The organism is Hydrogenophaga sp. R2, assembly GCF_049843595.1.
Lineage (GTDB): Bacteria > Pseudomonadota > Gammaproteobacteria > Burkholderiales > Burkholderiaceae_C > Hydrogenophaga.
Genome location: NZ_JBBHZN010000004.1, coordinates 1 through 226449, shown reverse-complemented (window position 1 = coordinate 226449; position 226449 = coordinate 1). Strand labels below are relative to the sequence as shown.

Below are 226449 nucleotides of genomic sequence, written 5' to 3'. Positions count from 1 at the left end.
GGTGACGGTGCCGGTGTTGCGCGGCAGGCCATAGAAGGCCGGGCCGTTGAAGCTGGCGAAGGCTTCCAGCCGGTGCAGCGCGCCCACGCTGTCGAAGGCCTCGGCATACAGCTCCAGCGCGGCGTGGGCGGTGTAGCAGCCGGCACAACCGGTGGCGTGTTCCTTGAGGTGGGCCGGGTGCGGGGCGCTGTCGGTGCCCAGGAAGAAGCGGTCGCTGCCCCCGGTGGCCGCCGCCAGCAGCGCCTGGCGGTGCACCTCGCGCTTGAGCACCGGCAGGCAGTAGTAGTGCGGGCGGATGCCGCCGCTGAAGATGGCGTTGCGGTTGTAGAGCAGGTGGTGGGCGGTGATGGTGGCCGCGGTGAACGGCCCGGCCTCGGCCACGTACTGCGCGGCCTCGCGGGTGGTGATGTGCTCGAACACCACCTTGAGCTCGGGGAAATCGCGGCGCAGCGGGATCATCTGCTGGTCGATGAACACCGCCTCGCGGTCGAAGAGGTCGATGTCGCTGGAGGTGACCTCGCCATGCACCAGCAGCAGCATGCCGGCCTTCTGCATGGCTTCGAGGGTGCGGTAGGTCTTGCGGATGTCGGTCACGCCGGCATCGCTGTTGGTGGTGGCCCCGGCCGGGTAGAGCTTGGCGGCCACCACGCCGGCGTCCCGGGCGCGGGCGATCTCGTCGGGCGGCAGGTTGTCGGTGAGGTAGAGCGTCATGAGCGGCTCGAACGACACGCCCTCGGGCACGGCGGCCCGGATGCGGTCGCGGTAGGCCACCGCCTGCGCCGCGGTGGTCACCGGCGGCTTGAGGTTGGGCATGACGATGGCCCGGCCGAACTGGGCCGCCGTGTGCGGCACCACGGTGCGCAGGGCATCGCCGTCGCGCAGGTGGACGTGCCAGTCGTCCGGGCGGGTGAGGGTCAGGGTGTCGGGGGCGGAAGGCAGAGCGGCGTTCATCCGCCGATTGTCGCAGCCCCGGCCGCGCCGGTCAGAAGGTGACGCGGTCGCTGGGGAACTTCCAGACCTCCTGCAGCATGTAGCTGGGCGCGAGGTTGAGCACCGCGCCCCGGGGCGGGATGGGCTGACGGAACCAGCGGTCGTAGAGGGCGCGCATGTCCTGCGCGTGGATCAGGCGGCGCATCTCGTCGTCGACCAGTTTCTTGAACTCCGGATCGCCCCGGGGCAGCATCACCGCCAGCGGCTCCATGGTCATGAAGCGGCCCACCACCTTGAGCGCCGCCGGGTTGGGGCGGTTGGCCTTGAGGCCGTAGAGCAGGGCGTCGTCCATGGCGAAGGCGTCGGCCTCGCCCTTCTCCACCATGGCCACGGCCTGATCGTGGTCGGTCACCTCGATGAACACGGTCGACAGGCCGCGGTCGGTGGCCATGCGATGGGCGGCCTCCAGCGGCGTGGTCTGCGCGGTCGACACCAGCCGCCGCAGCTGCGGGTGGTCGATGCCGTCGATGGGGCTGTCGGCCCGCACCAGCAGCCGGGCGCCGGTGATGAAGTGCGGAATGGTGAAGTCCACCCGTTCGCGGCGCACGGCGTTGTTGGTGGTGGAGCCGCACTCCAGCTGGGCGCGGCCGCGTTCGATGGCCTCCATGCGGCTGGCGCTGTTGACCGGCAGGTACTCCACGGTGAGCGGACTGCGGCGGATGCGCGCCTCGATGGCAGCAACCAGCCGGAGGCAGATGTCGATCGCAAAGCCGACCGGCCGGTCGCTGCCGGCGAGGTAGGAGAACGGCACCGAGGCATCGCGGTAGGCCAGCACGATGCGGCCGTCCCGCTGGATGCGGTCGAGCGTCGGGCTGGGGCGGGCGGGTTGCGGTGTCTGGGCCTCTGCCAGCGGGACGGGCAGCCCCGCAGACAGGCCCAGGGCCACGAGCGTCAGTACAGCAAGGCGGCGCAGGTACAGCATGGCGGCAACTCCGTGTCGGTGGGGTATCGGACACACGCGGGTGCATGTGATCGCAACTCCTCCGGACTGACAAGAGTCATCACCAAACCATCAGATTACCGGCCCACCAGATCACTCAGACGGTCCCAGAAGGTCTGAACGGCGCGCTTGGCCCGGGTGCTGTCGGCCGGGCGCGCGCGGTAGAGGCGGATGTCCAGCGCGGCCTGCAGGCCCTCGCCCGCCGGCACCAGGCGGCCGGCTGCCACCTCCAAACGGACGGCGCTGGTGGGCAGGAAGGCGATGCCATGGCCCTCCAGCGCCATGGCCTTGAGGCCCTCGGCCATGTCGGTCTCGTAGCTGCGCTCCAGATGGATGGGCCGGTCGGCGCGCTTGGTCAGGCTGTCCACCACCCGGCCCAGGTAGGCACCGGGCGCGTAGGCCAGGTAGGGCGCCGGCGCGCCGGCCTGCCCCGGCAGGGTGTAGAGCGGCCGGCCCTGGGCATCGGGCTTGACGAAGGGGGCCAGCACGTCGCTGCCCAGCGGCAGCATTTCGTACCGGGCCGCATCGAGCTGGATGGGCTGGTCCACATGGTGGTAGGCGATCAGCAGGTCGCAGCTGCCTTCCACCAGGCGCAGCACGGCGTCGTGCACATTGAGCGCGATCAGCCGGCTCTTGATGGGGCCGCAGCTCTCTCGCAGGCCGGACAGCCAGGCCGGGAAGAAGGTGAAGGCCAGGGTGTGCGGCACCGCGAACTCGATGACGTCCTGCGCCGCCGCCGTGTGGGCCCGCAGCGTGGCCCGGGTGGTGTTGAGCGTCTGCAGCATGTCCAGCGCCTGCTCGTACAGCGTCTGGCCAGCGGGTGTGAGCCGGGTGGGGTACGAGGAGCGGTCGACCAGATCGGTGCCGGCCCAGGCTTCGAGCGACTGGATGCGGCGCGAGAACGCGGGCTGCGTCACATGCCGCAGCTGGGCCGAACGGCTGAAGCTGCGGGTCTCGGCCAGGCTGACGAAGTCTTCAAGCCACTTGGTTTCCATCGGCGGGATTATCCGACTGCTGCAGGCTCCACATCTGCGCGTAAACACCGCCCTTGGCGACCAGCTCGGCATGGGTGCCGCGCTCCACGATGTGGCCATGCTCCAGCACGATGATCTGGTGCGCGTCCACCACGGTGGAGAGGCGGTGGGCAATGACCAGCGTGGTCTTGTTGCGGGCGGCGCTGCGGATCTCACCCTGGATGGCGCGCTCGTTGGCCGAATCGAGCGCCGACGTGGCCTCGTCGAAGATGAGGATGGGCGGGTTCTTCAGCAGGGTGCGGGCAATGGCCACGCGCTGCTTCTCGCCGCCCGAGAGCTTGAGGCCGCGTTCGCCCACCACGGTGCGCCAGCCCTGGGGCAGGCGCTCGATGAAGTCGCGGATGTGCGCCGCCTGGGCCGCTGCCACCGCCGCCTCGTGCCCGGCGTCGGGCCGGCCGTAGAGGATGTTGTATTCGATGCTGTCGTTGAACAGCACCGTGTCCTGCGGCACGATGCCGATGGCCTGGCGCACGCTGCCCTGGGTGACCTGGCGGATGTCCTGGCCGTCGATGGTGATGCGGCCTTCCTGCGTGTCGTAGAAGCGGTAGAGCAGCCGGGCCAGCGTGCTCTTGCCCGAGCCCGAGGGGCCGACCACCGCCACCGTCTGCCCGGCCGGAATCTCGAAGCTGATGCCGTGCAGGATGGGGCGGGCCGGCTCGTAGGCAAAGCGCACGTCCTCGAAGCGCACGGCCGGCGGGCCCTGCAGCTGCAGGGCGGGCGCACCGGGGGCATCGGCCACCTCCCGCTCCTTCTCCAGCAGCACGAACATCTTGTCCAGGTCGGTCAGGCTCTGCTTGATCTCGCGGTAGAGCACGCCCAGAAAGCCCAGCGGGATGTAGAGCTGGATCATGAAGGCGTTGATCATGACCAGATCGCCCAGCGTGAGCGTGCCGTCGGCCACCCCCTGGGTGGCCCGCCACAGCATGAGGACGAGGGCCACCGCAATCACCAGCTGCTGCCCGGTGTTGAGCAGCGAGAGCGTGCTCTGGCTCTTGAGCCGGGCGCGGCGCAAGCGCTCCAGCGCCTCGTCGTAACGGCGGGCCTCGAAGGCCTCGTTGTTGAAGTACTTGACGGTCTCGTAGTTGAGCAGCGAGTCGATGGCGCGGGTCTGGCTGCTGGATTCCAGCTCGTTCATCTCGCGGCGGAACTGGGTCCGCCACTCGGTCACCACCACGGTGAAGGCCACGTACACCACCAGCGCCACCAGCGTGATGAGCACATAGCCCATGTCGAACTTCGTGCCCAGCAGGGCCAGCACCATGGCCACCTCGATCAGCGTGGGCACGATGCTGTAGAGCGAGTACGAGATGAGCGACTGCACGCCGCGCGTGCCGCGCTCGATGTCGCGCGTCATGCCCCCGGTCTGGCGTTCCAGATGGAAGCGCAGCGACAGCGCATGCAGGTGGCCGAACACCTCCAGCGCGATGCTGCGGGTGGCGCCTTCGGTGGCCTTGGCGAACACCAGTTCGCGCAGCTCGGTGAACAGGCTGGTGGACAGGCGCAGCGCGCCGTAGGCCAGCAGCAGGGCCACCGGCACCACCAGCAAGGCCTGGGTGCTGCCGGGGGGAAGGGTCATGTCGTCCACCAGTTCCTTGAGCAGCAGGGGCACGCCCACGTTGGCCATCTTGGCCGCCACCATGAAGGTCAGGGCGAAGATCACGCGCCACTTGTAGCGCCACAGGTAGGGCAGCAGGCGCTGCAGGGTGGCCCAGTCGGAGCGGCGGGCAGGCTCGCTGCCGGGCATGCCGGGCGTGGGCGGCAAGGCCACACGGCCTTGGGTCGGGTTGTCGGGTCGCATGCGGGAGAATCTCGGGGTATTCACGGAGATTGTGCCCATGTCCACCGAAGCCGGCCCCCAGGCCACCCACTTGCCCACCGACCGCGAGCTGGTGCTCAAGGTCATTCCCATGCCGGCCGACTGCAATGCCAACGGCGACATCTTCGGCGGCTGGGTCATGGCGCAGGTCGACCTGGCCGGTGCGGTGCTGCCTGCGCGCTATGTGCGCGGCCGCATGGCCACGGTGGCGGTGAACCAGTTCATCTTCAAGCAGCCGGTAAGGGTGGGCGACATCCTGAGCTTCTATTCGCACCTCACCCGGGTGGGCCGCACCTCGATCACGGTGCAGGTGGAGGTGTTTGCCGAACGCTTCTCGGCCCAGGGCCAGTACGTGAAGGTGACCGAGGCCAGCCTGACCTATGTGGCCATCGACATGGAAGGCCGGCCGCGGCCCATTCCGCGCGACGGGCTGCCCGCCGGCCTCTGATCAGGCGGTCTTCCAGCGGCGGCGCCAGGCCGCGTAGATGACATCGGCCAGCGCCTGGCTGCCGCTCTGGTGCTGCGCGGTCGACGCCCGCATGACCCCGGGTGCCTGCACCGTGGGCAGCCCCTGCGCCACGGCCTGCGGGTACACCGTGCCGGGGTTCTTCAGCCAGGCATCGATCTTGGCCGGCGTGATCTCGATGTGGAACTGCATGCCCAGGTGCGGCCCGATGGCAAACGCCTGGTGGGCGCAGGCCGGCGACGAGGCCAGCAGGCGCGCCCCCGGCGGCAGCTGGACGAAGCTGTCGTAGTGCCACTGGTAGACCGTGGCCTGCCCGTCCGGGCCGAGGCCACCCAGCCAGTCCTGCAGCAGCGCACGGCCGGGTTCAGCGTCGGCCCCTGGCGCGGCCTGGATCGGCAGCCAGCCCACCTCGGGAAGGGGCAGGCGCTCCACCCGGCCGCCGAAGGCCCGCGCCATCAGCTGCCCGCCCAGGCAGTGGCCGATGACCGGGATGCCGCGCGCATCGGCCTGGCGGATGAGGGCCTCGGCCTGGCGCAGGCTGGGGCGGTCGTCGTTGGCACCCCATTCGCCGCCCAGCACCGCGAGTGCCCGATAACCGTCCATGGACTCGGGGCAGGCCTGACCGGCCTCGGTGCAGCGCACCTGCCAGGTGTGGCCGTGCGCATCCAGCCATTCGCCCAGGTAACCCGGGCCATCTTCCAGGGTGTGCTGCAGCACCAGCACGTCGGCATGTTCAAACATGGCGGCGATGCTAGGCAGCGCCGCCCCTCACGCTGGAGCCATTCCCCCTGGGCGGTTCAGGGCCACCAGGCCACGGTGGGGCCTTGCAGGACCTCGTCCAGCTCGGCCTGTGTGGCCGTGATCTCCATGCGCAGCAGCGCGCCGGCCATGGCCTTGCCCAGGTTGTCGTGCCGCAGGTTGCGGGCACCACCACCCTGCAGCGCGTCCTTCAGCACCAGCTTGAGGGCCAGCAGCGTCGGCAGCGGCCAGCGCTGCACCTCGCCGGGCAGCCAGGGCGCAAAGTGCGCCTGCACCCGCTCGGCCGTGACCTCGCGCTCGATCAGCTTCCAGCCGGCGGCGTTGCGGGCGAACAGGCCGAAGTCCACCCAGTCGGCCTTGTCGCCGCTGCGGGCATGCGCGATGCGGGCCAGCGGAACACGCAGCAGGTCGTTCGACGGGTTCATGCGCCAGCCTCCAGCCATTCGATGGTGACGCCCGCCTCCACCGACGCCCGGTCCACCAGGGTCGGCCAGATGCCCAGCAGTTCGCTGGCGCCATGCAGGCCGCTGAAGCCACTGGTGTACGCCGGGCCGCTGAGGGCCAGCCAGGGGAACAGCCGGCCGAAGCCCTCGGCCGCGTTGCGGTCGGGCGTGCGCAGCACGAAGCGGGTCCAGATCTCGTTCATGTCGTTCAAGGCCTGCGCATCGGGCAGCGGCGCCAGCGGGCCGTGGGCCGCGTTCAGGCCCGGGTGCTCCACGAACAGCTCGTCGTGCGGCACGCGTCGCCGGGCGAGTTCGGCGCGGATCATGGCCTGTGCGGCCTGCGCCTTGTCCCACGCATCGGGCCAGGAGAAGCCCCAGCTCACCTCGGCCTTGTAGCCGTCGCGGTAGCCGGCCACCACCTTGAGCCGGTCGGAGGGCGGCAGGCCCCGCGCGCCGCTCAGGTGCACCCGGTGATGTCCCTCGTCGCGCAGCTCGATGCCGCCCATGTCCAGCACCACGTCGGGCGAGTGGTAGGCGTGCGGGTCGTGCACCTCGTAGAGCAGCTGCTGGCGCACCGTGTCGAAATTGACCAGGCCGCCGGTGTCGGGCGCCTTGGTGATGAGGGCGCTGCCGTCTTCCCACACGTGTGCGATGGGGTAGCCGATGCGGGCCAGGTCGGGAATGCGCTGCCACCAGCCCTGGCTGCCGAAGTTGCCGCCACTGCCCTGCCCCGAACATTCCAGCAGGTGGCCCACGGTCAGCCCCTGGGCCAGGCGGTCCCAGTCGGCCGGGGTGGATGCGTCCGCCAGCTTCCAGCCCAGGGCGTGCACCAGCGGCCCCAGGAAGAGCGCGGCATCGGCCACGCGGCCGGTGATGACGATGTCGGCCCCGCCCTGCAGCGCCTGCACGATGGGGGCGGCCCCCAGGTAGGCATTGGCAAACACCAGCCGCTCGCGCACGCTGGCCATGTCGCCGCCATGAAACAGATGGGGAAAGCCCTGATGCGGGTCCAGCAGGCGGGGCAGCACGTCGTCCCCGGCCACCACCGCGATGCGGGCCTTCATGCCTTTGGCCTGCAGAGCGGCCTGGACCGCCTGCCCCGCACCCAGGGGGTTGAGGCCACCGGCGTTGCAGACAAAGCGCACACCGCGCGCCTGCATGAGCGGCCACAGGCGCAGCAGCAGCGGCACCACGTCGCGTGCGTAGCCCAGCGCGGGGTCGCGCTGCCGGTCTTTCTGCAGGATGGCCAGGGTGAGTTCGGCCAGGTGGTCGCTGGCCACGAACTGCACGTCGCCGCGCTCGATGCCGGCCGCCACCGGCTCCCAGTGATCGCCATAAAAACCGAGGCCGGCAGCGATGCGCACAGATGTCATGGGGTCATCTTGCTGGCACCTGCGCGACCCCCGCGTCGGGACAACCCCTAGCGTCAGTCCCGTGCAAGACAGCTATAAATCGCAGCACTTCTGCTGCCCCGCCTGCACCCAATACCGCAGCAGACGCGTCCTTCGGGTCGCGGAACACAACAACAACGGAGACACGTTCGTGCAACTGCTGCAACTGCTCATCAGCGGTGTGGCCCAGGGGTGCATCTATGGCCTCATTGCCCTGGGCTTCGTGCTGATCTACAAGGCCACGGAGACCGTGAGCTTTGCCCAGGGCGACCTGATGATGGTCGGCGCCTTCGGCGGCCTGGCCGCCATGACCCTGCTGGGTTTCCCTTTCTGGCTCTCGGTGCCGGCCGCCATCATCGGCATGGCGCTGTTCGGCGTGCTGCTGGAGCGCATCGTCATCCGCCCCATCCTGGGCCAGCCGGCGTTCTCCATCGTCATGCTCACCATCGGCGTGGGTTATGTGCTGCGGGGCGTGATCACCATGATCCCCAACATCGGCACCGACACCCACACGCTGCCGGTGCCGTATGCCGGTCAGGTGATCAAGATGGGCGCGCTGGTGATCTCGGCCGAGCAGGTGGTGGTGATCGGCGTGACCGCGCTGCTGTGCGGCGGCCTGTTCGCCATGTTCCGCTACAGCAAGCTGGGCATCGCCATGCAGGCCTCGTCGCAGAACCAGCTGGCGGCCTACTACATGGGCATTCCGGTCAAGCGCCTCAACGGCCTGGTGTGGGGCCTGGCGGCCGGCGTGGCGGCCATTGCCGGCCTGCTGCTGGCGCCCATCACCTTCGTGCACGCCAACATGGGCTTCATCGGCCTGAAGGCCTTTCCGGCGGCGGTGGTGGGCGGCTTCACCAGCCTGCCCGGCGCCATCGTGGGCGGCCTGATCATCGGCGTGGTGGAAGCGCTCTCGGGCTTCTACCTGCCGGAGGGCTTCAAGGACATCGCGCCCTACATCGTGGTCCTGATCATGCTGGTGCTCAAGCCCAACGGCCTGTTCGGCGAAAAACTCCGCAAGAAAGTCTGAGGCCGGTCCATGCGTTTCCTGTTCAAGACCGATTACGACCAGGACATCCGGCTGGCCAAGCACGGCGGCCATGTGTTCTGGTACAGCCTGCTGGGCCTGTTCCTGGTGTCTGCCCCGTTCACGGTGGAGGAGTACTGGCTCTCGCAGATGACCTTCGTGCTCATCTACGCCATCGTGGGCCTGGGTCTGATGCTGCTGGCCGGCTTCACCGGGCTGTTCTCGCTGGGGCATGCGGCCTTCCTGGGCGTGGGCGCCTACACCCAGGCCATCATGGTGAACGCCGGCCTGCCCTTCCCGCTGGCCCTGGCCTGCGCCGGCCTGCTGTCGGCCGCCGTGGGCATGGTGGTGGGCCTGCCGGCCCTGCGCGTGAAGGGCATCTACCTGGGCATGGCCACGCTGGCGTTTGGCTTCATCGTGGAAGAAGGCATCGCCCGCTGGGAGCACATGACCGGGGGCAACGCCGGCCTGATGGTGCAGTACCCCAAGCTCTTCGGCATGGAACTCGACACCACCGGGGAGTTCTACGCGCTGTGCCTGGTCATCTGCGTGGCCGCCACGCTGGGCATCGTCAACCTCATGCGATCGAGCACCGGCCGCGCCTTCGTGGCCATCCGCGATTCCGAGATCTCGGCCCAGAGCATGGGCATCCACCTGGCCCGCTACAAGACGCTGAGCTTCGCGCTCTCGGCCTTCCTGGCCGGCATCGGCGGTGCGCTGTACGCCCACAAGATCCAGTTCCTCTCGCCCGACCAGTTCGGCATCATCCAGTCGATCGACCTGCTGCTGATGGTGGTGATCGGCGGCCTGGGCTCCATCCACGGCGCCTTCCTGGGGGCGATCTTCCTCATCGTCATGCCGCAGCTCATTGCCATGGGCAAGGACTTCCTGCCCGCTGCCATCGGCCAGGCCGCCGGCCTGCAGGGCACGGTGTACGGCCTGGTGCTGATCGCCTTCGTGCTGTTCGAGCCCATGGGCCTGTACGGCCGCTGGCTCAAGGTGCGCACCTGGTTCCAGCTGTTCCCGTTCTACCGCAAGGGCATGTTCAAGCGGCAGAAATCGTTCCAGAAATCGGACCGCCTGAAATGAGCGACATCCTCCTCTCGGCGAAAAACCTGAGCGTGCGCTTCGGCGGCGTGCTGGCCGTCAACGACGTCAGCTTCGACGTCAAGCGTGGCGAGGTGTTCACCCTGATCGGCCCCAACGGCGCCGGCAAGACCACGGTGTTCAACCTCATCAGCCGCATCTACACGCCCACCACCGGCACCATCGACTACGCAGGCCCGCAGGGCATGCTGCGCCTGACCGAGCAGCCGCCGCACCGCATTGCCTCGCTGGGCATTGCGCGCACCTTCCAGAACATCGAGCTGTTCGAGCACGCCACCGTGCTGCAGAACCTGCTGATCGGCCGCCACACGCACCGCCGCACCGGGCTGCTGTCGGAACTGTTCTTCACCGGCAAGACCCGCGCCGCCGAGATCGAGGCGCGCGAGAAGGTGGAACAGGTGATCGACCTGCTGGACCTGCAGCACCACCGCGAGAGCATGGTGGCGGGCCTGCCCTACGGCGTGCGCAAGGTGGTGGAGCTGGCGCGTGCGCTGTGCACCGAGCCGCAGCTGCTGCTGCTGGACGAGCCGTCGTCGGGCCTGAACGTGGAAGAGACCGACGACATGGCCTTCTGGATCACCGACATCAAGAACGAACTCGGCATCACGGTGCTGATGGTCGAACACGACATGGGCCTGGTGTCCAAGGTGTCCGACCGGGTGCTGGCCATGTCGCAGGGCCAGCAGCTGGCCATGGGCACGCCGGCCCATGTGCAGGCCGACCCGGGCGTGATCGAGGCCTACCTCGGCACGGTGGACGATGTGTCCAGCCTGCGCCGCGAAAACCACAAGGTGACCTCATGAGCGTGCCGACGAGTGACGCACCGGTGCTCAAGCTGTCCAACGTCGAGAGCGCCTACGGCCCCATCAAGGCCATCCGCGGCGTGAGCCTGCAGGTGCGCCGGGGCGAGATCGCCACCGTGCTGGGCAGCAACGGCGCCGGCAAGACCACCATCCTCAAGACCATCAGCGGCATCATTGACCCGCGCAAGGGCTCGGTGGAGTTCAAGGGCGAGAACATCACCGCGCAGGACCCGTCGCTGATCGTGCAGATGGGCCTGTCGCACGTGCCCGAGGGGCGCGAGGTGTTCCCGCTGCTCTCCGTGCGCGACAACCTGCTCATGGGCGCCTACACCCGCAAGGACCGCGACGGCGTGGCCCGCGACATGGAGATGGTGTTCGGCTACTTCCCCATCCTGCGGGAGCGTGCCGCGCAGGACGCCGGCCTGCTCTCGGGCGGCCAGCAGCAGATGCTGGCCATCAGCCGCGCCCTCATGGCCAACCCCGACCTGATCCTGCTGGACGAACCCAGCCTGGGCCTGAGTCCGAAGCTCACCAAGGAGATCTTCGAGATCGTGGTGCGCATCAACCGCGAGCGCGGCACCACCATCCTGCTGGTGGAGCAGAACGCCAACATGGCGCTCAACGCCGCCGACTACGGCTATGTGCTGGAGAACGGCCGCATCGTGATGGAAGACACCTGCGCCCACCTGCGCGAGAAGGACGACATCAAGGAGTTCTACCTCGGCATGAAGGAAGCCGGCGTGCGCGCCGACCGGCGCTGGAAAAAGAAAAAGACCTGGAGATGACGAGATGACCTACCTCTGGGACACCTCCCACATCCAGCCGCGTGCCGACGTGGTCATGCCCGGCGAGACCATGCCCGCCGTGTTCTGGAACGCGGTGAAGGCCCGTGGCCCGAACGTGTGGATGCGCCAGAAAGACCTGGGCATCTGGCGCAGCTGGACCTGGCAGCAGACCGGTGATGCGGTGCGCGAGATCAGCCATGGCCTCATGGCCCTGGGCTTCGAGGCGCACGAGACCGCCTCCATCCTGTCCAACACCACCATCGAATGGGTGCTGTGCGACCTGGGCGTGCTGAGCGCCGGCGGCGTGTCCAACGGCATCTACCCCACCGACGCCGCCGAGCAGGTGCAGTACCTGTGCGAGGACTCGCGCACCACCGTGCTCTTTGTGGAGAACGACGAGCAGCTCGACAAGGCGCTGGAGGTGCGCGCGCAGCTGCCGCGGCTGAAGAAGATCGTGGTGGTCGACATGGACGGCCTGCGCGACCTGGACGACCCCGGCGTCATCAGCCTGGACGCCCTGCGCCAGCTCGGCCGTGAACACCACAAGGCCCACCCCGGCGCCATGGAGGCCCGGGTGAACGCGCTCAAGCCCGCCGACCTGGCCATCCTGGTCTACACCTCGGGCACCACCGGCAAGCCCAAGGGCGCCATGCATTCGCACGCCGGCCTGGTCTACACCGTGCGCGGCTACAACACGCTGATCGCCCGCACCGAAGACGACGAGTGCATGTGCTTCCTGCCGCTGTGCCACATTGCCGAGCGCATGGGCGGCGAGTACTTCTCGCTCTACACCGGGGCCAAGCTCAACTTCGTGGAGAACCCCGAGACTGTGCCCGAGAACGTGCGCGAGATCGCGCCCACCGTGTTCACCGCCGTGCCCCGCGTGTGGGAGAAGTTCTACTCCGGCGTGATGATCACGCTCAAGGAGGCCAGCGGCCTTCAGCAGGCGGCCTATGCCTGGGCCATCGGCGTGGGGCAGAAGGTGGCCGACCGGGTGATGGCGAAACAGCCGGTGCCGGGCAGCCTCAAGCTGCAGTTCAAGCTGGCACGCGCCCTGGTGCTCAACAACGTGCGCAAGCTCATCGGCATCCACCGGGCGCGTTTCCTGGTGACCGGTGCAGCTCCCATCTCGCCCGACCTGGTGCGCTGGTACCTGGCGCTGGGCGTGCCCATGCTGGAGGTGTGGGGCATGACCGAGACCTGCGGCGCCTCCACCGGCATTCCGGCCGAACGCATCAAGCCTGGCAGCATCGGCCCGGCCGCCACCTTCAACGAGGTGCGCATTGCGCCGGACACCGGCGAGATCCTGGTGCGCGGGCCCAACGTGTTCATGGGCTACCTGAACCTGCCCGAGAAGACCGCCGAGACCATCGACGCCGATGGCTGGCTGCACACCGGCGACGTGGGCGTGATGGACGAGGAAGGGTTTTTCCGCATCACCGACCGCATGAAGGACATCATCATCACCGCCGGGGGCAAGAACATCACGCCCAGCGAGCTGGAGAACGAACTGAAGTTCTCGCCCTACGTGACCGATGCTGTGGTGATCGGCGACCAGCGACCCTATCTGACCGTGATCATCATGATCGACCAGGAGAACGTGGAGAAGTACGCGCAGGACCACGACGTGCCGTTCTCCAACTACGCCAGCCTCACCCGCGCGCCCGAGGTGCAGGCCCTGATCCAGACCGAGATCGACCGCGTGAACAAGAAGTTTGCGCGGGTCGAGCAGATCAAGAAGTTCTTCCTGCTCGACACCCAGCTCAGCGCGGAAGACGAAGAACTCACCCCCACCATGAAGCTCAAGCGCAAGCTGGTGCAGACCAAGTACGCCGAGCAGATCGACGCCATGTACCGCTGAGCCCCGCACCGATCACCGACCCGCCACCCCGAAGGAGACGACACCATGACATTCAAACCCACCCTGATCGCTGCCGCCCTGGCACTGGTCGCCGGCTCTGCGCTGGCGCAGTCGCAGGGCGTGACCAAGGACACGCTGACCATCGGCTCCATCCAGGACCTTTCGGGCCCGCTGGCCGGCTTCGGCAAGCAGGTGCGCCTGGGCATGATGCTGCGCGTGGACGAGGCCAACGAGCAGGGCGGCATCAACGGCCGCAAGATCGAGCTCAAGGTCGAAGACTCGGGCTACGACCCCAAGAAGGCCGTGCTGGCCGCGCAGAAGCTCGTCAACCAGGACAAGATCTTTGCCATGGTGGGCCACATCGGCACGGCACAGAACATTGCCGCCATGCAGGTGCAGTTCCCCAAGAACGTCATCAACTTCTTCCCGGTGACCGCCGCGCGCGAGATGTACGAGCCCTTCCACAAGCTCAAGTACAGCTTTGCCGCCACCTACTACGACCAGATGCGCCTGGCCGTGCCCAAGCTGGTGAAGGAGAAAGGTGCCAAGAAGGTCTGCACCATGTACCAGGACGACGAGTTCGGCCTGGAGGTCAAGCGCGGTGCCGAAGACGGCCTCAAGACCATGGGCATGACCCTGGCCGAAGAGACCACCTACAAGCGCGGCGCCACCGACTTCGCCTCGCAGATGCAGAAGCTCTCGGCCGCGCAGTGCGACATGGTGGTGCTGGGCACCATCATCCGCGAGACGATTGGCGGCATCGCCACCGCGCGCCGTCTGGGCTTCAACCCCATCTTCGTGGGATCGAGCGCCTCCTACACCGACCTGATCCACAAGCTGGGCGGCGCCCCCATGAACGGCCTGTACGCCGCCATGACGGTGCAGCACCCCTACCTGGACGAGTCCAGCCAGCCCATCCGCTTCTGGGCCAACAAGTACAAGACCAAGTTCAACGAAGACCCGACCGTGTTCTCGGTGTACGGCTACAGCGCGGTGGACGCCTTCCTGCGCGCCGCCAGCAAGGCCGGCAACAACCTGACCACCGACAGCTTCATCAAGGCCATGGACACCATGACCATCCCGCCGGACATCTTCGGCGCCTCGGAAATGACCTTCGGCCCGCAAAAGCGCCTGGGCAGCAACGCCACCCGCCTCTCGCAGCTGCAGGACGGCCGCTGGAAAGTGGTGTCGGAGTACATGAACATCAACAAGTGACCTGAACCGTCACCCCCGAGAAGCCCGCCGCGTGCGGGCTTTTTTCATGCCGGACGTCTGGAGGCGAATGCATCATAAATCGATCATTAAACGCCGAGTGTATGATTTAACGATCATGAAAGTGACCCAAGCCGCTGTACTCCCTGCCCCCCTGGAAGGCGAATGCGCCCGTCTGGGCGAACGGCTCGCCCGGCTGAGGGCCGCCCGAAGGGTACGGCAGGCCGATGCGGCGCTGCGTGCCGGCCTGTCGCGCAACACGGCGTACCGCATCGAGAAAGGCGACCCCGGTGTGGCCCTGGGGCAGGTGCTGCGCTACCTCGACGCCATTGCGCCCGGCAGCACGCTGATCGACCTGCTAACCGACCAGGACCCTGCCCTGCGCCAGCTCGCCGAGCGCGAGAGAACCCGGCGTGTGCGGGGCCTGAGCAGCGCCGAGCTGCGCGAACTCGACTTCTGATCCATCGGCATGGCGGCACGCGACACCCGGCTCATGGTCTTCGCCCACCTGCCCGGTGGGTGGGCGCCCTGCGGCCAGCTGCAGCTCATGGAAGAAGGCCCGGTGGTGCTGGCCTCATCCTTCGCCTACGGCCTGAACTACGGCAGAAGGCCCGATGCGCTGGAGGTCGACCCGGTGGGCCTGGGCCTGCAGCACCGCGAGCAGGTGCTGGGCCAGCGCCTGCTGCCGCCCGCCGGCCTCACCCTGTTCGGCGGCATCCGCGATGCAGCCCCCGACGCCTGGGGCCGGCGGGTGATCGAGGCCAAGCTCAAGGTGCCGGCCAACAGCCTGCCGGAATCGCAATACCTGCTGCACGCCGGCCGCGAGCGGGTGGGCGCACTGGACGTACGTGCCGACATCCACACCCCGCCCACCCCGGGTGCGGCTGCCTGGCACCACCTGGAACACCTGATGGAGGCCGCCGGCCGCATCGAGGAAGACCTGCCGGTGCCGGCGCACCCGGACGCCATCTTTCAGTACGGCACCGCCCTGGGGGGCGCCCGCCCCAAGGCATCGGTGCGGGACGAGGACGGCGTGTTGTGGCTGGCCAAGTTCGCCAGCCGCAGCGACCGGTTCGACGTGCCCGGCGTGGAGGCCGCCTGCCTGCAACTGGCGGGGTTGGCCGGCATGCGGGTGCCCCGCGTTCACACACGCCAGATCGGCCAGCGCCGCGTCATGCTGGTGCAGCGATTCGACCGCTACCGCACCGACCCGGGCGGCCCCGAGCAGCGCATGGGCTTCGTCAGCGGCCTCACCCTGCTGGCCTGCGACGAGACCGACTCGCGCACCCGCAGCTACACCGATCTGGCCCATGCCATCCGGCGCCACGGCCACCCACCCGCCATCCGCCAGGACAACGCCGAGCTGTTCCGGCGCATGGTGTTCAACATCTTCGTGAGCAACGACGACGACCACCTGCGCAACCACGCCTTCGTGCGCGACCCCCGTGTTGGCGGCTGGTGCCTGAGCCCGCTGTACGACGTGCTGCCCCGCCCCAGCCTGGCCACCGAGCGTTACCTGCGCCTGGGCGTGGGCCCGCAGGGCCGCCTGGCCACGCTGGATAACGCCCTGGCCGCCCACGAAGCGTTCACCCTGTCGCGCGCCGCCGCACTGGCCGCGATGGCCGAGGTATGGGCCGTGGTGCGCGCGTGGCGCAGCCGCTTTGAAGAATGGGGCGTGGCCCCGGCCGACGCGGACGCCGTGGCACCGGCCTTCCGGCATGTGGACCACATCGCCAGCGCGGGGCTGCGCAAGGCGCTGCCCTGACCGGATGGACAGCCGGGCTTGCGGGCAGCAGTCAGATCATCATAATAGCCCTTATGGAATCTATTAAGTATCCAAAGAATCGTTCAGAGAGCCATTTGAGCAACGCCCATCCGATGCCGGCGCCAGTGGCCAGAGCCTTGCTCAAACTCGGGCAGGACCTGTCGCTGGCCCGGCGGCGGCGGCACATCTCGCAGGCCTCCATGGCCGAGCGCATCGGCGCGTCGCTCAACACCGTCAAGCGCATGGAGAAAGGTGATCACCGGGTGCAGCTGCACTTTGTGGCCCGCGCGCTCCATGTGTTCGGCGAAATCCACAAGCTGGCCGACCTGCTCGACACGCGCGAGGACCCCATAGGTCTGGTGCTGATGGACGAACGCGTGCCGCTGCGCATACGCCCCCGCAAGAACACCGGAGGCGCGCTGTGAAAGCAGCCAGGCCGCAGCGGGTGGACATCTGCGTGGGCAGGGCGGGCACCCCGGTGGGCCAGCTGGCCCACGCCCGGCAAGGCCAGCGCGAGTTCTCGACCTTCGCTTATGACCCGCAATGGCTGGCCAGCCCGGACCGCTTCGAGGTGTCGCCCGACCTGCCGCTGGTGGCTGGCTTTCAGGCGCGGCGCACCACCGCCAAGGCAGACCCGGTGTTCCATCTGGCCCTGGCCGACACCGCCCCGGACGCATGGGGACGCCGGGTGATAGCCCGTGCCCATGCCAAGGAGCGACAGCACAACCCGCAGCTGCCGGCCCTGACCGAACTGGACTACCTGGCAGCCGTGGACGATTTCAGCCGCGTGGGCGCACTGCGCCTGCGGGACGCCCATGGTCACTTCATGCGCAGCGTGGACGAAGGCAGGCGGACCACACCACCACTGTTGGAACTGGAGCGCATCTACAGCGCCAGCCGCGCGGTGGAGCTCAGCCAGGAAACCGCCGAGGATCTGAAATACCTGCGAGGCAAGGGCACCTCGCTGGGCGGCATGCGGCCCAAATGCACCGTGCTGGATGAACAGGGACGCCTGGCCATCGGCAAGTTTCCCAGCCAGGGCGACGAGCGCAGCATCACCCGGGGCGAGGTGCTGGCGCTGCGGCTGGCCGCACGGGCGGGCATCGACGCCTGCGGTGCACGCATCATCAACCTGGATGGCACCGCCATTGCCCTCATCGAGCGCTTTGACCGCACACCGGACTTTGCCCGGATCCCCTACCTGTCGGCCGCCTCCATGCTGCAGGCCTCGCGCGATGAAGACCGCGCCTACACCGAGATCGCCGACGCCATCCGGTCGCGCTGCGTGGCTCCCATGGCCGACCTGCGGCAGCTCTGGCGGCGCATGGTCTTCAACCTGCTCATCACCAATGTGGACGACCACCTGCAGAACCACGGCTTCCTGTATGCAGGGCGGGGACAGTGGCGACTGGCACCGGCGTTCGACCTCAACCCCTTCCCGGACAAGGACCGCGAGTCCAAGACCTGGTTGTCCATGGAGACCGGTCCCATCGACTCGGTGGCCATGCTGCTGGCCCATGCCGGCCACTTCGGGCTGGGCGACCCGGCCACCGCTCGGGCCGTGCTGGCCGACGTGGTGGGCGCTGTGAGCCAGTGGCGCACACTGGCCATGTCGGCCGATGTGGGGCTGACCCGACCCGAACTGGACGACTTCGCCCCCGCCTTCGAGCACACTGCCCTGGACGAAGCCCGCGCCGCCCTGACCTGAAGCCCCGCACCAATAACCCCGCACCCGAGCAGGGCGCAGGGTCTATCCGCAACAGGCACCATGCCCCGCCCTGCAGACACATGCACACGCACGCAGGTGACCCCATCACACCAACCACCGGGAGACCTTCCTTGATCCGCCTGCTGAACTTCCTGCGCGACCACGACCACCTCTGGGAAATGTTCCTGGAGAACCGCGACCCCTACGCCGCGCAGCCCCTGCCCCAGAGCGTGGTGGACGCCGTGCGCCCCCACCTGGGCCGGCAGGACCGCATCCTGGCCGTGGCCAGCGGCCGCATCGTTGGTGCCAACCGGGGCGTGTGGGTGGTGACCCAGCGCGAACTGCTCGTGGTGGAAACCGGCTTCAAGCCACTGGTGCGCCGCCTGCCGCTCAACAGCGTCGAGCTGTGCAGCAACCTCAAAGGCAAATACGGACAGACCCTGCGCGTGGAAGGCCTGGGCCAGCGCCACAGCCTGATCGGCGCCGCGCCGGCCACCGCCGCCGTGGTGCAGGAAGCCATCGCCCACGGCCGCCCCATGGAGGTGGTGCGCCCCGCCAACGCCCCCAGCGACGCCGAACTGCAGGACGCCCGCTACCTGGTGGCCGACCTGTCCGCCCGGGCCCAGCCGGCGGTGCACCTGCCGACCGAGGCAGTGCCGGCCTGAGAAAACGGCTGCCTTACCCAGAAACGCCAGCAGCGGCAAGGCTGCGGGCGCTCATCACCGCCCAAGGGTGCTCTCTGGGCAGCACCAGCACCGCCAGACCCAGGCCATCCAGAACGGTCAGCGCTTTGTCCAGTCTGACCGAGCCCTGACCGTTTTCGAGACGGGACAAGAGATCGGCGGATACGCCCATCAAGGCCGATGCGTCGTCAATACGCAGTGCCTGTGATTTCCGGCGCTGACGAACCACCGGCCCCAGCGAGCTGAAAGATGTCAGAAGCACGGCACCGGCCGCTGGGTCGGAATGAGCAGTCATGTCTGGGCTCTTGAAGTTTCGGAGTTTCAGAAATCCGGGTCGAACCGGGCTGCAAAAAGGGGAAGTTTCGGAAACTCCGAAACTGCCTGAGACTAGGAGCAGTCTGTCCCGACCCCAGCGGAGATACCCACAGTGCTCTCCCCCACCACCGCCGCCCACCTGGCCGACGCCATCCTCCTGCTCCATGTGGGCGTGGTGGTGTTCGTGGTGGGCCTGCTGCCCCTGGTGCTGGTGGGCGGCTGGCGGGGGTGGCGCTGGGTGCGCCTGCGGTGGCTGCGCGCCACCCACCTGGGCCTCATGGCCCTGATTGCGGTGCAGGCCTGGCTGGGCCAGCTCTGCCCCCTGACGATCTGGGAACAAGCCCTGCGCCGCCACGCTGGCCAGGGCAGCTACAGCGATAGCTTCATCACCCACTGGATCGGCCAACTGCTGTACGTGGACGCACCGCTGTGGCTGCTGGCCTGGGTCTACAGCGGGTTCGCGTTGCTGGTGGCGGGGGCTTGGTGGTGGGTGACGCCGGTGAAGTCGTCGGCCCGCGCCACATCGGGCAACACCCACTGAGCGGCTGAGGCCGCTACCGACGCTGCATCCGGCCATTGCGCCGCATCGGTCAAACAACCCGCCGAGCCTGCCAAGCGCTGCGTGGCACGGGCCAGAGCAATGCGGTCATCGGTGCTGAGATCGGCTTGCTGGGCCACCAAGGCCAGGCGTTGGACCGCTTGAAGATCGAGCGACAGCTCGGCCAGCAGGTGCGCGTTCATGGGGGCGTTCTCCATCCAAGGACACGAACCACCCGACTGATAAAAAGTCGGGTGGACGGGATGTTCAAACACGCATACAGACGTGCGGGCGCCCTTACGGGTAGCCCCATCCCGTCCAAACCGTGTCCAGCGACCGGGCGCTGGCTTTGAATTGGGACGCGATCGACCCACAGCTGTGTGGGTCGCAACTCTGTAATGCGGTGTTTGAAGCACCGACCCTTTCGGGTGGGCGGCATTATGCAGAGACGGGGCCACAAGCGGCAGTACAGTACCCCATAGGGTACATAACGACTGCCACACATGACGCCGCCAGAGCTGAAAGACGAAGTCCGCAAAGCTTGGACCGACGAGGAGCTGCGCGCCTCCGTCGTGGCCTATCGGGACATGCAGCGGCGGCTCGACGCGGGCGAGCGCCGTTTTATGAAGAGCGTGTACCTGGACCTGAGTCGCCGGTTCGAACGCACGCCCAGTTCGTTCGAGCTGCGCATGCAGAACATCTCGGCGGTCCTGGCCGCCATGGGCCGGCGGTGGATCGAAGGTCTCAAGCCTGCCAAGCACGTGGGTGCGGGTGTTGCCTTGCGCCTTGAAGCGCTCATCAATGAACTGGACGGCAACCCGGCACCGCCCACCGCGTCAGAGCGCCTTGAGGTGCTCGAACTGGCCGCCAAACCCGTCAAGGCCCGCAAAGAAACCCCGCCGCCCGAGGGCGCGGCGCAGCCCACCCGCAGCACCACCACCAGCCTGAGCTTTGCCCGCAGCAAAGATGTGAAGGTGTGGGTGCTTAGACGTGCTGCAGGCCGGTGTGAATGCTGTGCTGAGCCAGCCCCGTTTCAAACGGTGCAGGGCCTGCCGTTCTTGGAGGTTCACCACCTCCGAACCTTGGCCGATGGCGGATCAGACCGCGTATCCAACGCCGTCGCACTCTGCCCCAACTGCCATCGCCGCCTGCACTTTGGGCAGGACGCTGAGGCGTGCAAGGCGCAGATGTATGCGTCGATCCCGGGCTTGATTCGAGAGTGACGCGCCGGCGGGTGCGTTAACTCTTCAAGTCCCAACGTTCTGGTCAGGGGTATCGGATGCCGCTTTGATTCCTACTGCTCCCCTTCGCGGCGATCCGATGCCGCTGTCCGTGGAGAGCACCGGTGTCCATCGCATACGACAAGCCCAGGAAGGACTGCACAGCGCAGCTGGATTGGTTGATCTCTCACCCGTTCGGCACGGCAGAGACGGGCGCCGCGGTTGGCGCTTCGCACCGGACTGGTCGCGCGCTTATACTCACCGGCAACAAAACCCGCCAAGGCTATGCGCGCATGCGTATCCTCAAACCGGCGGGTTACTTTTTTGTGGGCCGGGTTTTCGCGGCGCAGGGACTGCCCGGGAGCTTTTCGTGGCAACGATGAAGCGCCCCTTCGGCAAGCCAGCCACCACCCATGCCCAGCAGGTAGCGCTGCTCCAGCAGCGTGGCATGGTGGTCGATGATCCGGCAGCGGCCGAGTTCCATCTGCAACACCTCAACTACTACCGGCTTGGTGCCTACTGGCTGCCGTTCGAGGCCGACCACGCCACCCACAGCTTCCGCCCGGGCACCCGCTTTGCGGATGTGTTGAACCTCTATGTGTTCGACCGCGAACTGCGCCTGCTGGTACTGGATGCCATCGAGCGCGTGGAAGTCTCGGTGCGCAGCCAATGGGCCTGCCAGATGGCGCACAGGCACGGACCACATGCCCATCTGGATGCGGCGTTGGCCTTCAACAGCCACCACTGGCAAACCAACCTCAACAAGCTGACCGACGAAGTCGATCGGTCCGACGAGGTTTTCATCAAGCACCTCAAGGCCACCTACAGCGAGGCACTGCCGCCTGTCTGGGCCGTGTGTGAGGTGATGTCGCTGGGCCTGCTTTCGCGCTGGTACAGCAACCTCAGGCCCATGCACACCCGCAGCGCCATCGCCGCAGCCTACGGGGTGGACCAGAAGGTTCTCGAATCCTGGCTTCATCACCTCTCACTGGTGCGCAACACCTGCGCTCACCACAGCCGGCTGTGGAACCGAGACTTCACCGTCACCCCGAAGCTGCCACACAGCAAGCCGGCCGGCCTGGCGGCGCAATGCCAGGCCGGTTCGCGCAAGCTCTACAACGCGCTGGTCATCCTGTTGCATTGCATGGACGTGATCGCGCCGCAGAACCACTGGCGTGCTCGCCTGAAAGACCTGATCGCCCGGCATGCGGTTCCAGTGGCGCCGATGGATTTCCCGGCCGGCTGGAAGCAGCTGGCGATCTGGCAGGAGAAGACGCCATGAATTCAGCCCAGCGGCTCACCTGCAGCTGCAGGCTCACCCCACCACCACCTCACTGATCTGGATCACCGGCGCCAGGTCGGTGTAGTTGGGGATGTCGCCCATGATCTCTTTGCCGTGCGCGGCCATGCCGGCCTGGAAGCCTTCCAGCGTGGGGCAGAACAGGTGGCACATGGCCACGTAGGTGGCGGGCTGGCCGGGGCCGCCGCCGGCCAGGCCCTTGTCCACGGTGTACGACTCGCAGGCTGCGCCCAGGCGGGCTTTCACTAGGGGCATGTGCTTGTCGCGGTAGTAGGCGTGGTCGAACCGGGCGCCGGGGGTGTTGGGGTACATCACGCTGATCTTGAACATGGTGGTCTCCTTCTGTTGTGGTTGGCGAAAAGCGGCTTCAACTGACGATGTAGGCACCGGCGCCGGTGGACAGCAGCTTGCCGTCGGCACCCCTGAATTCCATGCGGGTGCTGGCCACGCGGGAGCCCAGACGGAGCACTTCGGCGCGCAGTTCAAAGTGGTCGCCGATGCCGGGGCGCAGGTAGTCGATGCGCAGGTCGATGGTGCCCAGCTTGGCAAAGCGGTGCAAGCGCTGCTCGGGCGGCTCGTCCATGTGGCGGGCGCCGATGGCGGCCATGACGGCCAGGCCGCCCATGGCGTCCAGACCGGCGCTGATGACGCCACCGTGCACGCGGTTGTAGCTGAAGTGCCCCACCAGTTCGCGGCGCATGTCGATGCGGGCCGTCACGTGATCGGGGTGCAGGCCGGTGACCTTGAGGCCCAGCACCTGGTTGAAGACGATCTTTTCTTCAAAGATGGTCTTGAGGCCCTGGATGAAGGCGGGCTCGAACTCGGCGGGCGGCGGGGAAGGTGGGGTGGGTTTGGTCATGGGTGGGTTCAGGTTGACGCAGCCAGGTTCAGCAGGCGCTGGCCGGGCGCCACCTGCTGGCCGATGGCGACCGTGATGGTGTCGACCACACCATCGCGCGGGGCGCTGATGCGGTGTTCGATCTTCATGCTCTCGATGGCCAGCAGGGCGTCGCCCCGGGCCACGCGCTGGCCGGGCTGCACTGCCAGCGCGACCACGCGGCCGTTGAAGGGGGCACGCACCTCGCCGCTGGCGGCGGCGTCGCCGGTGCGTTGCTGCGGCTGGTGGCTGAGGTCTTGCAGGGCCAGCGTGTGGCTGCCGCCGGGGGAGGTGATCTGCACCTGCCAGGCGGGCATGCCGTTCTGCGCGGGCAGCGCGGCCACCGTGGTGGTGTGGCGGGTGCCGTCGATGTGCACGGCGCCGGCCTCGATGCGGGCCTGGTGGGTGGCATCGCCCACGGTGATGGTGACTGCGCCATGGCCGTGCTCCTGCAGGCGCAGGCCCAGCACTTCAGCACCGCAGCGCCAGCGCAGCGGGCGGGCAAATGGGCATGGCAGGCGCTCGGCCGGGGTATGGCTGTGTGCCCAGGCGGCCAGCACGGCCGCCAGTTGCGTGGTGGGGCCGGGTTGCAGGGGCTGGCGCAGCGCGTCGCCCTGCTCGTCCAGAAACGGGATGAGCGCATCGCCGGCTGCAAACACAGGGTGGCGCAGCACGGCGGCTAGCAGGGTGCGGTTGGTGGGCAGGCCCAGCAGCACGGTGGCGTCCAGCGCGTGGGCCAGTTGCTGCAGGGCAGCCTGCCGCGTGGGGCCGTGGGCAATGAGCTTGCCCAGCATGGAGTCGAAATGCGGGCTGACCTGCAGCCGGGTTTCGATGGCATGGTCAAAGCGCAGGCCAAGGGCGGCCGGCGGTTCGGCAAAGGCGGCCACGGTGCCGGTGTGGGGGATGAAGTGTTCGTCCTCGCTGCACAGGCGCACCTCGATGGCATGGCCGTGCCAGCGCACGTCGGCCTGCTGCAGCGGCAGCGGCTCGCCCCGGGCGATGCGCAGCTGCCACTCGACCAGATCCTGGCCGGTCAACATCTCGGTGACCGGGTGCTCCACCTGCAGCCGCGTGTTCATCTCCATCAGGTGGAAGTGACCGCCCTCCAGCAGAAACTCCACCGTGCCCGCGCCCACATAACCGGCGGCCCGGGCCAGGGCCACGGCGGCTTCGCCCAGGCGCTGGCGCAGGGCAGCGTCCACGGCGGGGCTGGGGGCTTCTTCCACGATCTTCTGGTGGCGGCGCTGCACCGAGCAGTCGCGCTCGCCCAGGTGGATGCAGTGGCCGTGTGCGTCGGCCAGCACCTGCACCTCCACATGGCGGGGGCGCAGCAGGGCGCGTTCGATCAGCAGGTCGGCGTTGCCGAAACCGGCCAGGGCCTCGGTGCGGGCGCTGGCCAGGGCGGCGGGCAGGTCGGCCGCGTGGTGCACCAGGCGCATGCCGCGCCCGCCGCCACCGGCCACGGCCTTCACCATGAGCGGGTAGCCCACGCTTTCGGCTTCGGCCACGAAGGTGGCGTCGCTCTGGTCGGTGCCGGCATAGCCCGGCAGCACCGGCACGCCGTGCTGCTGCGCCAGTGCCTTGGCGGCGGCCTTGCTGCCCAGGGCGCGGATGGCCGCTGGCGGCGGGCCCACCCAGGTGAGCCCGGCGTCGATGACGGCCTGGGCAAAGTCGGCGTTCTCGCTCAGGAAGCCGTAGCCGGGGTGCACCGCATCGGCCCCACTGACCCGGGCGGCCTCCAGCAGGCGATCGATGCGCAGATAACTCTCGGCGGCGGTGTGGCCGCCCAGGGCGAAGGCGGTGCTGGCCTCGCGCACGTGCAGGGCCTGCGCGTCGGTGTGGCTGTACACCGCCACGGTGGCCACACCCATGCGGTGCGCGGTGCGCATGATGCGCCGCGCGATCTCGCCGCGGTTGGCAATGAGCAGGCGTTGCACGGAGGGCTGTGCCATGGTCAGCGCGGCTTCTTGGCCATGCCCATGGTCTTGGCCAGGATGCCCAGCATCACCTCGTCGGCCCCGCCGCCGATGGAGGCCAGGCGCCCGTCGCGGTACATGCGCGAGACCTTGTTCTCCAGCGTGAAACCCATGCCGCCCCAGAACTGCAGGCAGGTGTCGGGCACCAGGCGGTTCAGGCGCCCGGCCTTGAGCTTGGCCATGGTGGCCCATTCGGTCACGTCCTCGCCGGCCACATAACGTTCACACGCCAGGTAGGTGAGCGCGCGCAGCGCCTCCACCTCGGTGCGCAGCTCGGCCAGCTTGAACTGCACCCACTGCTGGTCGATGAGGTGGGCGCCGAACAGCTGGCGTTCGCGCGCCCATTCAATCGTCCATTCGATGCAGTTGTTCAGCGCCTCCAGCGCACTGGCCGCGCACCACAGCCGCTCTTCCTGGAACTGCTGCATCTGGTAGACAAAGCCCGCGCCCTCGGCGCCGATGCGGTAACGCTGCGGTACACGCACCTCGTCAAAGTGCAGCAGGCCGGTGTCGCTGCTGTGCATGCCGATCTTGCGGATCTTCTTGCCGACCTCGAAGCCCTTGACCGGCTTGCCGCCTTCGCGCAGCGGCACCATGACCAGGCTCTTGTTCTTGTGGGCCGGGCCGTCGCTGGTGTTGACCAGCAGGCAGATCCAGTCGGCCTGCAGGCTGTTGGTGATCCACATCTTCTGGCCGGAGATGACGTAGTCGTCGCCGTCCTTGCGGGCATGGGTGCGGATGGCCGACACGTCGCTGCCGGCGCCGGGTTCGCTCACGCCAATGCAGGCCACCGCCTCGCCGGCAATGGCCGGGGCCAGGAACTGCGCCTTGAGTTCGTCGCTGCCGAAGCGGGCCAGTGCGGGCGTGGCCATGTCGGTCTGCACGCCAATCGCCATGGGCACGCCGCCGCAGTGGATGTGGCCCAGCGTCTCGGCCATGGCCACGCTGTAGCTGTAGTCCAGCCCGGCGCCGCCATAGGCCTCGGGCTTGGTCAGGCCCAGCAGCCCCAGCCGGCCGAGTTCGCGGAACACCTCGTGGGCGGGGAACATCTCGGCGGCTTCCCAGGCGTCCACCTGCGGGTTGATGTGGTCGTCGATGAAGCGCTTGAGCGTCTTCTGCATCTCGCGGTGTTCGTGGGTGAACTGCATGGGGTGTCTCCTGATGCGGTGTCGGGTTTACATGCGCGCCACGCCAAACTGCATGGGGTTCGGCTGGCGCTGCGCGGCTTCGGTCACGGTGTCGAGGCAGAAGGCCAGCACGGCGCGGGTGTCGCGCGGGTCGATGACGCCGTCGTCCAGCACCAGGCCGCTGGTGAAGAAGGCGTCGGCCTGGCGGTCGAAGCGCTGCACGATGGCGTCCGACTGCGCCTGCAGCTGGGCCTGCACCTCGGGCGCGTCCAGCGCCACGCCTTTGCGGGCCAGGCCGGCCTCGGCCACGATCTGCATGGTGCGCGCCGCCTGCTCGCCACCCATGACCGCCGTGCGCGCGCCGGGCCAGCTGAACAGGAAGCGCGGCGCATAGGCCCGGCCGCACATGCCGTAGTTGCCGGCACCGAAGCTGGCGCCGCACTGCACGGTGATCTGCGGCACGGTGGCATTGGCCACGGCCTGGATCATCTTGCTGCCGTGCTTGATCATGCCGGCCTGCTCGCTCTCGCGGCCCACCATGTAGCCGGTGGTGTTCTGCAGGTAGATGATGGGGTGGCCGAGCTGGCACATCCACTGGATGAAGTGGGTGGCCTTGTTGGCGCCGGCCACGTCAATGGGGCCGTTGTTGGCGATCAGCCCCACCGCATGGCCACCGATCCGGGCCTGCACGCACACGGTGGCCGCGCCATACAGCGGCTTGAATTCCAGCAGCTCCGATCCGTCGACCACGCGCAGCATCACTTCGCGCAGATCGACCGGTTCGCGGTGGTGGGCCGGCATGATGGCCAGCAGGTCTTCGGCGTCGAACAGCGGTGGCGGCGCCACTGGCCGGGTGGGCGTCTGCCAGCCGGTGCGGGCCACCACGGCGCGGGCCAGGCCCAGGGCTTCGCGGTCGTCTTCGGCCAGGTGTTCGCCCAGGCCGGAGACGGTGGCGTGCATCTCGGCGCCGCCCAGTTCTTCCTCGGTGGCCACTTCGCCGGTGGCGGCCTTGAGCAGCGGCGGGCCGGCCAGAAAGGCCCGCGAGCGGCCGCGCACCAGGATCACCACGTCCGACAGGCCGGGCATGTAGGCGCCGCCCGCGGTGCCGGAGCCGTGCTGCACCGTGATCACCGGCAGGCCGGCGGCCGAATGGCGGGCCAGGTTGCGGAACAGGCCGCCGCCCAGCACAAAGCCTTCCACCTCGTAGCGCATGAGGTTGGCGCCGGCGCTCTCCACCAGGTGGATGAAGGGCAGGCGGTTCTCCAGCGCGATGGCCTGCACCCGCAGGATCTTCTCCAGCCCACGCGGCTGTATGGCACCGGCCTCGATGCCCGAATCGCTGGCCACCACCATGCAGCGCACGCCGGCCACGAAGCCGATGCCGGCCACCATGCCGCCGCCGGGCACCGAGCGTTCGGGGTCGGGCGTGTCCTGCAGGTAGCCGGCCAGCGAACACAGCGGCAACCACGGGGCGCCGGGGTCGAGCAGCAGGGCGATGCGTTCACGCGGCAGCAACTGGCCACGCCGCTCGAAGGTGGGCTGGCTGCGGGCCGATGCGGCAGCAGCGCGGTCTTCCAGCGCACGCCACTGCGCGATGCGCGCGAGCATGGCGTCGCGCCGCTGCAGGGCCTGCGGGTCGTCGGGGCGGAAGGTGGATTCAAACGGCATGGGCTGGCTCCGCCGGGTCAGGACTGGAACACGCGCGGCACGCTGGCGCGGTGAAAACCGTCAAAGGGCCGCACCGCATCGCGCTGCTGCACGGCGGCCGGGGCACTGATGTCGCCCCAGCCCACGCGCACCTGCGGCCGGGCACCGTCCACCCGCAGCACGGTGCCGCTGATGAAGCTGGCCGCCGGCGAGAGCAGGAAGACGATGGCGGCACTGGTCTCGGCCTCGGTGCCGAAGCGGCCCAGCGGCACGGTCTGGCGCATCTGGCGCAGCATGTCGCCGGCCTCGGGCGGGTAGTGGTCCATGCCGCTGGAGGCGATGTAGCCCGGCGCCACCGCGTTCACCCGCACGCCGGCCTGTGCCCATTCCAGCGCGGCGGTCTCGGTGAAGCTGACCATGCCGGCGCGCGCCGCGCCGCTGTGGCCCATGCCGGGCATGCTGCCCCACATGTCGGCCACGATGTTGACGATGGCCCCGCCCTGCGCTTGCAGGCACTGGGTGAAGCATTCGCGCGCCACCAGAAACCCGCCGGTGAGGTTGGTGTCGATCACGGCCTGCCAGCCGCGGGCGCTGATGCGCGCCAGCGGCGAGATGAACTGCCCGCCCGCGTTGTTCACCAGCCCGTGCACCCGGCCGCAGCGGGCCAGCACCTCGGCCACCATGGCACGCACCGCGTCTTCCTGGCGGATGTCGCAGACCTGGGTGCTGGCGCTACCACCGTCGGCCGCGATCTCGGCCGCCGTGGCCTGCAGCTTGTCGGGGTTGCGACCCACCAGCACCACGTGAGCGCCCAGATGGGCCAGTTCGTGCGCGGTGCAGCGGCCGATGCCCGAGCCGCCACCCGTGACGATGAGGGTCTGGCCGGCCAGCAGGCCCGGCGCAAAGATGGAGCGGTAGCCGGCAGCGGGTAAGTTCATGCGGGCTCCTTGAGGAAGAGCTGCAGCGCGGCGTGGGTCAGGTCGTCCAGCGTGGCGCGGCGGGTCGGGTCGTACCACTGCACCGCCCAGTTGAGGGCGCCGAAGATCATCAGCCGCGCCAGCGACGGATCGCCCTGCAGCGCGCCCTGGGCATGCAGGGCCTGCAGCACCGGCACCCAGGCCGCCTCGTAGCCGCTGCGCAGCCGGTTGACGGCCTCGCGCTGCGGCGCGCTGATGGAGCGCCATTCGTACAGCATGACCGGGATGAAGTCGCTCTCGGGGCCGAGCAGGACGTCGAAATGGCTGCGCACCAGCACCTGCAGGCAGTCGCGGGCGCCGAGCACGCGGCCGGCCTGCAGCGCGGCATCCGCCGCCGCCTGCATGGCCGCCGCCTGGTGGCGGGTGGCGCGCTCCATGCCCTCGGTCATGACGGCCGCCAGCAGGGCTTCCTTGTTCTCGAAGTGGTAGAAGGGCGAGCCCGGCTGCATGCCGGCGGCCGCCGCGATGTCGCGCGTGCTGGTGCCGGCAAAGCCCTGCTGGCGGAACAGCCCGGCGGCCGCGCGCAGCAGCAGCTGGCGGCGGTTGCCGTCGTCGCGCTCGTCGGCGGTCTTGCGGGGGCGGCCACGCGAGCGGCGCTGGGCGGGCGGCAGGGACACGGATGCGGACATGCGCCGACCTTAGCAGCGGGGCGGATTTTCAGCAAGCGTCTGCTCGGCAAAAATCGAAGCCAGCGGTCATGACGGCATGGACAATACCGGCATGGATGTTTCGTTCTGGATTCTGGTGGGCGCCGTGGGCGCCTTTTTCTACAACCGTTACGACCAGGCCCGCCGGGTCCTGCTGCTGCGGGCCCAGTTGCAGCCCTATCAGCTGGAACAGCTGATGCAGACCCTGCTGGAAGGCTATCTGCGCGCCCAGGGCGAAGCCGACGAGGAGCGGCGCCGCAGCATCTGGCAGGTGATGGAGGGGCACGAGGCGCTGCTGGTGTCGCAGCTGCAGCGCCTGGCGTCCGACACTGCCTCGCTCACCGGGCCCATGGCCCGGGTGTCGCGCCTGCCGCTGCTGCTGCCGGGGGTGACGGCGTGGTGGCCCAAGGCCTGTTTCGAGCTGGGGCAGGCGTTCCGCATCCACGCCGAAGGCGTGACCCGCGTGGCCCACAACCCGGACGGCCTGAGCCCGCGCGACAAGGCCTTCTGCATGACGGCCGAGCTGCTGCTGTTCCAGCACACCTGCCACTGGTACTGCCGCTCCCGCACCACGGCATCGACCCGCCTGGTGGCCCGGCACCAGACCAGCCATGCCCAGGCCCTGGCGGCGGCATCGGCCGCCACCCGCGAGGGACTGATGGCCATCGGCGCCGTCTGATCCGGCGGCGCACGGGCCCACGTGCCGGCCCGAAGCGTGACGCAATGCCTCAAGACGGTGCATGCACGGTCGATGTACCGGGTGACGCCGCCCCTCGGTGGCCCACACGGAGTCTGCATCGGCATGACCGACATCGAGACGCAGTTGCACGCCATCGTGGCGCAGGCCCTGGAGCAGACCGTCAACGGCCTGGTCATCACCGACATGCAGGCCGATGGGCAGCCCATCGTGCATGTGAATGCCGGCTTCGAGCGCATCACCGGCTACCCGGCGCACGAGGTGATCGGGCGCAACTGCCGCTTCCTGCAGGGCTTCGACAACGAGCAGCCCGGCGTGGCCCGCATGCGCGAGGCGGTCCAGCGCGGCGAGGCCTGCACCGCCGTGGTCCGCAACTACCGCAAGGACGGCAGCCTGTTCTGGAACCGGGTGGAGATCGGTCCGGTGCGCGATGCGGTCAGCGGTGAACTCACCCACTACTTTGCGCTGCAGACCGATGTGACGGCAGAGCAGGAAGCGCTGGCCCTGCGCGAGCATTTCCTGAGCAACGCCGCGCACGAACTGCGTTCGCCGCTGGGCACCATCCGGGGCTATGTGGAACTGCTGCAGATGCGCAGCACGCCGACCGATCCCAACCAGGACCTGCTGACCACCGTGCGCCGCCATGCCGACCGGCTGGTCGCCCTGGTGGACGACATGCTGGAGCTGGCCGAGCTGGAAACCACCACCGACACCCGCTTCGGCGTGCAGCCCGTGCAGCTGAACACCCTGCTGGAACGCCTGCACGACCTGCTGCCGCCGGAAGACGGCCTGCACCGCATCGTCATCGAGTCGGCCGACCCCGCCCTGTGGGTGCAGGCCCATGCGCAGCGGCTGGAGCAGGTGCTGATCAACCTCTTGTCCAACGCGCTGAAGTACTCGCCCCAGGGTGGCGAGATCCGCTGGAGCGTGCGCCCGGGCCGCGAGCGCGGCTGGGTGCGCCTGTCGGTCAGCGACCCGGGCATCGGCATGACGGCCGACGAGCAGACCCGCCTGTTCACCCGCTTCTTCCGGGCACGCACCGACATTCCCGGCACCGGCCTGGGCCTGGTGATCGTGCGCGAGCTGGTCGAACGCATGGGCGGCCACATCACGGTGCGCAGCCAGCCCGGCGCGGGCACCACCTTCACCTTGCACCTGCGGACGGTATCGCCATGAACGCCCCGACCCCACACCACCCCCTCACCCTGCCCGGCTTCACCGATGCCGACCTGCTGGACCGCCTGCTCGCCCTGCCGCCCGAGGCGCGCGACGGACTGGACTTCGGCGTCATCGGCTTCGACCGTTCCACGCAGGTGGTGCAGTACAACGCCTACGAGTCGCGGGCAGCCCGGCTGGAGCCGGCGCGGGTGCTGGGCAAGCACCTGTTCATCGAGGTGGCGCCCTGCATGAACAACTACCTGGTGGCGCAGCGCTTCGAGGCCGCCGGCCTGGAAGGCCGCGCCCTGGACGAGACCGTGCCCTACGTGCTGACCTTCCGCATGCGGCCCACCCCGGTGCAGCTGCGCCTGCTGGCACGGCCTGGCGAGGCGGTGAGCTATGTGCTGGTGCAGCGCCCGCAGGACGCACCGTGAACCCCCAGCACGACAGCGGGAACGACGACCCCGGTCTGGCCCGCGAGCTGGACCTGATGATGCAGTTCCTGCACCTGGCGCCGGTGGGCCTGCTGCGGGTGGACCGCAGCGGCACCATCATCCTCATGAACCCGACCGGTGCCCAGCTGCTGGCCCTGCTGGGTCTGGGCCGCGAGGCACCGGGACAGCTGCCCAACCTGTTCGACCTGACCGACCGGGTGGCCCCCGATGTGCGCACCCTGGTCTCGCTGTTCAGCGACGACAGCGGCGTGGTGCTCGACAAGTACCGGGTGCTGCTGGACAAGGCCGACCCGGGCGGGCTGCCACCGGGTGCCCCCATCGCGCTGGGCATCACCGCGCTCAAGCTGCCGGCCGACCCGGACAGCCTGATGGTGGTGGTGAGCGACGAGTCCAGCACCGTGCGGCTGCAGCGCCTGCAGTCGCAGTGGCTTCGCTAGCCGGGCTGGCGCAGAATGCGCCGATGGACATGACCTTCGACACCTTCCGCGCCCAGGCCCTGGCCCGGGGATTCGACGAAGTGCTGGAGCGGCAATGGGCGCCGCACACGGTGCTGGACGAACACACCCACCCCTTTGCGGCGGACGCGGTGGTGGCCGCCGGCGAGATGTGGCTCACGGTGGACGGCCAGACCCGGCACCTGCGGCCCGGCGACACCTTTGCGCTGGAGCGCGACATGCCGCACAGCGAGCGCTACGGCGCCCAGGGTGCCACCTACTGGGTGGCCCGGCGCAACGGCTGAGCCGCCAGCAGCACATACCAGCCCATCACCGGGCGGCCCTGGTCGTGCCGGATGGGGGCCTCCCACAGGGCCTGCACGGCCAGCCCGTGATCGCGGGCCAGGGCCACCAGGCTCTCGCGCCCGTGGGCATAACGCAGGCTCGGGCGCAGCTGCAGGTCCCGGCCCGGATCGGCCTGCTCCACCGAGAATGCCAGCACGCCACCGGGCACCAGCCGCGCACGGGCGGCGCGGAACACCGGTGCCAGCGGCCCGGTGTAGATGAAGACATCGGCCGCCACGACGAGATCGGCCGGTCCGTCGTCGGCTTCCAGCCAGGGCAGCAGGTGCGCCTGATCGACCCGACGGTACACGCCGGTGGCCCTGGCCTGTTCGACCATGGCAGGCGCAATGTCGACGCCGTCCACCGCGTCGGCCAGCGGCGCCAGCAGCCGGCCGCACAGGCCGGTGCCGCAACCCAGATCGAGCACCCGGGCAAAGCGCCGTTCGCCCGAGAGCAGCGGGCGCAGCAGGGTTTCGTGGGCGGTGTAGCGCAGGGCACCCAGCAGGTGGTCCTGGAAGTCGTCGGCGTAGTCGTCGAACAGGGCCTGGGCATAGACCTCGGGGGGCGGCGGCGGATCGGCCAGGTCCTGCACCGCCGCCAGGTAGTAGTGGTGCAGCGCCTCGTGGGCGCCGCAGGCCAGGGCCTGGCGGTAGCAACGGGCGGCCTCCTCCAGATGTCCGGTCTCGCGCAGCAGGTGCCCCCGCTGTGACCAGGCTTCGGCCAGGGAGTCGTCGAGCGCCAGCGCATGGTCCAGCGCTTCCATGGCCTGGGGCAGGCGGTTCAGGCGCAGCAGGCCCAGGGCCCGGACGAGCGCCATGCCGGGGTCCTGGGCGGCGGCCTCGGCCAGCAGATCGACCGCCTCGGCCCAGCGCCGCTGGTGGAACCGCATCAGCCCCAGGTTGCCCCTGACCGAAGGGCGCCCCGGCACCAGGGCCAGCGCGGCTTCGTAGTCGGCCGCTGCATCGTCCACCCGGCCCGCCTCGGCATGGGCATTGCCGGACGCGAACAGGGCTCGGGCCTGCTCGGTGCGCGGGTCGGTGGCCATGCGGGGGGTGACGTCAGACCTTGGAGAAATCGGGCTTGCGGCGTTCCATGAAGGCGCCGAAGGCCTCGCGGGCGGCCGGCTCGCGCAGCATGCGCCCGAAGCTGGCGCCCTCTTCGGCCATGACGGCCTGCACCTGGGCGGCCTGGCCCTTCTTCATGAGGCGCTTGGTCTCGATCAGGCTGCTCAGGGGCTTGGCGGCCAGCTTGGCGGCCACGGTGTGGGCATAACTGCGGGCCTCGGTGGGCGGCAGCACCTTGTTGACCAGCCCCACCTCGAGTGCGGCCTCGGCCATGAAGGGCTCGCCCAGCAGCAGGGCTTCGGCGGCGCGGTGGTAACCCATCATCTGCGGCACCAGCAGGCTGCTGGCGGCCTCGGGGCACAGGCCCAGGTTGACGAAGGGCATGGAGAAGGCGGCGTTGTCGCCGGCATAGACCAGATCGCAGTGGAACAGCAGCGTGGTGCCGATGCCCACCGCCGGGCCGCACACCGCCGCCAGCACCGGCTTGGGGAAGGCCGCGAGGCCGCGCAGGAAGCGGAACACCGGCGCGCCCTCGCCGGCCGGCGGCTGGTTCAGGAAATCGGCGATGTCGTTGCCGGCCGAGAAGATGGTCTCGTGGCCCTGGAACACCACCACGCGCACCGACCCATCGTCCTGCGCGGCCTGCAGGGCATCGGCCATGGCGCCGTACATGGCGGCGGTGATGGAGTTCTTCTTGTCGAGGCGGTTGAAGGTGATGCTGCAGACGCCGGCTTCGGTGTGGACGAGGATGTCGCTCATGGGGGGTTGTCTCGATGGGTGATGTGGGCGGTCCGGCGGACCCGGACACGGGCGCACAAATTAACACGAAAGCCCGGTGCGGATTGGAGCGGACAGCCCAGGCCGCCCTCCTAAACTCGGGCCCATGCGAACACTCCTGACCCTGTTGCTGGCACTGCCCCTGTGCTGGCTGCCCGCCCATGCCCAGACCCCGCAGGCCGCCGCTGCGGCCGAGGGCGCCGGCACGGCCCGCCCCAAGGTGGCCCTGGTGCTCTCGGGCGGCGGCGCACGCGGCTTTGCCCATGTGGGCGTGCTCAAGGCGCTGGAAGCCGCGCGGGTGCCGGTGGACATGATCGTGGGCACCTCCATGGGGGCCATCGTGGGTGGCCTGTACGCCAGCGGCATGACGGCCGACGAGCTGGAGCGCGAGATCCTGGCGGTGCAGTGGGGCGACCTGTTCAACAGCCGCGAGCCGCGCCAGGAGCTGTCGCAACGCCGCAAGGAAGAGGACTTCGAGCTCTCGCCGGTGCTGGCGCTGGGCTTCCGGGATGGCGAGTTCCGCCTGCCCACCGGCGCCGTGTCGAGCCGTTCGCTGGAGATGCTGCTGCGCCGCTACACCCTGCCCACACGGCACCTGGAGAGCTTCGACCAGCTGCCCACGCCGTTCCGCGCCGTGGCCACCGACATGGAGACCGGCCAGCCGGTGGTGATGGACAGCGGCGATCTGGCCACCGCGCTGCGGGCCAGCATGTCGGTGCCGGGCGTGTTCTCGCCGGTGATCGTGGGCGAGCGCATCCTGGGCGATGGCGGCCTGGTGGACAACCTGCCGGTGGGCGTGGCCCGCCGCATGGGGGCCGACGTGATCATCGCGGTCAACATCGGCACGCCGCTGGCCGGGCGGGACACGCTGGGCACGGTGCTGGGCATCACGGCGCAGATGGTCAACATCCTGACCGAGCAGAACGTGCAGGCCAGCATCGCCACGCTCACACCGTCCGACCTGCTGCTCACGCCGCCCCTGGGCAAGCTCACCTCGGCCGACTTCGAGCGGGCGCCCGAGCTGGTGCGCATCGGCCGCGAATACGCCGACACCGTGACCGCGGCGCTGCAGCGCTTCTCGGCCCCGCCCGACCGCTACGCCCGCTGGGTGAGTGCCCGCGTGGAGCAGGCGGTGGGCAACACCGAGCGCGTGGGCCGCATTGCCAGCATCCGCTTCGAGGGTGTCAACGAACGCCGGGCCGAGCGCCTGGAGGCCGGGCTGGACACCGCCGTGGGCCAGCGGGTGGATGTGGACCGCATCGAGGACGACCTGCAGAAGCTGGCCGCCGCCGGCGACTACGAGCGCATCGACTACAGCCTGGTGCGCCGCCCCGGCACCGACCAGGAAGACCTGTCCATCCTGCTGCGCGAGAACAACTGGGGACCGAACTACCTGCGCCTGGGCATCGACCTGCGCACCGACTTCCAGGGCCAGGGCGCGTTCAACCTGCGCATCAGCCACAACCGGCACTGGCTCAACGACAGCGGGGCCGAATGGCGCAACCGGGTGCAGCTGGGCGAGACCCTGGGCGTGTTCTCCGAGATCTACCAGCCGCTGGGCTCGGCCAGCGAACGTTTCGTGGCAGCCTACATCGACGGCCGGGTGCGCAAGGTGGAACTGTTCGCACCCTCGGGCGAGGCCTTGGCCCTGGTGCAGCGGCAGGGGGTGCAGGTGGGCGCCGACATCGGCTGGCCGATCGGCCTGCGCGGCACCATCGGCGAGATGCGGCTGGGCGTGATCGGCGCGCAGCGCAGCACCACGCCCGAACTGGTGTCCAGCGCCATCCCGGCCAGCGTGGCCCAGACCCAGCGCTGGCGCGAGGCCGGCCTGCGCGCCGCCGTCATTGCCGACCAGCTGGACTTTGCCAACTTCCCCTCGCGCGGCTACCGCGCCGTGGGCGAGGCGGTGCTGGGCCGGCGCAGCTACGACAACCTGCCCTCGGGCCGCTTCGACCGCATCGAGGGTTCGCTCACGGCGGTCAAGAGCTGGGGGCCGAACACCATCAACGTGGGTGCCCGCTTCGCCCGGGCCAGCGATGTGCCGCTGGGCGCGGTGGACGAGTATTCGCTCGGTGGTTTCCAGCAGCTCTCGGGCTACCGGGTGGGCCAGGTGGCCGGCAACTACCTGGCCTTCGGGCGGCTCACCTACTACCGGCGTCTGCCGGGCGATGCCGGGCCGGCGCGGGCGCTGTTCGTGGGCGGCTCGCTGGAGGCCGGCAATGCCTGGATCAACCGGCGCGATGTGTCGCTGCGCGACCTGCGGGGCGCCGGCAGCCTGTTCATCGGGGCGGACACCGGCATCGGCCCGCTCTACCTGAGCCTGGTGAGCGCGCCCAAGGGCTTCACCGGCCTGTACCTGTTCCTGGGCCGGCCCTGACCGGGGCCGCCCAGGGGCGGGTCATTCCTTGTAGTAGACGACCTGGTGGGTCGTCACCAGCAGCCGGCCCTCGGCATCCCACAGGTGGGCATGCTGGTCGGAGAAGCCGTTGCGGAAGGCGCTGGCACCGCATTCGGCCAGCACCCAGCCGTCACCCACCGCCGACAGATCGGCCGAGCCGGCGTGGAAGTAGACCGTCATGGACACGGTGCCGGCCGGCACGCGGGTGGCGCGGCGCAGCCAGACGCGGGGAAAGAACACGTCGGACAGCGCGGTGAGGCTGGCAAAGTCCAGCGGGCGTGGCGGCTCGTCGCGCACCCACAGCGTGGTGCCGGCCGGGCTTTCGGCACCGTCCCAGTGGCGCGGCAGCGGGCCCTTGGCAAAGCGGATGTCGTAGCGCCCGATCCAGGGCACCGGTGCCTCGGGCCGGCGCGGCAGGGCGGCGGCCGAGAGCACCTGGGGCAGCGGCGCATCGTCCACGCTCCAGGTGGTGCGGCGCGCGGCCGTGATGGCGGTGGCCGTGACCACCACCTCGTCCTGCTGCATGAGGCTCACCGACCAGTGCTGGGTGGAACGGTTGGTGCGCACCGGGTGGGCATGCACCTCGAAGGGGCCGTCGGCCACGGCCGCCGCGAAATTGACGGTGAGTGACAGCGGCTCGCCCAGCCGCTCGGGGTGCTGCAGGATGGCCTGCACCAGGGTGGCGGCGGTGATGCCGCCATAGGGCCCGACCATGTTGGCATAGGCCGGGGAAGTGGCGCCCCGCCAGGCGCCGTTGCCGATGGCCTCCAGGGCCACGGCAGCGTCAAAGGGATGGTTCATGTCGGCGGTTATACCCGCTCGAAGATCCCGGCTGCCCCCTGCCCCATGCCCACGCACATGGTGACCATGCCGTACTTCTTCTGGTGGCGCTTGAGGGCGTGCACCACGGTGGCCGAGCGGATGGCCCCGGTGGCGCCCAGCGGGTGGCCCAGCGCAATGGCGCCGCCCATGGGGTTGACCTTGGCCGGGTCCAGGCCCAGGGTGCCCATCACCGCCAGCGACTGCGCGGCAAAGGCCTCGTTCAGCTCGAACCAGTCGATGTCGTCCTGCTTCAGGCCGGCGTTCTTCAGTGCGGCGGGAATCGCCTCCACCGGGCCGATGCCCATGATGTGCGGCGGCACACCCCGGCTGGCATAGCTGACGAAGCGGGCCAGCGGCGTGAGGTTGTAGCGCTTGAGCGCGGCCTCGCTCACCAGGATGAGGGCGCCGGCACCGTCGCTGGTCTGCGAGCTGTTGCCTGCCGTCACCGAGCCGCGGGCCGCAAACACGGTGCGCAGCTTGGCCAGGCCTTCGAGCGTGGTGTCGGGGCGGGCGCCTTCGTCCAGGCTGACGGTGCGGGTGCGGGTGGACACCTCGGCGGTGTCCAGGTTCACGCTGCGCTCGGTCACTTCCACCGGGGTGATCTCGTCGCCGAACTCGCCGTTCTTCATGGCGATCACGGCGCGCTGGTGGGACTGCAGGGCAAAGGCGTCCTGTGCGTCGCGGCTCACCTTCCACTGCTGCGCCACCTTCTCGGCGGTCAGGCCCATGCCGTAGGCGATGCCGTAGCTCTCGATGTCGTCGGTGCTGCGGAAGATGGTGGGCGACAGGCTGGGGCTGTTGCCCATCATGGGCACCATGCTCATGCTCTCGGTGCCGGCCGCGATCATCACGTCGGCCTCGCCCACGCGGATGCGGTCGGCCGCCATGGCCACGGCCGACAGGCCGGAGGCGCAGAAGCGGTTGACGGTGATGCCGCCCACGCTGTGGGGCAGGCCCGCCAGCACGGCACCCACGCGGGCCACGTTCAGGCCCTGCTGGCCTTCGGGAATGGCGCAGCCGCAGATGATGTCCTCCACCGCCTTGGGGTCGAGGCCGGGCACCTGGGCCATGGCCGAGCGCAGCGCATGGGCCAGCAGCTCGTCGGGGCGCAGGTGGCGGAACGAGCCCTTGTGCGAGCGGCCGATGGGCGTGCGGGTGGCGGCGACGATGTAGGCGTCTTGGATCTGTTTGCTCATGTCGCTTCCTCAGTTGCGGACGGGCTTGCCGGTGTTGAGCATGCCCAGAATGCGCTCTTGCGTTTTCGGGTGGACGATCAGCGCGCAGAAGGCCTGGCGCTCCAGCGTCATCAGGTATTCCTCGCTGACCAGGGTGCCGGGCTCGACGTCACCACCGGTGACCACCCGGGCGATCAGGCTGGCGATGTGGAAGTCGTGCTGGCTGATGAAGCCGCCGTCGCGCATGTTGACCAGCTGGCCCATGATGGTGGCGCGGCCGTCGCGGCCGGCCACCGGGAACAGCCGCTTGTGCGGGGCACGCCAGCCGCTGGCGAACAGGGCGCGGGCTTCGTTGATGGCCACGAACAGCAGTTCGTCCTTGTGCGGCACCACCACGTCGGAGGGCAGCAGGTAGCCCAGCTGGCGCGACTCCAGGGCACTGGTGCCCACCTTGGCCATGGCGGCGGCGGTGAAGCCTTCGGTCAGGAAAGGCAGCAGGTCCTTGCCCGTGGAGGCCTCGGCGTTCTCGGCAGCGCGGCGTGCGATGTAGGTCAGGCCGCCGGCGCCCGGCACCAGACCCACGCCCACTTCGACCAGACCGATGTAGCTCTCCATGTGGGCCACGCGGCGGGCGCTGTGCACCGCCAGCTCGCAGCCGCCCCCCAGGGCCAGACCCCGGATGGCCGAGACCACCGGCACGTTGGCGTAGCGCAGGCGCAGCATCATCTGCTGCATGAAGCCTTCGGCCTCTTCGATGGCGGACACGCCCACGGCCATGAAGGCCGGCAGCATGGCCTGCAGGTCGGCACCGGCGCTGAAGGGCTCGTCGCCCGACCAGATCACCAGGCCCTGGTAACGCTGCTCGGCCAGGTCCACCGCGGCCATCAGGCCCTCGCACACCTCGGGGCTGATGGCGTGCATCTTGGTCTTGATGCTGGCGATCAGCACCTCGTTGTCCAGTGTCCAGACGCGCAGGCTGTCGTTCTCCTCCAGCGTGGTGCCGGCGGTGCGGTAGTCCAGCCCGCCCTCGCCCAGCAGGCGCTCGGGGAAGTGCTGGCGGGCATGCACCGGCAGCACGCGGCGCGGCTCGAACACGCCCTTGGCCGGGTTCCACGAGCCCTGCGGCGTGTGCACGCCACCGGCCTCGGCCACGGGTCCCTTGAACACCCACTCGGGCAGCGGTGCCCGGCACAGCGCACGGCCGGCGTCGATGTCCTCCTGGATCATCTTCGCCACCTCCAGCCAGCCGGCTTCCTGCCACAGCTCGAAGGGGCCCTGCTTCATGCCGAAGCCCCAGCGCATGGCCTGGTCCACGTCGCGCGCCGTCTCGGCAATGGTGGCCAGGTGCACGGCGGCGTAGTGGAAGCTGTTGCGCAGGATGGCCCACAGGAACTTGCCTTGTGCGCCTTCGGCGTTGCGCAGCAGGCGCAGGCGCTCGGCGGCCGGCTTCTTGAGCATGCGGCCGTACACCTCGTCGGCCTTCTGGCCGGCGGGCACGTATTCGCCGCTGTCCAGCTCGAAGCGCATCACGTCGCGGCCGACCTTCTTGTAGAAGCCGGCCTTGGTCTTCTGACCCAGGTTCCCGGCGTCCAGCAGGGCCTTGAGCACCGGCGGGGTGCCGAAGCTGCCGTAGAACGGATCGGTGGCCTCGCTCAGGTTGTCCTGCAGCGTCTTGATGACGTGGGCCATGGTGTCCAGGCCCACCACGTCGGCGGTGCGGAAGGTGCCCGAGCTCGCACGGCCCAGGCGCTTGCCGGTGAGGTCGTCCACCACATCGAAGCTCAGGCCGAAGTTCTCGACCTCCTTCATGGTGGAGAGCATGCCGGCAATGCCGATGCGGTTGGCCACGAAGTTGGGCGTGTCCTTGGCCCGCACCACGCCCTTGCCCAGGCCGGTGGTGACGAAGGTCTCCAGGTCGTCCAGGATCTGCGGCTGCGTGGTGGGCGTGGCGATCAGCTCCACCAGCGTCATGTAGCGCGGCGGGTTGAAGAAGTGGATGCCGCAGAAGCGCGGTTTGATCGACTCCGGCAGCGCCTCGGAGAGTTTCGTGATCGACAGGCCCGAGGTGTTGGACGCCACGATGGCGTGCTCGGCCACGAAGGGCGCGATCTTCTTGTAGAGGTCGAGCTTCCAGTCCATGCGCTCGGCGATGGCCTCGATGATCAGGTCGCAGTCGCGCAGCTGATCCATGTGCTCTTCGTAGTTGGCCTGGCCGATCAGGTCGGCATCGCGGGCCACGCCCAGCGGCGAGGGCTTGAGCTTCTTCAGGCCTTCCACCGCGCGGGTGACGATGCCGTTCTTGGGGCCTTCCTTGGCCGGCAGGTCGAACAGCACCACCGGGACCTTGACGTTGACCAGGTGCGCAGCGATCTGCGCGCCCATCACGCCGGCGCCGAGCACGGCGACTTTCCTGACATTGAATCGGTTCATGGGTTTTCCAGAAGGGAATGGGGGGCGGTCACTGGACGCGCTGCCAGGTCTGCGTGCGGTAGAAGGGGCCGAGGTAGCCGCGCATCTCCAGCTGCTGACCGCCGTTCACCGGCTTGAGCCGGTTGCGGTAGACCTTGCCGTTGTTGGGATCGACGATGGTGCCGCCCTCGTAAATGGACGGATCGCTGCTGCTCTGGCGCACGCCGCGCAGGATGTTCATGCCCAGCACCGGCTGGTCCTTGCGGTCGTCGGTGCACTTGTCGCACACCGCCTTGGGGTCGGTGGCGGGATCGAGCAGGCGCTCGATGTGGCCCACGAAGACACCGTCCTTTTCGGTGATGCGCACCAGCGATTTCTCCTTGCCGGAGTCGTCGTCGATGGTCTTCCAGAGCCCGACCGGGGTCATCTGCGCGGACGCAGACACACCGGCCAGGGTCAGCAGCGCAGCCAGGGCAGCAGAGGCGACCGTCTTCATGGCGATCAGGCCAGGGCCTCGTCGGTGTTCATGAGCACGGCAGCGCCGGCGCGGGCGGTGCGCATGAGCGTGGCGGTCTCGGGGAACAGCTTGGCGAAGTAGAAGCGCGCGGTCTGCAGCTTGGCGGTGTAGAACGGGTCGGTGCTGCCGGCCGCGATCTTCTGCAGGGCCTCGCGGGCCATCAGCGCCCAGAAGTAGCCGAACACCAGGTGGCCGGCCACCCGCAGGTAGGGTACGGCGGCGGCGCCGGCCTCGTCGGGGTTCTGCAGCGCCTTGAAGCCGATCTCGGTGGTGAACTTGGTCATCTGTTCACCCAGGTAGGCCACCGGGTTGATGAACTCGGCCATCTTCTCGTTGACGCCCTCTTCCTCCACCAGACGGCCCACCAGCTTGCCGAACTTGCGCAGGGTGGCGCCGTTGTTGCCCAGCACCTTGCGGCCCAGCAGGTCCAGCGACTGGATGGTGTTGGTGCCCTCGTAGATCATGTTGATGCGGGCATCGCGCACGAACTGCTCCATGCCCCATTCCTTGATGTAGCCGTGACCGCCGAACACCTGCTGGCATTCGGTGGCGGCCAGGTAGCCGTTGTCGGTGAGGAAGGCCTTGGAGATGGGGGTCAGCAGCGACAGCATCTCGTCGCTGTCCTTGCGCACCTTCTCGTCCGGGTGGCCGTGCACCTTCTCCAGCAGCACCGAGCAGAACAGCGCCAGGGCGCGGCCGCCTTCGGCATAGGCCTTGGCGGTCAGCAGCATGCGGCGCACGTCGGGGTGCACGATGATCGGATCGGCCGGCTTGTCCTTGGCCTTGGGGCCGGAGAGGCTGCGCATCTGGATGCGGTCCTTGGCATAGGCCAGGGCGTTCTGGTAGGCCACCTCGGTCAGGCCCAGCGACTGGTTGCCCACGCCCAGGCGGGCCGCGTTCATCATCACGAACATGCCCTGCATGCCCTTGTTGGGCTGGCCGACCATGGTGCCCACAGCGCCATCGAGCACCATCTGGCAGGTGGCGTTGCCGTGGATGCCCATCTTGTGCTCCAGGCCGCCGCAGTAGATGCCGTTGCGCGCGCCCAGGCTGCCGTCCTGGTTGACCAGGAACTTGGGCACCACGAACAGGCTGATGCCCTTGATGCCGGGAGGCGCGTCGGGCAGGCGGGCCAGCACCAGGTGGACGATGTTCTCGGCCATGTCGTGTTCACCGGCGCTGATGAAGATCTTGTTGCCGGTGAGCTTGTACGTGCCGTCGGGTTGCGGCTCGGCCTTGGTGCGCATCAGGCCCAGGTCGGTGCCGCAGTGGGGTTCGGTCAGGCACATGGTGCCGGTCCATTCGCCGCTGACCATCTTGGCCAGGTACGTGGCCTTCTGCTCGTCGGTGCCGTGGGTGTGCAGCGAGGCATAGGCGCCGTGGGTCAGGCCGGGGTACATGGTCCAGGCCTGGTTGGCCGAGTTCATCATCTCGTACAGGCACTGGTTGACCGCCAGCGGCAGGCCCTGGCCGCCGTACTCGGGGTCGGAGCTGAGTGCAGCCCAGCCGCCCTCGACGTACTGCTTGTACGCCTCCTTGAAGCCCTTGGGGGTGGTGACCTCGTGGGTCTTGGGATCGAGCTTGCAGCCTTCGGTGTCGCCGCTGATGTTGAGCGGGAAGATGACCTGGCTGGCGAACTTGCCGGCCTCTTCGAGCACGGCGTTGATGGTGTCCACGTCGATCTCGGCATGGGCCGGCATCTCGCGGAAGGTGTCGGTGACCTTGAGCACTTCGTGCATCACAAACTGCATGTCGCGCAGAGGCGGGTTGTAGACGGGCATGGGGGACTCCTTGCTGGGGTTTGTGAAACGGAAAAGGGATCAGCGCGGGCGGGCGGGGGCCACGGCAGGCGCTGCGGACTGGTTGCGGGCCAGGATGCTCTCGAAGGCGGTGACCGCGCGGGTGAGGGACTCCGGGCTGTGCAGGAAACGGGCTTCGTAGTGCAGGGCCAGGATCAGCGCATGCACCTCGAACGCCACCTGCCCGGCGTCGGTGCCCGGGGCCAGATGGCCTTCGGCCACGGCGATGTCGATGGCGCGCCGCATGGCGGCCAGCCAGGTGTTGACCGAGCCGGCCAGGGCATCGCGCACCGGGCCGGTCCGGTCGTGGAACTCGACCGCGCCGCTGATGTAGATGCAGCCCGAGTCGATCTCGACCGAGGTGCGCTTCATCCAGTTGGCGAACAGGGCGCGCAGGCGCGGCAGGCCGCGCGGCTGCGCCATGGCGGGGTAGAACACCTCGTCTTCAAAGCGGGTGTGGTACTCGCGGATCACAGAGATCTGCAGCTCCTCGCGCGAGCCGAAGTGGGCGAACACGCCCGACTTGCTCATCTGCATCACCTCGGCCAGGGCGCCGATGGACAGGCCTTCCAGGCCGATCTGCGTGGCCAGGCCGAGCGCCGCATCGACGATGGCGGCCTTGGTCTGCAGGCCTTTCTGCAGCGGACGCGACCCTTCCACGGCGGCATCGCGCGGACGGCGGGTGCGGGACGAAGGGGTGGTGGACATGGTGCGGCGTAGAAATCGAACGGTCGTTCTATTTTTACCGCAATTCGGTGACGGTGCACCGACACCCGGGCCATTTGCCCGGGATTGTTTAGGCGGGCGGCTCTAAACCGAGGGTTAACCCGAACGCTCTTCGGCCAGGGCTGGCACCTCACGCACCGCCTCGCCAGCGATGGCCCAGATGCGGTCGCCCGCCCGGGCATCGATGGGGTGCATGCCGGTGAAGTCGCCGAAGGCCGGCAGCACACCGACCGGGCGGGATGCCGCATCGCCCAACCAGAAACACGGCAGCCGCAACCGCTGCCGGGCCGGCCCGCGCAGCACGGTGCAGGGATGCCAGTGACCGGCCAGGGTGTAGGCGCCAGGCACCGGCTGCGGCTCGTGGCACAGGGCCCAGGGGCCGACCCGCCAGGGCTCGTCGTGCAGCACCACGCCCCAGTGGGCCGGCGGATCGCCGGCGGCGGCATCGTGGTTGCCCCGCACCAGGTGGACGCTCAGGCCCGGCACGGCGGCATGCGAGCGCATGGCCTGCAGCGCAGCCTGCACCGCATCGAGCATGACCGGGCTGCGCCCGCGCGCGGCGTGCAGCAGGTCGCCCAGCACCACCAGGCGGACCGGGCCGGGGACCTGCAGACCAGATGGCAGACGGACCACGTCGGCCAGCAGATCGTCCAGTTGTTTCAGCGTGGCGCCGGTGGTCGCTTCGGGCACCGGTACACCGAGCCGGCGAAAACTGGCCGCCTTGCCGAAGTGCAGGTCGGCCACCAGCAGGGCTGCCTCGTCGGGCAGCCAGGCCGCACCCGAGGGATGCAGCGCCAGCCGCAACCCCGGGGCCAGCGTGACCGGCCGCCAGGGCATGGTGGCCGTCAGGACCGTGGGCCCGGCAGCAGCAGGGCCAGGGCGTGGTCCAGACCTTCGCCCGGGCTGCGGCGGAAACCGCTGCGGGCAAAGCGCTGCAGGCGCCCCACACAGAAGGCGGTGATGACCGAGGCATCGCCCTGGGCGTCCGCCGTGGGCGACACCGCGCCGCTGGCGGCCGCGGCCTCGCGCAGGTCCTGCTTGAGAGCGGATTCGATCTTGTCGAAGAACAGGTTCATGCGCTGCTGCAGACGTTCGTTCTCGAACACCAGGGCGTCGCCCACCATGACGCGGGTCATGCCCGGGTTCTTCTCGCCGAACTGCAGCAGCAGGGCCACCAGCTTGCGGCAGCGGGTGCGGGGGTCGGATTCGCGCTCGGCCAGCTGGCCGATGAGGCCGAAGACCGACTGCTCGATGAATTCGATCAGGCCCTCGAACATCTGGGCCTTGCTGGCGAAGTGGCGGTAGAGCGCGGCCTCGCTCACGTCCAGGCGGGCCGCCAGCGCGGCGGTGGTGACCCGTTCGGCACCCGGCTGTTCGAGCATGGTGGCCAGGGCCTGCAGGATCTGCACCCGGCGCTCACCGGGGCGGGGCCGCTTGCGGCCGGCCGGCGGGGCATCGGCCTCGGCATCGACGGGAGCTGGAGACTCGGACGGCAGGGATGTCATGGCAGGAGATCCGTGGAGGCCTGGGCCGGTGCGCGGATTCTCGCACAGCCCGATACATCCGCTTACCCCCGGACACCAGCGTGGCTGCGGCGCCCGGGGCTAGTGGGTGGCCGCATTCAGCAGGATGCGGATGCGCAGTCCGCGCCCCTGGGCACCGGTGCCGAACTCCAGCCGGGTCTGGTGCACGCGGGCAATGCTGTCGGCAATGGCCAGGCCCAGGCCGTTGCCCTCGCCCACCGTGCCCGGCACCCGGTAGAAGCGCTGCAGCACCCGCTCGTGCTCCTGGGGCGGAATGCCCGGGCCGTCGTCCTCCACCTCGACCCAGGTGAAGGCCGGCGGACCCGCGTCGTGGCCGCAGCGCAGGGTGACGCGACCGCCCGAAGGCGTGTACTTGACCGCGTTGTCCACCAGGTTCATGAGCAGTTCGCGCAGCAGCCAGGCATGTCCCAGGGTGCGGGCGGGCTGCACCTCCAGGCCCAGGTCGAGGCCGCGTTCGGTGGCGGCGTCCAGGTGCACGTCCAGCGCGGTCTCGCACAGCTCGACCAGATCGACCTGCTGCCGGGCATGGCTCTCGCCGGCCAGGGTGTCGGCGCGCGACAGGGCCAGCAACTGGTTGGCCAGCTGCGAGGTGCGCCGGGTGGCCGCGCGCAGCCGCAGCACCTGCTCGGCCCGCAGGGTGAGCAGATCGCCGTTGCCCAGGCTGCGGGCGCCCTGGGCCCAGGCCTCCACCTGGGCCTGCAGGCCGGCCAGCGGCGTGCGCAACTGGTGGGCGGCATCGGCGACGAAGCGCCGCTGGGCATCGGTCTGTGCATCCACCAGCGCCAGCAGGCGGTTGAGCGAATCCACCAGCGGGCGGACTTCGGCCGGCGAGGCACCGGCGTCGAAAGGCCGAAGATCACCGGGGGAACGGCTCTCCACCTCGCGTTTGAGATCGATCAGGGGCTGCAGCGCCCGGGCCACCCCCCAGACGACGGCCGCCGCCGCCACCAGGAACAGCAGCAGGTTGGGCAGCAGCACGCGGGTGAGCACGTCGCGCAGCCAGTGCTGGCGCGGGTCGGTGCCGTCGGCCAGCATGACCACCAGTTCCCCGGCATCGGTCTGCACCCGCTGGGCCACCAGGCGGTAGGTGACGCCGCCCTCGACCACGCTGAGGAATTCGGCGTTGTCGGTGGTGGGCAGCACGGTGGGGAGCCAGCGTTCGCCCAGCAGCAAGGCCCCCTGCGCATCCAGCACGCCCAGCGTGGCGGCACCCTGGCTGTCCTGCAGGAACTCCAGCAGCGACGGCGCCAGCAGCAGCGACAGACCCGGCTGCTGGATCAGGTCATCGGCATCGGGCACCACCAGGGGCGCGGCGGCTGCCCGGGGGCCGACGATCTGTGCCTTGACCACCGAATCGGCCAGCAGCGGCACCAGGCGCTGCAGGCGCAGGTCCTGCTGCAGGGCCGCGGTGCCGGCGGCCTGGTAGTTGATGGCCACGCTGATGCCCGCGATCAGCGCGATGGTGGCCAGCAGCAGCACCAGCAGACGGCGCTGCAGGCCGCCGATCACGCCGCTGGAGAAGACCGACTCAAGCAGCCGGGGCACTTTCAGCGCCATCGCCGGCGGCCTTGATTTCAAGCCGGTAGCCGAAGCCCCGGATGGCCCGCAGCGCAATGCCGGCCGGCTCCAGCTTGGCGCGCAGCCGGGACACATACACCTCGATGGCGTTGGGGGTGATCTCCTTGTCCCAGCCGGTGAGCGCCAGCAGCAGCTTGTCCTTGGCGGCAGGCTTGGGCGCCTGCAGCAGCAGGTACTCCAGCACCGACCACTCGCGCGGGCCGACGTCGAGCGTCTGGCCGGCCAGCAGCAGGCGCCGGTGTGCGGTGTCCATCTCCAGCGGGCCGAAGCTCAGCACCGCCGAGGTGGCGGCCTGGGAGCGCCGCAGCAAGGCCCGCAGGCGGGCCAGCAGTTCGGGCAGCTCGAAGGGCTTGACCATGTAGTCGTCGGCCCCGATGTCCAGGCCCTGCACCCGGTCGTGCAGCGCGTCGCGGGCCGTGAGGATGAGCACCGGCATGGCCTGGCCCTGGCTGCGGATGCGGCGGGTGAGCTCCAGCCCGTCCATGCCGGGCAGGCCGATGTCGACGATGGCGGCATCGAAACTCTCCGATTCCAGGGCCTGCTCGGCGCGTTCGGCACTGCCCACCCAGTCCACCGAATAGCCGGCGTCGCACAGCCCCAGCTTCATGCCGCTGGCGACCATCACATCGTCTTCGACCAGCAGCAGTCTCATCGCTTGATCATGGTGCCGAAGGGCTCGTTGCCCAGCACTTCCAGCAGGAGCGCGTGGGGCACACGGCCGTCGATGATGTGCACCGCATTCACGCCGCTCTTGGCGGCATCCAGCGCGCCGGCGATCTTGGGGATCATGCCGCCGGAGATGGTGCCGTCGTCCACCAGCTCGTCGATGCGGCGCGGGGTGAGTTCGGACAGCAGCTGGCCGTCCTTGTCGAGCACGCCGCGGATGTTGGTGAGCATGAGCAGCTTTTCGGCCTGCAGCACGGTGGCCAGCTTGGCCGCCACCACGTCGGCGTTGATGTTGTAGCTCTCGTTCTGGTCGCCGAAGCCGATGGGGCTGACCACCGGGATGAACTGGTCGTCCTGCAGCGCCTTCACCACCGCCGGGTCGATGCCGACGATGTCGCCCACCTGGCCCACGTCGTGTTCGCGCGAGGGGTCCCTGGTGTCGGTCAGGCGCAGCTTGCGGGCATGGATCATGGCGCCATCCCTGCCGGTCAGGCCGACCGCCTTGCCGCCGGCCTGGTTGATCAGGCCCACGATGTCCTGCTGCACTTCGCCGGCCAGCACCCACTCGACCACTTCCATGGTCTCGGGGTCGGTCACGCGCATGCCCTGGATGAACTCGCCCTTCTTGCCCAGGCGCTGCAGCAGGGTCTCGATCTGCGGACCGCCGCCGTGCACCACCACCGGGTTGATGCCCACCAGCTTGAGCAGCACCACGTCTTCGGCGAACGCGGCCTGCAGGGCCGGATCGGTCATGGCATTGCCGCCGTACTTGATGACCATGGTGCGGCCGTGGTACTTGCGGATGTACGGCAGGGCCTGGGCGAGCACGCCCGCACGGTCGAGCGGGGACAGGGGTTGGGCGGTGGTGTCGGACATGGGCGGGCGGGGGGGATGGGTTGAAGCAGCCCCCGATTTTAGGGACGCCTCCCCACCCTGCCCCGCCGCAGGTCCGGCGCGGGGCTCAGAAATGGATGCCGCGCATCATCTGCTGCATGGCAATCGCCTCGGGCGAGAGCTGGGGCTTGGCGCCCTTGTCGCCCTTGGCGGCCGACGAGTCCGGGAACATGCGGAAGCTGGTGTTCATGACGATCTGCGCCACACGCGGCACCAGCGCATGCATGACCTGCCCGGTGATGCCCAGGCGGGTGGCGATGCGCACCGGCCGGAAGATGCAGGCCTGGGCGATCATGTCGGCCGCTTCTTCCGGGGCCAGCGTGGGCACGTTCTTGTAGATCTGGGTCGGCGCGATCATGGGCGTGCGCACCAGCGGCATGTTGATGGTGGTGAAGGTCACGCCCTGGTCGGCGAACTCGCTGGAGGCGCAGCGGGTCCAGGCGTCGAGTGCGGCCTTGCTGGCCACATAGGCCGAGAAGCGCGGGGCATTGGTCAGCACGCCGATGGAGCTGATGTTGACGATGTGGCCGCGCTTCTTGGCCACCATGCCCGGGAGCAGGCCCATGGTCACCCGCAGGCAGCCGAAGTAGTTGAGCTGCATGGTGCGCTCGAAGTCGTGAAAGCGGTCGTAGCTGCTTTCGATGGCGCGGCGGATGGAGCGGCCAGCGTTGTTGATCAGGTAGTCCACGCCGCCGTGGTTCTGGATCAGCAGCTGCACGAAGCGGTCGCAGTCGGCCATGTCGGCGATGTCGGCCGGGTAGGCCACGAAGGCGTAGCCCTTGGCCTTGGCCTCGGCACAGGCTTCATCGAGCTTGTCCTGGTCGCGGCCGCAGATGATGGTGGTGGCGCCGGCCTCGGCAAACTTGTGCGCCGCCGCCAGGCCGATGCCCGAGCTGCCACCGGTCACCAGCACCACCTTGCCGGCCACCGTGCCGCGCAGGCTGCGGTCGATGTGCAGGTCGGGGTCGAGGTGGCGTTCCCAGTAGTCCCACAGGCGCCAGGCGTAGTCGCGCAGGTTGGGGCATTCGATGCCGCTGCCCTTGAGCGCGGCCAGCGTCTGGCGGCAGTCGAAGCGGGTCGGGTAGTTCACGAAGGTCATCATGTCCTCGGGCAGCCCGAGGTCCTGCATGACGGCGCGGTAGACCCGGCGCACCGGGGCCAGGGCCATCAGGCCCTTCTTCACGCTCTTGGGGATGAAGCCCAGCAGCGCCGCATTGACGAACAGGTTCATCTTGGGCGCGTGCGCGGCCCGGCTCAGGATGTCCAGCACGTCGCCCACGCGGTAACCCACCGGGTCGACCAGGTGGAAACATTCGCCACCGGCGCGCTGGCCGTGGCTGATGTGGTCGAGCGCGGCCACCACGAAGTCCACCGGCACGATGTTGATGCGCCCGCCCTCCAGGCCCACGCTGGGCATCCACGGCGGCAGGATCTGGCGGATGCGCTGGATCAGCTTGAAGAAGTAGTAGGGCCCGTCGATCTTGTCCATCTCGCCGGTGCGGCTGTCGCCCACCACGGCGGCGGGGCGGTACACCGTCCAGGGCTGTTTGCACTCCTTGCGCACGATCTTCTCGCTCTCGTGCTTGGTCATGAAGTACGGGTGGTCGATGTTCTCGGCCTCCTCGAACATGTCCTCGCGGAACACGCCCTCGTACAGGCCGGCCGCCGCGATCGACGACACGTGGTGCACATACCCGGCCGTGATGGCGCGGGCGAACTCCACCATGTTTCGGGTGCCGTCGATGTTGACCTTGACCTGGCTCTCTTCATCGGCCTCCAGGTCGTACACCGCGGCCAGGTGGTAGAGGTGGTCGATCTGGCCCTTGAGCGCGCGGATGTCGTCCGCCGACACGCCCAGCTTCTTCTCGGTCAGGTCGCCGAACACCGGCACCGCGCGGCTGGGCCCCACGCCCCAGAACTCGCGCAGCTGGGCCACCTTGCCCTCGCTCTCGCGCCGGATCAGGAAATGCACCACCGCGCCCTTGCGCTGCAACAACCGGGCAACCAGCCGTTTGCCGATGAAGCCGGTGGCACCGGTGACGAAGTAATGCATGGGGAATCTCCTGTGTCGGGTTTCGTGTGGCGGGAACGCCGCCGATTCTGTCGTGCGGGCATCGGCTTGCGATTCCGAACAAACCCGTGGCAGGGCGCCACAGCGGCGGTTTTAGTCAGCCTTCCCTACACAGCCCCCGCCGTGCCGGCCACCATGCGGCTTTCCGCCGTGGCCCGGCCACGCCCCCACCCTCGACTCAGGAGAGCACCATGGTCAAGAAGGTCAGCAAGAGCAGCAACGCATCGTCCACCGCCGCCAAGGCATCGAGCCAGTCGGCCCTGTCCGGCGCCATCAAGGACTCGGCCCAGCAGATCTGGCTGGCTGGTCTGGGCGCCTTCTCCAAGGCCCAGGCCGAAGGCGGCAAGGCCTTCGAGGTGCTGGTCAAGGAAGGCCTGTCGATCCAGCGCAAGACCCAGGCCGTGGCCGAGGAGCGCATCTCGGAAGCCACCAGCCGCGTCAGCAGCATGGCCAACGACATCTCGTCCAAGGCCGCCGGCAAGTGGGACAAGCTGGAGTCGCTGTTCGAAGAGCGCGTGGCCAAGGCCCTGGGCACCCTGGGTGTGCCGACCGCCCGCGACATCGAGGCCCTGATGGCCCGCATCGACGAGCTCAATGCCCACGTGGCCCAGCTCACCGGCACCAGCCCGGCCCGCAAGCGCGCTCCGGCCAAGGCAGCCCCGAAAGCCGCTGCCAAGCCTGCTGCCAAAGCCGCTGCGAAGCCCGCTGCGAAGGCCCCGGCCCGCAAACGCGCTGCGGCCAAGTCCGCCGCCAAGGCCACCCCGGCGGCCTGAGCGGCCCGGCGGCGGGGCTGACCCCCGGATGCTGCTGCAGCGCAGCACGCCACCGCCGCCCGCCGGCCTACACTCGGCCGCATGAATACCCCCCGACGCAGTACTGCCCGCCCGGTCCCGCCCCGTCTGGCCCTGGCGCTGGCGGGCGGCGGACCGCTCGGGGCCATCTACGAGATCGGCGCGCTGTGCGCCCTCGATGCCTGCCTCGATGGCCTGGACTTCAACCGCTTCGACCACTACATCGGTGTGTCCGCCGGCGGCTTCATCGCGGCCGGTCTGGCCAACGGCCTGACCCCGCGCGAGCTGTGCGATGCCTTCATCGACGACCGGCCCGGACCCGACAGTTTCGACCCCTCGTGGCTGCTGAAGCCGGCCTGGGGCGAGCTGGCCGGCCGCGCCGCCCGGGTGCCCGGGCTCACCGCCAGCGCCCTGCAGGCCTGGCTGCTGCAGGGCAAGTCGTTCACCAGCGCGTTCGAGCGCCTGGGCGCGGCCCTGCCCACCGGGGTGCTCGACAACGAGGCCATCCACCGCCAGATCGAACGCCTGTTCAACCAGCCCGGCCGCACCAACGACTTCCGGCAACTCGCCACCCGGCTCACGCTGGTGGCCACCCAGCTCGACAGCGGCGAGGCAGCGCCCTTCGGCCGCCCCGGCTGGGACCATGTGCCGATCTCGCGGGCCATCCAGGCCAGCGCGGCCCTGCCCGGCCTGTTCCCGCCGGTGTGCATCGACGGCCAGCACTATGTGGACGGCGCGCTGAAGAAGACGGTGCACGCCTCGGTGGCGCTGGAAGAAGGCATCGACCTGCTGATCTGCCTGAACCCGCTGGTGCCGTTCCGCGCCGCGCCCGACGCACCGCGCCAGCGCGGCATTCCGGCGCTGGTCGAGGGCGGCCTGCCGGCGGTGATGAGCCAGACCTTCCGCTCCATGATCCATTCGCGGCTGGCGCTGGGCTTCAAGCAGTACGAGCGGGCCTGGCCGGACACCGACATCGTGCTGATCGAACCCGACCAGCGCGACGCCGAGCTGTTCTTCGCCAACACCTTCAGCTACAGCCAGCGCCGCGAGATGGCCGAGCATGCCTTCCAGCAGACCCGCCAGTGGCTGCGCCAGCACGCGGCCACCCTGGCGCCCCGGCTGGCACGGCATGGCGTCGGCCTGAACCGCGACGCCATGACCGACCCCGACCTGCGCCTGCTGCCGCCCCTGGCCCCGCGCAGACCTGTGGCCCCCGATCCCGTGACCCGCCTGCACCTGGTGCTCGACCGACTGCAGGCCGCCTTGCCGGCCGCACCGGCCCACCCGGCGCCATGACCGAACGCAAGCCCCGGCGCCGCACCGCCGAGCGCATCCTGGAAACCACGCTGGCGCTGTTCAACCGCTTCGGCGAGCCCAACGTCTCCACCACGCTGATCTCGGCCGAACTGGGCATCAGCCCGGGCAACCTGTACTACCACTACCCGGCCAAGGACGAGCTGATCAACTCGCTGTGCGAACGCCACGAGCGTGCGCTGGCCGAACTGCTGGGCGCGGCGGACGGCGTGCGCCACGTGGAGGACGCCTGGTTCTTCCTGCACTCGCTGTTCGAGATCATCTGGCAGTACCGCTTCCTGTACCGCGACCTCAACGACCTGCTGTCCAAGAACCGGGTGCTGGAAACCCGCTTCCAGAGCGTGCTGCAGGACAAGACCCGTGCGGTGCGCCAGATGCTCGCCAGCCTGAGCCGGCACGGGGCGGTGCAGATCGACACCCGGGAGGTCGAACCCACGGCCACCAGCATGGTGGTGGTGCTGACCTACTGGCTGAGCTTTGAATATGTGCGCGACCCGCGCCACGCGCTGGAGCCGGACCATGCCCAGCAGTCGCTGCTGCGCGGTGCCGGGCATGTGCTGCACCTGCTGGCCCCGTACCTGGAGCCGGAGCAGCGCCGGCACCTGATCACGCTGATGGAGGCGTACCAGCGTTGAGCCAGCGCTCGACCAGCCGCGCCCACAAGGTGGCACCCAGCGGGATCAGGTCGTCGTTGAAATCGTAGCTCGGGTTGTGCAGGGTGCAGGGGCCGCCGCCGTGGCCCATCTCGCGGTGCAGGCCGTCGCCGTTGCCGATGAACACATAGGCCCCCGGCGTGTGCTGCAGCATGTAGGCGAAATCTTCGGCGCCCATGGTGGGCTCCTGGTCGAGCACGCCGGCCTCGCCCACGATGTCGGTCATGACCTCGCGGATGAAGGCGGTCTCGGCCTTGTGGTTGATGGTGGGCGGGTAGTTGCGGCGGAACTGGAATTCCACCGTGGCACCGAAGGCCGATGCCGTGTGCTCGGCGATCAGCTTCATGCGCGCCTCGATCATGTCCAGCACCTCGAAGGTGAAGGTGCGCACGGTGCCCTGGATGACGCAGCTGTCGGGCACCACGTTGGTGGCCTCGCCGGTGTGGATCATGGTGACCGAGATGACGCCCGCGTCCACCGGCTTCTTGTTGCGCGTGATGATGGTCTGGAAGGCCTGCACCATCTGGCAGGCCACCGGCACCGGGTCGATGCCGTTGTGGGGCAGCGCCGCGTGCGAGCCCTTGCCGCGGATGGTGATGTGGAACTCGTTGCTCGACGCCATGACCGGGCCCGGGCTGGCCGCAAAGCTGCCGGCCGGCATGCCCGGCCAGTTGTGCATGCCGAACACCGCCTGCATGGGGAAGCGCTCGAACAGGCCGTCCTTGATCATTTCGCGGGCGCCGCCGCCGCCCTCTTCAGCCGGCTGGAAGATGAGGTAGACGGTGCCGTCGAAGTCGCGGTGGCGCGCCAGGTGCTGGGCCGTGGCCAGCAGCATGGCGGTGTGGCCATCGTGCCCGCAGGCGTGCATGCGGCCGGGATGGCGGCTGGCGTGGGCAAAGGTGTTGTGCTCCTGCATGGGCAGGGCGTCCATGTCGGCGCGCAGGCCGATGGCCCGGCCGCAGGCGCCCCCGTCACGGCCGTGCACGATGCCCACCACGCCGGTGGTGCCCATGCCCCGGTGGATCTCGATGCCCCAGTCGGTCAGGCAGCGGGCCACCACGTCGGCGGTGCGCACTTCCTGGAAACACAGCTCGGGGTGGGCATGCAGGTCGCGGCGAACGGCCGCGATGGACGCGGCCTGCGTGACGATGGAGTCGATCAGTTTCATGGCGCAGCGGTCATTCCTTGCGGCGGATCACGGTGGCGCGGGACGCGTCTTCCTTGTAGGCATAAGTGCGCTCACCGCCCTTCCAGGTTCCCAGCCACAGCATGTTGGCCGAAATGGCGTCGTGGTCGGCGTTGCTGAAAGGCTTGTCGTAGGTGGTGACCACGCCCCGGTAGGGCTCGCGCAGGTTCTCCAGCCCGTTCTTCAGGCCCTTGCCGCTGAAGTCGCCACGGGCCACGAACATGGCGCGCAGCAGCAGCTGCACCGAATCGTAGGTCTGGGCGGCCGACATCATGGAGCCGATGGGCCGCTCCTTGGACAGGCGGGCATAGCCGCGCAGGAAGGCGCTGTTGCGCTCCATGAAGGGGTTGGGCAGCACCGTCTGCACCATCAGCGCCCCCTCGACCGCGCCCTTGGAGCCTTCGAAGGCCGAGGCATGCGACAGGCCCCAGGGGCCGTACTGCGGCACGTTCCAGCCCGCAGCGGCGCGGGCGGCAGCAATCACACCCTGCTCGGGCCCCACGGTCCAGCCGATCAGGGCGTCGGCACCCGAGTCCTTGAGCTGCTTCATCTCCTCGGTCAGCGACTTCACGCCCACCTTGAATCGCACCACGATGTGCGGCGTCAGGCCCTCGGCCTTGAGGGCCGCTTCCAGGTCGCGCAGGCCGCCGTCGCCGTAGCCGGTGGAGTCCACCAGCAGGGCCACCTTCTTGAGGCCGCGCTTGACGATGTCGGCCACCAGGAACTGCGACTGCAGCTGGTCGCGCGCCGAGGTGCGGAAGATGAAGCTCTCGGCCGCCGGGTACTTGGCGGTGATGGCGGTGCCGGTGGCACACGGCACGATGAGCAGGTGCTGGTTGTTCTGGAACACGTCCAGCGCCTTCATGGCCACGCCGGTGTTGCAGAAGCCGATGGTGGCCGTGACCTTTTCCTTGAGCACCAGCTCCTCGGCGTGGGCCAGGCCCTGGTCGTTGTTGGCCTGGTCGTCGCGGATCACCAGCTCCAGCTTGCGGCCCAGGTAGCCACCCACGGCATTGATCTCGTCCACCGCCACCTGGGCACCCACACGGGCGCTGTTGCCCATGTCGGACGAGCCACCGGTCAGCGGCAGGATCAGCCCGAGCCGGATGGGCTGCGCCGCCGGTGCAGCAGGCGCCTGCGCCATGGCCGACGGTGCCGCGACCGACAGCGCAGTCGCCAGGGCCAGTACAAGGGAGGGAAGCGACGGCAAATGCATGTAGGGTCTCCATGAAAGGCTGCCGGGCCTCAAGACATGAGGCCCCTTCAGCCGGTGTGCCTGCTGCGGGGGTTCACGTGACCGGATCTGCGCCCGGTGACACGAATGTACAGGCTCAACGTGATACCCCACCCGGTTTGTCCTGATATCCTGACCCGGACCGCAGCAGACCTGCCACAGTGCCCTCTTTTCCATGACCGCCGAAACCCTCACCGTGCGTGGCGCCTGCCCGCACGACTGCCCCGACACCTGTGCCCTGATCACCACCGTGGACAACGGCGTGGCCATCAAGGTGCACGGCAATCCCGAGCACCGCCACACCGACGGCGTGCTGTGCACCAAGGTCTCGCGCTACGCCGAGCGCACCCACCACGCCGAGCGGCTGCTCACGCCCATGCGCCGCACCGGCCCCAAGGGCAGCGGGCGGTTTGAACCCATTTCGTGGGACGAAGCGCTGGACACCATTGCCACGCGGCTGGGCGGGATCGCATCGCGCGACCCCCAGGCCGTCCTGCCCTACAGCTACGCCGGCACCATGGGCCTGGTGCAGGGGGAGTCGATGGCGGCGCGCTTCTTCCACCGCCTGGGTGCCTCGCTGCTGGACCGCACCATCTGCGCCGCTGCCGGGGGCGAGGGCCTGGTGCAGACCCTGGGCGCCAAGGTGGGCATGAAGGTGGAGCACTTCGCCCGGGCGAAGCTGATCGTCATCTGGGGCAGCAACTCCATCGGCAGCAACCTGCACTTCTGGAAGCTGGCCCAGCAGGCCAAGCGCGACGGCGCCCGGCTGGTGTGCATCGACCCACGCCGCACCGAGACCGCCGAGAAGTGCCACGAGCACATCGCCCTGCGCCCCGGCACCGACGCCGCGCTGGCCCTGGCGCTCATGCACCAGCTCATCACGAACGGCTGGCTGGACCACGACTACATCCGCGACCACACCCTGGGCTTCGAGGCGCTGCGCGAACGCGCCCTGCAGTGGCCGCCCGAGCGCGCCGCCGCCGTGTGCGACGTGCCGGTGCAGCAGATCATCGACCTGGCCCGTGCCTATGGCACCACCAAGCCCGCCGCCATCCGCCTGAACTACGGCATGCAGCGGGTGCGCGGCGGCGGCAATGCGGTGCGGGCCGTGGCCTGCCTGCCGGCCCTGGTGGGGGCCTGGCGCCATGCGGCCGGCGGCGTGCTGCTGTCCAGCTCGGGGCAGTTCCCGGTGGAGCGTGCGGCGCTGCAACGGCCCGACCTGCTGGCCGGCCGGCAGCCCCGCACCATCAACATGAGCACCATCGGCGACGACCTGCTGCGCGAGGCCTCACCCGCCTTCGGCCCCAAGATCGAGGCGGTGGTGGTCTACAACAGCAACCCGGTGGCGGTGGCCCCGGAATCCGGCAAGGTGGTGCGCGGCTTTGCGCGCGACGACCTGTTCACCGTGGTGCTGGAGCATTTCCGCACCGACACCGCCGACCATGCCGACATCCTGCTGCCGGCCACCACCCAGCTCGAGCACTGGGACATCCACACCAGCTACGGCCACACCGATGTGCTGCTCAACCGCCCGGCCATTGCGCCGGTGGGCCAGTCCCGCACCAACACCGACGTGTTCCGGGCGCTGGCGCGGCGCATGGGCTTCACCGAGCCCTGCTTCGACGACGACGACGAAACCCTGTGCCGCCAGGCCTTCCGGCCTGATGTGATCGACTTCCAGCAGCTGCTCGACCAGGGCTTCGCCACGCTGAAGATGCCGGACGCACCTTATGCGAACGGCGGCTTCCCCACACCCTCGGGCCGCTGCGAATTCTTCAGCGCCCGGCTGCAGGCCCAGGGCCTGGACGGCCTGCCCGACCACCTGCCCAACCACGAGCCAGCCGGCTCGTCGGCGGCCTACCCGCTGGCCATGATCTCGCCACCGGCGCGCAACTTCCTGAACTCCAGCTTCGTGAACGTGCAGAGCCTGCGCGACATCGAGGGCGAGCCGGTGCTGGAGATGCACCCGGCCGATGCCAGCTCGCGCGGCATCGGCGATGGCGACATGGTCCGCGTGTTCAACGACCGGGGCGAATACCGCTGCCGCGTCAAGGTGGGCGCGCGGGCGCGCCGTGGCGTGGTCAACGGCCTGGGCATCTGGTGGCGCAAGCTGGGGCCGGACGGCACCAACGTGAACGAGGTCACCAGCCAGCGCCTGACCGACCTGGGCCGTGGCCCCACCTTCTACGACTGCCTGGTCGAGGTGGCCCGCGCCGGCGAGGCGGCCTGATGCGGGGCCGGCAGGCTGCCGTGGGCGCGGCCCTGCTGGCGGCCCTCCTGGCGGGTGGTTGCGCCAGCCACACGCCAGGGCCGGGCTATTACTGGCAATCGGTCACCGGCCACCTGCGGCTCATGGCGGCGGCCCGCCCCATCGACGACTGGCTGGCCGACCCGGCCACACCCGCCGCGCTGCGGCCCAAGCTGGAGCGCGTGCGCGAGATGCGCGCCTTTGCGGTCGCCGAACTGGGCCTGCCCGACAACGCCAGCTACCACCGCTATGCCGATCTGGGCCGGCGTGCCGCCGTGTTCAATGTGGTGGCGGCACCGCGTTTTTCGCTCACGCCGCAGCAGTGGTGCTTTCCGGTGGCCGGCTGCGTGACCTACCGGGGCTACTTCGACGAGGCCGCGGCCCGGGCCTTTGCGGCCAGCCTGCCGGCCGATCTGGAGGTGCAGGTGCAGCCGGTGCCGGCCTATTCCACCCTGGGCTGGACCAACTGGATCGGCGGCGATCCGGTGCTCAACACCTTCATCCACTACCCCGAAGGCGAGGTCGCCCGGCTGCTGTTCCACGAGCTGGCCCACCAGGTGGTGTACGCGGCCGACGACACGCCCTTCAACGAGTCGTTCGCCACCGCGGTCGAACGGCTGGGCGGCGAGCGCTGGATGGCGCAACGGGCCAGCCCGGCCGTGCGCGCCGAATACGCCGCCTTCGACGCACGGCGGCGCGAATTCCGGGCGCTCACCCGCGACATCCGCCGGCAGCTGCAGCAGGTCTATGCCGACGCAGCGCTGGACGATGGGCAGCGCCAGGTCCGCAAGACCGAGGTCATGAACCAGCTGCGCGAACGCTACGCATCGCTGCGGGCACGGTGGGGTGGCTGGGCCGGGTACGACGCCTGGGTCGCCCAGGCCAACAACGCCAGCCTGGCCAGCCAGGGCGCCTACGACGAATGGGTGCCGGCCTTTCTGGCGCTGCACCAGCGCCATGGCGGCGACTGGGGCCGGTTTTATGATGCGGTTCGCCAGCTGGCCCGCCAGCCCAAGGCCGACCGCCACGCCGCCCTGCGCGGCCTGACCCCGCCAACCACTGAACGCTAGACCATGGCCGACATCCGCATCGAACGAGACCACCAGCTGGGCCTGAGCGCCGCACGCAAGCTGGCCTGGAAATGGGCCGAACAGGCCGAAGCCGAGTTCGACATGAGCTGCACCTACGAAGAGGGTGACGATGCGGACGAGGTGCAGTTCACCCGCTCCGGGGTGAGCGGCTGCCTGAAGGTGACCGGCAACCGCTTCGAGCTGGACGCCAAGCTGGGCTTCCTGCTGGGGGCCTTCAAGGACCGGATCGAGAGCGAGATCGTCAAGAACCTGGACGAACTGCTGGCCGCCGGCAGCAAGCCGGCTGGCCGCAAGAAGAAGGGCTGAAGCCCGGCCGGTCGATCAGCTCAGGCTCTCGATCAGGTCGATGTACTGCTGCATGGCGTCATCGGCTGAGGTGCCCTTCAGGCCGTTCCAGGCGTCCCACTTGGCGCGGCCCACCATGTCGCCGAAACCGGGCTTCTTCTCGGCGTTGTCGCCGGCCGTGGCCTGCTTGTAGAGCGCGTAGATCTTGAGCAGCGTGGCGTTGTCGGGGCGCTCGCTCAGGTTCTTGGAATTCGCCACGGCGGCGTTGAAGCGGGCGGTCAGATCGGACATGGGGTCTCCTGCGGGTAAGGGTGTGTCCCGCTATCTTACGGTCCCGCCCGCTTGCACAATCGGCGCCAACCTAGAGAACCCCATCCAGATCCGGGAGCCCCCATGGAGCAACGCGTGGCCGCCGTCCGACAGGCCCTGACCAGCACGCTCGGCCTGAGCGGAGAACGCATGAGCAAGGTCGACACGGCCTGGCTGCGCATGGATTCGCCGTCCAACCTGATGATGATCGTCGGCGTGTGGATGCTGCGCCCCGCCATCGACCGCGAAGCCCTGCTGCAGCGTGTGCGCGAGCGGCTGCTGCCCTACCGGCGCTTCGTGCAGGTGGCCCGCGAGGATGCCGCCGGCGCCCACTGGAGCGACGACCCCGACTTCCGGCTGGAGCGGCATCTGCAGAGCCGCCCGCTGCGCCGCCGCAAGGGCCAGACCGCGCAGCAGGCGCTGCAGGAGCGCGTGGCCACGCTGGCCATGCAGCCGCTGGACCCGGACCATCCGCTGTGGCACTTCGAGCTCATCGAGCAGCACGACGGCGGCTCGGCGCTGATCGCCCGCATCCACCACTGCATTGCCGACGGCATTGCCCTCATCAGCGTGATGATGAGCCTGGTGGACGGCGGCGCCCTGCCCCCGCAACGCGACAAGCCCGCCAGGGGCCGCAAGAAAGCGCTGCGCGAAGGCGCCGAGGACTGGGTGGCCGATTCGTTGATCCGGCCGCTGGGCGACATCACGGCGCGTGCGCTGGAAGCCGCCGGCGGCGGCGCCGCGAAATCCATGGCCCTGCTGGCCGAGCCGCAGAAAGGCATCGGCCACACGGTGGACCAGGCCATGGAAATGGCCCGCCTGGGCGGACAGCTGGCCAGCGATCTGGCGGCCCTGGCCCTGATGCCCGACGACTCGCCCACCCGCCTCAAGGGCCAGCCCGGCCACACCAAGCGCGTGGCCTGGTGCGAGCCGGTGCCGCTGGACCAGGTCAAGGCCATCGGCCGGGCCTTCGGCTGTTCGGTGAACGATGTGCTGCTGGCCTGCGTGGCCGGCGCCATCGGCAACTACCTGCGCGACCTGGGCGACGACCCGGCCGGCCAGGAAATCCGCGCCATGGTGCCGGTGAACCTGCGCCCCATGGAAGACGCCTGGAAGCTGGGCAACCGCTTCGGCCTGGTGCCGCTGCTGCTGCCCATCGGCACCGAGCATCCGCTGGAGCGGCTGTTCGCGGTGAAGCGGCGCATGGCCGACCTCAAGGGCAGCCTGCAGCCGCTGCTGACCTTCGGCCTGCTGTCGGTGGCCGGGCTGCTGGTCAAGCCGGCGCAGGAAGCCATGCTCAGCCTGTTCGGCCGCAAGACCACGGCGGTGATGACCAATGTGCCCGGGCCGGCGCACAAGCTCAAGGTGTGCGGCAGCACGCTGGAGCAGACCATGTTCTGGGTGCCGCAGACCGGCACCGTGGGCCTGGGCGTGTCCATCCTGAGCTACGGCGGCGGGGTGCAGTTCGGCTGCATCGCCGACAGCGGCCTGTGCCCCGACCCTCAGCAGGTGGTGGACCGCTTCACGCCGGAGTTCGAGCGCCTGCTCACGCTCACGCTGATGCTGCCCTGGGGCGAGACGGGCTGATCAGGCCGCCACCAGCCGCCGGCTGGCGATCTCCAGCAGCCCGTCGAAGATGAGGCTCTCCACCAGCTCGACCTCGGTCGACATGCTGGGGGCCACCTTCCAGCCCGCCCCCCCGGTCATGTAGCAGACCGGGTCCTCGCCGCAATGGCGGCGCAGGTTCTCCACCATGCGCTGCACCGCGCCGGCAATGGCGAAGTTGCCGCCACTGGTGAGGGCATCGCTGGTGTTGGTGGGGAAATCGCGCACCTCGCCGGTGGGCACGTGCAGGCCGGCGGTGCCGGATTCGAGGGCCCGCAGCATGATGCCGTGGCCCGGCAGGATGATGCCGCCCAGGAAGCGCCCCTCGGTGTCGATGCACTCCACCGTGACCGCCGTGCCCACCATCACCACCACGCAAGGGCGGGCGCGGCCCTGCGACAGCAGGCGGTGGCGGGCACCGATCATGGCCACCCAGCGGTCCGACCCCAGACGGGCCGGATGGTCGTAACCGTTGACCAGCCCCGCCTCGGCCGTGGAGGACACCACCCAGCGCGGGGTCACGTCCCACATCTCCAGCTGCTCTTCCACCCGGCGCTTGACCGCATCGCCGGCCACCACGCAACCCAGCACCCAGCTCGGGCAGGTCAGGCGGCTCCAGTCGCCCTCTTCCAGGGATTCGATGTTTTCCAGGAACTGCGCACCATGGGCCAGCAACCGGGCACCGGGGCGGGGGGCGTCGTACACGGCCCATTTCAGGCGGGTGTTGCCGACATCAAGGGCCAGAAAACTCATGGGCGGATTATCACCAAGCGCCGCGCCCTGCCGTGCTGCCCTGCAGCAAGCCGTCAGATCAGGCCGATCCAGCAGGCCCGCTGCACCGCCGCCAGCTTGTTGTCGGTCTGCAGCTTGGCCATGGCATTGGCCAGGTGGTAGTTCACCGTGCGCTCGGTGCAGTCCATGCGGACCGCGGTCTCGCGGGCGGTGAGTCCCTGGAAGGCCAGGTTGAGGCTCTCCAGTTCACGCGGGGTGAGCGAGACGCGCTGCTCGGCGATCATGCGGCGCAGCATCGGCCACACATTGAAGGCCGACCACGCGAGGTTGGCCGCATCGCTGCGATGGTTGAAGGTGCGCGGGCTGAACATGAAGCATTCGAAGGCGCGTCCCGCCGGCAGCGGAAACGACACCCACACCAGGGACTGCTGACCATGGGCCAGCCACAGCCGCCGCCAGCGGCTGGTCTGTTCGCCTGCCGCCTTGGAGATGTCCTGCCAGGCCACCAGGGGGGCATCGCTTTCCCGCCAGCCGGCACCGAAATCGCCGCTCTCGGCCAGCGACAGCGCCGCTCCCACGAAACGGGGCGGATGGATCGCCAGCACCTCGCGGTCGTTGGGGGTGCCCGTGGGTGCCGGCCCCAGCACCATCAGCGCCTCGACGCCGTGCTCGGACAGAGCGGTCAGCCAGTCGTTCAGGATGGCATCGACCCCCATGTTGTCAAAGTTGACAGGTAGGGTCATGGGTGTCCGCGTTGGGCCAAGCCGACAATGCCCGACCGTCCCGGGCGGGGGGTGCATCCGATGAAGTCAATTTCACAGGAGATCATGTTGGCAATCGACCGTTTGTGGTGGCACAACGCCAGGGCGAGGATGCGGCGCTGGTGGCGCGATGACGTGCTGAATGCACCTCTCGAGCCTATTTTGCACCCATCCCGGTTGCGTCTGATGGGCATTGGTCTGTTCACCTGCGTGGGGCACCTGGCGTTCTATTGCATATGGACCTTCTGGCTCCCCCAGCCGTATGAAAGCGCATGGGCTCGGGCGCTGATGGTGATGTCGTCCGCGGTGTACTTCTCCATCGGCTGGCGGCGTGACTTTGCCAGCTATTTCAGCGGCCGCTGGTTCAGCTTCGCCACGTGGCTCCAGCTGCCATGGTTCTTCAGCTGGATGTACATGATGAACGACGGCAGCAGCATCTGGCTGGCCAGCCTGGCCGCCATGATCCTGATCTACTTTCACTTCACCGACTGGCGTCTGGCGGTCGTGGGCCTCATCACGGGCAGCCTGGTCGGCATTTCCACCGCATGGGTGGTCAACACACACTCACTTCAGGCACCGATGCCTGAACATCTGCTCATCATCGTGTTCGCTGCCGCAGTAGGCCTGCTGCTGGGCATGTCCAGCGCCAACCTGCGGCGGGTGCGGCTGGTCAACACCCTGAGCACCATGGGCGTGATGGCCCACGAACTGCGAACGCCCCTGGCCACGGTCCACCTCATGGGCGACGTGCTGCGCAACATGGCCCAGCTCGACCAGGCCGAAGCCCGCCGGCGCAAGCTGGACGATCTGGGCCACCGGCTGCAGAACCTGGTGCGCGGCATGCACAGGCACATCGACATGCAGATCGCCAATGCGCAGCTCATGCGGCTGCCCCGACAGCACACCAGCATCCGGGCGGGCGACCTGGTGACCACTGTGGTCAACAACTACCCCTACCGCACCTCGCGCGAACGCCACTGCGTGATCGTGCAGGTGGAACACGATTTCCGCTTTCTGGGTGCCTATCCCCTGTTCGCCCAGGTGCTGGCCAACCTCATCAAGAACGCCTTGCATGCCCTGGTGTCGGCCAGCACGGCCCTGTGTCCGGGCGATCTGCGCCTGACCGTGAGCGTTCGCCACCGCCGCGGGCGCATCGTGGTGGCCGACGGTGGCGTGGGTATCCCCAACGAGCTGCAATCGCGTATCTTCGAACCTTTCTATTCAACGCAGGCCGGTGCCGGCAACGGGCTGGGCCTGAGTTTCTGCAAGAACGTGGTGGAAGACGCACACGGCAAGCTCACAGTCCATTCACAATCGGGAAAGGGTGCGGTGTTCACCATCGAACTGCCCCTGGACCGTTCCGAGACCCCGTTCCGTCCGTCTGCACCGCTCTCGCCCGATCCATGCCACTGACCCTTCCGCTCATCCACCGCCCTGGCAGCATCCTCTTCCTGGACGACGACGTCGACTACCTGGAGATGCTCGGCATGGTGATACCGGGCCACATCCAGATCGAGCTGTTCTCGCGGCCGGCCGGTTTCGGGCGGCGCATGGAGGCCGAAACGGCCCGCTGGGAAGCCGATGCCACGCTGCAGCTGCAGATCATCGACCGCTGGCGCAACGGTGTGCCCCTGCTGCCGCAGATCCTGCGGTACTGGTCCACCCAGCCGGAACGGTACCGGCTGGTGCAGAGCTGCGTGGTCGACTACGCCATGCCCGGCACCGATGGCCTGTCCGTGCTCAACACCCTGCTCGACTGGCCTGGCTCGCGGGTGCTGCTGACCGGCCAGGCCGACGAGCAGATCGCGGTCAAGGCCTTCAACAGCGGCCTGATCGACCAGTTCGTGCCCAAACAGACGCAAGACATCACACGGCATCTGCTGGGCGTGCTGCGCAAGCTGGCCAATACGCCGCATGTGCGGCTCAACACCTTGTGGCGCAGCGTGCTCACGGCCGAGCAGCAGTCGCTGCTGCAGATTCCGGCGGTGGTCGAGGCACTTCAGCAGCTCAGCCATGGCCGCTGGGTCGAGCACGTGGTGCTGGGAGCACCCTTCGGCATGCTGGGGGTCACCATCGATGGTGGCTGCGAGTGGCTGCAGCTCGAACCCGTGTCCGGCTTGCCGGGCCTGGCCGAGCTGGCCGGCTCGGCCGGCATGGACTTCGAGACGGTGCGGGCTGTCCGGGCCGGCGAACAGCTGGCGGCGGTGGAGCTGCACCAGCAGCTGGGCCTGCGGGGCCCCATCCGGGTTGCTCCCGCAAGGCCCCTGGACGAAGACGGTCTGCTGACCAGCGCCCTGTTCGCGCTGCAGGCCGGGGAGCATCCGCCCCTGCCGACCTACCGGGCGGTGCTGCGGGCCGCAGAGCACCGCTCGGTGGACGACACCTGAGCCGGTCCGGTCAGCCGGCGCGCACCTTGCGCAGCCGGCGCGCCACGGCCCAGGTGTCGGGCCGGAACTGCGGCACCAGCTCGGCCATGACGCGCTCCAGGAGAGTCAGTTCACACTCGGCCAGTCCAGCGTTGAGGGTAAGCCGCACCATGGCGCGATTGCGGCTGGTGGCAGGCGCAAAGAAGATGGATCCCAATACACCCCGGACGCACATGGCGTCACGCAGGTCGCGTGCAGCGGCCTCGCTGCCGATCTCCAGCGAGATGATCTGTTCGCTGCCGGGCAGCACATAACCGAGCGCGGTCAGGTGGGTCCTGATCCTGTGTGTCACCCGACGCAGCCGGTGGCGGGCCTCGTCTGCGCCCTTCAGGTGCTCCACTGTCGCCATCAAGCCCGCCACCTCGTGGCTCAGCAGGCAAGAGCTGAAGATGGTGGGAAAGCTGGTGGTGATCACGTACTCCCGGAGATGGGCCGGGAAGGTGAAGAAGCCTGCCCTGCCGGCCACCGCCTTGGCCAGACTCGCCGAAATGAAATGCACCCGGTGGGTCAGGCCGAGCGCCACGCACAGGCCGGCTCCAGCAGGCCCATGGGTACCCAGCGAGTGGGATTCATCCACCAGCAGCATGCTGCCATGGCGTTCCACGACCTCCACCACGGCCTGCAGGGGGCACACGGTGCCGCTGGTGCTGTAGACCGAGTCCACCACCACCAGGCCAGGACCATGCTGTCCCATCAACCGGTCCAGATGCTCCGGATCGTTGTGGCGGAACGGATGGGCCAGGGCACGGGCGGCCCGGATGCCCTCCCACAGGGACGGGTGTGCCATGCCGTCGATGTAGACCGGGGTGTCGGCCCCGGCAAAGCACTGCAGGGCTGCGAGATTGGCAGCGTAGCCGGACTGGCACAGGAGCGCGTCCTCATGACCGGTCCAGCGAGCCAGCTCGCGCTCCAGCGCGCGGGCCGGCTGGTCCTCGCGCTGGAACACTCCCGACTGCACCACCGACTGGTTGTCGTGGAGCAGCGATGCCACCTGCGCCTTGACGATGTCCGGGTGCCCGGTGACCGCCAGATAGTCGTTGCCGTCCAGCCGGACCGCATCAGCCCGCGGCGGCTGCACCGCCAGCATCGATCGCCCGCCCCAGTCCCGCGCCCAGCGGGGCTGGAAGTCGCGCTCGATGCGCTGTCGCAGGCCGGCGGACAGCGCGGGGCGTTGCTGGAACAGGGGGTTGGTGCACAGACCGGTTTCCATGGGGTACTCCAATGAATGAAAAGGTACCCATTGGAAAAAACGGCAGGCTTCTCGCCGATGCCATCCTGTCAGATCTGACAGCCCCGGACACAAATTCCGTCAGTTCTGGCGCCAGGGCAGGCCGACAAAGCGCCAGCCGCCCCGCTGGCCCCGGTGGGCCTGCCCGTCGGGATCGCCTTCAAAGCCGTCCAGGATGTTGTAGGCCTCGATGCCCAGCTGCGTGGCACGCCGGGCGGCCGCCACCGAGCGGACGCCGCTGCGGCACAGCAGCACCACCTTGCGGCCCTGGGCGGCGGCGCGGATCTGCTCGTCGAAGCCGGGATTGAGCGCCATGCCGGGCCATTGTTTCCAGGCCACCGCCACCGCGCCGGGGACAAAGCCGACCCATTCCCGCTCGGCATCGGTGCGCACATCGACCAGCACCGCCTCGCCCGCCTGCACCCAGGCCCAGGCGAGCTGGGGCGACACGTCGCCGGCGTAGCTGGCATCGGCCACCTCGCGCGGCTGCATGAGGGCGGCGCCATCCACGTCGTGCCGCAGACCGGACGTGAGGTTGGCCGGCACGGCCTCGTCGATGCGACGGGGCCGGGGCAGCTGCAGGCTGTTCATGAGGTCGACGAATTCGGTTTCGCTGCGACCGGCGATGCGGGCGTTGTGCCGCTTTTCGTGGCCGATGGTGGAGTGGGTGCGGCCCTGGTAGTCGTGTCCGGGCCAGACGGTGGTGTCGTCCGGCAGCTTGAACAGCACCTCGGTGATGCTGCGGTAGAGGTCGGTGGCGCTGCCGGACTGGAAGTCGGTGCGGCCGCACCCGCCAATCAGCAGGGTGTCGCCGGTGAAGACATGGTCGCGCCAGACGAAGCTCATGCTGCCGGCGGTGTGCCCCGGGGTGCGCAGGGAGCGCAGCGACTCCTGGCCGAACGCGAGGGTGTCGCCCTGCTGCAGCTGGGTGGCGGCGGTGCCGATGCCGCAACCGGCCGGTGCGGCCAGCCGGGCGCCAGCGAGTTCGGCCAGCCGGCCGGCGCTGGTGATGTGGTCGGCGTGGGCATGGGTCTCCACCGCCCAGACCAGGCGCAGCCCGTGGTCGCGCAGCACCGCCAGATCGCGGTCGAGCTGCTCGTCCACCGGATCGATGATGAGCGCCTCACGCGTGGCCGGGTCGAACAGGATGTAGGTGTAGGTGCTGGAAGCGGGGTCGAACAGCTGCAGGGGCTTCATGGGTCGGACGCGATGGATCGGGGGCTTCATTCTGGTGCAGCGGGCCTGTCGACAAAATTAATTCAACAGCCTCAGCAAGATTTTTCAAGATGGCTTCAAATGCTGACAGTTTTCTGGCAACGGGGGTCCGGATGGCGACATCTTGGCCCCCTGTGTGCGTAGAAACCCTGCCGTCGGCAGTCCGGGATGGAGCCATCATTCGACGCCCGTTCCATTTTGTTCACCCCTTTGGAGACATACATGACAGAGAAGAAGACCGTCACGTCCCGCCGTGGCATGCTCAAGGGCGCCGCCGTTGCAGCCGGCGCCATGTCGGTGCCCATGGTGGCCAGCGCACAGACCACCACCCTGCGCTTCCAGTCCACCTGGCCGGCCAAGGACATCTTCCACGAGTACGCCAACGACTTCGCCAAGAAGGTGAACGACATGGCCGGTGGCCGTCTGAAGATCGAAGTGCTGCCTTCCGGTTCCGTGGTGCCGGCCTTCCAGCTGCTGGAAGCCGTGTCCAAGGGCACCCTGGACGGTGGTCACGGCGTGATCGCCTACCACTACGGCAAGAACTCCGCCCTGGCCCTGTGGGGCTCCGGCCCGGCCTTCGGCATGGACCCCAACATGGTCCTGGCCTGGCACAACTACGGTGGCGGCAAGGAACTCGTGGCCGAGATCTACAAGGCCCTGAACATGGACGTGGTGTCCTTCCTGTACGGCCCCATGCCCACCCAGCCGCTGGGCTGGTTCAAGAAGCCGGTGGCCAAGGTCGAGGACATGAAGGGCCTGAAGTTCCGCACCGTGGGTCTGGCCGTTGACGTGTTCACCGAAATGGGCACCGCCGTGAACCCGCTGCCCGGTGGCGAGATCGTTCCCGCCCTGGACCGTGGCCTGATCGACGCCGCCGAGTTCAACAACGCTTCGTCCGACCGCCTGCTGGGCTTCCCCGACGTGGTGAAGAACTGCATGCTGCAGAGCTTCCACCAGTCCGGCGAGCAGTTCGAGATCCTGTTCAACGGTCCGAAGTACAACGCCCTGAACCCCGAGCTCAAGGCCATCATCGACTACGCCGTGCAGGCCGCCAGCGCCGACATGTCGTGGAAGGCCATCCAGCGCAACTCGCAGGACTACATCGAGCTGAAGAAGCAGGGCGTGAAGTTCTACAAGACCCCGGACGCCATCCTGCGCGCCCAGCTGGCTGCCTGGGACAAGACCATCGCGAAGAAGGCCGGCGAGAACCCGCTGTTCAAGAAGGTGCTGGACTCCCAGCGCGCCTTCGCCCAGCGCGCTGGCCAGTGGCAGAACGACTACACCGTCGACTTCAAGATGGCCTACAACCACTACTTCGGCCGCAACGCCAAGAAGAGCTGATAGGTCGTTGATCACGAAGGGCGCCTGCGGGCGCCCTTTTCTGTTTCGGAAGTTCCCATGCAAAAACTCTTACTGACTGTAGATCGGCTGTCCACCTGGTTCGGCAAGATCTGCGCGTGGACCGTCGTTGGTCTGACCCTGCTGATTTCCTGGGAAGTCTTTTCCCGCTACGTGCTGAACAAGCCGCACGCCTGGGTGCTGGACGCCCAGATCATGCTGTACGGCGTGCTGTTCATGACGGCGGGCGCCTACACCCTGGCCAAGAGCGGCCACGTGCGCGGCGACGTGCTGTATGGTTTCTTCCAGCCGCGCACCCAGGCCTGGATCGATCTGATCCTGTACATCCTCTTTTTCCTGCCCGGCATCATCGCCCTGACCTACGCTGGCTGGTTCTTCTTCCAGGACTCCCTGGCCATCAAGGAACAGACCTTCAACGCCGACCCGCTGCCGGTCTACCCCTTCAAGTTCGTGGTGCCCATCGCAGGGGCTTTCCTGCTGCTGCAGGGCATCGTGGAAATCATCCGTTGCGTCATCTGCATCAAGACCGGCGAGTGGCCCTCGCGCGAGGAGGATGTGGAAGAGGTCGACGTGGACAAACTCAAACAGATGGTGAACGTGAAAGACGCCGACATTGAAGCGCTGGACCAGCTGGCTCCCGCCCAGAAAGGTGGCCAGTGATGAAGATCCGCAAGGAACTCTGGTTCGGCTTCTCGCTGATGGGGCTGATCATTGCAGCCGCCCTGACCATGGTCTTCAGCGTGGAGACCATGACCAACGGCCACTACGGCCTGCTGATGCTCTCGCTGGTGGTCGTGGCCATCATGCTGGGCTTCCCCACTGCCTTCACCCTCATGGGCATGGGCATGATGTTCGCGTTCTTCGCCTACCACTCGGGTGACCAGACCGCGGCCGGCGCCATGCAGCAGACGCTGGACCTGATGGTGCAGCGCGCCTTCTCGGTGATGGGCAACGACGTGCTCATCTCGATCCCGCTGTTCGTGTTCATGGGTTATCTGGTCGAACGCGCCAACCTGATCGAGAAGCTGTTCCACAGCCTGCACCTGTCGCTGGCCCGCCTGCCGGGTTCGCTGGGTGTGGCCACCCTGGTGACCTGCGCGGTGTTCGCCACCGCCACCGGCATCGTGGGCGCCGTGGTGACGCTGATGGGTCTGCTGGCCTTCCCGCAGATGCTCAAGAACGGCTACGACGTGCGCCTGTCGGCCGGTGCCATCACCGCCGGCGGCTGTCTGGGCATCCTGATCCCGCCCTCGGTGCTGCTGATCGTGTACGGTGCCACCGCCGGCGTGTCGGTGGTGCAGCTGTACGCGGGTGCCTTCTTCCCGGGTCTGATGCTGGCGGGTCTGTACATCTCCTACTTCATCATCATGGCCAAGATCAAGCCGGCCTGGGCGCCGGCGCTGACCGCCGAGCAGCGCATGGTGCCGCTGCCGCCGCAGCTCAAGGCCATTGGCGCCACCAGCGACGGCTGGGCGCTGGGCAGCCTGATCAAGGCGCTGAAAGGCCGCAACAACCAGGGCGTGTCGACCAAGTACCTGCTGGGCCAGCTGGCCATCGTGCTGGCTCCGGCCGTGCTGTTCGCTGCCGTGTCCTACGCCAGCTACCTGAACGCCACCACCGTGGTGGTCGAAGAGACCTACACCGAACTGCAGGCCATGGGTTCGGGCTCGAACGCCGACGCTGGCAGCGAGGACGAAGGCGGCCTGGCCGAGCCTGAAGGCGTGTCCGAACCGGAAGGTGCCGATGAGGGCGTGGCCCTGCCCCCGGGCGCGGAAACCGACAAGGCCGAGGAAGTCGCTGCACCGGCCGCAGCCGATGCGGTCGCCCTGCCCCCGGGTGCGGGCGGCGCTCCGGCTGAAGGTGCCACCCCCGGCGCGACCACCAAGCCCGCATCCACCGGTTTCTGGATCGGCTTCGGCGTGGGCGCCCTGGCACTGGCTGTGTTCTACGGCATCCTGAGCTACGCGCGCCTGGAAGTCTTCAAGATGCTGCTGTCCAGCTTCTTCCCGCTGCTGGTGCTCATCCTGGCCGTGCTCGGCTCGATCGTGTTCGGTCTGGCCACGCCCACCGAGGCAGCCGCCGTGGGAGCCTTCGGCGGCTTCATCCTGGCAGCGGCCTACCGCCAGCTGACCTTCAACGTGGTCAAGGAAAGCGTGTTCCTGACCGCCAAGACCAGCGCCATGGTGTGCTGGCTGTTCGTCGGCTCGGCCATCTTCTCGGCAGCGTTCGCGCTGCTGGGCGGCCAGGAGCTGGTGGAGCGGTGGGTGCTGTCGATGAACCTGTCGAAGACCGAGTTCCTGATCATGTCGCAGGTGCTCATCTTCATCCTGGGTTGGCCGCTGGAGTGGACCGAGATCATCGTGATCTTCATGCCCATCTTCATCCCGCTGCTGGACAACTTCGGGGTCGACCCGCTGTTCTTCGGCCTGCTGGTGGCCCTGAACCTGCAGACCGCCTTCCTGAGCCCGCCGGTGGCCATGAGCGCGTTCTACCTGAAGGGCGTGGCACCGAAGCACGTGACGCTGAACCAGATCTTCGCCGGCATGCTGCCGTTCATGGGGATCCAGATCGTGGCCATCGTGCTGCTCTACATGTTCCCCGGCATCGGCCTGTGGCTGCCCGAGGTGCTGTACAAGTAAGCGGACACCTTCCGCACTACCCGAGGGGCGCGCAGGCGCCCCTTTTTCATGGTCGGTCCGGATGGTCGGATCGGACGAATGGGGTTACCATTGACGTTTACGTTAACGTCAATCAACCTGCCAACGTCCATGCCCAGCGCCACCGATGTCCGTCTGCCCTTCCCGCCGGCCGCCATCGCAGCGGCCAAGGGCAGCGCATGGGCCGCATGGCAGATCGACACCGGCCTGCGCAAGCCGGTCGACCTGACCACCCTGGATCCGTCGGCCAAGCCGTTTTCCAGCGGCGACAAGGCCGCCGACAAGACCGCGGTGGAGGAGCTGGCCAGCCAGATCGACGCGCTGCAGAACCTGTTCCACGCCGACCGCCGCCACCGCCTGCTGGTGGTGCTGCAGGGCACCGACACCTCGGGCAAGGACGGCACGGTGCGCAGCGTGTTCGCCCGCACCAGCCCGCTGGGCGTGCACACCGTGGGCTGGCAGGCCCCCACCGAGGTCGAGCGGGCCCACGACTACCTCTGGCGCATCCACCAGCGCATGCCCGGCAACGGCGAGATCATGGTGTTCAACCGCAGCCACTACGAGGACGTGCTGGTGCCGGTGGTGGAAGGCTGGATCGACGCCGACATGCAGCGCCGTCGCCTGCAGCACATCAACGATTTCGAACGCCTGCTGGCCGAGACCGGCACCGTCATCCTGAAGTTCATGCTGCACATCGACCGCGACGAGCAGCGCCAGCGCCTGCAGGACCGCATCGACGACCCGCAGAAACACTGGAAGTTCAGCCGTGGCGACCTGGACGCCCGCCTCAAGTGGGACCGGTACCAGAAGGCCTATGGCGAACTGCTGGCCGCCACCAGCACCCCCTGGGCACCCTGGACCGTGGTGCCCGCCAACTCCAAGACCCACCGCAACCTGATGATCGCCACCCTGGTGCGCGACTGCCTGCGCGCGCTGGACTTGCGCTTTCCGCCCGAAGACCCCACGCTGCAGGGCCTGCGCGTGACCTGAACACCGACCCGCCCGATCCGTTCCCCGAGAAGAGAGAGACACCATGACCCAGCTTTCCGCCGACTACCAGGCCCTGGCCAACTACCGCCCCAACCACAAGGTGCGTTTCGTCACCGCCGCCAGCCTGTTCGACGGGCACGACGCGGCCATCAACATCATGCGGCGGATCCTGCAGGGCATGGGCGCCGAGGTGATCCACCTGGGCCACAACCGCAGCGTGGACGAGGTGGTGACCGCCGCCCTGCAGGAAGACGTGCAGGGCATCGCCATCAGCTCCTACCAGGGCGGCCATGTGGAGTACTTCAAGTACATGGTCGACCTGCTGCGCCAGCGCGGCGGATCACACATCCAGGTGTTCGGCGGCGGCGGCGGCGTGATCGTGCCGGCCGAGATCAAGGAGCTGCAGGACTACGGCGTGGCCCGCATCTACAGCCCCGAAGACGGCCAGCGCATGGGCCTGGCCGGCATGATCGGCGAGATGGTCATGCGCTGCGACCAGGACCTCACGCCGCACGCCCCCAAGGACCTCAGCGCCATCACCGGCCACGGCGAGATGAACTGGCGCGCCCTGGCGCAGCTCATCACCGCGCTGGAGAACGGCAGCGCCGACAGCGCCCTGGTGGCCTCGGTGCGCCAGGCCGCTGCGGCCCGCCAGGTGCCGGTGCTGGGCATCACCGGTACCGGGGGCGCCGGCAAGTCCAGCCTGACCGACGAGCTCATCCGCCGCCTGCGCCTGGACCAGAACGACGCCCTGCGCGTGGCCGTGATCAGCATCGACCCCTCGCGCCGCAAGAGCGGCGGCGCCCTGCTGGGCGACCGCATCCGCATGAACGCCATCAACCCGTGGCAGCAGGGCCCACGCGTGTTCATGCGCAGCCTGGCCACGCGCGACTTCGGCAGCGAGATCAGCGCCGCCCTGCCCGACGTGGTGGCCGCCTGCAAGGCCGCCGGCTTCGATCTTGTGATCGTCGAGACCTCGGGCATCGGCCAGGGCGACGCCGCCATCGTGCCGCACGTGGACGTGCCCATGTACGTCATGACGCCCGAGTTCGGCGCGGCCAGCCAGCTGGAGAAGATCGACATGCTCGACTTCGCCCAGTTCGTGGCCATCAACAAGTTCGACCGCAAGGGCGCGGCCGATGCGCTGCGCGACGTGGCCAAGCAGGTGCAGCGCAACCGCGAGGCCTGGACCACCCCGACCGAGCAGATGCCGGTGTTCGGCACCATGGCCGCCCGCTTCAACGACGACGGCGTGACCGCCCTCTACCAGGCCCTGCGCGGCCGCCTGGCCGAGCTCGGCCTGCCGCTGACCGAAGGCCGGCTGCGCCCGGTGGGCGTGCGCCACAGCACCAACCAGACCCCCATCGTGCCCGGTGCCCGCACCCGATACCTGGCCGAAATTGCCGACACGGTGCGCGGCTACAAGCAGCGCGCCCGCCAGCAGGCCAAGCTGGCCCGCGAGATCCAGCAACTGCGCGCCGCCGCCGAGATGCTGCGGGTGGAAAAGCCCGAGCGTTCGCGCGCGGCCGAAGCCACCATCGACCTGGCCCAGGTGCGCGAACTCGACCAGGACCCGGCCGCCCGCAAGCTGCTGCAGCAGTGGCCCGACATGCAGAAGGCCTATGCCGGCGACGAGTACGTGGTGAAGATCCGCGACAAGGAAATCCGCACCGCGCTCACCACCAAGTCGCTCTCGGGCACCACCATCCGCAAGGTGGCCCTGCCGACCTATGAAGACCATGGCGAGCTGCTCAAGTGGCTGATGCTGGAGAACGTGCCCGGCAGCTTCCCCTACACCGCCGGCACCTTCGCCTTCAAGCGCGAAGGCGAGGACCCGACCCGCATGTTCGCGGGCGAGGGCGACCCCTTCCGCACCAACCGCCGCTTCAAGCTGCTGTCCGAAGGCATGCCGGCCAAGCGCCTGTCCACCGCCTTCGACTCGGTCACGCTCTACGGCAACGACCCCGACCTGCGTCCGGACATCTACGGCAAGATCGGCAACTCCGGCGTGAGCATCGCCACGCTGGACGACATGAAGGTGCTCTACGGCGGCTTCGACCTGTGCCACCCGGCCACCTCGGTGTCCATGACCATCAACGGCCCGGCGCCCAGCATCCTGGCGATGTTCATGAACACCGCCATCGACCAGAACCTGGAGAAGTTCAAGGCCGAGAACGGCCGTGAACCCACCGACACCGAGGCCGCCAAGATCCGCGAATGGGTGCTGGCCAACGTGCGCGGCACGGTGCAGGCCGACATCCTCAAGGAAGACCAGGGTCAGAACACCTGCATCTTCAGCACCGAGTTCAGCCTGAAGGTGATGGGCGACATCGCCGAGTACTTCGTGCACCACGACGTGCGCAACTTCTACTCGGTCTCCATCAGCGGCTACCACATCGCCGAGGCCGGCGCCAACCCGATCAGCCAGCTGGCCTTCACGCTGTCCAACGGCTTCACCTTCGTGGAGGCGTACCTGGCGCGCGGCATGCACATCGACGACTTCGCGCCCAACCTGAGCTTCTTCTTCAGCAACGGCATGGACCCGGAGTACACCGTGATGGGCCGCGTGGCGCGCCGCATCTGGGCCGTGGCCATGCGCGAGAAGTACGGCGCCAACGAGCGCAGCCAGAAGCTGAAATACCACATCCAGACCAGCGGCCGCAGCCTGCACGCGCAGGAGATCCAGTTCAACGACATCCGCACCACGCTGCAGGCGCTGATCGCCATCTACGACAACTGCAACAGCCTGCACACCAACGCGTTCGACGAGGCCATCACCACCCCGACCGAAGACTCGGTGCGCCGCGCCATGGCCATCCAGCTCATCATCAACCGCGAGTGGGGCCTGGCCAAGAACGAGAACCCGAACCAGGGCGCCTTCATCATCGACGAGCTGACCGAACTGGTGGAAGAAGCCGTGCTGGCCGAGTTCGAGAAGATCGCCGAACGCGGCGGCGTGCTGGGCGCCATGGAGACCGGCTACCAGCGCGGCCGCATCCAGGACGAGTCGATGCACTACGAGATGCTCAAGCACACCGGCGAGCTGCCCATCATCGGCGTCAACACCTTCCGCAACCCGCACGGCGACGCCATTCCCGAGAAGCTGGAGCTCGCCCGCTCCACCGAGGAAGAAAAGCAGAGCCAGCTGCAGCGCCTGGCCGACTTCCATGCCCGCCACGCCGCCGAGGCGCCGGCCATGCTGCAGCGCCTGAAGCAGGCCGTGATCGACAACACCAACGTGTTCGAGGTGCTGATGGACGCGGTGCGCGTGTGCTCGCTCGGCCAGATCACCAGCGCCCTGTTCGAGGTGGGCGGCCAGTACCGCCGCAACATGTGAAGCCGGCCGGCCCGCCGCCCTGTGTGCTGCTCAACCCGCACGCCCAGGGTGGGCGGGTGGCGCGCCTGTGGCCGGTGCTGCAGCGGGTGCTGCCGGCCCTGGACCCGCAGGCCAGCCTGCGCTCGCTGGACACACCGGCCGAAGCGGCCCGTGTGATCGGCGCCCTGCCCCCCGGCACCCGGGTGGTGGCGGTGGGCGGCGACGGCACCCTGCACCGCTGGCTGCCGGCGCTGCTGGCGGCACAGGCCGAGCTGGCCGTGGTGCCCATGGGCAACGGCAACGATGTGGGTCGTGCCCTGGGCCTGGTGCCGCTGCGCACGCAGGAGTGGGTCAGCGGCTCCACCGACACACTGGTGCGGCGCCTGGCCCATGCCCTGCGGGCGCCGGCCCGCTCCATCGACCTGGGCCGGGTGGAATGGACCGACGCCGACGGGCAGACGCAGACGCGGCCCTTCATTTCCAGCCTGACGGTGGGCTTCGATTCGGCGGTGGTGCGCCGCACGCTGGATGTGCCCTCCAGCCTGCGCGGCCTGCCCCGCTACCTGTGGGCCACCCTGGGTGAGCTGGTGCACCTGAGCAACTGGCCGCTGACGGTGGTGGCCGACGGTGCCACGGTCCACCAGGGCGCGGCGCTCATGGCGTCCAGCCTGAACACCCCGACCTTCGGCGCCGGCATGCCGGCCGCGCCCGAGGCGCGCATCGACGACGGCCAGCTCGACCTGCTGCTGGCCGGCCGCTTCGGACGGCTGGGCGCCCTGGTCATGCTGCCAAGGCTGCTGACCGGCACCCACCGGGGCCACGCCCGGGTGCGGCTGCTGGCCTACCGCGAGCTGTCCATCACCTGCCCCACCCCGGTGCCGGTGGCAGCCGATGGCGAGTGGCTGGGCGTCACCCGCGCGTTGCAGGTGGCGGTGCAGCCCGCCGCCCTGCGGGCCGTGCACCACGGCTGAATCAGGCCGGCACCAGGCGGTCCGGGTCGATCGGCAGGTTCAGCAGCAGGTTCTGCGGCTTGAGCTTGAGCAGGCCGTCCGCGTTCATCGCCAGACCCAGGTAGATGGGTCGGCCCCGCAGGCCTTCGGCCAGGTCGTCGCGCAGCGGGGCATCGGCACCCAGCTGCAGACGGAACAGGCTGATGAGCCGCTGCTGGCGGGCTTCCTCCACCACACGGCCTTCGTACAGGTCGTTGAGCAGCGCGGTGGATTCGGCGTCCAGCCCCAGGTGCCAGCGCCAGGCCGGGTCGTCCACCCGGGCTTCGGGCACCACGGTGGCCTGCAGCCCGTGCACATGGGCCAGCCAGCGTTCCAGCACCCGGGCCAGGGCCTTCAGGCCGGACTGGCTGCGCGTCATGGTGAGCGTGAGCCCATGCGGGAGGTGCTGCTGCACCTCGTGGGTGGCGTCGAGCACGAAGGGGTGGTGGTCGCTGACGGCGCGGCTGGCCAGGTAGGCCGCGGCGTTGCTGTCGTCCAGCACCCGCACCTGGGCCTGCGGCACGCTGGCGCCGGCCTGCCGCAGCAGGCTGCCGATGCTGCCCAGGCCGCCGGTCTCGTTCAGCCGGTCCAGCGTGTCGGCGTCGCCCAGCAGCACGCGGCCGTCCTGCACCCGCACGCGCTGGCGGCGGAACAGCAACTCGGCCGCACGCCACGGCCAGGCGTCGTCGGTGGCTTCCAGCGCACGGCCGGCAATGGCCTGCACCAGCAGGTCCAGGAACAGCGGCGGCAGCTGGATGGCTCCGCTGCGGAAGAAGCCGCACCAGGCGGCTTCCAGCGTGCCGGCGCGCTGCACCGCGTCGCGCAGGGCCAGAAAGAGCCGGTAGTTGTCGCGCACGTCGGGGTCGCGCATGGCCTCGATCTGGCCCGGCAGCACGCTGCGCAGCGGGTCCAGCAGCAAGGCCTCGTGCAGGCCCTGCTCGGCCACACACGACTCTTCCACCAGCGCCAGCTCGGGGCGCTGCAACCAGACCCGCCAGTAGTCGGGCGTGGGCACGCAGCGGTTCTTCGCATCGCGGCCCAGGGTGGACAGGCCGCAGCCGGGCCAGACGACAGAGGGTGAAGGATCGGGGGAGGTGGTCACAGGCGCACGGGGATGGGGGGGCGGGCGGCCGCAGCCGCGTGGAACCCCGGGATTGTGCGGCAGTGGCCTTGTCCCCACGCGGTCGCTGGCGACAATACCGGCCATGAACACCTCCGTGAGCCTGATTGGCGTTCCCACCGACATCGGCGCCGGCGCGCGCGGCGCCTCCATGGGGCCGGAAGCCCTGCGCGTGGCCAACCTGGCCGGCGTGCTGGCCAGCCATGGCCTGGACGTGCTGGACCGGGGCAACCTGAGCGGCCCGCCCAACCCCTGGCAGCCGCCGGTGGAGGGCTACCGCCACATCGACGAGGTGGTGGCCTGGAACCGCACCCTGCACGACGCGGTGCATGCCGAGCTGAACGGCGGGCGCATGCCCATCGTGCTGGGCGGTGACCATTGCCTGGGGCTGGGATCGATCAGCGCCGTGGCCCGCCACTGCCGCGAGACCGGCAAGAGGTTGCGGGTGCTCTGGCTGGACGCGCATGCCGACTTCAACACCGCCGAGCTCACCCCCAGCGGCAACCTGCACGGCATGCCGGTGGCGCTGCTGTGCGGCATGGGGCCGGCGGCACTCACCGGCATCGGCGGCACCACGCCGGCCATTCACCCGTCGGTGGTGCGGCAGATCGGCATCCGCAGCGTGGACGCGGGCGAGAAGCGGCTGGTGCACGAACACGGGCTGGAGGTGTTCGACATGCGCTACATCGACGAGATGGGCATGCGCCACACCATGGAGCAGGCGCTGATGGGCCTGGACGACGACACCCACCTGCATGTGAGCTTCGATGTGGACTTCCTCGACCCCGCCATCGCCCCCGGCGTGGGCACCACCGTGCCCGGCGGCCCCACCTACCGCGAGGCCCAGCTCTGCATGGAAATGATTGCCGACACCGGGCGCCTGGCCTCGCTGGACGTGATGGAGCTCAACCCGGCGCTCGACGAGCGCAACCGCACGGCCCTGGTCGCGGTCGACCTGATCGAGAGCCTGTTCGGCAAGTCCACCCTCATGCGGCAGCGCGCGCCGCGCGCATGAGGTCCACGGCCTTCTCGGCCATCATGATCACCGGGGCATTGGTGTTGCCCCCCACCACCTCGGGCATGACCGAGGCATCGACCACCCGCAGGCCGTCCATGCCGTGCACGCGCAGCTGCGCGTCCACCACCGCACCGGTTGCCGCGTCGGGCCCCATGCGGCAGGTGCCCACCGGGTGGTAGATGGTGTCGGCGTGGCGCCGCACGAACTGCTCGATCTGGGCATCGGTCTGCGCATCGGCACTGGCGGCCGATTCACGCCCGCCATGCCGCGCCAGCGCCGGCTGGCCCAGGATGCGCCGCACCTCGCGAAAACCCCGCACCAGGCGCGACACATCGTCCGGATCCTGCAGGAAGGCCGGGTCGATCAGGGGTGCGACCTGCGGGTCGGCGCTGGCCAGCTTGAGGCTGCCCCGGCTCCTGGGCCGCAGCAGACACACGTGGCAGGAGTAGCCGTGTCCCAGCACCGTCTTGCGGCCATGGTCCACCAGCTTGCCGATGACGAAGTGCAGCTGCAGGTCGGGGATGGCCTCCGAGGGCTGGCTGCGGATGAAGCCGCCGGCCTCGGCGAAGTTGGTGGTGAGCATGCCCCGGCGATGACGGCGCCACTCGACGATGCCGCGCAAGGCCGCCCAGATGCCGCGCGGCGAGATGCCCAGCAGGTCCTTCACCCCCGGCGCGTTCATCACCAGCACCACGTCCACATGGTCGTGCAGGTTGGCGCCCACGCCCGACAGCGGGTGCAGCGGCTCGACGCCCACCTCGCGCAGGTGATCGGCCGGTCCGATGCCCGAGAGCATGAGCAGCTGCGGTGAACCGAAGGCACCGGCGCTCAACACCACCTCGCCACCGGGCTTGCAGCTCAGCTGCTGCAGCGGGCCGCGCCCACCGTCGCTGCGGTATTCGATGCCGGTGGCCCGCAGACGGCCGCCCTGACCGGGCGTGGTCAGCACGCGGCACACCAGGGCTGCGGTGATCACCGTCAGGTTGGGCCGGCCCAGGTGCGGCGTGAGGTAGGCCTTGGCGGCGCTGAAGCGTTCGCCGTTCTTGTGCGTGACCTGGTAGACGCCCACGCCTTCCTGCTCGGGACCGTTGAAGTCGGGGTTGACCGGGTGGCCGGCCTGCTGCCCCGCCTCCACGAACGAGGGCAGGAAGCTGTTCGGGCTGCGCAGGTCCATCACGTTGAGCGGACCGCCCTGGCCATGCAGGGCATCGGCGCCACGCTCGTTGTGTTCGGCCCGCTTGAAGTACGGCAGCACCTCGTCGAACGACCAGCCGGGGTTGCCCTGGGCGGCCCAGGCGTCGTAGTCCTGCCGGTGGCCGCGGGCGTAGATCATGGCGTTGATGGAGCTGGAGCCCCCCAGCACCTTGCCGCGCGGCTGGTAGCCCCGGCGGCCGTTCAGGCCGGGCTGGGGCACGGTGTCGAAGCACCAGTTGGCCTGGCCGTTGCGGGCCATCAGGGCCAGCCCGGCCGGGCAGTGGATGAGCACGCTGGTGTCGGGCGGGCCGGCCTCGACCAGGGCCACCCGCACCGCAGGATCCTCGCTGAGCCGGCCGGCCAGCACACAGCCGGCCGATCCACCGCCCACGATGATGTAGTCGTACATGCCTGTCTCCATGGTGAGCCGCACACCCAGGGTGGTGCGCGACAATCGCCGGGCAAGTTAGCACAGGGCCTGCGCGCCCTTTAGGCAGCACCGCCTAGGAATGACGCCCCTGCGACCGCCGTGGTGCAGAACGCCGGGTTTCCCCCAACACAGACACGAGGTTTATTCAATGAGCAGCATCCAGACCGTGGGCATCATCGGCTCGGGCACCATGGGCAACGGCATCGCGCAGGCCTGCGCCACCAGCGGCATCCGCGTGGTCATGGTCGACATCGCCCAGGCAGCGGTGGACAAGGGCCTGGCCACCATCGCCGGCAGCCTGGACCGCCTGATCAAGAAGGAAAAGCTGACCGCCGAAGGCAAGGCCCAGGCGCTCTCGCTCATCAAGGGCTCGACCAGTTACGACGACCTCAAGGGCACCGACCTGGTCATCGAGGCCGCCACCGAGAACGAGGCGCTCAAGGTCAAGATCCTGCAACAGCTCGACGGCCTGCTGGCCCCCGAGGTGATCGTGGCCACCAACACCAGCTCCATCAGCATCACCAAGCTGGCCGCGGCCACGCAGCGCGCCGACCGCTTCATCGGCATGCACTTCTTCAACCCGGTGCCGCTGATGGCGCTGGTGGAGATCATCCGCGGCCTGCAGACCAGCGACGCCACGCACGACGCGGTCAAGGCGCTGGCCGAGCGCCTGGGCAAGAGCCCCATCACCGTGAAGAACGCGCCCGGCTTCGTCGTCAACCGCATCCTGGTGCCCATGATCAACGAGGCCTTCTTCGTGCTGGCCGAAGGCCTGGCCACGCCGGAAGACATCGACGCCGGCATGAAGCTCGGCACCAACCAGCCCATCGGCCCGCTGGCCCTGGCCGACATGATCGGCCTCGATGTGTGCCTGGCGGTCATGAACGTCTACATGGCCGAGTTCAACGACAGCAAGTACCGCCCGGCCCCGCTGCTCAAGGAAATGGTGGCCGCCGGCTGGCTGGGCCGCAAGACCGGGCGCGGCGTGTACACGTATTGATTCCCCCTGCGTCGGATCCACCGCACCCTGGACGGGGATCTGACCATCGGTCATCCTGGGGTTCGATCAGACCTGTACAATTTTCTGTACTTTTTGTCCGGACCCCACCATGAACGCCATCAGCTACACCACTGCCCGGGCCAACCTGGCCCACACCATGGACCGGGTGTGCGAAGACCATGAGCCGCTCATCATCACGCGCAACGGGCAACCGTCGGTGGTGATGTTGTCGATGGAAGACTTCCAGTCGCTGGAGGAAACGGCCTACCTGCTGCGCAACCCCGAGAACGCCCGGCGACTGCTGTCGGCGGTCGAAGCCCTGGGTGCCGGCAAGGGCAAGACCCGGCAGCTGGTCAAGTGAAGCTGGTCTTTGCGGACGAAGCCTGGGAGGACTACCTCTACTGGCAGCAGCAGGACAAGCGCATGGTCAAGCGCATCCACGAACTGATTGCCGCCACGCGGCGCGACCCGTTTGCCGGCATCGGAAAACCCGAACCACTGCGCCATGCGCTGGCCGGCTTCTGGTCACGCCGAATCACCGACGAGCATCGCATGGTGTACCGCGTGGAGACCGATGCGCTGCTGCTGGCACAGCTTCGTTACCACTACTGAAACGCTGCCCTCCGGATCACCAGGGCACTACCGTTCCGTGGTGGTCGAAGAACCCGCCATTGCTGCCCTCCGGCAGGCTGTCCATCACCTGCAGCAGTTCCTGTGCGGCCACCGCAGGCGGGCGCACCTCCAGCCCGGTCTTGGCGAAGGGCTGTGACAGGGCGGTGTCCACCGTGCCGGGGTGCAGGGCCACGCACAGGGCCTGCGGAGAGCGGCGGGCGAGTTCGATGGCGGCCGTGTGCACCAGCTGGTTGAGCGCGGCCTTGGAGGCGCGGTAGCCGTACCAGCCGCCCAGACGGTTGTCGCCGATGCTGCCGACCCGCGCCGAGATGAACGCCGCCACGCTGCGGCCTTTGCGCGGCAGCAGCGGCAGCAGGTGGCGCATGACCAGCGCCGGCCCGATGGTGTTGACGAGGAACAGCCGCTGCAGCGCTGCCGCATCCAGATGGGTCCAGCTGCGTTCGGGCTGCACCGCGCCTTCGTGCAGGATGCCGGTGGCCACCACCAGGCGGCGCAGCGGCAGGCCGGTGCGCTCCAGTTCGGCGCCGATGTGCTGCGCCACGCGGGCCACGCTGGCCTCGTCGGCGTAGTCCATGGCAGGGGTGGTGCGGCGGCCGATGGCCAGCACGGTGTGCCCTTGCTGGCGCAGGCCTTCGGCGAGCGCGGTGCCGATGCCGCCGGTGCCGCCGAGCACCACGGCAAGACCTGGGGATTCGTCGGTGGGATTCATGGCGGTCGATGATAGGAACGGCGCGGGCCCGGCGCCGGCATCGGCTCTGAAGGCCGCAGCCCACCCGGGGCCTTGGCCGCCGCCGACCCCGCCGGACCCGACCCCGGCGCTACCATCCCGGCCATGCAACAACATGACTTCGACCTCTTCGTGATCGGTGGTGGCAGCGGTGGCGTGCGCGCCGCCCGCATGGCCGCGCAACGCGGCGCCCGCGTGGCCCTGGCCGAGGTGCTGGGCACCGACGGCCTGGGCGGCACCTGCGTGAACGTGGGCTGCATTCCGAAAAAGCTCTACAGCTACGCCGCCCACTACGCCGAGGCCTTTGCCGAGTCGGCCGGCTTCGGCTGGGACACCGCCGGCGGTACGCTCGACTGGGCGCGCCTGAAACAGCGCCGCGCGGCTGAAATCACCCGCCTCAACGGCATCTACGGCAACCTGCTGTCGGGTTCGGGGGTGACGCGCATCGACGGTTTTGCGCGACTGACCGGCGCCCATTCGGTCAGCGTGGCCACGCTGCAGGCCGACGGCTCGGCCACGCACCGCGAGTTCACGGCGGCGCACATCCTGATCGCCACCGGCGGCACGCCCTTCGTGCCGCACTTCCAGGGGCGCGAACACGTCATCACCTCGAACGAGATCTTCGACATCGACCCCTTCCCGCAGCGGCTGGTGGTGGTGGGCGGCGGCTACATCGCCTGCGAGTTCGCCTCCATCTTCAATGACCTGGGCGCCCAGGTGACCCAGCTCTACCGGGGCGAGCAGGTGCTGCGCGGGTTCGACGACGAGATCCGGCACTTCGTGGCCGGCGAGATGGTCAAGCACGGTGTCGACCTGCGCCTGGGCGCCGGCGTGGTGGCCATCCGCAAGCAAGCCGACGGCCTGCACGTGGCGCTGGAAGACGGCCAGACCCTGGTGGCCGATGCCGTGCTGTACGCCACCGGCCGCGTGCCGCTGGTGAAGGACCTCGGGCTGGATGCCGTGGGCGTGGCCCAGGGCGCGCAGGGCGAGGTGCTGGTCAACGAGCAGTACCGCACCAGCGTGCCGCACATCTTTGCCGTGGGCGACGTGACCAACCGGGTGCAGCTCACGCCGGTGGCGCTGGGCGAGGCCATGGTGGTGGTGGACCAGATCCTGGGCGCCGCGCCGGGCAAGGCACCGCGCAGCATGAGCTACGAGTACATCCCCACCGCTGTGTTCACCCACCCCTCCATCGGCACCGTGGGCCTGAGCGAGCAGGCCGCCCGCGAACGGTATGGCGACGTCACCATCTTCCGCAGCGAATTCAAGGCACTGCGCCACACGCTCTCGGGCAGCACCGAGCGCACGCTCATGAAGCTGGTGGTCGACACCGCCACCGACCGCGTGGTGGGCCTGCACATGGTGGGCGCCGAGGCCGGCGAGATCGTGCAGGGCTTTGCGGTGGCCATGAAGGCCGGGGCCACCAAGACGGTGTTCGACAGCACCATCGGCATCCACCCCACGGCGGCCGAAGAGTTCGTGACCATGCGCGAACCGGTGCGGCGCTGAAGGACCGCGCGGACCGGCTTCAGACCAGCAGCACGGCCACGCCCACCAGGGTGTGCAGCCACAGCCCGGGGGCCAGCCAGCGCGCGTAGGCCCAGCCGCCCGAGACCAGGGCCGTGACCGTCTTGCTGCCGGCGTGCACCAGCAGGGCCAGCACCACGGCGCGCTCGGCCACCGGCGCCGGCGGCCCGCCGCTGAACACCGCCGCCAGTGCGGCGTGCAGGTCGGCCAGCGAACCCAGCACCACGCCGGCCAGCAGCCCGGCATCGCCCAGCCAGCGCTGCAGCAGGTGCACCACCAGCTGCACGCCGGCCAGCAAGGCGGCCACCGCCAGCGCACCGCGCAGGCTGAACATGCGGTCGGAGGCCGATGCCGCCAGGCCTTCGATGCGTGGTGTGGCCAGCGGCCCCTCGGCCGGACCCGGCTCGGCCGCACCATGCACCAGCCACAGCCCCGCGGCCAGCGCCAGCCCGGCCGCCACCACGGCCGACAGTCCCACATACGGCAGCCAGGCCGGCATGACCGCTGCCGCCACCATGACCATCTGCGCCTGCGTGGCCACGCAGCTCAGCAGCCCCCCGCCGGCCAGCACCCGCGGCACGGCACCGGGCTCGCGCGCCGACAGGCCCAGCGTGGCGATGGTGGCGGTGCTCGACGCCAGACCCGAGGCCAGCGACGACAGCACCACCGCGTGCCGCGCCTGCAGCAGCCGGCGCGCCAGGTGCGCGCCCGACTGCACCAGCAGCAGCAGCGAGAGCAACTGCCCCAGGCGCTGCGGGTTCAGCGCCCCGTCCAGCAGGGGCTGGTCGGGCAGCAGGGGCAGCACCACCAGCAGCAGCGCCGCCAGCAGGATGCCGTCTCGCACCTCGGCCGGGCGCAGCCAGTGCAGCGCAAAGCCATGCAGGCGCTCGCGGGCGGCCAGCAGGGCCGTGAGGCCCACGGCCAGCGCAGCGGCCGGCAGCAGCCGCCAGGTGCACAGCACACCGATCAGGTAGGTCAGCAGCAGGGCCACCTCGGTGGTCACGCCAGGGTCGTCGGACCGGTCGCGGGCATAGGCCACCACGCCCAGCGCCGCCACGAAGGCCGCACCCACCACCACCAGCCCGGTCATGCCGCTGAGCGCGGCCGCTGCGCCCATGACGCAGGTCAGCGTGAAGGTGCGCAGCCCGGCCAGCGCACGGGTCGGGCCATGGCCCTTGCGGCGCTCGCGTTCGATGCCCACCAGCAGCCCGCAGCCCAGGGCGGCGCTCAGCACGGTGGCGGCACGCAGCAGGTCGGGATCGAGGGGGCTGGTCATGGTGGTGAAGCAGGCACCGCACGGGCCACAATAAGCCCATGCAACGATCGCCCGACTTTACCGCCCCGCTCTTCTTCACCGACCCGGCCGCCGCACTGCAGCAGGTCGAGCGCATCTACCAGAACAGCATCGGCTTCCTGCGCCAGGCCATGCACGACTTCGTGGCCGGCGGCGATTTCCAGCACACGCATGTGCGGGCCTGCTACCCCTTCGTGCGGCTGCACAACCCCAGCGTGCTGCGCCAGGGCGGGCCTTCCCGGCTGAGCTACGGCTTCGTGGCCGGCCCGGGCAAGTTCGAGACCACCCTCACCCGCCCCGACCTGTACAGCGACTACTACCTGGAGCAGTTCCGCCTGCTGCTGGCCAACCACGGCGGCGAACTGGAGGTGGGCACCAGCACCCAGCCCATCCCGATCCATTTCTCGTTCGCCGAGAACGACCACATCGAGGGCCAGATGGACGCCACCCGCCGCGCGCAGATGCGCGACGTGTTCGACCTGCCCGACCTCACCGTCATGGACGACGGCATCGCCAACGGCACCCATGTGCCGGCCCCGGGCGAGCCGCATCCGCTGTCGCTGTTCACCGCGCCCCGGGTGGACTATTCCCTGCAGCGCCTGCGCCACTACACCGGCACCTCGCCGACCTGGTTCCAGAACTTCGTGCTGTTCACCAACTACCAGTTCTACATCGACGAGTTCATCAAGCTCGGCCATGCCGAGATGGCCGACCCCGACAGCCCCTACGAGGCCTTCATCGAACCCGGCAACGTGGTCACACGCCGGGTGGGCCTGCCGCCCGAGGCCGACGATGCCGCCGGCCAGGCCCCCCCACGCCTGCCGCAGATGCCGGCCTACCACCTGATCCGGCGCGACCGCAGCGGCATCACCATGGTCAACATCGGCGTGGGCCCGGCCAATGCCAAGACCATCACCGACCACATCGCCGTGCTGCGCCCGCACGCCTGGCTGATGCTGGGCCACTGCGCCGGCCTGCGCACCACCCAGCAGCTGGGCGACTATGTGCTGGCCCATGCCTATGTGCGCGAAGACCATGTGCTCGATGAAGAACTGCCGCTGTGGGTGCCCATCCCGGCGCTGGCCGAAATCCAGCTGGCGCTGGAGGCCGCGGTGGCCGACGTGACCGGCGTGCCGCCGCACGAGCTCAAACGCATCATGCGCACCGGCACCGTGGCCAGCACCGACAACCGCAACTGGGAGCTGTTGCCCGACAACACGCCGCAGCGCCGCTTCAGCCAGAGCCGCGCGGTGGCGCTCGACATGGAGAGCGCCACCATCGCCGCCAACGGCTTCCGTTTCCGCGTGCCCTACGGCACCCTGCTGTGCGTGAGCGACAAGCCGCTGCACGGCGAGATCAAGCTGCCCGGCATGGCCAACCACTTCTACCGCGAGCGGGTCGACCAGCACCTGCGCATCGGCATCCGCGCCATGGAGCGCCTGCGCAGCGGCGGTGTGGACCAGCTGCACAGCCGCAAGCTGCGCAGCTTTGCCGAAGTGGCCTTCCAGTAACCCCTTGCCGACACACCCCATGACCACCCGCCGCCGCTTCATTCTGGGAACCCTCGCCGCCAGCGGTGCGCTGGTGCTGGGCTGGAGCGCCCTGCCGCCGCGCCAGCGCCAGCAGACCGCCACGCCCCTGCCCGCTGCCCAGGGCGAACACGCCTTCAACGGCTGGGTGAAGGTGGGTGAGGACGACCGCATCACCGTGGTGCTGGCGCGCAGCGAGATGGGCCAGGGCGTGAGCACCTCGCTGGCCCTGCTGCTGGCCGACGAGCTGGACGCCGACTGGGCGCAGGTGCGGGTGGAGGCCTCGCCCATCGACGGCATCTACAACAACCTGGCCACGGTGGTCGACGGCCTGCCCTTCCACCCCGAGGCCGCCGGCGTGCTGGTCGATGCCGCCCGCTGGCTCACCGCCAAGACCATGCGCGAGATCGGCGTGATGATGACCGGCGGCTCCTCCAGCGTGAAGGACCTGTGGCTGCCCATGCGCCAGGCCGGTGCGGCTGCGCGCCAGATGCTGTTGGAAACCGCCGCCGCACGCTGGGGTGTGGCCCCTGCCGACTGCCGCGCCCAGGTCGGCACCGTGGTGGCCCCGGACGGCCGCACGCTGCGTTATGGCGCCCTGGCCGCCGAGGCCGCCACCCGCTCGGTGCCCAGCCGCCCGCGCCTGAAGACACCCGAGCAGTTCCGCCTGATCGGCAAGCCCACGCCCCGCCTGGACGCCGCCGCCAAGACCGACGGCAGCGCCCGCTTCGGCATCGATGTGCAGCCGCCCGGCCTGCTGCATGCCGCCATCCAGTTCTGCCCCACCCGGCTGGGCCGGGTGCAGGCCTGCGACGAAGCCCCGGCCCGCGCCCTGCCCGGCGTGCAGGCGGTGGTGCGGCTGGACCCCATGGCCGGCGGCAGCGGCGGCATGGCGGTGGTGGCCAGCCACTGGTGGCAGGCCCGTCAGGCGGCCGAGGCCCTGCAGGTGCAGTGGGACCACGGGCCGCTGGCCACTTTCGACAGCGACGCCGCACTCGCCGGTCTCTCGACGCTGCTCGACCAGGACGACGGTTTTGCCTTCCACCGCGAGGGCGATGTGGACGCCGCCCTGGCCGGTGCCACCCGGCGCATCGAGGCCGAGTACCGCGCACCCTGGCTGGCCCACAGCACGCTCGAACCCATGAACTGCACCGTGCAGCTGGCCGCCGATGGCCGCAGCGCCACGGTGTGGGCGCCCACCCAGGTGCCCGGTCTGGCCCGCCGCGTGGCCGCGCAGGCGCTCGGGCTGGACAGCGAGGCCGTCACGGTGCATGTGACCCTGCTGGGCGGCGGCTTCGGCCGCCGGCTGGATGTGGACTTCGTGGCCCAGGCCGCCGCCGTGGCCAAGGCGGTGCCGGGCCGCCCGGTGCGCACCCTCTGGACCCGCGAGCAGGACATGCGGCACGACTTCTACCGCCCGGCCTGCGTGGCCCGCTTCACCGCCGGGCTCGATGCCTCGGGCAAGCTCGTGGCCTGGAAAAACACCAGCGCCGGCCAGGCCATCGTGCCGCAGGTGCTGCAACGCGTGTTCGGCCTGCCCGGCGGCGGGCCGGACAAGACCACGTCCGAGGGCGCCTTCGACCAGCCCTACGAATGGCCGGCCACCCGCATCGCCCATGTGAACGCCGACCTGCCGCTGCCGGTGGGTTTCTGGCGCGCCGTGGGGCATTCGCACCAGGCCTTCTTCAAGGAATGTTTTCTGGACGAAGTGGCCCACGCCGCCGGCACCGACCCGCTGGCCCTGCGCGAATCGCTGCTGCAGGACCATCCGCGCGAGCGCGAGGTGCTGCAGACCGCTGCCCGGGCCGCCGGCTGGGGCACGCCGACGCCCGCTGCGCCCGATGGTGCGCCGGTGGCGCGGGGCCTGGCCCTGCACCGCTCGTTCGGCTCGACCGTGGCCCAGGTGGCCGAGGTGTCGCTGGGGCCGGACCGCAGCATCCGGGTGCACCGCGTGGTGTGTGCCATCGACTGCGGCTTTGCGGTCAACCCGGCCGGCGTGAAGCAGCAGATGGAAAGCGCCATCGTCTTCGGCCTGAGCGCCGCCCTGTACGGCCAGGTGGACGTGCGCAAGGGCCAGGTGCAGCCGGGCAACTTTCACGAGCAGCCGGTGCTGCGCCTGCCCGACATGCCGGTGGTGGAGGTGCTGGTCATCCCCAGCCACCATGCGCCCGAGGGCGTGGGCGAACCGGGTCTGCCGCCGCTGGCGCCGGCCGTGGCCAATGCGCTGTTCGCGCTCACCGGGCAGCGGCTGCGCAGCCTGCCGCTGCGCCTGGCCTGAGGGCCGGCCTCAGGTGTTGAGCTTGACCGAGCGCCCGATGTAGAGGATGGGGCCGGTGGGCTTGCCGGTGGGCGAGCCGTTGTAGGGCTCCAGCGTGATCTCGAACAGCTGGTTGGGCTGCAGCGGCGGCAGCTGGTCCAGCGGCACTTCCAGCGGCTGCCCCGGCTGCACCAGGCCCAGCGAGAGCGGCGCGGTCCAGCCGTCGGCCTTGGTCCAGAACTGCAGCGAACGCTCCTGCGGCACCTCGGTGCTGGCCAGCGGCTGGAGCTTGAGCGTGCGCTTGCCGCTGGTCTGCACCACCCAGCCCGGGGCGGTGTTGTTGGGCGCCACCAGCACCACCAGAAACTGGTTGCGGGGCGCCGCGGTGTTCATGGGCACGGCGGCCAGGAACGCAGCCGCCGCCACACCGGCCGCCGCCACACCGCGCCACAGCGCCAGGTTGTTCCACAGGGCACGCCAGCCCCGGGCCGGCGGGTCGGCGGGCACGGCGGCGCGGCGCGGCGCCACGCTGGCCTCGATGCGCGACCACAGCGCGGGCGAAGGCTGCACCGGCTCCACCAGCTTGGTGAGGGGTTGCAGGCGCTGCTCCCAGAACTGCACCGCGTCGCGCAGCGCGGCGTCGTGCGGCAGGCGCTGCTGCACCTCGGCCCGGCGGCTGGCACTCAGGGTGCCCAGCACATAGTCGGCCGCGAGCTGCTGCAGGGCTTCGGGCGTCATGGGGGTGCTCATGCCAGGCACTCCTTGAGCGAGGCCACGCCGCGCCGGATCCAGGCCTTCACCGAACCCAGCGGGGCCTGCAGGCGTTCCGCGATCTCCACATGCGTGCAGCCGTCCAGGTAGGCGAACAGCACGCAGTTGCGTTTGGCCACGTCCAGGCGGGCCAGGCATTCGTCCAGGCGACCCAGCGAGGCGCGCAGGGCGAAGGCATCCGTCATGTCGGGGGCAGCGCCGGCTTCGGCGTCCTGCAGTTGTTCGAGGGTGTCGTCGTCCACGTCCACATGGCGCTGACGCGATCGCATCAGGTCCAGGGCGCCGTGGCGCACGATGCTGCACATCCAGCCGCGGCCGTCGCCCCGGGCGGGGTCGAAGCTGCCGGCCTTGGTCCAGATGGACACGAAGGCATCGTGCAGCACGTCTTCGGCCAGGGCGCGGTCGCGCACGATGCGCAGGGCCACGCCCAGCAGGAACCGGCTCTCCTGCTGGTAGAGCCGGTGCAAGGCCGCCTGGTCACCGCGTGCGCAGGCGGCCAGGTCGGCGTTGTGGTCACAGGGCTGCGGCGGTCTTGAGGTCACGGAGCGGTGGAGGAACACACCGGGCAGTACCCCGGCGGCGCTCATGTTAACCGAGCCCATGACGACCGCCGCCAGTCATCACATGGCCTTGTAGAAGATGTAGTCGGACTTGTACTGCACGACCTGCTTCTGGCCCTTGGTGGCCGGGGTGCAGGGTGCGGCCGGAGCCACGCCGCCGGCGGTGGCCACGCGCTGGATGTAGGTGATGCCGGTCATGGCGCCCATGCCGGTGGCCGGGTTGGCCTTGACCAGCTGCAGCGGAATGTTGCCGGTGCCGCCCGGGGCGATGGCCAGCTGGGCGCCGGTCACCTTGGAGCCATCGGCGCTTTCCCAGGTGGCGGGCGGGCCGTAGTACTTGCCGATCTGCTTGCCGCTGCGGTCCAGCAGCTTGGCGTCGGGGCCGACGAACACCCACTCGGTCTGGCCGGCGGCGTCCTTCTTGTCGCGGCACTCGTAGGTGATGTCGCCCACGCCCACGGTTTCCAGAACGACCTTGTGGCCGGCCGGCACCTTCACGGCGTCGGGCAGGCTGGCCTGCGAGAACATCGGAGCGGGGGCCTGGGTGGCGCAGGCGGCCAGGGACAGGGCGGCGGCAACGGCCAGAGCGGACTTGAAGAACATCGTGGAACTCCTGTGAGGTTCGGGTGGGATGGCAGCGGCGCAAAGATCAGCGCCACTGCTCCTACTACCCGCCAGGAGGCCGGATGGATGCAGCCGGAGGCACTCCGGATGCAAAAAAATGTTTCTGGGTCGTTCAAGCCCGGCGCGGACGCACCTTGGCCGCCGCCCGCTTGGCCACCACACGGGCCTGCTCCACGTCGGCATCGAAGGCCAGGGCCACGCCCATGCGGCGCTTGGCAAAGCTCTCGGGCTTGCCGAACAGGCGGATGTCGGTGTTGGGCTCGCGCAGGGCTTCGTCCACCCCGTCGAACACGATGCCGGTGGCGTCCATGCCGCCATAGATCACGGCACTGGCTCCCGGGCTCTTGAGCGCGGTGTTCACCGGCAGGCCCAGGATGGCGCGGGCGTGCAGCTCGAACTCGTTCTGCCACTGGGTGATCAGGGTCACCATGCCGGTGTCGTGCGGGCGCGGGCTGACCTCGCTGAACCAGACCTGATCGCCCTTGACGAACAGCTCCACGCCGAACAGGCCCTGGCCGCCCAGGTTCTCGGTGACGGCGCGGGCGATGTCGCGGCTTTTCTGCAGCGCAGCCGGTGTCATGGGATGCGGCTGCCAGCTCTCCACATAGTCGCCGCTCACCTGCACATGGCCGATGGGGTCGCAGAAATGGGTTTCGATGCGGCCGTCGGCCCCCTTGGCGCGCACGGTGAGCTGGGTGATCTCGTAGTCGAAGTCGATGAAACCTTCAACAATGACACGGCCGTGGCTCACGCGGCCACCGGCCATGGCGTAGTCCCAGGCCTTCTGCACGTCGGCCGGGCCGTCGATCTTGCTCTGGCCCTTGCCCGAGCTGCTCATGACCGGCTTGACGATGCAGGGGTAACCGATGCCGCTGTCGATGGCGGCCTGCAGCTCGGCCAGCGAGTCGCAGAATTTGTACGGGCTGGTCGGCAGGCCCAGGGTCTCGGCGGCCAGGCGGCGAATGCCTTCGCGGTCCATGGTGAGGCGGGCGGCGCGGGCGGTGGGGATGACCGTGACCACGCCAGCGGCTTCGAGCTCCTGCAGGGCCGGGGTGGCAATGGCCTCGATCTCGGGCACCACCAGGTGCGGGCGCTCGGCCTCGATCAGGGCCTTGAGCTGGGCCGGGTCGCTCATGACGATGGTGTGGGCCCGGTGCGCCACCTGCTGGCCCGGCGCGTTCTCGTAGCGGTCGACTGCAATCGTCTCCACGCCCAGGCGCTGCAGCGCGATCAGCACTTCCTTGCCCAGCTCGCCGGAGCCGAGCAGCATCACCTTGGTGGCGGAGGGAGACAGGGGCGTGCCGAGCGTGGTCATGGCGGAATCCTTGAAGGCGTTGGAAACAGTCGGAGGGTCAGACCGTGTGGCCGCTGGTCTGGCCCATGGCCTCGCCCAGGCGCACCGGCGCGCCGGGCGCCCAGTGCGGGTTGAAGGCGATCACGTCGTGCGGCCAGAGCATGACCACCGTGGAGCCGAGCAGGAAGCGGCCCATTTCGTCACCCCGGTCGAAGCGGATGTCCTGGTCGTCGTAGCGCCATTCGCGCACGGCACCGGGGCGCGGCGAGTTGACCACGCCGTGCCAGGTGGTGGCCATGCTGCCGACGATGGTGGCACCCACCAGCACCAGCACGAAGGGCACGGTGCCGCCCTGGTGCGGCATGTCGAACACGCAGACCACCCGCTCGTTGCGGGCGAACAGGCCAGGCACGCCGCGCGCGGTGGCCGGGTTGACCGAATACAGGTCGCCCGGCACATGGATCATGCGGCGCAGGCGCCCGGCGGCCGGCATGTGGATGCGGTGGTAGTCGCGCGGGCTGAGGTAGATGGTGGCGAACGACCCGTTGTCGAAGGGTGCGGCCAGTTCGGCGTCACCGCCCACCAGGGCGCGGGTGCTGTAGAGGTGGCCCTTGGCCTGGAAGATCTGGTCGCCCGCGATCGGCCCGAACTGGCTGATGGCGCCGTCCACCGGGCACACGAAGGCGGCATCGGCCAGCGGCCGGGCACCGGGCTTGAGGGCGCGGGTGAAGAAATCGTTGAAGCTGGCATAGGACGTGATGTCCGGGTTGGCCGCCTCAGTCATGTTGACCTGATAACGCCGCACGAAGCGGCGGATCATGGCGTGGGTGATGCCGCCGGCCTGGGCACGGGCGATGCGCCCGGCCAGTTCGGTCAGGGCGCGCTGGGGCAGCCAGTGCTGCAGGGTGACGGATAGGGGTGTGGACACGGGGCGCATTGTAGGTGGCACCCCGTACGGGGGAGGGTGGCGGGGCACAATCCCGGCATGCCCCAACCCCTGTTTTCGGTCCAGCACCTGGTCAAGCGCTACGGCGACGCCACGGTGGTGAACGACCTGAGTTTCGACATCCAGCCCGGCGAATGCCTGGGCGTGATCGGCCCGAACGGCGCCGGCAAGACCACCACCATCCGCATGTGCCTGGGCCAGACCGCACCCGACGGCGGCCGCATCGACGCCTTCGGCCTGGACATGCCGCGCGACGCCCTGGCCATCAAGGCCCGGCTGGGCGTGGTCAGCCAGATGGACACGCTGGACCCGGACTTCAGCTGCGCCGAGAACCTGCTGGTGTACGGCCGCTACTTCGGCCTGAAGGACCGCGACATCCGCGCCCGCGTGCCGCAGCTGCTGGAGTTTGCCGCCCTCTCGCACAAGGCCGGCGCCAAGCCGGGTGAACTGTCCGGCGGCATGAAGCGGCGCCTGTCGCTGGCCCGCGCCCTGGTCAACGACCCGCAGCTCCTGTTGCTGGACGAACCCACCACCGGCCTGGACCCGCAGGCCCGCCACCTGATGTGGGAACGCCTGCAGCTGCTGTTGCAGCAGGGCAAGAGCATCCTGCTGACCACCCACTTCATGGACGAGGCCGAGCGCCTGTGCAGCCGCCTGCTGGTGCTGGACCATGGCCGCAAGATCGCCGAGGGCCGGCCGCGCGAACTCATTGCGCAGCACCTGGAGCCCGACGTGGTGGAGGTGTACGGCCCCGGTGCGCTGGATCTGGCCCAGGGCGATGCCCATGCCGCGCTGCGTGCCCTGGCCGCCCGGGTGGAGGTGAGCGGCGAGACCGTGTTCTTCTACACCCAGCAGGCCGCCCCGCTGCTGCAGGCCCTGGGCGCTCACCCGGCGCTGCGCACCCTGCACCGTCCGGCCAACCTGGAAGACCTTTTCCTCAAGCTCACCGGCCGCCAGATCCGGGAAGACGCATGAACACCCGCACCCTGAACCCGCCGAACACGCCGTCCCACTGGTCCCGCCCTCGCCTGTCCTTGCGCTGGTGGCCGGTGTTCCAGCGCAACCTGCTGGTGTGGCGCAAGCTGGCCGTGCCCAGCCTGGTGGGCAACATCGCCGAGCCGCTGATGTGGCTGGTGGCCTTCGGCTACGGCATGGGCGCCCTGGTGGGCGAGGTTCAGATCGCCACGCCGCAGGGCAGCACCGCCGTGCCCTACATCCTGTTCCTGGCCAGCGGCAGCATCTGCATGAGCGCCATGAACGCGGCCACCTTCGAGGCGCTGTACTCGGCCTTCTCGCGCATGCATGTGCAGAAGACCTGGGACGGCATCATGAATGCGCCGGTGGCGCTGGACGATGTGGTGCTGGCCGAGATGCTGTGGGCATCCTTCAAGTCGCTGTTCACCGTGACCGCCATCCTGGGCGTGATGCTCGCGCTCGGCATCTCGCACTCGCCGCTGTTGCTGCTGGCCTGGCCGGTGCTGTGGCTGGTGGGCATCACGTTTTCGTGCATTGCCCTGGTGTTCAATGCCCTGGCCAAGGGCTATGACTTCTTCACCTACTACTTCACGCTGTTCCTGACGCCGATGATGTTCCTCTCCGGCGTCTTCTTTCCCCGGGAACAGCTGCCGGGTTTCGTACAGTGGATCGCCCAGTGGCTGCCGCTGTCGCATGCGGTGGACCTGGTGCGGCCCCTGTTCATGAACCAGTGGCCCGATCGCCCCTGGCTGCACCTGGCGGTGCTGGTCGGCTATGCGGTGCTGGCGTTCTGGATCGCGCTGGCGCTGACCCGCAGACGCTTCGCCCGCTGAGCCGCCGGGCTCAGTGCATGCGCTGCTGGACGGCGGGCTGGGCGTCGGCGTAGAGCTCGATGCCGCTGTCCATGAAGGCTTCGCTGTCGATCTGGGCGTCGAAGTCGCGGGCGCTGTCGAACAGCTTGGGGATCAGCGGCTTGTCCAGCGGGCGGCAGATCCGGCCGCGCAGCTGGCGCAGGTCCACGCTGGACTCCATGGCGCTGATGACGGTTTCCGGGTCGAGCATGAGCACGAAGGGATTGAGGCGGGTGGCGGTGGATTTCATGGCGTGTTCCGGTGTGTTTGGCATGGTGACAAGTCCGTTGTCGATGAAACAAACTGTATCGAGCCTGTTTCAAACGGTTAAGTCGGCGCCTTGCCATTCACCGTGTAGGAAGTTGCCTGACAACCCTTCCGGTCCGCCTACACACCCGGCGTGACGTCCGTCACGACAGGCCGGCACCGTGCCGCAGGGCCTCCACCGCCGAACGCACCACCGACTGCACGCTGCCGCTCTGCTGGTAGCGCTGGCGCAGGAAGCTGGCGTGGTTGCCGGCCCGCGCCGCGGTGCGCTCGATCTCGTCGATGGCGGCCATCGACCCCAGGCTCTGCGCGTGCGGCGCGATCTTGCGCAGCGTGGCCAGCACGTCCTCGCGGATGCTGATCTGCTCGCGCGTCTTGGGGTTGACCATCATCCCGTCCAGGCCGAAGCGGCAGGCCTGGAAACGGTTGTAGGTGTAGACGAGGTAATCGTCTTCTTCCGGCGGCGGCTCGTTGCGCTCCAGCAGGTGCCGGCACAGGGCCTGCAGGTAGCAGGCCAGCGCGGCCGCACGCTCCACCGTGAGCGGCGTGTCGCACACGCGCAGCTCGATGGTCCCGTACTCCGGCTTGGGCCGGATGTCCCAGTAGAAGTCCTTCATGGACTTCACCACGCCGGTGCTCTCCATCTTGGTGAAGTACACGTTGGCGAACTCGTCCCACTTCAGCACGAAGGGCGCACGGCCGGAGAGCGGGAAGGCAAACACCGAGTTCAGGCGGGCCGAGTCGAACAGCGTGTCCACCCCCTGCGAGAACGGCGACGAGGCCGAGAGCGCAATGAAGTGCGGCACATAGCGGTTGAGCGAATGCAGCAGGAACAGCGCCTCGTCCGGCGAGCTGCAGCCCACGTGCACATGCTGGCCGAACACGGTGAACTGCTTGGCCAGGTACCCGTACAGGCCCGAGAGCTCCTGGAAGCGCGGCTTGGAGAAGATGCGCTGCTCGAACCAGCGCTGGAACGGGTGCGTGCCGCCACCGGCCAGCTCGATGTTGAGGCGGTCACCGGCCTGCTCCAGCGTGTCGCGGATCGCCTGCAGCTGGGCCAGCAGCGGGCCGTGCTCGCGCTGCACGTCGGTGGCGATCTCGATCATGCTCTGCGTCATCTCGGGCGTGACCGTGCCCGGGAAAGGCTTGCGGCGCAGCAGTTCGAGCAGGTCGTTGGCGCTGCTGGAGAGGTCGTAGTCGTAGCTGTTGACCAGCTGCAGTTCCAGCTCCACGCCCAGGGTCAGCGAATCGGAGGCCTTGAAGGTTTCCAGCGGCATGCGTCACTCCTTGGTCACGTGGGTTTCCTGGGCCGCCATCAGGGCGCGCTGGGTCACCACCGGACCCAGCAGCTCCTGCAGCAGCATCATGGCGGCAATGGCGGCCAGCACCTGCACCGCCGGCTCGAAGCCGTACAGGCGCGACTGGTCCAGCAGCAGGATGGCAAAGGCGGACATGGGCGTGAGCGCCAGCCCGGTCAGCAGCCCCTTGCGCTCGGTGATGCCGGACAGGCGCGCGGCCGCCACGTTGCACACCACCTTGGAGGCGCCCCGCACGCCGATCAGCACCAGGCCCAGCAGCATGCCGGTGCCCACCGTGGCCCATTCCAGCAGCGAGGCGATGTAGACGAACAGGAACACCGAGAGCAGGTCGCCGGCGGTGCCGAAGTCGCGCTGGGCATTGGTCAGGTGCACCCGGCGCTCGCGCGCCACGATGCCGAAGCTCAGCGCCGCCAGCAGCGGCGAGAGCCGGAAGCCGAAGGCCGCCGTGGTGAGCAGCAGCACCGACAGCGCAAACACCACCGTCACGCCGCGCTCGGGCGTGCTGCGCAGCCGCAGCAGCCAGGGCACCGCCACACCCAGCAGGCCACCCACCGCCACCGAGGTGACCAGCACATGGATGCTGCCGAAGGCCGCCAGCACCAGGTCGCCCGAGGTGCTGAGGTACCAGTAGCCGATCACCAGCTTGAGCGCGGCCACCGCCATGAAGCAGTTGATGGCACACAGGTGCAGCACCCGCTCGGTCACCTGGCCTGCGCTGCGCAGCTCGTTGGCCACGCGCACCACACCGGCCGGCGAGGCCGACACCGACAGCGCCGCGATGATCAGGCGCTGGTCTTCCGGCAGGGCAAAGAAGCCGGTGACGAAGTAGATGGCACCGAAGGTGATGACCGACTCCACCACACCGAGCGCCAGCACCCAGGGGTTGTGGCGGAACCAGCGCAGGTTGATGCGGTAGCCCAGCTCGAACAGCACCAGGGACAGCGCCACGTTGGCCAGGAACGGCAGGCCCTGGATGTCGGTGGTCAGGCCCGGCAGGTTCACCAGCCCCCCCAGCAGACCCACCGCCACATAGGTGCTCACCCGGGGGATGCGCCAGCGCTCGTGCGCCAGCTCGCCCAGGAACCAGGCGGCCAGCAGCACCAGCGGCCAGGCAATCGATTGCAGAAGAAAGGCGATGTTGGTCACCACGGCGGGGCTCCTGTGAGTGCCTCGCGGGCCATGCCGTCCCGGCAAGGCCGAGGCATGGATCACGGGGCGGGTCGGCCCCTGTGGGAGCCGGCGATTCGACAGACAGGCGGCCGCTGGGGCCACCGCGCGTTCAGGCCGCGAAACGGCCCTGGAGGGCTTGCAGGCCGAACTCGTCGAGCACCTGCAGCAACCGCTGGCGGGCGCGTTCGCGGCCGCCGGCTCGGTCGTCGGTCATTCTACGTGCCAGGATGAGTTCGTTCTTCATGGAATGTTCCCAGCCCACGAGTTCGGTCACCGTCACTTCGAAGCCATGGGCTTCGAGCTGCAGGCAGCGCAGCACGTTGGTGATCTGGCTGCCGAACTCGCGCGTGTGCAGCGGGTGGCGCCACAGCTCGGCCAGGGCGGTGCGCCGCAGGTTCAGCGCCTTGTTCTGCCGCATGGTGGCCGCCACCTCGGCCTGACAGCAGGGCACCAGCACCATGGCCTGCGCGTGCCGCGCCAGGCCGAAGGCAATCGCATCGTCGGTGGCAGTGTCGCAGGCGTGCAGCGCGGTGACCACATCGATGCGCTCGGGCAGGTCGGGGTGGGCAAAAGCCTCCTGCACCGTGGTGGCCACGAAGTCCATGCGCTCGAATCCCAGGCGCTGTGCCAGCGCCCGCGAACGTTCCACCAGCTCGGCGCGCACCTCCACACCGATCACCCGCGCATCGGGCAGCGCCTGCAGCACCAGGTCGTACAGGATGAAGCCGAGGTAGGACTTGCCGGCCCCGAAGTCGGCCATGGTCACGCGGCCCTGGGCGGCGTGCACCTGCTGCAGCAGCGGTTCGATGAACTGCACCAGGTGGTAGACCTGCTTGAGCTTGCGGCGGGTGTCCTGGTTGAGGCGGCCGTCGCGCGTGAGGATGTGCAACTCCTGCAACAGGCCGATGGACTGGCCCGGCCGCAGCTCCGGCAGCTGCTGGCGCAGCTGCGCTTCGGGCGATGCGGCGGGCGAGGCAGGCGTGGAGGGGCGGGTGCTGGATCGGTCTCGGCGGGGCATCGGGCGATGGTAGCCCACGCCCCCGGCGACAATCCGCCATGGACCGCGCAACCCCCGATCACCCGTACAACGCCCTCACGCCCGATGCCGTCATGGACGCGCTGTGGGCCGTGGGCCTGCAGCCCGATGGCCGGCTGCAGAGCCTCAACAGCTTCGAGAACCGGGTGTACCAGGCCCACCTGGACGAACCGGTGCAGGGCCACCGTCAGGTGGTGGTCAAGTTCTACCGGCCCGAGCGTTGGACCGAAGCGCAACTGCTGGAGGAGCACGGCTTTGCGCAGGAGCTGACCGAGGCCGAGGTGCCGGTGGTGCCACCGCTGTCACTGCAGGGCGCCACGCTGCACCGCCACGGCGACTTCCATTTTTCGGTCAGTCCACGGCGCGGCGGCCGCCGGCCCGAGCTGGACGACTTCGAGGTGCTGGAATGGATCGGCCGCTTTCTGGCCCGCATCCACACCGTGGGCGCGGCGCGGCCCTTCGTGTACCGCCCGGCCTTGAATGCCGCCACCTTCGCCCATGAGCCCCGCGACTGGCTGCTGCAGCACGATGCGGTGGCACCCGAGGTGCGCACCGCCTGGTCGCAGGCGCTGGGCGAAGCCCTGCAGATCATCGAGGGCCACGCTGTGCTGCGCCCCGCCACCGGTGACGCGCCTGCCCTGGCCACCGTGCGGCTGCACGGCGACTGCCATCCGGGCAATGTGCTGTGGACACCCGAGGGCGAGCCGGGTGCGGGACCGCACTTCGTGGATCTGGACGACGCCCGCAGCGGCCCGGCGGTGCAGGACCTGTGGATGCTGCTCAGCGGCGACCGGCGCCAGCAGACGCACCAGCTCTCGGCCCTGCTGGAGGGCTACGAACAGTTCTGCCCCTTCGACCGGCGCGAGCTGGCCCTGATCGAGCCGCTGCGCACCCTGCGCCTGATCCACTACAGCGCCTGGATCGCCCGCCGCTGGGACGACCCGGCCTTTCCCATCAACTTCCCCTGGTTCGGCAGCCGCGATTACTGGCAGGGCCAGGTGGACATGCTGGTGGAACAGATCGAGGCCATGCAGGAGCCGCCCCTGAACGTCTGAGGGTCGGAGATGTTCCGGCCGCCGTTCCGTTGCGTTGATTCAGTTGCACACAATTGAATTGTTCGTCATAATCCAGCCCATGCCCGCCGCTCACCGATCCACCGCTCGTACATCCGCCGACGCCCTGCGCCTGGACCACCAGCTGTGCTTTGCGCTGTATTCCTCGTCGCTGGCCATGACCAAGCTCTACAAGCCCCTGCTGGAGCCGCTGGGCCTGACCTATCCGCAGTACCTGGCCATGCTGGCCCTGTGGGAGGACGACGGCCTGACGGTGAGCGAACTGGGCGAACGCCTGTTCCTGGATTCGGGCACCGTCACCCCGCTGCTCAAGCGGCTGGAGTCGGCCGGCCTGGTGCAGCGCGAACGCGATGCGCAGGACGAGCGCCGGGTGCTGGTGCACCTCACCGATGCCGGCCGGGCCCTGCGCCGCCAGGCCACCGCCGTGCCGGGCTGCGTGCTCGACGCCAGCCAGTGCAGCGTGGACGAGGTGCTGGCCCTCACCCGCGAGATCCAGTCGCTGCGCAACCGGCTGCAAAAGGCCCTGAGCGCGCCAGCCGGCTGACCGGCCCCACCCACCGATTCAACCCCCGCCTGTCCGCAGGCACCCACCAGGAGAAGCCCATGCCCACCCAGCTCGACAAAGTCATCTACACCGCCCGCGCCACCACCACCGGCGGCCGGGAAGGCACCTCGCGCAGCGACGACGGCCTGCTCGACGTCAAGCTCAGCCCGCCCAAGGCCATGGGCGGCGCCGGCAACGCCACCAACCCGGAGCAGCTGTTCGCGTCCGGCTACTCCGCCTGTTTCATGGGGGCCATGAAGCATGTGGCCGGCATGAAGAAGATCGCCGTGCCGGCCGATGCCACCATCACCGCCGAGGTCGACATCGGCCCCATCCCGCAGGGCTTCGGCATCGCGGTGCGCATGACCATCAGCCTGCCGGGCATGGACCGTGCCGTGGCCCAGGATCTGGTGGACACCGCGCACCAGGTCTGCCCCTACTCCAACGCCACCCGGGGCAACATCCCGGTGACGCTGAACATCGCCTGATCAGGGCTTGATCGAGGCCTGATCAGCGCGACGGCGCGTCGGGGTCGTGGATCACGGTGCTGGTCCCGACCCCCACGCCCACCCGGGCCTTGCTGTCGCCCACCGGGGCACTCACGCCCACACCGGCGCCGGCACTCACCTGGCCGCGCTGGTTCACACCCACCCCCACACCGACCGGCCCGACGCCGGTGCCCACGCCCAGGCTGACGCCGTTGTTGCTGGCGCCCACGCCGATGGTGACGGGGCCGATGGGCACGCCCACCCCCACACCCACCGAACTGCAGCCCGCCAGCAGCAGGCCGGCGCCAGCGGCCGTGGCAGCCGCCATGCGACGAAGGGCGGCCTGGCGGGCGAAGGTAGGGGTCGGCAAGGTCATGGTGTTCTCCGGTGGCGTCCGCCGCTCAGGCGGACATGCCCATTGTGACCGGCATGGGGCAGGCCGGGTTCCCCGTTGCCTTCAGCCCGGCAGCGGGCCGAAACGTTCGATGGAGGCTGCCAGCCAGTCGGCCGGCCGGGCAGCCGGCTCGGCCCGCACGATGCGCCAGCCGCTGCCGTCGGCCTGCACGCGCGCTGCACCCCCCTGCCACAGCAACCAGGCCAGCCAGGCGGCGTCCTGCAGGGACACCTCGCTGCCCGCCGGGCCATGCATCAGCCGGCTGACGGGATCGGCCCGGTCCAGCACGATGGCATCGCCCGACAGCGGCACCTGCCAGGCCGCCGCCAGGGCGGCCAGCGGCTCGGCGCCGGCATCGCGCCAGGTGCTCAGCCAGTGCTGGATGCCCTGGGCCGCCTGGACCACGCGGCGGGCTTCGGCCTGCAGCAGGTCGGCATGGTCCCAGCGGCGCCAGTCCACCTCGGGTGCGGACGCCTGGACCGCCATGGCACCGACGGCCCAGGCATGCAGGGCGGCTTCGGCCTGGTCGAACCGGATGACCGCGGCCACGCCCAGCAGCTGGCACAGGCGGCTGCCCATGAGCTGCCCCTGGTGGGCCAGCATCTTCTCGCGCACCAGGCCATCGCGCTCGCGCCGCAGCTCGGCCAGCTCCAGCGCGTTCTTGAGGTCGGCGCGCAGGCTCTCCAGCGCCCAGGGCTTGCTGATGTAGCGGTAGATCTCGCCGGAGTTGATGGCCTCGATGGCCTCGCCCAGCTCGGAGTAGGCCGTGGTCAGCATGCGCACGATGCCCGGGTGGTGTTCGCGCGCATAGCGCAGCAGCTCGTTGCCGCGTTCGCCCGGCATGCGCTGGTCGCTCACCAGCACGCCGATCTCGTCGCCATGCTGGCGCAGCATCTCGCGACCCTCCTCGACCGAGGTGGCGGTGATCACCGGGGCCAGCGGACTGACCAGCCGCTCGAAGTACTTCAGCGCCATCGCCTCGTCATCGACATACAGAATTTTCATGGCAGCAAGGCGCCTCCTATGCGCGGGAACCAGTCAACGGAAAACAAAGGGTGACCACCGTGCCGTCGCCCGGGGCGGATGACACCGTGATGGCGCCCCCCAGCGAGGTCATGACACGGCGGCAGAACACCAGGCCCATGCCGTGGCCGCCGCGGTCGGCACGGGTGGTGAGCGGCTCGTGGGTGAGCCGCTGCAGGATGTCGGGCGCAATGCCGGGGCCGTTGTCGGCCACCTGGATGGCCTCCCAGGCCTGGCCGCCCTCGGGGGCGGGAATGGGCAGCAGGCGGATGCGGACCCGGGGCGACGGTGTGCCGGCCTCGCGCAGCGCCTGCAGGGCGTTCTTGAGCAGGGTCGACAGCACCAGGAAGACCAGATCGTGCCGACCGGGCAAGGCAAAGTCGTGGGCATCGTCGATCTGCACCCACTGCGCCTCGTCCGCGGGGTAGGGGTAGTGCCCGCACACCGAACGCACCAGGGCAGCCGCCGCCGGCCGCTGCGCCGGCTGCACCGCGTGGGCATCGCCGGCCGACTGCACGAAGCTGCTCACCAGCGACTGGGCGTACTCGGTGCGGCGCCGGGCGGCGTCCAGCATGGCGCGCACGTCGCCGGGCCGTCCCTGGGCGATGCGGGCCTCGCCGACACCGGGGTCGGGGCTCTCGGCATGCCGGTCCTGCAGGGCCGAGAGATAACCCTGCACCGTGGCCAGCGGGGTGGTCACCTCGTGCGCCAGAAAACCCAGGGTGTCACGCAGCATGGCCGCGCGCTGATCGAGCTGGTCGCGCTCCTGACGGCGCTGCGCGGCCTGGGCCACGGCCTCCCGGATCACCTGGCGGGCCAGGGCCTCGTCCAGCGGCTTGTCCAGCATGAACTCCACATGCCCGTGGTTGACGGCCTGCATGGCCACTTCCTTGTCGGCATAGGCCGAGACCAGCACCCGGATCACGCCCGGATGCCGGCGGCTGGCCTCGCGCAGCAGATCGATGCCATTGCGCCCGGGCATGCGGTAGTCGGTGAGCAGGACGACCGTGGCGGCGCCCGGACCGGCCAGACAGTCCAGCGCCTCGTCCACGCCGTGCGCGGTCAGCACCTCGAACTCGTCGGCATAGGCCCGCTGGAACCACTTGCAGGCCTGGGGCTCGTCGTCCACCATGAGTACCATGGGTCGAGCAGGCACAGAGCGAGGGCGTGCGTTCATGCGGGCCTCGGCAGGTCGAAGCTGAACTCGGTCCAGGCACCGAACTCGCTGGCCACCGCCAGCACACCACCGTGCCGCTGGACGATGCCGTAGCTGATGCTCAGACCCAGCCCAAGGCCGGAGCCCACATCGCGGGTGGTGAAGAAAGGCTCGAACACCCGGTCGATGTTCTCCGGAGCAATCCCCTGCCCGTTGTCCCGCACCCGCAGCCACAGGCGATCGCCCCGGTGCCCGGCCTGCACCTCGATGCGTGGGGCCGCACGCCCGGCCGCATGCACCGCCTTGGCGGCGTTGCTGAACAGGTTGATGAGCACACCGATGAGCGCCGGCTCGTCACCCAGCACATGGGTGTCGGCCGGCAGGTCCACCACCACCTCGATGCCCTTGAGCTCGAAACCGGCCAGCCGCTGGGCCGAACGGATGGCGTTCTCCAGCAGGAAGGTGCGCTGGCTGTCGGTGCCGGGCTTCTGGTAGGCGAAGGTCTTGAGGTCGGTGACGATGTTCTGCACCCGCTGCATGCCTTCCCGGGCATCCATCAGGCTCTCCTTGAGCAGGGGATCCTGGTTGGCCGCCGGCAGCGACAGGCCCATGTTGATGGCCATGAGGCTGTAGTTCACCGGGTTGTTGACCTCGTGCATGAGACCGGCCGAAAGGGTGCCGATGGCGGCCATCTTCTCGCGCTGCAGGAGCTGGCCCTTGACTTCGGCCAGGGTGGCATTCGTCTCGCGCAGGTTGGCGTTGATCTCGGCCACCTCCTGCTGCAGGCGGAACAGCCGGATGCGCGCGCGCTCGTTGAACCAGGTGCACACGGCACTGGCAGCCGCCGAGAACACGATGAACAAGGTGTTGGTCATGAGGCGCGGCAGGTTGGAGGGGCCATCCGGATGCAGCAGACAGGCGCCCACGTACAGGATGACCGTCAGCACCCCGAAGCCCACGCCCTCCAGAAAGCTGATGGGCAGTATGATGCCCACGGCATACAAGGCCAGATGGAGACCGACGAAGTAGATGGACTGCGCGCCGTCGGTGGTCTGGATCATGTAGGCGATCATCACCTGCGGCAGCAGCAGCCACAGCACGGTGAGCTGGCGCACGTTGCGGCGACCGAACTCGGTGTAGAGCACCCACAGGATGCCCAGGGTCAGCAGCACCACCAGCAGGCGGATCAGGAAGAACTCGACCTGACGGTCCGGATACGTGAAGTGATCCAGCCCCACGCCCGCCAGCACCAGGACGACCGACGTGACATTGCCGGCCTTGCTGTAGGTCAGGCGGAAGTCCGACAACTGCCGCTGATACACGGCGTTGAGCTGATCAGTCATGGGACAAGGCCATGGCACGAAGGTTGGCGCTCACCGTGACCTCCGCGAAGATGTTGACACCCGTGGCATCGGTGTAGAGCTTGACCGGCGCGTTCACCTCTTCGAGCACCAGCTGCATCTGGGCCTCGTCGCGGTAGATCAGGTGCCACTCCAGCAAGTGCTCCATGCCAAAGCGCTCCGGGTTGTCGGCATGCACGTTCGTGACCAGCAGCTGGGCGCCCGGATTGCTGCGCGTCAGGAAATACCGGATCAGGCGCGAACACACCTTGTCGGACAGGTAGTCGAACAGGCCGGCGCAGTAAATGAAGTCGTAGCCCTGACCTTCGGCCGGCGCCGTGTCGCGCACGGCACGTTTGAGCAGTTCGTGGACCGATTCCTGGACGTACTCGACCTCCACGCCGGAGCCATGCCGTTGACGGGCATCGGCGATGCGCTGCTGGGTGTAATCCAGCGTCTCGCGGCTGAAATCGACCAGCGTGAAACGCAACCCGGACAGGTCTTCACCGGTGGCGATCAGGCGCTGGATCTCGATGCCCGGACCACAGCCGATGTTGAGGATGCGGATGGATCGCCCCTGGGTGCGGGCCTGCACCGCTGCCTTGCGCAGGAACTCCACCAGGATGTCGATCCGGTTGCGGTGGGCCTCTGCCACTGCCGCCTTCAGGAACATGGCGTTGACCAGCTGGATGTAGGTGCTGCCGCCCTGGCGGGGGTCTCCGATGATCTGGTTGACCATCTCGTAATCGCCTGCGTAACCCAGCGGTTTGGCAAATGTCCGGTACACGAAGGGGGCCCGCAGCACCAGCGGATGCAGGGCGTTCTGCGCGTAGGCCCGGTGCAGGGGCGCCTCTTCCGGATCGAGCTGAGAGGCCTCGCCTTCCAGGCGGATCAGGAACTGCTTGCCCTTGACCATGAGCGGCTCGGCAATGGCGTGGAACACCTCGTCCGACAGCCGCCCCTCGGCGTCGCGGGGCAGCGCGTCGGCCAGATCGGCCTGGTCGATCCAGCGGGCAGTCTCGGAGAGGAAGGCCCGGAACTCGCTGATGGTCACCTGGTAGCTCTCGCGGATCTTGAAACGCGACTCCCAGTCGGACACGAAGCGCGCCGCTTCGTCCTTGACCTGCCCGATGTTGCCCTTGATGGCATTGAGGTCGGACCACTCGTCGATGAGCGCCACCGAGATCACCGCCATCAGGCCGGTGTTGAGCAGGCTGACCACCACGGCCTTGCCCTTGTAGATGGTGCGGTCACCCGATCGGATGGTGAGCTCGTTGAGCACCTCGCTGACCTGAACGATGGAGTACGGGTTGTAGATCTCCATCACCAGCCCGCGCCGCTGCAGACTGGTCAGCGAGCCCCGTGCGCTCTCGCCCTGACTGTTTCTGAATGTGACAACGGAGTCGAAGGGGCGCTGTAGGTACACGGTGGGCGTCTGCTGGTTGGCTGTTCAGGGGCGTGGTCCGGTTGCGGAGTGTATGCGTCGTTGAAGTCCCGAGTACACGCTCCAGTACCGACGCCGGTCCCTGGCTCCTGGCAGCACGGGACGACAGCTGCTGAAAGCTGTGCACCGGGGCAATGCCCTGGTGACCCGGACATGACCAACGGCCCATGTTTGGTGAGATCTTGGTGGTGATTTGGTGACGAACATCACATCACCAACCCACCGTTGTTTCTCATGACCCCTCATGCATCCCCCCGCCCGGAACGCAGCCCCCTCCAGCGGACGCCGCCGCCCGGCCCAACCGCCCGCCGGCCGGGTCGGCAGAACGCCAGCCCGATCACACCGGAGCGTCGGCTGGCCAGGCAATCGGTCGAGGCCACGGGTGCCACGCCCTTCATGCTCGGCGAAGGGGACGAGACGAGGGCTCCGTCGGATGTGTTGATGGAGATGGCGCTGAAGCTTCTGAGGACCATCGAGCAACAGGAAGGGGACGAGAAAGAGGCTCAGTGCTGGGAGGCATGGAAAGACCGGCAAGGCCCACCGAGCACCGAGCCCCACATCGAGCCGACCGGCCCGATCGAATACCGGCACCCCCCAGCTGCATTCCGCTCTCCCGCGCTGCAGAACAAACAGGCGAAGAAGAACAGCCGGCCCCCCAGCCCGCGGCTGGGGGTGAAGGTGGATGTCGACACCTTGAGCCCGAGCGAAAGGTTCAACGCCGTCAGACGGCTGTGCACGCCGTTCAGCGACGATGCCGAGGCCGAGGTGGTGGATGAACTGGTCCTCCACCAGATGAAAGGCGGGGGCCCTGAGCTGAGCCGACGGTTCGAAGCGATCAAGACGCAGGCCCGGCGGCTGGAAACCCTGATGAACGAATCACAAGCCCGGGTGCTGGAGGTGCTCCCCGCTCCGCGCAAGCCCCGTCTGCTGGACCGGCTTCGTGCACCCCGGCCGCAGAAAGCGGTCCTTGCCTGGACCGAGCGGGGCCTTGACGCGGTCAATTCGCGCGAGCTTCAAGCCCAGGCCGAGGCCCTCATCCGGCAGGTCACTCTTCTGGTCCATGCCTTCAGGAAGAACGGGCTGGACACCTCTGCACTGAAGGCGGTCCGGCAAGACCTTCAGACCGCGTTCGCCAGCGGCTTCCCTCGGGACATCCGGGCCATGGACGAACGGGCCTGAACGGTCACCGGGTGAGGGCTGGGTGGCTCACACCAGCAAGGCATTCACCCGCCGCACATAGCCTGCCGGATCTTCCGGCAGGCCGCCTTCGGCCAGCAGCGCCTGGTCGAACAGGATGTGGGCCAGATCGTCGAAGTGGGCCGAGCCATCGAGCTTCTTCACCAGCGCGTGGCCGGCGTTCACTTCCAGAATGGGCTTGATCTCGGGCGCCTTCTGGCCGGCCTGCTTGAGCAGGCGGGCGAGCTGGGTGGAGTACTCGCCGTCTTCCACCACCAGGCAGGCGGGTGAGTCGACCAGGCGCGAGGTCACGCGCACGTCGCGGGCCTTGTCCTTAAGGCTCTCGCGCAGCTTCTCCAGCACCGGCTTGAAGTGCTCGGCGGCTTCCTCGGCCGCCTTCTTCTCGGCCTCGTCCTGCAGGTCGCCCAGATCGACCGCGCCCTTGGCCACGCTCTGCAGCGGGGTGCCGTCGAACTCGGGCAGGAAGGACAGGGCCCACTCGTCCACCCGGTCGGTCATGAGCAGCACCTCGATGCCCTTCTGGCGGAAGACCTCGAGCTGCGGGCTGTGGCGGGCGGCGGCCTCGCTGTCGGCCGTGATGTAGTAGATGGCCTTCTGGCCGTCCTTCATGCGGGCCTTGTAGTCGGCCAGCGAGGTGATGCCGTCCTGGTTGCTGCTGGCAAAGCGCAGCAGCTTCGCGATCTTCTCGCGGTTGGCAAAGTCCTCGCCCAGGCCTTCCTTGAGCACGGCACCGAATTCACGGTGGAAGCCGTTGTACTTGTCGGCGTCCTTGGCCAGGTCGTCCAGCATGGACAGCACGCGGCGGGTGTTGCCTTCGCGGATGGCCTTGACGTCGCGGCTTTCCTGCAGCAGCTCGCGGCTGACGTTGAGCGGCAGGTCGCTCGAATCCACCACGCCCTTGACCCAGCGCAGGTAGGCCGGCATGAGGCTCTCGGCCTCGTCCATGATGAAGACGCGCTTCACATACAGCTTGATGCCGGCCTTGCGGTCGCGGTTCCACAGGTCCTGCGGGGCCTTGGCCGGGATGTAGAGCAGCTGGGTGTATTCGGTGCTGCCCTCCACCCGGTTGTGGCTCCAGGCCAGCGGGGCCTCGGTGTCGTGGCTGATGGCCTTGTAGAACTCGGTGTACTGCTCGTCGCTCACGTCCTTCTTGGGCCGGCTCCACAGGGCATTGGCCGAGTTCACCGTTTCCCATTCGTCCTTGAGCACGTACTCGCTCTTCTCGCTGTCCCACTCCTCCTTCTGCATGCGCACCGGCAGGCTGATGTGGTCGGAGTACTTCGCAATGATGGACTGCAGCTTCCAGTGGTTGAGGTATTCGGTCTTGTCCTCGCGCAGGTGCAGGATGACGCTGGTGCCGCGTGCGGCGCGCTCGATGGTCTCCACCTCGAAGTCGCCGCTGCCGCCGCTGGTCCAGCGCACGCCCTGGGCCGGGCTCAGGCCGGCGCGGCGGGTTTCCACCACGATGCGGTCGGCCACGATGAAGCCCGAATAAAAGCCCACGCCGAACTGGCCGATGAGCTGGCCGGTCTCCGAGGCCTGGGACTTCTGGTCGCCCGAGAGCTTGCTCATGAAGTCGCGGGTGCCGCTCTTGGCGATGGTGCCCAGGTGGTCGATGGCCTCCTGTTCGCTCATGCCGATGCCGTTGTCGGTGATGGTGATGGTGCGGGCCTCGCGGTCGAAGGCCACCTTCACCTGCAGCTCCGGGTCTTCTTCGAGCAGGGCGGCGTTGGCCAGCGACTCGAAGCGCAGCTTGTCGCAGGCGTCCGACGCGTTGGACACCAGCTCGCGCAGGAAGATGTCCGGGTTGGAGTAGAGCGAGTGGGTGACGAGGTGCAGCAGCCGGGCCACTTCGGCCTGGAAGGAATGGGTCTGTTTGCTCATGGTCGGAAGGGGATGAGAAAAAGGAAACCGGCCGGGAGATGGGGCCGGCCGGTCGGGGTTTCAAGGGGGCCCGGAACCGGGTCAGAACTGCTCGTCCGGGCCCAGGTAGCGCCACTGCCCCACCGGCAGCCGGCCCAGCACCACGCGGCCGATGCGCACCCGCTTGAGGCCCACCACATGCAGGCCCACCGCCTCGCACATGCGGCGGATCTGGCGCTTCTTGCCCTCGGTCAGCACAAAGCGCAGCTGCTCGGGGTTCTGCCAGCTCACCTCGGCGGGCTTGAGGCGCTGCCCGTCCAGGCTCAGGCCGTGGCGCAGCAGGGCCAGGCGTTCACGCGGCAGCACCGACTGCACGTCCTGCGACACCAGACCGGCGCCCTGCGGACCGTTGGGCGCCCACTGCACGCGCACCAGGTATTCCTTCTGGATGCCGCTGTCCTCGCCGATCAGCTGCCGGGCCACGCGGCCGTCCTGGGTGAGCACCAGGATGCCGGTGGAGTCGATGTCCAGGCGGCCGGCCGGGGCCAGGCCACGCAGCTGGGCCACGTCGAAGCGGCGCGGGCTGCCGTCCTCGCGCCAGCGGTTGCGGGCCTGCACCAGGGTCACGGCGGCCTCGTGGCCGTCTTCGGGCTGGCCGCTCACATAACCCACCGGCTTGTGCAGGATCACCGTCACCTGGCTGCCCTGCTGCTGGCGGGCACGCGGGTCGATGGCAATCACCGCATCGGGCCGCACCGGCTGGCCGATGACGGCGGGCGCGCCGTCCACGCTGACCCAGCCCTGCTCGATCCAGGCATCGGCCTCGCGGCGCGAACACAGGCCGCGCTCGGCCAGCAGCTTGTTCAGGCGCATCAGGCCGTCGGCACGGGGTGCTGCGGGCGGCGCGGGTGGCGCAGAAGGTCGGGAAGGCGGGGGTCGGCGGTTCATGCGCCGATCATCCCAGAGAAGGCGGATCGATCTGCCCGCTGCGCAGGGCCTGCAGGTCCAGCACCTTCACGCCGCCGTATTCCACCCGGATCCAGCCCAGGCGCTCCAGCGTGGACAGCGCCTCGTTCACCCGCTGGCGCGACAGCCCCACCAGGTAGGCCAGCTCCTGCTGGGTGATGCGCAGCGAGCCCCCCACGCTGGGCGAGAGCAGCGGGTGGAACAGCGCGGCCAGGTTGCGCGCCACGCGCAGGTCGGGGTTGTTGAGGCGGTCGATCTCGCGCGCGGCAATGAACTGCCCCAGGCGCTCGTTGAGTTGCAGCATGACGAAGCGGTTGAAGCCCAGCGAATGGTCGATGAGCCAGTCGAAGGTGGCCACCGGCAGGCCGGCCACGCGGCTGCGGCGCAGGGCCTGGATGTTGTAGCGGTACTGCTCGTGCTTGAGCACCGTGCCCTCGCCGAACCAGCCGCCGGGGGCCACGCCGGTGAAGGTGATGGCCGGCCCCTGGGATTCGTCGTTGCTCATCTTGAGCAGGCCGTCCACCAGACCGAACCAGTAGGTCACCGGCCGGCCGATGCGGCAGATGTAGTCGCCCGGCTCCGCTTCGCCCACCTTCAGCGCGTCCAGGGCGCGTTCGCGTTCGGCCTCGGTCAGGCGCTGCAGCCAGGGAATCTCGTGCAGTTCCTCGGGCGTGGGCGGGCGGGCGGAGTCGCGCAGCACGGCGGCAGATCGGCGGGCGGTGAAGGCGGTCATGTCGTGCGTTCTAGGGAAAGTCCCAGTAAGGGTAGACCCGAGATTGTCGTCGGACCGACAACATGACGTCAAACACCCGCCTACCATCCGCCCCCATGTCCCACAAGGGACAAAAGCCGGTGTCCGCCGGCCAGAGGAGACGTTCGATGGAAACCACCTTCCCCCGGCTCATGCTGGAACATGCCCGGCAGCGCCCCGACGCCCCGGCCCTGCGCGAGAAGGCCTACGGCATCTGGCAGACCACCACCTGGGCCGAACTGGCCCGGCTGGTCGAGGCGCTGGCCTGCGGTCTGCACCAGGCCGGCCTGCGGCGCGGGGAGCACATGGTGGTGATCGGTGCCAACCGGCCGCGCCTGTACGCCTCCATGCTGGCGGCGCAGTCGCTGGGTGCCATTCCGGTGCCGCTGTACCAGGACGCGGTGGCCGCCGAATGCGTGTTCCCCATCAACAACGCCGAGGTGCGCTTCGTGGTGGTGGAAGACCAGGAACAGGTCGACAAGATGCTGGAGATCCGCGAGCAGTGCCCGCAACTCGGCCAGATCTTCTTCGACGACCCGCGCGGCCTGCGCAACTACGACGAGCCCGGCCTGCAGAGCCTGGACGCGCTGGTGGCCGCCGGCCAGGCCCATGCCGCCGAACACCCGCAGCGCTTTGCACAGGAACTGGAGCAGGGCCGCCCGGACGACGTGGCCGCCATGTTCTTCACCAGCGGCACCACCGGCCAGCCCAAGGGCGTGGTGCACACCCACCGCACCCTCATCGACCGCGCCGACGTGGGCGCCCGTTTCGACCGCCTGACCCCGGCCGACGAGGTGCTGGCCTACATGCCGCCGGCCTGGATCGGCCAGAACATCTTCAGCTATGCCCAGTGGCTGGTGGCCGGTTACGTGGTGAACTGCCCGGAGTCGGGCGGCACGGTCACCATCGACATGAAGGAAGTGGGTCCCACCTACTACTTCGCGCCACCGCGGGTGTTTGAAGGCCTGCTCACCAGCGTGATGATCCGCATGGAAGATGCCGGCGCCCTCAAGCGCCGCATGTTCCACCACTTCATGGACGTGGCCCGGCGCGTGGGCCCTGCCCTCATGGACGGCAAGCCGGTCGGCCTGGCCGACCGGCTGAGCTACCGGCTGGGCGACTGGCTGGTGTACGGCCCGCTGCGCAACAACCTGGGCATGAGCCGGGTGCGCGTGGCCTACACCGCCGGCGAGGCCATCGGGCCGGACCTGTTCAGCTTCTACCGCTCCATCGGCATCAACCTCAAGCAGCTCTACGGCTCCACCGAGACCGCCGTGTTCGTCTGCCTGCAGCCCGACCACGAGGCCCGCGCCGACACCGTGGGCGTGCCCTGCGAGGGCGTGGAGATCAAGCTGTCGGAGACCGGCGAGATCCTGGTCAAGTCGCCCGGCCTGCTCAAGGGCTACTACAAGAACCCGAAGGCCACCGAAGAGGTGCTCACCGCCGACGGTTGGTACCACACCAGCGACGCCGGCTTCATCGATGCGTCGGGCCATCTGAAGATCATCGACCGCGTCAAGGACGTGGGCCGGCTCATGGGCGGCCCCTTCGACGGCGCCATGTTCGCGCCCAAGTACGTGGAGAACAAGCTCAAGTTCTTCTCGTTCATCAAGGAAGCCGTGGCCTTCGGCGACAAGCGCGAGAAGGTCTGCGTCATGGTCAACATCGACTTCGACGCGGTGGGCAACTGGGCCGAGCGCCGCAACCTGAGCTACGCCGGCTACACCGACCTGGCCCAGAAGCCCGAGGTGTACGAACTCATCCGCGACTGCGTGGAGAAGGTGAATGCCGACCTGTCGCGCGACGAGCTGCTGGCCGGCAGCCAGATCAGCCGCTTCCTGGTGCTGCACAAGGAACTGGATGCCGACGACGGCGAGCTCACCCGCACCAACAAGGTCCGCCGCGGCTTCATCGGCGAGCGCTACGGCGTGCTGGTGGACGCCCTGTACGGCGGCAAGACCGAGCAGTACATCGAAACCCAGGTGAAGTTCGAGGACGGCCGCACCGGCAGCGTGAGCGCCACGCTCCAGCTGGCCGACGCCAAGACCTTCGCCCCCGTCAAGGCCGCCGCCTGAGAAGCCCCATGACCCAGAAAAAGATCGGCGACGTCATCCTCGACGTCAGGAACATCAGCCTGCGGTTCGGCGGCGTCAAGGCGCTCACCGACATCAGCTTCAATGTGCGCGAGCACGAGGTGCGGGCCATCATCGGCCCCAACGGTGCCGGCAAGAGCTCCATGCTCAACTGCATCAACGGGGTGTACACGCCGCAGGAAGGCTCGGTGACCTTCCGGGGCCAGACCTTCAAGCACATGAACAGCCGGCAGGTGGCCGAGATGGGCATCGCCCGCACCTTCCAGAACCTGGCGCTGTTCAAGGGCATGAGCGTGATCGACAACCTCATGAGCGGGCGCAACCTGCGCATCAGGAGCGGCCTGCTCGCCCAGGCCTTCCGCAACCCGTTCGGCATCGGTGGTGCGCAGAAGGAAGAGGAAGAGCACCGCGCCTTCGTGGAACGCATCATCGACTTCCTGGAGATCCAGGCCTACCGCAAGACCCCCGTGGGCACCCTGCCCTACGGCCTGCAGAAGCGGGTCGACCTGGGCCGTGCCCTGGCCATGGAGCCGCAGATGCTGCTGCTGGACGAACCCATGGCCGGCATGAACCTGGAGGAGAAGCAGGACATGAGCCGCTTCATCCTGGACGTGAACGACGAGTTCGGCACCACCATCGTGCTGATCGAGCACGACATGGGCGTGGTCATGGACATCTCCGACCGCGTCGTGGTGCTGGACTACGGCAAGAAGATCGGCGACGGCACCCCCGACGAGGTGCGCAACAACGAGGAGGTGATCAGCGCCTACCTCGGCACTTCCCACTGAGGCCGGAGACCCCACATGGCGTTCTTTCTTGAAGCACTCATCGGCGGCCTGATGGCCGGCATGCTGTATTCCCTGGTGGCCCTGGGCTTCGTGCTCATCTTCAAGGCCTCGGGGGTGTTCAACTTCGCGCAGGGCGCCATGGTGCTGTTTGCAGCGCTGGCCATGGCGCGCTTTGCCGAATGGGTGCCCGGCTGGCTGGGGCTGGAGAGCAAGCTGCTGGGCAACGTGATCGCCTTCATGCTGGCTGCGGCCCTGATGGCGGTGCTGGCCTGGTGCATCGAGCGTTTCGTGCTGCGCCACCTGGTCAACCAGGAAGGCGTGACCCTGCTCATGGCCACGCTGGGCATCACCTACTTCCTGGATGGTCTGGGCCAGACCATCTTCGGCTCGGACATCTACCAGATCGACGTGGGCATGCCCAAGGACCCGGTCTTCCTGTTCGACTCGGTGTTCGAAGGCGGCATCCTGATCAACCTGGAAGACGTGTACGCCGCCTGCGTGGCCGCCCTGCTGGTGGCCGTGCTCTCGCTGTTCTTCCAGAAGACCGCCACCGGCCGGGCCCTGCGCGCCGTGGCCGACGACCACCAGGCCGCACAAAGCATCGGCATCCCGCTCAACCGCATCTGGGTGATCGTGTGGTTCGTGGCCGGCATCACCGCGCTGGTGGCCGGCATCATCTGGGGCTCCAAGCTGGGCGTGCAGTTCTCGCTGACCACCGTGGCCCTGCGCGCCCTGCCCGTCATCATCCTGGGCGGCCTCACCTCGGTGCCCGGCGCCATCATCGGCGGCCTGATCATCGGCGTGGGCGAGAAGCTCTCCGAGGTCTACCTCGGCCCCTTTGTGGGCGGCGGCATCGAGATCTGGTTCGCCTACGTGCTCGCCCTGGTTTTCCTTCTCTTCCGCCCGCAAGGTCTGTTCGGCGAGAAGATCATCGATCGCGTCTGAGGAGCTGACACATGTTCTATCGCGAAAACGGTCAGTTCAAGACCTCCTACCGCACCGACCAGCAGATCTTCCCGATCGCCCAGGACCGCTGGGTCATCCTGGCCCTGATCGCGTTTGCCTTCATCGGCGTGCCGATGCTGGTGGACGAATACATGTTCCGGGCCATCCTGATCCCCTTCCTGATCCTGTCGCTGGCGGCCATCGGGGTGAACATCCTGGTGGGCTACTGCGGCCAGATCTCGCTGGGCTCGGGCGCCTTCATGGCGGTGGGCGCCTACATGGCCTACAACACCTATGTGCGCATCGAGGGCATGCCGCTGATCGTGGCGCTGCTGTCGGGCGGCTTCTTCGCCACGCTGGTGGGCATGTTCTTCGGCATTCCCAGCCTGCGGGTGAAGGGCCTGTACCTGGCGGTGGCCACGCTGGCCGCGCAGTTCTTCTGCGACTGGGCCTTCCTGCGCATCGGCTGGTTCACCAACAACGCGTCCTCGGGTTCGGTGTCGGTGTCCAACCTGTCGGTACTGGGCTGGACCATCAACACCCCGCACGAGAAGTACCTGTTCTGCCTGGGCTTCGTGGTGGTGTTCGCGCTGCTGGCCAAGAACCTGGTGCGCTCGGCCATCGGCCGCGAGTGGATGGCCATCCGCGACATGGACGTGGCGGCCTCGGTCATCGGCATCCGCCCCATGTACGCCAAGCTCAGCGCCTTTGCGGTCAGCAGCTTCATCATCGGCGTGGCCGGCGGCCTGTGGGGCTTCGTGCACCTGGGTTCGTGGGAGCCGGCGGCCTTCTCCATCGACCGTTCCTTCCAGCTGCTGTTCATGGTGATCATCGGCGGCATGGGTTCCATCATGGGCAGCTTCTTCGGCGCGGCCTTCATCGTGGTGCTGCCCATCTTCCTGAACCAGTTCCTGCCGGCCCTGGGCGACCTGGTGGGCGTGACCATCTCCACCGCTGCGGTGTCGCACACCGAATTCATGATCTTCGGTGCGCTCATCGTGTGGTTCCTGATCGTGGAGCCGCACGGCCTGGCCAAGCTGTGGAGCACCGCGAAACAGAAGCTGCGCCTCTGGCCCTTCCCGCATTGAGCCCCCGTTTTCCGTGTGAGTGACAACCCTTCCTAAAGGAGACAAGCGATGAAAGTGCACAACCTGGTTCTGTCCGTCTCGGTGGCTTGCGCCGCCTTGTCGGCCACCCTGATCCCTGCCACGGCTGCGGCCCAGGCCAAGGAGCAGTTCTTCCCCGCGCTGGTGTACCGCACCGGCCCGTATGCGCCCAACGGCGTGCCGTTTGCCAACGGCTATGTGGACTACCTCAAGCTCACCAATGCGCGCGGCGGCATCAACGGCGTGAAGGTCAGCTGGGAAGAGTGCGAGACCGGCTACGCCACCGACCGGGGTGTGGAATGCTATGAGCGCCTGAAGGGCAAGAACGGCGGCGCCACCGTGTTCCAGCCGCTGTCCACCGGCATCACCTTCGCCCTGACCGAGAAGGCCCCGATCGACAAGATCCCCCTGATCACCGCCGGCTATGGCCGCAGCGAATCGGCCGACGGCGGCGTGTTCAAGTGGAACTTCCCGATTGCCGGCACCTACTGGCAGGCGGCCGACGTGATCATCCAGCACATCGGCAAGAAGGAAGGCGGCGTGAACAACCTCAAGGGCAAGAAGATCGCCCTGGTCTACCACGACAGCCCGTTCGGCAAGGAAGCCATTCCGCCGCTGCAGGAGCGTGCCGCCATGCACGGCTTCCAGCTGAGCCTGCTGCCGGTGCCGCACCCCGGCGTGGAGCAGAAGGCCACCTGGCTGCAGATCCGCCGCGACCGCCCCGACTACGTCATCAACTGGGGCTGGGGCGTCATGAACTCCACCCTGCTCAAGGAAGCCCAGGCCACCGGCTACCCGCGCGAGAAGATCTATGGCGTGTGGTGGGCCGGTGCCGAACCCGATGTCAAGGACATCGGCCAGGGCGCCAAGGGCTACAACGCCATCACCATGCAGCACGGCACCGAGAAGGGCTCGGCCATTGCCAAGGAAATCCTGGACAAGCTGCACGCCAAGGGCCAGGGCACCGGCCCCAAGGACGAAGTGGGTGAAGTGCTCTACATGCGCGGCCTGATCAGCGCCATGTTCGCCGTGGAAGGCGTGCGTGCCGCCCAGGAACGCTTCGGCAAGGGCAAGGTCATGACCGGCGAACAGGCCCGCTGGGGTTACGAGAACCTCAACCTGACGCAGGCCAAGCTGGATGCGCTGGGCTTCAAGAACGTGCTGCGTCCGGTGTCCACCAGCTGCCAGGACCATGTGGGCGCCAACTGGGCCCGCATCCACACCTGGGACGGCAGCAAGTGGGTCTTCAGCAGCGACTGGCTGCAGGCCGATGACCAGATCATCAAGCCCATGGTCAAGGCCGCTGCCGACAAGTACGCGGCCGAGAAGAAGATCACCCGCCGCACGCCGCAGGACTGCCAGAGCTGATCCACCCCCGCGCGCTTCGCTTGCCCCCTCGAGGGGGCGCTGCCGACGGACCGGCTGAGCCGGATCCGTGGCAGCACTGGGGTCGCATCCCCTTTAGGACCATTCATGAGCACAACGCAACCCGTCATCCACGTCAACGGCATCGAGGTCATCTACAACCATGTGATCCTGGTGCTCAAGGGCGTCTCGCTCACGGTGGCGCAGGGCCAGATCGCGGCCATCCTGGGCGGCAACGGCGCCGGCAAGACGACCACGCTGCGCGCCATCTCCAACCTGCTCAAGGCCGAGCGGGGCGAGGTCACCAAGGGCAGCGTGGAGCTGCGCGGTGAACGCATCGAGCACCTCACCCCGGCCGATCTGGTGCAGCGCGGCGTGGTGCAGGTCATGGAAGGCCGGCACTGCTTTGCCCACCTGAGCATCGAGGAAAACCTCATGACCGGCAGCTACACCCGCAAGGACAAGGCCGAGGTGGCGCGCAACCTGGAGAAGGTCTACACCTACTTCCCTCGCCTGAAGACGCGCCGCACCAGCCAGGCGGCCTACACCTCGGGTGGCGAGCAGCAGATGTGCGCCATCGGCCGCGCCCTCATGGCCAACCCCAGCGTGGTGCTGCTGGACGAGCCCTCCATGGGCCTGGCGCCGCAGATCGTGGAAGAGGTGTTCGAGATCGTGAAGGACCTCAACCAGAAGGAAGGCGTGACCTTCCTGCTGGCCGAGCAGAACACCAACATGGCGCTCAAGTACGCCGACTACGGCTACATCATGGAGAGCGGCCGCATCGTCATGGACGGTGCCGCCGCCGACCTGCGCAACAACGAGGACGTCAAGGAGTTCTACCTCGGCATGGGCGGGGGTGAACGCAAGTCGTTCAAGGACGTGAAGAGCTACAAGCGCCGCAAGCGCTGGCTGGCCTGACCCACCACCCCACACCCACCGGAAGCGACCCATGAGCGAATTCTTCGACGGCCTGGAAACCCGCAGTGCCGACCAGCGCGAGGCACAGCAGATGGCCGCGCTGGCGCGCCAGGTGGCGCATGCGCAGGCCAGCAGCGCCGCCTTCGGCGAGATCCTGCGCGGGGTGGACGCGGCGTCCGTCACCAGCCGCTCTGCCCTGGCCCGTCTGCCGGTCACCCGCAAGAGCGAGCTGCTGGAGCGCCAGAAGGCCCACCGTGCCACCGACGCCTTCGGCGGCTTTGCCGCCGTGGTGCGCGGCCCGAAGATGCAGCGCATCTTTGCCTCGCCCGGCCCCATCTACGAACCCGAGGGCACGGCGCGCGATTACTGGCGCACCGGCCGCGCCCTGTTCGCTGCGGGTTTCCGCAGCGGGCACCTGGTGCACAACGCCTTCAGCTACCACATGACGCCGGGCGCCTTCATCCTGGAAGCCGGCGCGCTGGCCGTGGGCTGCACCGTGTTCCCGGCCGGCACCGGCCAGACCGAGCAGCAGCTGCAGGCCATGGCCGAGCTGCGCCCGGACGCATACACCGGCACACCCAGCTTCCTGCGCATCCTGCTGGAGAAGGCGGTGGAGACCGGCGCCGACATCCGCAGCCTGCAGCGCGCCTCGGTGGGCGGCGAAGCCTGCCCGCCCAGCCTGACCGCCTGGTTCCGCGAACAGGGCGTGGAGGTGTTCCAGACCTACGCCACGGCCGACCTGGGCCTGGTGGCTTACGAGACGGCTTCGCGCCAGGGCCTGGTGCTGGACGAAGGCGTGATCGTGGAGATCGTGCGCCCCGGCACCGGCGACCCGGTGCCCGAAGGCGAGGTGGGTGAGCTGGTGGTCACCACCCTCAACCCCGACTACCCGCTGATCCGCTTCGGCACCGGCGACCTCTCGGCCGTGCTGCCCGGGCACTGCCCCACCGGCCGCACCGCCCCCCGCATCAAGGGCTGGATGGGCCGGGCCGACCAGACCACCAAGGTGCGCGGCATGTTCGTGCACCCCGGTCAGGTGGCCGATGTGGCCCGCCGCTTCCCCGGCGTGGGCCGCGCCCGGCTGGTGGTCAGCGGCGAGATGGCCAACGACCGCATGTGCCTGCGGGTGGAGACGGCGGGCGGTGACGAGGGCCTGCGCAGCGCCATCGAGGCCGCCGTGCGCGACGTGACCAAACTGCGCGCCGACGTGGAGCTGGTCGCGCCGGGCAGCCTGCCCAACGACGGCAAGGTGATCGAGGACGCCCGCAGCTACCAGTGAGGCCGGCGCCCGGCCCGGGGCGTCGGGGTTTTCCAGCAGACATGCCCTGAAAGACCCCACGCTACGTGTTTCCCGCGATACGGGCGGCGGTCGGGCCGGACTACCATCCGCGCTCCTCACCCCCATCCTGCGGAGACAGCACATGAAAAAACTCCTCGCCCTGGCCCTGACGGCCGCCGTCTCGGTCGGCGCCCAGGCCCAGGCCTTCCCGAACAAGCCCATCACGTTCGTGGTGCCGTTCGCCGCCGGCGGCCCGACCGACCTGGTGGCCCGCCAGCTGGCCGAAGCCATGCGCAAGCCCCTGGGCGGCGCCAACATCGTGGTGGAAAACGCGGCCGGTGCCGGTGGCACCATCGCCGGCACCAAGGTGGCCCGCGCCACCCCGGACGGCTACACCCTGCTGGTCTGGCACATCGGCTTTGCCGCCACCACCAGCCTGTACCGCAAGCAGCAGTTCAAGCCCATGGAGGACTTCGAGTTCCTGGGCATGATCAACGACGTGCCCATGACCCTGCTGGGCAAGCCGCAGCTGCCGGCCAACACCTACCGTGACTTCGAGGCCTACATCCGCGCCAACGGCGGCAAGCTCAACCTGGCCCACGCCGGCCTGGGTTCGGCATCGCACCTGTGCGGCCTGATGTGGCAGTCGGCCGTCAAGCTGGACAAGTCCATGACCACCATCGCCTACCGGGGCACCGGCCCGGCCATGAACGACCTCATCGGCGGCCAGGTCGACGTGATGTGCGACCAGACCACCAACACCACCGCCCAGATCGAGGGTGGCCGCGTCAAGGCGTTTGCGGTGACCACCGCCAAGCCGCTGTCCAAGCACAAGCTGCTCAAGGACTACCCCACCCTGCAGGAAATGGGTCTGAAGGACTTCAACCTGACCATCTGGCACGGCCTGTACGCGCCCAAGGGCACCCCGCCGGAAGTCACCAAGAAGCTCAACGACGCCCTCAAGGTGGCCCTGAAGGACCCCGACTTCATCAAGAAGCAGGAAGACCTGGGCGCCCTGGTGGTGACCGACAACCGCGTCACGCCGGAAGGCCACAAGGCCTTCGTGGGTGAGCAGGTGAAGAAGCTCAAGTCGGTCATCGAGGCCGCTGGCCAGTTCGCCGACTGACCGGCACCATGCCGCACCGTCTCTGCGCCCCGCGCTGAAGACCGCACAGGCCGCCCCCTCGGGGCGGCCTTTTTTTCGTCACAACAACAGGAGACAAGCCATGACCCGTTCCCCCTCCCGCCGCCGCGCCCTCGGTGCCCTGGGCGCCCTCGGCCTCTCGGCCGCCCTGCCGCTGACCGCCCTGGCCCAGGGCGCCTGGCCCGCCGGCAAGCCGGTGCGCATCGTGGTGCCGTTCGCCCCGGGCGGCACCACCGACATCCTGGCCCGGGTGATCGCCCCCGAACTCAGCAAGGTGTTCGGCCAGAGCTTCGTGGTGGACAACCGGGCCGGTGCCGGCGGCAACATCGGCGCCGAGATCGTGGCCAAGTCGCCCGGCGACGGCTACACCCTGCTCATGGGCACCGTGGGCACCCACGGCATCAACAAGGCGCTGTACGCCAGGCTGCCCTACGACCCGCAGAAGGATTTCGTGCCGGTCACGCTGGTGGCCGGCGTGCCCAACGTGATGGTCATGAACACCCAGCGCGCCAAGGCCCTGGGCATCAACACCGTGGCCGACTTCGTGCGCTACGCCCGGGCCAACCCGGGCAAGCTCAACATGGCCTCCAGCGGCAACGGCACCTCCATCCACCTGGCTGGCGAGCTGTTCAAGTCGCGCAACCGCATCTTCATGACCCACATTCCCTACCGGGGATCGGGCCCGGCCATGACCGACATGCTGGCCGGCGCCGTGGACGTGATGTTCGACAACCTGCCCTCGGCCATGCCGCACATCCAGGCCGGCAACCTGAAGGCCTTTGCGGTGACCAGTGCGGTGCGCTCGGCCGCCCTGCCCGACGTGCCCACCGTGGCCGAAGCCGGCAACCTGCCGGGCTTCGAGGCGAGCTCGTGGTTCGGTCTGCTGGCACCCGCCGGCACGCCGGCCGACATCGTGAACCGCATCCAGCAGGAAACCGCCAAGGCGCTCAGCAGCCCGGCGGTGAAGGAGCGCCTGCTGGCCCAGGGCGCCATTCCGGGTGGCAACACGCCGGCGGAGTTCGCCAGCCTGATCGACGCCGAGATCACCAAGTGGGCCGCGGTGGTGAAGGTGTCCGGCGCCCGGGTGGACTGACGTCACACCCCGGGATGGCGCCCATAAAAAGAGGGTGATGCGACCGGCACGCCGCCGGCTGCATCACCCTGTTCAATGGAGCGGTCCGCCGATCCGCTCCGGGACTTGACCCCCTGCCCGACGGGGCCGGTGACCCGGTTGTTGCCACCCGGGCCACCGGCTTCCATCGGTCAGGCGGAGCGGATTGTGGTGCGCCACCTGTGGGAAGTCTTCACCGATTCCTGTTCGTTCCTCAGCGCACCTCCAGCACCGCCGCCGGCGCGGTGAGCACATCGAACGGGCGGCCCGGACCGGGCACCTCGGTCCAGTCCAGGCGGCCGCGCTCGCACAGCTGGGTGACCGGCCAGTACAGGGTGCCGGGCTGTTCGGGCAGCGAGGCCACCAGCACGAACTCGTCGTAATGGGCCGATGCCAGGGCATCGTCCGGCGTGCGCGCGGTCCAGCGGATGCGGGTGGCGTCCTCGGTGATGGTGCGGCCGTGGCTCTGGTAGGGCTGGGCCAGGGGTTCACGCAGCACCTCGAGCTTCCAGCCCGCCTTGGGCATGGGGCGGGCGCTGCGCACGCCGGGCGGCAGGGTCACGTCCACCACCACGGTGGGCGAGCCGCTGCAGCCGTGGGTCACCTTGAGCACCGCCTTGTAGCGGGCTCCGGGTGCGGCCTGCGGCTGCTCCAGCGTGACATGGGCCAGCGCGCCGCTGCTGGCCACGGCCAGGGCTGCGCAGAGGGAAAGACGGCGGATGTTCATGGGCATGTTCATGGGTGGGTCCTCAGAGGCGGGTCTTGAATTCGAGGTGGAAGGTGCGTTGCGGATAGGGGTGGAAAGCCCAGTACTTGTCGTTGTTGAGGTTGTCGATGCCGAAGGCCAGCGTGCTCTTGGGCGAGAGCTGGTAGGTCACGCGCAGGTCGGTGGTGAAGTAGCGGCTGGCGGCGGTGTAGGCAAAGCCGTTGATGTCGGTGTTGTCGAGGGTGCTGAACTGTTCGCCGCTGTAGCGCACGCCGAAGGTGGTGCTCCATCGGTCGTCCGGTCGCCAGGTGACCGCACCGCTGGCCCGCCACTCGGGCACCCGGATCTGGCGCTTGCCCACGCTGGCCGGGAATCGGTCGTTGCGGGTGACCTTGGAATCGGCCCAGGTGACGCTGCCCAGCAGGTCGATGCCGCGCGTGAACATATCGCTGGCCTGGTACGCCACCTCCAGGCCGTGGGTGCGGATGCGGTCCACGTTCTGGATGTTGGTCACGTTGGTGAAGACATTGGTCTGCGAGTACAGGGCGTCGCGGGTGCGCTCGAAGAAGCCGGTGAAGCGCAGCAGGCCGTTGCCCAGGTCGCGCTCGGCGGTCAGCTCGGTGGTCCAGGATTTTTCCGGCCGCAGGTTCGGGTCGTTCAACGTGGTCTGGCCCAGGTTGTTCACGCCGCCCTGGTAAAGCTCGCTCACCGTGGGCACCCGGATGGCGCGGCCGGTGGAGGCCTTGAGCACCCACTGCGGCGTCGCCTGCCACGACAGCGCCGCCTTGGGCGAGAACCAGCTCTCCGAACGTTCGGCATAGGCCACCGAGGCGGTGCCGTTGCTGCGGTAACCCTTGTCGGTCTGCCAGTGCTCCAGGCGCCCGCCCAGCACGGCCTTCCAGTCCTTGGCCAGACGCCAGGTGTCCTGGGCCCACAGGCTGGTCAGGGTGCTGTCGCCACCGAAGGCGGCGGTGAGCGCGCCGGGTGCGCCGGTGATCCAGTTCGGGGTGGCGTTGTCGCGGGTGCGCAGGGTGTAGTGGTCGCGCTGCACGCCCAGATCGACGATGTGCGTGCCGCCGATGCCCTGGGGGCGCCAGGTGCCGCGCAGGTCCAGGGTGGTCCAGCCGGTGCCGTCGCCATCGACGATGGTGCCGGCACCGCCGTTGAAGGCGCCGGGCAGCACGGTGCCGTTGCGGCGCAGCTCGTCGGTGGCGTAGTCGTACTGGCTGACCGAGGCCGCCCAGTCCCAGGTGCCCCGGGTCTGGGTCTTGAGCGTGAAGCCGTGCATCACATGGGTGATGTCCTCGCGGGTCTGGCCGAACAGCGGGGCAGCACCGTTGAGGTTGTAGCTGCGTCCGGCGATGTTGACCGTGCCGCTGTACACCGGGTTGCCCGCCGCGTCACGCAGGTAGGTGGCGGCCTTGCCATCGGCCCGGTTGTTCCACAGGCCCAGGGTGTACTGCGCCTTGAGCGTGCTGCTGATGTCGTAGGCCAGCTTGAGCTTGAAGACGTTCTGGGTGGTGGTGTACTGGGTGCCGGTGCCCAGCAGGTACCAGGGCTGGTTGGTGCGGTCCAGGTCAAGCACCGCACCGCTGACCGGCGTGCCGGCATTGCCGGGTGTGCCCTGGGCCAGGGTGCGGGTGGCAAAGGTCAGCGGCTGGCCCTCGCTGCGGGTGTGGGTGAGGCTGAAGAACCACGACCAGTCGCCGGCCTTGTTGCCGGCAGAGGCCGAGATCTGGTGGCCGTTGTAGGACTCGTCGGTGGCGTACAGCCGGTACGGCTGGTGCTGGAAGCTGACCTTGCCGTGCGCCTCGAAGGTCTGCGGCATGCGGGTCACATAGTCCACCACCGCCCCCACCGAATTGCCGGGGTAGGCGGCCGAGAACGGGCCGTAGAGCACGTCCACGCGGTCGATCTCCTCGGGTGCCACCAGCATCCAGCGCGGGGCATTGGTGGGGCCGTTGCCCAGGTAGTTGGACAACAGGATGCCGTCGGCATAGACCATGGAGCGGGCCGGATTGCCGGTGCCCGAGGCGCGGGTGGACAGCACCGCGTGGTTGTAGTCGCCGATGTAGCGCTTGCGCACCAGCAGGCTGGGCAGGTATTTCAGCGCGTCCTGGCTGTCGGTGGCGTTGATGCTGCGACCGATCTGCTCGGCAGTCATGCCTTCGATGGTGGTGGGGATCTGCGTGGGCAGCGACGTGGGTTGGCCACCGGTGATGGTGACGGTGCCCAGCTCGCGCTGGGGGGCTTCGGTCTGGGCCTGGGCGGCGGCAGACGCGAGCGAGCAGGCGGCCGCAATGGCGGCGCGCCGGAAGGGAACGGACATGGATGTCTCCTGACGGACGAATGGGGACGCGCCCGCCGGCGTGGGTCACGCAGCGGACGCAAGGGCTCCCGGGCGGGAGCGGTCGTCAGACGGAGAGGGGGGGTCCGCGCGCCGGTGGCGGGGCGGCCGCGTGCTGGGTCGCCCTCGGATCTTCGGTGGGGACGGTGGCGCTGCGGCGGGCCACCGGCAGCGGCGGCACCACGGCTGCCGGGGGCGGCGGCAACAGGGCCACGCACAGGGCGCATTCGCCCATGGACATGGGTGTCGGCGTGCCGGGCGAGTCGTCCAGCGACACATAACGCAGCTGACCGGAGGGCGAGCAGACCAGCGTGGCACTGGCCGGGTGCACGATGGCCCCCAGCAGGGACAGCACCAGCGACAGCACGAAGCTGCCCAGCACCGACCCGGTGAGCCGGCGCAGGCCGGTGCGGGTCAGACGCCCCACACGATCTCCACGCCCGCCTTCTGGCAGCGCTGCAGCATGTCGATGAAGGGCAGGGAACGCATGCGCAGGCTCACCGGATCGAAGCCGGGGGGCGCCTCGCCCCGGGCGGCCGCTTCCTCGCGCAGGCGCTGCTGCTCGGCTTCCTCGGCGGCGATCGCCTGCCGGATGGCATCGATGGCGCCGGGCATCTGCTCGGGCAGCACGATGCCGGGGGCCGACGGGTCCTTGCCCAGGATCTCCAGCAGGCGCTGCCCATGGGTGGACGTCATGACCAGGTCACCGGTCTCGCGGGATTTGAAGCGGTACAGAGCCATGGGGGGTATGCGTTCCAGACCGGGATTCTGACACCGGACGGCATCAGGGAATACCCGATTGGATCTGAATTATTCAGGTCTAAACTAAATGACCATGAACACCCGCACCCCCTCCCCGGCCGGACTGCAGCGCATCCTGTGCATCGGCGGCGGCCCCGCCGGCCTGTACTTCGCGCTGCTCATGAAACGCCGCCACCCGGCGCTGGAGGTCACGGTGGTGGAACGCAACCGGCCGTTCGACACCTTCGGCTGGGGCGTGGTGTTCTCGGACGCCACCCTGGCCAACCTGAAGCGCGCCGACCCCGAGAGCGCCCAGCTGATCGGCGACGCCTTCAACCACTGGGACGACATCGAGGTGTTCTTCAAGGGCCGCAGCGTGCGCAGCGGCGGCCATGGCTTCTGCGGCATCGGCCGCAAGCGGCTGCTCAACATCCTGCAGGACCGCTGTCTGGCGCTCGGCGTGAACCTGGTGTTCGAGACCGACGTGACCGACGACCAGGCCCTGGCCGCCCAGTACCGGGCCGACCTGGTGATCGCCAGCGACGGCCTGAACAGCCGCATCCGCACCCGCTACGCCGACACCTTCCAGCCCGACATCGACACCCGCCAGTGCCGCTTCGTGTGGCTGGGCACCAAAAAGACCTTCGACGCCTTCACCTTCGCCTTCGAAGAAACCGAGCACGGCTGGTTCCAGGCCCATGCCTACAAGTTCGACGCCGACACCTCCACCTTCATCGTCGAGACGCCGGAAGCGGTCTGGAAGGCCCACGGACTGGACCGCATGGAGCAGGCCGAGGCGATTGCCTTCTGCCAGCAGCTGTTCGCCCGCCACCTGGACGGCCATGCGCTGCTGAGCAATGCCTCGCACCTGCGGGGCTCGGCCATCTGGATCCGCTTCCCCCGCGTCATATGTGGGAACTGGATCCACAGCGAGGGCGTGCAGGCCCCCATCGTGCTCATGGGCGACGCCGCCCACACCGCCCACTTCTCGATCGGCAGCGGCACCAAGCTGGCGCTGGAAGACGCCATCGACCTGGCCGACACCTTCGACACCGAGGCCGGGCGCGACCTGGCCACCGCCCTGCAGGCCTACCAGGCGCGGCGCAGCGTGGAGGTGCTCAAGATCCAGAACGCCGCGCGCAACTCCACCGAATGGTTCGAGCATGTGGACCGCTACACCGGCATGGAGATCGAGCAGTTCGCCTATTCGCTGCTCACCCGCAGCCAGCGCATCAGCCACGAGAACCTGCGCCTGCGCGACGCCGCCTGGCTGGAGGGCTACGAGCGTTACCTGGAACAGAAGGTCAAGCCGCACGACAAGCCACGCTCGCGCCCCACGCCACCCATGCTGCTGCCGCTCACGGTGCGGGGTGTGACGCTGAAGAACCGCATCGTGGTCTCGCCCATGGCGCAGTACATGGCCCAGGACGGCGTGGTGGGCGACTGGCACCTGGTGCACCTGGGTGCCCGCGCCACCGGCGGTGCCGGCCTGGTGATGGTGGAGATGACCAGCCCCACGCCCGAAGGCCGCATCACCCCCGGCTGCCCCGGCCTGTGGAACGACGCGCAGCGCGATGCCTTGAAGCGCGTGGTGGACTTTGCCCACACCCATGGGCAGACGCACATCGGCATCCAGATCGGCCACAGCGGCCCCAAGGGTTCCACCCGCGTGGGCTGGGAAGGCACCGACGAGCCGCTGGCGCAAGGCAACTGGCCGCTGCTCTCGGCCAGCGCCGTGCCCTATGGCGAACAGAACCAGACCCCGCGCGCCCTGACCCGGGCAGACATGGACCAGCTCACCGCCGCCTTCGTGGCCGCCACCCACCGCGCCGCCGAGGCCGGCTTCGACTGGCTGGAGCTGCACTGCGCCCACGGCTACCTGCTCTCGGCCTTCATCTGCCCGCTCACCAACCAGCGCACCGACGAGTACGGCGGCTCGCTGGAGAACCGCTGCCGCTGGCCGCTGGAGGTGTTTGCCGCCATGCGCGCCGCGTGGCCGGCCCACCTGCCCATGAGCGTGCGCATCTCGGCCCACGACTGGGCGCCCGGCGGCAACACGCCCGACGACGCGGTGGCCATGGCGCGGCTGTTCAAGGCCGCCGGCTGCGACGTGATCGACGTGTCCTCCGGCCAGACCACCCGCGCGGCCAAGCCGGTGTACGGCCGCATGTACCAGACGCCGTTTGCCGACCGGGTGCGCAACGAGGCCGGCATCCTGACCATGGCGGTGGGCGCCATCAGCGAGGCCGACCATGCCAACAGCATCATTGCCGCCGGCCGCGCCGACCTGTGCGCCGTGGCACGCCCGCACCTGGCCGACCCGGCCTGGACGCTGCACGAGGCCGCGAAGCTGCAGACCCGCGCCATCACCTGGCCGCGCCCCTACGAGAGCGGGCGCGACCAGCTCTACCGCGAGGTGGCCCGCCAGCAATCCCTGGCCGGTGCCCCGGCGGTGCCGCCCGAGGAGGCCGCGTGAGCGCCGCACGCCCCGAACCCGCCGTGCTCGACCTCGAAGCCCGCGCCCACAGCGAGCACGCCCGCGAACTGCGGTTGTGGCTGCGCCTGCTGGCCTGCTCGCAGCTGATCGAGAAACGGGTGCGCGCCGGCCTGCGCGAACAGTTCGACACCACCCTGCCGCGCTTCGACCTCATGGCCCAGCTCGAACGCCACCCCGAGGGCCTGAAGATGAAGGAGCTGTCGCACCGGCTCATGGTCACCGGCGGCAACGTCACCGGCATCACCGACCAGCTGGTGGCCGAGGGCCTGGTGGAACGCGTGGGCGTGGACGGCGACCGGCGCGCCTTCCGCGTGCGCCTCACGCCCGAGGGCCAGGCCGCCTTTGCCGCCATGGCCGAGCAGCACGAGCAGTGGATCGTGGAGGCCTTTGCCGACCTGTCCGCCCGCGACGTGGACCAGCTGCACCGCCTGCTGGGCCGGCTCAAGCAGAGCCAGCTCGACATCAACCGCCGGCTGCAGGCCGACGAACTGGAATGACCATGAAGCACCCCATCCCCGACCACAACCCCATGCGCGGCCAGTACGGCCCGGCACCGGCGCAGCCGCAGCACTTTGCCCTGAGCGTGCAGGACGGCGTGGCCACCCTCACGCTGAACCGGCCCGAGCGCAAGAACCCGCTCACCTTCGACTCGTACGCCGAGCTGCGCGACTGGTTCCTCGCGCTGCAGAAGTCCACCGACGTGCGCGCCGTGGTGCTCACCGGGGCCGGCGGCAACTTCTGCTCGGGCGGCGACGTGCACGAGATCATCGGCCCGCTCACCCGCATGACCATGCCCGAGCTGCTGGCCTTCACGCGCATGACCGGTGCCCTGGTGGCGGCCATGCGGGCCTGCCCGCAGCCGGTGGTGGCCGCCATCGACGGCGTGTGCGCCGGGGCGGGCGCCATGATGGCCCTGGCCAGCGACCTGCGCCTGGGCACGCCCACCACCAGCACCGCCTTCCTGTTCACCCGCGTGGGCCTGGCCGGTGCCGACATGGGCGCCTGCGCCCTGCTGCCGCGCATGATCGGCCAGGGCCGCGCCAGCGAGCTGCTGCTGACCGGCCGCAGCATGACCGCGCAGGAAGGCCACGCCTGGGGCTTCTTCAATGCCCTGCACGACAGCGAGAACCTGCTGGCCGCTGCGCAGAAGCTGGCCGCCTCGCTGGCGCAGGGCCCCACCTTCGCCCACGGCATGACCAAGACCATGCTGCACCAGGAATGGGCCATGACGCTGGACCAGGCCATCGAGGCCGAGGCCCAGGCCCAGGCCATCTGCATGCAGACGCAGGACTTCCGCCGCGCCTACGAGGCGTTTGCCGCCAAGCAGCGTCCGGTCTTCGAGGGCGACTGATGAGCACGACCCCACTCAGCCCCGCCCGGGACCACCTCGACCTGCCCTTCTTCGAGGACCACCACCGCACCCTGGCCGCCGAGCTGCAGGACTGGGCCGCCGCCCAGCAGGTGGACGAGAGCGACGACCGCGCCGCCTGCCGCGAATGGGTGCGCCGTCTGGGCGAGGCCGGCTGGCTGCGTTATTGCGTACCGGCCGCGCACGGCGGCGCGCTGGCCAGGCTCGATTCGCGCGCCCTGGTCATCCTGCGCGAGACCCTGGCCTTCCATTCGCCGCTGGCCGACTTTGCCTTCGCCATGCAGGGGCTGGGCAGCGGCGCCATCACGCTGGCCGGCACGCCGGCGCAGCAGGCGGCCTACCTGGGCGCCGTGGCGCGGGGCCACAAGATTGCCGCCTTTGCCCTGAGCGAGCCCGAGGCCGGGTCGGATGTGGCGGCCATGGGCACCCGCGCCACCGCGCGCGCCGGTGCCTGGCAGCTCGATGGCGCCAAGACCTGGATCAGCAACGGCGGCATGGCCGACTTCTATGTCACCTTCGCCCGCACCCGGGCCGATGGCGGGGCGCGCGGCATCAGCGCCTTCATCGTCGATGCCGACCGGCCCGGCCTGGACGCCAGCGAACACATCCATGTGATGGCCCCGCACCCGCTGGCCACGCTGCGGTTCGATGGCTGCCAGCTGCCCGGCGATGCCCTGCTGGGCGAGGTGGACGGTGGCTTCAAGCTGGCCATGCAGACGCTCGACATCTTCCGCCCCTCGGTGGCCGCTGCCGCCCTGGGCATGGCCCGCCGCGCCATGGCCGAGGCCGTGGCCCATGCCAAGACCCGCCGCATGTTCGGCCAGACGCTGGCCGACTTCCAGCTCACACAGGTGAAGCTGGGCGAGATGAGCGCCCTGCTGGACGCCGCCACCCTCCTTACCTGCCGCGCGGCGTGGCAGCGCGACTGCAGCGCCACCCGGGGTGCCGGCACGCCGGCCTACACGGCGGCGGCCGCCTCGGCCAAGCTGACCGCCACCGAGAACGCGCAGCAGGTGATCGACATGGCGCTGCAGATGTTCGGCGGGCGCGGCGTGGAAGTGGGCAACCCGGTGGAGCACCTCTACCGCGACATCCGCTCGCTGCGCATCTACGAAGGCGCGAGCGAGGTGCAACTGCTCATCCTGGGAAAGGCGGCGCTGCGATGAACTCCGCCCACTCCCCCGCCACGACCTCGGCTCAGGTCGACCGCTTCGTGCACGACCGCCTGCCACCCCGCGATGCGTGGCCGCAGATGCGCCACGACACGCCCGAGCTGCAGGCCCTGCCTTCGCAGGTGAATCTGGTGGCCGCGCTGTTCGACCGGGCCCGTGCCAACGGCCATGCCGACCGCCCCTTCCTGCGCAGCGATGCGCGCACCCTGACCTACGCCCAGGCGCAGGACGAGGTGCAGCGCCTGGCGGCGGCGCTGGTGCAGGCGCATGGTCTGGTGCCAGGACAACGGGTGCTGCTGCGCGGCGGCAACTCGGTGGCCATGGCGCTGGCCTGGCTGGCCGTGGTGCATGCCGGTCTGGTGGCAGTGGCCACCATGCCGCTGCTGCGCGCGCAGGAGCTGGGCGCCATCATCGACAAGGCGCAGCCCGCGCTGCTGCTGTGCGACGCCGCGCTGGTGGCCGAGCTGGAGCCGGTGCGCGGCACGCTGCCCATGCTGCGCTTCAACACCCCGGACACCGATGGCCTGGAAGCGATGGCGGCACGGCAGACGCAGCGCGCCGCCCCCTGCCCCACCCACGGCGACGACGTGGCCCTGCTGGCCTTCACCTCCGGCACCACCGGCACGCCCAAGGCGGCGGTGCACACCCACCGCGAGGTGCTGGCCGCCTGCGAATGCTGGCCGCGCCATGTGCTGCGCGCCACGCCGGACGATGTGGTCATGGGCTCGCCGCCGCTGGCCTTCACCTTCGGCCTGGGCGGGCTGCTGATCTTTCCCATGTGGGCCGGCTGCTCGGTGTACTTTCCCGCCATCGGCTACACGCCCGAGGCCATGGTCAGGCTCATGGTCCAGCAGGGCGCCACCATCTGCTACACCGCCCCCACCTTCTACCGGCAGATGGCGCCGTTGGCCAAGGCACTGGGCATCGGCCGGCTGCGCATCAGCGTGAGTGCCGGCGAAGGCCTGCCCGATGCCACCCGCCAGCTCTGGAAGGAAGCCACCGGCCTGGAGATGCTGGACGGCATCGGTGCCACCGAGATGTTCCACATCTTCATCTCCTCGGCCCCGCACGAGGTGCGGCGCGGCGCGGTGGGCCGGGTGGTGCCGGGCTACACGGCGCGCATCGTGGACGAGCAGGGCCGCGAACTGCCCGATGGCCAGGTGGGCCGGCTGGCGGTGGTGGGCCCCACCGGCTGCCGTTACCTGGACGACGCCCGCCAGGGCCAGTACGTGCAGGACGGCTGGAACTTCCCCGGCGACGCCTTCGTGCGCGATGCCGACGGCTACTTCTTCTACCAGGCCCGCACCGACGACATGATCATCACCGCCGGCTACAACGTGGCCGGCCCCGAGGTGGAAGCCGCCCTGCTGCAGCACCCGGCCGTGGCCGAGTGCGGCGTGGTGGGCCAGCCCGACGAGGAGCGGGGCCAGATCGTGCTGGCCTTCGTGGTGCTGCAGCCGGGCCACACCGGTGATGCCGCCCTGGTCAAGGCCCTGCAGGACCATGTGAAGCACAGCCTGGCCCCCTACAAGTACCCGCGCCGCGTGGTCTTCACCGACCGGCTGCCGCGCACCGGCACCGGCAAGCTGCAGCGTTTTGCTCTGCGCCAGCTGGCCACCGCCCCATCCCGCACCGATCCATCGAAAGCCGCCCCATGAAACACCTGCAACCGCCCGGATGGGCCACCCCCAAGGGCTATGCCAACGGCATCGCCGCACGCGGCACGCTGGTGTTCGTGGGCGGACAGATCGGCTGGAACGCGCAGCAGCAGTTCGAGAGCGACGACTTCATCCACCAGACGCGGCAGGCGCTGCAGAACGTGCACGACGTGCTGGCCTGCGCCGGTGCCGGCCCGCAGCACATGGTGCGCATGACCTGGTACATCGTCGACCGGGTGGAATACAACGCCCGCCTGCGTGAACTGGGCGAGGCCTACCGCAGCGTCATGGGCAAGCACTTCCCGGCCATGACCTGCGTGGAGGTGAGCGCGCTGGTGGAAGAGCGCGCCAAGGTGGAGATCGAGGTCACGGCCGTGCTGCCGGACCCTGCCTGAAGCCGCCGGACCCGGCGCGGGCTCAGAGGTCGTCGACCGCGCCGAAGCGGCTGTCGCCGGCTTCCTCGCCCTCGAAGGGCAGGGTGAACAGGAAGCTGCAGCCCTGGCCCACCGCCGTCTCGCACCAGATGCGGCCACCGTGGCGCTCCACGATGCGCTGCGCCAGCGCCAGGCCGGTACCCAGGCCGTCGTAGTCCATGGAGTGGTGCTGGCGCTGGAACATGACGAACAGGTTGGCGGCCTTCTGCAGGTCGAAGCCCACGCCGTTGTCGCGCACATGGAAGGTGCGCACGCCCTGCTCGCTCACCGTCCAGCCGATCTCGATGCGGGCGTGCTCGGTGCGGCCGGTGAACTTGACCGCGTTCTCCAGCAGGTAGGCAAAGAGCTGGGCCAGCATCATGGGGTCGCCCCGGGCCACCGGCAGGTCGGACTCGATGTCCCACGCCACGTCGCGCAGCGGGTGCTCGGCCTTGAGGTGCGCCACCACGCCCTGCACCAGGGGCAGCAGCGGCACCGGCTGGTACTCCACCGTGATGCGACCGAGGCGTGCGTACTCCAGCAGCCCCTCGACCATGCCGGCCATGCGCCGGGCCGAGCGCGAGATGGCGCTCTCGTACTGCAGCAGCTGGGCATCGCCCTGCTCGCCCAGCTGCTCGCGGATCAGGCCGGCAAAGCTGCCGATGTGGCGCAGCGGGGCCCGCAGGTCGTGCGAGATGGTGTGCGAGAACACGTCCAGGTCCTTGTTGGCGGCCACCAGCTGGCGGGTGCGTTCTTCCACGCGCCGCTCCAGTTCCTTGTTGAGGTCGTTCATCACGTCCTCCAGCTGCTTGGCCGCCGTCATGTCGCGCTCGATGACCGAGATGCCCTGCAGCTCGCCGGCCGGGTTGCGCAGCGCGGTCAGGCTCACATGCGCAAAGAAGCGCGAACCGTCGGCCCGCAGGCGCCAGCCCTGGGTGTCGGCATGGCCATGGTCCACCGCCTGGTGCACCAGCAGGTCGGGCTGTTCCGGCTCCAGGGCCAGGTCGACGCCGTCGTCGGGCGGCAGCAGCATGGCCAGCGGGCGGCCCAGCACCTGCACCCGGTCGAAGCCGTGCAGGCGCTGCGCGCTCTCGCTCCACTCCACGATGAAGCCTTCGGCATCGACAAAGTAGATGCAGCTGTCGCGCACCGCGTCCACCATGAGGCGGAAGCGCTGTTCACTGGCATGCAGCTCGGCGGTGCGCTGCTGCACCCGCTCTTCGAGCTCCAGGTTGGCACTCAGCACGATGTCTTCGGTGCGGCGGCGCTCGGTGATGTCGTTGAGCTCCATGAAGATGCCCACCACCTCGCCCTGCTGCACGTCGGGCACGTAGTGCACCTCGTGGTAGCTGGGCTGTCCGTCGGCGGCGGTGCCGTCGGCCTCGAAGGTCTGGGCCTCGCCGGCCAGTGCACGCGTCACACGGGCCATCACACGCGGCAGCTGTGCCGGCGGGATCAGCTCGCTCAGGTGGGCACCCACCATCTGCTGCGGCGTGCGGCCGTGGCGGTCGGCCTGGGCGCGGTTGGCGAAGCGGCAGATCAGGTCGCGGTCGAAGTAGGTCAGGCGCGAGGGGGTGCGGTCGGTCAGGGTGCTCAGGAACTCCACCTGCGCCGCCAGCCGCTGCTCCAGCACCCGGCGTTCACCCACATCGAGCAGCCAGCACAGCAGGTGCTGCACCTGGCCCGCGGCATCGGGCACTGCGCTGAGCGAGAGCTGCAGCACATGGATCTCGCCGGAAGGCAGCCGCACCCGCAACTCCAGCGGCGGCACGGCGGCGGCGGGCCTGACCAGCGCCAGGTGCGACGGCAGCAGCGACTCGCCGGGCGAGCCTTCCAGCCGCAGCAGCACCGACAGGGGCCGGCCGCTCAGGGCGTCATCGTCGGACCAGGCCAGCAGCTGGCGGCCGGCACGGTTGGCTCGGCGCACGAGACCGGCGGGGTCGAGCTCGATCAAGGCACAAGGCGCGTGCTCGAAGGCCGGATCGGAAACAGGGGCGGTTGACGGACTCATGGGGCGCAGCGGGTCGGTCGTGGCGGACTCGGGTCGGGGCAATATAGGACGGTGGCGGCAGACGTGCCACCTCTGTCTGCATATCGGCAACGCGAAGGCGCTCTGCAGTCCCCAGAGCAGGGGACATCAACCCGGCTGCCGCTGCAGCGGCAGGCGCAAGGAGAAGCGCGTGCCCTGCGGCAACCGCTCCCAGCGGGCCTCTCCCTGCAGCTGCGCGGTGCGCCGCAGCAGGTTGCCCAGGCCCTTGCCGCGCGGCGGCGATGTGACATCGGTCACGGGGGCCGGCATGTCGAAGCCCACGCCGTTGTCCTCCACCGTCACGGTGACGTGGGTGTCGTCGTGCGCGGTCCGCACCGTGATGCGCGTGGCCCGGGCGTGCTTGATGATGTTGGTGAGCACCTCCTGGAAGATGCGCAGGATGTGCAGCGCGCTGCGGGGCTCCAGCCATTGCAGGCGCGGCACATCGTCCACCGCCCAGTCCAGCGTGAGCCCGCTGCCCTGCAGGCGCGGCGCCAGCCGGAAACGCAGCGTGGCCAGCAGCAGCAGCAGATCGGTCTGCACCGGCTCCAGCGAGTCGATGGCCAGCTTCATGTCGTCGATGCACTCGCGCAGCACCTGGGCCACCTCGGCCTCCGACATCTGCCCCGACTCGACCGCGTGCAGCGCACTCATCAGCGATGAGCCCAGCCCGTCGTGCATGTCCTGCATCAGGCGCTGGCGCTCCTGGGCCAGCATCTGCACCTGCTCGGCGCTGCGCAGCTTCTGGTAGCTCAGCGAGAGTTCCTGCTCGCGCTGCAACAGCCGCTGCTGCAGCTGCTGGCGCGCCTGCTCGGCCTCGGTGACCGCACCCACATAGCGCTGGAACACCACGCTCATGAACAGCACGAACAGCCCCATGCCGGTGTAGGGCAGCAGGTACAGGCTCTCCACGCTGATGAGCATGTTCTGCAGCATCCAGTCGTGCACGCCGATGGGAATGTTGGTGACGTTCCAGCCCGCCATGACCAGCGCAGCGCGGTTGCCGCTGCGCCGGGCGGCCCACAGCGCCACCACGGTCACCACCACCATCACCACCAGCTGCAGCAGGTAGGCCGCCGGGGCCAGGTCGGCCACGGGGGCCAGCCAGTGCAGCGGTGGCAGCGTGACCAGGGTGGTGAGCCCCATGATGGCCAGCACGCCGCGCTCCAGCCACACATAACGCATCGGGTGCAGCCGGAAGGTGAAGAAGTACACGCTCACCAGCAGCCAGCCCAGGCTGTTGACGGTGATCCAGCCGAACCAGTCCTCCGGCATCAGGGGTCGGCGGTCACCGCTGTAGTAGTGGATGCAGCGCAGGAAGAACAGCGCCGACGACACGAAGAACAGCAGGTAGGCGGTCTCGGACCGGCGCCGGCTCCACACCGCCAGCGAGAACAGGCCGATGGCGAGGAACGCCGCACTGGCCATGAACGGGATGTTGGCCTGCAGGGCCTCGCGCAGGCGGTGCTGCCAGATGAGCTCATCGCGGGGCCCCACCCACAGGCTCGAGAGGCCCGCTCCGGCGTCCACCGGGCTGACCAGCCGCACCAGGATCTGCTGCGGGGGCGGTTCGTCCTGGGTGATGTTGAGCGGCAGCCACAGCGGCAGGTTGAAGCCGTTCCACACCGGCCCGCCCCGCGAGTGGTAGACCAGCCGGCCATCGGCATAGATGGTGATGCGCCCGATGGTCTGCCAGCGCGGCAGGTACAGCACTTCCTCGCCCTCCAGCCCGGCCGGCAGGTCGACTCTGAACCAGCGGGTGATGGTGCCTCCCGCCGACAGCGGATCGATGTCCAGCGGGCGCGGCGCCATGAAGGGCAGCGCGACTTCGCGCCAGGCCGGACCCAGGGTCCGGGGGTCGACGGTGGCGGCCGGCGGGGCCTCCATGTCGCCACCGGCCTGCTCCAGCAGCCAGGCCCGGTGCTGGTGGATGGCCGCATGCCCGGCCCAGGCCGGCACGGCCGCCAGGGTCAGCAGCCACAGCAGCAGGCAGGCCGCCAGCCAGGGCCGGCGGGGCCCGCGCTCAGGGCCCGAGCAGGCCCTGCTGGCGAGCGGCATTGATCGCCTCGATCTTGGAGCCCACTTCCAGCTTGGCGTAGATGCGCCGCACGAAGGTCTGCACCGTGTGGCGGGTCACGCCCAGCTTGCGGGCGATTTCCTCGTAGGTGAAGCCCTTGGTGATGAGTTCGAGCACCTCGGTCTCGCGCCGCGACATGCTCACGCCCGGCTTGCCGTCGTGCGGCTCGGCAGGCCCCGCCGCCGGCAGCGCCGGGCGCAGGCGGCCCAGCACCAGGCGGGCGATCAGCGGGCTGATCGGGCTGCCGCCGGCGCGCAGCAGGCGGATCTCTTCGGCGATGGTGCCCGACGGGCTGTCCTTGAGCAGGTAGCCGTGGGCGCCGGCCTCGATGGACTGCAGCACATGGGCCTCGTCGCCGAAGATGGTGCAGACCATCACGTCGCAGCGCGGCAGGCGCTCGTGGGCTTCGCGGATCACGTCGATGCCCGAACCGTCGGGCAGGCCCAGGTCGACCAGCAGCACATCCACCGGCGAGCGCACCAGCGCGGCCAGCGCCGCGGCACGGGTGGTCTCCGACCAGGCCAGCTGCATGTCGGCGGCCATGTTCACCGCCGCGCCCAGGGCCTGGTTGACGCGCAGATCGTCCTCGACGATGCCCACCCGGATGGGAGCGGTGGCCACGGGCGGCTCGCTGGCGAGCACATCGGCGTTCATGCAGATTCCTCCTGATACATCACATTGATGCGGGCCACGTACTTGGGCACCGGACCGCTCACGCGGCACCCTTCGTGCACCACCGACGCCGGGCCGAACCCGTGGCGGAAGAACAGCGCCGAGCCCTTGGCCGGCGTCACGTCCACCGCGCGCCCCTGGCGGGTGAACAGCCGGGTCTGACCGCCCTGCACGCCGTCCTGCGGGCCATTGAGGTAGAGCACCATGGTGAGCGCCGAGCGCAGTCCACGCCACTCCAGCATGGTGCGGCGCTGCGGGTCCAGGCTGTAGCCCGGCCAGTCGCCGTCGGTGTGGCGGTTGAAGACATCGTTGTCGTCGTAGCGGTACATGTTGAGCCGGTGGCTGAACTGCGGGAACAGCGCACGGCCATCGATGCGGGGAGGCAGCAGGTGGGCGATGCGGTCCATCACCGGGCCGAGCAGCGCGGCATCGGCCAGCCAGTGCACCGACTTGTTCATGCGCATGCCCGGCGGCGTGGCGATGCCCGGCGCCTCGGGCCGAAAACCCATGTGCTCCGACGCTGCCACCAGGGCATCGGCCTCGGCCGGGGAGATGACATCGCTGATCTCGAAGGCCAGCAGACCGTCCAGATCGATGTCGCGGCGCTGCGGGTTCAGCGCCGCCCGGGTGTCCAGGCGCAGCAGGTCCGGCGTGTGTGCGAAGGCATGCACCGGGGTGTCGGGCACCACGCCGCCCATGGGCAGCGAGCCAGGCAGCAAGGCCACCGCCCGCACGTCCGGCCAGCCGGTCTGCAGGGCATGCGGCAGCGCTACGGGTTGGGGTATGTCGCTCATGCGCCGAGGTTACCTCAGGAGTTCACCGCTCCACAGCGGCATCCCCCGGCCGTTCAGGCCCTTGTGCCCCGGTCGGGGGACACGACCGGCTCGCCGATGGCGTAGTAGTGACCGCCGGCCACATGGTGCAGGGTGCGCAGGGCCGGATCGGCCGTCTCGAAATGCCAACGCCCGCCATGGAACACGCGCTCGTCGGCCCAGGCCTGTTCGACCTCGGCCAGGAACAGGTCGTGCGCCTGCTGCAGGGCGGGCTGCGGCAGCACACGGCACACCAGCCAGGCCACGCAGCCCTCGATCAGGGGCAGGCCGGCGTGCCCGGGCACCGACTGCCAGCGCAGGCCCGCCTCGCTCTGCAGCCGCTCCATCTTGTCGGGCACCTCCACCGCGCTGGTGGTGCCCAGTGCGGTGACCAGCGCAGCCTGCGCCACGCACGGCAGGGCCACGGTGAAGCGGCCCTGCCCGCCCTCGGCCTCGATCAGCGCGCGGGTGCAGGTGGCCTTGTCCAGCACCACGGTGAGCTTGGGCGGGGTGAAGTCCAGCGCGCAGGCCCAGGCCGCCGCCATGGCATTGGTCTGGCCGCCGTGGTGGGCCCCCACCAGCACGGTGGGTCCGTGGTTGAGCAGGCGATGGATGCGATCGGCCGGCACCGCCCGGGCATGGGCCGGCAGGCCCTCGGGCGCTGTCATGTCAGGTGCGGACCTTGCCGTCGCCGGTCAGCATGGACAGCTCGGCGAAGCTGGAGGCCACATGGTCGCTGGAAGACAGCGACAGGTTGAAGCCGCCCATGGACATGTCGCCGATGGCCTCCAGGCCGCTGATGAGGCTGTCGCGTGTGACGCGGCCGCCGGAGCGCTTGAGGCCCTCGGTCACCATGCGGGCAGCCATGTAGCCCTCCATGCTGGAGAAGTTGGGCTGCACCTTGTTGCCGCCCTTGGCAATCACGTCGAGGAACTCGCGGGTGATGGGCCGGGTGGTGGTGAAGGGGTTGGGCACCACCTGGGACACCACCACCCCCGCACCGTCCTTGCCCAGCTCGTCGGCCAGGGCCTGGGTGCCCACGAAGGACACGTTGTAGAAGGTGCCGCCGTAGCCGGCCGCCTTGGCCGCACGGATGTAGGCCGCGCACGACTTGTAGGCGCTGATCTGCACCACCGCGTCGGGCTTGGCCGCATTGATGGTGGCCACGGCCTGGGCCACGTCCACCGAGTTGCGCTCCACCGTGGCGGTGGCCACCGGCTTGAGGTTGCGCGAGGCCAGGGCGGCGGTCACACCGTCCAGGCCGGCCTTGCCGTAGCTGTCGTTCTGGTGGAACACCGCGATCTTGTTCAGACCCAGGTTGGTGAGCTGGCGCACGATGAGCGCCGTCTCGTCGTTGTAGGACGCGCGCAGGTGGAACACCAGCTTGTTGAAGGGCTGGCGCAGGCCCATGGCACCGGTGAAGGGCGCAATGAACGGGGTGTTGGCCTGGATGGCCAGCGGCAACGCGGCCAGGCTGGTGGGGGTGCCGATGTAGCCGAACAGCGCGAACACGTCGTCCTTGAGCAGCTTGCGGGTGTTCTCGGCGCAGCGGTCGGGCTCGTAGCCGTCGTCCAGGTTGACGATCTCGATGCGCTGCCCGTTGACGCCACCGGCGGCATTGAGGGCATCGAAATGCAGCTTGGCACCGGCGTGGAACTGCACGCCCAGCTGGGCGGCTGCGCCGGTGAGCGCGGCCGACTGGCCCAGCACGATGCGGTTGCCCGACTGGGCCTGCACCAGCGGTGCCCCGGTGAGGGCGGTGCCGGCCACCAGGGCGGTGAAGCGGCGGCGGTTCAGGGACGGCAGGGCGGGGGTGGGCAGCGGGTGGGATTTCATGGCGGCGGGCGTACGGTCGGTCACGTTCGATGGAATACCGGACAGGGTAAATGACGAATGCTATCGGGCGATCCGATGCGTTCGTCATCGTTTGCTCATCACTGCCGACCGCTGATCGGCCCGATGGCCCGCGGCCGCCGGCTCAGGGCATTTCGACCCGCAGGGTGATGGACGAATACCAGGCCGCCAGGTTCTCGATCTCGGCATCGGTCAGGGGCTTGGCGATCACGCCCATGACCTCGTTGGCGCGTTTGCCGCTGCGATAGGCCTTGAGCTGCTCGATCAGGTAGATCTCGGGCTGGCCGGCCAGGTGCGGCACCGCCGGCTGCATGGAGAGTCCCTGGGGGCCGTGGCACACCGCACAGGCGGCCGAGCGGACCTGACCGGCCTTGACGTCGGCGGCATGGGCCGTGGCCGACGAACCGAACGCCAGGGTCAGGGCTGCAAGAAGGGGAAGGTGGCGCATGGGGAAGAACGGGAAGTGGGGGTGAAGAAACGCAGAAGGCCCCGGAGGGCCTCCTGCGATCGGGACGGGCAGGATCAGTTGCCCACGTAGGTCACGCGGTAGATCGCGCCGACGTAGTCGTCGGAGATCAGCAGCGAGCCGTCCTTCATGGGCGCCACATCCACCGGGCGGCCCTTGTAGACGCCGTTGGCGTCCAGCCAGCCCTCGGCGAACACCTCGGACTTGCCGGCGGTGCCGTCGGCATTGAGCGGGATGAAGTTGATCAGCGCACCGGTGGCCTTGCTGCGGTTCCACGAGCCGTGCGAGGCCACGAAGATGCCGCCCTGGTACTTGGCCGGGAACTGCTTGCCGTTGTAGAAGGTCATGCCCAGCTGCGCCTGGTGGGCCGGGAACTCGACCTGCGGGAACACCGCGTTGGCCGGCTCCTTCATGTCCTTGAGGTCGGGCGCGGCAGCGGTGCCGGCGACCTTGAACTTGCCGTTCCAGTACGGATAGCCGAAGTGCTGACCGGCCTTGGTGCTGCGGTTGAGCTCGCCCGGCGGGACGTCGTCACCCAGACCGTCGGTCTGGTTGTCGGTCCACCACACCGTCTTGTCCTTGGGGTTGATGTCCATGCCCACCGAGTTGCGCATGCCGCGGGCAAACACCTCGCGCTTGGAGCCGTCGAAGGCGTTCATGCGCACGATGCCGCCGATGCCGATCTTGTCGTACAGGTCGACCTTGCCGGCCGGCTGCACGTTGTAGGGCTGGCCCAGCGTGATGTAGAGGGTGCCGTCGTCGGCCACGCGGCAGGTGCGCGCGCCGTGGTTGAACGACTCCTCCTCCACCGGGATCAGGCCGCCCTGGGGCACCACCTCGATCACGGCCACGTCCGGACCTTCATAGAAGAACTCGGCGGCCGGGAAGTTGAGCACGCGGTTGTGCTCGGCCACGATCAGGAAGCCGTCCTTGGTCCAGCACACGCCGTTGGGCACCTTGAAGTTCAGCGACGGGGCGAAGGGCTTGACCTCGTCGGCGGTGCCGTCGCCGTTGCGGTCGGTCACGGCCCAGACGCGGGTCTTGCGGGTGCCCACGAACAGCATGTTGGTGCTGGGTGCCACCGCCATGTGGCGGGCATCGGGCACCACGGCATACAGCTCGATCTTGAAGCCCGGGGGCATCTTGATGTTCTTGAGGTTGGCCTTGATCGCTTCGGCGTTCTTGCCTTCCTGCGGCACGGGCGGGATGTTCAGGTCCACGCCGGACACCTTCATCTGCTTCAGGGTGGACAGGTTGTCCTTGCCGGCCTGGGCCAGGGCGCCGGTGGCCACACCGGCGATCATGAGGGCGGCGAGCAGTCGGTTGATCTTCATGTGTCTCCTCTTCTCTGTTGGGCTGTCCCGAAAGATGTCGGGAGGCCCATTCTGGGGGCGGTCGAATACCCCAACAAGTACGATGACCAAGGGTTTTCCAGAGGTTGCCGTCACGGCGGCGACCACGCGTAGGTAGCCCCCTACATCCATTCCTTACTTGCCACCCATGAGCCCCGAAACCACCGCACAAGCCCTGCCCTACCCCCGACTGGCCGCTGCACTGGCCGCCCTGCTGCAGGACCCGCAGGTGCAGGTGCCCCCGCGCCTGGTGCAGCCGCTGCCCGGTGGCGGCAGCCTGTTCGTGATGCCGGCGCACGACGCGCAGCTGGCCATCACCAAGCTCATCACCTTCGTGCCGGACAACGCCGCACGCGGACTGCCGGCCATCCAGGGCGACATCGTGGTCTTCGACGCGGTCGACGGCCGCCGCATCGGCCTGCTCGACGGACCCACCGTCACGGCCCGGCGCACGGCCGCGGTGAGCCTGCTGGCCGCGCAACGGCTGGCGCCCCGCACCGACGGCCCCCTGCTGATCGTGGGTGCCGGCGTGCAGGGCCGATCCCATGTGGACGCCTTGGCCGACGGCCTGGGCCTGAGCGAGGTGCTGGTGGCATCGCGCAGCGCCGCCAGCGCCGACGCGCTGGTGCAGCACGCCCGCGACCGCGGCCTGACCGCCACCCGCGTGGACGACCCCGACGCCGCCCTGGCCGACTGCCCGCTGGTGGTCAGCTGCACGCCGGCCCAGGCGGTCTGCCTGCGCGGGCGGCCGCGCGACGACGCCTTCGTGGCGGCCGTGGGCGCCTTCACCCCGCGCATGGTGGAGTGGGCGCCCGAGGTCTGCCGCGACCTGGCCCGGCGCGGAACGCTGGTGGTGGACACGCGCGACGCCGACCTGGAAGCCGGCGACCTGCTGCAGGCCGGCATCGATGTGGCCGCCCTGCCCACCCTGGCCGACGTGGTGGCCGGCCGGGTGCGGCGGCCCGCCGCCGGGCCGGTGTTCTTCAAGAGCTGCGGCTGGGCCGGCTGGGACCTGGCGGCCGCGCGCTGCGCCCAGGCCGGGTGAAAAGCGGCTCCGCATGCCGGAAAACACCGAGGCCCGCCGCCGGGCATAGGGCCAATAATGCATAGGCAGTCCGACGCAGGCTGCATTCCGCGATGCCGAGCCGCCCTTGAAACACCTCCTCCAAGCCGCCCTTTCGGGCCTGACCCTGCTGGCCTGCCTGCTTCATGGCACGGCGCAGGCCGAGTCCCCGTCGCCACCAGCGCTGCGGCTGGCGTCGGCGGGCCTGCCCAGCATGTCCATCGGCCTGCTGGCGGCCGCCGAGGGCTACTTCGACGCCGAGGGCCAGCCGGTCCAGGTGGTGGGCTGCATCAACGGCAAGGACTGCATCGCCCGCATCGTCGCCGGCCAGGCCGACGTGACCATCGTCTCCGACACCAGCCTGGTGCTGGGCCTGCATGCCGGCCACAGGCTGGAGCTGATCGCCACCGTGGCCAGCTCGCGCCGCAGCAACCAGCTGGTGGCGCGGGCCGACCGCGGCATCGTGCGGGGCAGCGACCTCAAGGGCCGGCGGGTGGGCTACCTGGCCGGCACCAGCAGCCACTTCTACACCGAGACCTTCCTGAGCTACCACGGGCTCACGCCCCAGGACGTGACCCTGGTCAAGCTCGATCCGGTGCGGCCGATCGACGCCCTGCTCAAGGGCGAGGTGGATGCCGCCGGTCTTTACCACCCCTTTGGCGGACAGGCCCTGGACGATCTCGGGCCCCGGGGCAAGGCGCTGGAGATTCCGCCCATCTACACCCTCACCATGAACCTGGTGGCCCGGCCCGGCCTGAGCGATGCCCAGCTGGTGAAGGTGCTGCGCGGGCTGCAGCAGGTGGCCCTCATGATGCGCAACGAACCGGCCCAGGCCTACACGCTGGCCTCGCGGGTGCTGGGCATCCCGGTGGAGCGGGTGGCCGTCCTGCTGCGCGAGTTCGACTTCCGGCTGCGGCTCGACCAGAGCCTGATCGGCACGCTGGAGACCGAGTCGCGCTGGGCCATGCGCTCGGGTCAGTCCGCGCTGACCGAATCCCCCGACTACCTGGACGTGATCCGTGCCCGCCCCCTGCGCCAGCTGGAGCCGCGCGCCGTGTCCATGGTGAAGTGAGCCCGCCGTGCGCCTGCGCCCGCTGCTGATTGCCATGGTGAGCACCGTGCTGGTGCTCTCGGCGCTCAACCTGGTCCTGCTGGCCCAGGACGTGCGCGATGCACGCACCCTGGACGCCCAGCAGGCCGCCGCCGAGAAACTGGCCCGCGATGCCGCCGGCCTGCTGGTGCTCACGCAGGACTACATGCTGCACGGCTCGTCCCGGTCGGTGCGGCAGTGGGTGGTGCTGCACGGCGAACTGCGCACGGCCCTGCGCAGCTATGCCGCCGCCAGCGAGCGCGGCGACGAATCCGCCCGCGAGCTGGAAACCGTGATCGAAGGCTTGCCGATGCTGTTCGACAGCCTCACCCGGCAGCGGCTGGACGGCTCCGATGCCCTCGGCTGGGCCCGGCGCGAGCTGCTGACCGACCAGCTGATCAACGAGACCCGGCTGATCAGCGACGGCGCCTTCCAGCTGTCCGACCGGGTCAACGAACGCCGCCGCCATGCCGAGCTGCGGCACGGCGTCATCGACCTGGCCACCCTGGCCGTGCTGCTGGCCCTGGTGGGCTCCATGGCCTGGCTGCTGCTGCGCCGGGTGCTGTGGCCCATCGGCCGGCTGGGCGAGACCGCCGAGCGCATGAAGGCCGGTGACCTGGACGCGCGCACCGCCTACCGGCACCCCGACGAACTGGGCCAGCTGGCCGAGAGCTTCGACGCCATGGCCGGCACGCTGCAGGAGCGCGACATGGCGCTGCAGACCCTCAACCGGCAGCTGATGCAGAGCGAATCCTTCCTGGACCGCGTCTCGCGCATCGCCGGGGTGGGCGGCTGGGCGATGGACATCGCCACCCGCACGCTCACCGTCACGCCCCAGACCCTGGCCATCTTCGGCCTGCCTGCCGGCCACCAGCTCACCCTGGACGAGCTGGGTGCCCACTTCAGCCAGCCCACGCTGGACACCATCAATGCCGCTGCCCGGCGCGCCATCGTGGAGCGGGTGCCGGGCGACCTGGAACTGCCCTTCGTCACCGCCTACGGCCGCGAACGCTGGCTGCGCCTGACCTCGCTGGCCGAATACGAAGGCGACCGGGCGGTGCGGCTGGTGGGGTCGCTGGAAGACGTGACCGAGCGGCGCGAACTGGCCGAGGTGCTGCGCCAGGCCAAGCAGGATGCCGAGGCGGCCAACGAGGCCAAGAGCCTGTTCCTGGCCAACATGAGCCACGAGATCCGCACGCCGCTCAATGCGGTGATCGGCGTGAACAACCTGCTGGCGGCGTCCTCCCTGAACGCCGAGCAGACCCAGCTGCTGCGCAAGGCCCAGCTGGCCGGCCAGTCGCTGCTGGGCATCGTCAACGATGTGCTGGACCTGGCCAAGATCGAGGCCGGTGAGCTCACCCTGGACCTGGCGCCGCTGCGCCTGGGCCGGCTGGTCACCGAGAAGGCCACGCTGTTCCTGCCGCAGACCCTGGCCAAGGGCGTGCAGCTCGAGGCCGACCTGCCCAACGACCTGCCCACCTGGCTGGTGGGCGATGCGCTGCGCATCGGTCAGGTGATCAACAACCTGCTGTCCAACGCGGTCAAGTTCACCGACCGCGGGTACATCCGTCTGTCCCTTCGGGTGCTGGAGAAAGGCCCGCAGGGCGTGCACCTGCGCTGCGAAGTGGCCGACAGCGGCATCGGCATCGAGCCCGAGGTGCGCGAGCGCCTGTTCCGCCCCTTCACCCAGGCCGACGCCTCCACCACCCGGCGCTTCGGCGGCACCGGCCTGGGCCTGTCCATCGTGCGCCACCTGGTCGAGCTCATGGGCGGCACCTGCGGCATGGACAGCGAGCCTGGCCGGGGCAGCACCTTCTGGTTCACCCTCACGCTGCAGCCCGCCGAGCATGTGCGGGTGCCGCAGGTGCCGGGCCTGCCGGTGTTCGTGACCGGTGGCCAGGCCGGCGACCGGCAGCCGTATGTGGAGGCCGCCCGCAGCCTGGGCTGGAAGCCGGTGGAGGTGCCCGACCTGATGGCGCTGGGCCAGCAGACCCACCAGGGCGACCTGGCACCGGTGGGCAGCGGCGGGGTGGTGATCGCCCTGTGGCGCTCCAGCGATGCCGCCACCACCGCCGCCCTGCGCGCCCTGGACGGTTCCCTGCCCGGCAGCCCGGCCCTGGTGGTGATCTGCCTGGATGCCACCAGCCACATCGCCCTGCCCCACACCGGCGTGCGGGCCGATCAGGTGCTGTCGGCGCCGGTGGAGCCCCCGGTGCTGCTCGACGCGGTCAACCAGGCGGTCAGCAGCCACCAGCTGGAGCCGCAGGTCAACACCACCGACCGCTGGCTGCAGGGCGTGCGGGTGCTGCTGGTGGACGACAGCGAGATCAGCCGCGACATCGGCCAGCGCCTGCTGGAGCTGCAGGGCGCGGTGGTGCAGACCGCCATCCACGGCCGCGAGGCCCTGGAGCGGCTGCAGGCCGCCCCCACCGCTTTCGATGTGGTGTTGATGGACGTGCAGATGCCCGTGATGGATGGCCTGCAGGCCACCCGCCTGATCCGTGCCACCCCGGGCCTCGCGCAGCTGCCGGTGGTGGCCCTGACCGCCGGCGCCCTGCTGGAGGAGCGCCGCCGGGCGCTGGCCAGCGGCATGAATGCCTTCCTGAGCAAGCCGCTGGACCTGGCCCGGCTGATCGTCGAGGTGCGACGGGTGATGACCGAGGCCGGTGCGCGCGTGCCGGAGGTGGTCAGCGCCCAGGCGCAGACACAGGCGCCGGCGGGGGCCGGCTGGACACCGGTAAACGGCATCGACATGGCGGCCGCCCGCCAGCTGCTGTGCGGCGACCACGGCCTGTTCATCGGCCTGCTGGAGCGCTTCGTGAAGGACACCGCCAGCCTGCCCGGCGAGCTGCCCGCCTGGTGCCGCGACACCAACCCGGCCCGGCGCGAGGCCCTGCTGGCGCGGCTGCACAAGCTGCGGGGTGCCGCCGGTGCCCTGGGCGCCACCGAAACGGCCGGCATCGGCCACCGGCTGGAACAGGCCCTGCGCCAGGGCCTGCCGGCCGACGATCTGGCCCAGGCGCTGGCCGACGCGCTGGCCCGCCTGGCGGTGGCGGCCGGGCGCGCGCTGGCCGACCACCAGGGCCAGCAGACCCAGGCACCGCCCGCCGCGCCGGTGGCCCTGCCGGCACTGCAGGCGCTGGCGGCCCTGCTGCAGCGGCAGGACCTGGACGCCCTGGACCGCTATGCCGAGCTGGCCGGGGGAATCCGCGCACTGGCCGGGGACGAATCGGAGGCGGCCCTGCGCGAGGCGGTGCAGTCGCTAGACTTTGCGCGCGCCAGCCATCTGCTGGAAACCATCACCCCGCTGGCCACCGCCTCCTGAACATTCCCGCCATGAAATACCTGCACACCATGGTCCGCGTGACCGACCTGGAAACCTCCCTCAAGTTCTACCGCGATGCCCTTGGCCTGGAGGTGCTGCGCGTGCGCGAGGTGCCCCAGGGCCGCTTCACCCTGGCCTTCCTGGCCGCCCCCGGCGACACCCAGGCCCAGGTCGAGCTCACCTACAACTGGGACCCCGAGCAGTACACCGGGGGCCGCAACTTCGGCCACCTGGCCTACGCCGTGGACGACATCTACGCCACCTGCGAGCGCCTGCAGGCCCATGGCGTGACCATCAACCGCCCGCCGCGCGACGGCTACATGGCCTTCGTGCGCTCGCCGGACCACATCTCCATCGAGCTGCTGCAGCGCGGCGACCCGCTGCCGCCCAAGGCCCCCTGGGTCGACATGCCCAACGTGGGCAGCTGGTAAAGCGTCAGGAAGGGGACACCCCGGCCCCTGATCGGGGCTTCAGTTCGGGGCAGTTGTGTCGAAATGCACGGACGACGCCGCAGAGCGTCGCCCTTCTGTCACACAACGCCACTGCCCACCATGAACACCCTTTTTGCCCCGGCAGCCGCCCTCATGGCGCGCCTGCGACTCGGCCCGAAATTCCTGCTGGCCGGCATTCCCACCCTGATCCTGCTGCTGGCCCTGGGCTTTGCAGCCGTGCGCGACCTCAATGAGCGCGTGCAGGCCCTGGAGTCCAAGCGGGTGGCCACCGCCCTCATGGGCGAGCTGGTGGAATGGAACAAGGTGCTGATCGAGAGCCGCCGCGTGGCCATCACCGGCACCCCGGGCGACCCGGCGGCACTCGAGGCGTTCAAGAAGCAGTCGGCCGCCGTCAACCGGCAGCTCGAGCGCATCGAGGCCAGCGTGGCGCAGGCCAAGCCCTACTTCGACATGAGCACCGGCCTGGCCGGTCTGCGCAAGGGCTGGACCGACCTGCAGGCCAACGTGGCCGCCCTGCCCATGGACGCCGAATTCCCGGCCAAGGCCTTCGCGGCCCATGCGCCCGAGTACGGCCGCCTCTACGGCTTCATGCGCGACATGGGCAATGCCTCCGGCCTGGCGCAGGACCCGGAAGCCGACCTGTTCTACCTGGGCTACCCGCTGGCCAACAACACGCCGTCCACCGCCGGCATCGCGGTGCGCATCGCCGCCTACGCCACCATGAACGTGAACCGGGGCACGGTGTCGGCCGCCGACAAGCAGTTCTACGAAGTGACCGACGCGCGCCTGAACGACACCTTCGGCACGGTGGAGACCATGCTGGGCCAGTCCATGAAGGCCAACCCGGTGGTGCAGCAGGCCCTGGGCCAGCGCTTCGACACCCTCAAGGCCAGCGCCAAGGACATGCTGGGCTACATCCGCACCAACTTCACCAAGGTCGACAGCGTGGCCGTGACCCAGGCCGATGTGGCCCGGGCTTCGGCCGCCACCCTGGACGCCGCCTGGGCGCTGGTGGAAGCCAACCGCGCCGTGCTCGACCAGCTGCTGCAGGAGCGCGCTTCCGATGCCACCCTCGACCGCAACCTGATCGTGCTGGCCATGCTGGCCGGCGTGCTGCTGTCGGTCTACATCTATGTGGGCATCTACCTGAGCATGGCCGAGAGCATGCGCCACGCCTCCAAGGCGGCGCAGGCGATTGCCGCCGGCCAGCTGGGCACGGTGCAGGCCGCCGTCAGCAAGGACGAGTTCGCCGATCTGGTGGCCGACCTGCGCAAGGCCGACCAGGCGCTGGCCCGCGTGATCGCCGGCGTGAAGCAGTCGTCCGAATCGATCGCCACCGCCTCGGCCGAGATCGCCACCGGCACCCAGGACCTCTCCAGCCGCACCGAGCAGACCGCCAGCAGCCTGCAGCAGACCGCTGCCAGCATGGAGCAGCTCACCGGCACCGTGAGCCAGAGCACCCAGGCCGCCGGCTCGGCCCGCCAGCTCTCCAGCTCCGCCGCCGACGTGGCCCGCCGCGGTGGCCAGGTGGTGCAGCAGGTGGTGCAGACCATGGACGCCATCAACGACAGCAGCCGGCGCATCGGCGACATCATCGGTGTCATCGACGGCATCGCCTTCCAGACCAACATCCTGGCGCTCAACGCGGCCGTGGAAGCCGCCCGCGCCGGTGAACAGGGCCGGGGCTTTGCGGTGGTGGCCGGCGAGGTGCGCAACCTGGCCCAGCGCAGCGCCGAGGCCGCCAAGGAGATCAAGCAGCTGATCGCCACCAGCGTGGACAAGGTGGAAGCCGGCTCCCGCCTGGTGGGCGAGGCCGGCGGCACCATGACCGAGATCGTCGACTCGGTGGGCCGCGTCAACCAGGTCATCAGCGAGATCAGCTCGGCCGCCAACGAACAGAGCCAGGGCATTGCCGAGGTCAACACCGCCGTCAGCAAGCTCGACCAGATGACGCAGCAGAACGCCGCCCTGGTGGAAGAAAGCGCGGCGGCCGCCGAAAGCCTGAAGGAACAGGCACGCCGCCTGGCCGAGGTGGTGGGCAGCTTCCGCATCGAGGGTTCACACATGTGATTGCCGGGCTCACGGCGCTGGGGTAACTTCCCGGCCCATGAGCCCACTGCACACCCTGAGCGCGCGACAGATCGCGCAAGCCGTTGCCCGGCGCGAGACCACGGCCGAAGCCGTGGTCCGTTCGCACCTGGAACGCATCGCCGCCCTCGACCCCGAACTGCATGCCTGGCAGTTCCTGGACAGCCGCCAGGCGCTGGAGCAGGCCCGCGAACTCGACCGGCGCGGCCCCGCCGGCCCGCTGGCCGGCGTGCCGGTGGGCGTGAAGGACCTGCTGGACACGGCCGACCAGCCCACCAGCTACGGATCGCCCATCTACGCCCACCACCGGCCCCAGGTGGACGCCGCCTGCGTGGCCGGCTGCCGGGACGCCGGCGCGCTCATCCTGGGCAAGACGGTGACCACCGAGTTCGCCACCTTCAAGCCCGGTCCCACCCGCAACCCGCACAGCACGCCGCAGGCGCCCCACACCCCGGGCGGCTCGTCCAGCGGCTCGGCCGCGGCGGTGGCGGCCCACATGGTGCCGCTGGCCTTCGGCACCCAGACCGCCGCCTCCATCGTGCGGCCGGCGGCCTTCTGCGGCATCGTGGGCTACAAGCCCACCCACAACCTGCTGCCGCTGGCCGGGGTCAAGTCGCTCTCGCCCAGCCTGGACACGGTGGGCGGCTTTGCCCGCAGCGTGGACGACGTGGCCCTGTTCATCGGCGCGCTGGCCCGGCTGGACCTCACGCCGGTGGTACCGGAAAAGCTGCGTGTGGGCCTGTGCCGCACGCCGCACTGGGAGCTGGCCGATGCCGACGCCCGCCGCGCCTGGAACGATGCGGCCCAGGCCTTCAAGGACGCCGGTGCCGAACTGGTGGAGGTGGAGCTGCCCGAGTCCTGGGCCGGCCTGGCCCAGGCCCAGATGGACATCATGAATTACGAGGCGCGCTCGTCGTTCGCGGCCGAGCGGCGCGAACAGGCCGGCGGCTTCAGCCCGGCCTTTGCCCAGGTGCTGGCCGGCGGCGATGCGGTGGACCGCGAGCGCCTGTTCGCGGCCCAGGCGCTGGCGGTGCGCCTGCGCGCCGAGCTGGAAACCCTGTTCCGCCTGACCGATGTGCTGATCGCCCCGAGCGCGCGCGGCGAGGCACCGGCCGGGCTGGACTCCACCGGTGATCCGGTGTTCAGCCGCCTGTGGTCATTGCTGGGTGCGCCGTGCGTGCAGGTGCCGGTGGGCCAGGGCAGCCACGGCCTGCCGGTGGGGGTGACGGTGATCGGCCCGCGCTGGAACGACACCCAGGCCCTGGGTGCTGCGCTGCTGCTCGAACGCTCGCTGGGCTGAGCAGCTCAGGGATGCAGGGCCGCGTTCAGGCGGTCCACCACGCCGGACCAGTCGCTGTCCTGCTGCAGGGCATCGCGCAGCAGCGTGGCCTGGGCCGGTGTCCAGAAGCTGGCCTCGTGCAGCCGCACGCCGTTGGCCAGCGGCCGGTGGCGGCGGATGAAGTCTCGCACCGCGTCGGGCTGGCTGGGCAGGCCCAGCTGCGCGAACAGGGCGCACATGTCGTGATCGATGGGTTCCATGAGATCTCCTGGGGATGGGGACGCGACGGATCAAGGGAACGGTTCCAGGCCCGCGCTGCGGGCCAGCAGGACGGCCGCTTCGGCCTGACGGTGGGTGCCGGTCTTGGACAGGATGCGTTTGAGATGGGTCCGCACCGTGTCCAGGCTGATCTGCATCTGTGCGGCCATGGTTTCCAGGGAAACGCCCTGCGCCAGCGAGGCCGCCACCGCTGCCTCGGTGGGCGTGAGCCCGAACAACGCCTGCAACTGCGCCAGCCGGACGGATGCGACCGGGTCCCTGACCTGCACCAGGGCAGCGCGCTGATCCGGAGCCGGTGCCGAATGGCCCGGCGCCAGCGGGACCACCTCCACCGACAGCGGCGCACGGTTTTCACGCGGCACCAGCAGTACCGAGCCCGCCAGCGGCGCTGCAGACCCGTCGTCGTTCACGGCGGCCTGCAGCTGCACGAGCAGCCTTTGCTGCAAGGAAGCACTGCTCAGGCACAGGCGATCCCGCACCACGGACAGTTCGGTGTTGTGGCGCAACAGCTGTTGCGCCGCGCCGTTCATGAACCGAACCCGCAGCGCCGCATCCACCATGAACACCCCGGTGTCCAGCCGGTCCAGTGCGGCCAGGGCCTGACCCTGCTGCAACGACACCGCCTGCAGCTGCTGCCGCAAGCGCAGCGCACGCTGCAGGTGCGGCAACAGGAACGCAGCCCGACGACGTTCATGGCGCCGGTACCCGCCGGCGTCGGCGGGGCGGTGGATGCCCAGCACCGCCACGGTGCCCGGGCCAGCGGGAAAGACAGCGCCCAGAAGGTGGTGGATGTCGAGGTGGCGCAGCCACTCCTGGTAGAAGCCGCTGCATCGCTGTTCTTCGACCGTCACCAGATCGGCATCGGTGATGACCCGACCCATGCCGTGCTGCACCGACCGTTCGACCCACAGGTCGCGGCGATGCCAGTCCTCCGCCCAAGCCCGGTCGGCCTCGGAGACCACCAGGTTGCCGGTGCACTCCAGCAGGGAAACCTCGCCACCGTCCGTGTGCAGCTTGACCACGGCACTGGTCGACTGCATGGCCTCTGCGATCAGGGTGGCGGTTCCCGGCCACAGCGAGGGATCCATCGCCGCAGCGTAGAGATGGTCGATCAGGCTCGACAGCCGGGCATCCAGGATCGTCGGGGTGGCCATGGCCGCGTTCTACCCCATTTGGGGGTCGAGTTTCCAGCGGCGAAGCACCACCATGGGCGGTCATGAACATCCTAGGGAGGCGTATGCGTCATTTCAATCTCGTCGGGCTGGTGTGCAGCCTGATCCTTGGCTGGAGCCACCCGGCACCGGCCCAGGCCGACACCCCTCGGACCCGCATGGAGATGGGCGGCGTGCGCATCGGCATGACCGAAGCCGAGGTCATGAAGGCCATCCAGGCCTTCGACCCGAGCGCCCGGCTGTCGTCGCGCTCGGTGGCCTACTTTCCGTATTTCGATGGCGTCAATGACCTCCGCACGCCCGACTTCCTCGATCAGCTGTCGTTCCGGATGTCCGACGGCACGCTCGGCGTGTGGTTTGCCAGCCCACCCTCCGAACCTCGGGTGTTCGCCGTGGTGCGCAGGGCCAGTCTGTCCCGACCGCCCGGCAGCGATCAGCTGCTGGCCGGCCTGCAGGAGCGGTACGGCCCTTTCAGCGCCCGGTCCGCTCCCCGGGGCGGGGGCGGTGCCATGGTGCACTGGAATGAAGAGGGCAAGGCCGCATGCGCGTCGGTCAGGGGCAAGAACGGCTCACTGCAGCCTTCGCCGAACGCCATGGGCATGCTGGTGCCGCCCGGCGCCGTGAAGGTGCTGGAGCGGCTGGCCCGCCAGGACGCCTTGCGCGAGGCGCTCGGTCCGTCGCGGGACCCGGTCCGTTGCGGGACCGTGCTCCGCTACGAATGGCTCAACGAGCCGGTCGGTCACTTCGAAGCCTGGCTGGTCGATCAGGGCGGCATGGTGGCGGCCGATCGCCAGTCGGCCCAGTGGGTGGAGCAGCTCACGGCCGAGGCCAGACGCAAGGTGAGCCGCCAGGGGACCACACCGAAGTTCTGAGCAGGCTCCCGACGGACCTCAGGCGCCCGACAGCCGGAACACCGCCACCGCCTGCACCAGCTCGGTGGCCTGGGTGCGCAGGCTGCTGGCAGCGGCCGCCATCTCTTCCACCAGCGCGGCGTTCTGCTGCGTGGCCTGGTCCATCTGGGTGACGGCCTCGCCGATCTGGCCCACGCCGTCGCTCTGTTCTTTGCTGGCCGCACTGATCTCGGCCATGATGTCCGTGACCCGGCGCACGCTGTCCACCACCTCGTTCATGGTGCTGCCGGCCTGGTCCACCAGGGCGGTGCCGCTGGCCACCCGCTCCACGCTCTCGGTGATGAGGTCCTTGATCTCCTTGGCTGCACCGGCACTGCGCTGCGCCAGGTTGCGCACCTCGCCGGCCACCACCGCAAAGCCCCGGCCCTGTTCACCGGCACGAGCAGCTTCCACGGCGGCGTTGAGCGCCAGGATGTTGGTCTGGAAGGCGATGCCGTCGATCACGCTGATGATGTCGGCGATCTTGCGGGAACTGGTCTCGATGCCCTTCATGGTCTGCACCACCTGCGACACCACCTGACCGCCCTGCTGGGCCACGGTCGATGCGGTCTGGGCCAGCTGGTTGGCCTGGGCCGCGTTGTCGGCGTTCTGGCGCACGGTGGACGACAGCTCCTCCATGGAGGCAGCGGTTTCTTCCAGCGCGCTGGCCTGGCTTTCGGTGCGCGAGCTCAGGTCCTGGTTGCCCTGGGCGATCTGCACGCTGGCGCTCGACACCGACTCCGAACCGGTGCGCACCTGGCTGACCACCTTGACCAGACCGCCCTGCATGTCCGAGAGGGCCTGCATGAGCACGCCCACCTCGTCCTGCGAGGTCACGCGCACCTGGCGGGTCAGGTCGCCGGCGGCCACGGCACGGGCCAGCTCGACGGCCTCGTTGAGCGGGCGGGTGATGGAACGGATGATCCAGCTGGCCATGCCCACGGCCACCGCCAGCGCGGCCAGCAGCGAGACCGCCAGCGTGGTGAGCAGCCCGTTCACATCGCCCTCGGCCTTCTGGCCGGCGGCATGGGCACCATCGGCCTGGAAATCCACCGCGTCGTCGATGGTCTTGAAGTACGCCAGCTGCAGCGGGCGCAGCGACTCCATCAGGTGCTTCACGGCATCGTCGCGCTTGCCCTCGGCAATGAGCGCCAGATAGCGGTCCAGGCTGTCGCGGAACGCGGTGCGGGCGCTGGCCGATGCGGCCATCAGTTCGCGACCGCGCGCCGAGACGACGAGCTTGTCCAGCTCGGCCAGCAGGGTGTTGACCTTGTTGCGCGATTCGACCAGCGACTGCTTCTCACCGGCGATCTGGGCCGGGTCGGTGAACAGCGCGATGTTGCGCACCGCGCGGGCCTGGAAGTTGGCCTCGTCGCGCACGGCCTCCAGGTCGGCGACGACCTTCATGCGCCGCTCGGTGATGTCGAGCAGCTGGTCGCGCACCGACAGGGCACGGCTGGCGCTGAGCGCGCCGATGCCCAGCATGAGCATGAGCAGCAGGGCGAATGCCGCCACCAGGCGGCTGGAAATCTTGAGATTCTTGAACACGGGAAGCCCTCCACACGGAATGTCTTGTGCGGCCATCGTAGGCCGCGCACCGGCCGGTGAAAGGCCGGATAAGGCACCCTGCATGCAGCCACTTCAGTCTGGCTTCAGTCTTCTGCCGGCCTGCGGCCGCGCCCGTCCCCCGCCCGGGTGACAAGAGCCCGACCGCCTGCAGGAACGCCGCACCGCCGCTAACCTGCGACCCATGCCGAACCCGACAACCCCACCCCGCAATGCCTGCACGCGCCGGCTGTGGCTGGCCACCGCCGCCGCCCTGTTGTGGCCTCCCGGACTGCGGGCGGGCAGCGACCCGGCGCCGCTGCGCCTGGGCACCTCCACGCCGGGCGGCGGGTTTGCGCAGTACGGCGAGCAGCTGGCCGAGCGGGTGAATGCCCGCGCCGGCCGCACCCTGCTGGTGGCCCGGCCGACCCGGGGCACGGCCGAGAACCTGGGCCTGCTGCGCAGCGGCGGGATCGACGCCGGCCTGGTGCAGGGCACGGTGGCCAGCGAGGTGCTGGCCCAGGGCGCGGCCAGCGGGCTGCGCATCCTGTGGGCCATGTACCCCAGTCCCGGCATGCTGGCCGTGCCGGCCGCATCCCCCCACCGCCGGCTGGAAGACCTGCGCGGGCGGCGGGTGGTGTTCGGGGTGCGGGCCAGCGGCCTGGTGACGCTGGGCCGGCAGGTGTTCGACGGCATCGGCATGGACATCGACCGCGATGTGCAGGCCATCTACGTGGACCAGGCCGCCGATTCCCCCCGGCGGGTGCTGGAGGGCCAGGCCGAGGCCCTGTGGGGGGCCGGCGAGGGCTGGCCGGGCTTCATGCAGCTGGCGGGGGCGCCGGGTGGCGCACGCTTCCTGGGACCGCAGCCCTCGCAGATCCAGGGCATCCTGCGGCGCCATCCGCTGCTGCGCGCCATGGAAGTGCCGGCCGGCACCTATGCCGGCATCGACACACCGCTGCCCACGGTGGGTTCGGTCAACCTGATCCTGGCCCGGGCCGATCTGCCGCTGGAGCAGGCGCGCAGCGTGGTGTCGCTGCTGGAAGCGGCATCCGCCGACGTGGCCCGCCGACTGCCGCAAGCGGCCTTCGGCACCCGCGCCAGCACCCTGGCCAGTGCGGCGGTGCCGGAGCTGCTGCACCCGGCGTGGCGCGATGCTCAGTGACCCGGCCAGCGGGTCAGCACCTGTTGCGGCGCCGGCTTGCTGAACTTGATGCGCCCGGGCACCGCAGCCGTGCCCAGCACCACCCAGCCCACCAGGCTCTCACCCGGACCGCAGAAGGCCGACACCACCGGTGCAGCACGCACCTTGGAACCCGAGAGCATCTTGCCGGCATAGCCCAGGGCATGGGCGGCATTGAGCAGGTTGGTCACTGCGCCCCCCACCGCCATCCACTGCTCGTGCACACCCGCCACCGGGTGACCCTGGTCGATGCGGGCCACCACCGCCAGCAGCACCGGAGCGCCCAGCGCGCGGTCACGGTCCCGGGTGGCCTGGACCGGGTCCTTGCCGGCGTCGAGTGCGGCCTGCTCGAACAGGTCCGCCAGGGCATGGCGCGCATCGCCCCGGATGGCGTGGAACCGGTAGGGCACCAAGCCGGCATGGTCAGGGGCGCGCAGGGCCGCCTCGACCATGCGCTGAAGGTCCGCGTCGCCGGGCCCCGGCTCCTGCAGCTGCCGGGTGCCGATGGAGCAGCGGCTCAGCAGCAGGTGCAGCGGGTCGCCCTGGTCGGTATCGATCTGCATGTCAGTACACCAGGGTGCGCCAGCGCAGGTCCGAGGCACGCGCCATGAACTGCACCGCGCCGCCGCGATCGCGGCATTCGGGAATCAGATGCTGCGGGTCAACCCCCTGGGCATGCAGGGCATCGGTGCAGGCGAACAGCCGGGCGCCGTGGCCCACGGCCTCCTGCAGGGCGTCGTAGACCGACTTGTCGTGCCGGGGGCTGGCCCGCAACCCTGCCGCCACGCCCGGCACCAGCAGCCGCACGCTGCGCGCGGTGAAGTAGATCTCCACCGGGGTGTCCATGGCAGCCGCGGCGGCGGCATGGAAGAACGGCGTGACCAGCCGGTGCGGCGCCTCGGGCTCGCTGGCCCACAGCAGGATGGCGATGCCGGCAGCCTGGGCCTTCGGGCTGAAGGGCGGCTCGACAAAGGAGGTGCCCAGGCTCATGCGCTGCCCTCGGCGGCTGGTTCGAGTTCGATGCGGAACAGGCGCGCATGCGCCTGCATGGCCGGCAGCACGGCATCCCCCATCACCAGCGCGGCGCACTCCGACTGGGGCAGCGAGAGCTTCAGCCGCGCCAGCCAGCCCTCGCCGTAGGGATCGGTGTGCACCAGGCCCGGCTCGCTGGCCAGGCGCGGATTGACCGCCACCACCGTGCCGCTGAAAGGCGTCTTGACCGACACGATGGACTTGGCCAGCTCCACCACGCCGATGGACTTGCCCTGGACCACCTCGGTGCCCGCCGGCTTGGGGCGGCACATGTAGATCTCGCCGGCCAGCCGGATGCCCAGCGAGGTGATGCCCACCGTGGCCTCCTGCGGGCCTTCCAGGCGGGCCCAGACCTGGTGCTCGACGAGGTAGAGCAGATCGGCGGGGAAGTGTGCAGCGGCTCGGTCCATGTCAGGCTCCGGCCGGCTGCGCAAGGTGGCGGAAGGGAATGGGAGTCGAACCCACCCGGCAACGCATGGCGTCACCCACCGGGTTTGAAGCCCGGCCGGCCCACCAGGGCCGTGTCCCTTCCTGAAATCGGCACGACCACCGAAGGTCGTTGCAAAGGCTGCGCATCATATCGAGAGAATCCATCACTCGGCGTCCATGAAGAGGCGGCAGTCGGTCCGCAGCCAGTGCACGTCGTGCACCCGGCGCAGCAGACCGATGCGGTCGAAGTGTTCGAGGATCTGGATGGCCCGCTTGCGCCCCAGCTGCGTGGCATCGCGGTAGGCCGCCGCGGTGACCGCGCCGCCTTGCGCCGCAGCCACCTCGCGCACCCGGCGGGCGAGTTCGTGCACCGTGGCCGGCGGGTAGTAGAGGTCCTTGACCACCTGGTGCAGTTCGGCCCGCTGGGCCAGCCGCGCCAGCGTCACGCGCAGCAGCGACTCGGGCTCGCCGCTGTCGCGCGCCAGGTCGCGCACCCAGGCGCCTTCGAAGCCCGCCGCCGACAGCAGGGGCGCCACGGTCTGCGCCAGGCGCTCTTCGGTGGCCGAGAGGCGGATGCCGTGATCGGGCAGGTGCACGAAGGCACCACGCACACCCACCTGGGCCTGCGCCTGCAGGCGTGCCAGCACGGCCCGCCACAGCGGCTCGGGCAGGCGCGGCAAGGCCAGGCGCCGCAGCCGCGCGCTGTCGGGCCCCAGCTCCTGCGGATGGGTCTGGTGGTACTGCGCCAGCACCTCCACCAGCCGCTGCTCGGCCGGCGCCCTGTGCGCGGGATGCAGCAGCCACTCGTGCTCGCCGTCCCGCTGCCGCAGCAGATCGGCATGCAGGTCGGCCGTCAGGCCCTCCAGGCCTTGCCCTTGCGTGGCGGCCCACCGGCGCAGTTCCAGGCCGTGGGGCGCGTTGGCCAGCAAGGCATTCAAGCGTTCCGCGGGTGCGGCATGACCCAGGGCCTGCAGCTCGGCCAGCCGCTGGGGCGTGCGCCGATAACGCACCGGCGCTGCGGCATCGAGCACGGCACCACCGGCCAGCGTGCGGCTGGCGCTGGCGTCGCGCAGCACCACCCGGTCGCCATGCCAGGCGCCGACCGGTGCACGCAGCACCAGCTGGGCCAGGGCCCGCTGCCCCGGCTCCAGCACCGGCGGGTCCAGCAGCGCCACCGTGCCGGTGACGGCCTCCGACCCCAGGTGCACATGCACCGGCGTGCCGGAGCGCAGCACCCGGTCCTCGCCGTGCCAGAGCTGCAGCTCCACATCGATGCGGTCGCTGGCGCTGTACAGGCCCTGCCCCACCAGCCACTGGCCGCGCTGCAGGGCCTCGCGGTCCATGCCCACCAGCGCCATGGCGCAACGCTCGCCGGCCCGGGCCTCCGGTACCGCGCGGTTCTGGGCATGCAGGCTGCGCACCCGGGCCACGCGGCGGCCGGGCACCTGCATCACCTCGTCGCCCACCCGCACCACCCCGGCGTGCACCGTGCCGGTGACCACCGTCCCGGCACCATCCAGGCTGAACACCCGGTCCACCGCCAGGCGGAATCCCTGCCCCAGACGCGGGTGAGGCGGCGCACTGGCCGCGGCATCGAACAGGCGTGAGCGCAGGGCTTCCAGCCCGCTGCCGGTGTGGGCCGACAGCGGCAGCACCGGGGCGTCGGCCAGCGGCGTGTCGGCCAGCAAGGCGCGCGCCTGCCCGGCCACCTCCTGCACCCGGGCCGGCTCCACCCGGTCGCTCTTGGTGATGGCCACCGTGCCCTGGGACATGCCCAGCAGCGACAGCACCGCCAGGTGTTCTCGGGTCTGGGGCATGACGCCATCGTCGGCCGCCACCAGCAGCAGGGCGTGGTCGATGCCGGTGGCACCGGCCAGCATGGTGTGCACCAGGCGTTCGTGGCCGGGCACATCCACAAAGCCGATGCGTCGGCCCTGCGGCGCATCCAGGAAGGCGTATCCGAGTTCGATGGACACGCCGCGCGCCTTCTCTTCGGGCAGGCGGTCGGTGTCCACGCCGGTGAGCGCGCGCACCAACGTGGTCTTGCCGTGGTCGATGTGGCCTGCGGTGCCGACGATCACGCCAGCGCCTCCTTGAGCTGCGGCAGCTGGGCCAGGAAGGGCTGTGCATCTTCGAGGCAGCGCAGGTCCAGCAGCAGGCGGTCTTCCGAGATGCGGCCGATCACCGGCTGCGGCAGGCTGCGCAGGGCGGTGGCCAGTTCGTCCAGTGCGCGGCCGGCGCCCTTGCGCTGCACCGGCGCCAGGGCCAGACCGGCCGAAGGCAGGCGGTCCACCGGCAGCGAGCCGGAGCCGATCTGACCCAGCAGGTCGCACACGCCCACGTCGAACCGGGGGGCCACCGCCTGCTGCACCGCCGGCTGCAAGGCCTCGGCCAGCGCACGTATCCGGTCGGCCGGCCGCGTGAGCAGGCGCAGGGTGGGCAGGTCCTGTGTCAGCCGCTCGGGCCGCAGGTACAGCATGAGGGTGGCCTCCAGCGCGGCCAGCGGCAGCTTGCTCATGCGCAGGGCGCGCTTCATGGGGAACTTGCGGATGCGCCCCACCGCCTCGCGGCTGCCCACGATCAGGCCGGCCTGCGGGCCGCCGAGCAGCTTGTCGCCGCTGAAGGTGACCACGTCGCAGCCGGCGGCCACCTTCTCGCGCGGCGTGGGCTCGTGGGGCAGGCCCCACTGGCCCATGTCCACCAGCGCGCCGCTGCCCAGGTCGGTGGCCATGGGCAGGCCGCGGGCATGGGCGATGCGGGCGATCTCGGCCTCGTCCACCGCCGTGGTGAAGCCCTGCACCGCGTAGTTGCTGGTGTGCACCTTCATCAGCAGCCCGGTGCGTTCGGTGATGGCCTGCTCGTAGTCGCGCGGGTGGGTGCGGTTGGTGGTGCCCACCTCCACCAGCGTGGCGCCGGCACTGGCCATCACATCGGGCATGCGGAAGGCGCCACCGATCTCCACCAGCTCGCCGCGCGAGACGATCACCTCGCGGCCACGGGCCAGCGCTGCAATGGTCAGCAGCACGGCTGCGGCGTTGTTGTTGACCACGGTGGCGGCCTCGGCGCCGGTGAGCTGGCACAGCAGCTCCTCCACCACGGTGTCCCGGTCGCCCCGGCCACCGCTGGCCAGGTCGTACTCCAGGTTGTTGGGCTGGGCCATCATGGCCAGCAGGTGCTGCAGGGCGGCATCGGACAGCAACGCACGGCCCAGGTTGGTGTGGATGACCGTGCCGGTGAGGTTGATGACGGTGCGCATGCGCGGGGCCAGGTGCTGGCGCACCGCCTCGCCCATGCGGGCCTCCAGGCTGGCCGGCTCCAGGGCCTGCGCCGTCAGGGCACCCGCCAGGGCCTGGGCGCGCAGGCGGTCGATGAGCTGGCGGGCCTGGTCGGCCACGCAGCTGTGCCCGTGCTCGGCCAGCAGAGCCGCCACCGCGGGCAGGCGCAGCAGGCGGTCGACCGAGGGCAGGTCTTTGGGGTGTACCGGGCTTCGGGCCTCGGAACCGTCGACGACGGATTCGTGGGGCCGGGCCATCAGTGGCCTCCTGGCGGGGGGGCTTCGTCCGGCTCGCCGAACAGCAGCATGAAGTTCACGCCGTGCCGCGTCTGCCCGGTGTCCGACACCAGCAGGTCCAGCGTGAGGGTGGCCAGGTCGTCGGCCACCGGCTCCACGAAGGGGTCGCGGTCGGTGTGCATGATCTTGAGGTAGTGGCCGCAGTCGTCGCAGGTCTCGGCCTGCACCGGCGCCGTGGCCGCGCGCGATCCGCTGGCGGACTCGTCATCGTCCGCCGGCTCGGGGCTGTCGGCCCGGTCCAGCGACTGGTAGGCCAGCTTGCCGCTGCCCAGGCAGTGGCTGCACTTGATGCGCACCATGTGCCATTGCAGGCCGCACAACGAGCAATGCAGGTAGCGCTGGCCAGGGGCATCGCCGCTGCTGCGGGTGATGCTGGCGGTGGGGCGGCTGCCGCAGCAGGGGCACATGCCTTCGTCGTCGATGCGCCCGATGGGCTGGCCCTGCGCGGTGTGGTGCTGCTGCACCGACAGCAGCATGTGGGTCCAGTAGACCTGCAGGGCGGCTGCCACCACCGGGGCCGTGGCCAGATCGAGCCCGGTGTTGAGGTTGTTGAGCAGGGCGTCGGCCTGGCGCTCCAGAAACACGTCGTCTGCCTCGGCAAGGCGGTCGAGCGCCGGATGGGCTGCTTCGGGGGCGGCCGGGCGCAGGGCCGCTGCCAGCTGGCGCACCACCCCGTGCCAGACCGGATCGCGCGGCCAGTCGGCAGCGGGCAGCGGCGGCAGGCCCCGACGGGCTGCGGTGTCGATGGCCTGGGCATCGGGCAGCGGCACGGCCGGGAAATCATTCAGGCGCTTCTGCTGCTCGCGGGCCAGATCGGCCATGAAGCGCAGGTAGTCGCCCATGGCGTGACCGGTGGCAGCGATCTGGCGCAGCCGCATCTCGCGTTCGGCGAACAGCGTGGAGCGCTGCGGCCAGTGCAGGAACGGGGATTCACCACCACCCATGGCGGCAATCTCCTCCGGCGACATCACGCGCACCTTGGCGCCAGCAACCATGCTCTCTCTCCTGAAAAACAGAACCCGGGCGTGTTGCCACGCCCGGGCAGGGTTCAAGGGTTCAACGACCCTTGGTCACTTCTTCATGCCACAGCGGGTGGTTCAGCCGCGCCCAGTTCTCGGTCACGGTGCCGCGCGTCATGGCGCGCACCGTGCCCTTGACCCAGATGGCTGCATACACGTGCGCCATGGTGGCAAACAGCAGGGCCAGGGCCGCCACCGAATGCAGCAGCACCGCCGCGCGCAGCACCGGGATGGGGAAGTACGGGGCGAACCACGGACGCCAGAACATGACGCCGGTGACCAGCAGCACGATCAGGCTGACCGCCATCACCCAGAACACGGCCTTCTGGCCGAAGTTGTACTTGCCCACCGGCGGCATGCCCGACTTGTCGCCACGCAGCATGTCGCCAGCCTTGGCCGCCCATGCCCAGTCGTTGGCGTTGATGACGTTGTCCCGCCAGAGCTTGAAGAACAGCCCCAGGAAACCGATCACCATCAGCACGCCCATGAACGGGTGCAGGATGCGCGTCCACTGCCCTCCGCCGAACAGGTTCGAGAAGAAGAACAGGCTCGGGTGGAAGAACGCCAGGCCCGAGAGCCCGGCCATCACGAACATGATCGCGATGAACCAGTGGTTCATGCGGTCGCCGTCGCGGTAGCGTTGCAGGTACTTCGTGGCCATCACGCGTTCTCCTTGTCGGACGGGCCTTCGGCCTTTTCCTCGATCGGACCGACCTTCATGTAGTGGAAGAAGCCGGCGATGGCGGTACCCACCACGGCGGCCACGGCCAGGGGCTTGGCAATGCCCTTCCACAACGAGACCATCGGACTGATGCTCGGGTCCTTGGGCAGGTCGACCAGCTCGGGACGGTCGGCATGCTTCATCACGTACATGACGTGCGTGCCGCCCACCCCTTGCGGGTTGTACAGACCGGCGTTCTGGAAACCGCGCTCCTGGAGTTCGCCGGCGCGCTTCTCGCCGTAGGCGACCATGTCGTCCTTGGTGCCGAAGCTGATGGCGCCGGTGGGGCAGGTCTTGACGCAGGCCGGCTCCAGGCCCACGCCCACCCGGTCGGAACACAAGGTGCACTTGTAGGCCTTGTTGTCCTTCTGGGAGATGCGGGGCACATCGAACGGGCAGCCCTTGACGCAGTAGCCGCAGCCGATGCAGTTTTCCGAGATGAAGTCGACGATGCCGTTGGCGTACTTCACGATCGCGCCGGGCGACGGGCAGGCCTTCAGGCAGCCCGGGTCCTCGCAATGCATGCAGCCGTCCTTGCGGATCAGCCATTCCAGGCTGCCCGCCTCGGGCTCCACCTCGAAGAACTTCATCACGGTCCAGCTGCTCGGCGTGAGGTCGCTGGGGTTGTCGTAGACGCCGATGTTGGTGCCCACCTCGTCCCGCAGGTCGTTCCAGTTCATGCAAGCCACCTGGCAGGCCTTGCAGCCGATGCACTTGGACTCGTCGATGAGCTTGGCGACCTCGGGCACGGCGGTGCGCACCTGGGGCGTGGGTGTGGTGGTGGCCGAGCGGGCCACCACATCGAGTGATTGCAGGCTGGCCATGGTTACACCTTCTCAATGTTGACGAGGAACGCCTTGAACTCGGGCGTCTGGGAGTTCGCGTCGCCCACGAAGGGGGTCAGCGCGTTCGCCAGGTACCCGTTCTGCGTCACACCCTTGAAGCCCCAGTGGATGGGAATGCCCACGTGGTGGACCTTCTTGCCATTCACATCGAGCGCCTTGATGCGTTTCGTCACCACACAGGCGGCCACGACCTCGCCGCGGTTGCTGCGCACCCGCACCGTGTCACCCTGCTTGATGCCCTTCTCGCGCGCCAGCTCCTCGCCGATCTCCACGAACGGGGCCGGCTGCACGATGGCATTGCTGCGCGAGTGCTTGGTCCAGTAGTGCAGGTGCTCGGTCAGGCGGTAGGTGGTGGCCGCGTAGGGGAACTCCTCCTTGGTGCCGAAGGCCTCCAGGTCGCCCTTGTAGACCCGGGCGGCCGGGTTGCTGACGGCCTTGGGGTTGCTCGGGCACATGAGGTTCACGCCCACCGGGTTCTCGAACGGCTCGTAGTGCTCGGGGAACGGACCTTCGTTCATGGCCACCGCGTGCAGACGAGCCACGCCCTCGGGGTTCATGATGAAGGCGCCCACGCCCTGGTCGGGGGCGGCATCCGGGCGCATGTCCGGGATGTCGGCACCGCCGGCCCACGAGCTGCCGTTCCAGGCCAGGTACTTGCGGCTCATGTCCCACGGCTTGCCGTCCTTGTCCGCGCTGGCGCGGTTGTAGAGGATGCGGCGGTTGGCCGGCCAGGCAAAGCCCCAGTTCGGGAAGACGCCCAGGCCGGTCGGGTCGCTGTTGTCGCGCCGTGCCGTCAGGTTGCCCGCCTGGCTCCAGCAGCCGGAGTAGATCCAGTTGCCGCAGCTGGTGCTGCCGTCGTCGCGCAGCATGGCAAAACCCGGCAGCTGTTCGCCGGCCTTCACCAGGACCTTGGTCGGGTCCTTGGGGTCCAGCACATCGGCCAGCGCACGGCCCGAGATCTCGCGCAGCACTTCCTGCGGGCTGGGTGCGTACGGGTTGATGTAGGGCCAGTTGAGCGCCGCCACCGGCTCGGGCAGCTTGCCGCCGTCCTTGGCGTACATCTCGCGCAGCTTCATGAACAGGCGCGACATGATCTCGCTGTCCGGCTTGGCCTGCCCCGGGGGATCCACCGCCTTCTCCTTCCAGCTGATGACCCGGCTGGAGTTGGTGAAGGTGCCGGTCTCCTCGGCGAAGCAGCTGGTCGGGAAGCGGAACACCTCGGTCTGGATGTCGGCCGGGTTGACGTCGTTGAGCGGTCCGAAGTTCTTCCAGAACTCGCCCGTCTCGGTCTCCAGCGGGTCCATGACCACCAGGTACTTCAGCTTGGCCAGGCCTTGCGACAGCTTCTTCTTGTTCGGCACGGCGGCCAGGGGGTTGAAGCCCTGGACGATGAAGCCGTTCATCTTGCCCTGGTGCATGCGCTCGAACATCGCGAGGATGTCGTAGGCGCCGTCGCGCTTGGGCAGCCAGTCGTAGGCAAAGTTGTTCTCCGCCGTGGCGGCGTTGCCGTAGTAGGCCTTCATCAGGCTGGTGTGCCACTTGGGGAAGTTCTGCGTGAACGCCATCTGGTTCGGACGCAGCGGCTTGCCGGTGCGCGTGGCCAGGTAGGTGGCACGGTCCACATCCGCCTCGGTGGGCGAGCTGAGGTAGCCCGAGAGCACCTCGGTGTAGGCACACATGTCGGTGATGCCCTGCACGTTGGCATGGCCCCGCAGCGCGTTGATGCCGCCACCCGGCCGGCCCATGTTGCCCAGCATGAGCTGGATCATGGCCATGGTGCGGATGTTCTGCGAACCCACGCTGTGCTGGGTCCAGCCCAGTGCGTAGCAGATGGTCATCACCTTGTCGGTGGCCGAGGTGGCCGCCAGCATCTCGCACACCTTGAGGAACGCGTCCTTGGGCGTGCCGGTGATCTGGCTGACCAGCTCCGGCGTGTACCGGGCGTAGTGCTTCTTCATCTGCTGCCAGACGCACTGCGGGTCCTGCAGCGTGTCGTCGGTCCTGACGAAGCCGTCCTCGCCCATCTGGTAACCCCAGGTGGACTTGTCGTAGCTGCGCTTCTCCTCGTTGTAACCCGAGAAGAACCCGTTCTCGTAGTTGAAGCCAGGCTTCACCAGGAACGCCGCGTCGGTGTTGAGCTTGACGTAGTCAAGGTGCACCTTGTTGTTCGTCATCAGGTAATTGATGACACCTGCCAGGAAGGCAATGTCGGTTCCCACGCGGATGGGGGCGTAGAAATCGGCCACTGCCGCGCTGCGGGTGAAGCGGGGATCGACCACGATCAGCTTGGCCTTGCGGTGCTGCATCGCTTCGGTCACCCACTTGAATCCGCAGGGGTGTGCTTCGGCGGCATTGCCGCCCATGATCAACACCAAGTCCGTGTTCTTGATGTCGGTCCACGAGTTGGTCATCGCTCCGCGACCGAAAGTCGGGCCCAGACTGGACACCGTCGGCGCGTGTCAGATGCGTGCTTGCGTGTCCAGGGTCACCAGACCCAGGCCGCGAGCGATCTTGACGCTCAGATAACCGGATTCGTTGGAGGATGCGGACGAGACCAGGAAACCGGTGGTGTTCCAGCGGTTGACGGTCACGCCCTTGTCGTTGGTGGTGACGAGGTTGGCATCGCGGTCGGCCTTCATGTGCCTGGCCACGCGGGTCAGTGCCTCGTCCCACGAAATGTTCTTCCACTCGGCGCTGCCGGGCTCGCGCACCTGGGGCACCTTCACGCGGTTGGGCGACTGGATCATGTCCATGACGCCGGCGCCCTTGGGGCAGAGCGTGCCGCGGTTGACCGGGTGATCCGGGTCACCTTCGATGTGGACGATGGAGGCCTTGACGTTCTTGGCCTTGTCGCCCAGGGTGTACATCACCAGGCCGCAACTGACGGAGCAGTAGGGGCAGATGCTGCGGGTCTCGGTGGTGCGCGCGAGCTTGAAGCTGCGCGTCTCGGCCAGCGCGGCGGTGGGCGAGAAGCCCAGCGCCACAAGGCTGGATCCCACCAGCCCGGCCCCACTGACCCGGAAGAAATTTCTCCGGTTCATGTCCATGTGAATCGATCTCCTGCGGACAGGGAATCCGCATAGGGGAAAGCCTGCGTCACGGCAGAGCGGACTGGATTCTGGGACGACCGACCCGTTGTCGGTGTCGTGGCTAGCCCTTATGAAATCGACCGCTATTCCCTCGAGTTCATATAGGCACACGGGGTCTTTGCGACAAACTGACCTTGACGCATCGACAAGTTGTCGTGCTCGGACGGTCCCGTTCATGCGCCACCGCCCTGACAAGGCCGTCGGGACCGGCAGGACCGCATGGCACGGAACATGCTGACTGCGCCGATGGGCAGCGACGGCGGGCGGCCCACACGGCGTTGGTCACACCCCACACCCCGCCCTGCGCGGGGTCGGCGAGCCCTCAGAGCGCCGTGATGTCGGTGGCCACCGGCCAGGCCGGGACCGATCCCGATGCCTGGAAGCGGTGTTGCACGTCCAGCTGGTGCCGACCGGCCCGCTGGCTGCACAGGCGCCAGCCATCGGCCGCGCGCTCGGCCAGCACGCCACTGCCGGCGGGCAGGTCCAGGGTCCAGCCCTCGGCACGGCCATCCGGTGCACGCAGGTGGGCGCAGAAACCCCGCTTGAGGTTGGACACCACCACCAGCCGCTGCTGGCCCAGCCAGGCGCCGGCACCATCGGGCTGCAGCTGCGGCGAGGGGGCGTTCTCCAGCACCTGCAGCACCGGCGGAATGACGATGCGGATGTCGAGCGACGCGCTGGCGCCGCGTCCGGCCGGCGCCCATCCGGCCTCGGCCTGGCTGGATACCGGTATGAGCAAACCGCCTGTCAGCAGGACAGCGGCCAGGCAGCGTTGGAGCGCAATCGGGGGGGTCATGGGTCAGTATCGGCAGCCCCTGTGCCGACTTGACCCCACCCATCGCGTCAATCGCTTCGCTGAACCGGAAAACCCAGGCTGGTGGTTTCGCGCACCCGCACATCCAGGCGGATCTGGCCATCGCCGACCACCGTCCAGGGCAGCGGCAGGGTGTCGTTGCGCACCGTCACGGCCCGCGGCCCGGGGCCGACGAACGGGAACTCGAAGCGGCCCTGGTCGTCGGTGCGTACCGAGTACCGGTTGTCCAGGAACACGGTGACGCCCGGCACGCCCTTCTCGCTGGCCTCCTGCACGCCGCTGCGGTTGGCATCGAAGAACACGGTGCCGCGCACCGTGCCGCCGCCTTCGTTGGGCTTGCCGCCCAGGGGCACATCGCGGCTGCCGGCGGTGTCCTCGAAGCGCAGCAGGATGAAGAACGAGCGGTCGGCCACGGTGGTGATGGGGTCCGGCGGCGGGGCCAGCGGGTCCAGGATCAGCACCTGGCGGGCGCGACCGATCAGCCGGTTGTAGTAGCCCTCCACGCTCCAGCGCGCCGACAGGCGCCAGCTTGCTCCGAGGTTGAGGGCGTAGCGCTCCTGGCCGCTGGACGAATGCTCGGACTGGAAATTGCCGCGCAGGCTGGCCAGGCGCGTCAGCGGCACGGTGCCCGACATGGCCAGCGAGACGAAGCGCTCGGCCGCAGAACCGGACAGGGCATCGGCCGCCTGATGGCCCACGCCCAGCGACGTGCCGAACTGGGCGCCCTTGGGCACCGGCCATTCCTGGTCCAGCGTGACCTGCCGCCGCCCGGGCTGGTTGTCGCCGCCGGCCAGCTCCAGCCGGGCACCGGCCACACCCAGGGCATTGACGGAACGCCAGTCCAGGTAATGCGACCAGTCGCGCCCGCCCAGGCTGCGCAAGGCGGTGCCCACCCCCACGTTGTCGGTGGCCGACAGGCGCCAGCGGGTGTTGCCGGTGAGGTAGAAGCCGCGCCGACGGTTGCCTTCGATGTCCTGCAGCAGGTCCAGCGAGCCGTCGGCGCTCCACTGGCGGGAGCGCCAGGCGGTGCGGGCGAACACGCCCTGCAGGTTGCTGGCCAGCGGCTTCTCGGCCCAGCTCAGACCCGGGTCGAAGCGGTAGGCACCGCCGCCGTGGCGCCAGGGGCCTTCGTCGAGTTCGCCGTCCACCCACCAGCCCTGCGCCACCCCGCCGGCGCTGCGGGTGTCGAGCCACTGTCCCTGCACGCGGCGGCGTCCGTCCTGCGATTCATGGCGCACGGCAGCCAGTCGGCTGTCGGCATCGGCGGTGAGGCCCGAGCCGAACCCCTGGAACGGCTGCACGCCCCGCGCCGACTCCTGCTGCCAGGCCAGGGTGAAGCCCGGCAGGCGCAGGCTCAGCGGATCGGCCGGCCCATCGCCCAGGCGCCACTGTCCAGCCAGCCGGGTGCGGCGCCCGGGGAGCTGGCGGAATCCCTCGGCCGGCAGCACTTCCAGAAAGCCGGGCTGGCCGGTGCTGGCCTGCAGCAGCCAGCGGCCATCGGCCTGACGCCAGTCGGTGCTGGCACCCCGGATCACCGAAGCCGGCACGAACACCCGCGACGGCAGGTTCAGGATGGACGGGGCCGGTTGATCGATCACCCCGAGTTCGTTGCTGACCAGCCAGCCGCCGTCCAGGGGCAGGTTGCGCTGGCGCAGCGCCAGGGTGGACAGGCTGGAGCCGGGCGTGATGCTGCCGTCGACCGACAGGCTGCCGTGGTTGGGTGTCTCGATCAGGCCGAACACGCTGTAGCCCAGCCGGGCCCGGCGCTCGGGATCGAAGGGCTGGGTGCCCAGGCGGGCATCCAGGCGCAGGAAGCGCGGCCAGCCTTCGGCGTTGTAGGGGGCTTCGTTCAGATCGGCGGCCACCGGTTCGGCCGGCAGCCCCTCGATCTCGCGGTCGATGTAGGGCGACGGGTCGGCCCGGGCCACCAGCGTGACCAGCAGCCCCAGCGCGCACAGCCCGGCAGCGCCCGTGCGGCTGCCGGTCATGGGGCGAAACGCTGGTCCACGCGCAGCCGCTCGGTGCCCGATTCCAGCTGGCCGGTCACCTGCAGCGGGTAGGTCAGTGCGGGCGGCGTTGCACCCTCTTCGACCACCGGCAGCAGCGGCACGGTGCGGCTGTCACCGGGAAGCACCGGTATGTCGGCCGGGGCGAGTTCAAAGCGGCGGCCCGAGGCATCGCGCGCGTCCAGAAAACCCAGCAGGCGGCCGTGGGCCGCGCCGTCGTTGCGCACGGTGATCACCGGCACCGGCTGGCCATTGAACGGGCGCACACCCGCCGGTGTCAGGCTGAGGCGTGGCTTGGCGCCACCGACGGCGGCATACACGATCACGCCGATGCGGCCACTGACCGGGAAGTTCAGCGTGCCATCCAGCCGGGCGGGCTCGATGCCTTCGATCATCAGGGCGAAGCGGCATTCGCCGGGCGGGGTGTCCGGCGGCACCTCGATCTCGAAGCGGTAACGGAACCGGGCACCGGGCTCCACCGAGATCTCGCGCCGCTCGATGGCCACCCAGGGGCGGCAGCTGCCCGGCAGCAGCGAGTCGTTGAACATCACCGAGTTGTCCGGCAGGAAGGTCCAGTCGGCGGTGTGGATGCGGAAGCGCCCGGTGCGGTTGCCGGCGTGCTGGATCTCCACCACCTCGCGCAGGCGCTGGCCGGGCTGGATCTGCAGCTCGAAACGGGGCGGGGTGACATAGGCCGAAAATCCCTGCGCCGCAGCGGGCGCCCCCGCCAGGGAGGCCAGCGACAGCAGCAGGCACGACAGGGGCCGGAGTCCGGCGGGAAGCCACGGGGACATCAGGGCGTCTCGAGTTCGAAATGGAAGTTCAGGCGGCGCGCCGGGCTGTCCCAGTCGGGCGAGGCGCGCAGCCGCACGGCCAGCTGGTCGCTCAGCGCCGCGGGCAGCGAGCCGGCGTACACCAGGGTGCGCTCGCCCGAGAGCACACGCCCGGCCAGCAGCCGCCCCTGGGTGGTCCAGCTGGCCTCCACCACCGAGGTGCTGTCGCGGGCCAGCACCATGTACACCCGGCCGGACTGGCCGGCCCAGGCCGCCGTGTCCACCCGCACATTCACCCGCACCCAGGCTTCCATGGAGCCGGCCGGACCGGCGGCGCCCTGCAAGGGGCGCCACTGCATCTGCACGTTGGGCGGCACGGTGTGGGTGAGCGAGTCGTCCAGCCGCACCGGGCTGGCCAGAGCGGTCGTGCAGACGGCCACCAGGCCGATCAGGGAGCACCAGCGCTTCATGGCGTGGACAGCGTGTAGGTCACCACGCCGGTGTAGGTGCCGGCGGCGCGGATGGCCGAGTTGGCATAACGGAAAGTGTGGCAGTTCTCGATGAAGGTGTTGGGCGGCACGCTGGCCAGCCGCTGCTGCCCGCCCGAGAAGGTGCCGGCCGGGATGATGCCCGGCACCGAGCTGCCGGGGGCCGAGACGGTCCAGCTGATCTCGTTGATGGGAATGGTGTCGCCGGCAGCGCTCACCAGGCTGGCCGGTGCGCTCACGTTCAGGACGGCCTGCCCCTGGCTGTTGCCGTTGCGGCGGTAGGACGCGCCGATCAGCACCTGGGTGGAGGGCGTGGGACAGGTCGCGTAGTTGTCGCCCGACAGGCTGTTGGACTGCAGACCGCTGTTGGTCATGACCTTGGGGTTGCGGGCCAGCAGCTCGGCCGGCGTGAGGTTGGCCGTGACCTGGTCGATGGTGCCGTTGTTGGCATTGGCGGAGCCGGTGCCCACATGCAGGAACACCCGCGACGAGGCCGCGGCCACCGCCAAGCTCCAGGCCGAAGCCGGCAGGGCGGTGCAGACACCCAGCAGGCCGAGCACCAGCCCGGGCCAGGAGGGCCGGACCGCGGGTGCACGGCGGCGCATGGCATGCCGCTGCCTCATGAACATGGGTGATGCGAAGCGGGGATGAACGCGTCGGGGCCGCAGGCGGCCGCTCAGGGCATGGCGGCGGTGTAGATCACGCGCGAGCTGGCCGTTCCGCCGTAGGTACCGGCCGGCGGCGTGACGGTGTTGGCGTACGAGAAGGTCCAGTTGGCGCTGCGGTCGGTGACCTTGCCGGTGCTGGGCGTCACGTTGACGGTGGCGCCGGCGCCGGTGTCGGGAATCACGGGTGCCGGCAGGGTGGCCTGGCTGGAGGTGGCGGTGATCTGGGTCCAGGGGATCGTGTCGCCGGCGCCGTTGGCCAGCGGGCCGGTGGTGGAGGCGCTGAGCGTGATGTTGCCGTTGTTGCCCACCACGCGCACCGGCACCACGTTGCCGGTGATCTGGTTGGCGGCCGTGCCCTGGCCCACGGCCTGCGGGTTGTTGGTGTAGTTGAAGGTGACCGAATCCACCGTGGTGTCGTTGGTCAGGCCGGTGCTGCCGGTGCCCACGCCCAGGAAAAGCACGCGCGGAATGACCACGCTCACACCCAGCCGTGCGGTGGCGGTGGCGGTGTTGCCCACGACCAGCTGGGACTCGGCCATGGACACCATGGGAACCGACAGGGCCAGGACGGTGGCAGTCTGGAGCAGCAGGGAGTTCTTCACGGGGACGATCCTTTCAACGACGTCGGGAAATTCTGAGTTCTTTGGGATTAATCAGAACGGGTGGGGGTATTTGCGAGTGTAGGGTCTGACGGATTGATGACAAGGGTTGCCGTGCCAAAAAACGCACACGATTCAAAGGGTTGCCGTGATTTTTTGAACCAGCGGTCGATGTCGGGGCTTGAGCGGTTGAGCAAAGGCTCAAGTTCCGGCGTTGCCTGCCGAATCTCCACTTTCGTATTCATCCTTTGTTCATGTTTTGTGGACCGGGAACTCGGTCGGCCACCCACCCTCACACCCGCCATGTCACCCACCGCCACCCCCCTCATCGAGGCCGACGGACTGCGCATGCAGTACCCGATCGGCGACCGCACCGTCCCTGTATTGCGCGACGTGAGCCTGCGCATCGACGCGGGCAGCCGCGTGGCCATCGCCGGTCCGTCCGGCTCGGGCAAGACCTCGCTGCTGCTGCTGCTCAGCGGGCTGGAGCGCCCGGCGGCCGGCCGCATCCGCATCGACGGCGTCGACCTGGGCAGCCTGGATGCCGACGGCCTGGCCGATCTGCGCCGCGAGCGCATCGGCATCGTGTTCCAGAGCTTTCACCTGCTGCCCAGCCTGAGCGCGCTGGACAACGCCGCCCTGCCGCTGCGCATGGCGGGCGACCCGAATGCCCGCGAAGCGGCTGCCGCCCTGCTGCGGCGGGTGGGACTGGGCGACCGGCTGCAGCACCGGCCCAGCGAACTCTCGGGCGGCGAGCAGCAACGGGTGGCCATTGCGCGGGCCCTGGTGCACCGCCCGCGCCTGCTGCTGGCCGACGAGCCCACCGGCAACCTGGACGGCGACACCGCCACCGCGGTGCGGGAACTGCTGTTCGACCTGAACCGCGAACGGGGAACCACCCTGGTGCTGGTCACCCACGACATGGATTTCGCGGCCCGGTGCGACCGGGTGCTGCGCCTGCACGAAGGCCGACTGCACGAAGGCCGACTGCACGAAGGCCGTTCACACGAGACCGCACCGGATGCCGCCCATGCCCTTCCTGCTTGAGCTGGCCTGGCGCGACCTGCGCGCCGGCGGCAAGCCGCTGCGGGTGCTGGTGGCCTGCCTGTGGCTGGGCGTGGCGCTGGTGGCGGCTGGCGGTGGCCTGTACCGCCAGGTGGCCGACGGCCTGCGCGACGACGCCCGCACCCTGTTCGGTGGCGATGTGGAGGTGGCCGCGACCGAACCCCTGCCTGAGGCGGCCCTGGCCTGGATGCAGTCGCGCGGCACCGTCTCGCGGGTGCTGGAGCTGCGCACCATGCTGCGCACCGAGGCCGGCCGCTCGCAGCTGGTGGAGCTGGTGAGTGCGGACTCTGCCTACCCGCTGTACGGATCGGTGGTGCTGTCGGGCACCGCGGACCGGTCGGTCGATCTGGCGCAGGCCCTGGCCCTGCAGGGCGGGCAGCACACGGTGGCGCTCGACGCCGCCCTGGCCACCCGGCTGGGCCTGCGGCCCGGCGACCGCGTGCTGCTGGGCGATGCCGACCTGGTGGTGGCCGCGCTGGTGCAGCGCCAGCCCGACCGCAGCCTGCGGGCCGACTGGGGTGCCGCGCCGGTGCTGCTGTCGGAGGCAGCGCTGAAGGCCACCGGCCTGGTGCAGCCGCTCAGCCGCATCGACCACCTCTACCGCGTCCGCATCGCGCCCGGGAGTGCGCCGGGCGCTGCGGCATGGCGCGATGCCTTCATCTCCGCCCACCCCGGCATCGCGGCCGAGGTGCGCAGCTTCGACGAACGCAGCGACCGCATGGCCGAGGTGCTGGGGCAGATCGGATCGGGCCTGCTGCTGATCGGCTTCACCGCCTTGTTCATTGGCGGCCTGGGGGTGTTCAACAGCGTGCAGACCTGGCTGCAGGGCCGGCTGGCGGTGCTGGCCACGCTGCGCGCCGTGGGCCTGCGCGATGCGCGGCTGGCGGGTTTCGTGCTGCTGCAGATCGCGCTGCTGGCGGCGCTGGCCAGTGCCGGTGGGGCCCTGACCGGTCTGGCCCTGGCCGCCTCGGCCGGGCACCTGTCGGCGCTGCCGCTGGCGTCCGGATCGGGGGCGATGGGCATTCAGTGGCGCAGCCTGTGGCAGCCGGGCCTGCTGGCCCTGGCCTTCGGCGTGCTGACCGCACTCACCTTCGCGCTGCCGGCCCTGGGGCGGGCGCTGTCGGTGTCGCCGGCCGTGCTGTTCCGGGGGGTGCAGGCGGCCGCCCTGGCCACGCCCCGGCGCACCCGGCTCCTCACGCTGCTGGCCGGCGCCGCGCTGGTGCTGCTGCTGGTGGCGAGCCTGCCCGACCCGCGCTTCGGGCTGGCCTTTGCCGCCACCACCGCGGCCGTGCTGCTGCTGCTCGACGGGCTCACCCGGGTGCTGCGGCGCCTGGCCCAGCGGCTGGAACAACGGCCGGGCCTGCCCTTGCCGCTGCAGCTGGCGCTGGCCGGCCTGCAGCAGCCGCACTCGCCGCTGCGCACCGCCCTGCTCTCGCTGGGCTCGGCACTCACGCTGCTGGTGGCCTGCACGCTGGTGGTGGCCAGCCTGCTGCGCACGCTGAACGAGGTGGTGCCGCAGCAGGCGCCTGCGCTGGTGATGCACGACGTGCAGACCGAGCAGCTGCCGCTGCTGCGCGAGACCCTGGCCGGCACGCCGGGCACGCAGGCGGTGCGCACCGCGCCGCTGGTGCTGGGTCGCCTGGTGGCCGTCAATGGCACCGAGCTGCGGCAGGACGGCGCCGACCGCGCGCGCGAGTCGCTGGACGAACACAAGCTCAGCGACCGCAGCGGCAATTTCGACGACGTGGTCATCGACCGGGGCGCCTGGTGGCCTGCCGATCACCGGGGCGAGGCGCTGGTGGCCATGGAAGACCGCGAGGCCGACGGTCTGGGCCTGCGGGTGGGCGACCGGCTGCGCTTCGAGATCATGGGCACACCGGTGGAGGCCACGCTCAGCGCCATCTACAGCCAGCGGCGGCTGCAGTCGCGCCTGTGGCTGGAGGCCATCTTCAGCGATGGTGTGCTCGATCCCTTCATCACCCGCCATGTGGGTGCGGCCTGGATGCCACCCGAACAGGCCGTGGCCGCGCAGGACCGACTGGCCCGGGTGGCGCCCAACATCGCCAGCGCCCGCACCGAAGCCCTGCTGCAGGAAAGCCGGCGCCTGCTGGGGCGGGCCGGCGCCGGGCTGGCCCTGGTGGCCGGCGTGTGCCTGGCCGCCAGCCTGCTGGTGCTGGCCAGCGTGGTGGCCGCCAGCCGCAGCCGGCAGGTGTTCGAGGCCACCGTCATGCACGCCCTGGGTGCCCGCCATGCCCTGCTGCGCCAGGTGCTGCGCTGGGAATACGGGGTGCTGGCGCTGGTGACCGCCGGCTTTGCCTGGCTTGCCGGCAGCCTGCTGGCCACGGCACTGCTGCACTGGCAGCTCGACACCCGGCCCACCGGCCTGTACTGGACCGGCCTGCTCACCGTGCTGCTGGTGGGCGGCGCGAGCCTGTTCAGCGGCGCCCGCTACCTGTCGGCCCGGCTGCGCCTGAGCCCGGCGCTGCTGCTGCGCTCCGGCGGTTGAAGCACTGCGGCTAGCATCGGCCCATGGAGTTCCTCAAGACCCTGGGCCTGTTCATGGCCACGGCCGTGGCCGAGATCGTGGGCTGCTACCTGCCGTGGCTGTGGCTCAAGGAAGGCAGGTCGGCCTGGCTGCTGGTGCCGGCAGCGGCCAGCCTGGCGCTGTTTGCCTGGCTGCTCACCCTGCACCCCACGGCAGCCGGACGGGTGTATGCCGCCTACGGTGGCGTGTACATCGGTGTGGCCATCGTCTGGCTGTGGCTGGTGGACGGCGTGCGCCCCAGCCCCACCGACTGGCTGGGGCTGGCGGTGTGCCTGGTGGGCGTGGCCATCATCATGGCCGGCGCGCGCGTCGGCCGCTGAGGCGGTCCGCAGAGGACGGGGACCGGCGTCAAGAAACCGTCACAATGCCGCCCGACACTTCAACATTCATTGAACTATTGGAGGTTTCAGCATGAAGGTCGGCATCAACGGCATGGGACGCATCGGGCGTCTGGCACTGCGGGCGGCCATGGGCGCGGCCGAACGCCCGGCAGACGACCCGCGCGCCGGTCACCGGCTCGACGTGGTGGCGGTGAACGAGATCCAGGGCGGCGCCGCCACCACCGCGCACCTGCTGGCCTTCGATACGGTGCAGGGCCGCTGGCGCGCCGACATCCACGCCGAGGACACCGACGCCCTGTGCATCGATGGCCACCGCATCGCCTTCAGCGAACATCCGAAACCGGCCGACATTCCCTGGGGCGACCTGGGCGTGGAAGTGGTGCTGGAGTGCACCGGCAAGTTCCTCACGCCCGAGGTGCTGCAAGGCCATCTGGACCGGGGCGCGAAGCGGGTGATCGTGGCCGCACCGGTGAAGGTGGGGGACGTGCTCAACGTGGTGGTGGGCGTGAACCACACGCAGTACGACCCGGCGCGGCACCGCATCGTCACCGCCGCCAGCTGCACCACCAACTGCCTGGCCCCGGTGGTGAAGGTGGTGCACGAGCACCTGGGCATCCGCCACGGCCAGATCACCACCATCCACGACCCGACCAACACCAACCGGGTGGTGGATGCGCCGCACAAGGACCTGCGCCGCGCCCGCAGCGCCATGACTAGCCTGGCCCCCACCACCACCGGCAGCGCCACGGCCATTGCGCTCATCTACCCCGAGCTCAAGGGCAGGCTCGACGGGCATGCGGTGCGTGCCCCGGTGCTCAATGCCTCGCTCACCGACTGCGTGTTCGAGCTGCAGCGGCCCACCACCGCCGACGAGGTCAATGCGCTGTTCAAGGCAGCGTCCGAAACCTGCCTGGCCGGCATCCTGGGCTTCGAGGAACGCCCGCTGGTGAGCGCCGATTACGCCCGCGACACGCGCAGCTCCATCGTGGATGCCCTGTCCACCCTGGTCACCGACGGCACCCTGCTCAAGGTCTATGCCTGGTATGACAACGAGATGGGCTACGCCTGCCGCATGGTCGATCTGGCCTGCCACCTGGAACAGTCCGGCCTCTGACATGCACAGCGCCACCCGCCACTACGCCATCGTCACCGCCGCCTACTGGGGCTTCACGCTCACCGACGGCGCCCTGCGCATGCTGGTGCTGCTGCACTTTCACCAGCTGGGCTACTCGCCGTTCACGCTGGCCTTCCTGTTCCTGCTCTACGAGGCCGCCGGCGTGCTGGCCAACCTGGTGGGTGGGTGGCTGGCCACGCGCTACGGCATCACCCGCATGCTGACCGTGGGACTGAGCACGCAGATCCTGGGCTTCGGGCTGCTGTCGATGCTCGACCCGGGCTGGACCGCCACGCTGTCGGTGGCCTGGGTGGTGCTGTCGCAAGGGGTGTGTGGTGTGGCCAAGGACCTGACCAAGACCGCCAGCAAATCGGCCATCAAGGTGACGCAGGCAGCGGCCCAGGCGCAGGACAACGGCCAGCTGTTCCGGTGGGTGGCCTGGTTCACCGGCAGCAAGAACGCCATGAAGGGCGTGGGCTTCTTCCTGGGCGGGCTGCTGCTGCAGACGCTGGGTTTTCAGGGGTCGCTGTGGCTGATGGCGGGCCTGCTGGCCACCGTGCTGCTGGGCGTGGTCACCTCGCTGCCCACCCTCATGGGCCAGAGCAAGGCGTCCAGGTCGGCGCGCGAACTGTTTGCCAAGAGTGCCGGCATCAACCAGCTGGCCGCTGCCCGCGTGGTGCTCTTCGGTGCGCGCGATGTGTGGTTCGTGGTGGGTGTGCCGGTGTTCCTGTATGCGCAGGGCTGGACCTTCACCATGGTGGGGGGCTTTCTGGCGGCCTGGACCATCGGCTACGGGCTGGTGCAGGCCCTGGCCCCGAAGATCGTGCGCCGCAGCGCCGACGGCCTGAGCACCGAGGTGCCGGCGGCCCGCTGGTGGTCGGCCCTGCTGGCGCTGGTGCCGCTGGGCCTGGCCGGCGCCGTGCTGCTGCAGCTGCCCCACCTGGAGTGGGTGGTGGTGGCCGGGCTGGGCCTGTTCGGCGTGGCCTTTGCGGTGAATTCGTCGGTGCACTCCTACCTGGTGCTGGCCTATGCCGGCAGCGAGAAGGCGGCCGAAGACGTGGGCTTCTACTACGCGGCCAATGCGCTGGGCCGCTTCACCGGCACGCTGCTCTCCGGCCTGCTCTACCAGTGGGGCGGCCTGCTGTATGCCCTGCTGGGCTCGGCGGCCATGCTGGCGCTGTGCTGGCTGGCCACCCTGAAACTGCCCGAGGAGGCGACATGAACGAACCCGAAGTGGTGAAGGCCCTGGGCGCCCTGGCGCAGGAAACGCGGCTCAAGCTGTTCCGCCTGCTGGTGGTGGCCGGCCCCGACGGACTGAACCCGGGCCAGATGGCCGAACGGCTGGAGGTGGCCCCCACCGGCCTGTCCTTCCACCTCAAGGAACTCAGCCACGCCGGCCTGGTGAGCGCCGAGCGGGACGGCAGGAACCTGATCTACCGCGCCGAGTTTCAAGCCATGGACCAGCTGCTGGGTTTTCTCACGGCGGAGTGTTGCCAGGGGAAGGGGTGTCAGGTGTCGAAAAACCGGTAACTTGCCTCGCCGCCAGGGGTACCAAGAGATCGAAAAATATCCACCACTATCAGTGATTGGATAAAATATCCGCTTTCGGATAATTCAAGATAATCCGCATGATCGCATACCACCGGACCGCACTGGCGCAGCACATCGTGCAGGCGCTGCAAGGGAAGGCCCTGTTGGGCGATGCGCACAACGGCCTGTTCCTGGCTGCGCCGCGCCGCACGGGCAAAAGCACGTTCCTCCAGGGTGATCTGGCCCCTGCTTTGCGGCAGGCCGGTGTGGAGGTGGTGTACGTGGATCTGTGGGCCGATACCCGCCGCGATCCCGGCAACCTGATCGCCGAAGCCATTGCCCAGGCCCTGCAGTCACACCTGGGAATGGTGGCCCGCGCCGCCAGGAAGGCTGGCGTCAAGAGCGTGAAGGTGGCCGGCACCCTGGACATCGATACCACGAGGATCGGCCAGGTCGATGGTCTGACGCTGGTAGACGCCTTGCGCAGCCTGCAGCAGGCAGCCGGCCGGCCAGTGGCGTTGATCATCGACGAGGCCCAGCACGCCCTGACCAGCGAAGCCGGTGAAGTGGCCATGACGGCGCTGAAATCGGCGCGTGACCAGATGAACCAGCCTGGGTCGGTGAACCTGATGCTGGTGATGTCGGGCTCTGACCGCGACAAGCTGTTGCGACTGGTGGTCAGCGCGGGGGCCCCCTTCTATGGCTCGCAGATTCAGCCGCTGCCACTGCTGGACACCGACTTCATTGCCCACGTAGCCCATCTGGTGGAAGCGCAGCGGCCCGATCTGGTGCCGGTGGATCGTGCCGCGTTACAGGCCGCGTTTGCCGCTTTCGGCCACCGGCCGCAGTTCTTCATGGCGGCCATGGGGGCGGTGCTCAGTCCGCTGTCAGGACACACCGGACCTTTCGAGTCCGCACTGCAGCAGGCTGCCCGGGACCAGCAGGCGCAGGACGAGGCGCAGATGGAGTCGGACTACCTGGGTCTCAAGCCGACCGAGCAAGCGGTGCTGTGGCGCATGCTGGATCAGGGACCCCGTTTTCGACCTTATGACGCAGCAGCACTTCGCTTCTACCGCGAAAAGCTGGGTCGCCCGATGAGCGCGCAGCAGGCGCAGAAGGCACTCGAGTCGCTGCGCCAGCGCACACCCGCCCTGGTGTGGAAGTCGGCCAGAGGCGAGTACGCCGTGGAGGATGCAGCCATGCACCGCTGGTACGAAGCTCGGGTGGCAGCTGCCCACTGGCCGCCGTTGTCAATGCAAGGCAGCCTGGGGCTTGACGACGATTGAGTAGAACTCACCGCACCTTGATGACCACCTTGCCCTTGGCCCGTCCGCCGTCCACGTAGGCCAGGGCTTCGTTGGTGGCTTCGAAGTCGAAGACCCGGTCCACCACGGGCCGTATGGCCCCGGCCTCGATCAGCGTGGCCAGGTGCCTGAGCTGCTCTCCGCTGGGCCGCATGAACAGGAAGCTGTAGTCCACGCTGCGCGCCCTGGCCCGGCGGCGCACACCGGCGCTCAGGCCGCGCATGGCCCAGCGCATGAACCAGGGTGCACCGATGTCGCGGGCGAACGCCGGGTCGGGCGGCCCGGAGATGGAGATCAGCTGACCCCCGGGTCTGAGCACGCGCAGCGACTTCTCCAGCGCGGTCGCATCCTGGCTGTGCAGCACCACGTCCTGGTCGCGCAGCAGGTCTTCGAAGTCCTGGCTGCGGTAGTCGATGACCGTGTCGGCCCCCAGCTCCTTCAGCAGCGCCGTGCTGGCGGCACTGGCCGTGGTGGCCACGGTGGCGCCCAGCTGCTGGGCGAGCTGGATGGCCAGGGTGCCCACCCCGCCGGAGCCCGCCTGGATGAACACGCTCTGGCCCGACCGGAGTCGGGCCTTCTCCACCAGGGCCTGCCAGGCGGTCAGCCCCACCAGCGGGACCGATGCGGCACGCTCCATGGAGATGCCCCGTGGCTTGAGCGCCAGGGACGACGCCTTGACCGGCACGAACTCGGCAAAGGTGCCGATGCGCAAGTCGTCGACCCGCGCATACACCTCGTCGCCCTCGCGAAAGCCCCGCGCTGCCGGACCCACACGGCACACCACACCGGCCACGTCGTGGCCCAGCGCGGTGGGCAGCCGGTACGGCAGGATGGCCTTGAACTCGCCGTGGCGGATCTTGGCGTCCAGCACATTCACGCTGGCGGCATGCACCTCCACCAGCACCTCGTCGTCGTGCAGCGGGGGCACGGGCACATCGGACAGGGTCAGGGCTTGCCGGCGGCCGTAGCGTTCCAGAACGAAGGCGCGCATGCGGACTCCATGCTCAGGCCGCAGCCGGCGCATCGAACACCATGCAGGTGGTGGTGGCGTGGGCGTAGATCTTCCCGTCCGGCCCCACGATGCGGCCCTCGGCCGTGGCCACCTGACGGCCCACATGGATCACCCGGCCCTCGGCCCGCACCAGGGGCACCGCGTCGGTCAGTGCCCGGATCATGTTGACCTTGAGCTCCAGCGTGGTGTAGCCCTTGCCGGCGGGCAGCGTGGTGTGCACCGCACAGCCGAGTGCCGAATCGAGCAGGGTGCAGTACCAGCCACCGTGCACCGTGCCCAGCGGGTTGTAGTGCCGCAGCTTGGGCTGCCCCTGAAAGACGGCCATGCCGTGCTCGGTGTGCACCGGGATGAAGTCCATGGTGTCGCCGATGGGTGGGGCCGGCAGTTCGCCGGCAAAGATCGCCTCGAACACCTGCATGCCGGTCATGCCGGCGGTCTTGTGCCGGGGCACCGCGCCCACGCCGGCCAGGCGGCTGCGCACCGATCGCTCGTCCTGCTGCCACTGCGCCAGGGTGTCCTGTTGATTCATGCGATGTTCCTTTTAATTGCATATGCAACTGTTGCATCTACAATCTATCACATGAAAACCGCTGTTGCTCCACAAGGCTGCACCAATCTCAAGCTGCGACAGCTCGGTCGCATGGTGAACCGGCATTACGACCAGTACCTGTCGACCGTGGGCCTCAAGGGCACGCAGTACGCCCTGCTCTCATGCGTGGTGAAGCTGGGGCCCTTGCGGCCGGGCGATCTGGCGCGCCAGCTGCAGATGGATGCGTCCACCCTGTCGCGCAACCTGCAACCCATGGTGGCGCAGGGCTGGCTGTCGGTGGGCGCGGGCGACGATGCACGCAGCCGCCGGGTGGAAGCCACCCCCGCTGGCGTGGCCTTGCGCGCCGAGGCCCAGCGGGCCTGGAAGGCCGCACAGACCGCCCTCAACCAGCGCCTGGGGCTGGCGCAGGTGGCGGCCCTGCACGACCTGCTGGATGCCAGCATCGGCCTCCTGGACGACAGCCGTGACGCCGCCACCCCGCGCTGACGCGCACGGCCGGCTGCAGGGCCTGCTGCTGCTGTTGCTGGCCAGCCTCGCGGCGCTGGGCGCCCTGGCCACCAACATCATCCTGCCCAGCTTTCCCCACATGGCGCAGGACCTGGGCACGTCGGTCAAGGACCTCAGCGCCACACTGGCCAGCTTCTTCATGGCGTTCGCGCTGGGCCAGCTGATGGTGGGACCGCTGTCCGACCGTTTCGGGCGCCGGTGGCTGGTGCTGGGCGGGCTGGCCGTGTTCGTGACGGGCAGCGTCATCTGCGCCGTGGCCGGCAACCTGCCCCAGCTCATCGTGGGGCGCACCATCCAGGCCCTGGGGGTGTGCGCCACCTCGGTGCTGTCCCGGGCCATCGCCCGCGACCTGTTCGAGGGTGAAGCGCTGGCACGTGCCCTGGCGCTGATCATGGTGGCCATGGCCGCAGCACCCGGGTTCTCGCCCCTGCTGGGCGGCGCCTGGGAAGCCCTCATGGGATGGCGCGCCACGTTCTGGCTGCTGGCCGTCCTGGCCGTTGCGCTGGCTGTCCTCTACATGGTGCGCCTGGGCGAGACCCACACCGCCGACCGGCGCTCGGCGATATCCCCCACCGCCATCGCCGGCACCTACCTGCAGCTGCTGGGCAACCGCCGCTTCATCGCGCCGGCCATGTCGGTGAGCTGGGTCATCGGCTCGCTGTACCTGTTCTTCTCGATGGCGCCAGCCATCCTCATGACCGGCTTCGGCTTCTCGGCGCTGGAGCTGTCGGTGTTCTTTGCATCCACGGTGTTCGTGGTGTTCGGTGCCGGTTTCCTGGCGCCCCGCTGGGCACGCCGCAGCGGACAGATGCCGGTGGCACGCGCCGGCATCCTCATTGCCCTGGCCGGTGGCCTGGCGCTGTGGGCCGGGCACGACAACGTGTACCTCTTCTCGGCCGCCATGACGGTGTTCCTGCTCGGCATGGGCCTGATCAACCCGCTGGGCACCGCGCTGACCCTGCAGCCCTTCGGGCATCAGGCGGGGGCAGCGTCGGCCCTGCTGGGGTTCCTGCAGATGGGGTGCGCGGCGGTGTCGATTGCGGTGGCGGCGGCGCTGCCGCTGTCGGTGTACGACGGCTTCTGTGCGGTGCTCGGCTTCAATCTGGCGGGGGCGTGGCTGGTGTTCGGGCGGGTGGAACGCTCCTGTGAACCCGAAAAATGAGGTCTGTCGAAGTCTGTAGACGGGACTTGCAGCAAGAAGAATCCCGGATCGCCTGTCGGGGCAGCTTGACCTGCGCATCACGTCTCACAGGTGAGACCGGAGGTCTGTCGGCACCGGATACAACTCTCGGGTAATCGCCTTGTGGCTCCTCACCACGTGACGGACCCTGGCACGCGGCCAGGAGACGGACATGCGAACAGCATGGCCGGGCTCTCCGTGTAAAAACGCACACCCTCTTGTTGCAAAGCTGGCACTTGAAGCACGGACAAGTGACAGCGCAAACCACAGACTCCGGTCAGCATTCACCACCAAAAACGCTGACCCAACGGCGGCTTGCCATCGCCATGAGAACTGAACGGGAGGGATCCATCGTGTCTTTACCACTGGGCTTCAAGGCTTTGCTCTGCTCGACGCTGTGCGCGGTCACGCTGCTGTCGGGCTGCGCCACCAACAGCATGACCGGGCGTACACAGATGACCCTGGTGAGCGACGAACAGGTGAGCCGGCAAAGCCTGAGCTACTACAGCGCCATGGTGGGCGATTACCGCAAGAAGGAGAAGGTGGTCGAGAAAGGACCGGTCAAGGACCGCATCACGCAGATCACGAACCGGCTCATTGCACAAGCGGTTCTCTACCGGCCTGCTGCTGCCCAATGGGACTGGCGTGTGACGGTGATCGACGACCCGGAAACGGTCAACGCGTTCTGCATGCCGGGCGGCCTGATGGCCATCTACACCGGCTTCATCGAGAAGCTGGATGCCACCGATGACGAGATAGCCCAGGTCATGGGCCATGAGATCGGCCATGCGCTGGCAGGGCATGGGGCGGAGAAGATGTCGATGCAGATGACCACGAACCTGGCCGTGCTGGTCATTGCAGCGGCTACAGCCCAGAACGCCCAGGACATGCAGAACCGGCACGCCGCCATGACGGTGGGAGCGCTCGCCTTCGTCAACCGGCCCAACGACCGGCTGACCGAACACGAGGCCGACCGCATCGGCATTGAGCTGGCGGCCCGCGCCGGTTACGACCCTGCAGCCGCGGTGACCCTCTGGGAAAAGATGGGCAAGCTCAGTGGAAACAGACCCGCCAGCTTTCTGTCCACCCACCCCTCCAGCGACCAACGCGCCAGGACGCTTGCCGACATGCAGGAACCGATGCGCAAGCTGCAGATCACGGCCCTGGCGCCGACCTCGGCAGAGGGCTCCGGTCATCCACACGACTGGCTCCATGCCCCCAAGGACACCCGGCCCGTCATCGACGCGTCCAGGGCGATCGCCCTCTACTCGCCGCAGTGGGAGGCGTTTGCGAATGGCCGACTGGAGCTTCAGGGGAACAACGTGCCGGGCTTTATGCTGAAACAACGCAGGTTGCGGGAGTTTCACCAGCAGCAGCAATGGCGAGACCTGGCATCCGCCGTGATGGATGTGGACCACAAGCTCGACCTCAGCTACCACTACCTCAGCTTCGCTGCAAAAGGGCTGGGGCACGAGGCGGCGAGCCTGCATTACATGGAACGGGCCAGGCAGTTGAGCGAGAACAAGGACACCTCCTGCACGGGTAGCTTCGTCATCTCCTGTCTCGACAAACAAAGCCCCTGATTCGCCGGGAGGCCTCCGCTTCGGGGGCTTCCGCTCCAGACATGGCGGATACCTGAGGCGTTCCTCTGGAGGTCTGGCGGCAAGGTTTGAGCATGATTCACACATCCGATACACACAACGGGCCCGCATGCTAGTCGTCAACGCCAACTCCCGAGATGTTTCTCTCGGCTTCTTCATTGCCGCAGCACTCGGGGCACTTGTCACTGCTTACCAGCTGTACGAAACACGCCAGGTGGGTGACCTTCGCGAAATCGCGGGGATTTCGGAGCGGCATGCGGCTCGAAGAGGAGCCGAGGTGCCTTTTGTCGGTGACGGCTACTCAGGACGTTGCGAGATACCCGGCTGCAAAAACATCCACAAGTGGGCTCGGGTAACCCACACAACCGCCGTTGCCCAGGTGGACGAAGCCGGCAAGATCCTGGGGCTTCGCGTCGGAGGCATCGACATGTTGACCGCTGAAGATGTCGCCGATTGGCGCCGGCACCTCTGGCTCCGCTTTCTGGGGTTACTGGTTCTCGCTGGTACGTCATTGGTGTTCTTCGGGAGATTCGATCGAGCCAAGCGCAACAGCGAGCTCGGCACGGTCCAAGGCTCCCTCTCATCCGTTGAAACCGTGTTCGATGAAGAGCCCGGCTATCTGTATTTCCAGACCTGGGAATCAGAAAGAGCTGATCAGACTCGGATCGAGCACTTTTATGTCACTGTGCGACTGCACTCGGGAATCACCGGCGACATCGAGCCGAGGATGCCCGCAGCCATGTCGGTCACCGAGCTTGAGAACTACTCGCCCGAGCTGTTCGAACGGCTGGTCAAGGGCTACTTCGGCTTCAACGAGCCATTGAGCGGCATCGCTTTCGACAAAGAGGCCAAGCTGGCCTTCCTGAGAGCATTGGCGCCTTTGCCCCAGATGGCGACATGCCACCGACTCGTGGCCAAAAACGGTCGATTGATGCTGCAGATGTCCCGCCTCTTCCAGGGGGACGATGGGCGCTTCCGACAGCCCAAGGAGGTTGTTCTTGAGCGATCGCGCATCGCTCTGGAAGCACTCGCAACGGACTGGGCGAAGCGGGTACTGCCCGGCATGGACTTGCAGCGAGTGCCTGTTATTGATGAGGCCGCGTAAGACTGTCTCGCCCCACCCAACTGGCCATCTGGCCATGCCGGAGATATAGAGGGGCCAGAATCACCTTAGTTTGGCGATGAGAATGTCAGCCTTCGGCCACGAGCGGACGGCCGGCTGGTTGCCGAACAACGGCCACTCGGCAGTTACCTGCCCGGGGACCTGCCGTCGGCTCGCCGACCTTCTACCGCCGAACTGCTCCGTCTCACAGACATCGCCCCGAATGCGTTCAGCGCCGAGAAAGCGTCGCCGAGGGCGATTCGCCGAACCTGTTGCGGTAGCTGGCGGCAAACATGCCTAGGTTAGCGTAGCCCCAGGACCCGGCAACGTCTCGAACCTTGCTCTGCGGGGGGGCCACCAGCAATTCGGCGCGCACCCCGTTCAGGCGGATGTCGCGCAGGCACTGCATCGGCGTGCAGCCCCTGAACTCCCGAAACGCCGCATTGAGGGTCCGCACGCTGACGCCGGCGCTTCTCGCCAGTTCGCTCAAGGTGGGCGCGTCCGGAGCATGGTCTCGCATGTGCTGTTCGGCCAGCAGCACATGGCGGGGCACCAATCGGTGCACCGTCGGCTCCTGCGGGCTCTCCAGCTGCTGTCGCCACAACGTCAACAGGTGCAGGCCGATCATCTCCTCCAAGTGCCGCCCCAGTGGCCCCTGCTCCACCGCGTCCGGCATCTCGGTGATGCAGCGGCACACATAGGACAACAGGCTGATCCAGCTGGACTGCGCACCGCCGAAGCGGAACTTGCAAGCCCACATCCGCTCGTCGGCCGGCGCGCCGAACCAGCGTTCGTGGAGCGCGGCCATTGCATCATGCTGGAAGGTCAGATTGACCTGCAGATGATGCGGATCGGCGTCGAGCCAGTAGTGGGTGCGCGAGTTGTCCACGAGAAAGGCTTCGCCGACACCCGTGTCCGCATACTCGCGCCCGCTCGACCAATGCCGAATGGCACCGCGCAGGGTCGTGAGGACCATGCCAGTGCCGGCCTCCGCAGCAAACCCGGTCAGGTGTACCGGCACCCCGTAGCTGAACCGGCTAAGCGTGAAGTGCCCGATGCGGATGGCGTCGAGCACCGAGTCAGGCTGCCGCACGAGCCCGACCGGTGCCGCGTCATATGGCATGTAGACCTGCTTGCACCAGTGTTGGACTTCGTCCCAGTCCGTCGACGCCACCAGACGGTGGCGGGTGCTGGGGGCACCGGTGACGTCGGTGACCAGGACGTTGCGGATCGCTTCCATGCCGGTTTACTCCTCACGGCGTGCGCCGCAGAAGTCAGCGGCTTACCGGTGATGGTAGACGGCCGTCTCGAACTCCACAAAGCCCGGGTACGACGCCGTGTCCTGGAACGGCAGAATCTGGGTCGCCCAGTAGCCCCCGATGCCGCTGCTGCGGTCGATCCAGTAGAAGCAGTTGGCCAGGCCGGCCCACATCAGCGAGTTGGCGGGACGGCCCGAGGGCGTGCGCTCGCGGTTGGTCATGAAGGTGTAGGCCCATCCCTTGGCGGTGCCCGGGAAGAACTCGCCGGTGTTGCTGAGCGACGGGATCGACGTGGTCCACCCGCCGACCGACAGCCCGAGGGCGGCAAGGCCGTCCTGCGACATCTGCTGCACGGTCTCGGCCTTGAGCACACGGCCGTTCGGGCCGGCGCCGTCATTCAGGATCATGCGGATGAACTTCATGTACTCGCCCACCGTGGCATACAGGCCATGGCCGCCCATGTCCATCGGCGGCGGATCGGGCAGCACCAGGTCGGGGAGCGGGGTCAGCTTGCCGTCGGCCGCGCGATCGTGGATCGTCACGCGCCGGGCCTTCATCGCCTCGCTCATCTGGAAGCCGATCTCGTTCATGCCCAGCGGCCCGAAGATGCGCTCCTTCATCACCTCGCCTAGGCGCTTGCCGCGCTGCTGCTCGACGATGCGCCCCAGCCAGTCGATGTTGACGCCGTAGGTCCACGCAGCGCCCGGCTCGTGGAGCAGCACCGTGCGGATCGAATCGAAGCTGCTGGACACCACCGTCGGGATGTTTTTGGCGGTGCGGTACTTCAGGTCATCGGCGCTGAAGAACTCGTAGCACAGCCCCGAGGTGTGGAGCATCAGATCGTTGATCGTGATCTTGCGCTTGGGCGCACGCGTGCGGGGCTGACCATCTGCACCAAAACCGTCGAGCACCTGGAGCTGGTCAATCTCGGGCACGTATTTGCCGGCATCGTCGGTGAGCGAGATGCGACCTTCCTCGACCAGCTGCATGATGCAGGTGCCGGTCAGCGCCTTCGTGGTGGAGAAGATCGCAAAGACGCTGTCGGTCGTCATCTGTCGATCCTGTCCCAGCTCTCGCGTCCCGGAGGCCCCCTCGTAGAAGTTGCCATTGCGATCCGTCGCCATGGCCACCACGCCCGGTGCGCCGCCATGGCGTTGAGTGGTTTGGGTGAGCACGCTGTCCAGCGTGGCCTTTGTCTTTGAACTCGTCACGGTGTGTCTCCTTGATTGCTGCTGGGGACCGGTGCGCCGCGATTCCGTGGCATCGGCTGGAGACAAATTTATGGCGAGCACCCAGGATCGCTTGTCTGGATCTGGCGAGGCGGTGTCTGGAAATGGCAGGAATTCAGCACCGGGGCGCGGGCTCGCCGGGGCCTTTGAAGGGTCGGCGGCGCTCCGAGACGCCGCCCAAGGCGTCCGTCAGGCCTTCGGTGCGCCCACCTGCCGGCTTGGATCCGCCGCGGCGAAGGCCTCCAGCTGCTCGCAGGCGGCCATCACCCGCATCACGGTCGGAATGCCCGGCACGTCGATCTTGAAGACGCGCATCACCGCGATGATGCTGGCCAGACAAATGTCGGCAATCGTCGGCGTGTCGCCGTGGCAGAAGGTGCCGGTGCCGGGCTCAGTGGTCAAGCGTTGCTCCAAGGCCTGCAAGCCCGTCATGAACCAGTGGATCTGCCAGGCACGCCAGGCCGCATCATCGAAGCCGCTTTGGGTGGTGAGGTACTTCTTGACCCGCGGGGTGATCAAAGGGTGAGTGTCTGCCGCCAGCATGGCCGCAAAGGAACGCACGCGGGCACGGCCGTGCGCATCGGTCGGCAGCAGCGCGGGCGTCGGAAAGCTCTCCTCGATGAATTCCAGGATGGCCAGCGACTGCGTCAGGGGCGTCTGCGGCTGACCCGGACCGTGGTCCACGAGCGCCGGAATCGCGCCCATCGGGTTGATCTTGAGGAAAGCCTCGCTGCGCTGCTCGCCGGCATCGAGGTTGATGGTGTGCTCCTGCGGCGTCACGCCCTTGAGGTTGAAGGCGACGCGGACGCGGTAGGTCGCGGAGGTGCGCCAAAAAGAGAAGAGCTCAAATCGGGCGGTGTTGGTCATGGGAGTCCTGTTAGCAGGGTGCGAGCTATCGCCTGTAGAAGCAGCGTGGGTGCGTACGGGCCGGATTGTGGGTGATTGCACGTGGTGTCTGCGACTACGGAGCGATTGCGAACCGACTCACAGCTCAACCAGGTCGCATTACATGCCGGCGATGACAGCTTCGTAGAAGGCGCCACGCGCGGCTTTGGATCTGGGCGATGGCCGGTATGGGCCCGAAGCGGTCACCTGAAGGTGGGCAGCATAGCAGCCATTACGTTTGCGGTGCTCCGCAGGCGCTGCGGGTGATGCCAACCACGCCTTCATTTCCAACCACTGCGATTTCGGCCGAAGAGCCGTTCTCCAGCACGTACAGGAGCGAAACGATACCGGTCGTGGGGAAGCAGACGAATGTCATCTGCTCCCCGGATTCGTAAAGGACCTTGCCAAGGGGCAAGTGGACCAACTCGAGCATGGGCTTCCAACGCTGCCACTCTGCATCCGGTAAACACGCAAGCAGTTGATTCTTGCGAGGATCGTCGGGTTCAGTCATGTGGCTCACCTCCAAGTTGACTACTGTCACAGGACGAGGCTCGCCGATAGATTTGTAGATCTCGCAGGATCGGCCAGAATCAAATGACGGTCTGTCAGATACCGTACATAGGCCGTAACTGTACCTGCTGACCGTTGTTGATTTCATTGATCAACCCGAAATGCTAACCGGGTGAGTTGCACGAGGTGTCATCACTGTGCTCTGACTCTGAAGCGCAGACCGGTGCTTGCCAATTGGGGCATGCGCCATTGGTGCGCGCGTGCCAGTGCTTGCACAGTGCATGGTTCTGGTGGCCAAGTACGCCGACCACCTGCCGCTGTACCGCCCGGAAGCGATCTTCAGCCGAGCTGGCCTCGCCATCCCCCACTCCACCCTGGCGCAATTGGTGGGCTGCTGTGGCGTGCAGTTGCAGCCGTCACCGACTGGCTTGGTGTCAGGGGTGAACTCAGGCATCAGCAACGCCCAACTTTTGAGCAGCAGCCCGCATATCATGCTGGCCGTGGCCTGCGGGCGTTGTCCACTTGGTTATCCACAGGTTAGAGCACAGTCCCTGTGGGTAACGAACGGAAAAATACCCGCTCGACTCAGTGGGACGTGTTGTAAGGCCGTCATCAGCGTTCGCTCGCCACTCACCTGACTCAGCGCGGCCTCCGCATCAACCGGTAGACCACAGGCACCACCAGCAGCGACAGCAAAGGCGCGCTGATCATCCCGCCGATCATGGGCGCTGCAATGCGCTGCATCACCTCGCTGCCGGTGCCCATGCCCCAGAACAGCGGCAGCAAGCCAGCCACGATGGTGGCCACCGTCATGGCCTTGGGCCGCACCCGCAGCACTGCGCCCTCCCGGATCGCCTCCAGCAACGACAGCTCGTCCGTGCGCCCGGCGTCCAGCCGTTCCTGCCACGCCTGCTTGAGGTAGATCAGCATGATCACGCCGAACTCGGCCGCCACACCCGCCAGCGCAATGAAACCCACCACGCTGGCCACCGACAGGTTGTGCCCGAGCAGCCACAGGAACCACACCCCACCCACCAGCGCGAACGGCAGCGTGGCCATGATCAGCAGGGCTTCGTCGAAGCGGCGGAAGATCAGGTACAGCAGCACGAAGATGATGAGCAACGTGACCGGCACCACCAGCTTGAGCTTGGCGGTGGCGCGCTCCAGGAATTCGAACTGCCCCGACCACGACACGGAGTACCCCGCGGGCAGCGCCACCTGCTCGGCTACCGCGCGCTGCATGTCGAGCACCGCGCCGCGCAGATCGCGCCCGCGGATGTCCACGTACACAAAGCCGGTCAGGCGCGCGTTTTCGCTGCGCAGCATGGGCGGGCCTTCGGTAATGCGCAGGTCGGCCACGTCGGACAGCACCAGGCGTTGCCCGGTGGGCGCCACGATGGGCAGTGCGCGCAGCTCGGGCAACGAGTCTCGCAGCTCGCGCGGGTAGCGCAGGTTGATCGGGAAACGCTGCAGGCCCTCCACCGTCTCACCGATGTTCATGCCGCCCACGCTGCCGGCCACGATGTCCTGCACGTCGGCGATGTTCAGGCCGTAGCGCGCGGCGTCACTGCGGCGGATGTCCACGTCGATGTAGCGTCCGCCAGTCAGCCGCTCGGCCAGCGCGCTGCTCACACCGGGCACGTTCTTCACCGCGCGCTCGATCTCGCCGGTGAGGCGGTCGATGGTGGCCAGGTCGGGTCCGGCCACCTTCACGCCCACCGGGCTCTTGATGCCGGTGGCCAGCATGTCGATGCGGTTGCGGATCGGCGGCACCCAGATGTTGGAAAGACCCGGCACGCGCACGGTGCGGTCGAGCTCTTCGATGAGGGCTTCGGGCGTGAGGCCGGCGCGCCATTCGCCTCTGGGTTTGAACTGGATCGTGGTCTCGAACATCTCCAGCGGCGCCGGGTCGGTGGCGGTCTCGGCGCGCCCGGCCTTGCCGTACACGCTCTGCACCTCGGGGATGGTCTTGATGAGGCGGTCGGTCTGCTGCAGCAGCTCGGCCGCCTTCGCCGCCGAGAGGCCAGGCAGCGCGGTGGGCATGTAGAGCAGATCGCCTTCGTCCAGCGGCGGCATGAATTCGCTACCCAGCTGGCGCAGTGGCCACAGACTGGCCAGCAGCACCAGCGCCGCCACCACCAGCGTGAGCTTCGGCGCCTTCAGCACCGCTTCGAGCACCGGGCGGTAGAGCGCGATCAGCGCGCGGTTCAACGGGTTGGCGGTCTCGGCCGGGATGCGCCCGCGAATCAGGTATCCCATGAGCACCGGAATCAGCGTCACAGCCAGACCGGCGGAGGCCGCCATGGCATAGGTCTTGGTGAAGGCCAGCGGTGCGAACAGCCGGCCTTCTTGCGCCTCCAGCGTGAACACCGGGATGAAGCTCAGCGTGATGATGAGCAGCGAGAAGAACAGCGCGGGTCCGACCTCGGCGGCGGCGTCACCGATCACGCGCCAGCGCGGCTCGCCCTGCAGCGTTTCGCCGGGGTGGTGGTGCGCCCAGCGTTCCAGGTGCTTGTGGGCGTTTTCGATCATCACGATGGCCGCGTCCACCATGGCGCCGATGGCTATCGCAATGCCGCCTAGCGACATCACGTTGGCGTTGATGCCCTGCTGCTGCATCACGATGAACGCCATCAGCACACCCAGCGGCAGCGAGATGCTGGCCACCAGTGCGCTGCGCAGGTGGAACAGGAAGGCCAAGCACACCAGCGCCACCACGATGAATTCCTCCAGCAACTTTTCACCGAGGTTCTTCACCGCGCGTTCGATCAGGCCCGAGCGGTCGTACACCGGCACGATCTCCACACCGGCGGGCAGGCTGCGCTGCAGCTCGGCCAGCCGTGTCTTCACCGCTTCGATGGTTTGCAGCGCGTTCTTGCCCGAGCGCATGACCACGACACCCCCCACGGCTTCGCCCTCGCCGTTGAGCTCACCGATGCCGCGCCGCATCTCGGGCCCGGTCTGCACCCGCGCCACGTCGCCCAGGCGCACCGACACACCGCTGGCGCTGGTGATGAGCGGGATGGCGCGGAAGTCGTCGAGCGTCTTCAAGTAACCGCTGGCACGCACCGCGTACTCGGCCTCGCCCAGCTCCAGCACCGAGCCCCCGGCCTCCTGATTGCCGCGCGCCACCGCCTCGGCCACCATGGCCTGCGTCACGCGGTAGGCGGCCATCTTGTCGGGGTCGAGCACGATCTGGTACTGCTTGACCATGCCGCCCACGCTGGCGACCTCGGCCACATCGGCAACGGTCTTGAGCTCGAAACGAATGAACCAGTCCTGCAGGGCGCGCAGCTGTGCCACGTCCTGCCCGCCGGTGCGGTCGATCAGGGCGTACTGGTAGATCCAGCCCACGCCAGTCGCGTCGGGCCCGATGGAGGAAGACGCCCCGCGGGGCAGCCGCGCCTGCACCTGGTTGAGGTACTCGAGCACGCGCGAGCGTGCCCAGTACGGGTCCACCTCGTCTTCAAACAGCACGTACACGAAGCTGTCGCCGAACATCGAGAAGCCACGCACCGCGCGCGCGCCCGGCACCGAGAGCATGGTGGTGGTCAGCGGGTAGGTAACCTGGTTCTCCACGATCTGAGGTGCCTGCCCGGGCCAGGTGGTGCGGATGATGACCTGCGTGTCGGAGAGATCGGGCAGGGCATCCAGCGGCGTGCGCTGCAGGGCCACCACGCCCCAGGCGCTCAGCAGCGCGGTGGCCAGCAACACCAGAAAGCGGTTGGCAATGCTCCAGCGGATCAGGCCGGCGATCATCGGGTCTTCTCCGGCGGCATCACCTTCAGGCCGGTGATCTGCGGCACGTCACCGTCCTGCATCTCGAACTCGATCTGCAACCGGTCCCCCACCTCCATCCGCCGGGGCTGGCGCTCTTTCGGCGGCAACCGGAAGTCCATCTGCATCTCGGGCCACCTGAGCGCCGGGATCGGGGGATGCGTCAGCGTGACCGTGTCGCCGGCGAGCGCATCGATCACTGCATCGGTGGTGTAGCGCGGCTGGGCGGCCCCGGCCGGCGGCTCCTGGTTCAGGCGTGCTTCCAGACCCCGCAGGCTGGCCTCGGAGTCGATCAGGAACTGTCCCGACAGAACCACCCGCTGGCCCGCTTCCAGACCCGCCTTCACCTCGGTCTGGCCATTCGCCTCGTTGCCGGCCACCACCTCCACCGGCCGAAACCGACCGCCATCCTCGGCCAGCATCACGACGCTGCGCCGCCCGGTCCGGATGATGGCGTCGCTGGGTACCAGCAGCGTGGCCGGGCCGGCGCGGGGTTCCAGCCGCATACTGACCTGCATGCCGGGCACCAGCCGTCCTTGCGGGTTGGCCAGTTCGACACGCGCGCGCACCGTGCGGGTGACCGCATCGACCTCGGGCAACAGGGTCTGCACCCGACCTTCGAAGCTTTCCCCAGGCGCGCCCGGGCTGGTGGTGCGCACGCGCGTGCCCGGCCCGATCAGCGCGGCCTGGCTTTCCGGCACCGCCCCTTCGGCCCACACCGTGCGGGTGCCCTGCAGTCGCATGAGCGCCATGCCCGGGGCGACGGTGGCGCCCTCGCGGACCATCAGCTCGCTCACGATGCCCGCCAACGGTGCGGTCAGAGTCAGACGCGGCTGCACCACACCTGAACTCGCCACCCGCTGGATGTGGGCCGGGGTCATGCCGGCCTGGCGCATGCGCTGGCGCGCGGCGTCCTTCAGGGGGTCGACGCCCTCACCCGCAAGCCGGGCCAGCGCCAGGTATTCCTCCTGCGCGGCCACCCACTCGGGCACATACAGGTCGGCCAGGGGCGCGCCGGCGGCCACCCGGTCGAAGGTGGCCTTCACATGGAGCTTCTCGACGAAGCCCATCGCCCGCGAGGACACCTCCACCCGCTCGCGCTCGTTCCAGGCCACGTTGCCAACCGCCGTCACCTCGGACGCCAGGGTCCCTTCCACCACCGGGGCGGTTCGCAACCCCAGGTTCTGCTGGATGCGCGGGCTCACCGTGATGCTGCTGGCGTCGGCCGCGTCGGTGCCGGCATAACGCGGCACCAGCATCATGTCCATGAACGGCGATTTCGCCGGTGCGTCGAAGTTTTTGCCCGGCACCATGGGGTCGTGGTAGTTCAGGATGCGTCGGCCGGTCACCGGGTCCTGGTCACCCGCTTTGAGCCCGTCGCGAATGTGCCGGCGGGTGGCTTCCTCCCCCTGGGGGATGGTCCATTGCGAAGGGTCGATGTCCGCCGGCCCTGCACCGGCCGCTGCCTGGGCAGGCGCCGAGGCTCCGGCCACCAGCAGGGTGCCGGCCTTGCCCTGCTGGATCCCCAGCCACCAGCCGGCGCCGCCGACTGCAGCCAGGACAGCCAGCACAGCCAGCCCGGCCAGCACAGTAGTTGCACGCTGATGTCTCATGGCTTCACCCCGGTGTGGTTGTCGGTCAGGAGGTATTCGAGCTGGGCCCAGGCGCCAGCGGTCTGCCGCTCGAGCAGCAGGCGTTCCAGCGCCAGATCCAGCACCGCCCGGCGTGCCTGAAGCACCGGGCCCAGGCCCTCGCGCCCGCCCCGGTACGCGGCCAGCGCGGCATCGACCCGCTGCGCGGACAGGGGCACTCGCCGGGTATCCAGAAAGTCCAGCCGATCCAGACCGGACCGCCATTGCTCCTGCCACCGCTGCACCTGCAGCAGACGCTCGCGGGTCTGCTCCTCGCGTTCGGCCTGCAGTTCGTCCACCCTCGACAGACGCGCGGCCAGCTCGCGCTCCTGGCGTTGCGGCCTGTCCCATTGCAGGGGCACCGACACCGCCACCGAAGCCATGTTCGAGAACTGTCGGCCGCGCTGGCTGAACATGAATTCCACGCTCCAGTCGGGATCGAGTTCCTGGCGGGCCAACTCGGCCTCTGCACGGGCAGCCCGCTCCCTGGACTGCAGCGCCGCAATGTCGGGCAGGCGCTCGGCCAGCGTCGGCTCGCTCAGTGCTGCGGGACGCTGCCGCAGCGGCGGCGGGTCGGCCAGCGGCTGGTCGGACGCGCCCCCGATGAGGCGGGCCAGCCACAGACGTGCCTCGGCCCGGTCGGCGGTCGCGCCGATCACACTTTGCTCCAGCTGCGCGAGCAGCTCGCGTGCGCCCACTGCATCGTTGAGGGTGGCCTTACCACCCCGGACCGCCGACTCGGTGGTCTGGACCAGCAGGCGTGCCTCAGCCACCTGGGCTTGCAGCAAGCCGATGCGCTGCTCCTGCATGTGCCGCTCCAGCCATGCCTGGGCCACCTCGACCCGCAGCAGGGCGATACGCCGGTCCCGCTCGCTCAAGGCCGCATCGGCCTCGCGCTCGAAGCGCTCCCTGCGCGCCTGGCGCTTTGACGAATTCGGTAATGTCTGCGTTATTGAGACCGAGCGCATGGTCATGAAGTCACGAGTGACGCTGAAGCGCTCTGGCCCGTCCACTGGCAGGTTATCGAGCGAGAGGCGCAGCACCGGGTCGGGGCGCTGCGCTGCCGCCACCGCCATCTCGCGCGCACCTTGCGCGGCGGCGGCAGAGGCTTCGAGGCTGCGCGAACGAGCCAGGGCTGCGTTTATCGCAGCGCTCAGGCTCAAGGGTTCATCTGCAGCGGCGGGTGTGATCAACGCGAGCAGGCCAACCAGGGCCAGCATGGCGCGAGCAAGAAAAAGCGAAAGGTATTCCATGTCTGAGCTCCGGAGCAGGCGCGCTCGGGTGCAGTAGCCCTAACAGCGCGCGACGGCAGCACCACCGGCGGGTGGGCTGCGCTGTGCAGGGAATCAGACGGAAGTGGGTGGGCGCCAGAGACGCGAGGTCGAGCCCGGAGGCAGGCTGCGCCAAGTGGGCGCTTGAGGGTCCTGAGTGTCCGGCGTCAGGGCCACGAGGGATAGGAAAGCCGGCATGCCGGCGGCGGGTGCGGCGCAACTCTGCACGCTCTTGCAAGGCTGGCCTGTGCGCTCGAAGGTGGCCAGGTCGTTGCAGCAATCGTCCATGGCCTCGGCCGAGGTGTCTGCCGTCTCGCCGGCTGCTTCCGCCGTGGCCATCATGTCCTGCATGGGGCATGGTGACGCAGGCACCTGCCACGCCGCGATACCCTGTAGGGGCAGCAGCAAACACAGGACAAGAACAAGCAGGCGACGCATGGGCGGATTCTAGGGCGCGCTGGCCGACCGCGCTTGCTGGGCAGGTCTTGGTTCCTGGTCGCCCACTACGCTGCGCTCGCGATCGTATGGGGCGGGTTGCTGGTGGCGCGAAGGGACCGGGGTATTTGAGGGCCCGGAAAATGCAAGCAAAACCGCGTTGTTCCTGCTGCCGATGTGACACAGGCGCTGCCGCCATGAGCCAGCATGATGGCTTTGGTGATGGCCAGACCCAAGCCCGCGCCATCGGACGACGGGTGCGCGCGTGCCTTGTCCACTCGATAGAACCGGTCAAACAGACGCGGCAGATCGGCAGCTTCAATTGTGTCGCCCGTGTTGGTGACACACAGGTTGATGCCATCCAACTCAGGGACTATGGTTAGTTCAATATCGGTGTCCGGGTGCGCGTGCCGCAGTGCGTTGGACAGCAAATTGCTGATGGCCCGCCGGATCATCAGGCGATCACCCACCACGCTGCCCGCCCCCACCACCTGAAGACGAAGCTCCTTGTCTTCGGCGACCGCATCGTAAAAATCCACAAGACTCTTCACCTCGTCTTCCAGCGTGACATCTTCGCGATTCGGGAGCTGGATGCCGTGATCCGTCTTCGCGAGAAACAGCATGTCGGACACCATGCGCGCCAGGCGCTGGAACTCCTCGGCGTTGGAGGCAAGGATGTCGCGGTAGGTTTCTGGATCACGGTGCTGCGACAGCGACACCTGGGTCTGTGTCAGCAGGTTGCTGATGGGGGTGCGCAGTTCGTGGGCGATGTCGCTCGAGAACTCCATGAGCTTCGCAAAATCCTGCTGCAGCCGCTCCAGCATGGTGTTGAGGCTGGTGGCCAGCTCCGCCATCTCCACCGGCACGGCGTCAATTGGCATTCGCTCGTCGAGCTTGTGGGCCGTGACCTTGAGCGCTCGCTCCTTCATGGCCCGCAGCGGGGCCAGACCGCTGCGGGCCGCCCACCACCCCAAAAGCCCACTGAGCAACGAGGCCAGCGCCACGTACAGGATCAACTGCTGGCGCAGTGTCTGCATGAAATGGGTATGGTGATGCGTGTCCAGCGCGAGAGTGAGCCGCAAGCGCTGCCCCGGACCTGTAGTTACAGAAGGAATTTGGGCTTCCAACAGCTCAGTGCTCATGCCTCGCAGTTGTCTCTCACCATCAGCCCAATCCATAGGCTGATCTGGGGCGCTTCGCGCGGCCAGTTCTGTTGGAAACGCGATGCCGCCGGTGCCAAACAGCAGATCGTCACCGCGCGTGAGTGAGATGAACAGGCCTTGATGGCTGTTGAGGGATTCATCCAGCTTGGCGGACAGTTCGGCCGGCTCTGGCGTTTCATCGACGATCTTCTGGATGAGCTGCACTTTGTCCAGCAGGTAGTCGCGATCAAGGTCAATGAAGTGCAGATGGGTGGACCATACCACCAGGATGCCTAGGCCCAGCAGCACCAAGGTCGACACCAAGGTGTACAAAAAAGTGAGTCGTGCTGTGAGTGTCAAGCGCCGGATCATCAGGATTTCTCCGGCACTTCCAGCACGTAGCCCATGCCTCGCACTGTCTGTAGCAGGCGGCATTCAAACCCGTCATCCACCTTGGCGCGCAGCCGACGCATGGCTACTTCGATCACGTTGGTGTCACTGTCGAAATTCACGTCCCACACCTGAGAGGCGATCAGCGACCGTGGCAACACCTCTCCCTTGCGGCGCATCAGCAATTCCAGCAAGCCAAACTCCTTGGCGGTCAGGTCAATGCGCTTACCAGCTCGGGTAACCCGCCGGCGCAGTAGGTCCAGCTCCAGATCCGCAACCTGTAGCGTGGTTGGCTCCATCCCTGAGCGCCCTCGGCGCAGGATGGTGCGCACTCTTGCCAGCAGCTCTGAAAACGAAAACGGTTTGACCAGGTAGTCGTCCGCACCGAGTTCCAGACCTTTGACGCGATCGTCCACATGGTCCTTGGCGGTCAGGAACAGCACCGGCATCTCCCGGCCCTGGGCACGCAGACCTCTGAGCACCTGCCACCCGTCCAGGCCGGGCAGCATCACATCCAGGATGACCAGGTCGTGGTCGCCCTCCAGCGCCTGGTGCAACCCGTCCACGCCGTTGTTGAGCAACTCAACCGCGTAGCCCGCCTCGCGCAGGCCCATGCACAGGTACTCACCCGTCTTGCGCTCGTCTTCAACAATCAAGATTTTCACATTCACTCCTGGACGAGATTTTCACTGCCAGCGCCCTCCTGCAACCGAACCTGACAACTTTGTAATGAAACCGACAGGTTCATGACGGGTTGCCCTTTGCACACTGCCCTCAGCTTGAAACAGTTGAACAGGAGCAAATCAGTGATTCATCAACGTTATCCATCCACAGCACTGCGGACCCTCGCATTGGGCGTGCTGGCACTCCCCTTGGTGGTGTCTGCCCAGATCGCACCGGCGCCCGCCGAGAAGAACTGGCGCGAAGCCAACGACGCCGTGGGTCAGTACAAGCGCGGCCACGCCGACATTCTCAAGTGGGAAAAAGAGAACTCGCCCGCTGCGTCCGTTCAGGAGCAGGCCACCCCCAGTCTGAGCTTGATGACGGCGGAAGACGCTGTTCGCCAGGCCTGGCGGGCACACCTTGAACTGGTGAAGCCCATGAACCGGATCGGCGCGGCTAACGTGGATCTGATCGCCAAAGGACAGTGGGCCGAGCTGGATCCCATTCTGCAGCGCAAGGTGGACGATCTAGACGAGTTGATGGAAGTCGCCGCGCAAGCTCGCAAGTCGTGGTTTCAGGCTGTTGCCGCCCGCCAGGTGCTCAAGCAGCACCGTGATGCCCTGGATGCGGCTGAAGCCGGCAACGAGCTGGGTCGCCGCATGGTGAGTGTGGGCAATTGGAGCAAGCTCCAGCAGGCCCAAGTTCAACTGGCTCAGTCATCCGCCAAGATGAACGTGCGCCGTGCACAGAACGCCGCCACGCAGGCCGAAGCTTCGCTCATCAAAACGTTGGGCCTCACCGGTGTGCACACCGCTGTGGCCTTGCCGGATCGCTTGCCCGACTTGCCCGCTCAGGCCATGTCGCCACAGGTGCTGGATAGGCGCGCTGCGGCCATTGCGGCACAACTGGCGCGCGCTGAGGGCATGCGTAACGGCGCCAATGTCCGCCTGGCGCGCCAGGCCTACCTGGCCAGCTACGCACAGGCCGTAAGTGCGCGCGAAGAAGTGCTGAAGGTTCGAGAGTTCATCACCGAAGAAACCGTCCTTCACTACAACGGCATGCTCAAGAGCGTCTGGGACTTGCTGGGTGAGGTTTCCAGCCAGTCACAAGCCGTGGCCAGTGCCATCGAAGCGCAGCGCGACTTCTGGATCGCTGAGACCGATCTGCAGTGGGTCCTGCAAGGCGGGGCTCCCGACAGTTTTGTCTCCCTGGGTGGGGGCGGCGGTGAGCCCGCTGCCGCCGCGGGTCACTGATCACATCGAACGCACAGAAAGAAAACCAACATGAGTCTCCTCAATTCACGCCGTCAGTTTTTTGCGGGTGCTGCCGCTTCGGTGGCTGGGCTGGCCGTTGCGCGCTCTGCCATGGCCGCCCTGCCTGAGCCTGTCTACCAAACGTCTGTGGACACAGCACCTCCCTTGGTGCCCACTACCGGCAGGCCCTACAACCCAGTGGTCACACTCAACGGCTGGACCCTGCCCTGGAGGATGAACAACGGCGTCAAGGAGTTCCACTTGGTGGCCGAGCCGGTTGTGCGCGAGGTCTCCCCAGGTTTCAAGGTCAACATGTGGGGCTACAACGGCCAGAGCCCGGGGCCGACCATCGAGGTGGTCGAAGGCGACCGTGTGCGGATCTTCGTCACCAACAAGCTGCCGGAGCACACCACCATCCACTGGCACGGCCAGCGCCTGCCCAGCGGCATGGACGGTGTGGGCGGTCTCAACCAGCCCGCGATCCCAGTGGGCAAGACCTTCGTGTACGAATTTGAAGCGCGCCGCCCGGGTACCTTCATGTACCACCCCCACGCGGACGAAATGGTTCAGATGGCTATGGGCATGATGGGCATGTGGGTCACCCATCCCAAGGGCAAGCATCCCCACATCAGCGAGGTGGACCGTGACTTCTGCTTCTTGCTCAATGCCTTCGATGTGGAGCCCGGCAGCAAGACCCCCAAGATCGCGACCATGACCGACTTCAACATCTGGTGTTGGAACAGCCGAGTTTTCCCCGCCATCGACACACTCAACGTGCGTCTGAACGACCGGGTGCGGATCCGCGTGGGCAACCTCACCATGACCAACCACCCGATTCACCTGCACGGGCACGAGTTTCTGGTGACCGGAACCGACGGCGGCCCAACGCCCCCAAGCACGCGTTGGTATGAGGTGACCACCGACGTGGCCGTGGGACAGATGCGCCAGATCGAACTGATCGCCGATGAGGAAGGCGACTGGGCCATGCACTGCCACAAGAGCCACCACACCATGAACGCCATGGGGCACGATGTGCCCACCATGATCGGCGTGGACCACCGCGGCCTGGTCAACAAGATCCAGAAAGTGGTGCCCGACTACATGCTGATGGGCGAGCGCGGCATGGCCGACATGGGCGAGATGCAGATGCCGATCCCCGACAACACGGCACCCATGATGACAGGGACGGGCCAGTTCGGCCCACTGGAGATGGGTGGCATGTTCACGGTGTTCAAGGTGCGCAAGGACCAGAAGCCGGGCGACTACAAGGACCCGGGCCCCTACAAATTCCCCGAAGGCACCGTTGCGCACGAATGGACCGGCGCACCGTTGCCCGCCGTGAGGCCCAAGGCCAGCGCAGACACGACGCCCGCCGCCGCCAGTGCAGTCAAACCCACCGGCTCAGCCATGAAGCACTGATCAGACATTCACGCCGATCCTACTCAACCAGACCACAGTCAACAAGGAAACTTCACATGCACATCACCAAAACCTTGATCGTGTCCGCCATGCTGGCGGCCTCAACTGCTTCATTTGCTCATGGCGAAAAGGAGCACGCCAAAGGAGCCACGCCTATGAAGATGGAGCAAAAAGAATGGGGCATCGGCGGCCACTCGAACGCCGTCAAACGCACCGTGGAAATCCGCATGACCGACAACATGCGCTTCACGCCCGATCTCGTTGAGGTCAAGCAAGGCGAGACGATCCGGTTCGTGCACGTCAACAACGGCAAGGTGATGCACGAGTTCGTGCTGGGCACCAAGAAAGAACTCGATGAGCACGCTGCAGCGATGAAGAAGTTCCCTGGTATGGAACACGACGAGCCGTACATGGCACACGTCGGTGCTGGCAAAAAGGGCGAGATCGTCTGGAACTTCAACAAGGTCGGTGAGTTCGACTTCGCCTGCCTGCTGCCGGGCCATTACGAAGCCGGTATGGTCGGCAAGATCAAGGTCGTTGCCAAGTAAACATCACTGCTCAGAACATCTCAACCCAGGATCAACATCATGAACAAACACACGAAAACTGTCGCGCGACTTCTCACCGCTGCCGCACTCTCCCTGTCCTTGCCTTTGATGGCACAAGCGGGTGCAGACCACAGCAAAATGGGAATGGATCACAGCAAGATGACCATGACAGCCACACCCGGCATGACCGACGGCGAAATTCGCAAGATCGACAAAGAGAACGGCAAAGTCACGATCAAGCATGGCGAGATCAAACACATGGACATGCCTCCGATGTCCATGGTGTTCAACGTCAAGGACAAAGCCATGCTGGACAAAGTCCAGGTGGGCGAGAAGATCCAGTTCATCGTCATTCAGGACGCCGGCAAGATGGTCGTCACCGACATCAAAGCGATGAAGTGATTTGACTTTGCTGACCCTCTGGGTCGGTTGGGGTGAAGGGATCGGTTGTCATGACCGATCCTTTTTTTGCATGGGTGACGCCTTTCCTGCTCTGCGAATCCGATCCGACACAGTCTCGCAACCCATGGGCAGGCGTAGGTTGGCGCACAGGCAATCCAAGCATCGTTGTCGATGATGGTGAACCTGCCTCTAGGTACTTTCTAGGAAATCACATGAACCATCAATTTACCCCCAAAAGGTTTGCCACTGTCCCTTTTAAGGCGCTGTGCGCCATCTCGCTGACTGTGCTCATGTCGCTGTCGGCGAATGCCCAGTCCACCCCAGCCGCAGGCCCGGCGACGATGCCTATGGCCGATATGCACAAAGGCGCCACAGGTGCACACGACATGAAAGGTTCCATGATGATGGGCATGGACGAAATGCAGAAGATGACGATGTCGGGTAACACCGACAAGGACTTCGCAATGATGATGAAGATTCATCACCAGCAAGCATTGAACATGGCCGAGATGCAGCTCAAGACCGGCAAGTCACCCGAGATGAAGGCCATGGCAAAACAGATTATCGTGGCGCAAAAGAAAGAGATCGCTCAGTTCGACAAGTGGCTTGCCAAGCAGAAGTGATCTGTATGGCAAGGGCACAGCGGCGGTGCTGCTGACATACGCATAGGCGCCGGCTCAGGCACTCAACGAAGCGTCATTCTTCAAGGCTGCAATCAGCGGGCATCGCACCGTGCCCCTGGATGCGCCACACTGGCTAATCAATCCCTCAAGCATTGCTTCCATCCGGCGCAGGTCCTCAAGCCTGCCCTTCACATCCGCGAGCTTGGTCTGAGCTTTGATTCGGGCTTGGACACAACTGGCGCCATCGTCGAGTTGCAGCAGCTCGGCTATCTCGTCCAAGCTGAATCCGAGGCGCTGCGCCGACTTGATGAAATGAAGGCGAGAACGGGCAGCTTCTGCGTAGCGTCGAATCCCGCCAGATGGGCGGAGCGGCTCAGGCATCAATCCCTTTCGTTGGTAGAAGCGGACGGTCTCCACATTGACGTCGGCTGCCTTGGCCAATTCGCCTATCGTCATGTTGGACTCGGAAGGTGTGTGGATATCGCTCATATCGCTTGACTCCGTACTTGGGTACGGAGCTAAGGTTATCTCATGTCAACGCACACCACCACCCAGAACTCACCCGCCTTCAGTCCCGCTACCGAGCACGGAGGCACAGCCCTGCTTGCCGGTGGTCTGGCAGCCCTCATTGCATCGGCCTGCTGCCTGGGCCCACTGGTGTTGATCCTGGTGGGCATCTCGGGCGCCTGGATCAGCCATCTCACGGCCTTGGAGCCCTATCAACCGCTGTTCATGGGTGTATCGCTGGCGGCGCTGTTCTTTGCGGCAAGAAGCATCTGGAGGCCAGCGGCTGCCTGCGAAGCAGGTCAGGTGTGCGCGATCCCCCGCATCAACCGCATCTACAAACTGCTGTTCGGTGTCGTGGTGTTGCTTCTAGCCACCGCGATGGCATTCCCGCTGATCGCACACTGGTTCTATTGATGAAAGGTCTGACTGTGAAACGCATTCTGATTGCTGCCGGATTTGTCCTGAGCCCGTTTGCATGGGCTGCGCAGCAAACTGCCACCCTCTCCGTCCCTGGCATGTCCTGCGCTACTTGCCCGATCACGGTCAAGAAGGCGCTGACGAAACTCGCCGGCGTGGTCGAAGTGAAGTCCAACTTGGATAGAAGGGAGACCACGGTTGTGTACGACGACACCCAGACTTCATTGGACGCCCTGACCCGAGCAACGAAGGACGCCGGCTTTCCGTCCACTATCACGGGAGTCAGGCCTTGACCGAGGTGCTCCTGACGTCGGTGTTGACCTGTCCGCAATGCGGGTACGCCAAATCCGAGACGATGCCCACCGATGCTTGTCAGTGGTTTTATGAGTGTGAAGAATGCCACGCGGTCATCCGACCAGAGTCGGGTGACTGCTGCGTTTTTTGCTCCTACGGAACGGTTCCTTGTCCACCGATTCAGCAAGGAAAATCGCCAGGCTGCGGCAAGCCTGCCTGACTTTTCGCTGACCGAAATGTCATGCATTCGCAAGCTGCCGGTCATGGGTGCCTCGCTACATTGAACCTGTACCTCGTACCACATTGATTCAGCCGAACAGTGTGATTTGTTCTTGAAGGAGACCCTCCATGATTCGCAAGCTCAGCATTCTCGCCCTCTCCCTGGCCGCACTGGCACCGGCCTTCGCAATGGACGCCGCAAGGTCCGAGGCCAAGGAGGTCATCGCACTGCAGAACGGTGAGACGCTCTACATCTTCAAAGATGGCCTGATGGCGAAGGAAAGCAAGTTCGGAAACGTGAGCCACCTCGGCAAGGGTGAAGTCGTTCAAACCGCTGACGGTAAAAGCATCACGACAATGGGCAACGAAGTCGCCCGTTTGTACGTCCTGCTGAACAAGGGACACGGTAACTGACCTTCCGCCAGTTTCTATAGTCGGAGACGATCGAAAGGTCTCTGACTACACAGCCCTCCGCCGTGATAGGCGCGAGGGCTGTTTTGTGAGTCAGCGAGCTGAACACAAATTGCACAGCACCCCCTTCGTCTGAGAAAAACGCCACGCAATCGCTGAGGCCTTTGACCGCAGCAAAAACCGGTCAAATGAAACTGGGCGCCATACGAAGAACCAACGCTTCATGGCTTGCCACGCCGCAAACGCAGCGCATTGCCAATCACCGACACCGAGCTCAAGCTCATGGCCAGCGCGGCAATCAACGGCGACAGCAGCCAGCCCGTCAGTGGATACAGCACACCGGCCGCAATAGGGATGCCCAGCGCGTTGTACAAAAAGGCGAACACCAGGTTCTGCTTCATGTTGTCCACAGTCGCTTCGGACAACGCGCGCGCAACCGCAATCCCTCGCAGGTCGCCCTTGATCAGCGTGATTTGCGCACTGTTCATCGCCACGTCGGTCCCGGTACCCATGGCCACACCCACATCGGCCTTGGCCAGTGCTGGGGCATCGTTGATACCGTCACCCGCCATGGCCACCACGCGGCCTTCCTTTTGCAGTTTTTCCACCAGAAGCAGTTTGTCGGCCGGCTTGACCTCACCGTGCACCTCGTCGATGCCCAAGCGTGCTGCAACGGCTCTGGCCGTGGTCAGTCCGTCTCCGGTCGCCATCACGATGCGCAGACCGGATGCCTTGAGCGTCGCCAGCGCTTCCGGCGTGCTGACCTTGACCGGATCGGACACCGCCAACAGGCCCATCAGCTGTCCATCAACGGCCAGATGCATCACGCTGGCGCCCTCCGAGCGCAATGCTTCGGCTTGCGGTATCAAGGCGGCCACCGAGACCCCGATCTGCGCCATCAGCGTGGTGTTTCCCAGAGCCAGCTCACGTCCGCCCACCTGCCCACGCACGCCAATGCCCGAGCTGGATTCAAAGTTCTCGGGTTTATCCAACGACATGCCGCGCTCGCGGGCGGCGCGCACGATGGTCTCAGCCAGTGGGTGTTCACTGCCCTGGTCCAGGCTGGCGGCCAGGCGCAGCACCTCATCGGCATCAAAGCCAGGCGCAGGAACGGCGCGCTCAAACGTCGGACGGCCTTCAGTGAGCGTTCCGGTCTTGTCGATGATGAGGGTGTCGATCTTGCGCATGTTCTCGATGGCTGCTGCGTCTCGGAACAGCACACCGTGTGTGGCGCCCCGACCCGTGGCGACCATGATGGACATGGGCGTGGCCAGGCCCAGCGCGCAGGGACAGGCAATGATCAGCACGGCCACCGCGTTGATCAGGCCAAACACCCAACTCGGCTCGGGACCGAACAGACCCCAGCCGAAGAGGGTCAACAAGGCAATGCCCACAACAGCGAGGACAAAGTAGCCCGCCACCACGTCGGCCATGCGTTGCATCGGCGCTTTGGAACGCTGTGCCTGGGCCACCATCTGCACGATCTGCGACAGCATGGTGGACGCGCCGACACGCTCAGATCGCATCACCAGCGCGCCACTGGTGTTCAGCGTGGCGCCAATCACCTTGTCGCCCACGCGTTTGGTGACGGGCATCGGTTCGCCCGTGAGCATGGATTCATCGATCGCGCTGCCGCCTTCCGTGACCTCGCCGTCCACCGGCACCTTTTCTCCTGGGCGCACGCGCAGCAAGTCGCCAACATGAACATGGGTCAGTGGCACGTCCTCTTCGGTGCCGTCCTCCCGGATGCGCCGGGCGGTTTTTGGCGCCAGACGCAGCAACGACTTGATGGCCGCCGAGGTCTGTGACCGGGCCTTGAGTTCAAGCACCTGCCCGAGCAGCGTGAGCGAGATGATCACGGCAGCGGCCTCGAAGTACACCGCGACACGGCCCATGGAAATGAACGAGTCCGGGAACACCTGGGGCGTGACCGTGGCCACCACGCTGTACACAAAAGCCGCCCCGGTGCCCAGACCGATCAAGGTCCACATGTTGGGACTGCGGTTGACCACAGACTGCCAGCCGCGCGAAAAGAATGGCCAGCCCGCCCACATAACAATGGGAATCGACAGCACCAGTTCGATCCAGGTCTGGGTCGTGGATTCAAGCCACTGCAGCCGATGACCAAACATGGCCAAGACAGTGACTAACAAGGTCAGCGGCAGCGTCCACCAGAAGCGGCGCTGGAAATCGCCCAACTCGGGGTTGTCATCGTCCTCAAGCTCCGGCAGCAAGGGCTCGAGCGTCATGCCGCACTTGGGACAGTTCCCCGGATGGCCCTGGCGAATTTCAGGGTGCATCGGACAGGTGTAGATTGCACCGGCCACCGCTGAAGAGGTCTCTGCGGGTGGCTTGGGCGCGAGGTATTGAAGCGGGTTCGCAGCGAACTTGCCTTGGCACTTGGCACTGCAAAAATAGAAGGTGCGGTCCTCGTGGGTCAGCATGTGACCAGACTGCGCCGTGACGGTCATGCCACACACGGGATCCTTCAGGCCCGTTGGTGGGGCCGATTCGGACAGCGCACTGCTGCCGTGATGTTGGTGTGCATTCATGTTGATCCGCCTATTTCCTGTCGTTGTGGGTACGCCCGGAGTCCTGCGGATGGCTGCCATGGCCCCCATGGCCGTTCCCGTGCATCAAGTGCATCAGCGGACAAGCGAGCAGCAGCAGGTAAGGCCAGTAACCCAGAACATGGCCCCAGTGCTCTCGCAGGAGGTAAAAGCCAGCGATCAGGGCGACCGTTACCAGTGCCATTCCTGCCGGGCGGCGCCAGAACGATGGCTCGTTGGATTCATTGTTGGATAGGTTCATTGCATTGCTCCTTCAGAGTTGCCTGCGAAAGGCTTGGGAGAAGGTGCCGCTCCGAGCGATCGATGTGCAGTTCAATCGCACCCGGGTTGAGCGTCAATCGCTTGTCAGTTGCCGGTGGGAGTGGTGACTGCACCCGGCATGCGCTGCATCATCATTTCCATCATGGTCTGCATCATGTCCATGCGCATCTCCATCATCTGATGGTGCTTGGACATGTCCATGGGCATGTCCTTCATGCCCGACATGCCTGGTGTGCCCGCCTTGCCGTGCATTCCGCCCATTGCCTTCATGCTCTTCATCATCTCCATGCCTTCGTGCATGGTTTTCATGTGCTCGTCCATCAAGGCTTGCCGCTCGGCTGGTGTCTTCACATTCATCATCTTGTCGCGCATGGCCTGCATCTCCTTCATGCGGCTTTGCACGGCGGTTGGCGCTGTGGACGCTGCTGCAGCGGCTTGATGTGCGCTGTGGTCGTCGGCTTTGGATACCGAGGTTGCGCCGGTGACTGGTGCGCTCGGATTCGCGCAAGCCGTCAGCAACAAAGCGGTGGAGATCGCAAGGATGGTGCAGGAGGTTTTCATGGTTGTGCTCTTTGAATGAAGAGGGGTACCGCTACAGGCGGCTACAAGGTGGCGGACGCCAAAATGGAAAGGGGCCATACGGGCCGGTAGAGCGCAGGAGCGCTCTTGGCGATAAGCTGCAATATGGCCTATAACGTCAACCGATGGGGTCGCTCAGCAATGGGCAAACCCAGGTGCGCAAGTCTGGTGGAATGCACCTGGACTTGAACTGCGACTGCCGAGGTGTTGGCTGGCCCCCATGACCGGTACAGCACGCCGATCAATCCTGGGTTGCCATCGACGATGGGCTGGTCCACCTTGGTGATGGCCAGCGAGGCTTCATCGCAAAACTTCAAGCATCCGGCATCGTCGGGGTCGGATTGCTCGCCGTGATGGGTTTGGGCGACGGGTACATCCTGTGACATCGCCGCGAAAGAAGAGTGACTACCGCTGTTCGGTTGGTTCAAAAGGCATGCATTGGCCACCCCTGCACCCAACGCAAACAACCACACCGCCAGGATCATCCAGGTGGCATGGCGCAGCGAGTGGCGATACAGGTGCATATCAGTCAGGTGAACAGAGGCAACGATCCAAGGCTAACCCTGGACGCTTGAGAAGCCTTGACGCAGATCAAGAAAGCAGGTCGAGACACGATCTCAAGTCGATCCAGTGTGCGACTGGGCGCTACGTCGGTCGGTTCGTCACCGAACACACCGGCTCGCTGCCATGGCAGTAACGGCTTGTCCCCTCAGTGGGCGTCATGGTGAACGTGAACGCCGCGCATCCAGGCCATGAGGTCGATGGGGCTGGAAGTGCTGGCGCTGGTCACTTCTGCCTGAACCCGGGATTTCTTGAGCTGGGGCTTTTGCTGGGGCTGATGCTGGGCAAGGCTGCCGCGCGAGAGTTTGTCCAGGATGGCGCAGTGAGGCTGGTCATTGCCGTGGCAGGCCTTCACCAGCACCGAGAGACCGTCCATCATCTGCTCGATTTCGCGGCGCTTTTCTTCAAGGTCGGCCAGGTGGCGTTGCGCTACGGCCTTGACTTCGCGGCTCGTGCGCTGTGAATCACTCCACAGGCCGATGAGCTCGGCGATTTGAGCCACCGATAACCCGAGGTGGCGCGACTGCCGCACAAATCTCAACACCGAGACTTCTCGGTAGCCATAGAGACGGTATCCCGAACACTCAAAAATTGTCCACGTTCATCTGGCTTGCGACCACTCGCTCCGATGACGGTCTACTGGAGAGTAGATGCGATCGACGCATGCGCTGTGAACTGTGGCGTCAGCAAGCGGCGGCCCGTTTTTTACGGTCGGAAGGGCCTCTTTCCGACGAACGGAAACTGTCACTTTCTTCAACAAAAACAACGATCTAGACCATGCGCCTGTGTGGTGTATATCCTTCACACAGCGGTTTCTGGGCAGCCCTCTCCCGAGCGCTTGACGGCTGCGATTGACTGATGAATTCTTGCGGCTCGGCGGGTCACACCTGACCCTTTCGTTGCTCTCCGACAGCTGCCTCCCGGCCACCGCGCCGGCAGCTTGAACCGCAACTTTGTTTGTGGAGAGCAGCATGAATGCAGATATCTGTCAGCAGATCTGGCGCTACACCGACGAGCGCCTGGCTGAACTCGTTGCAGCGGCCCGCGACGCGGGCGCCAGTCACCCGTTTCTGACACAGTGGCCCGTCGAGGACGAGTCTCTGGCCAGGAACATCCTTCACTTCGCGGTGCTCCATGATCCGGAGGCTGATCACCAGGACCGACTCACCGCGCTGCGGCTCATCTACAACCAGGTAGCTCGGTTCCCCGACGACATCGAATCACCCAGCCTGCTGGCGATGAACGTGCAGCTCCTGCTGGCAGATCGGCTCAACTCGATCGAACTGCTGCACCTGCTCACCCGTCTGCAGTACCAGCTCCTGGGATACGAGCCCCGAGTGAGCTGCGCCAGGGGCGAGCGACGCAAAGTGTTCGGCCTCTACAAGAACGGCGAGCCGATCCTGGCTGGAACCACTCTGAGGTACGTGAGCCCGCTGCTCCAATCGGCCTTTCGCCACATATCCGGACTGAGCAAGGTCAACATTCGAGCCCTCAGCTTGCAGAAGCGCCACCAAGCTGCTGAGCTTGTGATGATGTACTTCCTGCATGGCGTGAACAAGCAAATCAAGTGGGAATGCCGGGAGCGCCGGATGGACCTGCAGCGGTTTTGTAATCCCACCTGGGAACTGCTCAAGGAAGGGGAGGCCGAGCTGCTGGCGACCGATCCCAGCCAGAGCTTGCTCCATTGTCTGGACTACGAGGCGCTTCAGCTGGTGGCTCACCGGCTCAATACCAGCGATGCCTTGCTGACAATCACTACCCCGAAGACTGACGTCCCGGCAAAGGAGTCGAGACAACCGTGTGAAGTCGTCCTACCGGTCAAACGCCTGGCGGTAATCCAGGGCTCCATCCCGCCGGCCAGCGATGCAAACGATCAGCTGCAGATCCAGCGGTTCAAGGTTTTGCAGACCGTGCAGCCCGTCGTCCAACTGCCCGCCCCCGACCAGCTGTACGGCATTCAGGAGATCCTGACCGGGGAGTTCCCTTGGGCCTCTGGCGCCATCGACGCCATCCTCGGCGAGCTGCGCTTGAAGCGACACCTCGGCGCGCTCAATTGCAAGGTCCGGCCAACCTTGATTGCTGGACAACCCGGTGTGGGTAAAACCCGGTTTGCTCGCCGCCTGGCCGAAGAGCTGAACCTGGCGTTCCGAGCCATCAGTATTGGGGGCATGGACGACAGCCGGGCTCTCCTGGGAACCAGCCGCGGTTGGTCAACCGGGCAGCCTTCTTCCTTGCTCGATCTGCTGCTCAACGCAAACAGCCCGTCCGCTATGGTGCTGCTTGACGAGGTGGATAAGGCGAGCGACCGGTCGGTCAACAGCGCACCCGTGTCCAGCGCTCTGCTGGGCCTCCTGGAGGCAGAGTCTGCACGCCGGTGGTTCGACAGCTTCCTGCAAACCGAATGTGACCTCTCGATGGTCAGCTTCATCCTGACGGCCAACTCGTTGTCACGGCTGCCCACGCCGCTTCTCTCCAGGTGTCAGGTCGTGATGTTCAATGAGCCAAGTCCGGAGCACATAGCCGCAGCGGTGCCCCATGTGCTTGAGGACTTGGCTGGTGAATGGGGACTTCCTTCAGGCGTATTCAAGGGCTTTGAATCAAAGGTGTGTGCTTTTGGAAGTCGAAGCATCCGCGAGTTGAAAGGTGCTCTGACTCACGCTCTCAAGATGGATCTGATGACGAAAGATCATCGACAGTGGCGACATTGATGGTGCCCTCGCGGTCGGCCGTTTAGGGCCGATCCGGCTGCCTTTGTTTGCGGTCCGAACAGTGCTCAGGAATGAAGGTGCACGGCTAACCCGCAGGTTGAGATGTTTGCATCGTTTGCGAGATTGAACATAGGATCACTCGCACTACAACAGTGAACCCTTCGCTCAATGGCCCCTATGTCCACGCGAGCTGATTGGGAGCAATTCAGGCTCTAAGCAGTGCAACGACACCTTGCTGCCGAAGGCTGGACGCACCACCTCATTTCTGGGCTGTTTCTGCGGAGAAAACCTGCTTGAGCCGCTCCACCGTGTGGCGCCACTTGGGCGTGGTGGGCTGGCACACCGTGTTCTGATTGCCGAACAGGCCAACCTCGTTGAAGGCTTTGTTGGCTTCCCGGGTGTCAGTCCACTTCACCTTGACGAAGTACTCGCTCAGCTCTGGTGTGGAGGCCAAGGCCTTGTATTTGGCGCCGTGCTGCACCACGTCCATGACCGACTGGACGCCATCTTCTGTTGCCACGGTGAACTCACTCGCGGGTTGAACGGCCTGCTCGACGGTGCCTACGCCCACATAACCTTTCTTGGGAATGTTGACCCAGACGCGGTCCCCAGGAGACAACATCTTCAGCGTCTGGCTGTACCAGGTTCCCCCACCTGCGCTGATGTAGCCGTACTTGCGCGCATCCTCCCAGCTGCGGCTGGTGGTGTCGCCAAAGGACACGTAGTACTCGCCGTTCCACGGCTCTTTCTCGCCAACCTGGCTCTTGCCTACCGCGGCGTTGGCCTGGGTCTCTCCCGGATCGATGAGCCATGTGCGGCTGAGCAGCTGGTGCTCACCGTGCTGGAACACCTGGAAGAAGATCACGTTGATCGGAATATCGCGCTCGTTGAGGTAGCCGACGATCCGTTCGGTGGAAGGATCAAGCTCTGCCGCAGCAATGATGATCTGGTGGGTGTGATTGAGAGAGTCTTCGTCGAGCGGCGTGCCGAAGCGGTCCTGAAACGCCTTTTCAAGGCTACCTCCGTTTGAGAACCGGCTGTAGATCTGCACCAACTTGTCCGCCGTCAGTCCTTGCAGCCATGAAGCGTAGTCCAGCGCCTGGGCCACGATCTCGCGCGGCGTACGGTCGCGTTTCAGTTCAATCAGAACCAGAGAGCCATCGGGCGCGATCGCGAGCAGATCGATCCGTCCTCCGAAGGTCGTGACTTCTTGCTGCCCGATCAACATCCACTCGCTGGACAAGATGCGCGGATCACTCACGATCATCTCTTCCAGTAACTGCTCGCTCGGCAACTTGCCGGCATTCAGCAACTGCGGTTGAGTGCCTACCTGCCAGATCGCGTGCTGAATGGGCATCGTGTCCTCCTTGACGACGTTATTGAAGATTGCTCTGGTTAGTAGGCCTCAGGAGCTCGCTCGGCCCTCTTCTGTAGACGCTCCCGCTTCCAGAGCCGAGATATCCATACCGTCCTTGGCCAGATAGCTCAGGGCTCCACACCAAAGCGCCTGACGCCACTCAGGGTCGTTACCCAGCAAGGGATCGATCAGGTCCTCGGGGTGCCAGGCGCCCCGGCGATGTTTGGCAACATCCGGCAAGAGTTTTGATCCGGCCTCAAGTTGTTGAAGCTCAGAGAGGGGGAGGTTACTGCCCAGCACAGAGATGCCCAATGAGCGCGCAATCGCCATTACAGCAAGCAGGTTCTCAAGGCACGGTGCGTGATGAATGCTCCAGTGGTCCGACAGCAGCCAATAGCGCGTGAGCTCAGCACCGTCCAAGCATTGAGAGGTTTCCTCATAGACCAGACATAGCGGGCCTTGGCCGTTGGGTATCTCTTGCCCAACGGGTTTCCAGATAGAAAGCCAGCGTGGGACGTTAGGAGCCTGCTTGAGCCGTCCGGAGAACCACTCGCGGTAGTGAGCCGGAGACTTGTAATGGTCATGCACCAGATGCGGGTGTGAATCAACCAAATCGAGCCACGATCGCCTGATGGCCAGGTGCTCAGCCGCCCAGTCCAGCAGCTCAGATGTGAGCTTGTCCTTCAGTTTGTCGGGGGTCGAAAATGCGGCGTTGGGCAGCTTCAGGTCAGCGGGCAGGAGGCGGGGAATCTGCTGGCGGGCGACGCCGTAGGCCTCGAAGGCTTCGATGAGGCGCTTGGCTTGAGCGCGTACCGGGTCCAGGCGGTCGTGCAGCAGGTTCCACGTTTTGCCCAGCAGACCGACCAGCCCGTTGGCTTCGCCGACAAACGACATGCTCAGGTCACCTCGTCGATCAAGGCTTCGGCTAGGTGGGCTTGGGTGGTCTGGATGGCGGCGAGGCGCTCGCGCAGATCGCTGCAAATTCGGAGCAGTGATTCGACGTGGGCGACGATGCGGCATTGTTCGGCGAGGGGTGGCAGTGCTAACGGGATTTCCTCCCACTTTCCCTTATTGAGGATGGAAATTGTCGTACTCGACGAGCGAGCCCATGCCTCCGACTGGAAATACGGACACCTTAAATAAAGACTTATGAACTCAGGGATGCAGAATATTGGTGTAACTGAGTTAATCTGCTGATTGAACGAGCAATCTCTGTCGATTATGTTTGTTTTTCCAATGGTGCCGATACACACCATCAATATTGAACCTGAAGGAGCAGTACGTCCGGAATCCTTCAGGCCAAGTTCAGACAACCCCTCATTGCCATAGTCAACGTCCCCAGGATGTATGTCTCCTGGCTTGATAAATGGGATGTGCGATCCGTAAAGATCTGGATTCTTCTTGTCTGGCGTCGTGCCTGTCTGCGTGTAGCCAATATGCTGAAGCGGTACCCACTCCCACCCTGCCGGCAGTTCAAACGGTCTCTTATCCTGAGCTATTGATGGCAGAGGTTTATCCCGCTTGATCTTGCCCTCCGCTATTAGGCGGTCCTTCTCTGCACGAATCTTCTTCAGAAGTTCGCTGGCGGGTTCGTCCTTTGGGTCCTGGGGCACGAGCAAGCCGCGCACCGCCAGTTGCAGAATGACCTGCTCCATGGCGGCGATGGCTTCAGGGCGGTCGAGCAGGATGTCGAAGTGGGTCGCGATGCGTTGCCAGTTGTCGGCCAGTTCTTGTGGTGAGGTGCTCGCGGTTAGCGCGTCGAGCAGGGTTTGCATAAGCTGGGCGTGTTGTGTGGCTTCGAGCTGGCCCTTGGCTTCGAGGGCATCGCACAGGCGCATGAGTTCTTCAACACGGGCGACGATGCGGGCTTGTTCCGCTAGGGGAGGAACGGGAATTGGCGGATTGGTAATATCTCCCATCTTTAGGTATGGAATCGCCGACCCGCGCTTGTTCTTTGTCAACTCCCCAATGCAGTGGCTAATACTGAAATATAAAAATTTCAGATCAAGCAAAATTGGCTCAATTACATAGGTGCGTTGGTACGCGTCAAACTTGCCTTTGTAGTGCTTGAGATTAAAGTCGCCATTCCCAGCCAATAGAACTGCACTGCAGTCAAATGAGTACCGATCTATAGCAAGTGGGGTGTTAGAGCAAGTAAAGAATGGATACTGTCCATCGGGAGAGGCGGCATTTGCATCTAGTTTCCCTGTTGAGATATTTGTGAGGGACCCAATCTTTGCACGCTCCCACCCCTCCGGTAGCTCAAACACCTTTTCATCTGCAGTTATCTCAGGAAGCGGTTTGTCCCGCTTTATCTTCCCTTCGGCAGTCAGTCGGTCTTTCTCCTCCCGAATCTTCTTCAGCAGTTCGCCTGCGGGTTCGTCATTGGGGTCCTGCGGCACCAGCTTGCCCTGCACCGCCAGCGCCAAGATCAGTTCACGCAGCTTGGTCACGCCACCGGGCGCTGTGGCCAGCAGGTCGAACTGCTGCACCAGTGGCGGCTGCAGGGCGCTGAGGTATTTCGCGATGGGCTCGCGTGCTTCCAACACCGCACTCATTCGCGGGCTCCAGTCAGCGATTCGGCCAAGATAGTTTTGAGCTGGTCGCGCAGGCCTTGCGCCTCGGCCTGCAGGCTAGCGTAGCGGCGCAGCAGCTCGTCCGGATCGTGGCTCTCCTGCTCGGGGGCGTGAGGGTTCTTCTGGTCTAGGTTGTAGTTGGCGGCCTTGATCTGGTCGATACCGACCTTCCAGGCGCGTTCGTTCTCGACCCGTGCGGCAAAGCCGTCGGCCTCGTTGCCCCACCAGGCTTTTTCGGCGTCGAACTCTTCGATGCGGATGGGCTTGGTCTTGTTGTAGCTCTTCACACCCTCAGGGTAGGGGTGCTCGTAATACCAGATGTGCTGCGTGGGCTGGCCCTTGGTGAAGAACAGCAGGTTGGTCTTGATGCCGGTGTAAGGGGCGAACACCCCGTTGGGCAGGCGTACGATGGTGTGCAGGTTGCACTCGGTCAGCAGCTGTTCCTTGATGCGGGTTTTGACACCTTCGCCAAACAGGGTGCCGTCGGGCAACACCAGGGCGGCGCGGCCGTTGGCCTTGAGGATGTGTTTGATGAGAACCAGGAACAGGTCGGCCGTTTCCTTGGTGCGCACATCGGCCGGGAAGCCCTGTTCAATGCCCGGCTCTTCAATGCCGCCGAAGGGAGGGTTGGTAAGCACTGCGTCCACCCGGTCGGCTGGGGTGTAGTCGCGCAGCGGGCGGGCCAGGGTGTTGTCGTGGCGAATGGCACTGGGCACCTCGATGCCGTGCAGCATCAGATTGGTGATGCAAAGCATGTGAGGCAACTGCTTCTTTTCCACACCGCGGATGCTGGCCTGCAGCTGGGCCGCGTCGGCTTCGTTCTTGACCTGCTTGCGCAGGTGCTCAATGGCGCAGACCAAGAAGCCGCCTGTGCCAGTGGCTGGGTCCATGACCACTTCGCCCAGCTGCGGGTTGACCATGTCCACCATGAACTGGGTGACCGCCCGCGGGGTGTAGAACTCGCCGGCGTTGCCCGCGCTTTGCAGGTCACGCAGGATCTTTTCGTAGAGGTCGTTGAACTGATGGCGCTCGCTCTGGCGGTTGAAGTCGATAGCGTTGAGCTTGTTGATCACCTGCCGCAGCAGCTGACCGCTCTTCATGTAGTTGAAGGCGTCTTCAAATACGCCGCGCACCACATAGCCGCGCGGGTTGCGTACCGGGTCGGCCGGCAGGTTCTTGAGGGTAACGAACAACTCGGTGTTGACGAAGTCCAGCAGGTCGTCGCCGGTGATGCCTTCTGGGTCGGCGGCCCAGTTGCGCCAGCGCATGCTCTCGGGCATGGGGCTTTTGTAGTCGTCGCGGGTGAGTTCGAGTTCTTCCTCCAGCGCGTCGAATACTTTGAGGAATAGCAGCCAAGTCAGTTGCGAGATGCGCTGGGCGTCGCCGTCCACGCCAGAGTCCTGGCGCATGACGTCCTGAATGGATTTGATAACGGGGGAGAGGTTGGACATTCAGAAAGTACAGGTTCAAAAAGGTGCTGCAGAAGGACTGCTGCCGCTACCCGGTGCTGTTGGATGGGTGTCGGCATAGAGCTCCCGTTCGAGCGTCTGCAGGGCGGTGAGGTATTGCGGCCGACCGCCAAACGCCCGAACGAGCTCGGCCGGAAGGCCCAGCTGGTTGACGGGGGGTAGGGTCAGCACGTTGCTGGCTTCCAGCGTGGTGATGCCTTCGTCGGCGTATTTGTCGAGCAGGGCTTCGATGACTTGCCTGGCCATGGGGCCGTACTGGGTGAAGACGTTGCGCTTTTTCACGCGGCTGGCGCGCTCACGCCGGGTGAGTGGCGGCTGGTCGTAGGCCACATGGAGCAGCAGGTCGAATGGATCCAGGTCTTTCCCGACCTCATCAGCCAAGGCCTCGATGAGCACACCCTGCCTTTCAAGCTCATCGATCAGCGCAGCCTTGCGGTCGGCGTCGTTCCAGGCCTGAAGAAACTTGTCGAGCGAGTCGTATTGGCGCTTGAGATTGATGCGGGTGTAGTCGCGAAGACTCTCGGTGATCAGCTTGCCGTCGGCGTTGAGGTACTGCACACGCTCGCGCGCGACAGACACCGTGACGGTACCCCCCACGACATACTTCTTGAGCTCTGTGTTGGAACCGTCGCCGGATCCCGGGGCATCGGGACTTAGGTGCGGTTGATCGTCGCCTGGTTGAGTTTCCTTGAACGGGTCAACTTCCACGGGCGCGTCAATGGCATCCCCTTCCGCGGGCACGTAGATCTGTACGGGTTCACCGTCGAAGGCAGGATCAGCGAAATTCTCCGTCGCGCGCTTGAAGTCCATGATGGTGAACCACGACTTGCCCAGGTCCTCCCGTAGACGGGTGCCGCGGCCGATGATCTGCTTGAACAGCGTCATCGACTTGATGTTCTGGTCCAGCACGATGAGCTTGCAGGTTTGCGCATCCACCCCGGTGCTCATGAGCTTGGAGGTGGTAGCGATCACTGGATAGGTCTTCTCAGGGTCGATGAAGTTGTCAAGTTCGCGTTTGCCTTCCTGGTTGTCACCGGTGATCTGCACGACGTACTTGGGATTGGTAGCGCAGATGTCTGGATTGGCGTTGGCCAGGGCTTGGCGCATGCGGGCTGCGTGGTCGATGTCTTCGCAGAACACGATGGTTTTGGCGTATCGATCGGTCGCCTTGAGGTACTCAGTGACCTTGCCGGCAACCACCTCATCGCGCTTCTGCAGGACGAGCTTGCGATTCATGTCGGTGCCGGTGTAAACGCGGTCCTCGATCAGGTTGCCAGCGTTGTCTCGCATGCCTTCGGTCGGGCGCCAGCCGAAAGTGTCTCGGTCCAGGTCGATGCGAATCACCTTGTAAGGCGCGAGGTAGCCGTCCTCAACGCCCTGCTTGAGGCTGTAGGTGTAGATGGGCTCGCCGAAATAGTGGCTGTTGGAGACCTCTTCGGTTTCCTTGGGTGTGGCCGTCAAGCCCACCTGGGTTGCGCTGCTGAAGTAGGTCAGGATCTCTCGCCAGGCCGAGTCTTCGGCGGCACTGCCACGGTGACATTCGTCCACCACGATGAGATCGAAAAAGTCGGCCGAGAACTGCTTGTAGATGTTGCTCTCTTCTTCTGTGCCGGTGACAGCCTGGTACAGCGACAAGTAGATCTCGTAGCTCTTGTCGACCTGCTTGGTGGTCTTGTTGACGGCGAGGGTGACTTCTTCCGTGTTTGACTGGCCGTTCGCATCGACCCTTTCAACCCCCTTAGCGTTGGGACTGAGCTTGGCCATGGCGCCCTTGAACGGGCGAAAGTCGTTGACCATGGTCTGGTCGATCAGGATGTTGCGGTCTGCCAGAAACAGGATGCGCTTCTTTGCACCACTCTTCCAGAGGCGCCAGATGATCTGGAAGGCGGTGTAGGTCTTGCCAGTGCCAGTGGCCATGACCAGCAGCACCCGGTTCTGCCCACCAGCGATGGCTTCCACCGTACGGTTGATGGCGTTGAGCTGGTAATAGCGGGGCGTCTTGCTGGGCGAGTAGTCGAACGCAGCAATCCGCTCGACTTCGGGTGTCCAGCCTTTCCAGGTGCAGTAACGCTGCCACAGCTCCGCTGGCGAGGGGAACTCGTCAAGCGAAAGGTTCTGCTCCAGCACACCCGTGGCCAGGGTGGCGTCACGAAAGACAAAGCCGTCACCGTTGCTGGCGAAGCTGAAGGGCACGTTCAGCAGTTCCGCATACTGGATGGCCTGACCCATCCCAGCACCCATCGCGTGCTTGTTGTCTTTGGCCTCGACGACCGCCAGGGGGATGTTCGCCTTGTAGAACAGGGCGTAGTCGGCGCGCAGAACAGTGCCCTTGTCGCGCTGAGCCTTCTGGCCGCGGACCACTACTCGACCTGCGCGCAGCGGGAACTCGCGATAGATCTGGTCCATGCCGTTCCAGCCAGACTTCTCCATGGCAGGGCGGATGAACTTGTCGCAGATGTCGCTCTCGCTCAGGTCTTTTTTGCTCATGCATATCCCGCTACCACCGGTCGCTCCACCGTTCATGTGATCGAGCGTTTCCATCTCTGACTTGATTATGGGCTACCAGTTCGAGGTATGCGAAGGCTCGCGGACGTTCTAACCCTCATGCTCATGACGGATTGTTTTGAGCTCAACCGCCTCGGGAATAGAGGTTGAACCTAGCCGCAGCACGGCGTAATACATCCATTCGGTGGATCATTCGAGAGATTTGTTGGGCACTTGGTGTAGCCGCAGACGGTGTCAGCGCGTACCATAAAGGAATGACAACCTTTGCCAACTCCCTGAAGACCGAAATAGCTCGAGTCGCTCGCAAAGAACTGCGAGATGAGATCTCGTCACTGCGCAAAGCCTCGGCAGCACAAAGAAGCGCAATTGCCGTGCTCAAGAAGGAGATCAAGGAGCTTCAAGGTCGTGTCGCGCTGCTCAGCCGTGCACACCACGGGCAAAGGGCTCAAGAGTCGGCCGTTCCTCGACCACAGGCGTTGGCTGGGAAATCTCGTGGGAAGCCGGGGCGCAAGGTCATCTTTTCTGCTGAAAGGCTCAAAGCAGCCAGGGCCAGACTGGGATTCACCCAGCTGCAGATGGCTCAACTACTGGGCGTTTCTGCGTTATCACTGTGGAAGTGGGAGTCTGGCGCTGCCGCGCCGAGGGCATCCAGAGTCCCCCAGATCCTCGAACGACTCGCTCTGGGAAAGAGAGAGGCGCTGGCGATGCTGAAAGCCACGGACGCGTGAACCTTCCCTTTTCAGTCCGGCGCGAAAGAGGGTCGAATTGGAAAAGAGATACGGATGAGGACATTCACCCACTACTCGGCGTAGCGCAGCGCGTTTGCCACCAATGTCTCAAAGGTCGGCGGCCGGGCCCTTTTCTTTGGCCTGGTTGAGGGGTTCGGAGTCTGATCCTTCTGAATCCTGGCTAGCCCTGAGCGCTCAAGCGGCGTGAGCGATGACATAACCGCGACCTCTTCGACTGCTGCGCTCTGTGCTCGCTCAAGCTCCAGCTTCGCTCCAGGACGAAAAGCAAAGTGGACCCCAAGAGGACAGACCAAGTCTTTCCTTCCGACAACTGGCCGACCGCTGATAGCCATCGAAGAAAGCGCGACGACGCTGGCTCTGCTAGGAGCAAAATCAGGCGAGAGAGCAGCGCGGGTCAAATCGTCAATCGAGATCTTCGAGCGACCAACCTGCCTGGCTAGTTCAAATGCCAGACACAGGAGTTCGATGCGAGTTCGGTGAATGCTCAAGGTAATGTCGTTGATGACAGACCACAGCCTTTCATCATCAGGCACTGCACCGCCAGTGGCGACCTCGTACGCTTTTCGCAGTTCGAACTCTGCAGGATCGTCGCTTTGCTCAGGAACCATCACTGAAGAGTTCACCATCAGCCGATCCGTGATCTCCATGCCACTCCGCATGATCTTGGCAACATTGATGAAGTTTGACGAGTGAATCACCGGTATGCCCAGGTCAACAGTGGCAAGCAGAAGCTTCACAACATTGACGCTAGCGTTCTCTCCTCTGGCAACCATCTGCATTTCATCGAGCATTGCTAAGAGGAGACCGTCTCTGTAAACACTCCTCACCCCGACACGACCCAGTTCCTTGAGAGAGTAACTTCGGGATGCTTCATCAGTACCGAAGACAACCTGCTTCAACACATCAGCGATTGAGTTGACAGCAGTCACCTTCACGTGCCTCGCCAGCTGAAAGCGGACAGGCTCGTACCCCGCACCAACTTCGATAACAGGCTTTTCATCCATCAGCCTGATCAAGCTCTCACACAAAGCCGTCTTCCCGACACCTGGCAAACCGGTGATGCACAGAGGACGGACAACTGCCGGTTTCCGATGTGCTGCATTGATGGTCGAACGATAGGCGTGCTGGTCGCTGTAGTGAACTCGAGCGTGTGCCTCCAGCATGGCGAGTGCCTTGCGTATAGTGACCAGCACCTGCGTTGACGGAATATAGATACTGGCCAGGATTGCCCTTATCTCGGCACGAGCAGACAGAGGGCTGCAATTGGAAAGACCGGGACTTGAGGTTCCGTACAGACGAATACGGTCGGCGATCTTGGCATCGGTCCAAGAAGAGAACCGGGCGAACTTGCTCCATGCGGTGGGAACAGACATTCGATTAACTCCCGGGTTTGGTACTGTGCTTGCGGTTGAGGATCCTGCGCTCTGCTCCCAAGGAGGCAGAGCGAACCTTCGGTGTGCCGGCTCTGGTTTCCTCCTTCAAAACATGCGTCCCAATCTGTGCCGTTGAGCCATGAATCATGGATAGCGTGGCGGCCGCCTTCCGGCTTTGAAGCTTGTTCAGGCCATCCTTGATTGCCGTCCCGTGCTCTTCGAGCTCCTGCAGCGTCACATACTTATCCTGCTCACTGCCGCGAACCCGAGGTCGGATTTCAACTTCAACGACATCCAGTCCGATAAACACCCAAGCCTTGCGAGCACACATCCTCAGTGCATATCCATCAAGTCGGACGCAACTGGCGTCCCGGCTTTGACTCAGGATTCCCATACTCTCGAGCTCTGGTGACGAATAGCGCTGGGATTCCAGAGTTAGCCAGCCTCTCTGCAGTATGAAAGTCACTGGCGTTGTGAACAAACGAATTGCATCGTTTCGGGAAATGGTCTGGGCAGCGTTGCGGCCGAGTCCTTCGTAGTAGTTCAGCAATCCCAGCGGGGTAGGTGTGACACCTTGCTGTGTCATCTCAACCGTCAACCGACCAGTGCAATCAGCCGATCTATTGAACTCGAGCACTTCCAGAACGCAAGCCCTGGCAAGCTCGATCACATTGGCCTTGGCCACCCGGTAGTGCTTGATACCTTTGATGGTCGGGTTCCTCGGGTGGCTGGACTCGATTGATCCGTGAGACTGCGGCTCGCTAGTCGGTGGTATCCCAACCGAAGCTACCAGGCCGCGCAGCTTTTCGACGACTGCATTGCACGATCCGCTGCCGCGGTCAGGCAGATACTCAAGGCCAAGTCCTACCGTCGGCCACTCCCCCGGTTTGATGGTGATTCCGAAGAGGCTACAGAAGTAGACCTTGTCAACACAAGCGCAGAACAGTGCTGCTTTGTACGCATCGGCATCCTCGGCACCAGCGCCGAATCCAATTCCAACGAAGGCCCCACTCGTACTGCACCTGAGTCGAACAACGTACAAGCGCGGCGCGGCAGCTCCAGTAACGATCGACCTTGGATGCACCTCAACCGTATACGCATCAGCTTCAACTTTCTCCATCGAGTAAGCGACTTCTTCGCAGTAGGAACCCTTGGAGGCCTGGTGTTTTCCGCGAGCCCGAGTTTTCCCGTAGCGTTCAATGTATAACTGGTTCTGATCAACTGCTTTCTTGACGTGGTACCAGTACTGCCCGATGCTTGGAAATGGCTCACCAAGCGGGTGGAGCAATTTGCAGTCACCACTGGTTCTGAAGACTGCGATACAACCAAAGTGGCTGTCCATCGTCTTGGCGTACACCTCGTGGACCGTCGCTCCTTGTGTCATGTGCTGCTTGTACCCATCAACGCACAGCTGCGCCATACGCGCATCGCAGTTGAAGCCCACATCCTTACCGTCCTTGCTCGGTCGCCCCCTTTTCACACCACTAGGTAGCGGCTCACTTTGATCTCCGGGCCATGTGAAGTAGTCTGGAAGCAGAGTCCAGATGTTGTGACCAAAGGCGAGGTAGGTGAAAAACCAGAGCCGGACTCGCGTTTCATTCTGTTTAGGTTCAAGGCTACGAATGATCTTGTTCAAGGCCTTTTCGACCTCGTGAGCCGTCAAGATCGCAGGCCAGCATTCAAGAATGTGGGCGACCTGCTGGTGCCGATTCATCACAAGGTCTCGATGAGGAACCTTTTGGTTGATCCTGATCGCGTCGAGCCGCTCGAGGTTCTTTCCTTCCAGCGAGGAAAGCCACGGCGGCATAGAGATCACGTCATCGGTCTGCACAATCTGGCCTGACCCGAGGCCCTTGGTGTAGTCCGCCAGTGCAATGACTTCAAGTTCATAGCTTGGTTTGGGATCGGCAAGGAAGCTCACGAGCAAGACGATCCTCTTCGGCTCACTGATGGCCAGCTTGTGATACCGAACACTCTTTTTGAGCTGTCTGTAGCCGTTTGGTGCGATGTACTGGTTGGGCGACATGGGCAGTTACCTCATGAACCAGTTCTCGTACACCAAGAGAACGTCTCGCCGCTCCGGCTGCAAGGCGCGATCCACCAGGATTGCGTCAAACAGATCCACCCGCAGCTCTCGTCTCCAGATAGACTGAAACAGGAGTCGGCGACATTCTGTGGCCGACCAACCCCACCGTGATGCGCACCGAGCGATAACAAGTGCAGGCGGAGTACCGAGCCGCAGTGCTGTCCGAAAGAGTTCTGCGAGTTCCTGTTGCTCAATGAAGCCCAACTCTACTGACCGAACCGTCCACTGGAACAGAAATCGTAAGTTGCACGCTACCTGCGTATCAAGCAGACCAGGATGCAGGAATACCTGACGGATCCCCAGTTCAGCCATGTAATGAGCTTTGATCGCGTTCTTGTTGGCTGCATTCTCATTGCGCTTGATCCCCACTCCCGCATTGAAGCGCTGCGGCCCAGGTTTGCCATGAGCGGCTGCACTGCTCTTAATGTCGAAGTGGACACAGTAAGGGCCCTTGTTGTCCACCAAGAACAGTAGAAAGTCGCCGAGCATTTCTAGTGGGACAGGTACGCTACTTTGCTCAATCCCTTCCAGCACCTTCATCGTCCATGGGTGTGAATCGAATACTTCAAGGTACCTGGCGATCTCCAAGGTACCACTGTGTTGACGTACCGGCTGACCTAGAAGTCCAGGATGACCATGAAGTGGGTGTGGCCCAGCAAACAAGTCAAACTTAAACTGGTCCCGAAGCCAGAAAAGCTTGTCGCTGTAGAGCGCGAGGAAGACCAATACATACTCCGCTCGCGACAGCACATGAATCGTTTGGCCGAACACCGGATGCTCGATACGGTACGCCCAAGACATTTGGGGCGCTTGCCCCGGCTTGGCCTGTATGGCTGCCTGGTGATCGCAGCTCCAGCCTGGAGCATTTCTGGCCCGCGCGCGCATTGCCTCAAAGGATTTCGCGCTTTCAACGACGTCGTCATCCATGGCCTTCCCCCGTGCCTTAGCGCCCAAGTATCAGACCGATCTGGTACTTGCTTTTAGACGCCGTATGAATAGATTCAACCGGGGCCACCGTAACGTGACCTGGAATCCGGAGCAGGAGCGCTGCGCGATGACTCTCAAGGGGATGAAA

At 67.8% G+C, this 226449-nt stretch carries 205 protein-coding genes, 1 tRNA gene and 4 pseudogenes (1 of these 210 only partly in view); 95 read left to right on the top strand and 115 right to left on the bottom strand.

Annotated features, from left to right (window positions below; genetic code table 11):
- The 4 genes from pyrC to WD026_RS14460 form a co-directional block, all read right to left on the bottom strand.
- Positions 1-951, bottom strand: the 5' portion of a protein-coding gene (pyrC, locus tag WD026_RS14475) for a dihydroorotase (protein WP_425724367.1). The gene continues 105 nt to the left of window position 1, outside the view; only the first 951 of its 1056 coding nucleotides appear in the window; it begins with the start codon at positions 949-951; its stop codon lies beyond the left edge, outside the window.
- Positions 952-982: 31 nt separating this feature from the next.
- Positions 983-1912, bottom strand: coding sequence for an amino acid ABC transporter substrate-binding protein (locus WD026_RS14470; protein ID WP_425724366.1), 930 nt, complete (start codon positions 1910-1912; stop codon positions 983-985).
- Between the two features lie 95 nt (positions 1913-2007).
- A complete protein-coding gene (locus tag WD026_RS14465; protein ID WP_425724365.1) occupies positions 2008-2925 on the bottom strand; it encodes a LysR substrate-binding domain-containing protein in 918 nt (305 codons plus the stop codon).
- Positions 2906-4762, bottom strand: a complete 1857-nt coding sequence (locus WD026_RS14460) for an ABCB family ABC transporter ATP-binding protein/permease (protein WP_425724364.1) — start codon at positions 4760-4762, stop codon at positions 2906-2908. Before WD026_RS14460 ends, WD026_RS14465 begins: the two co-directional genes overlap by 20 nt.
- A 37-nt stretch (positions 4763-4799) precedes the next feature.
- Here WD026_RS14460 and WD026_RS14455 point away from each other — a divergent pair, with 37 nt between their 5' ends.
- Positions 4800-5228 carry an acyl-CoA thioesterase gene (locus WD026_RS14455; protein WP_425724363.1) on the top strand — a complete coding sequence of 143 codons (429 nt, stop codon included), beginning with the start codon at positions 4800-4802 and terminating at the stop codon, positions 5226-5228.
- On the opposite strand, the gene WD026_RS14450 is transcribed toward WD026_RS14455, so the two are convergent.
- Genes WD026_RS14450 through WD026_RS14440 form a run of 3 tightly spaced genes read right to left on the bottom strand, consistent with a single transcriptional unit; the run spans position 5229 to position 7821 of the window.
- Positions 5229-5987 (bottom strand): type 1 glutamine amidotransferase, encoded by a 759-nt coding sequence (locus WD026_RS14450; protein ID WP_425724362.1) that lies wholly within the window; start codon positions 5985-5987, stop codon positions 5229-5231.
- 56 nt (positions 5988-6043) lie between these two features.
- Positions 6044-6430, bottom strand: a complete 387-nt coding sequence (locus WD026_RS14445; RefSeq protein ID WP_425724361.1) for an AtuA-related protein — start codon at positions 6428-6430, stop codon at positions 6044-6046.
- The gene (locus tag WD026_RS14440) at positions 6427-7821 is read right to left on the bottom strand and encodes an acyclic terpene utilization AtuA family protein (protein WP_425724360.1); all 1395 of its coding nucleotides are present in this window, start codon (positions 7819-7821) and stop codon (positions 6427-6429) included. The genes WD026_RS14445 and WD026_RS14440 overlap by 4 nt, the downstream gene beginning before the upstream one ends.
- Before the next feature lie 169 nt (positions 7822-7990).
- On the opposite strand from WD026_RS14440, the gene WD026_RS14435 reads away from it, so the two are divergent.
- From WD026_RS14435 to WD026_RS14385, 11 genes are all read left to right on the top strand, one after another.
- Positions 7991-8866 carry a branched-chain amino acid ABC transporter permease gene (locus WD026_RS14435; protein WP_425724359.1) on the top strand — a complete coding sequence of 292 codons (876 nt, stop codon included), beginning with the start codon at positions 7991-7993 and terminating at the stop codon, positions 8864-8866.
- A 9-nt stretch (positions 8867-8875) separates the two neighbouring features.
- The gene (locus tag WD026_RS14430) at positions 8876-9952 is read left to right on the top strand and encodes a branched-chain amino acid ABC transporter permease (RefSeq protein ID WP_425724358.1); all 1077 of its coding nucleotides are present in this window, start codon (positions 8876-8878) and stop codon (positions 9950-9952) included.
- Positions 9949-10773, top strand: a complete 825-nt coding sequence (locus WD026_RS14425) for an ABC transporter ATP-binding protein (protein WP_425724357.1) — start codon at positions 9949-9951, stop codon at positions 10771-10773. Before WD026_RS14430 ends, WD026_RS14425 begins: the two co-directional genes overlap by 4 nt.
- A complete protein-coding gene (locus WD026_RS14420) occupies positions 10770-11558 on the top strand; it encodes an ABC transporter ATP-binding protein (RefSeq protein ID WP_425724356.1) in 789 nt (262 codons plus the stop codon). The genes WD026_RS14425 and WD026_RS14420 overlap by 4 nt, the downstream gene beginning before the upstream one ends.
- Before the next feature lie 4 nt (positions 11559-11562).
- Positions 11563-13419 (top strand): AMP-dependent synthetase/ligase, encoded by a 1857-nt coding sequence (locus WD026_RS14415; protein WP_425724355.1) that lies wholly within the window; start codon positions 11563-11565, stop codon positions 13417-13419.
- A gap of 45 nt (positions 13420-13464) precedes the next feature.
- Entirely contained in the window at positions 13465-14634 is a 1170-nt protein-coding gene (locus WD026_RS14410; RefSeq protein WP_425724354.1) for an ABC transporter substrate-binding protein, read from the top strand.
- Positions 14635-14749: 115 nt separating this feature from the next.
- Positions 14750-15091 carry a helix-turn-helix domain-containing protein gene (locus WD026_RS14405; protein WP_425724353.1) on the top strand — a complete coding sequence of 114 codons (342 nt, stop codon included), beginning with the start codon at positions 14750-14752 and terminating at the stop codon, positions 15089-15091.
- Between the two features lie 9 nt (positions 15092-15100).
- A complete protein-coding gene (locus WD026_RS14400; RefSeq protein WP_425724352.1) occupies positions 15101-16396 on the top strand; it encodes a type II toxin-antitoxin system HipA family toxin in 1296 nt (431 codons plus the stop codon).
- A 95-nt stretch (positions 16397-16491) separates the two neighbouring features.
- Positions 16492-16821, top strand: coding sequence for a helix-turn-helix transcriptional regulator (locus WD026_RS14395; protein ID WP_425724351.1), 330 nt, complete (start codon positions 16492-16494; stop codon positions 16819-16821).
- Positions 16818-18104: a type II toxin-antitoxin system HipA family toxin gene (locus WD026_RS14390; RefSeq protein ID WP_425724350.1), complete on the top strand. Its 1287-nt coding sequence runs from the start codon at positions 16818-16820 to the stop codon at positions 18102-18104. Before WD026_RS14395 ends, WD026_RS14390 begins: the two co-directional genes overlap by 4 nt.
- A 131-nt stretch (positions 18105-18235) precedes the next feature.
- Positions 18236-18769 carry a hypothetical protein gene (locus tag WD026_RS14385; RefSeq protein WP_425724349.1) on the top strand — a complete coding sequence of 178 codons (534 nt, stop codon included), beginning with the start codon at positions 18236-18238 and terminating at the stop codon, positions 18767-18769.
- Positions 18770-18782: 13 nt separating this feature from the next.
- Here the strand turns inward: WD026_RS14385 and WD026_RS14380 are convergent, their stop codons facing one another.
- The gene (locus tag WD026_RS14380; protein WP_425724348.1) at positions 18783-19082 is read right to left on the bottom strand and encodes a helix-turn-helix domain-containing protein; all 300 of its coding nucleotides are present in this window, start codon (positions 19080-19082) and stop codon (positions 18783-18785) included.
- A 132-nt stretch (positions 19083-19214) separates the two neighbouring features.
- Here WD026_RS14380 and WD026_RS14375 point away from each other — a divergent pair, with 132 nt between their 5' ends.
- The 3 genes from WD026_RS14375 (at position 19215) to WD026_RS14365 (ending at position 22142) form a co-directional block, all read left to right on the top strand.
- Entirely contained in the window at positions 19215-19643 is a 429-nt protein-coding gene (locus WD026_RS14375; protein ID WP_425724347.1) for a DUF2784 domain-containing protein, read from the top strand.
- 500 nt (positions 19644-20143) lie between these two features.
- A complete protein-coding gene (locus tag WD026_RS14370; protein WP_425724346.1) occupies positions 20144-20863 on the top strand; it encodes an HNH endonuclease in 720 nt (239 codons plus the stop codon).
- A 376-nt stretch (positions 20864-21239) separates the two neighbouring features.
- On the top strand, positions 21240-22142 hold the full coding sequence (locus tag WD026_RS14365) for an Abi family protein (protein ID WP_425724345.1): 903 nt from the start codon (positions 21240-21242) through the stop codon (positions 22140-22142).
- Between the two features lie 33 nt (positions 22143-22175).
- Here the strand turns inward: WD026_RS14365 and WD026_RS14360 are convergent, their stop codons facing one another.
- Genes WD026_RS14360 through WD026_RS14330 form a run of 7 tightly spaced genes read right to left on the bottom strand, consistent with a single transcriptional unit; the run spans position 22176 to position 29393 of the window.
- Positions 22176-22490 carry an EthD family reductase gene (locus tag WD026_RS14360; RefSeq protein WP_425724344.1) on the bottom strand — a complete coding sequence of 105 codons (315 nt, stop codon included), beginning with the start codon at positions 22488-22490 and terminating at the stop codon, positions 22176-22178.
- Between the two features lie 37 nt (positions 22491-22527).
- Positions 22528-23019: a thioesterase family protein gene (locus WD026_RS14355; protein WP_425724343.1), complete on the bottom strand. Its 492-nt coding sequence runs from the start codon at positions 23017-23019 to the stop codon at positions 22528-22530.
- 8 nt (positions 23020-23027) lie between these two features.
- Entirely contained in the window at positions 23028-24989 is a 1962-nt protein-coding gene (locus WD026_RS14350) for a biotin carboxylase N-terminal domain-containing protein (protein ID WP_425724342.1), read from the bottom strand.
- A gap of 2 nt (positions 24990-24991) precedes the next feature.
- Positions 24992-26161 carry an acyl-CoA dehydrogenase family protein gene (locus WD026_RS14345; protein ID WP_425724341.1) on the bottom strand — a complete coding sequence of 390 codons (1170 nt, stop codon included), beginning with the start codon at positions 26159-26161 and terminating at the stop codon, positions 24992-24994.
- A 27-nt stretch (positions 26162-26188) separates the two neighbouring features.
- On the bottom strand, positions 26189-27808 hold the full coding sequence (locus WD026_RS14340) for an acyl-CoA carboxylase subunit beta (protein ID WP_425724340.1): 1620 nt from the start codon (positions 27806-27808) through the stop codon (positions 26189-26191).
- 17 nt (positions 27809-27825) lie between these two features.
- Entirely contained in the window at positions 27826-28725 is a 900-nt protein-coding gene (locus tag WD026_RS14335; protein ID WP_425724339.1) for an SDR family oxidoreductase, read from the bottom strand.
- On the bottom strand, positions 28722-29393 hold the full coding sequence (locus WD026_RS14330; protein WP_425724338.1) for a TetR/AcrR family transcriptional regulator: 672 nt from the start codon (positions 29391-29393) through the stop codon (positions 28722-28724). The genes WD026_RS14335 and WD026_RS14330 overlap by 4 nt, the downstream gene beginning before the upstream one ends.
- A 91-nt stretch (positions 29394-29484) precedes the next feature.
- Here WD026_RS14330 and WD026_RS14325 point away from each other — a divergent pair, with 91 nt between their 5' ends.
- The 5 genes from WD026_RS14325 to WD026_RS14305 all read left to right on the top strand — a co-directional run bounded on the left by WD026_RS14325 (position 29485) and on the right by WD026_RS14305 (position 32460).
- Positions 29485-30090: a hypothetical protein gene (locus WD026_RS14325; protein ID WP_425724337.1), complete on the top strand. Its 606-nt coding sequence runs from the start codon at positions 29485-29487 to the stop codon at positions 30088-30090.
- A 123-nt stretch (positions 30091-30213) separates the two neighbouring features.
- Positions 30214-31284: an ATP-binding protein gene (locus WD026_RS14320; RefSeq protein ID WP_425724336.1), complete on the top strand. Its 1071-nt coding sequence runs from the start codon at positions 30214-30216 to the stop codon at positions 31282-31284.
- Positions 31281-31700: a phosphonate transporter gene (locus WD026_RS14315; protein WP_425724335.1), complete on the top strand. Its 420-nt coding sequence runs from the start codon at positions 31281-31283 to the stop codon at positions 31698-31700. The genes WD026_RS14320 and WD026_RS14315 overlap by 4 nt, the downstream gene beginning before the upstream one ends.
- A complete protein-coding gene (locus WD026_RS14310) occupies positions 31697-32158 on the top strand; it encodes a hypothetical protein (protein ID WP_425724334.1) in 462 nt (153 codons plus the stop codon). Before WD026_RS14315 ends, WD026_RS14310 begins: the two co-directional genes overlap by 4 nt.
- 29 nt (positions 32159-32187) lie before the next feature.
- Positions 32188-32460: a cupin domain-containing protein gene (locus WD026_RS14305; protein ID WP_425724333.1), complete on the top strand. Its 273-nt coding sequence runs from the start codon at positions 32188-32190 to the stop codon at positions 32458-32460.
- On the opposite strand, the gene WD026_RS14300 is transcribed toward WD026_RS14305, so the two are convergent.
- Positions 32433-33545, bottom strand: coding sequence for a tetratricopeptide repeat protein (locus tag WD026_RS14300; RefSeq protein WP_425724332.1), 1113 nt, complete (start codon positions 33543-33545; stop codon positions 32433-32435). The genes WD026_RS14305 and WD026_RS14300 overlap by 28 nt on opposite strands.
- A 13-nt stretch (positions 33546-33558) precedes the next feature.
- Positions 33559-34323, bottom strand: a complete 765-nt coding sequence (locus tag WD026_RS14295) for an enoyl-CoA hydratase (RefSeq protein WP_425724331.1) — start codon at positions 34321-34323, stop codon at positions 33559-33561.
- 124 nt (positions 34324-34447) lie between these two features.
- On the opposite strand from WD026_RS14295, the gene WD026_RS14290 reads away from it, so the two are divergent.
- The gene (locus WD026_RS14290) at positions 34448-36718 is read left to right on the top strand and encodes a patatin-like phospholipase family protein (RefSeq protein WP_425724330.1); all 2271 of its coding nucleotides are present in this window, start codon (positions 34448-34450) and stop codon (positions 36716-36718) included.
- A 21-nt stretch (positions 36719-36739) separates the two neighbouring features.
- Here WD026_RS14290 and WD026_RS14285 read toward each other — a convergent pair whose 3' ends face one another.
- From WD026_RS14285 to WD026_RS14230, 12 genes are all read right to left on the bottom strand, one after another.
- Positions 36740-37540: an acyl-CoA thioesterase gene (locus WD026_RS14285; RefSeq protein ID WP_425724329.1), complete on the bottom strand. Its 801-nt coding sequence runs from the start codon at positions 37538-37540 to the stop codon at positions 36740-36742.
- Positions 37541-37548: 8 nt separating this feature from the next.
- The gene (locus WD026_RS14280) at positions 37549-38757 is read right to left on the bottom strand and encodes an acetyl-CoA C-acyltransferase (protein ID WP_425724328.1); all 1209 of its coding nucleotides are present in this window, start codon (positions 38755-38757) and stop codon (positions 37549-37551) included.
- A gap of 9 nt (positions 38758-38766) precedes the next feature.
- On the bottom strand, positions 38767-41166 hold the full coding sequence (locus WD026_RS14275) for a 3-hydroxyacyl-CoA dehydrogenase NAD-binding domain-containing protein (RefSeq protein WP_425724327.1): 2400 nt from the start codon (positions 41164-41166) through the stop codon (positions 38767-38769).
- A 28-nt stretch (positions 41167-41194) separates the two neighbouring features.
- Positions 41195-41641, bottom strand: a complete 447-nt coding sequence (locus WD026_RS14270; protein ID WP_425724326.1) for a DUF2147 domain-containing protein — start codon at positions 41639-41641, stop codon at positions 41195-41197.
- A gap of 5 nt (positions 41642-41646) precedes the next feature.
- A complete protein-coding gene (locus WD026_RS14265; protein WP_425724325.1) occupies positions 41647-43443 on the bottom strand; it encodes an acyl-CoA dehydrogenase C-terminal domain-containing protein in 1797 nt (598 codons plus the stop codon).
- Between the two features lie 39 nt (positions 43444-43482).
- A complete protein-coding gene (locus tag WD026_RS14260; RefSeq protein ID WP_425724324.1) occupies positions 43483-44169 on the bottom strand; it encodes a TetR/AcrR family transcriptional regulator in 687 nt (228 codons plus the stop codon).
- Between the two features lie 114 nt (positions 44170-44283).
- The gene (gene pdeM, locus WD026_RS14255) at positions 44284-45024 is read right to left on the bottom strand and encodes a ligase-associated DNA damage response endonuclease PdeM (protein WP_425724323.1); all 741 of its coding nucleotides are present in this window, start codon (positions 45022-45024) and stop codon (positions 44284-44286) included.
- A gap of 8 nt (positions 45025-45032) precedes the next feature.
- The gene (gene slmA / locus WD026_RS14250) at positions 45033-45692 is read right to left on the bottom strand and encodes a nucleoid occlusion factor SlmA (protein WP_425724322.1); all 660 of its coding nucleotides are present in this window, start codon (positions 45690-45692) and stop codon (positions 45033-45035) included.
- Between the two features lie 99 nt (positions 45693-45791).
- Positions 45792-47288, bottom strand: a complete 1497-nt coding sequence (locus tag WD026_RS14245) for an ATP-binding protein (protein WP_425724321.1) — start codon at positions 47286-47288, stop codon at positions 45792-45794.
- Complete coding sequence (locus WD026_RS14240; RefSeq protein WP_425724320.1) at positions 47260-47961, bottom strand: response regulator; 702 nt, start codon at positions 47959-47961, stop codon at positions 47260-47262. The genes WD026_RS14245 and WD026_RS14240 overlap by 29 nt, the downstream gene beginning before the upstream one ends.
- Complete coding sequence (argB, locus tag WD026_RS14235) at positions 47958-48851, bottom strand: acetylglutamate kinase (RefSeq protein WP_425724319.1); 894 nt, start codon at positions 48849-48851, stop codon at positions 47958-47960. Before argB ends, WD026_RS14240 begins: the two co-directional genes overlap by 4 nt.
- 85 nt (positions 48852-48936) lie before the next feature.
- On the bottom strand, positions 48937-50922 hold the full coding sequence (locus WD026_RS14230) for an SDR family oxidoreductase (RefSeq protein ID WP_425724318.1): 1986 nt from the start codon (positions 50920-50922) through the stop codon (positions 48937-48939).
- Between the two features lie 209 nt (positions 50923-51131).
- On the opposite strand from WD026_RS14230, the gene WD026_RS14225 reads away from it, so the two are divergent.
- The 3 genes from WD026_RS14225 to WD026_RS14215 all read left to right on the top strand — a co-directional run bounded on the left by WD026_RS14225 (position 51132) and on the right by WD026_RS14215 (position 53680).
- On the top strand, positions 51132-51713 hold the full coding sequence (locus WD026_RS14225; protein WP_425724317.1) for a phasin family protein: 582 nt from the start codon (positions 51132-51134) through the stop codon (positions 51711-51713).
- A gap of 81 nt (positions 51714-51794) precedes the next feature.
- The gene (locus WD026_RS14220) at positions 51795-53027 is read left to right on the top strand and encodes a patatin-like phospholipase family protein (protein WP_425724316.1); all 1233 of its coding nucleotides are present in this window, start codon (positions 51795-51797) and stop codon (positions 53025-53027) included.
- Entirely contained in the window at positions 53024-53680 is a 657-nt protein-coding gene (locus WD026_RS14215) for a TetR/AcrR family transcriptional regulator (protein ID WP_425724315.1), read from the top strand. Before WD026_RS14220 ends, WD026_RS14215 begins: the two co-directional genes overlap by 4 nt.
- Here the strand turns inward: WD026_RS14215 and WD026_RS14210 are convergent.
- Positions 53652-54866, bottom strand: a complete 1215-nt coding sequence (locus WD026_RS14210; protein ID WP_425724314.1) for a M20 aminoacylase family protein — start codon at positions 54864-54866, stop codon at positions 53652-53654. The two genes, WD026_RS14215 and WD026_RS14210, sit on opposite strands and share 29 nt — an antisense overlap.
- Before the next feature lie 10 nt (positions 54867-54876).
- A complete protein-coding gene (locus tag WD026_RS14205) occupies positions 54877-56100 on the bottom strand; it encodes an ABC transporter substrate-binding protein (RefSeq protein ID WP_425724313.1) in 1224 nt (407 codons plus the stop codon).
- 193 nt (positions 56101-56293) lie between these two features.
- On the opposite strand from WD026_RS14205, the gene WD026_RS14200 reads away from it, so the two are divergent.
- The 3 genes from WD026_RS14200 to WD026_RS14190 are packed head-to-tail and all read left to right on the top strand — an operon-like array spanning position 56294 to position 59763.
- Positions 56294-58348 (top strand): molybdopterin-containing oxidoreductase family protein, encoded by a 2055-nt coding sequence (locus WD026_RS14200; RefSeq protein WP_425724312.1) that lies wholly within the window; start codon positions 56294-56296, stop codon positions 58346-58348.
- Positions 58348-59436 carry an aminopeptidase gene (locus tag WD026_RS14195; protein ID WP_425724311.1) on the top strand — a complete coding sequence of 363 codons (1089 nt, stop codon included), beginning with the start codon at positions 58348-58350 and terminating at the stop codon, positions 59434-59436. The genes WD026_RS14200 and WD026_RS14195 overlap by 1 nt, the downstream gene beginning before the upstream one ends.
- A 3-nt stretch (positions 59437-59439) precedes the next feature.
- A complete protein-coding gene (locus tag WD026_RS14190; protein WP_425724310.1) occupies positions 59440-59763 on the top strand; it encodes a polyhydroxyalkanoic acid system family protein in 324 nt (107 codons plus the stop codon).
- 15 nt (positions 59764-59778) lie between these two features.
- Here WD026_RS14190 and WD026_RS14185 read toward each other — a convergent pair whose 3' ends face one another.
- Positions 59779-60033 carry an acyl-CoA-binding protein gene (locus WD026_RS14185; RefSeq protein ID WP_086121362.1) on the bottom strand — a complete coding sequence of 85 codons (255 nt, stop codon included), beginning with the start codon at positions 60031-60033 and terminating at the stop codon, positions 59779-59781.
- Between the two features lie 114 nt (positions 60034-60147).
- Here WD026_RS14185 and WD026_RS14180 point away from each other — a divergent pair, with 114 nt between their 5' ends.
- A complete protein-coding gene (locus WD026_RS14180; RefSeq protein WP_425724309.1) occupies positions 60148-61638 on the top strand; it encodes a wax ester/triacylglycerol synthase family O-acyltransferase in 1491 nt (496 codons plus the stop codon).
- On the opposite strand, the gene WD026_RS14175 is transcribed toward WD026_RS14180, so the two are convergent.
- The gene (locus tag WD026_RS14175; protein WP_425724308.1) at positions 61639-62409 is read right to left on the bottom strand and encodes a type III pantothenate kinase; all 771 of its coding nucleotides are present in this window, start codon (positions 62407-62409) and stop codon (positions 61639-61641) included.
- Between the two features lie 53 nt (positions 62410-62462).
- On the bottom strand, positions 62463-63131 hold the full coding sequence (locus tag WD026_RS14170; RefSeq protein WP_425724307.1) for a LuxR C-terminal-related transcriptional regulator: 669 nt from the start codon (positions 63129-63131) through the stop codon (positions 62463-62465).
- 306 nt (positions 63132-63437) lie between these two features.
- Here WD026_RS14170 and WD026_RS14165 point away from each other — a divergent pair, with 306 nt between their 5' ends.
- Together WD026_RS14165 and WD026_RS14160 are read left to right on the top strand one after the other, a co-directional pair.
- Positions 63438-64562, top strand: coding sequence for a sensor histidine kinase (locus tag WD026_RS14165; RefSeq protein ID WP_425724306.1), 1125 nt, complete (start codon positions 63438-63440; stop codon positions 64560-64562).
- A complete protein-coding gene (locus WD026_RS14160) occupies positions 64553-65536 on the top strand; it encodes a response regulator (RefSeq protein ID WP_425724305.1) in 984 nt (327 codons plus the stop codon). Before WD026_RS14165 ends, WD026_RS14160 begins: the two co-directional genes overlap by 10 nt.
- Before the next feature lie 10 nt (positions 65537-65546).
- Here the strand turns inward: WD026_RS14160 and cqsA are convergent, their stop codons facing one another.
- The 3 genes and pseudogenes from cqsA to WD026_RS14145 all read right to left on the bottom strand — a co-directional run.
- Positions 65547-66785: an alpha-hydroxyketone-type quorum-sensing autoinducer synthase gene (gene cqsA / locus WD026_RS14155; RefSeq protein WP_425724304.1), complete on the bottom strand. Its 1239-nt coding sequence runs from the start codon at positions 66783-66785 to the stop codon at positions 65547-65549.
- A 99-nt stretch (positions 66786-66884) separates the two neighbouring features.
- On the bottom strand, positions 66885-67295 hold the full coding sequence (locus WD026_RS14150) for a rhodanese-like domain-containing protein (protein ID WP_425724493.1): 411 nt from the start codon (positions 67293-67295) through the stop codon (positions 66885-66887).
- 252 nt (positions 67296-67547) lie between these two features.
- Positions 67548-68000 (bottom strand): annotated as a pseudogene (locus WD026_RS14145) (MBL fold metallo-hydrolase); the annotation flags it as partial.
- A 240-nt stretch (positions 68001-68240) separates the two neighbouring features.
- On the opposite strand from WD026_RS14145, the gene WD026_RS14140 reads away from it, so the two are divergent.
- The 6 genes from WD026_RS14140 (at position 68241) to WD026_RS14115 (ending at position 77311) form a co-directional block, all read left to right on the top strand.
- Positions 68241-69359, top strand: a complete 1119-nt coding sequence (locus WD026_RS14140; RefSeq protein ID WP_425724303.1) for a TRAP transporter substrate-binding protein — start codon at positions 68241-68243, stop codon at positions 69357-69359.
- A gap of 57 nt (positions 69360-69416) precedes the next feature.
- A complete protein-coding gene (locus tag WD026_RS14135) occupies positions 69417-70037 on the top strand; it encodes a TRAP transporter small permease subunit (RefSeq protein WP_425724302.1) in 621 nt (206 codons plus the stop codon).
- Positions 70037-72016 carry a TRAP transporter large permease gene (locus tag WD026_RS14130; protein ID WP_425724301.1) on the top strand — a complete coding sequence of 660 codons (1980 nt, stop codon included), beginning with the start codon at positions 70037-70039 and terminating at the stop codon, positions 72014-72016. Before WD026_RS14135 ends, WD026_RS14130 begins: the two co-directional genes overlap by 1 nt.
- 129 nt (positions 72017-72145) lie before the next feature.
- Entirely contained in the window at positions 72146-73024 is an 879-nt protein-coding gene (locus WD026_RS14125) for a PPK2 family polyphosphate kinase (RefSeq protein WP_425724300.1), read from the top strand.
- Positions 73025-73067: 43 nt separating this feature from the next.
- Complete coding sequence (gene icmF, locus WD026_RS14120; protein ID WP_425724299.1) at positions 73068-76361, top strand: fused isobutyryl-CoA mutase/GTPase IcmF; 3294 nt, start codon at positions 73068-73070, stop codon at positions 76359-76361.
- Positions 76358-77311 carry a diacylglycerol/lipid kinase family protein gene (locus WD026_RS14115; protein ID WP_425724298.1) on the top strand — a complete coding sequence of 318 codons (954 nt, stop codon included), beginning with the start codon at positions 76358-76360 and terminating at the stop codon, positions 77309-77311. Before icmF ends, WD026_RS14115 begins: the two co-directional genes overlap by 4 nt.
- A gap of 1 nt (position 77312) precedes the next feature.
- On the opposite strand, the gene WD026_RS14110 is transcribed toward WD026_RS14115, so the two are convergent.
- Positions 77313-78431, bottom strand: coding sequence for a DUF6352 family protein (locus WD026_RS14110; protein ID WP_425724297.1), 1119 nt, complete (start codon positions 78429-78431; stop codon positions 77313-77315).
- A gap of 103 nt (positions 78432-78534) precedes the next feature.
- On the opposite strand from WD026_RS14110, the gene rocF reads away from it, so the two are divergent.
- A complete protein-coding gene (gene rocF, locus WD026_RS14105) occupies positions 78535-79464 on the top strand; it encodes an arginase (RefSeq protein ID WP_425724296.1) in 930 nt (309 codons plus the stop codon).
- Here the strand turns inward: rocF and WD026_RS14100 are convergent.
- Positions 79436-81070, bottom strand: coding sequence for a GMC family oxidoreductase (locus tag WD026_RS14100; protein ID WP_425724295.1), 1635 nt, complete (start codon positions 81068-81070; stop codon positions 79436-79438). The two genes, rocF and WD026_RS14100, sit on opposite strands and share 29 nt — an antisense overlap.
- Positions 81071-81239: 169 nt before the next feature.
- Between WD026_RS14100 and WD026_RS14095 the strand changes: the two genes are divergently transcribed.
- The 3 genes from WD026_RS14095 (at position 81240) to WD026_RS14085 (ending at position 82703) form a co-directional block, all read left to right on the top strand.
- A complete protein-coding gene (locus WD026_RS14095) occupies positions 81240-82091 on the top strand; it encodes a 3-hydroxybutyryl-CoA dehydrogenase (protein WP_425724294.1) in 852 nt (283 codons plus the stop codon).
- 109 nt (positions 82092-82200) lie between these two features.
- Entirely contained in the window at positions 82201-82452 is a 252-nt protein-coding gene (locus WD026_RS14090; RefSeq protein ID WP_425724293.1) for a type II toxin-antitoxin system Phd/YefM family antitoxin, read from the top strand.
- Positions 82449-82703: a Txe/YoeB family addiction module toxin gene (locus WD026_RS14085; protein WP_425724292.1), complete on the top strand. Its 255-nt coding sequence runs from the start codon at positions 82449-82451 to the stop codon at positions 82701-82703. The genes WD026_RS14090 and WD026_RS14085 overlap by 4 nt, the downstream gene beginning before the upstream one ends.
- Before the next feature lie 16 nt (positions 82704-82719).
- Here WD026_RS14085 and WD026_RS14080 read toward each other — a convergent pair whose 3' ends face one another.
- The gene (locus WD026_RS14080) at positions 82720-83433 is read right to left on the bottom strand and encodes an SDR family NAD(P)-dependent oxidoreductase (RefSeq protein ID WP_425724291.1); all 714 of its coding nucleotides are present in this window, start codon (positions 83431-83433) and stop codon (positions 82720-82722) included.
- A gap of 123 nt (positions 83434-83556) precedes the next feature.
- Between WD026_RS14080 and gorA the strand changes: the two genes are divergently transcribed.
- Positions 83557-84960, top strand: a complete 1404-nt coding sequence (gene gorA / locus WD026_RS14075) for a glutathione-disulfide reductase (protein WP_425724290.1) — start codon at positions 83557-83559, stop codon at positions 84958-84960.
- 19 nt (positions 84961-84979) lie between these two features.
- On the opposite strand, the gene WD026_RS14070 is transcribed toward gorA, so the two are convergent.
- Entirely contained in the window at positions 84980-86254 is a 1275-nt protein-coding gene (locus WD026_RS14070) for a DUF4010 domain-containing protein (protein ID WP_425724289.1), read from the bottom strand.
- Between the two features lie 38 nt (positions 86255-86292).
- On the opposite strand from WD026_RS14070, the gene WD026_RS14065 reads away from it, so the two are divergent.
- Both WD026_RS14065 and WD026_RS14060 read left to right on the top strand, forming a co-directional pair.
- Complete coding sequence (locus WD026_RS14065) at positions 86293-87783, top strand: AMP nucleosidase (protein ID WP_425724288.1); 1491 nt, start codon at positions 86293-86295, stop codon at positions 87781-87783.
- Positions 87784-87802: 19 nt separating this feature from the next.
- The gene (locus WD026_RS14060) at positions 87803-90079 is read left to right on the top strand and encodes a molybdopterin cofactor-binding domain-containing protein (RefSeq protein ID WP_425724287.1); all 2277 of its coding nucleotides are present in this window, start codon (positions 87803-87805) and stop codon (positions 90077-90079) included.
- Between the two features lie 9 nt (positions 90080-90088).
- On the opposite strand, the gene WD026_RS14055 is transcribed toward WD026_RS14060, so the two are convergent.
- The 5 genes from WD026_RS14055 to asd all read right to left on the bottom strand — a co-directional run bounded on the left by WD026_RS14055 (position 90089) and on the right by asd (position 94235).
- The gene (locus WD026_RS14055) at positions 90089-90808 is read right to left on the bottom strand and encodes an anti-sigma factor (protein ID WP_425724286.1); all 720 of its coding nucleotides are present in this window, start codon (positions 90806-90808) and stop codon (positions 90089-90091) included.
- Positions 90805-91371 (bottom strand): sigma-70 family RNA polymerase sigma factor, encoded by a 567-nt coding sequence (locus WD026_RS14050; protein ID WP_425724285.1) that lies wholly within the window; start codon positions 91369-91371, stop codon positions 90805-90807. Before WD026_RS14050 ends, WD026_RS14055 begins: the two co-directional genes overlap by 4 nt.
- A 78-nt stretch (positions 91372-91449) precedes the next feature.
- The gene (locus WD026_RS14045) at positions 91450-91992 is read right to left on the bottom strand and encodes a DUF3455 domain-containing protein (protein WP_425724284.1); all 543 of its coding nucleotides are present in this window, start codon (positions 91990-91992) and stop codon (positions 91450-91452) included.
- 133 nt (positions 91993-92125) lie between these two features.
- Positions 92126-93328, bottom strand: coding sequence for a formate-dependent phosphoribosylglycinamide formyltransferase (gene purT / locus WD026_RS14040; RefSeq protein ID WP_425724283.1), 1203 nt, complete (start codon positions 93326-93328; stop codon positions 92126-92128).
- Between the two features lie 37 nt (positions 93329-93365).
- Positions 93366-94235: an archaetidylserine decarboxylase gene (gene asd, locus WD026_RS14035; RefSeq protein ID WP_425724282.1), complete on the bottom strand. Its 870-nt coding sequence runs from the start codon at positions 94233-94235 to the stop codon at positions 93366-93368.
- Between the two features lie 57 nt (positions 94236-94292).
- Here asd and WD026_RS14030 point away from each other — a divergent pair, with 57 nt between their 5' ends.
- Positions 94293-95228: an ATP-binding cassette domain-containing protein gene (locus WD026_RS14030; RefSeq protein ID WP_425724281.1), complete on the top strand. Its 936-nt coding sequence runs from the start codon at positions 94293-94295 to the stop codon at positions 95226-95228.
- Positions 95225-96061: an ABC transporter permease gene (locus tag WD026_RS14025; protein WP_425724280.1), complete on the top strand. Its 837-nt coding sequence runs from the start codon at positions 95225-95227 to the stop codon at positions 96059-96061. Before WD026_RS14030 ends, WD026_RS14025 begins: the two co-directional genes overlap by 4 nt.
- A 10-nt stretch (positions 96062-96071) precedes the next feature.
- Here the strand turns inward: WD026_RS14025 and WD026_RS14020 are convergent, their stop codons facing one another.
- The 4 genes from WD026_RS14020 to WD026_RS14005 form a co-directional block, all read right to left on the bottom strand.
- Positions 96072-96329 carry a hypothetical protein gene (locus tag WD026_RS14020; RefSeq protein ID WP_425724279.1) on the bottom strand — a complete coding sequence of 86 codons (258 nt, stop codon included), beginning with the start codon at positions 96327-96329 and terminating at the stop codon, positions 96072-96074.
- Positions 96330-96489: 160 nt separating this feature from the next.
- Entirely contained in the window at positions 96490-97623 is a 1134-nt protein-coding gene (locus tag WD026_RS14015; protein WP_425724278.1) for a YbdK family carboxylate-amine ligase, read from the bottom strand.
- Between the two features lie 3 nt (positions 97624-97626).
- A complete protein-coding gene (locus WD026_RS14010) occupies positions 97627-98811 on the bottom strand; it encodes a cation:proton antiporter (protein ID WP_425724277.1) in 1185 nt (394 codons plus the stop codon).
- A gap of 133 nt (positions 98812-98944) precedes the next feature.
- A complete protein-coding gene (locus WD026_RS14005; protein WP_425724276.1) occupies positions 98945-99853 on the bottom strand; it encodes a class I SAM-dependent methyltransferase in 909 nt (302 codons plus the stop codon).
- Positions 99854-99891: 38 nt separating this feature from the next.
- On the opposite strand from WD026_RS14005, the gene WD026_RS14000 reads away from it, so the two are divergent.
- From WD026_RS14000 to WD026_RS13990, 3 genes are all read left to right on the top strand, one after another.
- Complete coding sequence (locus WD026_RS14000) at positions 99892-100926, top strand: serine/threonine protein kinase (protein WP_425724275.1); 1035 nt, start codon at positions 99892-99894, stop codon at positions 100924-100926.
- 79 nt (positions 100927-101005) lie between these two features.
- Entirely contained in the window at positions 101006-101488 is a 483-nt protein-coding gene (locus WD026_RS13995; RefSeq protein ID WP_425724274.1) for a MarR family winged helix-turn-helix transcriptional regulator, read from the top strand.
- Between the two features lie 59 nt (positions 101489-101547).
- Complete coding sequence (locus WD026_RS13990; RefSeq protein ID WP_425724273.1) at positions 101548-101976, top strand: organic hydroperoxide resistance protein; 429 nt, start codon at positions 101548-101550, stop codon at positions 101974-101976.
- Between the two features lie 31 nt (positions 101977-102007).
- On the opposite strand, the pseudogene WD026_RS13985 reads toward WD026_RS13990, so the two are convergent.
- The 5 genes and pseudogenes from WD026_RS13985 to WD026_RS13965 form a co-directional block, all read right to left on the bottom strand.
- Positions 102008-102352 (bottom strand): annotated as a pseudogene (locus tag WD026_RS13985) (hypothetical protein); the annotation flags it as partial.
- 81 nt (positions 102353-102433) lie between these two features.
- Positions 102434-103375 carry a response regulator gene (locus WD026_RS13980; protein ID WP_425724272.1) on the bottom strand — a complete coding sequence of 314 codons (942 nt, stop codon included), beginning with the start codon at positions 103373-103375 and terminating at the stop codon, positions 102434-102436.
- Positions 103376-103391: 16 nt separating this feature from the next.
- Positions 103392-104534: a hybrid sensor histidine kinase/response regulator gene (locus WD026_RS13975; RefSeq protein WP_425724271.1), complete on the bottom strand. Its 1143-nt coding sequence runs from the start codon at positions 104532-104534 to the stop codon at positions 103392-103394.
- 32 nt (positions 104535-104566) lie between these two features.
- On the bottom strand, positions 104567-105892 hold the full coding sequence (locus tag WD026_RS13970) for a sensor histidine kinase (RefSeq protein ID WP_425724270.1): 1326 nt from the start codon (positions 105890-105892) through the stop codon (positions 104567-104569).
- Entirely contained in the window at positions 105885-107315 is a 1431-nt protein-coding gene (locus tag WD026_RS13965; protein ID WP_425724269.1) for a class I SAM-dependent methyltransferase, read from the bottom strand. The genes WD026_RS13970 and WD026_RS13965 overlap by 8 nt, the downstream gene beginning before the upstream one ends.
- 459 nt (positions 107316-107774) lie before the next feature.
- On the opposite strand from WD026_RS13965, the gene WD026_RS13960 reads away from it, so the two are divergent.
- Positions 107775-108512, top strand: a complete 738-nt coding sequence (locus WD026_RS13960) for a hypothetical protein (RefSeq protein WP_425724268.1) — start codon at positions 107775-107777, stop codon at positions 108510-108512.
- A 27-nt stretch (positions 108513-108539) separates the two neighbouring features.
- On the opposite strand, the gene htpG is transcribed toward WD026_RS13960, so the two are convergent.
- The 3 genes from htpG to WD026_RS13945 form a co-directional block, all read right to left on the bottom strand.
- Entirely contained in the window at positions 108540-110414 is a 1875-nt protein-coding gene (htpG, locus tag WD026_RS13955) for a molecular chaperone HtpG (RefSeq protein ID WP_425724267.1), read from the bottom strand.
- An 81-nt stretch (positions 110415-110495) separates the two neighbouring features.
- Positions 110496-111341: a pseudouridine synthase gene (locus tag WD026_RS13950; RefSeq protein WP_425724266.1), complete on the bottom strand. Its 846-nt coding sequence runs from the start codon at positions 111339-111341 to the stop codon at positions 110496-110498.
- Positions 111342-111348: 7 nt separating this feature from the next.
- Positions 111349-112092, bottom strand: coding sequence for a Crp/Fnr family transcriptional regulator (locus WD026_RS13945; protein WP_425724265.1), 744 nt, complete (start codon positions 112090-112092; stop codon positions 111349-111351).
- Positions 112093-112238: 146 nt separating this feature from the next.
- Between WD026_RS13945 and WD026_RS13940 the strand changes: the two genes are divergently transcribed.
- From WD026_RS13940 to WD026_RS13900, 9 genes are all read left to right on the top strand, one after another.
- Entirely contained in the window at positions 112239-114185 is a 1947-nt protein-coding gene (locus tag WD026_RS13940; RefSeq protein ID WP_425724264.1) for an AMP-dependent synthetase/ligase, read from the top strand.
- An 8-nt stretch (positions 114186-114193) separates the two neighbouring features.
- Entirely contained in the window at positions 114194-114991 is a 798-nt protein-coding gene (locus WD026_RS13935; RefSeq protein WP_425724263.1) for an ABC transporter ATP-binding protein, read from the top strand.
- Positions 114992-115006: 15 nt separating this feature from the next.
- On the top strand, positions 115007-115936 hold the full coding sequence (locus WD026_RS13930) for a branched-chain amino acid ABC transporter permease (RefSeq protein ID WP_425724262.1): 930 nt from the start codon (positions 115007-115009) through the stop codon (positions 115934-115936).
- 11 nt (positions 115937-115947) lie between these two features.
- Entirely contained in the window at positions 115948-117024 is a 1077-nt protein-coding gene (locus WD026_RS13925) for a branched-chain amino acid ABC transporter permease (protein WP_425724261.1), read from the top strand.
- A 48-nt stretch (positions 117025-117072) separates the two neighbouring features.
- Positions 117073-118410: an ABC transporter substrate-binding protein gene (locus WD026_RS13920; RefSeq protein WP_425724260.1), complete on the top strand. Its 1338-nt coding sequence runs from the start codon at positions 117073-117075 to the stop codon at positions 118408-118410.
- A 105-nt stretch (positions 118411-118515) separates the two neighbouring features.
- Positions 118516-119325, top strand: a complete 810-nt coding sequence (locus WD026_RS13915; protein WP_425724259.1) for an ABC transporter ATP-binding protein — start codon at positions 118516-118518, stop codon at positions 119323-119325.
- A 31-nt stretch (positions 119326-119356) separates the two neighbouring features.
- Positions 119357-120604 (top strand): phenylacetate--CoA ligase family protein, encoded by a 1248-nt coding sequence (locus WD026_RS13910; protein WP_425724258.1) that lies wholly within the window; start codon positions 119357-119359, stop codon positions 120602-120604.
- 142 nt (positions 120605-120746) lie between these two features.
- Positions 120747-121730 (top strand): tripartite tricarboxylate transporter substrate-binding protein, encoded by a 984-nt coding sequence (locus tag WD026_RS13905; protein WP_425724257.1) that lies wholly within the window; start codon positions 120747-120749, stop codon positions 121728-121730.
- A gap of 100 nt (positions 121731-121830) precedes the next feature.
- Positions 121831-122841 (top strand): Bug family tripartite tricarboxylate transporter substrate binding protein, encoded by a 1011-nt coding sequence (locus tag WD026_RS13900; RefSeq protein ID WP_425724256.1) that lies wholly within the window; start codon positions 121831-121833, stop codon positions 122839-122841.
- Between the two features lie 232 nt (positions 122842-123073).
- Here WD026_RS13900 and WD026_RS13895 read toward each other — a convergent pair whose 3' ends face one another.
- The 4 genes from WD026_RS13895 to WD026_RS13880 form a co-directional block, all read right to left on the bottom strand.
- On the bottom strand, positions 123074-123598 hold the full coding sequence (locus tag WD026_RS13895) for a YcnI family protein (protein ID WP_425724255.1): 525 nt from the start codon (positions 123596-123598) through the stop codon (positions 123074-123076).
- A 10-nt stretch (positions 123599-123608) separates the two neighbouring features.
- A complete protein-coding gene (locus tag WD026_RS13890) occupies positions 123609-125894 on the bottom strand; it encodes a TonB-dependent receptor (protein ID WP_425724254.1) in 2286 nt (761 codons plus the stop codon).
- Between the two features lie 85 nt (positions 125895-125979).
- Positions 125980-126339: a DUF2946 family protein gene (locus WD026_RS13885; protein ID WP_425724253.1), complete on the bottom strand. Its 360-nt coding sequence runs from the start codon at positions 126337-126339 to the stop codon at positions 125980-125982.
- Positions 126327-126653, bottom strand: a complete 327-nt coding sequence (locus WD026_RS13880; RefSeq protein WP_425724252.1) for a DUF1840 domain-containing protein — start codon at positions 126651-126653, stop codon at positions 126327-126329. The genes WD026_RS13885 and WD026_RS13880 overlap by 13 nt, the downstream gene beginning before the upstream one ends.
- A 94-nt stretch (positions 126654-126747) precedes the next feature.
- On the opposite strand from WD026_RS13880, the gene WD026_RS13875 reads away from it, so the two are divergent.
- From WD026_RS13875 to WD026_RS13850, 6 genes are read left to right on the top strand one after another with little or no spacing between them, the layout of a single operon-like run.
- The gene (locus WD026_RS13875; RefSeq protein ID WP_425724251.1) at positions 126748-129129 is read left to right on the top strand and encodes a bifunctional salicylyl-CoA 5-hydroxylase/oxidoreductase; all 2382 of its coding nucleotides are present in this window, start codon (positions 126748-126750) and stop codon (positions 129127-129129) included.
- On the top strand, positions 129126-129647 hold the full coding sequence (locus tag WD026_RS13870) for a MarR family winged helix-turn-helix transcriptional regulator (protein ID WP_425724250.1): 522 nt from the start codon (positions 129126-129128) through the stop codon (positions 129645-129647). The genes WD026_RS13875 and WD026_RS13870 overlap by 4 nt, the downstream gene beginning before the upstream one ends.
- Before the next feature lie 2 nt (positions 129648-129649).
- Positions 129650-130501, top strand: coding sequence for an enoyl-CoA hydratase family protein (locus WD026_RS13865; RefSeq protein ID WP_425724249.1), 852 nt, complete (start codon positions 129650-129652; stop codon positions 130499-130501).
- The gene (locus WD026_RS13860) at positions 130501-131685 is read left to right on the top strand and encodes an acyl-CoA dehydrogenase family protein (protein ID WP_425724248.1); all 1185 of its coding nucleotides are present in this window, start codon (positions 130501-130503) and stop codon (positions 131683-131685) included. The genes WD026_RS13865 and WD026_RS13860 overlap by 1 nt, the downstream gene beginning before the upstream one ends.
- Entirely contained in the window at positions 131682-133349 is a 1668-nt protein-coding gene (locus WD026_RS13855; RefSeq protein WP_425724247.1) for an AMP-binding protein, read from the top strand. The genes WD026_RS13860 and WD026_RS13855 overlap by 4 nt, the downstream gene beginning before the upstream one ends.
- Positions 133346-133744 carry a RidA family protein gene (locus WD026_RS13850; RefSeq protein WP_425724246.1) on the top strand — a complete coding sequence of 133 codons (399 nt, stop codon included), beginning with the start codon at positions 133346-133348 and terminating at the stop codon, positions 133742-133744. Before WD026_RS13855 ends, WD026_RS13850 begins: the two co-directional genes overlap by 4 nt.
- A gap of 22 nt (positions 133745-133766) precedes the next feature.
- On the opposite strand, the gene WD026_RS13845 is transcribed toward WD026_RS13850, so the two are convergent.
- From WD026_RS13845 to WD026_RS13810, 8 genes are all read right to left on the bottom strand, one after another.
- Entirely contained in the window at positions 133767-135773 is a 2007-nt protein-coding gene (locus tag WD026_RS13845) for a PAS domain-containing sensor histidine kinase (protein ID WP_425724245.1), read from the bottom strand.
- 126 nt (positions 135774-135899) lie between these two features.
- Entirely contained in the window at positions 135900-137849 is a 1950-nt protein-coding gene (locus tag WD026_RS13840; RefSeq protein WP_425724244.1) for an ATP-binding protein, read from the bottom strand.
- Positions 137815-138522, bottom strand: a complete 708-nt coding sequence (locus WD026_RS13835) for a response regulator (protein WP_425724243.1) — start codon at positions 138520-138522, stop codon at positions 137815-137817. Before WD026_RS13835 ends, WD026_RS13840 begins: the two co-directional genes overlap by 35 nt.
- On the bottom strand, positions 138519-139334 hold the full coding sequence (locus WD026_RS13830) for a 2OG-Fe(II) oxygenase (protein WP_425724242.1): 816 nt from the start codon (positions 139332-139334) through the stop codon (positions 138519-138521). Before WD026_RS13830 ends, WD026_RS13835 begins: the two co-directional genes overlap by 4 nt.
- Positions 139335-139387: 53 nt before the next feature.
- Entirely contained in the window at positions 139388-140002 is a 615-nt protein-coding gene (locus tag WD026_RS13825) for a flavin reductase family protein (protein WP_425724492.1), read from the bottom strand.
- Positions 140003-140021: 19 nt separating this feature from the next.
- Complete coding sequence (locus WD026_RS13820) at positions 140022-141188, bottom strand: ABC transporter substrate-binding protein (RefSeq protein WP_425724241.1); 1167 nt, start codon at positions 141186-141188, stop codon at positions 140022-140024.
- 142 nt (positions 141189-141330) lie between these two features.
- Positions 141331-141654 carry a c-type cytochrome gene (locus WD026_RS13815; RefSeq protein ID WP_425724240.1) on the bottom strand — a complete coding sequence of 108 codons (324 nt, stop codon included), beginning with the start codon at positions 141652-141654 and terminating at the stop codon, positions 141331-141333.
- 74 nt (positions 141655-141728) lie between these two features.
- Positions 141729-143006: a PQQ-dependent sugar dehydrogenase gene (locus tag WD026_RS13810; RefSeq protein WP_425724239.1), complete on the bottom strand. Its 1278-nt coding sequence runs from the start codon at positions 143004-143006 to the stop codon at positions 141729-141731.
- Positions 143007-143172: 166 nt separating this feature from the next.
- Here WD026_RS13810 and WD026_RS13805 point away from each other — a divergent pair, with 166 nt between their 5' ends.
- The 6 genes from WD026_RS13805 to WD026_RS13780 all read left to right on the top strand — a co-directional run bounded on the left by WD026_RS13805 (position 143173) and on the right by WD026_RS13780 (position 152342).
- Entirely contained in the window at positions 143173-144069 is an 897-nt protein-coding gene (locus tag WD026_RS13805) for a delta(1)-pyrroline-2-carboxylate reductase family protein (protein WP_425724238.1), read from the top strand.
- Between the two features lie 106 nt (positions 144070-144175).
- Positions 144176-145159, top strand: coding sequence for an ABC transporter substrate-binding protein (locus tag WD026_RS13800; RefSeq protein ID WP_425724237.1), 984 nt, complete (start codon positions 144176-144178; stop codon positions 145157-145159).
- A 7-nt stretch (positions 145160-145166) separates the two neighbouring features.
- Positions 145167-148502: an ATP-binding protein gene (locus tag WD026_RS13795; RefSeq protein ID WP_425724236.1), complete on the top strand. Its 3336-nt coding sequence runs from the start codon at positions 145167-145169 to the stop codon at positions 148500-148502.
- A gap of 11 nt (positions 148503-148513) precedes the next feature.
- Complete coding sequence (locus tag WD026_RS13790) at positions 148514-148933, top strand: VOC family protein (RefSeq protein WP_425724235.1); 420 nt, start codon at positions 148514-148516, stop codon at positions 148931-148933.
- 120 nt (positions 148934-149053) lie between these two features.
- Entirely contained in the window at positions 149054-151024 is a 1971-nt protein-coding gene (locus WD026_RS13785) for a methyl-accepting chemotaxis protein (RefSeq protein WP_425724234.1), read from the top strand.
- Positions 151025-151061: 37 nt separating this feature from the next.
- Positions 151062-152342: an amidase gene (locus WD026_RS13780; protein WP_425724233.1), complete on the top strand. Its 1281-nt coding sequence runs from the start codon at positions 151062-151064 to the stop codon at positions 152340-152342.
- A 5-nt stretch (positions 152343-152347) separates the two neighbouring features.
- On the opposite strand, the gene WD026_RS13775 is transcribed toward WD026_RS13780, so the two are convergent.
- Both WD026_RS13775 and WD026_RS13770 read right to left on the bottom strand, forming a co-directional pair.
- Positions 152348-152581, bottom strand: coding sequence for a DUF2789 domain-containing protein (locus WD026_RS13775; protein ID WP_425724232.1), 234 nt, complete (start codon positions 152579-152581; stop codon positions 152348-152350).
- A 30-nt stretch (positions 152582-152611) separates the two neighbouring features.
- Entirely contained in the window at positions 152612-153754 is a 1143-nt protein-coding gene (locus tag WD026_RS13770) for a helix-turn-helix transcriptional regulator (RefSeq protein WP_425724231.1), read from the bottom strand.
- Positions 153755-153837: 83 nt separating this feature from the next.
- On the opposite strand from WD026_RS13770, the gene WD026_RS13765 reads away from it, so the two are divergent.
- Positions 153838-154644 (top strand): hypothetical protein, encoded by an 807-nt coding sequence (locus WD026_RS13765; protein WP_425724230.1) that lies wholly within the window; start codon positions 153838-153840, stop codon positions 154642-154644.
- 18 nt (positions 154645-154662) lie between these two features.
- Here the strand turns inward: WD026_RS13765 and WD026_RS13760 are convergent, their stop codons facing one another.
- Positions 154663-156210, bottom strand: a complete 1548-nt coding sequence (locus WD026_RS13760) for a methyl-accepting chemotaxis protein (RefSeq protein ID WP_425724229.1) — start codon at positions 156208-156210, stop codon at positions 154663-154665.
- 202 nt (positions 156211-156412) lie between these two features.
- Here WD026_RS13760 and WD026_RS13755 point away from each other — a divergent pair, with 202 nt between their 5' ends.
- Positions 156413-157372 carry a TAXI family TRAP transporter solute-binding subunit gene (locus tag WD026_RS13755; protein WP_425724228.1) on the top strand — a complete coding sequence of 320 codons (960 nt, stop codon included), beginning with the start codon at positions 156413-156415 and terminating at the stop codon, positions 157370-157372.
- Here the strand turns inward: WD026_RS13755 and WD026_RS13750 are convergent.
- The 16 genes from WD026_RS13750 to WD026_RS13675 all read right to left on the bottom strand — a co-directional run bounded on the left by WD026_RS13750 (position 157366) and on the right by WD026_RS13675 (position 173447).
- Positions 157366-157953 (bottom strand): nitroreductase family protein, encoded by a 588-nt coding sequence (locus WD026_RS13750; RefSeq protein WP_425724227.1) that lies wholly within the window; start codon positions 157951-157953, stop codon positions 157366-157368. The two genes, WD026_RS13755 and WD026_RS13750, sit on opposite strands and share 7 nt — an antisense overlap.
- A 1-nt stretch (position 157954) precedes the next feature.
- Positions 157955-158380, bottom strand: coding sequence for a DsrE family protein (locus tag WD026_RS13745; RefSeq protein WP_425724226.1), 426 nt, complete (start codon positions 158378-158380; stop codon positions 157955-157957).
- The gene (locus WD026_RS13740) at positions 158377-158832 is read right to left on the bottom strand and encodes a glycine cleavage system protein H (RefSeq protein WP_425724225.1); all 456 of its coding nucleotides are present in this window, start codon (positions 158830-158832) and stop codon (positions 158377-158379) included. Before WD026_RS13740 ends, WD026_RS13745 begins: the two co-directional genes overlap by 4 nt.
- A 26-nt stretch (positions 158833-158858) precedes the next feature.
- Positions 158859-158954 (bottom strand) — tRNA-Sec (locus tag WD026_RS13735).
- A gap of 61 nt (positions 158955-159015) precedes the next feature.
- A complete protein-coding gene (selB, locus tag WD026_RS13730) occupies positions 159016-160932 on the bottom strand; it encodes a selenocysteine-specific translation elongation factor (RefSeq protein WP_425724224.1) in 1917 nt (638 codons plus the stop codon).
- On the bottom strand, positions 160929-162383 hold the full coding sequence (gene selA, locus WD026_RS13725; protein WP_425724223.1) for an L-seryl-tRNA(Sec) selenium transferase: 1455 nt from the start codon (positions 162381-162383) through the stop codon (positions 160929-160931). The genes selB and selA overlap by 4 nt, the downstream gene beginning before the upstream one ends.
- Complete coding sequence (gene fdhE, locus WD026_RS13720; protein ID WP_425724222.1) at positions 162383-163417, bottom strand: formate dehydrogenase accessory protein FdhE; 1035 nt, start codon at positions 163415-163417, stop codon at positions 162383-162385. Before fdhE ends, selA begins: the two co-directional genes overlap by 1 nt.
- Before the next feature lie 61 nt (positions 163418-163478).
- The gene (locus WD026_RS13715) at positions 163479-164102 is read right to left on the bottom strand and encodes a formate dehydrogenase subunit gamma (protein WP_425724221.1); all 624 of its coding nucleotides are present in this window, start codon (positions 164100-164102) and stop codon (positions 163479-163481) included.
- Positions 164102-164986 carry a formate dehydrogenase subunit beta gene (gene fdxH, locus WD026_RS13710; RefSeq protein WP_425724220.1) on the bottom strand — a complete coding sequence of 295 codons (885 nt, stop codon included), beginning with the start codon at positions 164984-164986 and terminating at the stop codon, positions 164102-164104. Before fdxH ends, WD026_RS13715 begins: the two co-directional genes overlap by 1 nt.
- A 2-nt stretch (positions 164987-164988) precedes the next feature.
- Positions 164989-168054 carry a formate dehydrogenase-N subunit alpha gene (fdnG, locus tag WD026_RS13705; protein ID WP_425724219.1) on the bottom strand — a complete coding sequence of 1022 codons (3066 nt, stop codon included), beginning with the start codon at positions 168052-168054 and terminating at the stop codon, positions 164989-164991.
- 364 nt (positions 168055-168418) lie between these two features.
- On the bottom strand, positions 168419-168892 hold the full coding sequence (locus WD026_RS13700; protein ID WP_425724218.1) for a hypothetical protein: 474 nt from the start codon (positions 168890-168892) through the stop codon (positions 168419-168421).
- 47 nt (positions 168893-168939) lie between these two features.
- Positions 168940-170898 (bottom strand): SdrD B-like domain-containing protein, encoded by a 1959-nt coding sequence (locus tag WD026_RS13695; protein WP_425724217.1) that lies wholly within the window; start codon positions 170896-170898, stop codon positions 168940-168942.
- Complete coding sequence (locus WD026_RS13690; protein ID WP_425724216.1) at positions 170895-171710, bottom strand: hypothetical protein; 816 nt, start codon at positions 171708-171710, stop codon at positions 170895-170897. Before WD026_RS13690 ends, WD026_RS13695 begins: the two co-directional genes overlap by 4 nt.
- A complete protein-coding gene (locus WD026_RS13685; protein WP_425724215.1) occupies positions 171710-172159 on the bottom strand; it encodes a hypothetical protein in 450 nt (149 codons plus the stop codon). Before WD026_RS13685 ends, WD026_RS13690 begins: the two co-directional genes overlap by 1 nt.
- Positions 172156-172800, bottom strand: coding sequence for a hypothetical protein (locus WD026_RS13680; protein ID WP_425724214.1), 645 nt, complete (start codon positions 172798-172800; stop codon positions 172156-172158). The genes WD026_RS13685 and WD026_RS13680 overlap by 4 nt, the downstream gene beginning before the upstream one ends.
- A gap of 53 nt (positions 172801-172853) precedes the next feature.
- Complete coding sequence (locus WD026_RS13675) at positions 172854-173447, bottom strand: hypothetical protein (RefSeq protein WP_425724213.1); 594 nt, start codon at positions 173445-173447, stop codon at positions 172854-172856.
- 300 nt (positions 173448-173747) lie between these two features.
- Between WD026_RS13675 and WD026_RS13670 the strand changes: the two genes are divergently transcribed.
- The 7 genes from WD026_RS13670 (at position 173748) to WD026_RS13640 (ending at position 181325) form a co-directional block, all read left to right on the top strand.
- The gene (locus tag WD026_RS13670; RefSeq protein WP_425724212.1) at positions 173748-174491 is read left to right on the top strand and encodes an ABC transporter ATP-binding protein; all 744 of its coding nucleotides are present in this window, start codon (positions 173748-173750) and stop codon (positions 174489-174491) included.
- Positions 174475-177015, top strand: coding sequence for an ABC transporter permease (locus tag WD026_RS13665; protein ID WP_425724211.1), 2541 nt, complete (start codon positions 174475-174477; stop codon positions 177013-177015). The genes WD026_RS13670 and WD026_RS13665 overlap by 17 nt, the downstream gene beginning before the upstream one ends.
- Positions 177016-177038: 23 nt before the next feature.
- The gene (locus WD026_RS13660) at positions 177039-177374 is read left to right on the top strand and encodes a YnfA family protein (protein ID WP_425724210.1); all 336 of its coding nucleotides are present in this window, start codon (positions 177039-177041) and stop codon (positions 177372-177374) included.
- Between the two features lie 91 nt (positions 177375-177465).
- The gene (locus WD026_RS13655) at positions 177466-178509 is read left to right on the top strand and encodes an ArsJ-associated glyceraldehyde-3-phosphate dehydrogenase (protein WP_425724209.1); all 1044 of its coding nucleotides are present in this window, start codon (positions 177466-177468) and stop codon (positions 178507-178509) included.
- A 1-nt stretch (position 178510) separates the two neighbouring features.
- Complete coding sequence (gene arsJ / locus WD026_RS13650; protein ID WP_425724208.1) at positions 178511-179731, top strand: organoarsenical effux MFS transporter ArsJ; 1221 nt, start codon at positions 178511-178513, stop codon at positions 179729-179731.
- The gene (locus WD026_RS13645; RefSeq protein ID WP_425724207.1) at positions 179728-180039 is read left to right on the top strand and encodes an ArsR/SmtB family transcription factor; all 312 of its coding nucleotides are present in this window, start codon (positions 179728-179730) and stop codon (positions 180037-180039) included. The genes arsJ and WD026_RS13645 overlap by 4 nt, the downstream gene beginning before the upstream one ends.
- Before the next feature lie 98 nt (positions 180040-180137).
- Positions 180138-181325, top strand: a complete 1188-nt coding sequence (locus tag WD026_RS13640; RefSeq protein ID WP_425724206.1) for an AAA family ATPase — start codon at positions 180138-180140, stop codon at positions 181323-181325.
- 7 nt (positions 181326-181332) lie between these two features.
- Here WD026_RS13640 and WD026_RS13635 read toward each other — a convergent pair whose 3' ends face one another.
- Together WD026_RS13635 and WD026_RS13630 are read right to left on the bottom strand one after the other, a co-directional pair.
- Positions 181333-182334 carry an NADP-dependent oxidoreductase gene (locus WD026_RS13635; protein ID WP_425724205.1) on the bottom strand — a complete coding sequence of 334 codons (1002 nt, stop codon included), beginning with the start codon at positions 182332-182334 and terminating at the stop codon, positions 181333-181335.
- Between the two features lie 13 nt (positions 182335-182347).
- The gene (locus WD026_RS13630; RefSeq protein ID WP_425724204.1) at positions 182348-182884 is read right to left on the bottom strand and encodes a PaaI family thioesterase; all 537 of its coding nucleotides are present in this window, start codon (positions 182882-182884) and stop codon (positions 182348-182350) included.
- A 51-nt stretch (positions 182885-182935) separates the two neighbouring features.
- Here WD026_RS13630 and WD026_RS13625 point away from each other — a divergent pair, with 51 nt between their 5' ends.
- The 4 genes from WD026_RS13625 to WD026_RS13610 all read left to right on the top strand — a co-directional run bounded on the left by WD026_RS13625 (position 182936) and on the right by WD026_RS13610 (position 187298).
- Positions 182936-183391 carry a MarR family winged helix-turn-helix transcriptional regulator gene (locus tag WD026_RS13625; protein WP_425724203.1) on the top strand — a complete coding sequence of 152 codons (456 nt, stop codon included), beginning with the start codon at positions 182936-182938 and terminating at the stop codon, positions 183389-183391.
- A complete protein-coding gene (locus WD026_RS13620; protein WP_425724202.1) occupies positions 183369-184574 on the top strand; it encodes a multidrug effflux MFS transporter in 1206 nt (401 codons plus the stop codon). Before WD026_RS13625 ends, WD026_RS13620 begins: the two co-directional genes overlap by 23 nt.
- Positions 184575-184828: 254 nt before the next feature.
- A complete protein-coding gene (locus WD026_RS13615) occupies positions 184829-186175 on the top strand; it encodes a M48 family metallopeptidase (RefSeq protein ID WP_425724201.1) in 1347 nt (448 codons plus the stop codon).
- Positions 186176-186302: 127 nt separating this feature from the next.
- On the top strand, positions 186303-187298 hold the full coding sequence (locus tag WD026_RS13610) for a hypothetical protein (protein ID WP_425724200.1): 996 nt from the start codon (positions 186303-186305) through the stop codon (positions 187296-187298).
- A 226-nt stretch (positions 187299-187524) separates the two neighbouring features.
- Here the strand turns inward: WD026_RS13610 and WD026_RS13605 are convergent, their stop codons facing one another.
- From WD026_RS13605 to WD026_RS13590, 4 genes and pseudogenes are all read right to left on the bottom strand, one after another.
- Positions 187525-188535, bottom strand: coding sequence for an AraC family transcriptional regulator (locus WD026_RS13605; RefSeq protein ID WP_425724199.1), 1011 nt, complete (start codon positions 188533-188535; stop codon positions 187525-187527).
- Positions 188536-188577: 42 nt separating this feature from the next.
- Positions 188578-189765: a serine hydrolase domain-containing protein gene (locus tag WD026_RS13600; protein ID WP_425724198.1), complete on the bottom strand. Its 1188-nt coding sequence runs from the start codon at positions 189763-189765 to the stop codon at positions 188578-188580.
- 207 nt (positions 189766-189972) lie between these two features.
- Positions 189973-190650, bottom strand: coding sequence for a maleylacetoacetate isomerase (gene maiA, locus WD026_RS13595; RefSeq protein ID WP_086122181.1), 678 nt, complete (start codon positions 190648-190650; stop codon positions 189973-189975).
- A 280-nt stretch (positions 190651-190930) separates the two neighbouring features.
- Positions 190931-191179, bottom strand: a pseudogene (locus tag WD026_RS13590) (Crp/Fnr family transcriptional regulator); the annotation flags it as partial.
- A 283-nt stretch (positions 191180-191462) separates the two neighbouring features.
- Here WD026_RS13590 and WD026_RS13585 point away from each other — a divergent pair.
- Positions 191463-191594: pseudogene (locus WD026_RS13585) on the top strand (IS66 family transposase); the annotation flags it as partial.
- 223 nt (positions 191595-191817) lie between these two features.
- On the opposite strand, the gene WD026_RS13580 reads toward WD026_RS13585, so the two are convergent.
- The 6 genes from WD026_RS13580 to WD026_RS13555 all read right to left on the bottom strand — a co-directional run bounded on the left by WD026_RS13580 (position 191818) and on the right by WD026_RS13555 (position 200489).
- Positions 191818-194937, bottom strand: coding sequence for an efflux RND transporter permease subunit (locus WD026_RS13580; protein WP_425724197.1), 3120 nt, complete (start codon positions 194935-194937; stop codon positions 191818-191820).
- Positions 194934-196568 (bottom strand): efflux RND transporter periplasmic adaptor subunit, encoded by a 1635-nt coding sequence (locus tag WD026_RS13575; protein WP_086122179.1) that lies wholly within the window; start codon positions 196566-196568, stop codon positions 194934-194936. Before WD026_RS13575 ends, WD026_RS13580 begins: the two co-directional genes overlap by 4 nt.
- Complete coding sequence (locus WD026_RS13570; RefSeq protein ID WP_425724196.1) at positions 196565-197749, bottom strand: TolC family protein; 1185 nt, start codon at positions 197747-197749, stop codon at positions 196565-196567. Before WD026_RS13570 ends, WD026_RS13575 begins: the two co-directional genes overlap by 4 nt.
- A 183-nt stretch (positions 197750-197932) precedes the next feature.
- Positions 197933-198295, bottom strand: coding sequence for a hypothetical protein (locus tag WD026_RS13565; RefSeq protein ID WP_086122177.1), 363 nt, complete (start codon positions 198293-198295; stop codon positions 197933-197935).
- Positions 198296-198360: 65 nt separating this feature from the next.
- Complete coding sequence (locus WD026_RS13560; protein ID WP_425724195.1) at positions 198361-199806, bottom strand: heavy metal sensor histidine kinase; 1446 nt, start codon at positions 199804-199806, stop codon at positions 198361-198363.
- Positions 199806-200489 (bottom strand): heavy metal response regulator transcription factor, encoded by a 684-nt coding sequence (locus WD026_RS13555; RefSeq protein ID WP_086122175.1) that lies wholly within the window; start codon positions 200487-200489, stop codon positions 199806-199808. The genes WD026_RS13560 and WD026_RS13555 overlap by 1 nt, the downstream gene beginning before the upstream one ends.
- Positions 200490-200603: 114 nt before the next feature.
- Here WD026_RS13555 and WD026_RS13550 point away from each other — a divergent pair, with 114 nt between their 5' ends.
- The 5 genes from WD026_RS13550 to WD026_RS13530 are packed head-to-tail and all read left to right on the top strand — an operon-like array spanning position 200604 to position 204732.
- Entirely contained in the window at positions 200604-201740 is a 1137-nt protein-coding gene (locus WD026_RS13550) for a hypothetical protein (protein WP_425724194.1), read from the top strand.
- 30 nt (positions 201741-201770) lie between these two features.
- Positions 201771-203159 carry a multicopper oxidase family protein gene (locus tag WD026_RS13545; protein ID WP_086122173.1) on the top strand — a complete coding sequence of 463 codons (1389 nt, stop codon included), beginning with the start codon at positions 201771-201773 and terminating at the stop codon, positions 203157-203159.
- Between the two features lie 56 nt (positions 203160-203215).
- Positions 203216-203707 (top strand): cupredoxin domain-containing protein, encoded by a 492-nt coding sequence (locus tag WD026_RS13540; protein ID WP_086122172.1) that lies wholly within the window; start codon positions 203216-203218, stop codon positions 203705-203707.
- 39 nt (positions 203708-203746) lie between these two features.
- Positions 203747-204109 carry a copper-binding protein gene (locus WD026_RS13535; RefSeq protein WP_086122171.1) on the top strand — a complete coding sequence of 121 codons (363 nt, stop codon included), beginning with the start codon at positions 203747-203749 and terminating at the stop codon, positions 204107-204109.
- 50 nt (positions 204110-204159) lie between these two features.
- The gene (locus tag WD026_RS13530) at positions 204160-204732 is read left to right on the top strand and encodes a DUF305 domain-containing protein (protein WP_425724193.1); all 573 of its coding nucleotides are present in this window, start codon (positions 204160-204162) and stop codon (positions 204730-204732) included.
- A gap of 54 nt (positions 204733-204786) precedes the next feature.
- Here WD026_RS13530 and merR read toward each other — a convergent pair whose 3' ends face one another.
- A complete protein-coding gene (gene merR, locus WD026_RS13525; protein WP_425724192.1) occupies positions 204787-205221 on the bottom strand; it encodes an Hg(II)-responsive transcriptional regulator in 435 nt (144 codons plus the stop codon).
- 42 nt (positions 205222-205263) lie between these two features.
- Here merR and merT point away from each other — a divergent pair, with 42 nt between their 5' ends.
- The 4 genes from merT to WD026_RS13505 all read left to right on the top strand — a co-directional run bounded on the left by merT (position 205264) and on the right by WD026_RS13505 (position 206583).
- Positions 205264-205653, top strand: a complete 390-nt coding sequence (merT, locus tag WD026_RS13520; RefSeq protein WP_425724191.1) for a mercuric ion transporter MerT — start codon at positions 205264-205266, stop codon at positions 205651-205653.
- Positions 205653-205949 (top strand): mercury resistance system periplasmic binding protein MerP, encoded by a 297-nt coding sequence (gene merP / locus WD026_RS13515; RefSeq protein ID WP_425724190.1) that lies wholly within the window; start codon positions 205653-205655, stop codon positions 205947-205949. The genes merT and merP overlap by 1 nt, the downstream gene beginning before the upstream one ends.
- On the top strand, positions 205946-206170 hold the full coding sequence (locus WD026_RS13510; RefSeq protein WP_425724189.1) for a GDCCVxC domain-containing (seleno)protein: 225 nt from the start codon (positions 205946-205948) through the stop codon (positions 206168-206170). Before merP ends, WD026_RS13510 begins: the two co-directional genes overlap by 4 nt.
- A 128-nt stretch (positions 206171-206298) precedes the next feature.
- Positions 206299-206583, top strand: a complete 285-nt coding sequence (locus WD026_RS13505; RefSeq protein WP_425724188.1) for a CopK family periplasmic copper-binding protein — start codon at positions 206299-206301, stop codon at positions 206581-206583.
- A 218-nt stretch (positions 206584-206801) separates the two neighbouring features.
- On the opposite strand, the gene WD026_RS13500 is transcribed toward WD026_RS13505, so the two are convergent.
- The 5 genes from WD026_RS13500 to WD026_RS13480 form a co-directional block, all read right to left on the bottom strand.
- The gene (locus WD026_RS13500) at positions 206802-209132 is read right to left on the bottom strand and encodes a heavy metal translocating P-type ATPase (protein ID WP_425724187.1); all 2331 of its coding nucleotides are present in this window, start codon (positions 209130-209132) and stop codon (positions 206802-206804) included.
- 10 nt (positions 209133-209142) lie between these two features.
- Positions 209143-209391 (bottom strand): DUF2933 domain-containing protein, encoded by a 249-nt coding sequence (locus tag WD026_RS13495; RefSeq protein ID WP_425724186.1) that lies wholly within the window; start codon positions 209389-209391, stop codon positions 209143-209145.
- Between the two features lie 104 nt (positions 209392-209495).
- Complete coding sequence (locus WD026_RS13490) at positions 209496-209972, bottom strand: hypothetical protein (protein WP_425724185.1); 477 nt, start codon at positions 209970-209972, stop codon at positions 209496-209498.
- Between the two features lie 128 nt (positions 209973-210100).
- Positions 210101-210514 carry a hypothetical protein gene (locus WD026_RS13485; RefSeq protein WP_425724184.1) on the bottom strand — a complete coding sequence of 138 codons (414 nt, stop codon included), beginning with the start codon at positions 210512-210514 and terminating at the stop codon, positions 210101-210103.
- 185 nt (positions 210515-210699) lie between these two features.
- Positions 210700-211083: a MerR family DNA-binding protein gene (locus tag WD026_RS13480; protein ID WP_425724183.1), complete on the bottom strand. Its 384-nt coding sequence runs from the start codon at positions 211081-211083 to the stop codon at positions 210700-210702.
- 439 nt (positions 211084-211522) lie between these two features.
- Here WD026_RS13480 and WD026_RS13475 point away from each other — a divergent pair, with 439 nt between their 5' ends.
- Positions 211523-213259, top strand: a complete 1737-nt coding sequence (locus WD026_RS13475; protein WP_425724182.1) for an AAA family ATPase — start codon at positions 211523-211525, stop codon at positions 213257-213259.
- A gap of 259 nt (positions 213260-213518) precedes the next feature.
- On the opposite strand, the gene WD026_RS13470 is transcribed toward WD026_RS13475, so the two are convergent.
- The 5 genes from WD026_RS13470 to hsdR are packed head-to-tail and all read right to left on the bottom strand — an operon-like array spanning position 213519 to position 221148.
- Positions 213519-214616: a hypothetical protein gene (locus WD026_RS13470; protein ID WP_425724181.1), complete on the bottom strand. Its 1098-nt coding sequence runs from the start codon at positions 214614-214616 to the stop codon at positions 213519-213521.
- Between the two features lie 48 nt (positions 214617-214664).
- Complete coding sequence (locus tag WD026_RS13465) at positions 214665-215510, bottom strand: hypothetical protein (protein WP_425724180.1); 846 nt, start codon at positions 215508-215510, stop codon at positions 214665-214667.
- Between the two features lie 2 nt (positions 215511-215512).
- Positions 215513-217174 (bottom strand): restriction endonuclease subunit S, encoded by a 1662-nt coding sequence (locus WD026_RS13460; protein WP_425724179.1) that lies wholly within the window; start codon positions 217172-217174, stop codon positions 215513-215515.
- Complete coding sequence (locus WD026_RS13455; protein WP_425724178.1) at positions 217171-218643, bottom strand: N-6 DNA methylase; 1473 nt, start codon at positions 218641-218643, stop codon at positions 217171-217173. Before WD026_RS13455 ends, WD026_RS13460 begins: the two co-directional genes overlap by 4 nt.
- A 15-nt stretch (positions 218644-218658) precedes the next feature.
- Positions 218659-221148 carry an EcoAI/FtnUII family type I restriction enzme subunit R gene (hsdR, locus tag WD026_RS13450; RefSeq protein WP_425724491.1) on the bottom strand — a complete coding sequence of 830 codons (2490 nt, stop codon included), beginning with the start codon at positions 221146-221148 and terminating at the stop codon, positions 218659-218661.
- 272 nt (positions 221149-221420) lie between these two features.
- Here hsdR and WD026_RS13445 point away from each other — a divergent pair, with 272 nt between their 5' ends.
- Positions 221421-221894: a helix-turn-helix domain-containing protein gene (locus WD026_RS13445; RefSeq protein ID WP_425724177.1), complete on the top strand. Its 474-nt coding sequence runs from the start codon at positions 221421-221423 to the stop codon at positions 221892-221894.
- 71 nt (positions 221895-221965) lie between these two features.
- On the opposite strand, the gene WD026_RS13440 is transcribed toward WD026_RS13445, so the two are convergent.
- Genes WD026_RS13440 through WD026_RS13430 form a run of 3 tightly spaced genes read right to left on the bottom strand, consistent with a single transcriptional unit; the run spans position 221966 to position 226301 of the window.
- The gene (locus WD026_RS13440) at positions 221966-223288 is read right to left on the bottom strand and encodes an ATP-binding protein (protein ID WP_425724176.1); all 1323 of its coding nucleotides are present in this window, start codon (positions 223286-223288) and stop codon (positions 221966-221968) included.
- A gap of 4 nt (positions 223289-223292) precedes the next feature.
- Positions 223293-225314, bottom strand: a complete 2022-nt coding sequence (locus WD026_RS13435; protein ID WP_425724175.1) for a hypothetical protein — start codon at positions 225312-225314, stop codon at positions 223293-223295.
- A gap of 6 nt (positions 225315-225320) precedes the next feature.
- Complete coding sequence (locus WD026_RS13430; RefSeq protein ID WP_425724174.1) at positions 225321-226301, bottom strand: hypothetical protein; 981 nt, start codon at positions 226299-226301, stop codon at positions 225321-225323.
- Between the last annotated feature and the right edge of the window lie 148 nt (positions 226302-226449).

Bases quoted from the DNA above. Each gene is read 5' to 3' on its own strand.
- WD026_RS14470 (WP_425724366.1), bottom strand. From the start codon at position 1,912: ATGCTGTACCTGCGCCGCCTTGCTGTACTGACGCTCGTGGCCCTGGGC.
- WD026_RS14465 (WP_425724365.1), bottom strand. From the start codon at position 2,925: ATGGAAACCAAGTGGCTTGAAGACTTCGTCAGCCTGGCCGAGACCCGC.
- WD026_RS14460 (WP_425724364.1), bottom strand. From the start codon at position 4,762: ATGCGACCCGACAACCCGACCCAAGGCCGTGTGGCCTTGCCGCCCACG.
- WD026_RS14455 (WP_425724363.1), top strand. From the start codon at position 4,800: ATGTCCACCGAAGCCGGCCCCCAGGCCACCCACTTGCCCACCGACCGC.
- WD026_RS14450 (WP_425724362.1), bottom strand. From the start codon at position 5,987: ATGTTTGAACATGCCGACGTGCTGGTGCTGCAGCACACCCTGGAAGAT.
- WD026_RS14445 (WP_425724361.1), bottom strand. From the start codon at position 6,430: ATGAACCCGTCGAACGACCTGCTGCGTGTTCCGCTGGCCCGCATCGCG.
- WD026_RS14440 (WP_425724360.1), bottom strand. From the start codon at position 7,821: ATGACATCTGTGCGCATCGCTGCCGGCCTCGGTTTTTATGGCGATCAC.
- WD026_RS14430 (WP_425724358.1), top strand. From the start codon at position 8,876: ATGCGTTTCCTGTTCAAGACCGATTACGACCAGGACATCCGGCTGGCC.
- WD026_RS14425 (WP_425724357.1), top strand. From the start codon at position 9,949: ATGAGCGACATCCTCCTCTCGGCGAAAAACCTGAGCGTGCGCTTCGGC.
- WD026_RS14420 (WP_425724356.1), top strand. From the start codon at position 10,770: ATGAGCGTGCCGACGAGTGACGCACCGGTGCTCAAGCTGTCCAACGTC.
- WD026_RS14415 (WP_425724355.1), top strand. From the start codon at position 11,563: ATGACCTACCTCTGGGACACCTCCCACATCCAGCCGCGTGCCGACGTG.
- WD026_RS14410 (WP_425724354.1), top strand. From the start codon at position 13,465: ATGACATTCAAACCCACCCTGATCGCTGCCGCCCTGGCACTGGTCGCC.
- WD026_RS14405 (WP_425724353.1), top strand. From the start codon at position 14,750: ATGAAAGTGACCCAAGCCGCTGTACTCCCTGCCCCCCTGGAAGGCGAA.
- WD026_RS14400 (WP_425724352.1), top strand. From the start codon at position 15,101: ATGGCGGCACGCGACACCCGGCTCATGGTCTTCGCCCACCTGCCCGGT.
- WD026_RS14380 (WP_425724348.1), bottom strand. From the start codon at position 19,082: ATGACTGCTCATTCCGACCCAGCGGCCGGTGCCGTGCTTCTGACATCT.
- WD026_RS14370 (WP_425724346.1), top strand. From the start codon at position 20,144: ATGACGCCGCCAGAGCTGAAAGACGAAGTCCGCAAAGCTTGGACCGAC.
- WD026_RS14365 (WP_425724345.1), top strand. From the start codon at position 21,240: ATGAAGCGCCCCTTCGGCAAGCCAGCCACCACCCATGCCCAGCAGGTA.
- WD026_RS14360 (WP_425724344.1), bottom strand. From the start codon at position 22,490: ATGTTCAAGATCAGCGTGATGTACCCCAACACCCCCGGCGCCCGGTTC.
- WD026_RS14355 (WP_425724343.1), bottom strand. From the start codon at position 23,019: ATGACCAAACCCACCCCACCTTCCCCGCCGCCCGCCGAGTTCGAGCCC.
- WD026_RS14350 (WP_425724342.1), bottom strand. From the start codon at position 24,989: ATGGCACAGCCCTCCGTGCAACGCCTGCTCATTGCCAACCGCGGCGAG.
- WD026_RS14345 (WP_425724341.1), bottom strand. From the start codon at position 26,161: ATGCAGTTCACCCACGAACACCGCGAGATGCAGAAGACGCTCAAGCGC.
- WD026_RS14340 (WP_425724340.1), bottom strand. From the start codon at position 27,808: ATGCCGTTTGAATCCACCTTCCGCCCCGACGACCCGCAGGCCCTGCAG.
- WD026_RS14335 (WP_425724339.1), bottom strand. From the start codon at position 28,725: ATGAACTTACCCGCTGCCGGCTACCGCTCCATCTTTGCGCCGGGCCTG.
- WD026_RS14330 (WP_425724338.1), bottom strand. From the start codon at position 29,393: ATGTCCGCATCCGTGTCCCTGCCGCCCGCCCAGCGCCGCTCGCGTGGC.
- WD026_RS14325 (WP_425724337.1), top strand. From the start codon at position 29,485: ATGGATGTTTCGTTCTGGATTCTGGTGGGCGCCGTGGGCGCCTTTTTC.
- WD026_RS14320 (WP_425724336.1), top strand. From the start codon at position 30,214: ATGACCGACATCGAGACGCAGTTGCACGCCATCGTGGCGCAGGCCCTG.
- WD026_RS14315 (WP_425724335.1), top strand. From the start codon at position 31,281: ATGAACGCCCCGACCCCACACCACCCCCTCACCCTGCCCGGCTTCACC.
- WD026_RS14305 (WP_425724333.1), top strand. From the start codon at position 32,188: ATGACCTTCGACACCTTCCGCGCCCAGGCCCTGGCCCGGGGATTCGAC.
- WD026_RS14300 (WP_425724332.1), bottom strand. From the start codon at position 33,545: ATGGCCACCGACCCGCGCACCGAGCAGGCCCGAGCCCTGTTCGCGTCC.
- WD026_RS14295 (WP_425724331.1), bottom strand. From the start codon at position 34,323: ATGAGCGACATCCTCGTCCACACCGAAGCCGGCGTCTGCAGCATCACC.
- WD026_RS14290 (WP_425724330.1), top strand. From the start codon at position 34,448: ATGCGAACACTCCTGACCCTGTTGCTGGCACTGCCCCTGTGCTGGCTG.
- WD026_RS14285 (WP_425724329.1), bottom strand. From the start codon at position 37,540: ATGAACCATCCCTTTGACGCTGCCGTGGCCCTGGAGGCCATCGGCAAC.
- WD026_RS14280 (WP_425724328.1), bottom strand. From the start codon at position 38,757: ATGAGCAAACAGATCCAAGACGCCTACATCGTCGCCGCCACCCGCACG.
- WD026_RS14275 (WP_425724327.1), bottom strand. From the start codon at position 41,166: ATGAACCGATTCAATGTCAGGAAAGTCGCCGTGCTCGGCGCCGGCGTG.
- WD026_RS14270 (WP_425724326.1), bottom strand. From the start codon at position 41,641: ATGAAGACGGTCGCCTCTGCTGCCCTGGCTGCGCTGCTGACCCTGGCC.
- WD026_RS14265 (WP_425724325.1), bottom strand. From the start codon at position 43,443: ATGCCCGTCTACAACCCGCCTCTGCGCGACATGCAGTTTGTGATGCAC.
- WD026_RS14260 (WP_425724324.1), bottom strand. From the start codon at position 44,169: ATGTCCACCACCCCTTCGTCCCGCACCCGCCGTCCGCGCGATGCCGCC.
- pdeM (WP_425724323.1), bottom strand. From the start codon at position 45,024: ATGCCCTGGCGGCCGGTCACGCTGGCCCCGGGGTTGCGGCTGGCGCTG.
- slmA (WP_425724322.1), bottom strand. From the start codon at position 45,692: ATGACATCCCTGCCGTCCGAGTCTCCAGCTCCCGTCGATGCCGAGGCC.
- WD026_RS14245 (WP_425724321.1), bottom strand. From the start codon at position 47,288: ATGGCGCTGAAAGTGCCCCGGCTGCTTGAGTCGGTCTTCTCCAGCGGC.
- WD026_RS14240 (WP_425724320.1), bottom strand. From the start codon at position 47,961: ATGAGACTGCTGCTGGTCGAAGACGATGTGATGGTCGCCAGCGGCATG.
- argB (WP_425724319.1), bottom strand. From the start codon at position 48,851: ATGTCCGACACCACCGCCCAACCCCTGTCCCCGCTCGACCGTGCGGGC.
- WD026_RS14230 (WP_425724318.1), bottom strand. From the start codon at position 50,922: ATGCATTACTTCGTCACCGGTGCCACCGGCTTCATCGGCAAACGGCTG.
- WD026_RS14225 (WP_425724317.1), top strand. From the start codon at position 51,132: ATGGTCAAGAAGGTCAGCAAGAGCAGCAACGCATCGTCCACCGCCGCC.
- WD026_RS14220 (WP_425724316.1), top strand. From the start codon at position 51,795: ATGAATACCCCCCGACGCAGTACTGCCCGCCCGGTCCCGCCCCGTCTG.
- WD026_RS14215 (WP_425724315.1), top strand. From the start codon at position 53,024: ATGACCGAACGCAAGCCCCGGCGCCGCACCGCCGAGCGCATCCTGGAA.
- WD026_RS14210 (WP_425724314.1), bottom strand. From the start codon at position 54,866: ATGAAACTGATCGACTCCATCGTCACGCAGGCCGCGTCCATCGCGGCC.
- WD026_RS14205 (WP_425724313.1), bottom strand. From the start codon at position 56,100: ATGCATTTGCCGTCGCTTCCCTCCCTTGTACTGGCCCTGGCGACTGCG.
- WD026_RS14200 (WP_425724312.1), top strand. From the start codon at position 56,294: ATGACCGCCGAAACCCTCACCGTGCGTGGCGCCTGCCCGCACGACTGC.
- WD026_RS14195 (WP_425724311.1), top strand. From the start codon at position 58,348: ATGCGGGGCCGGCAGGCTGCCGTGGGCGCGGCCCTGCTGGCGGCCCTC.
- WD026_RS14190 (WP_425724310.1), top strand. From the start codon at position 59,440: ATGGCCGACATCCGCATCGAACGAGACCACCAGCTGGGCCTGAGCGCC.
- WD026_RS14185 (WP_086121362.1), bottom strand. From the start codon at position 60,033: ATGTCCGATCTGACCGCCCGCTTCAACGCCGCCGTGGCGAATTCCAAG.
- WD026_RS14175 (WP_425724308.1), bottom strand. From the start codon at position 62,409: ATGAGTTTTCTGGCCCTTGATGTCGGCAACACCCGCCTGAAATGGGCC.
- WD026_RS14170 (WP_425724307.1), bottom strand. From the start codon at position 63,131: ATGACCCTACCTGTCAACTTTGACAACATGGGGGTCGATGCCATCCTG.
- WD026_RS14165 (WP_425724306.1), top strand. From the start codon at position 63,438: ATGGTGATGTCGTCCGCGGTGTACTTCTCCATCGGCTGGCGGCGTGAC.
- WD026_RS14160 (WP_425724305.1), top strand. From the start codon at position 64,553: ATGCCACTGACCCTTCCGCTCATCCACCGCCCTGGCAGCATCCTCTTC.
- cqsA (WP_425724304.1), bottom strand. From the start codon at position 66,785: ATGGAAACCGGTCTGTGCACCAACCCCCTGTTCCAGCAACGCCCCGCG.
- WD026_RS14150 (WP_425724493.1), bottom strand. From the start codon at position 67,295: ATGCAGCCGCGCGAGGTGGCCGATGCCAGCTACGCCGGCGACGTGTCG.
- WD026_RS14140 (WP_425724303.1), top strand. From the start codon at position 68,241: ATGACAGAGAAGAAGACCGTCACGTCCCGCCGTGGCATGCTCAAGGGC.
- WD026_RS14135 (WP_425724302.1), top strand. From the start codon at position 69,417: ATGCAAAAACTCTTACTGACTGTAGATCGGCTGTCCACCTGGTTCGGC.
- WD026_RS14130 (WP_425724301.1), top strand. From the start codon at position 70,037: ATGAAGATCCGCAAGGAACTCTGGTTCGGCTTCTCGCTGATGGGGCTG.
- WD026_RS14125 (WP_425724300.1), top strand. From the start codon at position 72,146: ATGCCCAGCGCCACCGATGTCCGTCTGCCCTTCCCGCCGGCCGCCATC.
- icmF (WP_425724299.1), top strand. From the start codon at position 73,068: ATGACCCAGCTTTCCGCCGACTACCAGGCCCTGGCCAACTACCGCCCC.
- rocF (WP_425724296.1), top strand. From the start codon at position 78,535: ATGAACACCTCCGTGAGCCTGATTGGCGTTCCCACCGACATCGGCGCC.
- WD026_RS14100 (WP_425724295.1), bottom strand. From the start codon at position 81,070: ATGTACGACTACATCATCGTGGGCGGTGGATCGGCCGGCTGTGTGCTG.
- WD026_RS14095 (WP_425724294.1), top strand. From the start codon at position 81,240: ATGAGCAGCATCCAGACCGTGGGCATCATCGGCTCGGGCACCATGGGC.
- WD026_RS14090 (WP_425724293.1), top strand. From the start codon at position 82,201: ATGAACGCCATCAGCTACACCACTGCCCGGGCCAACCTGGCCCACACC.
- WD026_RS14080 (WP_425724291.1), bottom strand. From the start codon at position 83,433: ATGAATCCCACCGACGAATCCCCAGGTCTTGCCGTGGTGCTCGGCGGC.
- gorA (WP_425724290.1), top strand. From the start codon at position 83,557: ATGCAACAACATGACTTCGACCTCTTCGTGATCGGTGGTGGCAGCGGT.
- WD026_RS14070 (WP_425724289.1), bottom strand. From the start codon at position 86,254: ATGACCAGCCCCCTCGATCCCGACCTGCTGCGTGCCGCCACCGTGCTG.
- WD026_RS14065 (WP_425724288.1), top strand. From the start codon at position 86,293: ATGCAACGATCGCCCGACTTTACCGCCCCGCTCTTCTTCACCGACCCG.
- WD026_RS14060 (WP_425724287.1), top strand. From the start codon at position 87,803: ATGACCACCCGCCGCCGCTTCATTCTGGGAACCCTCGCCGCCAGCGGT.
- WD026_RS14055 (WP_425724286.1), bottom strand. From the start codon at position 90,808: ATGAGCACCCCCATGACGCCCGAAGCCCTGCAGCAGCTCGCGGCCGAC.
- WD026_RS14045 (WP_425724284.1), bottom strand. From the start codon at position 91,992: ATGTTCTTCAAGTCCGCTCTGGCCGTTGCCGCCGCCCTGTCCCTGGCC.
- purT (WP_425724283.1), bottom strand. From the start codon at position 93,328: ATGACCACGCTCGGCACGCCCCTGTCTCCCTCCGCCACCAAGGTGATG.
- WD026_RS14030 (WP_425724281.1), top strand. From the start codon at position 94,293: ATGCCCCAACCCCTGTTTTCGGTCCAGCACCTGGTCAAGCGCTACGGC.
- WD026_RS14025 (WP_425724280.1), top strand. From the start codon at position 95,225: ATGAACACCCGCACCCTGAACCCGCCGAACACGCCGTCCCACTGGTCC.
- WD026_RS14020 (WP_425724279.1), bottom strand. From the start codon at position 96,329: ATGAAATCCACCGCCACCCGCCTCAATCCCTTCGTGCTCATGCTCGAC.
- WD026_RS14015 (WP_425724278.1), bottom strand. From the start codon at position 97,623: ATGCCGCTGGAAACCTTCAAGGCCTCCGATTCGCTGACCCTGGGCGTG.
- WD026_RS14005 (WP_425724276.1), bottom strand. From the start codon at position 99,853: ATGCCCCGCCGAGACCGATCCAGCACCCGCCCCTCCACGCCTGCCTCG.
- WD026_RS14000 (WP_425724275.1), top strand. From the start codon at position 99,892: ATGGACCGCGCAACCCCCGATCACCCGTACAACGCCCTCACGCCCGAT.
- WD026_RS13995 (WP_425724274.1), top strand. From the start codon at position 101,006: ATGCCCGCCGCTCACCGATCCACCGCTCGTACATCCGCCGACGCCCTG.
- WD026_RS13990 (WP_425724273.1), top strand. From the start codon at position 101,548: ATGCCCACCCAGCTCGACAAAGTCATCTACACCGCCCGCGCCACCACC.
- WD026_RS13980 (WP_425724272.1), bottom strand. From the start codon at position 103,375: ATGAAAATTCTGTATGTCGATGACGAGGCGATGGCGCTGAAGTACTTC.
- WD026_RS13975 (WP_425724271.1), bottom strand. From the start codon at position 104,534: ATGGTACTCATGGTGGACGACGAGCCCCAGGCCTGCAAGTGGTTCCAG.
- WD026_RS13970 (WP_425724270.1), bottom strand. From the start codon at position 105,892: ATGACTGATCAGCTCAACGCCGTGTATCAGCGGCAGTTGTCGGACTTC.
- WD026_RS13960 (WP_425724268.1), top strand. From the start codon at position 107,775: ATGGAGATGGCGCTGAAGCTTCTGAGGACCATCGAGCAACAGGAAGGG.
- htpG (WP_425724267.1), bottom strand. From the start codon at position 110,414: ATGAGCAAACAGACCCATTCCTTCCAGGCCGAAGTGGCCCGGCTGCTG.
- WD026_RS13950 (WP_425724266.1), bottom strand. From the start codon at position 111,341: ATGAACCGCCGACCCCCGCCTTCCCGACCTTCTGCGCCACCCGCGCCG.
- WD026_RS13945 (WP_425724265.1), bottom strand. From the start codon at position 112,092: ATGACCGCCTTCACCGCCCGCCGATCTGCCGCCGTGCTGCGCGACTCC.
- WD026_RS13940 (WP_425724264.1), top strand. From the start codon at position 112,239: ATGGAAACCACCTTCCCCCGGCTCATGCTGGAACATGCCCGGCAGCGC.
- WD026_RS13935 (WP_425724263.1), top strand. From the start codon at position 114,194: ATGACCCAGAAAAAGATCGGCGACGTCATCCTCGACGTCAGGAACATC.
- WD026_RS13930 (WP_425724262.1), top strand. From the start codon at position 115,007: ATGGCGTTCTTTCTTGAAGCACTCATCGGCGGCCTGATGGCCGGCATG.
- WD026_RS13925 (WP_425724261.1), top strand. From the start codon at position 115,948: ATGTTCTATCGCGAAAACGGTCAGTTCAAGACCTCCTACCGCACCGAC.
- WD026_RS13920 (WP_425724260.1), top strand. From the start codon at position 117,073: ATGAAAGTGCACAACCTGGTTCTGTCCGTCTCGGTGGCTTGCGCCGCC.
- WD026_RS13915 (WP_425724259.1), top strand. From the start codon at position 118,516: ATGAGCACAACGCAACCCGTCATCCACGTCAACGGCATCGAGGTCATC.
- WD026_RS13910 (WP_425724258.1), top strand. From the start codon at position 119,357: ATGAGCGAATTCTTCGACGGCCTGGAAACCCGCAGTGCCGACCAGCGC.
- WD026_RS13905 (WP_425724257.1), top strand. From the start codon at position 120,747: ATGAAAAAACTCCTCGCCCTGGCCCTGACGGCCGCCGTCTCGGTCGGC.
- WD026_RS13900 (WP_425724256.1), top strand. From the start codon at position 121,831: ATGACCCGTTCCCCCTCCCGCCGCCGCGCCCTCGGTGCCCTGGGCGCC.
- WD026_RS13895 (WP_425724255.1), bottom strand. From the start codon at position 123,598: ATGAACATGCCCATGAACATCCGCCGTCTTTCCCTCTGCGCAGCCCTG.
- WD026_RS13890 (WP_425724254.1), bottom strand. From the start codon at position 125,894: ATGTCCGTTCCCTTCCGGCGCGCCGCCATTGCGGCCGCCTGCTCGCTC.
- WD026_RS13880 (WP_425724252.1), bottom strand. From the start codon at position 126,653: ATGGCTCTGTACCGCTTCAAATCCCGCGAGACCGGTGACCTGGTCATG.
- WD026_RS13875 (WP_425724251.1), top strand. From the start codon at position 126,748: ATGAACACCCGCACCCCCTCCCCGGCCGGACTGCAGCGCATCCTGTGC.
- WD026_RS13865 (WP_425724249.1), top strand. From the start codon at position 129,650: ATGAAGCACCCCATCCCCGACCACAACCCCATGCGCGGCCAGTACGGC.
- WD026_RS13860 (WP_425724248.1), top strand. From the start codon at position 130,501: ATGAGCACGACCCCACTCAGCCCCGCCCGGGACCACCTCGACCTGCCC.
- WD026_RS13855 (WP_425724247.1), top strand. From the start codon at position 131,682: ATGAACTCCGCCCACTCCCCCGCCACGACCTCGGCTCAGGTCGACCGC.
- WD026_RS13850 (WP_425724246.1), top strand. From the start codon at position 133,346: ATGAAACACCTGCAACCGCCCGGATGGGCCACCCCCAAGGGCTATGCC.
- WD026_RS13845 (WP_425724245.1), bottom strand. From the start codon at position 135,773: ATGAGTCCGTCAACCGCCCCTGTTTCCGATCCGGCCTTCGAGCACGCG.
- WD026_RS13840 (WP_425724244.1), bottom strand. From the start codon at position 137,849: ATGCCGCTCGCCAGCAGGGCCTGCTCGGGCCCTGAGCGCGGGCCCCGC.
- WD026_RS13835 (WP_425724243.1), bottom strand. From the start codon at position 138,522: ATGAACGCCGATGTGCTCGCCAGCGAGCCGCCCGTGGCCACCGCTCCC.
- WD026_RS13830 (WP_425724242.1), bottom strand. From the start codon at position 139,334: ATGAGCGACATACCCCAACCCGTAGCGCTGCCGCATGCCCTGCAGACC.
- WD026_RS13820 (WP_425724241.1), bottom strand. From the start codon at position 141,188: ATGAAATCCCACCCGCTGCCCACCCCCGCCCTGCCGTCCCTGAACCGC.
- WD026_RS13815 (WP_425724240.1), bottom strand. From the start codon at position 141,654: ATGCGCCACCTTCCCCTTCTTGCAGCCCTGACCCTGGCGTTCGGTTCG.
- WD026_RS13810 (WP_425724239.1), bottom strand. From the start codon at position 143,006: ATGAAGATCAACCGACTGCTCGCCGCCCTCATGATCGCCGGTGTGGCC.
- WD026_RS13805 (WP_425724238.1), top strand. From the start codon at position 143,173: ATGAGCCCCGAAACCACCGCACAAGCCCTGCCCTACCCCCGACTGGCC.
- WD026_RS13790 (WP_425724235.1), top strand. From the start codon at position 148,514: ATGAAATACCTGCACACCATGGTCCGCGTGACCGACCTGGAAACCTCC.
- WD026_RS13785 (WP_425724234.1), top strand. From the start codon at position 149,054: ATGAACACCCTTTTTGCCCCGGCAGCCGCCCTCATGGCGCGCCTGCGA.
- WD026_RS13780 (WP_425724233.1), top strand. From the start codon at position 151,062: ATGAGCCCACTGCACACCCTGAGCGCGCGACAGATCGCGCAAGCCGTT.
- WD026_RS13775 (WP_425724232.1), bottom strand. From the start codon at position 152,581: ATGGAACCCATCGATCACGACATGTGCGCCCTGTTCGCGCAGCTGGGC.
- WD026_RS13770 (WP_425724231.1), bottom strand. From the start codon at position 153,754: ATGGCCACCCCGACGATCCTGGATGCCCGGCTGTCGAGCCTGATCGAC.
- WD026_RS13765 (WP_425724230.1), top strand. From the start codon at position 153,838: ATGCGTCATTTCAATCTCGTCGGGCTGGTGTGCAGCCTGATCCTTGGC.
- WD026_RS13755 (WP_425724228.1), top strand. From the start codon at position 156,413: ATGCCGAACCCGACAACCCCACCCCGCAATGCCTGCACGCGCCGGCTG.
- WD026_RS13750 (WP_425724227.1), bottom strand. From the start codon at position 157,953: ATGCAGATCGATACCGACCAGGGCGACCCGCTGCACCTGCTGCTGAGC.
- WD026_RS13745 (WP_425724226.1), bottom strand. From the start codon at position 158,380: ATGAGCCTGGGCACCTCCTTTGTCGAGCCGCCCTTCAGCCCGAAGGCC.
- WD026_RS13740 (WP_425724225.1), bottom strand. From the start codon at position 158,832: ATGGACCGAGCCGCTGCACACTTCCCCGCCGATCTGCTCTACCTCGTC.
- selA (WP_425724223.1), bottom strand. From the start codon at position 162,383: ATGGCCCGGCCCCACGAATCCGTCGTCGACGGTTCCGAGGCCCGAAGC.
- fdhE (WP_425724222.1), bottom strand. From the start codon at position 163,417: ATGGTTGCTGGCGCCAAGGTGCGCGTGATGTCGCCGGAGGAGATTGCC.
- WD026_RS13715 (WP_425724221.1), bottom strand. From the start codon at position 164,102: ATGGCCACGAAGTACCTGCAACGCTACCGCGACGGCGACCGCATGAAC.
- fdxH (WP_425724220.1), bottom strand. From the start codon at position 164,986: ATGGCCAGCCTGCAATCACTCGATGTGGTGGCCCGCTCGGCCACCACC.
- WD026_RS13700 (WP_425724218.1), bottom strand. From the start codon at position 168,892: ATGACCCCCCCGATTGCGCTCCAACGCTGCCTGGCCGCTGTCCTGCTG.
- WD026_RS13695 (WP_425724217.1), bottom strand. From the start codon at position 170,898: ATGACCGGCAGCCGCACGGGCGCTGCCGGGCTGTGCGCGCTGGGGCTG.
- WD026_RS13690 (WP_425724216.1), bottom strand. From the start codon at position 171,710: ATGTCCCCGTGGCTTCCCGCCGGACTCCGGCCCCTGTCGTGCCTGCTG.
- WD026_RS13685 (WP_425724215.1), bottom strand. From the start codon at position 172,159: ATGAAGCGCTGGTGCTCCCTGATCGGCCTGGTGGCCGTCTGCACGACC.
- WD026_RS13680 (WP_425724214.1), bottom strand. From the start codon at position 172,800: ATGAGGCAGCGGCATGCCATGCGCCGCCGTGCACCCGCGGTCCGGCCC.
- WD026_RS13670 (WP_425724212.1), top strand. From the start codon at position 173,748: ATGTCACCCACCGCCACCCCCCTCATCGAGGCCGACGGACTGCGCATG.
- WD026_RS13665 (WP_425724211.1), top strand. From the start codon at position 174,475: ATGCCCTTCCTGCTTGAGCTGGCCTGGCGCGACCTGCGCGCCGGCGGC.
- WD026_RS13660 (WP_425724210.1), top strand. From the start codon at position 177,039: ATGGAGTTCCTCAAGACCCTGGGCCTGTTCATGGCCACGGCCGTGGCC.
- WD026_RS13655 (WP_425724209.1), top strand. From the start codon at position 177,466: ATGAAGGTCGGCATCAACGGCATGGGACGCATCGGGCGTCTGGCACTG.
- arsJ (WP_425724208.1), top strand. From the start codon at position 178,511: ATGCACAGCGCCACCCGCCACTACGCCATCGTCACCGCCGCCTACTGG.
- WD026_RS13645 (WP_425724207.1), top strand. From the start codon at position 179,728: ATGAACGAACCCGAAGTGGTGAAGGCCCTGGGCGCCCTGGCGCAGGAA.
- WD026_RS13640 (WP_425724206.1), top strand. From the start codon at position 180,138: ATGATCGCATACCACCGGACCGCACTGGCGCAGCACATCGTGCAGGCG.
- WD026_RS13635 (WP_425724205.1), bottom strand. From the start codon at position 182,334: ATGCGCGCCTTCGTTCTGGAACGCTACGGCCGCCGGCAAGCCCTGACC.
- WD026_RS13630 (WP_425724204.1), bottom strand. From the start codon at position 182,884: ATGAATCAACAGGACACCCTGGCGCAGTGGCAGCAGGACGAGCGATCG.
- WD026_RS13625 (WP_425724203.1), top strand. From the start codon at position 182,936: ATGAAAACCGCTGTTGCTCCACAAGGCTGCACCAATCTCAAGCTGCGA.
- WD026_RS13610 (WP_425724200.1), top strand. From the start codon at position 186,303: ATGCTAGTCGTCAACGCCAACTCCCGAGATGTTTCTCTCGGCTTCTTC.
- WD026_RS13605 (WP_425724199.1), bottom strand. From the start codon at position 188,535: ATGGAAGCGATCCGCAACGTCCTGGTCACCGACGTCACCGGTGCCCCC.
- maiA (WP_086122181.1), bottom strand. From the start codon at position 190,650: ATGACCAACACCGCCCGATTTGAGCTCTTCTCTTTTTGGCGCACCTCC.
- WD026_RS13580 (WP_425724197.1), bottom strand. From the start codon at position 194,937: ATGATCGCCGGCCTGATCCGCTGGAGCATTGCCAACCGCTTTCTGGTG.
- WD026_RS13575 (WP_086122179.1), bottom strand. From the start codon at position 196,568: ATGAGACATCAGCGTGCAACTACTGTGCTGGCCGGGCTGGCTGTGCTG.
- WD026_RS13565 (WP_086122177.1), bottom strand. From the start codon at position 198,295: ATGCGTCGCCTGCTTGTTCTTGTCCTGTGTTTGCTGCTGCCCCTACAG.
- WD026_RS13560 (WP_425724195.1), bottom strand. From the start codon at position 199,806: ATGATCCGGCGCTTGACACTCACAGCACGACTCACTTTTTTGTACACC.
- WD026_RS13545 (WP_086122173.1), top strand. From the start codon at position 201,771: ATGAGTCTCCTCAATTCACGCCGTCAGTTTTTTGCGGGTGCTGCCGCT.
- WD026_RS13540 (WP_086122172.1), top strand. From the start codon at position 203,216: ATGCACATCACCAAAACCTTGATCGTGTCCGCCATGCTGGCGGCCTCA.
- WD026_RS13535 (WP_086122171.1), top strand. From the start codon at position 203,747: ATGAACAAACACACGAAAACTGTCGCGCGACTTCTCACCGCTGCCGCA.
- WD026_RS13530 (WP_425724193.1), top strand. From the start codon at position 204,160: ATGACCGATCCTTTTTTTGCATGGGTGACGCCTTTCCTGCTCTGCGAA.
- merR (WP_425724192.1), bottom strand. From the start codon at position 205,221: ATGAGCGATATCCACACACCTTCCGAGTCCAACATGACGATAGGCGAA.
- merT (WP_425724191.1), top strand. From the start codon at position 205,264: ATGTCAACGCACACCACCACCCAGAACTCACCCGCCTTCAGTCCCGCT.
- merP (WP_425724190.1), top strand. From the start codon at position 205,653: ATGAAAGGTCTGACTGTGAAACGCATTCTGATTGCTGCCGGATTTGTC.
- WD026_RS13505 (WP_425724188.1), top strand. From the start codon at position 206,299: ATGATTCGCAAGCTCAGCATTCTCGCCCTCTCCCTGGCCGCACTGGCA.
- WD026_RS13500 (WP_425724187.1), bottom strand. From the start codon at position 209,132: ATGAATGCACACCAACATCACGGCAGCAGTGCGCTGTCCGAATCGGCC.
- WD026_RS13495 (WP_425724186.1), bottom strand. From the start codon at position 209,391: ATGAACCTATCCAACAATGAATCCAACGAGCCATCGTTCTGGCGCCGC.
- WD026_RS13490 (WP_425724185.1), bottom strand. From the start codon at position 209,972: ATGAAAACCTCCTGCACCATCCTTGCGATCTCCACCGCTTTGTTGCTG.
- WD026_RS13485 (WP_425724184.1), bottom strand. From the start codon at position 210,514: ATGCACCTGTATCGCCACTCGCTGCGCCATGCCACCTGGATGATCCTG.
- WD026_RS13475 (WP_425724182.1), top strand. From the start codon at position 211,523: ATGAATGCAGATATCTGTCAGCAGATCTGGCGCTACACCGACGAGCGC.
- WD026_RS13470 (WP_425724181.1), bottom strand. From the start codon at position 214,616: ATGCCCATTCAGCACGCGATCTGGCAGGTAGGCACTCAACCGCAGTTG.
- WD026_RS13465 (WP_425724180.1), bottom strand. From the start codon at position 215,510: ATGTCGTTTGTCGGCGAAGCCAACGGGCTGGTCGGTCTGCTGGGCAAA.
- WD026_RS13460 (WP_425724179.1), bottom strand. From the start codon at position 217,174: ATGAGTGCGGTGTTGGAAGCACGCGAGCCCATCGCGAAATACCTCAGC.
- WD026_RS13455 (WP_425724178.1), bottom strand. From the start codon at position 218,643: ATGTCCAACCTCTCCCCCGTTATCAAATCCATTCAGGACGTCATGCGC.
- hsdR (WP_425724491.1), bottom strand. From the start codon at position 221,148: ATGAGCAAAAAAGACCTGAGCGAGAGCGACATCTGCGACAAGTTCATC.
- WD026_RS13445 (WP_425724177.1), top strand. From the start codon at position 221,421: ATGACAACCTTTGCCAACTCCCTGAAGACCGAAATAGCTCGAGTCGCT.
- WD026_RS13440 (WP_425724176.1), bottom strand. From the start codon at position 223,288: ATGTCTGTTCCCACCGCATGGAGCAAGTTCGCCCGGTTCTCTTCTTGG.
- WD026_RS13435 (WP_425724175.1), bottom strand. From the start codon at position 225,314: ATGTCGCCCAACCAGTACATCGCACCAAACGGCTACAGACAGCTCAAA.
- WD026_RS13430 (WP_425724174.1), bottom strand. From the start codon at position 226,301: ATGGATGACGACGTCGTTGAAAGCGCGAAATCCTTTGAGGCAATGCGC.